Origin of the sequence: Arthrobacter sp. 131MFCol6.1, from assembly GCF_000374925.1 — a bacterium.
Classification (GTDB): domain Bacteria; phylum Actinomycetota; class Actinomycetes; order Actinomycetales; family Micrococcaceae; genus Arthrobacter.
On record NZ_KB895541.1, the window covers coordinates 498122 to 724507 of the forward strand.

The 226386-nt window shown below is 67.4% G+C and carries 210 protein-coding genes, 1 tRNA gene and 1 pseudogene (1 of these 212 running past the window's edge); 103 read left to right on the forward strand and 109 right to left on the reverse strand.

Going from position 1 to position 226386, the window contains the following annotated elements; genetic code table 11:
- Both C566_RS20585 and C566_RS20590 read right to left on the reverse strand, forming a co-directional pair.
- The coding region (locus C566_RS20585) for an FAD-dependent oxidoreductase (RefSeq protein WP_043465674.1) at positions 1–188 on the reverse strand (188 nt) is incomplete at its 3' end.
- A 131-nt stretch (positions 189–319) separates the two neighbouring features.
- On the reverse strand, positions 320–961 hold the full coding sequence (locus C566_RS20590; protein ID WP_018772730.1) for a LysE family translocator: 642 nt from the start codon (positions 959–961) through the stop codon (positions 320–322).
- 343 nt (positions 962–1304) lie between these two features.
- Here C566_RS20590 and C566_RS0102400 point away from each other — a divergent pair, with 343 nt between their 5' ends.
- The gene (locus tag C566_RS0102400; RefSeq protein WP_018772731.1) at positions 1305–2900 is read left to right on the forward strand and encodes an MFS transporter; all 1596 of its coding nucleotides are present in this window, start codon (positions 1305–1307) and stop codon (positions 2898–2900) included.
- Between the two features lie 39 nt (positions 2901–2939).
- Here the strand turns inward: C566_RS0102400 and C566_RS0102405 are convergent, their stop codons facing one another.
- The 4 genes from C566_RS0102405 to C566_RS0102420 all read right to left on the reverse strand — a co-directional run bounded on the left by C566_RS0102405 (position 2940) and on the right by C566_RS0102420 (position 5822).
- Entirely contained in the window at positions 2940–3635 is a 696-nt protein-coding gene (locus C566_RS0102405) for a GAP family protein (protein ID WP_018772732.1), read from the reverse strand.
- A 12-nt stretch (positions 3636–3647) separates the two neighbouring features.
- Positions 3648–4802 (reverse strand): AI-2E family transporter, encoded by a 1155-nt coding sequence (locus C566_RS0102410; RefSeq protein WP_018772733.1) that lies wholly within the window; start codon positions 4800–4802, stop codon positions 3648–3650.
- A 96-nt stretch (positions 4803–4898) separates the two neighbouring features.
- Positions 4899–5285, reverse strand: coding sequence for an SHOCT domain-containing protein (locus C566_RS0102415; RefSeq protein ID WP_018772734.1), 387 nt, complete (start codon positions 5283–5285; stop codon positions 4899–4901).
- Positions 5286–5378: 93 nt separating this feature from the next.
- On the reverse strand, positions 5379–5822 hold the full coding sequence (locus C566_RS0102420) for a hypothetical protein (RefSeq protein WP_155846715.1): 444 nt from the start codon (positions 5820–5822) through the stop codon (positions 5379–5381).
- Between the two features lie 281 nt (positions 5823–6103).
- Here C566_RS0102420 and C566_RS0102425 point away from each other — a divergent pair, with 281 nt between their 5' ends.
- Entirely contained in the window at positions 6104–6934 is an 831-nt protein-coding gene (locus C566_RS0102425) for a class II glutamine amidotransferase (RefSeq protein ID WP_018772736.1), read from the forward strand.
- An 80-nt stretch (positions 6935–7014) separates the two neighbouring features.
- Here the strand turns inward: C566_RS0102425 and C566_RS20595 are convergent, their stop codons facing one another.
- Complete coding sequence (locus tag C566_RS20595) at positions 7015–8532, reverse strand: hypothetical protein (protein ID WP_018772737.1); 1518 nt, start codon at positions 8530–8532, stop codon at positions 7015–7017.
- Positions 8533–8817: 285 nt separating this feature from the next.
- Positions 8818–9384 carry a potassium channel family protein gene (locus tag C566_RS0102435; protein ID WP_155846716.1) on the reverse strand — a complete coding sequence of 189 codons (567 nt, stop codon included), beginning with the start codon at positions 9382–9384 and terminating at the stop codon, positions 8818–8820.
- 153 nt (positions 9385–9537) lie between these two features.
- Between C566_RS0102435 and C566_RS0102440 the strand changes: the two genes are divergently transcribed.
- The 3 genes from C566_RS0102440 to C566_RS0102450 all read left to right on the forward strand — a co-directional run bounded on the left by C566_RS0102440 (position 9538) and on the right by C566_RS0102450 (position 13898).
- Positions 9538–12180 (forward strand): helix-turn-helix transcriptional regulator, encoded by a 2643-nt coding sequence (locus C566_RS0102440; protein ID WP_196802320.1) that lies wholly within the window; start codon positions 9538–9540, stop codon positions 12178–12180.
- Positions 12181–12301: 121 nt separating this feature from the next.
- On the forward strand, positions 12302–12754 hold the full coding sequence (locus C566_RS0102445) for a universal stress protein (RefSeq protein WP_018772740.1): 453 nt from the start codon (positions 12302–12304) through the stop codon (positions 12752–12754).
- Positions 12755–12854: 100 nt separating this feature from the next.
- Positions 12855–13898: a hypothetical protein gene (locus C566_RS0102450; protein WP_018772741.1), complete on the forward strand. Its 1044-nt coding sequence runs from the start codon at positions 12855–12857 to the stop codon at positions 13896–13898.
- Positions 13899–13922: 24 nt separating this feature from the next.
- Here C566_RS0102450 and C566_RS0102455 read toward each other — a convergent pair whose 3' ends face one another.
- Complete coding sequence (locus C566_RS0102455) at positions 13923–14219, reverse strand: hypothetical protein (RefSeq protein WP_018772742.1); 297 nt, start codon at positions 14217–14219, stop codon at positions 13923–13925.
- A gap of 190 nt (positions 14220–14409) precedes the next feature.
- Positions 14410–15255, reverse strand: a complete 846-nt coding sequence (locus C566_RS0102460) for an IclR family transcriptional regulator (RefSeq protein WP_018772743.1) — start codon at positions 15253–15255, stop codon at positions 14410–14412.
- 250 nt (positions 15256–15505) lie between these two features.
- Between C566_RS0102460 and C566_RS0102465 the strand changes: the two genes are divergently transcribed.
- The 14 genes from C566_RS0102465 to C566_RS0102530 all read left to right on the forward strand — a co-directional run bounded on the left by C566_RS0102465 (position 15506) and on the right by C566_RS0102530 (position 37773).
- A complete protein-coding gene (locus C566_RS0102465) occupies positions 15506–17062 on the forward strand; it encodes an ABC transporter substrate-binding protein (RefSeq protein WP_018772744.1) in 1557 nt (518 codons plus the stop codon).
- Between the two features lie 60 nt (positions 17063–17122).
- A complete protein-coding gene (locus C566_RS0102470) occupies positions 17123–18076 on the forward strand; it encodes an ABC transporter permease (protein ID WP_018772745.1) in 954 nt (317 codons plus the stop codon).
- Positions 18073–20187: a dipeptide/oligopeptide/nickel ABC transporter permease/ATP-binding protein gene (locus C566_RS0102475; RefSeq protein WP_018772746.1), complete on the forward strand. Its 2115-nt coding sequence runs from the start codon at positions 18073–18075 to the stop codon at positions 20185–20187. The genes C566_RS0102470 and C566_RS0102475 overlap by 4 nt, the downstream gene beginning before the upstream one ends.
- Positions 20184–21191 carry an oligopeptide/dipeptide ABC transporter ATP-binding protein gene (locus C566_RS0102480; RefSeq protein WP_018772747.1) on the forward strand — a complete coding sequence of 336 codons (1008 nt, stop codon included), beginning with the start codon at positions 20184–20186 and terminating at the stop codon, positions 21189–21191. The genes C566_RS0102475 and C566_RS0102480 overlap by 4 nt, the downstream gene beginning before the upstream one ends.
- A 123-nt stretch (positions 21192–21314) precedes the next feature.
- Positions 21315–23621: an alpha-L-rhamnosidase gene (locus C566_RS0102485; protein WP_018772748.1), complete on the forward strand. Its 2307-nt coding sequence runs from the start codon at positions 21315–21317 to the stop codon at positions 23619–23621.
- A gap of 105 nt (positions 23622–23726) precedes the next feature.
- The gene (locus C566_RS20600) at positions 23727–26279 is read left to right on the forward strand and encodes a beta-glucosidase family protein (protein ID WP_018772749.1); all 2553 of its coding nucleotides are present in this window, start codon (positions 23727–23729) and stop codon (positions 26277–26279) included.
- A 6-nt stretch (positions 26280–26285) separates the two neighbouring features.
- Positions 26286–28991, forward strand: a complete 2706-nt coding sequence (locus tag C566_RS0102495) for an alpha-L-rhamnosidase (protein ID WP_018772750.1) — start codon at positions 26286–26288, stop codon at positions 28989–28991.
- Positions 28988–29992: an alpha/beta hydrolase gene (locus tag C566_RS0102500; RefSeq protein WP_018772751.1), complete on the forward strand. Its 1005-nt coding sequence runs from the start codon at positions 28988–28990 to the stop codon at positions 29990–29992. Before C566_RS0102495 ends, C566_RS0102500 begins: the two co-directional genes overlap by 4 nt.
- Positions 29989–31857, forward strand: coding sequence for a glycoside hydrolase family 3 protein (locus C566_RS0102505; RefSeq protein WP_018772752.1), 1869 nt, complete (start codon positions 29989–29991; stop codon positions 31855–31857). The genes C566_RS0102500 and C566_RS0102505 overlap by 4 nt, the downstream gene beginning before the upstream one ends.
- Complete coding sequence (locus C566_RS0102510; protein WP_018772753.1) at positions 31854–32849, forward strand: alpha/beta hydrolase fold domain-containing protein; 996 nt, start codon at positions 31854–31856, stop codon at positions 32847–32849. Before C566_RS0102505 ends, C566_RS0102510 begins: the two co-directional genes overlap by 4 nt.
- A gap of 94 nt (positions 32850–32943) precedes the next feature.
- Positions 32944–33831 (forward strand): alpha/beta hydrolase, encoded by an 888-nt coding sequence (locus C566_RS0102515; RefSeq protein ID WP_018772754.1) that lies wholly within the window; start codon positions 32944–32946, stop codon positions 33829–33831.
- A 123-nt stretch (positions 33832–33954) separates the two neighbouring features.
- On the forward strand, positions 33955–34800 hold the full coding sequence (locus C566_RS0102520; RefSeq protein ID WP_018772755.1) for a fumarylacetoacetate hydrolase family protein: 846 nt from the start codon (positions 33955–33957) through the stop codon (positions 34798–34800).
- A complete protein-coding gene (locus C566_RS0102525) occupies positions 34800–36548 on the forward strand; it encodes an FAD-dependent monooxygenase (protein ID WP_018772756.1) in 1749 nt (582 codons plus the stop codon). The genes C566_RS0102520 and C566_RS0102525 overlap by 1 nt, the downstream gene beginning before the upstream one ends.
- The gene (locus C566_RS0102530) at positions 36526–37773 is read left to right on the forward strand and encodes a DUF3500 domain-containing protein (RefSeq protein WP_018772757.1); all 1248 of its coding nucleotides are present in this window, start codon (positions 36526–36528) and stop codon (positions 37771–37773) included. The genes C566_RS0102525 and C566_RS0102530 overlap by 23 nt, the downstream gene beginning before the upstream one ends.
- Before the next feature lie 104 nt (positions 37774–37877).
- Here C566_RS0102530 and C566_RS0102535 read toward each other — a convergent pair whose 3' ends face one another.
- Positions 37878–38945, reverse strand: a complete 1068-nt coding sequence (locus C566_RS0102535) for a quercetin 2,3-dioxygenase (RefSeq protein WP_018772758.1) — start codon at positions 38943–38945, stop codon at positions 37878–37880.
- Positions 38946–39262: 317 nt separating this feature from the next.
- Here C566_RS0102535 and C566_RS22595 point away from each other — a divergent pair, with 317 nt between their 5' ends.
- A complete protein-coding gene (locus tag C566_RS22595; protein ID WP_155846718.1) occupies positions 39263–39418 on the forward strand; it encodes a hypothetical protein in 156 nt (51 codons plus the stop codon).
- A gap of 257 nt (positions 39419–39675) precedes the next feature.
- Complete coding sequence (locus C566_RS0102540) at positions 39676–40008, forward strand: YegP family protein (protein ID WP_018772759.1); 333 nt, start codon at positions 39676–39678, stop codon at positions 40006–40008.
- A gap of 17 nt (positions 40009–40025) precedes the next feature.
- Here C566_RS0102540 and C566_RS0102545 read toward each other — a convergent pair whose 3' ends face one another.
- Both C566_RS0102545 and C566_RS0102550 read right to left on the reverse strand, forming a co-directional pair.
- Positions 40026–40292: a hypothetical protein gene (locus C566_RS0102545; RefSeq protein WP_018772760.1), complete on the reverse strand. Its 267-nt coding sequence runs from the start codon at positions 40290–40292 to the stop codon at positions 40026–40028.
- A 143-nt stretch (positions 40293–40435) separates the two neighbouring features.
- Positions 40436–41107, reverse strand: a complete 672-nt coding sequence (locus C566_RS0102550) for a hypothetical protein (protein ID WP_155846719.1) — start codon at positions 41105–41107, stop codon at positions 40436–40438.
- 498 nt (positions 41108–41605) lie between these two features.
- Between C566_RS0102550 and C566_RS0102555 the strand changes: the two genes are divergently transcribed.
- The 4 genes from C566_RS0102555 to C566_RS20610 all read left to right on the forward strand — a co-directional run bounded on the left by C566_RS0102555 (position 41606) and on the right by C566_RS20610 (position 47068).
- Positions 41606–42112 carry a sigma-70 family RNA polymerase sigma factor gene (locus tag C566_RS0102555; RefSeq protein WP_018772762.1) on the forward strand — a complete coding sequence of 169 codons (507 nt, stop codon included), beginning with the start codon at positions 41606–41608 and terminating at the stop codon, positions 42110–42112.
- Entirely contained in the window at positions 42109–42822 is a 714-nt protein-coding gene (locus tag C566_RS0102560; RefSeq protein WP_018772763.1) for an anti-sigma factor family protein, read from the forward strand. The genes C566_RS0102555 and C566_RS0102560 overlap by 4 nt, the downstream gene beginning before the upstream one ends.
- Positions 42823–42947: 125 nt before the next feature.
- Positions 42948–45626: an ATP-dependent helicase HrpB gene (gene hrpB, locus C566_RS0102565; RefSeq protein WP_018772764.1), complete on the forward strand. Its 2679-nt coding sequence runs from the start codon at positions 42948–42950 to the stop codon at positions 45624–45626.
- Between the two features lie 218 nt (positions 45627–45844).
- Positions 45845–47068, forward strand: coding sequence for a macrolide family glycosyltransferase (locus C566_RS20610; RefSeq protein ID WP_196802321.1), 1224 nt, complete (start codon positions 45845–45847; stop codon positions 47066–47068).
- 24 nt (positions 47069–47092) lie between these two features.
- Here the strand turns inward: C566_RS20610 and C566_RS0102575 are convergent, their stop codons facing one another.
- Positions 47093–47782 carry an alpha/beta hydrolase family protein gene (locus tag C566_RS0102575; protein WP_018772766.1) on the reverse strand — a complete coding sequence of 230 codons (690 nt, stop codon included), beginning with the start codon at positions 47780–47782 and terminating at the stop codon, positions 47093–47095.
- A 70-nt stretch (positions 47783–47852) separates the two neighbouring features.
- Here C566_RS0102575 and ligD point away from each other — a divergent pair, with 70 nt between their 5' ends.
- Positions 47853–48878: a non-homologous end-joining DNA ligase gene (gene ligD, locus C566_RS0102580; protein WP_018772767.1), complete on the forward strand. Its 1026-nt coding sequence runs from the start codon at positions 47853–47855 to the stop codon at positions 48876–48878.
- 32 nt (positions 48879–48910) lie between these two features.
- Here ligD and C566_RS0102585 read toward each other — a convergent pair whose 3' ends face one another.
- The 4 genes from C566_RS0102585 to C566_RS0102600 all read right to left on the reverse strand — a co-directional run bounded on the left by C566_RS0102585 (position 48911) and on the right by C566_RS0102600 (position 54377).
- A complete protein-coding gene (locus tag C566_RS0102585; RefSeq protein WP_018772768.1) occupies positions 48911–49879 on the reverse strand; it encodes an alpha/beta hydrolase in 969 nt (322 codons plus the stop codon).
- Positions 49876–51363, reverse strand: a complete 1488-nt coding sequence (locus C566_RS0102590) for a flavin-containing monooxygenase (protein ID WP_018772769.1) — start codon at positions 51361–51363, stop codon at positions 49876–49878. The genes C566_RS0102585 and C566_RS0102590 overlap by 4 nt, the downstream gene beginning before the upstream one ends.
- A 34-nt stretch (positions 51364–51397) precedes the next feature.
- Complete coding sequence (locus C566_RS0102595; RefSeq protein WP_018772770.1) at positions 51398–52564, reverse strand: alcohol dehydrogenase catalytic domain-containing protein; 1167 nt, start codon at positions 52562–52564, stop codon at positions 51398–51400.
- A gap of 328 nt (positions 52565–52892) precedes the next feature.
- Complete coding sequence (locus tag C566_RS0102600) at positions 52893–54377, reverse strand: PucR family transcriptional regulator (RefSeq protein WP_018772771.1); 1485 nt, start codon at positions 54375–54377, stop codon at positions 52893–52895.
- Positions 54378–54501: 124 nt separating this feature from the next.
- On the opposite strand from C566_RS0102600, the gene C566_RS0102605 reads away from it, so the two are divergent.
- The 5 genes from C566_RS0102605 to C566_RS0102625 all read left to right on the forward strand — a co-directional run bounded on the left by C566_RS0102605 (position 54502) and on the right by C566_RS0102625 (position 59183).
- Complete coding sequence (locus tag C566_RS0102605; protein ID WP_018772772.1) at positions 54502–55860, forward strand: aminotransferase class III-fold pyridoxal phosphate-dependent enzyme; 1359 nt, start codon at positions 54502–54504, stop codon at positions 55858–55860.
- A 34-nt stretch (positions 55861–55894) separates the two neighbouring features.
- Positions 55895–57139: a CaiB/BaiF CoA transferase family protein gene (locus C566_RS20615; protein WP_018772773.1), complete on the forward strand. Its 1245-nt coding sequence runs from the start codon at positions 55895–55897 to the stop codon at positions 57137–57139.
- On the forward strand, positions 57136–58338 hold the full coding sequence (locus C566_RS0102615) for an acyl-CoA dehydrogenase family protein (RefSeq protein WP_018772774.1): 1203 nt from the start codon (positions 57136–57138) through the stop codon (positions 58336–58338). The genes C566_RS20615 and C566_RS0102615 overlap by 4 nt, the downstream gene beginning before the upstream one ends.
- Before the next feature lie 64 nt (positions 58339–58402).
- Complete coding sequence (locus C566_RS0102620) at positions 58403–58687, forward strand: hypothetical protein (RefSeq protein ID WP_196802322.1); 285 nt, start codon at positions 58403–58405, stop codon at positions 58685–58687.
- Between the two features lie 37 nt (positions 58688–58724).
- Entirely contained in the window at positions 58725–59183 is a 459-nt protein-coding gene (locus tag C566_RS0102625; protein WP_026266304.1) for a hypothetical protein, read from the forward strand.
- A 492-nt stretch (positions 59184–59675) separates the two neighbouring features.
- Here C566_RS0102625 and C566_RS0102635 read toward each other — a convergent pair whose 3' ends face one another.
- From C566_RS0102635 to C566_RS0102645, 3 genes are all read right to left on the reverse strand, one after another.
- The gene (locus C566_RS0102635; protein WP_231386231.1) at positions 59676–60965 is read right to left on the reverse strand and encodes a purine-cytosine permease family protein; all 1290 of its coding nucleotides are present in this window, start codon (positions 60963–60965) and stop codon (positions 59676–59678) included.
- 268 nt (positions 60966–61233) lie between these two features.
- Complete coding sequence (locus C566_RS0102640) at positions 61234–63240, reverse strand: hydantoinase B/oxoprolinase family protein (protein WP_018772779.1); 2007 nt, start codon at positions 63238–63240, stop codon at positions 61234–61236.
- Positions 63241–63242: 2 nt separating this feature from the next.
- A complete protein-coding gene (locus tag C566_RS0102645; protein ID WP_026266305.1) occupies positions 63243–65297 on the reverse strand; it encodes a hydantoinase/oxoprolinase family protein in 2055 nt (684 codons plus the stop codon).
- Between the two features lie 156 nt (positions 65298–65453).
- On the opposite strand from C566_RS0102645, the gene C566_RS0102650 reads away from it, so the two are divergent.
- The 3 genes from C566_RS0102650 to C566_RS22880 all read left to right on the forward strand — a co-directional run bounded on the left by C566_RS0102650 (position 65454) and on the right by C566_RS22880 (position 67969).
- On the forward strand, positions 65454–67052 hold the full coding sequence (locus tag C566_RS0102650) for a helix-turn-helix domain-containing protein (RefSeq protein ID WP_018772781.1): 1599 nt from the start codon (positions 65454–65456) through the stop codon (positions 67050–67052).
- A gap of 144 nt (positions 67053–67196) precedes the next feature.
- Positions 67197–67778, forward strand: coding sequence for a dTMP kinase (locus C566_RS0102655; RefSeq protein WP_018772782.1), 582 nt, complete (start codon positions 67197–67199; stop codon positions 67776–67778).
- Between the two features lie 53 nt (positions 67779–67831).
- Positions 67832–67969 (forward strand): hypothetical protein, encoded by a 138-nt coding sequence (locus C566_RS22880; protein ID WP_018772783.1) that lies wholly within the window; start codon positions 67832–67834, stop codon positions 67967–67969.
- On the opposite strand, the gene C566_RS0102665 is transcribed toward C566_RS22880, so the two are convergent.
- Complete coding sequence (locus tag C566_RS0102665; protein ID WP_155846720.1) at positions 67959–68225, reverse strand: hypothetical protein; 267 nt, start codon at positions 68223–68225, stop codon at positions 67959–67961. The genes C566_RS22880 and C566_RS0102665 overlap by 11 nt on opposite strands.
- 209 nt (positions 68226–68434) lie before the next feature.
- Positions 68435–68782 (reverse strand): hypothetical protein, encoded by a 348-nt coding sequence (locus C566_RS0102670; protein ID WP_018772785.1) that lies wholly within the window; start codon positions 68780–68782, stop codon positions 68435–68437.
- A 211-nt stretch (positions 68783–68993) separates the two neighbouring features.
- Between C566_RS0102670 and C566_RS0102675 the strand changes: the two genes are divergently transcribed.
- From C566_RS0102675 to C566_RS0102685, 3 genes are all read left to right on the forward strand, one after another.
- On the forward strand, positions 68994–70277 hold the full coding sequence (locus C566_RS0102675) for an SAM-dependent methyltransferase (RefSeq protein ID WP_018772786.1): 1284 nt from the start codon (positions 68994–68996) through the stop codon (positions 70275–70277).
- Positions 70278–70349: 72 nt separating this feature from the next.
- Complete coding sequence (locus C566_RS0102680) at positions 70350–71348, forward strand: pirin family protein (RefSeq protein WP_018772787.1); 999 nt, start codon at positions 70350–70352, stop codon at positions 71346–71348.
- Positions 71349–71436: 88 nt separating this feature from the next.
- Entirely contained in the window at positions 71437–71784 is a 348-nt protein-coding gene (locus C566_RS0102685) for a GNAT family N-acetyltransferase (protein WP_018772788.1), read from the forward strand.
- 28 nt (positions 71785–71812) lie between these two features.
- Here C566_RS0102685 and C566_RS0102690 read toward each other — a convergent pair whose 3' ends face one another.
- Both C566_RS0102690 and C566_RS0102695 read right to left on the reverse strand, forming a co-directional pair.
- Complete coding sequence (locus C566_RS0102690) at positions 71813–72391, reverse strand: TMEM175 family protein (protein ID WP_018772789.1); 579 nt, start codon at positions 72389–72391, stop codon at positions 71813–71815.
- A 112-nt stretch (positions 72392–72503) separates the two neighbouring features.
- Positions 72504–72833, reverse strand: a complete 330-nt coding sequence (locus C566_RS0102695; RefSeq protein WP_018772790.1) for a carboxymuconolactone decarboxylase family protein — start codon at positions 72831–72833, stop codon at positions 72504–72506.
- A 329-nt stretch (positions 72834–73162) separates the two neighbouring features.
- Between C566_RS0102695 and C566_RS0102700 the strand changes: the two genes are divergently transcribed.
- Positions 73163–74599, forward strand: a complete 1437-nt coding sequence (locus tag C566_RS0102700; RefSeq protein WP_026266307.1) for a DUF2252 domain-containing protein — start codon at positions 73163–73165, stop codon at positions 74597–74599.
- Between the two features lie 6 nt (positions 74600–74605).
- Positions 74606–76099: an FAD-dependent oxidoreductase gene (locus C566_RS0102705; protein ID WP_018772792.1), complete on the forward strand. Its 1494-nt coding sequence runs from the start codon at positions 74606–74608 to the stop codon at positions 76097–76099.
- On the opposite strand, the gene C566_RS20620 is transcribed toward C566_RS0102705, so the two are convergent.
- The 3 genes from C566_RS20620 to C566_RS22600 form a co-directional block, all read right to left on the reverse strand.
- The gene (locus tag C566_RS20620; RefSeq protein ID WP_018772793.1) at positions 76096–76839 is read right to left on the reverse strand and encodes a CDP-alcohol phosphatidyltransferase family protein; all 744 of its coding nucleotides are present in this window, start codon (positions 76837–76839) and stop codon (positions 76096–76098) included. The two genes, C566_RS0102705 and C566_RS20620, sit on opposite strands and share 4 nt — an antisense overlap.
- A gap of 237 nt (positions 76840–77076) precedes the next feature.
- The gene (locus C566_RS0102715) at positions 77077–77487 is read right to left on the reverse strand and encodes a hypothetical protein (protein WP_155846721.1); all 411 of its coding nucleotides are present in this window, start codon (positions 77485–77487) and stop codon (positions 77077–77079) included.
- Positions 77488–77531: 44 nt separating this feature from the next.
- Positions 77532–77741, reverse strand: a complete 210-nt coding sequence (locus C566_RS22600) for a cupredoxin domain-containing protein (protein ID WP_155846722.1) — start codon at positions 77739–77741, stop codon at positions 77532–77534.
- A 169-nt stretch (positions 77742–77910) separates the two neighbouring features.
- Between C566_RS22600 and C566_RS0102725 the strand changes: the two genes are divergently transcribed.
- Positions 77911–78858, forward strand: a complete 948-nt coding sequence (locus C566_RS0102725; protein WP_018772796.1) for a cation diffusion facilitator family transporter — start codon at positions 77911–77913, stop codon at positions 78856–78858.
- A 34-nt stretch (positions 78859–78892) separates the two neighbouring features.
- Here the strand turns inward: C566_RS0102725 and C566_RS0102730 are convergent, their stop codons facing one another.
- Positions 78893–80992 carry a putative bifunctional diguanylate cyclase/phosphodiesterase gene (locus C566_RS0102730; RefSeq protein WP_018772797.1) on the reverse strand — a complete coding sequence of 700 codons (2100 nt, stop codon included), beginning with the start codon at positions 80990–80992 and terminating at the stop codon, positions 78893–78895.
- Positions 80993–81350: 358 nt separating this feature from the next.
- Positions 81351–81653, reverse strand: a complete 303-nt coding sequence (locus C566_RS0102735; RefSeq protein WP_018772798.1) for a DUF4193 domain-containing protein — start codon at positions 81651–81653, stop codon at positions 81351–81353.
- Between the two features lie 300 nt (positions 81654–81953).
- On the opposite strand from C566_RS0102735, the gene C566_RS0102740 reads away from it, so the two are divergent.
- Both C566_RS0102740 and C566_RS0102745 read left to right on the forward strand, forming a co-directional pair.
- Positions 81954–82199, forward strand: a complete 246-nt coding sequence (locus tag C566_RS0102740) for a hypothetical protein (RefSeq protein ID WP_018772799.1) — start codon at positions 81954–81956, stop codon at positions 82197–82199.
- Between the two features lie 97 nt (positions 82200–82296).
- A complete protein-coding gene (locus C566_RS0102745; protein ID WP_026266308.1) occupies positions 82297–83007 on the forward strand; it encodes a response regulator transcription factor in 711 nt (236 codons plus the stop codon).
- On the opposite strand, the gene C566_RS0102750 is transcribed toward C566_RS0102745, so the two are convergent.
- From C566_RS0102750 to C566_RS21960, 3 genes are all read right to left on the reverse strand, one after another.
- Positions 82955–84370 carry a sensor histidine kinase gene (locus C566_RS0102750; RefSeq protein WP_018772801.1) on the reverse strand — a complete coding sequence of 472 codons (1416 nt, stop codon included), beginning with the start codon at positions 84368–84370 and terminating at the stop codon, positions 82955–82957. The genes C566_RS0102745 and C566_RS0102750 overlap by 53 nt on opposite strands.
- A 367-nt stretch (positions 84371–84737) precedes the next feature.
- Positions 84738–86663, reverse strand: a complete 1926-nt coding sequence (locus C566_RS0102755) for an alpha-amylase family protein (protein WP_018772802.1) — start codon at positions 86661–86663, stop codon at positions 84738–84740.
- A gap of 140 nt (positions 86664–86803) precedes the next feature.
- Complete coding sequence (locus tag C566_RS21960; RefSeq protein WP_018772803.1) at positions 86804–87307, reverse strand: HtaA domain-containing protein; 504 nt, start codon at positions 87305–87307, stop codon at positions 86804–86806.
- Positions 87308–87490: 183 nt separating this feature from the next.
- Between C566_RS21960 and C566_RS0102765 the strand changes: the two genes are divergently transcribed.
- The 3 genes from C566_RS0102765 (at position 87491) to C566_RS0102775 (ending at position 90212) form a co-directional block, all read left to right on the forward strand.
- Positions 87491–88474, forward strand: coding sequence for a S1C family serine protease (locus tag C566_RS0102765; protein WP_018772804.1), 984 nt, complete (start codon positions 87491–87493; stop codon positions 88472–88474).
- Between the two features lie 354 nt (positions 88475–88828).
- Positions 88829–89767 carry an AfsR/SARP family transcriptional regulator gene (locus C566_RS0102770; protein WP_231386232.1) on the forward strand — a complete coding sequence of 313 codons (939 nt, stop codon included), beginning with the start codon at positions 88829–88831 and terminating at the stop codon, positions 89765–89767.
- Between the two features lie 181 nt (positions 89768–89948).
- On the forward strand, positions 89949–90212 hold the full coding sequence (locus tag C566_RS0102775; RefSeq protein WP_018772806.1) for a hypothetical protein: 264 nt from the start codon (positions 89949–89951) through the stop codon (positions 90210–90212).
- Positions 90213–90311: 99 nt separating this feature from the next.
- Here C566_RS0102775 and C566_RS0102780 read toward each other — a convergent pair whose 3' ends face one another.
- Positions 90312–90932 carry an L-threonylcarbamoyladenylate synthase gene (locus tag C566_RS0102780; protein ID WP_026266311.1) on the reverse strand — a complete coding sequence of 207 codons (621 nt, stop codon included), beginning with the start codon at positions 90930–90932 and terminating at the stop codon, positions 90312–90314.
- A 209-nt stretch (positions 90933–91141) separates the two neighbouring features.
- Between C566_RS0102780 and C566_RS0102785 the strand changes: the two genes are divergently transcribed.
- Positions 91142–92011: an SDR family NAD(P)-dependent oxidoreductase gene (locus C566_RS0102785; protein ID WP_155846723.1), complete on the forward strand. Its 870-nt coding sequence runs from the start codon at positions 91142–91144 to the stop codon at positions 92009–92011.
- Positions 92008–92553 (forward strand): NAD(P)H-dependent oxidoreductase, encoded by a 546-nt coding sequence (locus C566_RS0102790; RefSeq protein ID WP_018772809.1) that lies wholly within the window; start codon positions 92008–92010, stop codon positions 92551–92553. Before C566_RS0102785 ends, C566_RS0102790 begins: the two co-directional genes overlap by 4 nt.
- A gap of 160 nt (positions 92554–92713) precedes the next feature.
- Here the strand turns inward: C566_RS0102790 and C566_RS0102800 are convergent, their stop codons facing one another.
- The 9 genes from C566_RS0102800 to C566_RS0102840 are packed head-to-tail and all read right to left on the reverse strand — an operon-like array spanning position 92714 to position 102198.
- Positions 92714–93841: an XdhC family protein gene (locus C566_RS0102800; protein WP_026266313.1), complete on the reverse strand. Its 1128-nt coding sequence runs from the start codon at positions 93839–93841 to the stop codon at positions 92714–92716.
- 9 nt (positions 93842–93850) lie between these two features.
- Complete coding sequence (locus C566_RS0102805; RefSeq protein ID WP_018772812.1) at positions 93851–94588, reverse strand: SRPBCC family protein; 738 nt, start codon at positions 94586–94588, stop codon at positions 93851–93853.
- Positions 94578–95861, reverse strand: a complete 1284-nt coding sequence (locus C566_RS0102810) for a vWA domain-containing protein (RefSeq protein ID WP_018772813.1) — start codon at positions 95859–95861, stop codon at positions 94578–94580. Before C566_RS0102810 ends, C566_RS0102805 begins: the two co-directional genes overlap by 11 nt.
- Entirely contained in the window at positions 95854–96777 is a 924-nt protein-coding gene (locus C566_RS0102815; protein ID WP_018772814.1) for an AAA family ATPase, read from the reverse strand. The genes C566_RS0102810 and C566_RS0102815 overlap by 8 nt, the downstream gene beginning before the upstream one ends.
- Complete coding sequence (locus C566_RS0102820; protein ID WP_051082212.1) at positions 96774–97421, reverse strand: nucleotidyltransferase family protein; 648 nt, start codon at positions 97419–97421, stop codon at positions 96774–96776. The genes C566_RS0102815 and C566_RS0102820 overlap by 4 nt, the downstream gene beginning before the upstream one ends.
- Positions 97405–98346, reverse strand: a complete 942-nt coding sequence (locus C566_RS0102825; RefSeq protein WP_018772816.1) for an XdhC family protein — start codon at positions 98344–98346, stop codon at positions 97405–97407. The genes C566_RS0102820 and C566_RS0102825 overlap by 17 nt, the downstream gene beginning before the upstream one ends.
- Positions 98346–100739, reverse strand: a complete 2394-nt coding sequence (locus tag C566_RS0102830) for an aerobic carbon-monoxide dehydrogenase large subunit (RefSeq protein WP_018772817.1) — start codon at positions 100737–100739, stop codon at positions 98346–98348. Before C566_RS0102830 ends, C566_RS0102825 begins: the two co-directional genes overlap by 1 nt.
- Positions 100736–101314, reverse strand: coding sequence for a (2Fe-2S)-binding protein (locus tag C566_RS0102835; RefSeq protein WP_018772818.1), 579 nt, complete (start codon positions 101312–101314; stop codon positions 100736–100738). Before C566_RS0102835 ends, C566_RS0102830 begins: the two co-directional genes overlap by 4 nt.
- A gap of 5 nt (positions 101315–101319) precedes the next feature.
- Positions 101320–102198 carry an FAD binding domain-containing protein gene (locus tag C566_RS0102840; protein WP_018772819.1) on the reverse strand — a complete coding sequence of 293 codons (879 nt, stop codon included), beginning with the start codon at positions 102196–102198 and terminating at the stop codon, positions 101320–101322.
- 131 nt (positions 102199–102329) lie between these two features.
- Between C566_RS0102840 and C566_RS20630 the strand changes: the two genes are divergently transcribed.
- Together C566_RS20630 and C566_RS0102850 are read left to right on the forward strand one after the other, a co-directional pair.
- Positions 102330–103319 carry a LysR family transcriptional regulator gene (locus C566_RS20630; protein WP_018772820.1) on the forward strand — a complete coding sequence of 330 codons (990 nt, stop codon included), beginning with the start codon at positions 102330–102332 and terminating at the stop codon, positions 103317–103319.
- A gap of 124 nt (positions 103320–103443) precedes the next feature.
- Entirely contained in the window at positions 103444–103761 is a 318-nt protein-coding gene (locus C566_RS0102850; protein ID WP_018772821.1) for a DUF6457 domain-containing protein, read from the forward strand.
- Between the two features lie 363 nt (positions 103762–104124).
- Here the strand turns inward: C566_RS0102850 and C566_RS0102855 are convergent, their stop codons facing one another.
- Together C566_RS0102855 and C566_RS0102860 are read right to left on the reverse strand one after the other, a co-directional pair.
- Positions 104125–104760, reverse strand: coding sequence for a LysE family translocator (locus C566_RS0102855; protein WP_018772822.1), 636 nt, complete (start codon positions 104758–104760; stop codon positions 104125–104127).
- Between the two features lie 163 nt (positions 104761–104923).
- Positions 104924–105742, reverse strand: coding sequence for an alpha/beta fold hydrolase (locus tag C566_RS0102860; RefSeq protein ID WP_043465679.1), 819 nt, complete (start codon positions 105740–105742; stop codon positions 104924–104926).
- 562 nt (positions 105743–106304) lie between these two features.
- Between C566_RS0102860 and C566_RS21965 the strand changes: the two genes are divergently transcribed.
- Entirely contained in the window at positions 106305–106520 is a 216-nt protein-coding gene (locus C566_RS21965; RefSeq protein WP_018772824.1) for a hypothetical protein, read from the forward strand.
- Between the two features lie 344 nt (positions 106521–106864).
- On the opposite strand, the pseudogene C566_RS23390 reads toward C566_RS21965, so the two are convergent.
- The 6 genes and pseudogenes from C566_RS23390 to C566_RS0102895 form a co-directional block, all read right to left on the reverse strand.
- Positions 106865–107389: pseudogene (locus C566_RS23390) on the reverse strand (patatin-like phospholipase family protein); the annotation flags it as partial.
- Positions 107313–107840, reverse strand: coding sequence for a DUF427 domain-containing protein (locus C566_RS0102870; RefSeq protein ID WP_026266315.1), 528 nt, complete (start codon positions 107838–107840; stop codon positions 107313–107315). The pseudogene C566_RS23390 and the gene C566_RS0102870, both read right to left, overlap by 77 nt.
- Before the next feature lie 173 nt (positions 107841–108013).
- Positions 108014–108949 carry a polyphosphate kinase 2 gene (gene ppk2, locus C566_RS0102880; RefSeq protein WP_018772827.1) on the reverse strand — a complete coding sequence of 312 codons (936 nt, stop codon included), beginning with the start codon at positions 108947–108949 and terminating at the stop codon, positions 108014–108016.
- 211 nt (positions 108950–109160) lie between these two features.
- Positions 109161–109928, reverse strand: a complete 768-nt coding sequence (locus C566_RS0102885) for an SDR family NAD(P)-dependent oxidoreductase (protein WP_018772828.1) — start codon at positions 109926–109928, stop codon at positions 109161–109163.
- A 150-nt stretch (positions 109929–110078) separates the two neighbouring features.
- Positions 110079–110513: an SRPBCC family protein gene (locus C566_RS0102890; protein WP_018772829.1), complete on the reverse strand. Its 435-nt coding sequence runs from the start codon at positions 110511–110513 to the stop codon at positions 110079–110081.
- Positions 110514–110594: 81 nt separating this feature from the next.
- Positions 110595–110957 (reverse strand): ArsR/SmtB family transcription factor, encoded by a 363-nt coding sequence (locus C566_RS0102895; RefSeq protein ID WP_018772830.1) that lies wholly within the window; start codon positions 110955–110957, stop codon positions 110595–110597.
- Positions 110958–111309: 352 nt separating this feature from the next.
- Between C566_RS0102895 and C566_RS23055 the strand changes: the two genes are divergently transcribed.
- The 13 genes from C566_RS23055 (at position 111310) to C566_RS0102960 (ending at position 120889) form a co-directional block, all read left to right on the forward strand.
- The gene (locus C566_RS23055; RefSeq protein WP_269210534.1) at positions 111310–111765 is read left to right on the forward strand and encodes a YegP family protein; all 456 of its coding nucleotides are present in this window, start codon (positions 111310–111312) and stop codon (positions 111763–111765) included.
- A gap of 52 nt (positions 111766–111817) precedes the next feature.
- Positions 111818–112495, forward strand: a complete 678-nt coding sequence (locus C566_RS0102905) for a PAS and ANTAR domain-containing protein (protein WP_018772832.1) — start codon at positions 111818–111820, stop codon at positions 112493–112495.
- 157 nt (positions 112496–112652) lie between these two features.
- Positions 112653–113270 carry a TetR/AcrR family transcriptional regulator gene (locus C566_RS0102910; protein WP_018772833.1) on the forward strand — a complete coding sequence of 206 codons (618 nt, stop codon included), beginning with the start codon at positions 112653–112655 and terminating at the stop codon, positions 113268–113270.
- A 196-nt stretch (positions 113271–113466) separates the two neighbouring features.
- A complete protein-coding gene (locus C566_RS20645; RefSeq protein WP_051082213.1) occupies positions 113467–113838 on the forward strand; it encodes an ArsR/SmtB family transcription factor in 372 nt (123 codons plus the stop codon).
- The gene (locus C566_RS0102920) at positions 113835–114815 is read left to right on the forward strand and encodes a TIGR03086 family metal-binding protein (protein ID WP_018772835.1); all 981 of its coding nucleotides are present in this window, start codon (positions 113835–113837) and stop codon (positions 114813–114815) included. The genes C566_RS20645 and C566_RS0102920 overlap by 4 nt, the downstream gene beginning before the upstream one ends.
- A 122-nt stretch (positions 114816–114937) precedes the next feature.
- Positions 114938–115240, forward strand: a complete 303-nt coding sequence (locus tag C566_RS0102925; protein WP_018772836.1) for a DUF4193 domain-containing protein — start codon at positions 114938–114940, stop codon at positions 115238–115240.
- 95 nt (positions 115241–115335) lie between these two features.
- Positions 115336–116088, forward strand: coding sequence for a lytic transglycosylase domain-containing protein (locus C566_RS0102930; RefSeq protein WP_026266316.1), 753 nt, complete (start codon positions 115336–115338; stop codon positions 116086–116088).
- 111 nt (positions 116089–116199) lie between these two features.
- On the forward strand, positions 116200–116778 hold the full coding sequence (locus C566_RS0102935; RefSeq protein ID WP_018772838.1) for a histidine phosphatase family protein: 579 nt from the start codon (positions 116200–116202) through the stop codon (positions 116776–116778).
- A 137-nt stretch (positions 116779–116915) separates the two neighbouring features.
- Positions 116916–117572, forward strand: a complete 657-nt coding sequence (locus C566_RS0102940; protein WP_231386268.1) for a DNA alkylation repair protein — start codon at positions 116916–116918, stop codon at positions 117570–117572.
- Positions 117573–117669: 97 nt separating this feature from the next.
- Positions 117670–118158 carry a hypothetical protein gene (locus C566_RS0102945; RefSeq protein ID WP_018772840.1) on the forward strand — a complete coding sequence of 163 codons (489 nt, stop codon included), beginning with the start codon at positions 117670–117672 and terminating at the stop codon, positions 118156–118158.
- 75 nt (positions 118159–118233) lie between these two features.
- Positions 118234–119079 (forward strand): DUF4097 family beta strand repeat-containing protein, encoded by an 846-nt coding sequence (locus C566_RS0102950; protein WP_018772841.1) that lies wholly within the window; start codon positions 118234–118236, stop codon positions 119077–119079.
- Positions 119080–119111: 32 nt separating this feature from the next.
- Positions 119112–120056, forward strand: coding sequence for a daunorubicin resistance protein DrrA family ABC transporter ATP-binding protein (locus tag C566_RS0102955; RefSeq protein ID WP_020608499.1), 945 nt, complete (start codon positions 119112–119114; stop codon positions 120054–120056).
- Positions 120053–120889 carry an ABC transporter permease gene (locus C566_RS0102960; RefSeq protein WP_018772844.1) on the forward strand — a complete coding sequence of 279 codons (837 nt, stop codon included), beginning with the start codon at positions 120053–120055 and terminating at the stop codon, positions 120887–120889. Before C566_RS0102955 ends, C566_RS0102960 begins: the two co-directional genes overlap by 4 nt.
- Before the next feature lie 370 nt (positions 120890–121259).
- On the opposite strand, the gene C566_RS0102965 is transcribed toward C566_RS0102960, so the two are convergent.
- From C566_RS0102965 to C566_RS0103000, 7 genes are all read right to left on the reverse strand, one after another.
- Complete coding sequence (locus C566_RS0102965) at positions 121260–121739, reverse strand: hypothetical protein (RefSeq protein WP_155846725.1); 480 nt, start codon at positions 121737–121739, stop codon at positions 121260–121262.
- Between the two features lie 107 nt (positions 121740–121846).
- Positions 121847–122149, reverse strand: a complete 303-nt coding sequence (locus tag C566_RS0102975; RefSeq protein WP_155846726.1) for a hypothetical protein — start codon at positions 122147–122149, stop codon at positions 121847–121849.
- Between the two features lie 414 nt (positions 122150–122563).
- Entirely contained in the window at positions 122564–123502 is a 939-nt protein-coding gene (locus tag C566_RS0102980) for an NmrA family NAD(P)-binding protein (RefSeq protein ID WP_043465681.1), read from the reverse strand.
- Positions 123503–123648: 146 nt separating this feature from the next.
- Positions 123649–124029 (reverse strand): hypothetical protein, encoded by a 381-nt coding sequence (locus tag C566_RS0102985; RefSeq protein ID WP_018772849.1) that lies wholly within the window; start codon positions 124027–124029, stop codon positions 123649–123651.
- Positions 124030–124035: 6 nt separating this feature from the next.
- Positions 124036–124356 (reverse strand): hypothetical protein, encoded by a 321-nt coding sequence (locus tag C566_RS0102990; protein ID WP_018772850.1) that lies wholly within the window; start codon positions 124354–124356, stop codon positions 124036–124038.
- Positions 124357–124398: 42 nt separating this feature from the next.
- Positions 124399–125697, reverse strand: coding sequence for a Y-family DNA polymerase (locus tag C566_RS0102995; RefSeq protein ID WP_196802324.1), 1299 nt, complete (start codon positions 125695–125697; stop codon positions 124399–124401).
- Positions 125698–125705: 8 nt separating this feature from the next.
- Positions 125706–126137 carry a LexA family protein gene (locus C566_RS0103000; protein ID WP_026266320.1) on the reverse strand — a complete coding sequence of 144 codons (432 nt, stop codon included), beginning with the start codon at positions 126135–126137 and terminating at the stop codon, positions 125706–125708.
- Between the two features lie 445 nt (positions 126138–126582).
- Here C566_RS0103000 and C566_RS0103005 point away from each other — a divergent pair, with 445 nt between their 5' ends.
- Entirely contained in the window at positions 126583–127026 is a 444-nt protein-coding gene (locus C566_RS0103005) for a hypothetical protein (RefSeq protein ID WP_018772853.1), read from the forward strand.
- Between the two features lie 238 nt (positions 127027–127264).
- On the opposite strand, the gene C566_RS0103010 is transcribed toward C566_RS0103005, so the two are convergent.
- Entirely contained in the window at positions 127265–127855 is a 591-nt protein-coding gene (locus C566_RS0103010) for a dihydrofolate reductase family protein (protein WP_018772854.1), read from the reverse strand.
- 99 nt (positions 127856–127954) lie between these two features.
- On the reverse strand, positions 127955–128398 hold the full coding sequence (locus C566_RS0103015; RefSeq protein WP_018772855.1) for a VOC family protein: 444 nt from the start codon (positions 128396–128398) through the stop codon (positions 127955–127957).
- 210 nt (positions 128399–128608) lie between these two features.
- Here C566_RS0103015 and C566_RS0103020 point away from each other — a divergent pair, with 210 nt between their 5' ends.
- Positions 128609–129067 (forward strand): T6SS immunity protein Tdi1 domain-containing protein, encoded by a 459-nt coding sequence (locus C566_RS0103020; RefSeq protein ID WP_018772856.1) that lies wholly within the window; start codon positions 128609–128611, stop codon positions 129065–129067.
- A gap of 2195 nt (positions 129068–131262) precedes the next feature.
- Here the strand turns inward: C566_RS0103020 and C566_RS21975 are convergent.
- Entirely contained in the window at positions 131263–131526 is a 264-nt protein-coding gene (locus tag C566_RS21975) for a hypothetical protein (protein ID WP_026266322.1), read from the reverse strand.
- 79 nt (positions 131527–131605) lie between these two features.
- Here C566_RS21975 and C566_RS0103040 point away from each other — a divergent pair, with 79 nt between their 5' ends.
- Positions 131606–131938, forward strand: coding sequence for a hypothetical protein (locus tag C566_RS0103040; RefSeq protein ID WP_018772858.1), 333 nt, complete (start codon positions 131606–131608; stop codon positions 131936–131938).
- A gap of 697 nt (positions 131939–132635) precedes the next feature.
- The gene (locus tag C566_RS0103045; RefSeq protein WP_018772859.1) at positions 132636–132857 is read left to right on the forward strand and encodes a hypothetical protein; all 222 of its coding nucleotides are present in this window, start codon (positions 132636–132638) and stop codon (positions 132855–132857) included.
- Between the two features lie 399 nt (positions 132858–133256).
- Here C566_RS0103045 and C566_RS0103050 read toward each other — a convergent pair whose 3' ends face one another.
- The gene (locus C566_RS0103050) at positions 133257–133694 is read right to left on the reverse strand and encodes a VOC family protein (RefSeq protein ID WP_026266323.1); all 438 of its coding nucleotides are present in this window, start codon (positions 133692–133694) and stop codon (positions 133257–133259) included.
- Between the two features lie 108 nt (positions 133695–133802).
- Here C566_RS0103050 and C566_RS0103055 point away from each other — a divergent pair, with 108 nt between their 5' ends.
- Entirely contained in the window at positions 133803–134369 is a 567-nt protein-coding gene (locus tag C566_RS0103055; protein ID WP_018772861.1) for a dihydrofolate reductase family protein, read from the forward strand.
- An 86-nt stretch (positions 134370–134455) separates the two neighbouring features.
- Positions 134456–135118: a hypothetical protein gene (locus C566_RS0103060; RefSeq protein ID WP_026266324.1), complete on the forward strand. Its 663-nt coding sequence runs from the start codon at positions 134456–134458 to the stop codon at positions 135116–135118.
- 8 nt (positions 135119–135126) lie between these two features.
- Here the strand turns inward: C566_RS0103060 and C566_RS0103065 are convergent, their stop codons facing one another.
- Together C566_RS0103065 and C566_RS0103070 are read right to left on the reverse strand one after the other, a co-directional pair.
- Positions 135127–136413, reverse strand: coding sequence for an FAD-dependent oxidoreductase (locus tag C566_RS0103065; RefSeq protein ID WP_018772862.1), 1287 nt, complete (start codon positions 136411–136413; stop codon positions 135127–135129).
- Positions 136406–137626 carry an MFS transporter gene (locus tag C566_RS0103070; protein WP_018772863.1) on the reverse strand — a complete coding sequence of 407 codons (1221 nt, stop codon included), beginning with the start codon at positions 137624–137626 and terminating at the stop codon, positions 136406–136408. The genes C566_RS0103065 and C566_RS0103070 overlap by 8 nt, the downstream gene beginning before the upstream one ends.
- A gap of 153 nt (positions 137627–137779) precedes the next feature.
- Between C566_RS0103070 and C566_RS0103075 the strand changes: the two genes are divergently transcribed.
- The 4 genes from C566_RS0103075 (at position 137780) to C566_RS0103090 (ending at position 141442) form a co-directional block, all read left to right on the forward strand.
- Entirely contained in the window at positions 137780–138601 is an 822-nt protein-coding gene (locus tag C566_RS0103075) for an IclR family transcriptional regulator (protein WP_018772864.1), read from the forward strand.
- Between the two features lie 116 nt (positions 138602–138717).
- Positions 138718–139848, forward strand: a complete 1131-nt coding sequence (locus tag C566_RS0103080) for a cupin domain-containing protein (RefSeq protein ID WP_018772865.1) — start codon at positions 138718–138720, stop codon at positions 139846–139848.
- Positions 139848–140684, forward strand: coding sequence for a fumarylacetoacetate hydrolase family protein (locus C566_RS0103085; RefSeq protein ID WP_018772866.1), 837 nt, complete (start codon positions 139848–139850; stop codon positions 140682–140684). Before C566_RS0103080 ends, C566_RS0103085 begins: the two co-directional genes overlap by 1 nt.
- Complete coding sequence (locus C566_RS0103090) at positions 140684–141442, forward strand: maleylpyruvate isomerase family mycothiol-dependent enzyme (protein ID WP_018772867.1); 759 nt, start codon at positions 140684–140686, stop codon at positions 141440–141442. Before C566_RS0103085 ends, C566_RS0103090 begins: the two co-directional genes overlap by 1 nt.
- A gap of 240 nt (positions 141443–141682) precedes the next feature.
- Here the strand turns inward: C566_RS0103090 and C566_RS0103095 are convergent, their stop codons facing one another.
- The 7 genes from C566_RS0103095 to C566_RS0103125 form a co-directional block, all read right to left on the reverse strand.
- A complete protein-coding gene (locus C566_RS0103095; RefSeq protein ID WP_026266326.1) occupies positions 141683–143140 on the reverse strand; it encodes an MFS transporter in 1458 nt (485 codons plus the stop codon).
- 90 nt (positions 143141–143230) lie between these two features.
- Complete coding sequence (locus C566_RS0103100; protein ID WP_018772869.1) at positions 143231–143704, reverse strand: MarR family winged helix-turn-helix transcriptional regulator; 474 nt, start codon at positions 143702–143704, stop codon at positions 143231–143233.
- A 36-nt stretch (positions 143705–143740) separates the two neighbouring features.
- The gene (locus C566_RS0103105) at positions 143741–144355 is read right to left on the reverse strand and encodes a TetR/AcrR family transcriptional regulator (RefSeq protein ID WP_018772870.1); all 615 of its coding nucleotides are present in this window, start codon (positions 144353–144355) and stop codon (positions 143741–143743) included.
- A gap of 28 nt (positions 144356–144383) precedes the next feature.
- Positions 144384–145628, reverse strand: coding sequence for an NAD(P)/FAD-dependent oxidoreductase (locus C566_RS0103110; RefSeq protein ID WP_018772871.1), 1245 nt, complete (start codon positions 145626–145628; stop codon positions 144384–144386).
- On the reverse strand, positions 145625–145819 hold the full coding sequence (locus C566_RS0103115; protein ID WP_018772872.1) for a ferredoxin: 195 nt from the start codon (positions 145817–145819) through the stop codon (positions 145625–145627). Before C566_RS0103115 ends, C566_RS0103110 begins: the two co-directional genes overlap by 4 nt.
- Positions 145816–146988, reverse strand: coding sequence for a cytochrome P450 (locus tag C566_RS0103120; protein ID WP_018772873.1), 1173 nt, complete (start codon positions 146986–146988; stop codon positions 145816–145818). Before C566_RS0103120 ends, C566_RS0103115 begins: the two co-directional genes overlap by 4 nt.
- Positions 146989–147042: 54 nt before the next feature.
- Positions 147043–148773: an MFS transporter gene (locus C566_RS0103125; RefSeq protein ID WP_018772874.1), complete on the reverse strand. Its 1731-nt coding sequence runs from the start codon at positions 148771–148773 to the stop codon at positions 147043–147045.
- Positions 148774–149087: 314 nt separating this feature from the next.
- On the opposite strand from C566_RS0103125, the gene C566_RS0103130 reads away from it, so the two are divergent.
- Genes C566_RS0103130 through C566_RS0103155 form a run of 6 tightly spaced genes read left to right on the forward strand, consistent with a single transcriptional unit; the run spans position 149088 to position 155955 of the window.
- On the forward strand, positions 149088–150098 hold the full coding sequence (locus tag C566_RS0103130; RefSeq protein ID WP_018772875.1) for a phosphotriesterase: 1011 nt from the start codon (positions 149088–149090) through the stop codon (positions 150096–150098).
- 53 nt (positions 150099–150151) lie between these two features.
- Positions 150152–151105 (forward strand): aryldialkylphosphatase, encoded by a 954-nt coding sequence (locus tag C566_RS0103135; RefSeq protein WP_018772876.1) that lies wholly within the window; start codon positions 150152–150154, stop codon positions 151103–151105.
- Between the two features lie 59 nt (positions 151106–151164).
- The gene (locus C566_RS0103140; protein ID WP_018772877.1) at positions 151165–152307 is read left to right on the forward strand and encodes an FAD-dependent monooxygenase; all 1143 of its coding nucleotides are present in this window, start codon (positions 151165–151167) and stop codon (positions 152305–152307) included.
- Positions 152308–152311: 4 nt separating this feature from the next.
- Positions 152312–153244 carry an alpha/beta hydrolase gene (locus C566_RS0103145; RefSeq protein ID WP_018772878.1) on the forward strand — a complete coding sequence of 311 codons (933 nt, stop codon included), beginning with the start codon at positions 152312–152314 and terminating at the stop codon, positions 153242–153244.
- Positions 153241–154182: an MBL fold metallo-hydrolase gene (locus tag C566_RS0103150; protein WP_018772879.1), complete on the forward strand. Its 942-nt coding sequence runs from the start codon at positions 153241–153243 to the stop codon at positions 154180–154182. Before C566_RS0103145 ends, C566_RS0103150 begins: the two co-directional genes overlap by 4 nt.
- 18 nt (positions 154183–154200) lie before the next feature.
- Positions 154201–155955 (forward strand): CocE/NonD family hydrolase, encoded by a 1755-nt coding sequence (locus tag C566_RS0103155; RefSeq protein WP_018772880.1) that lies wholly within the window; start codon positions 154201–154203, stop codon positions 155953–155955.
- Between the two features lie 58 nt (positions 155956–156013).
- Here the strand turns inward: C566_RS0103155 and C566_RS0103160 are convergent, their stop codons facing one another.
- The 4 genes from C566_RS0103160 to C566_RS0103175 all read right to left on the reverse strand — a co-directional run bounded on the left by C566_RS0103160 (position 156014) and on the right by C566_RS0103175 (position 160025).
- Positions 156014–156601: a TetR/AcrR family transcriptional regulator gene (locus C566_RS0103160; protein ID WP_026266327.1), complete on the reverse strand. Its 588-nt coding sequence runs from the start codon at positions 156599–156601 to the stop codon at positions 156014–156016.
- A 35-nt stretch (positions 156602–156636) separates the two neighbouring features.
- A complete protein-coding gene (locus tag C566_RS0103165; protein WP_018772882.1) occupies positions 156637–159051 on the reverse strand; it encodes an ATP-binding cassette domain-containing protein in 2415 nt (804 codons plus the stop codon).
- 108 nt (positions 159052–159159) lie between these two features.
- On the reverse strand, positions 159160–159579 hold the full coding sequence (locus C566_RS0103170) for a VOC family protein (protein ID WP_018772883.1): 420 nt from the start codon (positions 159577–159579) through the stop codon (positions 159160–159162).
- Positions 159576–160025, reverse strand: coding sequence for a helix-turn-helix transcriptional regulator (locus C566_RS0103175; RefSeq protein WP_018772884.1), 450 nt, complete (start codon positions 160023–160025; stop codon positions 159576–159578). Before C566_RS0103175 ends, C566_RS0103170 begins: the two co-directional genes overlap by 4 nt.
- Positions 160026–160129: 104 nt before the next feature.
- On the opposite strand from C566_RS0103175, the gene C566_RS0103180 reads away from it, so the two are divergent.
- From C566_RS0103180 to C566_RS0103200, 5 genes are all read left to right on the forward strand, one after another.
- Complete coding sequence (locus tag C566_RS0103180; protein ID WP_018772885.1) at positions 160130–161371, forward strand: type III polyketide synthase; 1242 nt, start codon at positions 160130–160132, stop codon at positions 161369–161371.
- Between the two features lie 62 nt (positions 161372–161433).
- A complete protein-coding gene (locus C566_RS20655) occupies positions 161434–162144 on the forward strand; it encodes a class I SAM-dependent methyltransferase (RefSeq protein WP_081627238.1) in 711 nt (236 codons plus the stop codon).
- Positions 162137–163315, forward strand: coding sequence for an FAD-dependent oxidoreductase (locus tag C566_RS0103190; protein ID WP_018772887.1), 1179 nt, complete (start codon positions 162137–162139; stop codon positions 163313–163315). The genes C566_RS20655 and C566_RS0103190 overlap by 8 nt, the downstream gene beginning before the upstream one ends.
- Positions 163316–163406: 91 nt before the next feature.
- Positions 163407–164414 carry a hypothetical protein gene (locus C566_RS0103195; RefSeq protein ID WP_018772888.1) on the forward strand — a complete coding sequence of 336 codons (1008 nt, stop codon included), beginning with the start codon at positions 163407–163409 and terminating at the stop codon, positions 164412–164414.
- A 9-nt stretch (positions 164415–164423) separates the two neighbouring features.
- Positions 164424–165134, forward strand: a complete 711-nt coding sequence (locus C566_RS0103200; RefSeq protein WP_018772889.1) for a peptide deformylase — start codon at positions 164424–164426, stop codon at positions 165132–165134.
- Here C566_RS0103200 and C566_RS0103205 read toward each other — a convergent pair.
- Complete coding sequence (locus tag C566_RS0103205; RefSeq protein ID WP_018772890.1) at positions 165131–167209, reverse strand: S9 family peptidase; 2079 nt, start codon at positions 167207–167209, stop codon at positions 165131–165133. The genes C566_RS0103200 and C566_RS0103205 overlap by 4 nt on opposite strands.
- 139 nt (positions 167210–167348) lie before the next feature.
- Here C566_RS0103205 and C566_RS0103210 point away from each other — a divergent pair, with 139 nt between their 5' ends.
- The 4 genes from C566_RS0103210 (at position 167349) to C566_RS0103225 (ending at position 170727) form a co-directional block, all read left to right on the forward strand.
- A complete protein-coding gene (locus C566_RS0103210) occupies positions 167349–168215 on the forward strand; it encodes a methyltransferase domain-containing protein (protein WP_018772891.1) in 867 nt (288 codons plus the stop codon).
- 235 nt (positions 168216–168450) lie between these two features.
- On the forward strand, positions 168451–168912 hold the full coding sequence (locus C566_RS0103215) for an NfeD family protein (protein WP_026266328.1): 462 nt from the start codon (positions 168451–168453) through the stop codon (positions 168910–168912).
- Positions 168913–169001: 89 nt separating this feature from the next.
- Positions 169002–169958, forward strand: coding sequence for an SPFH domain-containing protein (locus C566_RS0103220; protein WP_018772893.1), 957 nt, complete (start codon positions 169002–169004; stop codon positions 169956–169958).
- Positions 169959–170379: 421 nt separating this feature from the next.
- Positions 170380–170727: an RNA polymerase-binding protein RbpA gene (locus C566_RS0103225; RefSeq protein ID WP_026266329.1), complete on the forward strand. Its 348-nt coding sequence runs from the start codon at positions 170380–170382 to the stop codon at positions 170725–170727.
- A gap of 135 nt (positions 170728–170862) precedes the next feature.
- Here C566_RS0103225 and C566_RS0103230 read toward each other — a convergent pair whose 3' ends face one another.
- The 19 genes from C566_RS0103230 to C566_RS20660 all read right to left on the reverse strand — a co-directional run bounded on the left by C566_RS0103230 (position 170863) and on the right by C566_RS20660 (position 192937).
- Complete coding sequence (locus C566_RS0103230) at positions 170863–171600, reverse strand: VOC family protein (protein WP_018772895.1); 738 nt, start codon at positions 171598–171600, stop codon at positions 170863–170865.
- A gap of 47 nt (positions 171601–171647) precedes the next feature.
- On the reverse strand, positions 171648–172382 hold the full coding sequence (locus tag C566_RS0103235; RefSeq protein ID WP_018772896.1) for a polyprenol monophosphomannose synthase: 735 nt from the start codon (positions 172380–172382) through the stop codon (positions 171648–171650).
- A 470-nt stretch (positions 172383–172852) separates the two neighbouring features.
- Positions 172853–174553: an amidohydrolase gene (locus C566_RS0103240; protein ID WP_018772897.1), complete on the reverse strand. Its 1701-nt coding sequence runs from the start codon at positions 174551–174553 to the stop codon at positions 172853–172855.
- 104 nt (positions 174554–174657) lie between these two features.
- Entirely contained in the window at positions 174658–177594 is a 2937-nt protein-coding gene (locus tag C566_RS0103245; RefSeq protein WP_018772898.1) for a DEAD/DEAH box helicase, read from the reverse strand.
- Positions 177595–177618: 24 nt separating this feature from the next.
- Positions 177619–178413, reverse strand: coding sequence for a twin-arginine translocase subunit TatC (gene tatC / locus C566_RS0103250; protein ID WP_018772899.1), 795 nt, complete (start codon positions 178411–178413; stop codon positions 177619–177621).
- A gap of 48 nt (positions 178414–178461) precedes the next feature.
- The gene (gene tatA, locus C566_RS0103255; protein WP_018772900.1) at positions 178462–178731 is read right to left on the reverse strand and encodes a Sec-independent protein translocase subunit TatA; all 270 of its coding nucleotides are present in this window, start codon (positions 178729–178731) and stop codon (positions 178462–178464) included.
- Between the two features lie 35 nt (positions 178732–178766).
- Positions 178767–179159, reverse strand: a complete 393-nt coding sequence (locus C566_RS0103260; protein ID WP_026266330.1) for a hypothetical protein — start codon at positions 179157–179159, stop codon at positions 178767–178769.
- A 5-nt stretch (positions 179160–179164) separates the two neighbouring features.
- Complete coding sequence (locus C566_RS0103265; RefSeq protein ID WP_018772902.1) at positions 179165–181228, reverse strand: helix-turn-helix transcriptional regulator; 2064 nt, start codon at positions 181226–181228, stop codon at positions 179165–179167.
- 165 nt (positions 181229–181393) lie between these two features.
- A complete protein-coding gene (locus C566_RS0103270; protein ID WP_018772903.1) occupies positions 181394–181789 on the reverse strand; it encodes an FKBP-type peptidyl-prolyl cis-trans isomerase in 396 nt (131 codons plus the stop codon).
- A 57-nt stretch (positions 181790–181846) separates the two neighbouring features.
- Positions 181847–182782, reverse strand: a complete 936-nt coding sequence (locus tag C566_RS0103275) for an FKBP-type peptidyl-prolyl cis-trans isomerase (RefSeq protein WP_018772904.1) — start codon at positions 182780–182782, stop codon at positions 181847–181849.
- 111 nt (positions 182783–182893) lie between these two features.
- The gene (gene pafA, locus C566_RS0103280; protein WP_018772905.1) at positions 182894–184258 is read right to left on the reverse strand and encodes a Pup--protein ligase; all 1365 of its coding nucleotides are present in this window, start codon (positions 184256–184258) and stop codon (positions 182894–182896) included.
- Between the two features lies 1 nt (position 184259).
- Positions 184260–184967, reverse strand: coding sequence for a proteasome subunit alpha (gene prcA, locus C566_RS0103285; RefSeq protein WP_018772906.1), 708 nt, complete (start codon positions 184965–184967; stop codon positions 184260–184262).
- A gap of 1 nt (position 184968) precedes the next feature.
- Positions 184969–185811 carry a proteasome subunit beta gene (gene prcB, locus C566_RS0103290; RefSeq protein WP_018772907.1) on the reverse strand — a complete coding sequence of 281 codons (843 nt, stop codon included), beginning with the start codon at positions 185809–185811 and terminating at the stop codon, positions 184969–184971.
- Positions 185812–185897: 86 nt separating this feature from the next.
- Entirely contained in the window at positions 185898–186101 is a 204-nt protein-coding gene (locus C566_RS0103295) for a ubiquitin-like protein Pup (RefSeq protein ID WP_026266331.1), read from the reverse strand.
- A gap of 90 nt (positions 186102–186191) precedes the next feature.
- Positions 186192–187865 carry a depupylase/deamidase Dop gene (dop, locus tag C566_RS0103300; protein ID WP_018772909.1) on the reverse strand — a complete coding sequence of 558 codons (1674 nt, stop codon included), beginning with the start codon at positions 187863–187865 and terminating at the stop codon, positions 186192–186194.
- Positions 187862–189673 carry a proteasome ATPase gene (arc, locus tag C566_RS0103305; RefSeq protein WP_018772910.1) on the reverse strand — a complete coding sequence of 604 codons (1812 nt, stop codon included), beginning with the start codon at positions 189671–189673 and terminating at the stop codon, positions 187862–187864. The genes dop and arc overlap by 4 nt, the downstream gene beginning before the upstream one ends.
- A gap of 84 nt (positions 189674–189757) precedes the next feature.
- Complete coding sequence (locus C566_RS0103310) at positions 189758–190858, reverse strand: tRNA (adenine-N1)-methyltransferase (RefSeq protein ID WP_018772911.1); 1101 nt, start codon at positions 190856–190858, stop codon at positions 189758–189760.
- Between the two features lie 101 nt (positions 190859–190959).
- The gene (locus C566_RS0103315) at positions 190960–192147 is read right to left on the reverse strand and encodes a site-2 protease family protein (RefSeq protein ID WP_018772912.1); all 1188 of its coding nucleotides are present in this window, start codon (positions 192145–192147) and stop codon (positions 190960–190962) included.
- Positions 192140–192937, reverse strand: coding sequence for an HAD family hydrolase (locus C566_RS20660; protein WP_081627239.1), 798 nt, complete (start codon positions 192935–192937; stop codon positions 192140–192142). The genes C566_RS0103315 and C566_RS20660 overlap by 8 nt, the downstream gene beginning before the upstream one ends.
- Before the next feature lie 153 nt (positions 192938–193090).
- On the opposite strand from C566_RS20660, the gene C566_RS0103325 reads away from it, so the two are divergent.
- Both C566_RS0103325 and C566_RS0103330 read left to right on the forward strand, forming a co-directional pair.
- Complete coding sequence (locus C566_RS0103325; protein WP_018772914.1) at positions 193091–193996, forward strand: PAC2 family protein; 906 nt, start codon at positions 193091–193093, stop codon at positions 193994–193996.
- A gap of 149 nt (positions 193997–194145) precedes the next feature.
- Positions 194146–194664, forward strand: a complete 519-nt coding sequence (locus tag C566_RS0103330; protein ID WP_018772915.1) for a DUF1269 domain-containing protein — start codon at positions 194146–194148, stop codon at positions 194662–194664.
- A 9-nt stretch (positions 194665–194673) separates the two neighbouring features.
- Here C566_RS0103330 and mshC read toward each other — a convergent pair whose 3' ends face one another.
- Positions 194674–195954, reverse strand: coding sequence for a cysteine--1-D-myo-inosityl 2-amino-2-deoxy-alpha-D-glucopyranoside ligase (mshC, locus tag C566_RS0103335; RefSeq protein ID WP_018772916.1), 1281 nt, complete (start codon positions 195952–195954; stop codon positions 194674–194676).
- 15 nt (positions 195955–195969) lie between these two features.
- On the reverse strand, positions 195970–196803 hold the full coding sequence (locus C566_RS0103340) for an undecaprenyl-diphosphate phosphatase (RefSeq protein WP_026266332.1): 834 nt from the start codon (positions 196801–196803) through the stop codon (positions 195970–195972).
- Positions 196804–196853: 50 nt separating this feature from the next.
- Between C566_RS0103340 and C566_RS0103345 the strand changes: the two genes are divergently transcribed.
- Positions 196854–197789 carry an aldo/keto reductase gene (locus C566_RS0103345; protein WP_026266333.1) on the forward strand — a complete coding sequence of 312 codons (936 nt, stop codon included), beginning with the start codon at positions 196854–196856 and terminating at the stop codon, positions 197787–197789.
- Between the two features lie 29 nt (positions 197790–197818).
- Here C566_RS0103345 and C566_RS0103350 read toward each other — a convergent pair whose 3' ends face one another.
- Complete coding sequence (locus C566_RS0103350) at positions 197819–198091, reverse strand: hypothetical protein (protein ID WP_018772919.1); 273 nt, start codon at positions 198089–198091, stop codon at positions 197819–197821.
- A gap of 39 nt (positions 198092–198130) precedes the next feature.
- Between C566_RS0103350 and C566_RS0103355 the strand changes: the two genes are divergently transcribed.
- Complete coding sequence (locus C566_RS0103355; RefSeq protein ID WP_018772920.1) at positions 198131–198364, forward strand: DUF5703 family protein; 234 nt, start codon at positions 198131–198133, stop codon at positions 198362–198364.
- 72 nt (positions 198365–198436) lie between these two features.
- On the opposite strand, the gene C566_RS0103360 is transcribed toward C566_RS0103355, so the two are convergent.
- Together C566_RS0103360 and C566_RS0103365 are read right to left on the reverse strand one after the other, a co-directional pair.
- Complete coding sequence (locus C566_RS0103360; protein WP_018772921.1) at positions 198437–199600, reverse strand: acyl-CoA dehydrogenase family protein; 1164 nt, start codon at positions 199598–199600, stop codon at positions 198437–198439.
- Positions 199601–199616: 16 nt separating this feature from the next.
- Positions 199617–200933, reverse strand: a complete 1317-nt coding sequence (locus C566_RS0103365) for a M20/M25/M40 family metallo-hydrolase (protein ID WP_018772922.1) — start codon at positions 200931–200933, stop codon at positions 199617–199619.
- 164 nt (positions 200934–201097) lie between these two features.
- On the opposite strand from C566_RS0103365, the gene C566_RS0103370 reads away from it, so the two are divergent.
- Positions 201098–201180 (forward strand) — tRNA-Leu (locus tag C566_RS0103370).
- Positions 201181–201659: 479 nt separating this feature from the next.
- Here the strand turns inward: C566_RS0103370 and C566_RS0103375 are convergent.
- The 3 genes from C566_RS0103375 to C566_RS0103385 all read right to left on the reverse strand — a co-directional run bounded on the left by C566_RS0103375 (position 201660) and on the right by C566_RS0103385 (position 206432).
- Entirely contained in the window at positions 201660–203639 is a 1980-nt protein-coding gene (locus C566_RS0103375; RefSeq protein WP_018772923.1) for an APC family permease, read from the reverse strand.
- Between the two features lie 121 nt (positions 203640–203760).
- Positions 203761–204885 carry an AI-2E family transporter gene (locus C566_RS0103380; protein WP_231386235.1) on the reverse strand — a complete coding sequence of 375 codons (1125 nt, stop codon included), beginning with the start codon at positions 204883–204885 and terminating at the stop codon, positions 203761–203763.
- Between the two features lie 29 nt (positions 204886–204914).
- Positions 204915–206432, reverse strand: coding sequence for a CYTH and CHAD domain-containing protein (locus tag C566_RS0103385; protein WP_018772925.1), 1518 nt, complete (start codon positions 206430–206432; stop codon positions 204915–204917).
- A gap of 243 nt (positions 206433–206675) precedes the next feature.
- Between C566_RS0103385 and C566_RS0103390 the strand changes: the two genes are divergently transcribed.
- Positions 206676–206945, forward strand: a complete 270-nt coding sequence (locus C566_RS0103390) for a hypothetical protein (protein ID WP_018772926.1) — start codon at positions 206676–206678, stop codon at positions 206943–206945.
- Between the two features lie 130 nt (positions 206946–207075).
- Here the strand turns inward: C566_RS0103390 and C566_RS20665 are convergent, their stop codons facing one another.
- Positions 207076–208107 carry an alkaline phosphatase family protein gene (locus tag C566_RS20665; protein ID WP_018772927.1) on the reverse strand — a complete coding sequence of 344 codons (1032 nt, stop codon included), beginning with the start codon at positions 208105–208107 and terminating at the stop codon, positions 207076–207078.
- A gap of 127 nt (positions 208108–208234) precedes the next feature.
- Positions 208235–210493 carry a 4-alpha-glucanotransferase gene (gene malQ, locus C566_RS0103400; RefSeq protein ID WP_018772928.1) on the reverse strand — a complete coding sequence of 753 codons (2259 nt, stop codon included), beginning with the start codon at positions 210491–210493 and terminating at the stop codon, positions 208235–208237.
- 155 nt (positions 210494–210648) lie between these two features.
- Here malQ and C566_RS0103405 point away from each other — a divergent pair, with 155 nt between their 5' ends.
- The 5 genes from C566_RS0103405 to C566_RS20670 all read left to right on the forward strand — a co-directional run bounded on the left by C566_RS0103405 (position 210649) and on the right by C566_RS20670 (position 215231).
- Complete coding sequence (locus tag C566_RS0103405; protein WP_018772929.1) at positions 210649–211002, forward strand: TraR/DksA family transcriptional regulator; 354 nt, start codon at positions 210649–210651, stop codon at positions 211000–211002.
- Entirely contained in the window at positions 210999–211763 is a 765-nt protein-coding gene (locus C566_RS0103410) for a M50 family metallopeptidase (protein ID WP_018772930.1), read from the forward strand. Before C566_RS0103405 ends, C566_RS0103410 begins: the two co-directional genes overlap by 4 nt.
- A gap of 48 nt (positions 211764–211811) precedes the next feature.
- Positions 211812–212879, forward strand: coding sequence for a glutathione S-transferase family protein (locus C566_RS0103415; protein ID WP_018772931.1), 1068 nt, complete (start codon positions 211812–211814; stop codon positions 212877–212879).
- Positions 212879–213997, forward strand: a complete 1119-nt coding sequence (locus C566_RS0103420) for a serine hydrolase domain-containing protein (protein WP_018772932.1) — start codon at positions 212879–212881, stop codon at positions 213995–213997. The genes C566_RS0103415 and C566_RS0103420 overlap by 1 nt, the downstream gene beginning before the upstream one ends.
- Before the next feature lie 82 nt (positions 213998–214079).
- Positions 214080–215231 carry an FUSC family protein gene (locus C566_RS20670; RefSeq protein WP_081627240.1) on the forward strand — a complete coding sequence of 384 codons (1152 nt, stop codon included), beginning with the start codon at positions 214080–214082 and terminating at the stop codon, positions 215229–215231.
- 92 nt (positions 215232–215323) lie between these two features.
- On the opposite strand, the gene C566_RS0103430 is transcribed toward C566_RS20670, so the two are convergent.
- From C566_RS0103430 to C566_RS0103440, 3 genes are read right to left on the reverse strand one after another with little or no spacing between them, the layout of a single operon-like run.
- Entirely contained in the window at positions 215324–216238 is a 915-nt protein-coding gene (locus C566_RS0103430) for a MaoC family dehydratase (protein ID WP_018772934.1), read from the reverse strand.
- Positions 216235–217575: a 3-oxoacyl-ACP reductase gene (locus C566_RS0103435; protein WP_018772935.1), complete on the reverse strand. Its 1341-nt coding sequence runs from the start codon at positions 217573–217575 to the stop codon at positions 216235–216237. Before C566_RS0103435 ends, C566_RS0103430 begins: the two co-directional genes overlap by 4 nt.
- A gap of 10 nt (positions 217576–217585) precedes the next feature.
- Positions 217586–218986 (reverse strand): acetyl-CoA C-acetyltransferase, encoded by a 1401-nt coding sequence (locus C566_RS0103440; RefSeq protein WP_018772936.1) that lies wholly within the window; start codon positions 218984–218986, stop codon positions 217586–217588.
- 61 nt (positions 218987–219047) lie between these two features.
- Here C566_RS0103440 and C566_RS20675 point away from each other — a divergent pair, with 61 nt between their 5' ends.
- Complete coding sequence (locus C566_RS20675; RefSeq protein ID WP_018772937.1) at positions 219048–219788, forward strand: TetR family transcriptional regulator; 741 nt, start codon at positions 219048–219050, stop codon at positions 219786–219788.
- Positions 219789–219860: 72 nt separating this feature from the next.
- Entirely contained in the window at positions 219861–222032 is a 2172-nt protein-coding gene (locus C566_RS0103450; protein WP_018772938.1) for an acyl-CoA dehydrogenase family protein, read from the forward strand.
- Between the two features lie 93 nt (positions 222033–222125).
- On the opposite strand, the gene glgA is transcribed toward C566_RS0103450, so the two are convergent.
- A complete protein-coding gene (gene glgA, locus C566_RS0103455) occupies positions 222126–223331 on the reverse strand; it encodes a glycogen synthase (RefSeq protein WP_043466014.1) in 1206 nt (401 codons plus the stop codon).
- A 102-nt stretch (positions 223332–223433) separates the two neighbouring features.
- On the opposite strand from glgA, the gene glgC reads away from it, so the two are divergent.
- Complete coding sequence (glgC, locus tag C566_RS20680; RefSeq protein ID WP_043465688.1) at positions 223434–224849, forward strand: glucose-1-phosphate adenylyltransferase; 1416 nt, start codon at positions 223434–223436, stop codon at positions 224847–224849.
- 61 nt (positions 224850–224910) lie between these two features.
- Positions 224911–226386: the 5' portion of an SDR family NAD(P)-dependent oxidoreductase gene (locus C566_RS0103465; RefSeq protein WP_018772941.1), read on the forward strand. 33 nt of this gene lie beyond the right edge of the window; 1476 of the gene's 1509 nt are visible here — the first part of the coding sequence; the start codon lies at positions 224911–224913; its stop codon lies beyond the right edge, outside the window.

Below are 226386 nucleotides of genomic sequence, written 5' to 3' on the forward strand. Positions count from 1 at the left end.
ATCCCGCCCGGGAAACCGGGGAAGTTCTCCACCTCGGTGGTGTTCATGAGGGCGCCGCCGGCCGTGACCGACCCGGCCAGGACCAGGGGCTTCAGCCCGGCCCGGGCGGCGTAGATCGCCGCGGTGTAGCCCGCGGGGCCGGACCCGATGATGATCAGCTTCTCGGTTGTCGTGGTTGCGGCGCTCACGGTCGGGCTCCTTCGGTGGCGGTTACCGGGCATGTGCTGATCATCCCGCCCCGTGGGGTGCTTATCAACGCCCCCGGGGTCGATCCCGAGTCCAGGCACCCGAAAAGGCTGCGAGGGGCTCCCTCGGGCAGCTAGACGGACGCCAGTGTCTGCGTCAGGATGGTGCCGCCAACCCCGACCAGGACCGCGCCTGAACTCCCGACGACGATCCGGCTGGTCCGGGGCCGGGCCAGAACTCCGGTCACCTTCTTGAGCGCGCTGAGCACCAGCACGTACCAGGCCGCCGCGATCAGCAGGAAGATGCCGGCCATCAGGGCGTGCTGGGCGAGGGGCGGCAACGGGGCGACATTGAATTGCGGGAACAGCGACAAGTAGAAGACGGCCACTTTCGGGTTGAGCAAGTTGCTCACCATCCCCTGCACGAAGGGCGAGGCCCCGCCGGGTTGGCGTCCTGCTGCCAGTGCCGGGGGTTGGCTGGGCTTGGCCTTCCTGGCGAACGCCTCGGCGAAGGCGCGCAGGCCTAGGTAGAGCAGGTACGCGGCCCCGGCAATTCTGATCCCGGTCCCAACTACTTCCGAGGCGCCCAGCAGCGCCGTGACACCGAGCACCGCCAGCGCGGCAAGGATCGTGTTGCCAACCATGATGCCGGCGGCGGCTGTGGTTGCCGCCCGGGGGCCGCGGGGCGCATTCCTGAGGACAAGCGCAAAGTCAGGTCCGGGCACCACCACCACGACCAGGCAGGTCAGCACAAAGGCCACCAGTTGTTCCAGCATCTGGGATTTCCTCCGGGCGTCAGGCTATGGCGGTGGGCGGTGAAATTCTGTCCGGCAACGAAACCCGGGCAGCCTTCTACGTTAGGCCATCCCGGGCAGGACCGGAGCGCAGCCCCGCCTCGTCCCCGGCGGAAGGGGTACAGCAACCTCACCCGCTGGGCATGATTCGGTCGCGAGTCCGGACAGCTAGCTTTGCATCAGCATCGCTTTGCGGTGGGCGCTGGTGGGATGTGCCTGCAGGATCACGCTCATGCATGAACTGCCCGTTCTGCTCCAGAGGAGGCGACATGTCCGGTTGCGCGGTGGACCCGAGCAAGCCAACAAGTGCGGGAGGTGGCCCGCGATGAGCTCTCCGAACGACGCCGGGACCCAGCCGGTGCAGTTTAACCAAAGGCTGGCGCTGCTGCTGGCGATGGCGATGTTCGTGCTGGTTGTCGACACGTCGATCATGAACGTCTCGATCTCCGCGGTGGTCAACGACATCGGCAGCACCGTGAGCGACCTCCAAGCGACCATCGCGCTCGAAGCGCTCGTGTCCGCCGCATTCATCCTGATCGGCGGCAAAGTGGGCGACCTGATCGGGCGCAAGCGCGCCTACATCCTGGGCCTTTGCGCGTACGCCGTTGGCGCCATCGCGATGACGCTGGCCCAGAGCATTGTGCCGATCCTCATTTTCTGGGCACTGATCGGCGGCCTGGGCGCATCGCTCCTCCTGCCGGCCATGCAGTCCCTGATCCATGGCAACTTCGACGGAGCCGACCGGAAGCGGGTCTATGCCTTCGTCGGGGCATCTGCGGCGATCGCCGCCGCCGTCGGACCCCTGCTTGGCGGGTTCATCACCACTTTTCTCTCCTGGCGTGTCGCCTTCCTGCTCGAAGCCGTCATCATCGCGATCGTGTTGTCCGGAATCAAACTCGTCCACGACGTGCCGTACACGGGACCCCGGGAGTTCGACGTCGTTGGATCGGTTCTGTCCGTCGTGGGCATGGGCGGCGTCGTCCTCGGCATCCTGGTCTGGCAGGAGGGCGGCGAGTCCGTGGCCGCCCTCATCATCATCGGCGTGGCCGGACTGTGCGGCCTGTTCTTTTGGCTCGTACGGCGCGAGCGCCTCAAGAAGGCGACCCTCCTGGACCCGGGGCTGTTCCGTTTGAATGCCTTCCGCCTTGGCGCCACGGAGCAAATGATGCAGCAGGTGGCCTTGGGCGGCACCATGATCGTGCTGCCCATCTACCTCCAGATGGTCCTGGAATACAACGCCATGCAGGCGGGATTGTCCATATCACCCCTGTCGCTCAGCATGTTCGCTGTCGCCGTGCTCGCCGGCAAGAAAGCAGGGTCACGCCGCCCGGCGAACATCATCAGGTGGGGCTTCATCCTCCTGATGGTTGGGCTGGTCGCGATCCTTCCGGTGGTGCCCCGCGCGGACTCCGGCTGGTGGCTCCTGATCCCGCTGGTCATCGCGGGTTGCGGTCTGGGGCTGCTGGTATCGCAGCTGAACAACTACACGTTGTCCCCGATCTCGGACGAACGCGTCAGCGAGGCCGCCGGCGTGAACTCGGCAGCGGGCTCGTTCGGCTTGTCGTTCGGACTCGCCTTCGCCGGGGCCATCATGCTCGCGTCCCTCTCGATCATCTTCACTTCCATGGCGGAGTCCAGCACCGTGCTGCCGCCCGCCGAGCAGCAGCAGGTCGCACAGGTACTTGAAGAAGACGCGCAGGTCCTCAGCAACACCGCGCTTGCCGAACTCCTCGCCGGCCAGCCTCCGGCGATCCAGGACGAGATCATCCGGATCAACACGGAGGCCCGGCCCATCTCCCTCCAGATTGGTCTGCTCATTCCGATTCTCGCCAGTCTCGCTGGCCTCATCATCTCTTTCCGGATGGTGCGGATTCCCGATCCCAAGCCCGCCGGCGCCGGTGACGGCGCGTTCCTGGATTGAGGGGTTCACCGCTGCGAATGTGGTTTCGAGGCAGCCCGATCAGAGCTGGAGAAGGCTGTAGCCGACAAGGAAAATCCCAATCGCCAGCGTTGCGATCGCCGCAATCCTGCGGCCATGGCGCTGCAGCCAGTTGAAAAGGGCGGTCAAAGGCACTTGGGCCCGTTCGGGGGAGCGCAGCCACACAGCGACCGGAATGATGACTGCTGACTGGACGACGGCGGCGTAGGCGAGGACAAGCAGGCTACCTGGCAGCGGCGGCAGTTCCTGGACACTGATCACTGCACCGGCGGTGACGGCCAGCAGGATTGCCTTCGGACGAAGGTTCAAGCCCAGTCCCAGGACGAGGAATTCCCAGGGCCGGGCGGCGCGGAACCGCGACTTCATCTTGCCAAGCATGGCATTGTCCCGGCCGCCCTTGCTCACGAAGAGGTACACGGCGTACGCAATCAGAAGCGCACCGGTCACAATGGCAATCTGGGCCACCCATTCATCCTTATGCAGGCGCGGCGGCCTGACGGGCAAGAATTGCAGCCCGACCGCCGACAGCCCCACGACCACTATCGAACCCGCAAGGCTGCCGATCAGGAAGGGAAGGGCGCCGCGGCGTGGATCTGGCGAGAGCAGAATCAAGATTGTCACGCTGACAGGCACGGTACTGATCGCCCCGGCCAGGGCGAAGAGGGCCAGGCTGCTGAACGTGCTCAGCATGCGGCCCTCACCGGCCCCCGGCAGCACCCCGATGGCATGTCATGCCTTCGGTCCGCTTCCGGTGTCCGGGCGGCCCGTTTTCAGTCGTCCGCGGCGGGCGCGGATCGCCTTGTCTTCTTCCTTGATGAGCACCTCGAGGTCCTTCTTGTCGCCCGTCAACGGCCGCCACCATGACAGCGAGGGGTCGGAATCGAGCAGGATGGTCCGGAACAACAGCGTCAGGGGGACGGCGAGGACGGCGCCGACAGGGCCCAGGACCACCGCCCAGAAGAGGACGGAGAAGAAGGTCAACGTCTCACTCAGCGACACGGCGTTGCCCACGTATTTCGGCTGGATGATCGACTGGATGATGCTGTTGATCCCGCCATAGATGATGATGACGGCCACGACGGTCGGCCAGCCCCCGGTGAGGTAGCCGAAGAACAAGGGCGGGATGATGGCGATGAAATACCCGATGTTGGGAATGAAGCTGCAGATAAAAGACAGCAGCCCCCAAAGCAGGGCGCCGGGGATCTGCAAGATGACCAGAACCAGCCAGTTGAACAAGCCCTGCGCTATTCCGAGGACCGTGGTGGCGACCATGTAGCGGCGTACGCTGGTGCCGAAGCCGTTGAGTGCTGAAACCAGTGCCGGCCGGTGGTAGTTCAGATGGATCAACAGTGCCGGCACGCGGGAGCCGTCCACCGCCATGAGAATGAGCATCGTCAGGATGATCACGAGGCTGGTCACCAGGCTCGCGACGTTTCCCAGGAGGCCGCCCAGGAACCCGATGATGCGGCCCGGCGTAAACCCGTTCAGGACTTCCTGGGCTTGCTCCGAGCCAAATCCAACAGATTCCAGCAGCGCGGAGATCCTGGCGCCGATCTCGGCCATTTGGGGGGCGTACTGCGGCAGCAGCGCGGAGAACTGGGCGAGCGAGGCAATCAGGACTGCGGCGAAGGCGGTCAATAATCCGAAGACAGCCGCGATTGAGGTCCCGGTGGCGATGCCCCGGGAAATTCCCCGTGCCTGCATCCAGCGGCGCAGCGGATGGACACAAAGCGTCAGCACGAAGGCAAAAAAGACGGGGGTGACTATTCCCTGGATCGCGCCGAGGCCGAACGCTGCAATCGTCGCGCTGGCCAGGGCGAGCAGGATGATTAAGGTGCGGGGGAGGGCCGAACGTGGATTGGATTCCGATGGTTCCGGCTCCATGAGCCCTCCTTGGTTCAGCCTAGCCATATCTTAGAAGCCTCATGGCCCCATGAATAGCGAGTTGGCCAGGCCTGCTCCTCGCGTGTCAGCCCGGAGTCAGACGACGATCTTGCTCTTGATCTGGGCAAACTCCTCCGCGCTGATGGTTCCCGCGTCCATGAGCGCCTTGGCCTTGGCGATCTCCTCGGTGGGGCTCGCGGTGGCGACACTGCGGATATAGGCATCGGTTTCCTGCTGGGACTTGCGGGCCCGCGCCATGGACCGCTCCGCCATGCCCTTGCCGCGGGCAATCATGTATGCCAGCACAGTCAGGAATGGAATGAAGACCAGGAGGACGATCCAGACGGCCTTCCACCAGCCGCTGAGCTCGTTGTCGCGGAATAGGTCTCCGATCACCATGAACACTGCATACAGGAAGGCGAAGATCGCATAGAAGATGAACAACCACCAGAAAATGTCCCAAAAGTTCTCGAAGAAATTCATTTGGCTTCCCTACTTTCACGTGGTGCGGCGCTGCCTATGAACGCAGCCTTGGATGGGAATGGGATTCACCGCGGATATCCCGGAAGACCCGGACTAGCACTTGGCGTCATTCGAGAGATCACTGATGGCGGCCTGCACGTTCGCGGCTTCGTCCTTGAGCGAGTTGGCCGCCTGCGTCAAGGTGGCGTCGTCGGGAACGGAATTCACAGCGGAGGTGAACTTCTGTTGGGCAGCTTTGACGGCATCCACCCGATCCTTGGCCGCGTCACTGGCCGCGTTGACCAGATCGTCGTAGCTCTTTCGAACTTGATCCCGGGCCGCCTGGATCTGGCCGATCGTGGCGCCTGGCTTGATGGTGTCCTTGAAATTCGTCAGGGCTGCTGAAAGGTCAGTGGCGGCAGCGCAAACCGGTGAAACGCTCGCCGTTGGGCTCGCGCTGGGGCTGCTGCTGGGTCCCGAGGTGGCGCAGCCGGCGAGCAGCGCGACCGCCGCCCCGAGCGCGGACATTCGCGCGAGGACTGGTTGTGGTTTCGACATTGGACTCACCTCTCCATGGGCTTTCGCCTGGCAGCCCAATCACTGGCAGGTACCACCAGTGTTGGGTGAGGGGCCCTCATGCGCGTCACCCGCCGCGGGTGATCCTTTCGCGCTGCTGTCCAGGCCGGGCGCGCCGCTGACCAGCGGGGACGCGAGGTCGGAACTATCGGACACGGGTGGGACCCAGGACCTCCCACCCCGCGGCCCGAATCACCCCGGGGTGATGATGTGCCCGCTCCGTCGCCGTGATGGACTGCTGTCCACAACAGAGGGAGGAAGCCATGTGCCGTTGGCTAGCGTATTCGGGTTCGCCGGTACAACTGGAGGAGCTGCTGTACAAACCCACCAACTCGCTCGTGATGCAGAGCAAGCACGCTCGAATGGGCGTTGAAACCACCAACGGGGACGGCTTCGGCGTGGGCTGGTACGGATCCGCGCCGTATCCCGGCTTGTTCCACAGCACGGAGCCGGCCTGGAATGACCGCAACCTCCGCGAGCTGTCCGCCCAGGCGTCGGCCGGCCGGGTTTTCGCGCACATTCGAGCCTCGACCGGCTCGGCAGTCCAACAGACGAACTGCCATCCATTCCGCCACGGCAGCTGGCTATGGATGCACAACGGACTCATCAGGGATTTCCCGACCGTGAAGCGCGACTTGGCCATGGCCGTTGAGCCATCGCTCTTTCCGCTGATCGAGGGAGCCACGGACTCAGAGCTCTTCTTTTTCCTCGCCCTGACCTTCGGGCTGGAGCAGGACCCGAGGGCGGCCGTGGCTGCCGCGGTTGGACTGATTGAAGACGTCGGCCGGCGCCACGGGATCGAGCAGCCGCTCCAGATGACAGTGGCCACTACCGACGGCGACACCACCTGGGCGTTCCGCTACTCGAGTGAACGGCAGTCCCGGTCGCTGTTCCACAGCACCGACGTCGCGACCCTTCGCGTCCAGTACCCGGAGAACCCGTTGCTTCATGACCTGGCGGACAACGCGCGCCTGGTTGTCTCCGAACCGCTGGGGGACCTCCGCGGGGCCTGGCGGGAAGTACCCGAGGCTACCTGCGTGGTGGTGCACGGTGCCGGGGAGGACCTCTTCCCATTCGCGCCGACCGCCCCCTAGTTTCGCTCAGTCTCGGCGGCGGCTGCCCAGTTAGCGCCGGCTGGCCCGGCGCTAACTGGCTGTCCGGTCCCAACAATCCGTCACGCGCCGGTCCCTCCGGCGTCGGTCGCCCGGGGGATGGGAGTCGTGGGATACGTGTCATCGGGAGGGCCGCCGGCAGTGACGGGCTCACCGTCGGGCTTGCCGCCGGACTCGACACTGGACTCACCGCCGGGCTCACCGCCGGGCTCACCGCCGGGCTCGGCGCCCGGCTCGGGCGCTGGCACGCCGGCTACGGCCGGCCGGCACAGCAGTTCGACCACGAGAATGACCAGCACGGCCAGTACGGCCGTCCAGATGGCGACGGCCGCCGTCGGGTCCTGCCAAAAGATCAGCACCAGCACAGCGATGCCGACGACGGTGGCTTCGATAATCCGACGGTAGCGGGCCAACCAGAGCTGCCATGGCTTCGCCTGGCCACCGCCGATCTTGCCGGTGATGTAGTCGCCCGCAGTCGCCAGGCCGTGCCGGACATACTCCGCGGGACGCGAGTGGCCGCCCAGAAAAGCTGCCAGGGCAATCAGCAGCCCGACGACGAAGACAAGGCGCAGGCTGGTGCGCAGCGGGACCAGGAGTGCCTCGACCAGGCTCTCGGCCGCCGCGGGGGAGACGGCACTGGACGGAATCGAGTCCAGGACGTAGTTCCGCCCGATCACGAGGGCCAGCGCCAGCACCGCCATTGACACCGCCACCGCCAACCCCACGCCGCTCGTCGTGCTCCGTCTCCGGCCCCGGGGGGCAACGGCAATGGCACCCACGGCGCTGAGCACCGTCAGCCACGCCAAGATTGGGCCGAGCCGGTCCAGGGTCCGGATGGTTTCCGTGGCACGGACCAGTTCAGGAGACTGGAACAGGGCGATCTGCGCGTCCACTTCCGGGATCCTCGAGGCGATGTCCACCCCCTGCTGGACCAGGAGAGTCTTGACCCGGGCGATGATCTCTTTCGTGGAAATCGACACCGTGCCGTTCTCGTCAATACTGACGGTGCCTCCCGTGCTTCCCGTGGCAAGGTTGACCAGCCCCTGGTGCGCGACCCGGTTCACCTGGATCCAAAGATCCTGGAACTGCGGTGTCGCCACGAATCTGGCCACGGCGGTATGGATGAGCGATTTGGTCTGCTCCGCAAGCATCGGGGCCAGCCCGGTGAGCACGGCCGCCACGCGGGGCGCCGTCTTTGCGAGCTCGCTCAGGGCATCCCGCGTGATGGTCTGGAAATCCACGGCGTCGGTGATCTGTTGGGTGACCTTGTCGGCGATTTCGGCCTGGATCGCAGGGTCCGAGGCCAGCGGTGCGACAGTGGCCACGTAGCGGTCGGTGTCGATGACTTCGCTGCGCAGGTAAAGGGCCGGAACTGTCGCGAAGGCCAACAGGCCAGTAAGAACCACCAGCACGATTGCCACAATGCGTCGGGCCAGCCCCGGATGCCGCACGGACGGCCTCGGGGGGGCCTTGCGGGCAGCGTCCCGTTCCTGCTGGAGACGGGCAACTTCGGCCCGTAACCTCAGGATCTCTTCCTGATCCGGGCTAGCGGGGCCAGCGGGCTGATCGTTCAGCGACATGAGGGGATCCGCCTTAGCTTGTGTTCCGCGGCTGGGCATTCACGGCTATTTTCATTGTTCACTCGGCGCACCGGTCCAGCCCCACCCACACAGGGTGATCTGTCACGCCGGGGAAACGCCCGCCACAGCCGCCCCTACGGGGTGGACGCCGCACGTCGGACGTGCAGATTGGCGGACCGGACCCGGCACTGCCAAAGGTGTCCGGGGTGCCCGCTCTTTCATATCCCGCGAAATTTCAGCCGGCCGGCGTGCTGTCATCCGTTTTGGGTGATGACGGCGGCCGGTTCAGGATTCGCTGCCCAGACGCCGCCCGGCCGCGAAGAAGGCCACTTTTGCGATCAATAGGAGTGCCCCCAAATCGGCAATCATTTGGACGGACACGACTCCCCTCGCCAGCTGGCTTACCGGCGTAATGTCCCCGAACCCGACGGTGGCAAACGTGGAAGTGGTGAAGTAAAGGGCATCGGTTCGGCTCAGGGGCTCGCTAAACGCCGCCGCAGATGTGATCGACATTGATGTGTAAAGCAGTGCGAAGAGGCACAGAAACATCAACAGGGTTTCGGCGACAGCCGCGGCCGCCCGGACCCTCGGGATATGCGCCACGAGTATCAGCCGCAATTGAATTGCCAAGACTGCGAAAAAGACCAGCACGACAGCCGCCAGGCGGATCCACGCGGCCGCGGGATCGGCGTCATTGAATCCCCCGACGGGAATAAGGAAATACAGGGCGAGGACCACAACCGAAAATGCGATGAGACGTGCAATCGCGAAAATAATGACCCGCCTGCGGTCGGCCTTGTCGAGGTCATGAAGGAAAATCGGGTCTGTCGGGCTGCCGTGCTTCATAGGCATGACTGATGATACCGCCGGGCATGCAATTCGTGCCGTGCCGCAATCGGGCAGCCTTAATTGCCGTATTTTCGCGCATTGTCGCGCTATGGAGCGGCGCACAAGGGGTCTTTGCGCCCTGTTGGTGCCCTTTTGCGCCCACCTAGCATGTGGAATGTGAGAGATAGGCTAGACGCCGAATGGGTATCGGGTCCACAGTTCAAGATCCGTCCGCCTGTGCGCGGCCTCGGAGCGTTGGAGCGTCCACGTCTGGAAAGCGCCCTGTCCGCGGCCGCAGATTCGCACCGCCTGACCCTCGTCGCGGCCCCGGCCGGCTACGGCAAGTCCACGTTCCTGGGTGATTGGGTCCGCAAGTGCGATCTGCCGTGCGCTTGGCTGTCGCTGGACCGGTTCGACACGCAGCCCGCGCGGCTGTTTCACGGTGTCGTTGGGGCGATCCAGTCCGCGGCGAGCAAACTGCCGCTGCCCGGAACCGACGCCCTCCTGGCTCTTGACCCGGGCCTTGCCCACGACCGGGCGGCCTCCTACGACCTTCTCCTCGGGGCGCTCGAGCACCTCACCGAACCGATCGTCCTGGTGATCGATGACGTCCATTTGGCCGGACCGGGGCTGGCGAACGGAATCGTCGGGGTGCTCGCCGCATCGGCACCCCCCTCACTGCGGCTGGTCCTCTCGGGACGCGGCCATACGTCCATCCAGCTCGAAAGATTCCGGTACGGGGAGGGACTGGGTGAACTTCGCGCCGCCGAACTCGCCTTCACGCGGGAGGAAGTTGCCCAGTTCGCCTGTGCGCTGGGACAAGATCAAACGTTCGATGCCGGGTCGCTCTGGAAGATGACTGCCGGCTGGCCTGTGGCCGTCCACGCCAGCCTCGTCTCGTTGGCGCAGGCGCGCAACGTGCCGCTTGCAACGCCAGGCTCCGCGCCTACGCACGTCCCGCTCGCCGACTATGTCGCAGAAGAGATCCTCGACCAGATCGAACCGTCGCTGGCCGAATTCATTCTCAGGGCCACTACCAGCGACTGGCTCGGCCGCCAGCTCGCCGTCGAACTCGAAGGCCGTCCCCACGGCGGCGTGCTGCTTGAGGAATGCCTCCGCAACGGGCTCTTCATCGAGGAGCACGAATACCGTGAGGGTGAATCGATGTTCCGGTGGCATTCGCTCTTCGCGGCGCAGTGCCGGCGCATCCTGCAGCGGCGCGACCCTTTGCTCGCCGAGCGTCTTCACCGCGTGGCGGCACGGTACTACCAGGACGTCGACGTCGTCGAGTGCGTCGCCCAGGCGCTGCAAGGACGCGCACCCCGGCAGGCCGTGATTTCCCTCGGCGCCCATTGGCTCGAATTCCTGCTCGGCAACGACGTGCAGACCCTCGAACGGCTGTGCCTGGACCTGCCCGCACCGTGGGGCGAGGATCCAGAGATCCTGATGATCCGGTCGGTCTGCCGTGCCCTTTCCGGCGACGGCACCGCCGCGGCCGAGCTCACCGACCGGGCGCTGTCGCGGACCTTCGCGCTGGACGCAATTCGACGCCGGAGGCTTGACAGTTACAGGGCGCTCTACGAGCCGCTGCCTGCCGACGGCCGCCTGGACCTGCCCACCGAGACGGACGACGGCCGGTCGACGACGGACATTTCAGGGGATGGCCGCGCCAGCTCCTTCTCGACAGGACTCTTCCTGCTGGCCCAGGCAGAGTTCCGGCTGCACCGCACCGGCGAACTCGCGACGGCGCTGCTCCAGGCAACAGGGGCCACAGGCAACCCGGAACAGCTGGAGGCAGTGGAAACCTGCGCCCAGGCCGAACTCGCGTTGGCTCACTCCATCGCCGGTGACCTCGTGAGCGCCGACGAACTTGCCACGGCGGCGTTGGAACGGGGAGAGTCGCTGGGCTGGAATTCGCGGCAACGGATGGCTCCCGCCTGGCTGGCCCGTGGCATTGCGTGCTACTGGAATGACGATCTGCAGGCTGCGCGGACCTGTCTTACCAAAGCGCAGCGATTGGGCAGCGAGCTGTTCCCGACGGGCCCGCTCAGTGCCATCTATCGGGTCCTGGTTGATTGCGGCGATGGCGACCTGGCCCGCCTGGCCGACTCCAGCGCGGCACTGGAGTCCTTCCACGGGCGGGGACGGTACGCCGTGTCGTGGAATGCCATGGACACTATCGCGGTGGCGAAAATTGCCGAAGCCAGGGGCGACCGGGACGGAGCTTTGCGGACCGTCCAACCACTCGGTGCCGGGGGGCACGGCGCATTGGCGGATACGCTGCTGGCGGAGTTGCTGCGCCGCGAAGGTGACACCGCCGCTTCGCAACGCTGTGCCGAGTCACTGGCCGATCGCCGCGGCAGCTCCTATATCGACACCTGCCTGAGCCTGACCGAGGCGATCATGGCCCATGCAACCGGAGATGCTGCGGCGGCACACGAGCGGATTGAACATGCAGTCCTCCGTGCCGAGCCTGAAACCGTCCTGCGTCCTTTCGCCGAACGGAGAGAGGAATTGGCGGATCTGCTCGTGGAGCATGCTGTGTGGGGCACCGCGCACGAGTCGTTCATCGCAGCGCTGATGGCACGCGAGGCGCAGGGGGAGACCCGCCTTCGTGCGCAGTCCTACTGGAACCTGACCGAGCGCGAACGCGAAGTCCTTTCCTACATGCGCTCCATCATGACCGCGGCTGAAATTGCCGAGGCGTTGTATATTTCCGTGAACACGGTCAAGACCCACGAACGGTCCATTTACCGCAAGCTCGGGGCGGTAAGCCGGCGCGACGCGCTCAAGACGGCCACCAAGCGCGGCATCGTCTGACCACCGCGGCACCCTTGGTGCCCTGCGCGGCGGTGCGCCGGTCAATTCACTCTCGTGGTTTCATCCCGGATGGGGTCAGAGGCCCCTAGGCGCCGCAAACCGGCGGTGAAAGTCTGGAACCATGAAAAATGTTGATCCCTTTGTGATCGTGATCGGATTTGACGGCTCGAAGCAATCACACGAGGCCCTGGCGTGGGGTGTTGAGGAGGCCCGGTACCGCAGTGCGGAGCTCCGGGTCCTGACTGTCTGGAACAAGGCGCCGATGGCGTGGTACCCGGCGATGCTGGAAACGGCGGCAGGGGAAATCGTGGCAGAGGACTCCCCGGAGCAGCAGGCTGAAGCTCTAAGCGCCGAGGCAGCGAAATCCGCAGTCGGTGTCAATGTCGTGACGCGGACTATCAAGAATGACTCGGCGGCATCGGCAATTCTTGAAGCCGCAAAGGAAGCCGACCTGGTGATCGTCGGCTCCCGCGGCCACGGCGGTTTCGCCGGGCTGCACATCGGATCGGTCTCCGCCCAGGTGGCCAGCCACTCTCCGTGCCCCGTCCTGGTGATCCGGCCGAAGACCTCCTGAACGTCCGGCCCGCTGGCCACGGACGTCCGGTGGCAATGCCGTGTGCCTGCTCGGCTGTGACCACCTGATGCCATCGAGCCGGGAGCGCTACCATCGGCGTATGACCGTCCTGGACTGGCTGATGGATTCGGATCCTTCCCTTCGATGGCAGGTGTTGCAGGATCTCGGCGGCGCCGCGCCCGAGGTCGTTGCCGCAGAGCGCGCACGGGTAGCGACCGAAGGCTGGGGTGCCCGCTTACTGGCATTGCGGGACGAGGACGGCCAATGGGCGCATGGCGCATATTTCCCCGCCAGAAGCGACTGCCCCGACGGTGACCGCCCCGACGGTGACCGTCCCGAGGGCGACAGCCCCGACGGCGACGGACTCGACGGCGACGGCGCGGATGAAGCCGGCGGCGACCCAGGTTGGGACCGCATCCCCCAGCCGTGGACCGCCACAACGTACAGCTTGCTCCTGCTGCGTGACTTCGGGATCGACCCGCGAAGTGAGCAGATGCGCCAGACCATCGCCCTGGTCAGGGACAACTGCCGCTGGGAGGAGGGCGGCCAGCCGTATTTCCAGGGCGAGGTGGAGCCGTGCATCAACGGTATGACGGTGGCGCTGGGCGCCTACTTTGATCAGGACGTCGACGGCGTCGTCTCCCGGCTTGTCAGCGAGCAACTGGACGACGGCGGGTGGAACTGTTGGGCGGAATCCGGCGCCGTGGTGTCCTCGGCCGCCACGACGATCAACGTCCTCGAGGGCCTTCTGGCTCACGAACGGGTCACGGGCGGGTCGGCGCAGTCCGTGGACGCGCGGCGCCGGGGCGAGGAGTATCTGCTGGAGCGGGGCCTGTTCCGACGCAAGAGCACCGGCGGGGTCATAGACCCGGCTTGGCTGACGTTCTCATTTCCGACCCGCTGGCACTATGACGTGCTCCGTGCCTTGGAGTACTTCCGTTCGGCGGGAGAGCCGCCGGACCCGCGCCTGGCCGAAGCCGTGGAGTTGCTCCGGTCAAAGAAGCAGCCCGACGGGACCTGGTTGCTCGAAAACACGCATCCCGGGATCGTCCATTTCCCGGTTGATGACGGTGACGGACGGTCCAGCCGGTGGAACACCCTCCGCGCGTCACGTGTACTCGACTGGTACGGGCGCGCTGTTTGAACTGGCTGTGTGAGTGGCGAGCCGCTAGGGCAAGACCTTGTAGAGGTCGATCACCGTCTCTTCTGGTGGAGCGGCGAAGCCGCCCTCAATACCGGCCTGCATCCGGGGCATGAGGATCGTGTCCCGGAATTTTTCCCAGCTCTCTTTCGATTCGTGGACTGCCATGATCGTCCAGCCACCAGCGGACGCCCCGGCGGCGTGGAAGGTCTGTCCCTCGGGCAGGAGCCCCGCGCCTGGATGGACGGCTGCAAGTGACGCTTCGTACTGTTCCTTGGTGCCTCCCGGGAAAAAGTGCACGATTCCGTAGGGCGTGGTGGCCATAGCAACTCCTAGGCTGGTGGATGGGACTGGACAAGGCCAGTCCTAGACTCCGCCGCCGGGCATGTCAAGTGGTCGCGGAAGCAGGCCGGGGACCCGAGTGCACCGCCGGTTCAACTTTACGATTCGTGATCCCAACGCCGCGCCGGGCCTTTCCAATGGTTGGAAGGGCCGGTGGTTGGCAGGGCCGCGGTCAGCCGTCCGACAGGGTCCGGACGTCCTCGGCCAGGGCGGCCCGGTAGCCAAGGTTTCGGGAGACCGCCCTCGCGGTGGCCATCACCGCCGGAGCCAGGACGTTGGGCGGGGTGGTCCCGTCCGGAACCACGATCGACAGCGCGGCCACCACCGTGCCCTGGGCATCAAAGACGGGCGCCGCCACGGAAACAGTCAGCGACGGCGCGGACCGGCGGATCATGGCAATCCCCGTCCGGTGGACGTCGGAGAGGGTGCGCCGCAGTTGGCCTTCCGGCATGGCAGCCACGCCCGGTTCAGTCTCTGCTGGTTCTTTCAGGATCTTTTCCTGGAATGCCGCATCCGCTCCGGCCATCAGGACCAGGCCGACGGCCGTGGAGCGCAGGGGGAGCCGGCCGCCCACCCGGTAGGCGACTTCCGTGGCCTGCTTGGAGGAGAGCCGTTCGATCAGGACGGCCTGGTCCTTGTCCCGTACGGCCAGCAACACGTGATGGCGCGTCACCTCGAAAAGGTCCTCAAGGTAGGGCAACGCGATTTCCCGGATGCCATGGCCCCTCGGGGAGAGGGACGCTATTTCCCACAGCCGGACGCCCACAACGTAGCGGCCGTCGTCGAGCCGTTCCAAAGCGCCCCAGGCGACCAGCCGGGCAATGAGGCGTAGCGCCGTCGGGGCGGGCATCTGCGCATAACGGGCCATCTCTGACAGGGTCAGCGCCCGACGTCGGTCCGTGAAGACAGCGAGCAGGCTGAGGGCCCGGTCGATTACCGGTTCGCCCTGTTTGGGCCGCTTGCCGCGCGCGGCGGCCGGTGTTTCAGCGGGGGAATGGGTATCCGCGGGTGCCGTCATTCGTCTTCGTTCCTTCTTCGTCGCCAGTGACGCTCACCACAATAGTGTTCCAACCAATGAAAATCTCATGTGACGGCATGGCGTCCGCCTACGACTCTTGATGAAGCCGGTCCACCCGACCGCATCTGGGGAAAGGGCCAGGAACGCACCGGTGCCGGACTGCCAACGTCCGGCCGGTCCGCTTCAGCCCCGGCCCCCACCAGATGCCGAAAATCCCCGTTGTTTTGGAAAGAATGCGAAGGCGCACTACATGAAACTTCTGAACCCCACCGCCCGACGGAGCGCGGCCGTTCTGGCCGGTGTCCTGATGCTCAGCTCCGTGACCGCCTGCGGCGGCTCCGGCCAGGCGGCCTCCACCGTGGACAAGACCACCCTGACAATCGGCGTCGAGAGTGACAGCGCGTCCTTCGGATTCGACCCGCTGCGGGTCTCCGACGCACAGCGTCAGTTCTTCGAAGGCCTCTACGAGAACCTCATGACCCTGAAGGCGGACGGCTCCGTGGGCCCGGGCCTGGCCACCGGATTCAGCTACAACGCCGACAACACCGTGCTGACCCTCACGCTCAAGCAGGGCGTGACGTTCACGGACGGGTCCACGCTGGACGCGGCACTGGTGAAGGCCAACTTCGACCGCCGCACGGATCCCGCCCTCTCGGCGTACTCCGCCATCGCCAAGGGCGGCGCCCAGGAACTGACGTCCGTGGACGTCCTGAGCCCCACCCAGGTGTCCCTGACCTTCGCCAAGGCGCAGCCGGGCTTCGAGAAGAACCTGACCTCCACCCTCGGCATGATCGTTGGCAAGGCAGGGGCCGCGGACACCGCAAGCCTGGCCGCCAAGCCGGACGGCTCCGGCCCGTACACGCTGGACTCCGGAACCACGGTCAAGGGCAACAAGTACGTCCTGCAGAAGAACGACAAGAACACCGACGCCGCGAAATACCCCTACAACAAGATCGTCTTCAGCGTCATCCAGGATCCGCAGGCCCGCGCCAACGCCCTCGTTTCCGGGCAGGTGGACGTCGCCCAGCTGACCTCACCGACCGTTGACTTCGTCAAGGCCAAGGGGGTGGGCGTCTCCCAGATCGGCGGCACGGTCCAGACCATGGTCGCCTTCGACAAAACCGGCAAGACATCGCCGGCCTTCGCCAGCGAAAAGGTCCGCCAGGCGTTCCAGTACGCCATCAACCGGCAGGCCCTGGTCGATGCCCTGCACAAGGGTGACATCGCGGCGTGGAACGCCCTGCCCAAGGATTCAGCCGGTTTCACGGAGGCACTGAATTCACAGTTCGCCTACGACCCCGCCAAGGCCAAGAGCCTGCTGGCGGAGGCCGGCTACGCCAACGGCTTTGAATTCACCATCGTCGCGAGCGCCACCACGCAGACCGATCTCCAGGCGGTCCAGAAGGACCTGGCCGCCGTCGGCATCACCATGCAGGTCAAGATGGCGACGTCGACCGACGAGGCGTTCGCCGCCGTCGCCACCACCCCGCTGGGCTACGCACCGCTGGGCTGGGACAACCCGGTGGGCCTGATGTACGGCGCGATCCTCAACGGCTTCACCAATGTCCAGAAGGCCACGGACGATCAGCTCAGCGCCGCCACCGGCGAGGTCGCCGCCGCCAAGGACGATGCCGCCCGGAAGGCGGCGCTGACCAAGCTCAACACCCGGCTGGTCGAATCCGGCTGGATGATCCCGCTCTTCGAATCCCTCACCAACCAGGGCTACAACACCAAGAAGGTCAAGCCGGTGGAGTTCGCCGGCAGCAACGTCTACCCGCTCCTCTCGTCCTACGCTCCGGCCAACTGACCACCCACCCTGCCGGACGGCCTTCACCCCAGGCGAAGGCCGTCCGGCAGGACCTGACCAATGGAGGTCATCATGGCGATTTACGTCGCAAAGCGCCTGCTCATGGCGCTGGCCACCGTGCTGGTGGTCGCGGTGCTGGCATTCCTCTTGGTGCACGCCATGCCGGGCAGCCCCGGAGCCGTGTCCCTCGGCGCCGGCGCCACCCAGCAAGCCATTGACGAGGTCAACGTCCGGCTCGGCTGGTCCGATCCGCTGCCCGTCCAGTTCTTCCGCTGGCTCGGCAGCGCCGCGCAGGGAGACTTCGGGGTGTCCCTGATCGACGGCCGCTCCGTGAGCGCCGACCTGGCCAGCAGGCTGCCGGTGACGGCGGCCCTCGCGGCCGGAGCCACGCTCCTGAGCGCGGTGCTCGGAATCGGTCTTGGCGTCACCGCAGCCGTGCGCGGCGGCCTGGTCGACCGGATCGTCGGCGCCGTCTGCGGCCTCGCCGTGGCGCTGCCGGCCTTCTGGATCGGCATCATCTTTGTGTACCTCTTCGCCGTCCAGTCCTCGGTCTTTCCGGCCACCGGCTACGTCCCCTTTGAGGTCTCACCCCAGGATTGGGCCCTGTCCCTGGCCCTGCCGGTGATCACCCTCGCCGTGGGCGGTGCGGCGTTCATCGCCCGCCAGACCCGGGCCTCCATGCTGGAGGCGCTGCAGCAGGAACACATCCGGACCCTGCGGGCAACGGCCACCCCAACCTGGAAGATCCTGTACATCCACGCCCTGCGCTATGCCAGCCTGCCGATCGTGGCCGGCATCGCCCTGCAGTTCATCGGACTGTTCGGCGGTTCCGTGATCGCGGAGCAGCTCTTCGCCATGCCGGGCCTCGGCCAGGCAGTCCAGACCTCCGTCAGCACCCACGACGCCCCGTCCGTGCAGGGCGTGGTGGTGGTCGCCACCGTCGTGGTGGTGGCCGTGAACCTCGTGCTGGAACTCGCCACCAAGTTTCTCGACCCGAAGTTGCGTGCCTCATGATCCCTTCCATTGCCCCCGCGCCCGTCCCCGCCACCGCGAATGCGGAAGATACAGGCACAGGCGAAGCCACACCCGCCAGCACCGCCACGGGAAGGCCCGGGCCCGGCCCCAAGGCCGCGGTCGGCCGGATTCAGGCCCACCGCCTTTTCGCGGCACCCGGTGCCGTGGCAGGCGTGCTCTGGCTGGCGGCCCTGGTGCTTGCCTCCCTCACGGCGCCGTGGTGGCTGCCGTACAAGACCGAGGACCAGGACTTCGCCGCCATCCTGTCCGGCCCCACCGCCGCCCACTGGCTCGGCACCGACGAACTGGGCCGGGACCTGCTCAGCCGCATCTTCGCCGCAGCCGCCGGCACCTTGGGGACATCGCTCATCACGGTGATCGTCGGCGTCGGACTCGGCACCGTCCTGGCGATGGTCGCCGCCGCGGGAAAACGGACCGAAGGGCCGATCAGCCGCGTCACCGAAGTCATGATGTCCTTGCCCGGCACCGTGATCATCCTGGCGGTCATCGGTGCCGTGGGAACGAACATTCCCGTCGTCATGGCGATCCTGGGCGTCCTCATCTCGGCCGGCATCTACCGCGTGATGCTGGGCCAGGCCACCGCGCTGCAGTCACAGCTCTACGTCGACGCCGCCAAGGTGGACGGCGTGAGCACGCTCGGCATCAGCCTGCGGCACGTGCTGCCCGGGTTGAACAACACGATCGTGGTGCAGTCCGCCCTCATCTTCGCGGTGGGCATGCTGATCCAGGCCGGCCTGGCCTTCATCGGATTCGGGCCGCCCATCCCGCAGCCCAGCTGGGGCGGCATGATCCAGGGCGCATCCCAGCACGTCTACGACGCCCCCTGGCTGATGGTCCCCACCGGTGTGGTCCTGGCGCTGACGGTCCTCGCGGCCAACGCCATCGGCAACGCACTGGGGAAGGCCCCGAATGCGGCCGCCTCCCATCTGCCCTCCGCCGCGGACCGCCGACGCCGGGCGGCTGCGTCCGCTGCTGCGCCGTCCACCGCTGCCGCTGCGCCGTCCGCGGCGCCGGACGAACCCGCCACGGCCGGCCGCCTGAGCGTCCGCGGGCTCTCGGTCGGCGTCGACGGCGGCACGCCGCTGGTCACGGAGGTCTCCTTCGACGTCGAACAGGGGACCGTGCTCGGGCTCGTGGGCGAATCCGGATGCGGCAAGACCATGACGGCATTGTCCCTGCTGGGCCTGTTGCCCTCCGGCGTATCCGCCAGCGGAGGCCAGATCCTGTGGAACGGCCGGAACCTTGCGGCCGCCGCGGAAAATGAGCTGGCCGGCGTCAGGGGCCGGGAGATCGCGCTGATCTCCCAGGAACCCATGCGGGCCCTCGATCCCATGTTCACGGTCGGCTACCAGCTGGTCTCCGCCATCCGGCGCCTGCGGAGCATGGGCAAAGCCGAAGCGCGCACTGAAGCCCTGGGCCTGCTCGAAAAGGTGGGCATCGTGGACGCCGCCCGCATCCTCACCACCTACCCGCACCAGATCTCCGGCGGCATGGCCCAGCGCGTGGCCATCGCCCTGGCCCTGGCCGGCCGTCCCCGGCTGCTGGTCGCCGACGAACCCACCACGGCGCTGGACGTGACGGTGCAGGCCGAGATCCTCTCGCTGCTGCGGGCGCTGGTCAAGGACACCGGCATGTCCGTGGTGATGGTGACACACGACCTCGGCGTGGTGGCCGACATCTGCGACACCGTGGCCGTGATGTATGCCGGCCAGGTGGTGGAAAGCGGCCGGACGGCCAACATCCTGGACAACCCCCGTCACCCGTACACCCTGGCGCTGCTGGCCGCCGACCCGCACGCCAACACCGCCGAGGACATGCCCGAGCGGTTGGCAACCATCAACGGCCAGGTGCCGCAGCCCAAGGACTGGCCGGGCGGGTGCCGGTTCGTGGCGCGTTGCCAGTTCGCCGGCTCGGCCTGCGCGGCGCCGGTCCCGCTGGTGCCCTCCGGCTCCGACGACGGCCTGGTGCGCTGTGTCAAGGCCGACGAACTGGCCGTGGAGGGCCTGGCCTGGGTGGCCACCGAAGTACCCGCCCACCGTGTCCCCGACATTCTTGAGATGGACAGCACAGTTGAGAAGGACAGGCCATGAGCATCGAAACAGCGGTACGCCAGGACGGAACAGCGCAGGCTCCCGAGCAGCCGCTCCTGGACGTGGTGGACCTTGTGGTCCGTTACGGCCGGGGCCGGAAGGCCGCCGCGATGCCGGCCGCGGTGGACGGCGTGAGCTTCAGCATCCGGCCCGGGGAGACCGTGGGCCTGGTGGGGGAGTCCGGCTCCGGAAAGTCCACGATCGGCAAAGCCATCCTGGGCCTGGAAAAGTGCAGCGGGGGTTCGGTCAGCTACAACGGCACGGACATCACCCATGCCAGCCCTGCGCGGCGGCGTGAACTGGGCGGCGAACTCCGGGCCGTGTTCCAGGACCCGAACTCCTCGCTCAACCCCCGGCAGAGCATCGGCGCGTCACTGGCCGAACCGCTGCGGATCCGCGGCGTGGCCGCCCGGGAAGCCCGGCAGCGCGCCGAGGACATGCTGGCCAGGGTGGGGCTTCCGGGCGAGGCCGTGGACCGCTTTCCCGGCCAGTTTTCCGGCGGCCAGCGGCAGCGGATCGCCGTCGCCCGGGCCCTGATCTGCGAGCCGAAACTCGTGGTGTGCGACGAAGCGGTCAGCGCGCTGGACCTCTCAACGCAGGCCCAGGTCCTGAACCTCCTGGCCGACCTCCGGGACGAGCGGGGGCTGAGCTACCTGTTCATCGCCCACGATATCTCCGTGGTCCAGTTCCTCGCCCAGCGCGTCGTGGTGCTCTACCGCGGCCAGGTCATGGAAAGCGGTCCCGCGGCACATGTCACCGAGTCGCCCCAACACCCCTTCACCCAGGCGCTCGTGGCGGCCTCGCCCGTGCCCCGCCCGGCGGAACAGGCCGAACGGCGGCAAAAACGCGAAGCGCTGGGCGTGCGGACCGCGGCGGCCGCCGCTGCCGCTCCCGGCGGCTGCCCCTTCAGCCAGCGCTGCCCGCTGGCCACGGACTTGTGCCGGACCGAACGACCGGCCCTGCGGAGCGTGGGCGCGTCCGACGTCGCCTGCCACTACGCCTGAACCGAACCCGTGCCGGTTCTGATCCCGTGACGCCAGCGGCACCGCGCACCCCCCCCACAGAATGGCAACTCCCACAGCATGCCAACTCCCATGCCAACGCCCGACAAGAATGGACGACACCACATGACCCCGGCACCCTGGTCCGCCACGATGATCGCGCCCGATCAAGACTTCGACGGCGCCCCGCTTCTGCGCAAGGAATTCCGGCTCGACGCAGGCCACGGACCCGTGAAGCGCGCGCTCCTGCGGGCAACGGCGTTCGGCATCTACGAGGCGCAGATCAACGGCGTCCCGGTTGGGGAGGACGTGCTGAGTCCGGGCTGGAGCTCGTACGAATGGCGCCTGCGCTACCGCAGTTACGACGTGACCGCGCTCGTGGGGCCGGCTACGGTGATCGGCATTGCTCTCGGCAACGGCTGGTACCGCGGACGCCTGGCCTGGCACGGCAAGTCGGGCCTGTACGGCGATGAACTCGGGTTCTACGGACAGCTGGACATCGAATTCGCCGACGGTCACGTCCAGTCGGTCGCCTCGGACACGTCCTGGCAGTCCGGTCCCTCGGGCACCACGGCCAACGATCTTTACGACGGACAGCGCATCGACGCGCGGCGGGAACCGGCAGGCTGGGCCCGGCCGGGCTTTAACGCCGACGCAACCGCCGTGGGGGCGGGCGCCTGGGCAGGGGTCCATGCGCTGGAGTTCGACGCCGGCCGGCTGGCGGATCCCGTCGGGCCGCCGGTGGTGCGCAACGAGGTCATCAAACCGGTGGAGGTCTTCACCTCACCGGCCGGCAAGACGCTGGTGGATTTTGGCCAGAACCTGGTCGGCTGGCTGCGCTTCACCGTCCAGGGCGACGCCGGCACCACGATCACCGTGCGCCACGCCGAAGTCCTCGAGGACGGTGAGCTGGGAACCCGGCCGCTGCGCTCGGCCGCCGCCACCGACACCTTCATCCTCTCCGGCGCCAAGGACTTCTTCGAACCCAGCAAAACTTTCCACGGGTTCCGCTATGCGGAAGTATCCGGCTGGCCCGGCGAGCTGACGGCGGAATCCCTCGAAGCCGTGGCTGTGCACTCCGAGCTCGAACGCACCGGAACCTTCGAGTGCTCCAACCCGCTGGTGAACCGGCTGCACCGCAACATCGTCTGGGGCCTCAAGGGCAATTTCCTGGACCTGCCCACCGACTGCCCGCAGCGCGATGAGCGGCTCGGCTGGACCGGGGACATCGCCGCGTTCGCCCCTACGGCCACCTTCCTCTACGACGTCAAGGGCTTCCTGCAGGACTGGCTCCTGGACCTTGCCGCGGAACAAAAGGCTGCCGGCGGACTCGTTCCCATCACCGTGCCGGACGCACTGAAGTACTGCCCCCAGCCGCCGGAATTCCCGGCACCGGAATCCTCGGCCATCTGGAGCGAGGCGTCCGTGTGGGTTCCGTGGGCACTGTGGGAGGCCTACGGCGACAGCACCGTGCTGAAGGACCAGTACGATTCGATGGCCTCCCACACACGCCGGGTGGAGGGACTACTCTCGCCCGCCGGGCTCTGGGATAAAGGCTTCCAGTTCGGCGACTGGCTGGACCCGGACGCCGCGCCGGACCAGCCGTGGGCGGCCAAGGCGGACACCGGCGTCGTCGCCACAGCGTGCCTGTACCGCACGGCGTCCATCACCGCCCGGACGGCTGCGCTCCTGGGACACGCCGCCGACGCCGCCGCGTTCGGCCGCCTCGCTGAACGGGTCAAAGCGGCCTTCAACACCCACTACGTGGCCGCCGACGGAACCGTGCACAGCGACTGCACCACGGTCTACGCCCTGGCCATCGCCTTCGACATCCTGCAGACCGGCCGGCAGCGCGAGTTTGCCGGCAACCGCCTCGCCCAACTGGTGCGGAACAACAACTACCGCGTCTCCACCGGGTTCGCCGGGACCCCTTTCATCACCGGCGCCCTGGCCGATACCGGACACGCTGACGAGGCGTACAGGCTCCTGCTCGAACAGGAATGCCCCTCGTGGCTGTACCCGGTGACCATGGGGGCCACCACCGTCTGGGAACGGTGGGACTCCATGCTCCCGGACGGCACCATCAACCCCGGCGAAATGACCAGTTTCAACCACTACGCGCTCGGCGCCATTGCTGATTGGCTGCACAAGTACGTCGGGGGAATCCGGCCCCTCGCCCCGGGCTACTCCAAGGTGCTGATCGCGCCCCTGCCCGGCGAGGGCATCGACTGGGCCAACACCAGCCTGCGCAGCCCCCACGGCACCATCGCCGTCGAGTGGCGGACCACCGGCGACGGGGTGCTTGAGGTCGAAGCAAGCATCCCCGACGGCGTGGAGGCGGAGATCAGGCTGCCGGGGCAGGACGGCCAAACCGTCGGGGCGGGCACGCACCGCCTGACCGCCGCCGCCATTTCAGCAGCGGTCGCGTCCTGAGTTCCCCGCAGCGCCGTGTCAACCAATGAAACTGCGCTGTCCGGGCGCGCCGCCGCAAACCCATGCTGGTAGCTGACCAAAACCCACGATCAGGAGCACCAAGGAATGACTTTCACGAGCTTTGACGCCGACGTCGAAGAAGCGATCCGCACCCTGCCGGTGGCCGACAAGGTCCGGCTCCTGAGCGGCTCCGGCCTGTGGTTTACCCAGGCCGAGCCGCGCCTGGGACTGCCGAAGATCACGGTTTCCGACGGGCCCGTCGGCGTCCGCGGCCACCGCGACACCGAGGCGGCCGGCTCGGTGAACCTGCCGTCCGCCACGTGCCTGGCCTCTTCCTGGGACCGGCGGCTGATGGCGCGGGTGGGGAGGCTGCTGGCGGCCGAGGCGCGCCGCCAGGAGGTGGACGTGGTGCTCGGACCCACCATGAACCTGCACCGTTCACCGCTGGCCGGCCGGAACTTCGAATGCCTGTCCGAGGACCCGCTCCTGACCGGTGAACTGGCGGCCGCATACGTGGACGGCATCCAAGGCCAGGGAATCGGCGCCTGCCCCAAGCACTTCGTCGCCAACGAGGCCGAGACCGAGCGGACCACCGTCAACAACGTGCTCGACGAACGGACTTTGCACGAGGTGTACCTTGCACCGTTTGAACGAGTCGTCAGGCAGGCCCGCCCCTGGATGATCATGGCGGCCTACAACGGCGTGAACGGCAAGGCCATGACCGAGAATCCCCTGACGGAGAACCCGCTCAAAACCGAGTGGGGATTCGAAGGCGCCGTCGTCTCGGACTGGCACGCGGTGTACTCCACCGTGGACTCCGCCCTTTCGGCCACGGACCTGGCCATGCCGGGACCGGAGAAACTGTGGGGCGACGGGCTGGTGGACGCCATCTCCTCCGGCCTGGTCCCCGAGGCCGTCATTGACGAGAAGGTGCGCCGGCTCGTCACCCTGGGCCGCCGGGTGGAGGAGGGCCGCCGGAACGGGACCGCGGCACCCGAAGCCGGCGCCTCCGTTGCCCGGGAGGCCGCCGCGGCAGGATTCGTGCTGCTGGAAAATCCGGGCGGCGTCCTTCCCCTCTCACCCGGGGACCTCACCTCCATCGCAGTGGTGGGACCGGCGGCGCTGGATCCCCGGACCCAGGGCGGCGGCAGCGCCTCGGTGTTCCCGGCCTACACGGTGGCGCCCGCCGAGGGCCTGCGCGCACGGGCCGGCGACGGCGTCCGGCTCACCACCGTCCAGGGTGCCTGGCTCTCCGAGGGCCTTCGCGAACCCCGGGGCGCGGAATGCCACGCCCCGGGCCAGGGGGAGGGCAGCGTCCGGCTGACCTGGCGGGGACCGGCCGGCACAGTCGCGGAGGAATATGGTCCCCGCACCACGCTCACCCGGGGTACCGGCGCCATCCCCGCCGGCGCCACCGCCGTCGACGTCGAAACAATCTTCACGCCGGACGTCTCCGGGACCTGGAAGCTGGGATTCAAGGGCATCGGCCACGCCAGCCTGGAGGTCAACGGCGACGCCGTGGCGGGCGCGGACTCGCGGGACCGCTACGCCGACATTGAAGCCGTGCTGATCGGCGCGCCGGACGAATCAGCCGGCGTCGGCCTGACCGCCGGAACCCCGGTGCGTCTGACCTTGCGCTACACCTGGCATCCGCAGGCCACCTTGTTCCGCGTGGGGCTGGCCATCGACGAACCCCGGGAGTCGGCGGACCGCGAGATCGCCAAGGCCGCTGCCGCGGCCGGCGCCGCCGACGTCGCCGTCGTCATGGTCGGGACCTCCGGTGCCGTCGAAAGCGAAGGCTTTGACCGGACCTCCCTGGCGCTGCCGGGCCGGCAGGACGACGTCGTCCGCGCCGTCATCGAAGCGAACCCACGCACGGTGGTGGTGGTCAACGCCGGCGCCGCGGTGGAGATGCCCTGGCGGAACGACGCCGCCGCGGTGCTCCTGGTCTGGTTCCCGGGCATGGAATTCGGGAACGCCCTGGCCGATGTGCTGTTCGGCGACGCCGAACCCGGCGGGCACCTGCCGACCACCTGGCCGGCCGCCCTCGCTGATGCCCCCGTCCGTGACACGCGCCCCCGGCACGGCCGGCTCGAGTACACGGAACGGCTGGATGTCGGCTACCGCGGCTGGGCAAAGCAAGCCAGGCAAACCCCTCAGGCTGCCGCTCCGGCGTACTGGCTGGGCCACGGCCTGGGCTACACCACCTTCGCGGTGGAGGGGTTCACGCTGCTGGGGGCACCGGCACCCGGGGACGACGTGCACACCGTCCTGACGGTCCGCAACACCGGGTCCCGGGCCGGAAAATACCTGGCCCAGATCTACGCCGACGCCCCGGAAACGGACGTGGACCGGCCCGATTTCTGGCTGGCGGGGTTCGCGACCGAACTCATCCCGGCCGGGGAACACCGGGACATCCGGGTGACACTGCCCGGGCGGTCCTTCCAGCACTGGGACGCCGGGCGCGGCTGGTGCGGGGAGGAGACAACCTTCAGGGTCGCGCCCGCCGGGCACGCCGGCAACGCACGCGACGCGCTCGCCGGACCCCTCGCGGCCTCCATTCGGCCAATGGCCTCCATTCGGCCTGCGGCGACCGTCCGGCCGACGGCGTCTTCGCGGCCGGCGGCGTCCGTCCCCGCCCTCGACGGACTGAGGTAGGCAGCCATGAACCACCCCACACGCCTGCGCGCCGAGCACCTGAGCGAGGCCTTCGGCATCACCATCACCCGTCCCCGGCTCAGCTGGACCCCGCCGGAGGGGACGGTGCGGCAAAGCGCCTACCAGATCACCGCCAGCAACGGCTGGGACAGCGGCCGGGTGGAATCGGGAACCCACCGCCTGGTGCCCTACGGCGGCCCGGCGCTGGGCTCCCGGGACCGCTTTGAATGGACGGTGCGGACCTGGGACCTTGCCGCGGACGGCAGCGAGTCAGCCTCCGGTTGGGCGGAACCGATGCCGGTCGAACTGGGCCTGCTGCACCCCGCCGACTGGACCGCGCAGTGGATCGGCCCCGGCGAGCCCGCCATCCCCGCGCCCGGCGAGCGCCCGGGCTACGCGCTGTCCACCACGTTCGAGCTGGACGCGGTCCCGAACTCAGCCCGGGCGTACGCCACCGCCCACGGGATCTACGAGCTCTTCATCAACGGCCACCGGGTAGGGGACCAGGAGCTCACCCCGGGCGCCACGAGCTACCACAGCACCCTGCAAGTCCAGACGTTCGACGTCGGAACGTTGCTGCACGCCGGAAGCAACACCGTCACGGGCATCCTCACCGACGGCTGGTACCGCGGCACGTTCGGGTACACGCGCGACGCCGACATGTACGGGACCACGACGGCGCTGCTGGTGCAGATCGAGGTGGAGTCGACGGCGGGTCGGACGGTGGCCGGGACCGATGACACCTGGCTGGTGACGCCGACCGAAATTGTCAGCGCGGACCTCATGGCCGGGCAGCACGTCGACTTCCGTGCCGCAGGCGTTCGCCCCGGTAACCGTCGCGTACACGCTGTGCTCCGTGACGGCAGCTTTGAAACCCTGACGGGGCCGGTCGCACCGCCTACCCGCGCCGTGGAGGACATCGCCCCGGCCTCCATCACCCGACTTACCAGCGGCCACCAGGTGGTGGACCTGGGCCAGAACATCAACGGCTGGGTGCGCCTGGCCCGGCTCGGCGCCCCGGGCCACGCCGTGACGCTGGTGTACGGCGAAGCCCTGGACGACACGGGCGAGGTCACGCAGGAGCACCTGCGGCCGCACGATTTCCGCAACCCGGGCCAGTTCCTGTCCGCCGGGCAGATCGACTCCGTGGTGTCCTCCGGCGCGCCGGGCGAAATTTTCGAGCCGCGCCACACGACGCACGGCTTCCGGTACGTTTCGGTCCGGGGACTGGCGGAACCGCTGGAACCGGGGGACCTCGTGGGCCGGATGGTCCAGACCGACCTCGAACCCGTGGGCACGTTCAGCTGCAGCGATGACCGGCTCAACAAGCTGCACGAGATCGTCGAGTGGAGCTTCCGCGGCAACGCTTGCGAGGTCCCGACGGACTGCCCGCAGCGGGAGAAGGCCGGCTGGACCGGCGACTGGCAAGTGTTCGTGCCCACCGCCGCTTACCTCTTCGACGTTGCCGGCTTCTCCCGGAAGTGGCTCAATGATGTCCGGGCGGATCAGTGGGACAACGGCGTGGTCGTCAACATTTCGCCGTCGCCTGGCCCGGATGCCACCGCGGCCGATCACATGGCCTTTGTCAACGGCTCAGCCGGCTGGGGGGACGCGATCGTCCTGGTGCCATGGGAGATCTACCGGGCCACGGGGGACACCGACGTCCTGGAACAGAACTGGGAGGCCATGAACCGCTGGCTCGGGTTCATCCGCAGCACAGCCGCTGGCGGCCGGCACCCAGCCAGGTCCGCCTCCCGCCCCGCACCGGAGCCGCACGAACAGTATCTGTGGGACACCGGCTTCCACTGGGGTGAATGGCTCGAACCCGACGGGCCGGAACCGGACCTGTTCGCGGCCAGGTCCGCCGACCACGGCATCGTGGCCACCGCCTATTACAGGCACTCCGCCGCCATCATGGCCGGGATCGCCACCGTCCTGGGCAAAGATACGGAGGCCGCCGCCCTGGGAGGGCTGTCCGCCAACGTCCGCGACGCCTGGGCCCGCGAATACGTCAATGACACCGGGCAACTGCTCGACCCCAGCCAGGCGAACTGCGTGCGGGCACTCGCCTTCGGCCTTGTCGCCGAGGAGCACCGGGCAGCGGTCGCGGCGCAGCTGGCCGGCCTCATCCGGGACGCCGGCACCCACCTGGGCACCGGATTCCTCGCCACCGCGGACCTGCTGCCCGTCCTTGCCGACAACGGCCACCTTGACCTGGCCTATGAGCTGCTCATGCAGGACACCGAACCGTCCTGGCTGGTCATGGTGGACCGCGGAGCGACCACCATGTGGGAAGCCTGGAACGGCATCGGCCCGGACGGCACGGCGCAGCAGTCCCTGAACCACTACAGCAAGGGCGCCGTGGTGTCCTTCCTGCACCGCTACGCCGCCGGACTCCGGCAGGCACCGGGGAGCGCGGCCTATGAACAACTCATCATCGAACCACGCCCCGGCGCAGGCCTCTCATCCGCCAGCACGTCCCACCGCGGCCCCCAGGGCCTGATTGCGGCCAACTGGCGGATCGACGACGGCGAGCTGACCCTGAACGCCGTCGTGCCGGCCGGCACCAGCGCCGAAGTCCGCCTGCCCGGCCGGGCGGGCGCCGTCGTCGGGCCCGGAACGCACACCTTCTCCGTCCCGTTTGGACCGGCCGGCCCGGCCGTTTCGGCGGGATCTGAATCCCTGCCCCACCTCATCAGGAGAGCACCATGACCCTTATCGAACCCGCAGTCACTGACACTGCGGCAGACCTCAACGCCGCCGTGCAGGACGTGCCCGCTGGTCCCGCGTTCCCTGCCTTCGATGGCCCGGGCGTGGCCATGCAGGTGTCCGAGGTCTCCGCGGTCCACCGCGAAGTCAACTATGCCCGGACCGTCGGGTTCCGGCCGCTGACCATGGACATCTGGCTCCCGCGGACCGGACGGGGTCCGGTGCCCGGGCCGGTTCCGCTGGTGCTGTGGGTCCACGGCGGCGCCTTCCAGCTGGGGGACCGCCGTGAGCTGCCGCCCACTTTCCCCGCGGACTCCGTCTTTTCCCGGCTCAACGCGGCGGGGATCGCCTGCGCCACCGTCGACTACCGGCTGGCCCTCGAAGCCCCTTTCCCGGCCCAGCTTCATGACCTGAAAGCGGCGGTCCGCTACCTCCGCGCGCACGCACAGGAGCTCGGGATCGACCCGGAACGCTTTGGCGCCTGGGGCGAATCGGCCGGCGGCCACCTCGCCGCGCTGCTGGGCCTGACCGGCGACCGGGATGACCTCGAGGGTGGGCTCGGGGCGCAGGGTCACTCAAGTGCCATCAGCGCCGTCGTGGACTTCTACGGCGTTTCCTCGCTGCCCCTCATGCCCCCGATGCAGCTCCCGGCCGGCCTCCTCACCGGCCCCATGGTTGCCGGCGTTCCGGCAGGCATGAGCATGGAACCCGGGCCCATGCTCATTGGCGGTTCCAGCGACCCGGACCTGCTGGCCGCCGCGAGTCCGCTCGGCCACGTCAGCGCCGGCGCGCCGCCGTTCCTGCTGATCCACGGCGACAGCGACGCCCTCGTGCCCCTGTCCCAGAGCGAACTCCTCGCGCAAGCCCTCAGCGCCGCCGGCGTCCGCAACGACGTCGTCGTCATCGAAGGCGCCGACCACTGCTTCTTCGGCGCAGAAGACCGGATAGACAGCATCCTGGACACCGCCATCACCTTCCTTTCCAACGAATTGAGCCAGCCATGACCCCCGCCACCGCCCGCTACCCCTACCAGGACGCCACCCTGCCGGTCGGGCAACGCGTCCAGGACCTGCTCTCCCGGCTCTCGCTCGAGGACAAGGCGGGCCTGATGTTTCACGGCGCGCTGCCGTTCGCGCTCGGCACTGGCCCGGCTGTGGAGCTGATCGGCGGGCGCCGGATGAACCACTTCAACATCATTGGCGCAGCGACCCAGGCCAGGGAACTCGCCGAATGGCACAACAGCATCCAACGTCTCGCCCTGGACACCGGCTGGGGCATCCCGGTCACGCTCTCCACCGACCCGCGCCACGCCTACACCGACAACCCGGGCACCGGAGCCCTGGCCGGCCCGTTCTCCCAGTGGCCCGAGGCGCTCGGTTTCGCCGCCGTCGGAGACCCCAACGCGGTGGAGGAGTTCGCCGACATCGCCCGGCAGGAGTACCTCGCCGTCGGCATCCGGGCCGCGCTGCACCCGCAGGTGGACGTCTTCACCGAACCGCGCTGGTCCCGCGGCGCGGCCACGTTTGGCGAAAGCGCCGAGCTCGCCGCGGAGCTGGTGGGCGCCTATGTCCGGGGCTTCCAGGGCGAAGCGTTTGGCCCGGCGTCCGTGTCCACCATGACCAAGCATTTCCCTGGCGGCGGCCCCCAGATGGACGGGGAGGACCCGCACTTCAGCTACGGCCGCGAACAGGTCTATCCCGGCGGTAACTTCGACTACCACCTGCTGCCCTTCCGTTCCGCCGTCGCCGCCGGCACACGGCAGATCATGCCGTACTACGGCATGCCCGTCGGCACGGAATATGAGGAAGTGGGCTTCGCCTTCAACAAGCGCGTCCTCACCGAACTCCTGCGCGAAGAGCTCGGCTTCGGCGGGATCGTCTGCTCAGACTGGGGCATCCTCACCGACGGCGACATCTTCGGCAGGGTGTTCCCGGCCAGGGCGTGGGGCGTGGAACACCTGACCCCGCAGGAACGGCTGCTCAAGGCACTGGACGCCGGCGTGGACCAGATCGGCGGCGAAAGCTGCGTCGACCTCCTGACCGGCGCCGTCCGGGCGGGCAAGCTCAGCGAAGACCGGCTCGACGTCTCCGTCCGCAAGCTGCTGGAGGAGAAGTTCCGCCTGGGGCTCTTCGAGAACCCCCTGGTGGACGCGGCCGCCGCCGACGCCGCGGTGGGGACCCCGCAGTTCCGCGCGGCGGGCCGGGCCATGCAGCGCCGCTCCTACACGCTCCTGGCGAACAAGAACGTCGACGGCGGCCCCCTCCTGCCGCTCGCCGCCGGCGCCAGGGTCTACCTCGAAGGCATCACGGCCGCGGACCTGGGGCCGGGCTTCATCCCGGTTCCGACGCCGGAGGCCGCGGACCTCGCCATCCTCCGGCTGCGGACCCCGTTCGAAGTGCGCGGCGAGGGCTTCGAATCCTTCTTCCACTGCGGCAACCTGGCCTTCGCTCCTGAGGAGATCGAACGCGTCACCGCCATCTGCCGGGCCGTCCCCACGGTGATCGACATCAACCTGGAGCGGCCTGCCGTCCTGCCCGAACTCGCCGACCACGCCGCGGCCCTGCTGGCCAACTACGGATCCGACGCCGATGCGCTGGCGGACATCCTCACCGGCCGTGCCGTACCGGAGGGCCGGCTGCCGTTCGACCTCCCGCGTTCCATGGCCGCCGTCGAAGCCTCCCGGGAAGACATGCCGTTCGACACCGAGGACCCCGTCTTCCGCTTTGGCCACGGACTGTCCCTGCCGCAGGCCGGACGCGCCGGCACGGCCGGGGCCGCGGACGCTGCCGGCAATGCCGACACTTCCGACACGGCTGACTTGGGGGATCCGCTGCCCTGGGCCCGGTCCGTGACCGGGTCCCGGCCATGAGCCTGGATCCGGACCTGGCCGGGGCCCTGCACCACCTTGCCGGAGCGGGCTCGTTTACCGAGCTCCTGGGCCAGCCCGGCGGCCTGGACCGGCTCGAGGCGTTCAGCGGCGGCGCCGTGCCCTACCAGGCTCCGGAGGTTTGTTTCCGGGAAGCCGGGGCCTACGGCCCGAACGGGACCGTCCCGGTCAGGGTCTACGGCGGCCGCCCGGGCCGCGATGCTCCCGCGCTCGTGTGGATCCACGGCGGGGGCTTTGCCGGCGGCGGTCCGGACATGCGCGAGGCGGACCAACTGGCCCGGGAAATCGCAGCCCGCAGCGGCGGCGTGGTGGTGTCTGTGGACTACCGGCTGGCCCGCGACGGCGTGCACTTCCCGGTCCCGCACGAGGACGTCCTGGCCGCCTGGCTCTGGACCGTGGAGCACGCCGCGGAGCTGGGGGCGGACCCCGCCCGGGTGTGCCTGGGCGGCGCCAGCGCGGGCGGCAATCTCGCCGTCGGGGCCGCGCTCTTCCTCAAGGACGCCGGTCTGCCGCTGCCGGCCAAGCTGCTGCTCGCGTACCCGTTCCTGCACGCCGAGCTGCCAGAGCCCCGCGCCGGATCCGGCACCGGGCCAGGCGCCGCCGAGGCGCTGGACGTCGCCGGAGTGCTCGAGGGGCTACCGCGGCTGCTGCGCTTCACTTCCGATGACTGCCGCGCCCTCGTGGAGAACTACATCGGCGGTCCCGTCGCCATGGCGTCCTCGTACGCCATGCCCGGCAACGCCGACCCCGCCGGGCTGCCGCCCGCGGCGATCATCGCGTGCGAATATGACGACCTGCGGCACTCGGCCGAGGCGTTCGCGGCAGGACTCCGGCGTGCCGGAACCGACGTCGACTTCCGCCTCGAAGCCGGTGCTGTCCACGGCTACCTCAACCATTCCGCGGGGCTTAGGATCGTGCAGAAGGGCCTCGCCTTCCTGGCCCGGGCCCTGGTGGACGCAAAGCCGTTCCAATGATTGAAATGCCCGGTGCCGGCACTGCCCGGTATCCGACACCCTTGATTCAGACGCCGGAATACCTCGAGCCGGCCAGCAGCAGATGGAGCCGACGATGACAGCAGAACAGATCCTGGAAGGGATCGAGTTCGCCTGCCCCGGGGGCGCGGAACCCTTGCTGCTGGACCTCTACCTGCCCGCCGCAGAAGTACACCCCGCCGAAGGGCGGGCTCCGAAGCTGTTCCCCGCGATCGTGCACTTCCACGGCGGCGGCTGGCGGACGGGGGAGCGATCGTCCCTCGGCCCGGTGCTGGACGGTTTCGGGTTCAGCCCGTTCCGGCGGCTCACGGACGCGGGATTCGTGGTGGTCTCCGCGGACTACCGGCTCAGCACGGCCGCCCACTTCCCGGCGCAGCTGGAGGACGCGAAGGCCGCCGTGCGCTGGCTCCGGAACCACGCCCAGGAGTACGGCGTGGATCCTGACCGGATCTACGCGTGGGGCGACTCCGCGGGCGGACATCTCGCCAGCCTCGTGGGGCTGACCCCCGGCAAGGCAGCCGCCACAACCGCTGCCGCCACGGCCACCGGCACGGTCGCTGCCGTGGCCGCCTGGTACGCGCCCGCGGACTTGGCCCGGATGGCCGAACAAAGCCTGCCCAACGCCGTCGCCCGTGCCGATGACCCCGGGTCCCGCGAAGAACTGCTCATCGGAGCGGTGCTGGCCGAGGCCCCCGGCAAGGCCGCTGCCGCCAGCCCCGTGGGCTATGTGACGCCGGCGGCGCCGCCGTTCCTCCTGGTCCACGGGACCGCCGACCGCTTCGTCCCGCCGGCCCAGTCGACGTCCCTGGCGGCGGCGCTGCAAGCCGCCGGAACCGACGTCGAACTGCTCCTGATCGAGGACGCGGACCACATGTGGGTGCTGCCCGATCACAGCCAGGCGGCCGCGGAGAAGGCCATGGACGCCACCGTCGACTTCTTCCTCCGCCAGGCCCACGTCCCCTGAGGGAACTGTCCCCGCCGCCACGATGTGCAGGCTCCGGCCTGACCCGGGCAGCTTTGCTGTGCCAATTTCTCACGATCACCATTACCCCGCGCCCGTCCGGGCGGAACCTGAAAGGCCCTCCACATGCAGTACATCGGCATCACCCACGACGGCGCGGCCTGGGTTGCGGCCCTGGCCGACACCCGGGTCCACCCGCTGGCTCCGGTCCAGGATTTCTGGGCGGATGCCGCCGGCTGGCAGGTAAAGTCCCTGGCCCTGACGGCCGGCGGCGCGTCGCTGAACCGGGCGGACGTCATAGAAGTGCCGCTGGTCCCGCCCACTGCCCGCGTGATCTGCGTGGGCTTGAACTACCGGGCCCACGCGGCCGAGGGTTCCTTCTCCGTGCCCGAGTACCCCACGCTGTTCGGCCGGTGGACCGCCTCTCTGTCAGTCGGCAACGTCCCCGCGCCGGTGCCCGCCGGCGAGGCCGGGCTGGACTGGGAAGGCGAAGTCGCCGCTTACGTGGGCCAGCGGGTTGAATCCGCTGACGAAGCCACCGCCGCGGAAGCCGTCTTCGGCTACTCCACGTTCAACGACCTCACCGCGCGGCGGGCCCAAAAGCTCACCGCGCAGTGGACCCTGGGCAAGAACGGCGACTTCAGCGGCCCGCTCGGCCCGCTGGTCAGCCGCGACGAGGCCGGGGACCTTCGCGAGGGATTGCACGTCCGGACGAGGGTCAACGGGACCGAGGTCCAGAACGGCAACACCCGGGACATGATCTTCTCCGTCCCGGCCATCATCGCCCTGATCAGCCAGACGATGACCCTGCATCCCGGTGACGTCATCGCCACGGGAACCCCGGAGGGGGTCGGCTACGTACGGACCCCGCCGTGGCTCCTGCAACCCGGCGACACGGTCGAAGTGGAGATCGACACCCTGGGAACGCTCACCACGCCCGTGGGCGGGCCGTCGCTGCGGGCCCGGGCCTGATGACGGCCGTCAACAACGCGGCCCTCGGCGACCTGCCGGAGCGGGTGCCGGTACTGATCGCCGGCGGAGGGCCCAGCGGGCTGTTCCTGGCCCTGGACCTGGCACACCGCGGCATCCGCAGCCTCGTCATCGAGCCGAGGACCACCATCGACCCGGACCGGCCGCGCGCGAAGACCACGAACGCCCGGACCATGACGCACCTGCGCCGCCTCGGGCTGGCCGGGAAACTCCGCGAGGCTGCCCCGCTGCCGGTCGCCTACGCCCAGGACGTCATCTTCTGCTCCGCCCTCACCGGCCACGAAGTCACCCGGTTCCACCAGGCCTTCCAGCTCGTCCCGGGCCGGTATGGCCCCCAGCCGGAATGCGGGCAGCAGGTCCCGCAGCCCGTCATGGAGGCCGTGCTCCGGGAGGCCGCCGCCGAGTCCCCGCTCATTACGCTGCTGACCGGCCTGAGCGTGGAAGACCTGGACATCAACCAGGGCGGCGGCACGCCGGGTCTCGGCCGGCCGCGGTTTGGCTCGCGCGTGGCGGTGTCCGACGCAACCGGGCGGCGCAAGGCCGTGGACTGCAGCTTCGTCGCCGCGGCCGACGGCGGTTCCTCCACCGTGCGCCGCCGGCTGAACATCCGACTCGCCGGCGGCTCCGCCGAGCTCTCCAACATCAGTGTCCTGTTCCGTTCCGACACCCTCGCCGCCGCGATCACCCTGGACCCGGCCGTCCAGTACTGGGTCCTGGGACCCGAGGTGTCGGGCATGGTGGGGCGGCTGGATCTCGGCAGCACCTGGTGGGCCATCATCCAGGGCGTGGACGGCAGCGGAACACCCGACGCCGGACACCTGGTCCGCTCGCTCGTCGGGGCCGACGTCGACGTCGAGGTCATCGCCACCGACCCCTGGACGGCCCGCATGCTGCTCGCCCCGGGATACGGGCACGACGGCGTGTTCCTGGTCGGGGACGCCGCGCACCTGAATCCGCCCTGGGGCGGACACGGCTTCAACACGTGCATCGGCGACGCCGCCAACCTGGCCTGGAAGATCGCGGCCGCCCTGGAGGGCTGGGCAGGCCCGGCCCTGCCCGCCAGCTACGAGCTGGAGCGCCGGCCCGTCGCGGCCCGGACCATCCGCGACGCGGCCGCCAACGGGAAGTCGCTGGCCTACCACTTCGCTGACCCGGCCCTGGACCGGGCGGATGCGGACGGCGAGGCAGCCCGGCAGGCCGCCAGGGGGGCGCTGGCCGTCAAACAAAGCGAGTTCGACTCGCTGGGGCTGGTGCTGGGCTACGCGTACGGCTCCTCGCCGCTGGTGGTCCCGGACGGCCTGCCCGTCCCCACCGAGGACCCCGTCAGCTACGTCCCCTCCGCCAGTCCGGGATCACTGCTGCCACACGCCTGGCTTGACGCGACGACGTCGCTGTATGACCTGCTGGGCACCGGCTTCACCCTCCTGGTGGACCGCGACAGCCTGGGCGGCGCCGCCGCCGGGCAGGCGTACGCGGCGGCCCAGGCCGCCGCCGCGGTACACGGGATCCCGCTGGCCGTCGTCGACGTCGGACCCGACCAGCACAAAACGCCGATGACCACGCACTGGCAGGCCACCGCGGTGCTGGTCCGCCCGGACCAGCACGTCGCGTGGCGGGGGACCGACCCGGCGGCGGCCGCCGCGGCCATTGGCGTCGCCGCCGGCTGGCCGCTGGCAACCCCATCCGAAGACCCCGACAGGAGATCACGTGTCCGTGCCGTCCTTCCGTGACTATCTCTACCCGCCCGACCACCCTCGGGTGGCGCTGATCCGTGGCCTGGATGCCCGGGGCTACGCCGAGGCGGCGAAGACCGACCCCTTCGCGGGTCCGATGATTCAGGGCTGGGCCGCCCAGTACCCCGAGCCTTTCACCGGGGTGACCAGCGACGGGGTCCGTCGGACCGGGCTGTACCCCCTCGAGCCGGCACCGGCAGGGGAGGAGGCGCCCGCGGCCGCGATGACAGCCGCCGCCTGGGACCTGCTGGCAGGACTCACGCCGGCGCAGGCCGGACAGCTCCGCTACGGGGTGGACGCCCACGAATGGCAGAGCTGGGCCAACCCGGAATTCCTGCAGCATGACACGGGCCTGCGCCTGGACGAACTGGACCCGGACGTGCGCGAACGGGTCCTGGCCGTCCTGGCGGCGAGCCTGAGCCAGGCCGGCTACGTGCTGGTCCGGAACCTGATGCGGATCAATGGATTCCTGGGCGACCTGGTGGAACTGCCGCAACTGATGAACGAGTTCAGCTACAACTTCGCCCTCTACGGTGAGCCCTCGGAGACTGCCCCGTGGGGCTGGCAGCTCTTCGGCCACCACGTGGCGCTCAACGTCCTGGTGGCCGGGACCCAGCTGGTGGTCTCCCCGGTGTTCCTTGGCGCCGAACCGGACGTCATCGACGCCGGTCCGCACCGGGGCGTGGCCGTTTTCAAGGAGCGGATCGCCCTGGCGCGGCGTCTCATGCAGTCCCTGCCCGGGCCGCTGCGGGACGAGGCCACGCCTTTCGCGGACATGCAGGATCCCGCCATGCCCGAGGGCCGGCTGCACCCCGGGGACGAACGGCACCTGGCCGGCTGCTTCCAGGACAACCGCGTGATTCCCTACGAGGGCATCCCGGTCAGCGCGATGCCCGCCGCGGCACGCGCGCTCCTCGACGAGCTCGTGGCAGACTTCATCGCGTACCTCCCCGACGGGCCGCGGACCGCGCGCCGGCGGGAGATCGCGGCCCACTGGGACGAAACCTGGTTCTGCTGGATCGGCGGATGGGAGGCGCAGGACGCCTTCTACTTCCGCCTGCAAAGCCCCGTGCTGGTCATGGAACTGGACCACCACACCGGCGTCTTCCTCAGCAATGACACCCCGGCCCCGTTCCACATGCACACGGTGCTGCGCACCCCGAACGGCAACGACTACGGGCGCGAGCTGGTCCGCCAGGCTGTGCACCGACACGCACCATGAACCGCCAATAAACCGTGCACCGACGCTAATGGCCCGGAACCCCGCAGGGGTTCCGGGCCATTCCGTTGTGACTTGCAACCGGACCAGCGAGCCGCCCAGGCCGCCTAGATGTCCAGCGCGGCCCTGCGCTGCGGCGGGGGACCCACCACGGTCAGGTCCATCTCGGCCTGGGCCCGGCCGAAGCCCTCCATGTCCATGTAGGGCTCGCCGCCCTCGGTGTACATGTAGTCCTCAGTGGGCTTGTTGAAGTACTCGAAGAAGCCGTTGAACACCGACGGCGTCAGGAACCCAACCATCTGGGTGTTGTGGGAATCGAAGGCGAAGGAGTGGATGGTCCCGGCCGGGGCGTGGAGGAAGTCGCCCTTGGTGAGCAGCACTTCGCGACCGTTGGCGTAGATCCACATCCTGCCTTCGGTGCAGAGGAAGTTTTCCGTGTGCTGTTCGTGGAAATGCAGCGGAATGTAGGGGGATTTGGCGCCCTTGGTGTGGACGGCGAAGTAGTTCGATCCCGTATTCGCCGGCCGGGACAAGTAGGTGAACATGGTCTGGTAGCTGACCATCCGTTCGCCCTCGCCGGCACTGAGGAAGTACGGGCTCTGGATGGCAGGCAGCCCGGCGTCCTGCCGGAGAGACGGTGCCACCCGTTCGACGTCGGGAAACGTCATGCCGAATTCGGCGCCCACCGCCGCGCACTCCTGCCGGCCGAGCTTTCGGCCCGGGGTGACAGGCGGGATGTGTGAATCGATGGGAGTGCCGACGCGTGCGTAGTAGGCCTCGGCGCCGCCGGGGGTCATCCAGTTCAGGAACCGGGTGTAGTGGCTTGCCATCCGGTACGCGTGCGGGGTTCCCGGCGGGATCACCACGGAATCCCCGGGAGTCAGGATGCGGCTCTCGCCCGGCAGCCAGACGTGCAGGATGCCGTCGAAGACGTACAGGGTTTTGTGTTCCACCGCGTGGCTCACGAACGGCGATTCGGCGCCCATGCCGCCGGAGATGTAGGCGGCGCTGAAAATCCCGCCGGTGTCCGCCGCCCGGGCGATCACCGTGACCAGCTGGCCGTTGATCTCATAGCGGGCGCCTTCGCCCGACGCCATGTAGTACGGGACGGCGTCGCCCGGCAGCACATTCGCCACCGGGAGCTGTTTGTTCATTTCCTCAACGCTGAGGGACATCGCATCCTTCTTTCCTGTCTATGGAGCGCGGGCTGTCCTCAAGACTGCCCCTGATTCTCCGCCGCGGCGACTTCCAATTCCATTGGATGAAACACTTCTGCCCTTCGCTCCGGGCTGTCGGGCGCCAAAAGCCGTTGACGGCGGCCTGCGGGCGCTGACGGCTAGGCGCCTGCGGCTTTCGCCGATACGGTCCAAAGTCCCTGTTTTGGCGTCAGTCCTCCCGGCTAGTCTTGCGTGAGGCGCATGGCGGTCCGTAATGCGAGCCGGTGCGCCTCCAGCCAACAACAATGGGGGGTACGTTGTCCAACGATTCAGTCATGACCTGGCTGCCCGGCGATGCAAGCCGCGCAGCGGCGGCCGAGCCTTCCGAGCGGAGCGACGCCGTCGCCCCCGCCTGGGACCGGGCCAACCCGCCGGGGTCCCCGGGCGCCAGCCGCGGTGACTACTGCCGCGACCATTGGCCGCCCCTGTAGGGCACCCCGGAGCCGGCAATGTTCCTGCCCGTGGCGGACCCGACGGCGGCTGCGCACGGCTGTTGGCTTCTATTTACCTAGGATTTACGTGACCTGCCTTGTGGGCGTTTCACGGCCGCAGCGAAACTGATAACACGGGCTGACATCATCTGTTCAGCCGCGAGGACAAACCAAACCAGCGGGCAGCAGCGACGCTTTCCCCTTCACCCTGTGGCAATGATGCGCGGAAGGGGAGCCCGCGAACCGGGAGGATCGTCATGGCCGGCACATTTGAACTCTTCGTAGATGCCGATGCCTGCTTCAGGTTTCGGCTCAGGTCACCGGATGGGGCCGTACTGGCCGTCTCAAAGGGCTTCGCGGACAAGCCTGCAGCGGTTGCAGGCATCACCGCGGTGCGCGAGTACGCCGGCATGGGGCTGATCAGTGATCTGTGCCCGGAGCCGCCGGCAACTCCGGCGGCACCGCGGCCGCGGACCACGCCGGCTGCCGTGCCTGGCGTCGACCGGCGGGTGCACGACAACGACCTCCGGATCCGCGCCCGGGCCCTCCGTCGCCCGGCGCACGGGCCGGGCGCCGTCGGCGTCGGCTGATCCGGCAGGGGCTGCCGTTACGGGTCCATTCCGGCGTGCACCGGAACGAACTCGATCTTGTTCGCGGGCTGGACCGTCTTCTTGGGGGCGCGCGAGAACCCCTTGGCGTCCAGGTGGTTCTGGGCCCGGTACTCTGCCAGGGCCTCGTCATAGATGCCATTGAGCCGGTGCCCGGAATAGACGTGTTCTGAGCCGTCCGTGAACGTGATGCTGATGAGCGACTTTTCCGGGAAATGCCGGTTCATGCGGATGAAACCCTCGGCGTCTTGCTTGAGATTGATCATGTGGTTCCCACTTTCGTGATCGAGTTGATCCAGTCTCCCGCCTTCGCCGTGCCTAAACCAACCGGTCAAGACCAGCCGGCCCCATCCAACGGGTCCGGGCCACTGTGTTCGATGGGGATGGGGATGGGGATGGGGGCTTGCCGCTATTCAGAGGCGTACGCGTCCACCGCTTGCTGCAGCACGGTGCTGTAGCGGTCCCAGGAATCGGCCGGCGCGGCTGCAACCAGGACACTGCCTCCTCGGGTACCTGCAACGAGGCAGGCTATTTCACGGTATTTGTGGGCACCGATGCGTGTCACATACGTGTCTTCCAGGCAGGAACCGGTGCCTCCCCGGAACTCCATGCCGGTGCGGTACTGCAGCCGGCTCGCGGATGCGGCGTTCTCGCCTGTGAGATGGGCCAGCCGGAAATCGGACCAATTGGCCAGCGACTCCTCGCCCTGTTGCGGCGTGGCATTGAGATAGATTCGCAGATCCCCGTCCGGGGCGGTGACCGTTGCGGATACGCTGCCGGGGTCGCCCGGGACGGGAGCGGCATCAGGGGGGATGGCCAGCACTGCTGTTGCGTCCGGAAGTTCCAGGGGCTGCCATCCTGCGGGGGCCGGGCCGGCACGGAACCAGGCGAACGCGGTAGGTCCGGCCGCAGGAACTGCCGTCTGGTTCCCTGCCGGACCGCCGCAGGCGCAGAGGACCATTGCCGCTATCGCCGCCGGCACGCCGAACAGCAGCCCCCTGCCGGGGCCCGGTCCAAGCGCCCCGCGGCAGCTACTTGTTGCCGTCACCGTCGTCCGGTCCTCCGTTGTTGTCGGCATCATGATCGTTTCCGGCAGGAACCCGGGCGGGCGGCGCAACCATGGGCCGCGGCGCCGGTGGAACGACGCGCCGCGGGGCAGGCGCCGGCGGCCGCATCACGGGCGCCGGAGCGCGCGGCGCAACGGTCGGCGGCGGAGCCGGCACAGCGCGCGGCGCAACGGTCGGCGGCGGAGCCGGGTTGCTTGCGGGGTCCTTGGGCGATGGCGAGGGGCTCCCCGTCGCAGGAACGGATGGGACTGTGTAGGGTGCCGGTGCCGGCAGTGCTGGGTGCCCGGCGGAGCAGGCCCCCAGCAGCAGGATGGTGCCTAACGCCGCGGCGGCAGTCGCCGGGCGAAGAATCTTCATTGTGCTCTCCTCAGGGATAGCCGGCCAGTGCAGCCGGGCTGTCCCTACAACGGTTCCGGCTGCCTGCAGGTTCAACGCGGCCCGGCAATTGCCGGCAGCCGGGCGCAAGTGAACTGTTCGCCGGCCGGCGTCGTCCTACCTCCAAGGAGGCTGAAATGTCCGATCAGGAGGCCGAGTTGCTGCGATCGCTGCAGGAGGCTTACGGCCCGGCGCTATGGCGGTTCGTCATGAAAATGACCCGCGACAGCACCCTGGCGGATGACGTCGTACAGGAGACGCTGATCCGCGCATGGAAACACCCGGCGATTCTGCAGCGCCCGGAGACGGCGGTGCGGGCGTGGCTTTACACAGTTGCCCGCAACCTCGTCATCGATGACCGTCGCAGCGCCCGCCGCCGGCACGAAACGGCGACCGACCAGTTGCCTGAGATTCCGGAGGCGGACCGGGTCGACAGGATCCTGGACGGGTGGCTTGTCTCGGATGCGCTCGCCGGGCTGTCCGCCGAGCACCGCGCCGTCGTCGTTCATTCGTACTATCTCCGAGAGACAACGGCCGAGATCGCGCAAAACCTTCAACTGGCCGAGGGCACGGTGAAGTCGCGCCTGCACTACGCGCTGAGGGCGATGCGACTGGCCCTGCAGGAGGGAGGCGTGACGCCATGAACCAGAACGGAATCGATGATTACCGCCGCTGGGATGCCGCGTACGTGCTCGGATCCCTCGTCTCCTCCGAGCGGCACGAGTTCGAGGAGCACCTGTCCGGCTGCGCGGGCTGCAGGGCCGCCGTCGCCGAACTTGCCGGACTGCCGTCACTGCTGGCCGCACTCTCACCCGAGGAAGCCCAGTCCCTCGGGCGGACTGACGGCGAACGGCCGACGCCGAAGTTGCAGCCCGGGCTGGCGAACAAGGTCCAGCGCGGGCGCCGGCGCACCCGCCTGGCTGCCGCCGGGATCATGCTGGGCGCCGCTGCCGCCGCTGGCGCGGTATACGTTCAGGTCGCGGGCTCGCCGCCACCGGCCGCCCAGATCCAGGCCGCATCCGCGACGGTTCTGAACTTCACCCCGGTAGCCGGCGGCGCCCTGGCGGCCACCGGAACCCTGACTACACAGCCGTGGGGAACGCAGATCGACTGGAAGTGCACCTACACGCCGTCCCCGGCCGACTACGCTTCACCCGGTCCCGGCACGCCGGAGGAGTACCGTTTGGTGGTTGTCGACTCCCGCGGTGCCACGACCCAGGTGGCCACCTGGACGGCAACGCCGGGGACAGTGGCGACGCCGACGGCCACCACGGTTGTCCCGACGGCCGATATCCGCAGCGTTGAAATCCGTGCCGTCGCGAGCGGCAAGACGCTGCTGGCTGCGCACCCGTAGCGCCGGCACACATGCGGGCGAACGCCGGCCGGACCCGTGCGCGCGCAGGCAAGGGCGCCGGCGGGCGGATCAGCGGCGCCGCCCCGAATGGATGGCCAGGACGCTATTGCAGGGACAATGGAGGCGTGACTTCCGCGACCGTACCCCTGGACCCAGCCTGTTCCAAGGGCCTCTTCGACCTCGGCGTCATCGGGGCGGGCCTGACTTTTGCGGAATCGCTGGGGGCCCTCGCGGCGGCATTGCGGGCCGGGGGTGCCGGGGCGTCCGCGGTGGTGCAGGCGCCTCCGGGCACGGGCAAGACGACGCTGGTGCCGCCGCTGCTGGCCAACCTTGCTGCGGGCGTGCGGGGCGGCCGTCCGCGGATCGTGGTCACCCAGCCGCGCCGCGTCGCTGCCCGTGCGGCCGCCCGCCGCCTGGCCGCCCTGGACGGCACCCGGCTCGGCGACCGTGTGGGCTACACCGTCCGCGGGGAACGCCAGACGGGCCCGGGAACCGTGATCGAGTTCGTCACTCCCGGCATTCTGCTGCGCCGCCTCCTCGCGGACCCGGGGCTCGAGGGCACGGACGCCGTGATCCTCGACGAGGTCCACGAACGCGGGCTGGAGACCGACCTCCTTGTTGGCATGCTCGCAGAAGTCCGCCAGTTGCGCGGCGACCTCGCCCTCGTCGCCATGTCGGCCACGCTCGACGCGCCCCGTTTCGCCGCCCTGATCGGTGAGTCGGCGGCCGGAAACGACGACGGCGGCGGCCCGGCACCGGTCATCGACTGTCCTTCCGCGTTGTTCCCGCTGGACGTGGAATGGGTCCCCGCGTCGGTGCCTCGCCTGGACGAAAAGGGCGTGGCCCGAGCCTTCCTGGACCATGTGGCCGACACGGCAGCGGCCGGGCACGCCGCCGCGCTGGCCGGCGGGCGGGACCTGGACGCCCTGGTGTTCGTTCCCGGAGCGTGGGAGGTCTCCTACATTGCCGCGCGGCTCCGCAGCCGGAGCAGCGCCGAGGTTCTGGAACTCCACGGCCAGGCCGGGCCCGCGGAGCAGGACCGCGCCGTCTCCGGGCGTGAGCCCGGCGGGGCTGCCCGGATCATCGTTTCCACCTCACTCGCCGAATCCTCCCTCACCGTCCCGGGCGTCCGGCTGGTCATCGACTCCGGGCTGTCCCGCGAGCCGCGGCGCGACGCCGGCCGCGGAATGTCCGGCCTCGTGACGGTGTCCTGCTCCCGGGCGTCCGCGGACCAGCGCGCCGGCCGTGCCGCACGCCAGGGCCCGGGCACAGTGATCCGCTGCTACGACCAGAGGGCCTTTGGCGCCGCCCCAGCACACCCGACGCCGGAGATCGCGGCGGCTGACCTCACCGGCGCCGCCCTGATCCTCGCGTGCTGGGGATCCCCCGGCGGCAGGGGACTGGCACTGCCCGACGCGCCGCCCCGGGCCGCGATGGACGAGGCCGTCGAAGTGCTGCGGGAACTCGGCGCCGTCGCCCCGGACGGCCACGCAACCGAAGTGGGCAAGGTCCTGGCCCGGGTCCCGACGGACCCCCGGCTGGCCCGGGCACTGCTGGACGGCGCCGCGACAGTGGGCCACCGCACGGCGGCCGAGGCCGTCGCCCTGGTCTCAGGGGACCAGCGCGCCCCGGGCGCAGACCTCACCCGCTTGGTTGCCGCGCTGCGGACCGGCCGGGATCCCGGATCCCGGCGCTGGGCGGAGGACGTCCGGCGGATGGAGTCGATCGCCCGGCAGGAATCCACCGGCGTCGGGCCCGGGGAATCATCCCGCGCCGCGCCGGCTGCGCCCGCCGGGACCGTTGGTGCCGCGGAGGCGATCGGCTTCGTCGTCGCCCTGGCTTTCCCGGACCGGGTGGCGCGCCGCGTTCCGGGCGAGGGGCCGGCACAATACCTGCTCACGTCCGGAACGCGGGCGGGGTTGCCGGCCGGCAGCCCCCTGTCCGGGCACGAATGGCTGGGCGTGGCCGAAGTGTCCCGCGCGCAAGGGCGCGACGCCGCGGGGACCGGCGCCGTCATCCGCTCTGCGGCGCCCCTGACCGCGGACACCGCAGAGGCCGCCGCCGGCAATCTCCTGAGCGACACGCTGCAGGCTCGGTTTAGCCAGGGCCGCGTCTCGGCCCGGCGGGAGCGCCGCTTGGGCGCGATCGTGCTCTCGTCCACCCCGGTACGGCCTCCTGCGGAAGAGGGCCGCGCAGCTGTGGCCCGCGCCCTGGCCAGTGAGGGGCTGGCGACCATCGGATGGTCGAGCGCGGCGGACGGCCTGCGCCGCCGTCTTGCCCTGCTGCACCGGGAGTTGGGCGGAGCATGGCCTGACGTTTCCGAACCGGCGCTGCTGGCCCGGCTGGAGGACTGGCTGGCCCCGGAACTCGCGGCGCTGGCCGGCGGGGCATCCACGGGCGGGATCGACCTCGCCGGCCCGCTGAGCCGGCTGCTGCCGTGGCCCGAGGCGGCCCGGCTGGGCGAACTGGCACCCGAGTCGCTGGCGGTCCCCAGCGGATCCCGGATCCGGATCGACTACCCGGACGCGGCCGACGCCACCGGCCGGCCGGTCGTGGCCGTCAAGCTGCAGGAGTGCTTTGGCTGGGCCGAGACGCCGCGGCTGGCAGATGGGCGCGTGCCGGTGCTGTTCCACCTGCTCTCGCCGGCCCGCCGGCCCCTGGCCGTGACAGACGATCTCGCGTCGTTCTGGTCCGGCCCCTACGCGCAGGTCCGGGCCGAAATGCGCGGACGCTATCCCCGGCATCCGTGGCCTGAAGACCCGTGGACCGCGCCCGCGACAGCCCGGACCAAGCCGCGGAACTGACCCCGGGACCCGCGGCCGGCTGACCACTCGCGCCGCCCGGGCAACAGGGGCATGATGAAGGAGCACGACGCCGGCGGGCCTCCTGGCCCGCGGGACGCCGGGCAAACAGGCCGGGCAAACAGGCCGGGCAAACAGGCCGGGCAAACAGGCCGGTCAAACAGGCCGGTCAAACAGGCCGGTCAAACAGGAACTCAGCCACGCGATGAAGAGTGATGGCCATGCACCTTGCGTTCGTCTCCATTCCCGCCTACGGACACGTGAACCCGACCCTGCCGCTGGTGGCGGAGCTCGTGGGCCGGGGGCACAGGGTCACATACTTCACGTCCGCCGACTTCGGACCGATGATCCGCAACGCCGGCGCGGACTTTCACGCTTCCGGCGGGAACTGGATGGCGTCGATGCCCGCCCTCGGACCCGGGCAGGGGGCACAGGCGCACCTGATGTTGCCGATCATGAACCGCGTGTTCGAGGACCTCAGAGCCAGCTTTCCGGCGCTGGTCGATCAACTCCGCCGCGACCCGCCGGACGCCGTCTGCTTTGACGCGATGACGCTCAGCGGCAGCATGGCCGCGGAAAAGATCGGCGCCCCGGCCATTGCCCTGATGCCCACCTATGCCACCAACGAGCACTTCTCGCTGAGATCGCTGATGCCTGCCCCACCACCGGACGGCGCCGATGAGATGGCCAAGGTTGCGCTGGCCATGGGCCGATTGCTGGCGGAGTTCGCGGCCGGTCAGGGCGTGCGGACACCGCGGATGTTCGACGGTCCGCCTGCGCCGTTCAATATCGTGTTCCTTCCCCGGGAATTCCAGCCCATGGGGGCGACCTTCGATGACCGGTTCCGGTTTGTGGGTCCCAGCGTCGGCGGCCGGGACCGCGACGGCGAATGGGAACGTGAGGGGACGGGACCGTTGCTCTTCATTTCGCTGGGAACCACACCGCTGAACCGCCGGCCGGACTTCTTCAGGATGTGTCTTGACGCCTTCGGCGGAAGCGAGTGGGACGTCGCGATGGCCGTCGGGGACCAGACCAGCCCGGCCGATCTTGGCACGATTGCGCCGAACGTCCGGGTCCGGCCGTTCTTCCCGCAGTTGCAGGTATTGCGCCAGACCGACGTCTTCATCACCCATGCGGGCATGAATTCGACCATGGAAGCGCTGTATTTCGCCGTCCCGCTGGTGGCCGTGCCGCAGCAGCCGGAGCAGGCGGCCACCGCCCGCCGGCTGGAAGAACTGGGTCTTGGCCGGTACCTTGCGGCAGAGGATGTCGGGCCCGACGCGCTCCGGGCCGCGGTCGCCGCCGTCCACACCGACCCGCAGGTCCGGCGGAACCTGGCCGCGATGAGCGAGGTTGTCCGCAACGCGGGAGGTGCCGTGGCTGCCGCCGACGCCATCGAGGCGCGTGTGCACCACGGGGCGGGCCGGTTCGGCGACGTCGGTTAGGCCAGCTCGTTTAGGGGAGCTCGTTTAGGGGAGTGCGGCCGCGGGATTTTCGCCGTGTGCCTTCAGGAAGTCGGCGACCGTCGCCGCGAGCGATGCCCCCGCCTCGTCGGCACTGCGCTTCGCGCCGGCAACGGCAAAGGAGTGGTCGCCGCCCTCGCGCCACTCCACGGTCGCGGACGGCCCGATTTTGGCCGCCACCGCCTCCAGCAGTTCCGGGGTGGCGAACGTGTCGCGCGTGCCCTGCAGGAAGAGCATCGGCAGAGTCAGCCCGTAGAGGTGCTCGTCGCGGAGCTTTTCCGGTTTTCCGGGCGGGTGCAGCGGGTAGCCCAGATAGACCAACCCCGCGGCTGGCATGCCTTCCGCGACGGCCATAGAGGCCATGCGTCCGCCGAACGACTTCCCGGCGGCCCACAACGGACGGCCGGCGGAACGGGATGCGGCGGCGTCCATGGCCGCCCGCCAGGTGGCGATGGCAGCCGGCGGCCGGTCCGGGAATTTTCGTCCTGCCTCGCGGTAGGGGAAGTTGAAACGCAGCGTGGCGACGCCGAGGTCGTTCAGGGCGCGGGTGAAGCCCACAAGGAACGGATGGTCCATCCCCGCCCCGGCGCCGTGGGCAACAACCAGGGTTGCGAAGGAGTCCTCGGGGCCGGCAAAGACGGCCGACACTCTGGCGTCGCCGACCTCAAGGGTGATGGGGAACTCGGGCGTTGTCATGCGTCCATCATGCCGGGTGGACGGCCGTTCCGCTCTTCAACTGTCTACGCCGCCGGGGTAGGTTGTCCCCATGGCCAAGGAAGAAGTCCACCTCACTGTCAGCGGTCCGCACGGCGACCGGGAGTTGCGGGTGTCGAGCCCGGCGAGGGTCGTCTGGCCCGGCCCGGGGCTGACCAAGCTGGACCTGGCCCGGTACATGGTGGACGTCGGGGACGCCTTCCTGGCCGCGAACGGGGACCGGCCGGTGACGCTCCAGCGGTTCAAGGACACGGTGGACGGCGAGCAGTTCTTCTCCAAGAACCCGCCCAAGGGTGCCCCGGATTTCGTCCGCGCGGTCGACGTCGTCTATCCCAGCGGACGCACGCATCCCCAGCTGGTCATTGACGAGATCGCCGCCGCGGTGTGGGCGGTGCAGATGAATACGGTGGTCTTCCACCCCTGGGCCTCCCGGGCCGGCAAGCCGGATTATCCGGACGAGTTGCGGATCGACCTCGATCCGCAGCCCGGTACCGGGTTCACCGAGGCCGTTCCGGTCGCATTGGAGCTGCGGCGCGTCCTCGCGGAGGCCGGGTTGGAGGCCTTCATCAAGACCTCGGGGAACCGCGGGCTCCACGTCTTTGCCCCGATCGAGCCGACCCGGGAGTTCCTGGACGTGCGGCACGCCGTCATCGCGGCGGCCCGCGAACTCGAACGTCGCATGCCCGAGCAGGTCACCACGGCATGGTGGAAAGAGGAACGCGGCGCCCGCATCTTCGTCGACTTCAACCAGGCGAACCGCGACCGCACGATCGCGGGGGCCTACAGCCCGCGGGCACTCGCCAACGCGACGGTGTCATGCCCGATCCGTTGGGAAGAGCTCGGGTCCGTCGACCCGGCTGCCTTCACGATCGCAACCGTGCCGGAGCGGCTCAAAGCCTCCGGCGATCCGTGGGAGGACATGCACGCGGGCGGCGCGGGCTCCGTCGATCTCCTGCTGGAATGGTGGAACAGGGACCTCGAGGCCGGGCTGGGGGAGCTGCCGTTCCCGCCGGACTTTCCGAAGATGCCCGGGGAACCGCCGCGGGTGCAGCCCAGCCGGGCGCGCAACAGCGGCTAAGGCTGCCGGCCCGGCCTGGGCCGGGGTGGTCCCTACGCCTGAGCCGACTCCAGTCTGTTGTTGCGGATGAAGGCCGCGATTTCCTCGACCATTTGTGCTCCGCGGCCAATGCGGCCGGCTGAGGTAAGAAGGCCGTGCGCGTACCCCGGGAGGTGCTGGTACCGCACCTCTGCTCCGGCCCGCGCCAGGGCGGCGGCGTAGCCGGCACCCTCATCAACCAGCGGATCGTTGTCCACTGTGATGACGAAGGCCGGCGGAAGCCGTGCAGGCAAGCTGGCCAAGGCCGGGCTGATGTCGGGCGCCGCACGGTCCACGGCCTCCGGAAGGTACAGGTCCGCGAACCATGCGATCGTCTCCGCTACCAGGGCGAACCCCTCAGTGACGCGGGCATATGAGGGCGAGGACATGGTCAGATCCACCATCGGATAGATGAGGACCTGCGCCGCTACCGGCAGCGGATCAGCCATCCCGGCGTTCTCTATTGCCAGCACCGCCGCCAGCTGACCTCCTGCACTATCGCCGACGAGAACAGCCTCGGTTACGTCCAGTCCGTGGACCCCACCCGCCGTGAACAGCCAGTCCAACGCGGCCCGGCTATCCTCGATTGCGGCCGGATACGGGTGCTCCGGGGCAAGCCGGTAGTCCACCGCCACGACCGGCAGGCCGGTCAGGGCAGCCAGCCGCCGGCAGAGCCCGTCATGCGTGGACAGACTCCCCATGACCCAGCCCCCGCCGTGGAAAAACAGCACCACGGGGGTGGGGCCGGAGGAGACCCGCGGGTCATAAACCCGCGCCTGGAAGTCGTCCACAGTGAAGTCGGAGACGGAAGGAAGAGCATCTCCGCTCAGCCCGTTCGACGCGCACCCCCGCTCATAGAGTTCACGAACCTCATGGACCGGGTAGGTGTGAAACGGACGGCCGCCGGAGGCCCGGAACTTCTCCAGAACCTCCGCGGCGTCCGCGGCGACCGGCCTTCCGCTGAACAGGTCTGGCTGGGTCATTTCACGGGCCCGGCGTCTGCCAGCTGGAGGTAGTCGTCAAGTTCGAACTCGCGGGTGATTGCCCGGTATTCCTCGACAGTTCCGGACCAATTGTTGATAACGCGGCCCTCCTGATTCTTGTACCAGGAGGAGCAGTCGGAGGAGAAGGCCGACTGTCCAAGCTCGTCCTGTACGCGCTTGTTGAACATATCCAGCACACCGCGGTCCACCTCGAGAATCCGCGACTCGTCGGCAGCGATGTACTCGACGGCCTGTGAGATGTAGCGGTGCTGCGCTTCCAGCATGGACACCACGGAGTTGTGGTTCAGGTTGGTGTTCGGTCCGTAGACCAGGAACAGGTTGGGGAAGTTGTCGACCGTGATGCCGAGGTACGCCTCGGGGGCGTTGCCCCACCGCTCGTCCAGGCGGAGTCCGCCGCGTCCCGCCACGCGCATCGATCCCTGGAACGCATGGCTTTTGAACCCGGTGGCGTAGATGATCACATCGAACTCGTGCTCGACGCCGTCGGCCGTTCGGATGCCAGCGCGGGTGAACTCCGTGAGGGACTCGGTCACCAGTTCCACGTTGTCGCGGGTGAGGGCAGGGTAGAAGTCGTCGCTCCGCAGAATGCGCTTGCAGCCGAAGTCGTAGTCGGGAGTGAGCTTGTCCCGCAGTGCGGGATCGGAGACCTGGGTTTCGAGATGCCGGCGGGCGAGCTGGACACCTTCCTCTGAAGCTGCCGTGTGGCGGCGCGTCCGCTCGAATCCGGCTTCGCGGAACTCATGGATTTCCTGGCGTTGCTGGCGGTAGGTGTCCGGGTTCGCCACGAAGTTCGCACTCTCCTCCTCCGTGAAGACGTACTGGTCCCGGGGGAGGACGTAATTGGCTGAACGCTGGAACACCGTCAGGTTCGCGGCGATTTGCGCGACCTCGGGCACGTATTGGACCGCGGTTGCGGCCGAACCGATGGAAGCGACCCGTTTGCCGGTGAGATCAAGGTCGTGCCGCCACGTGGAGGAGTGGAATGCCGCGCCCTCGAATTTGTCGGAGCCGGGGAAGGCGGGGATGTTCGGGTCGTTCAGCTGTCCCCATGCGGCGACCAGGGAACGAGTCAGGAACTGGGAGCCGTCGTCGGTCCGGACAGTCCAGAGGCGGCGGTCCTGGTCCCATTCAGAAGCCAGGATGTTCTGGCCGAAGCGGATGTGTTTGCCGAGTCCGAATTCCTCGACCAGGGAACGCAGGTAGCCCTGGAGTTCCTCCTGGCCGGCAAACATCCGGGAAACCTTCAGGTTCAGGAAATAGCTGTAGCAGTATACGAGTGCCTGGGTGTCACATGCGGCGCCGGGGTAGGTGTTCTCCCGCCACACACCTCCGACGTCGTTGCCGCGCTCAAGGATCAGGAAGTCGTCGATGCCGTCCTGGACGAACTGGGCGCCCTGGCCCAGGCCGCCGAAGCCGGCGCCGATGACGATGGCACTGTAAATGTGGTCGTTGGTGGATGACATGTAGGTCTCTCCTCAGTGGTGGAATGTCGGTAGGTCAGGAAAACGTGATGATCTGGCGGAGGGCGTGGCCGCCGTCGAGGGTGTCCATGGCGCGGTTGATCTCTTCGAGTGCGATGGTGTCCGAGACAAGTCCCTCAACGGCGAGTTGCCCGGAGCGCCAGAGCTCTGCGTAGATCGGAATGTCGTGTTCCGGGACGGCCGAGCCGAGGTAGCTGCCGACGATCGACCTCCCCTCGGCCGTCAGGGCGAGCGGGTCGATCGAGGCAGGCTGGCCCGGGGCCGGCAGACCCACGGTTACGGTGATGCCCCCGGGCATTGTGAGGGCGATGGCAGCTTCCAGGGCGCGGGGGTGTCCTGCCGCTTCAATAACAGCGTCGAACTTCTCGCCTCGTCCCAGCGCAGTCGCAGAGGTCATGGCGTCAGCGGCGCCGAGTCTTTTGGCGGCGTCCAGCTTGGCCGGCAGCGTGTCGATGCCAACCACGTATTCGACGCCGGTGGCGACGGCGGTGATGAGCGCGGCCATGCCTACGCCACCGAGCCCCACGACGGCCACCTTGGCGGAGGGGCCGGGCTTGGCGACGTTGAGGATCGCTCCGCCGCCGGTGAGCAGGGCACAGCCTAGCAGCGCTGCGATATGCGCCGGCACGTCCGGGCCGACGGGCACAACGGAGCGGCGGGAGACCACGGCGTGCGTGGCGAATGCGGAGACTCCGAGGTGGTGGTGCACAGGTTCTCCGGTCCTGGAAAGCCTCCGGGTGCCACCGAGCAGCGTGCCTTCAGTGTTGGACGCACTGCCTTGCCCGCAGGGCGTCTTGCCGTTGGACTGACATCCGGCGCATTCGCCGCACCGGGGGAGGAAGGTCATGACGACACGTTGGCCGAGTGGAATGTCGTCGACCCCTGCGCCCAACTCCTCCACGATGCCGGCGGCTTCGTGACCGAGCAGCATTGGAACCGGCCGCGGCCGGTTTCCGTTGACTACGGACAGGTCGGAATGACAGACCCCGGCGGCCTCTATGCGGACCAGGATTTCACCGTGTCCCGGTCCGTCCAGCTCAAGGTCCTGCACCTGGATGGGCCGCGAGTCCGCATAGGGCCGGTCCGCCCCGATGGCTTCCAGCACCGCTCCACGGATGGTCCTGGTGCGGCTGGTTGTCTGCGCGGTTCGGCTTGTGTCTTCGATCGTCACGGTTGCCCCCACTCCATCAGGCATTGAAGCTGTGAAGGGGGCCGGTTCCTGGAGAGCGAATGGCGCGCACCGGGGAGTTCGGGTGGCGGATTGGGCTGTTCTCATCGTTTCTCCTCAAAGGGTGCTTTCGTCCCGGTGGGAGATCGTTCCCCCGACTACGGACTGTCCATTGAGAGTAGGCAGCCGGACAACGCCAGTCACGGGGCAGAACGTCAGAAGCTAGCCTCTTCTTTGTACGATTCGCCAAAGCGGCGCTCGCCGCAAGCGGGCACAGGAGTATCGCTGTTCGTGTGGGATATCGGCCGAAAGGTCCAACGATTGGCCCGGGGCGCCGAGGCTGCTATTCCTTGCGCGGTGCCTCGTTGCGCGGTGCCTCGTTGCGCGCTGCCTCGTTGCGCGGTGCCTGGGTCCGGCCCCTGAGGGCCAACCAGAGCTGGGCTGCGACGTCGGGATCATCGAGGTCTACCCCGAGGAGTTCCCTGGCCTGGGCAATCCTGTAGCGCACCGAGTTCCGGTGCACCCCGAGTTCGCGCCCGGCGGCCTCCCATTGCCCGCGGTGGGCCAAGTACGCGCGCACGGTCTCGAGGAGGTGGCCCGGGTGCGCGACCAGCTCGTCCACCCATTTGTCAGCCGGAAGATCGAGTCCGTGGCCGACGCGTATGAGCTGTCCGGGAGGGGCCGACTTGGCAACCTCGGCGGCTTGGGCCGCGATTTCGTGCAGGCGCCGAAGCGGCATCGGGCCGCCCCACGCTCCGCGGGCACCCTTTGGCAGCTGCGGGTAGGGGCTCGATGCTGCCTGGAGCACGAACAGAACACCGGACCGTTCCAGCACGAGTCCGGTCGGAAGCGGCTGCGCCGCCATCTGCTCAGCGTCCGGGAGCACTGCGACAAACGCCGTCTCGGGCAGTGGTTCGGAGCCCATCTGCGTCGCAAGGAGGCGCGCGGCGTCATCATGGCCCTCCAGGACGAGCGCCGCCAGCATCCCTTCGGCGCGGCGCCGTTCAGCCGCCGCGCGGCGCTGTCCTGCCGCCCGCGCCGCAAGGAGCGTCGACGCGGTCAGGAACAGGTGCCGTTCTGCAGCAGCAAGTTGCCCGCTTCGGCCCAGCGCAAGGTAGCCGGACATCGCCGGGCCGTCCGAGACCGGATAGAGGGAAGCCGTGCCGGATGCCAGTTGGATATTGCCGGTCGCGCCGCGGCGCGCGGTCCGCAGCCGGGCAGCCTCGCGGGCCAGTTCCGCCAGCAGTCCGGCCGGCAGTTCTCCGCCGCTGGCAGCAGACGACGGCGGTCCCTCCCCTTCGGGAAGGTAGGCAACCCAGGTGCCGAGGGCGCGGGAGAGTTCACGCACGATCTCGGGCTCGGCGTCCTCGTCGGCGGCGGCACGGGTGAGCGCCACCTGAAGTCCCAGCAGGGCGGTGAGTTCGGCCTCGCCGCCTTGCCTGACCAGCTCCCAGTAGGCACGCGACACGGCCAGGAAGGGGGATTCCCGGGGAACTGTCAGAAGGGGAAGGCCCGATTCCACGCACGCCGCCCGCAGCTCGTCGGGCACCATGGCGTGGCCCGAACCCAGGCCCAGTCCCAGGGCAGCAACGCCGCCGTCGACGAGCCGCCGTACGTAATTTCGGGCCGCGTCCGCCCGAGCGTCACCGTTGAGGCCGCCGAGCTGCAGCCCCACGGTCAGGAGCAGTTCGCCGCCGTAGAGGAACACCGTCGGATCCTCCAGCTCGGACACGTGTACGCCCGTGAGTTCAACGCGGGGGAGCGGGATGGGCCAGAAGGGCACCAGGTCAGGCTTGGCAGCCTCGACGAGCCGCGCGAGGGTGATCATGGATAGATCATAGGGCACACGCGTTTGTGCAATCCGGCTTCTGGTCTCATCAATTGGGATGGATCATCCAAAGACAATGGGCTGCGCACTCCCTATCGTGGATTCAAACACACGAGGAGGACCCATGACCGCCACCCGAGAAGTCGCCCCCGCCCGGGCCGATGATCCGGCCAGCGTCGCAGCCACGGCCCGGCGTCTGCTCACCGAGCTCCCCGGCCCGCGTTCCCGGGACCTGGAAGCGGAACGCCGCCGGCAGGTCACGGACGCGTTCGGCATTACCATGCCCGTGTTCATCGACCACGCGCTGAATGCGCTTCTCGTGGACGTTGACGGCAATCACCTGATCGACTTCGCCTCCGGCATCGCCGTGACTAGCGTCGGCGCGGCCAACCCGCGGGTGGCCAGGCGCGCCGCCGCCCAGCTCGAGCGTTTCACCCACACCTGCTTCATGGTCACCGAATATGCGTCCTTCGTGGACGTTTGCCGGTGGCTCAACGAGCACACGCCCGGCGACTTCGAGAAGCGGACCGCCCTGTTCACTACCGGCGCGGAGGCGGTCGAAAACGCGGTCAAGATCGCCCGCGCCGCAACCCGGCGCCCGAACATCCTCGTCTTCGATGACGCCTATCACGGCCGCACCCAGCTCACGATGGCCATGACGGCTAAGGAAAACCCGTACAGGCTCAACTTCGGTCCGCTCCCGGGTTCCGTCTTCCGGGGCCCGACGGCGCCCGCGCACGCCACCCCTGATGGACCCGGCGAAGCCCTCACGCAGGTCGAGGCGCTTCTTGCCGAGCACGGTCAGGAAACTTTCGCAGCGATGGTCATCGAACCGATCCAGGGCGAGGGCGGCTTCATCGTCCACGCCCCAGGCTTCCTCACCGGGCTCCGGGAGATCGCGACGCGCCACGGAATCGTCCTGGTCATCGACGAGATCCAGACCGGCATGGGCCGCACCGGGAAGCTGTTCGCTTCCGAGCACGAGGGCATCGCCGGGGACATCACCCTGACCGCGAAGGCCCTCGGCGCAGGCCTGCCGCTTTCGGCCGCTACCGGGCGCGCCGAGCTCATGAACGCCGTTCACACCGGCGGTCTCGGCGGCACCTACGCCGGCAATCCGGTGGCCTGCGAGGCCGCCCTGGCGGTATTTGAAATCCTCGGCGAGGGCACCCTGCTGGAGAATGCTGGTCGCATCGAGGCCGCAGTTCGTCGGCGCTTGGAGCCCCTGGTGGCACTGGAGGGCGTCGCCGACGTGCGCGGTCGCGGCGCCATGATGGCAATCGAGTTCCGCGACGGCTCAGGACCCCGCGGGGACCTCGCCGCCGCCGCCGCCAAGGCAGCCAACGCCCACGGCGTCATCACCCTCACCTGCGGGACAAACGGAAATGTGATCCGCCTGCTTCCGCCGCTTGGGATCGAGGCCGACGTCCTCGATGAGGGCCTGGCCGTGCTGGAGGCTTCCATTCGCTCGGTGCTGTCATGAGTGTTCCTGCAATGTGGCCCGATCGAGGCCGGCCATGAGGTCCGAGGCCCCGCCCAGCGCGCCCCTCGAGGGAATCCTCGTCGCGGACTTTTCCCGCGTGCTCGCCGGGCCGCTGGCGACCATGACCCTGGCCGATCTCGGGGCCCGTGTCATCAAAGTCGAACGCCCGGGAACCGGGGATGACACCCGCCAGTGGGCTCCGCCGTCCTCGCCAACGGGGGCAACCTACTTCGAGGGCGTCAACCGGAACAAGGAATCGATCACCCTGGACCTGACCGACCCCGATGACCTCGAGCTGGCCCGGGAACTCGCGCGCCGTGCAGACGTTCTTGTCGAGAACTTCAAGCCCGGCGGGCTCGACAAACTCGGGCTCGGCTATGAGTCACTCACGGACAAGAACCCGGGACTCGTGTACGCGTCGATCTCGGGCTTCGGCTCCACTGGCGGCCGGGATCTTCCCGGGTACGACTTCATCGTCCAGGCGCTCGGCGGGCTCATGAGCATTACCGGCGACCCGGAGGGCGACCCCTACAAAGTGGGGGTCGCGCTGGTCGATGTCCTGACGGCGAAGGACGCGACCATCGGCATCCTCGCAGCCCTTTCCGAGCGTGCTTACTCAGGACGGGGCCGCAGGATCGAGGTCAACCTGCTCTCCAGCCTCCAGGGCGCCCTGGCCAATCAGGGACAAGCGTATTTGGGGGCCGGCGTCGTGCCTCAACGAATGGGCAACGATCATCCCTCCATCGTCCCCTACCAGCTCCTGGCCACGGCCGACACCCCCCTGGCCGTAGCTGTGGGCAACGACGGGCAATTCGCGCGGCTCTGCAAAGCCATCGGCGTGCCGGAGCTTGCAGCGGACCCGCGTTTCGTGACCAACTCGCTCCGCGTCCGGCACCGCCGCGAGCTCATTCCGCTGCTGGAGTCCGGGCTCGCCGGTGCAGGGGCGGAAGCATGGCAGGACACCCTGGTCGCGGCGGGCGTGCCAGCCGGGCGCGTAGCCAGCATCGGGGAAGGAATTGCCTTCGCGGAGTCATTGGGTCTCGCGCCGACCATCGAAGTGCACGACGGCGGCGGTTCAGTCATCGGACGCCAGATCCGCCACCCCATCACCTGGACGCCGGCGCTGCCGCCGCGGACCCAGGCGCCGCCCGCGCTCGGGGAGCACACCGAAGACGTAGTGGACTGGCTGCGGCACCCGCAAAGCACGACCACCCTCTGCACGCCGCAACGCCCCGCCCATTCCCCTTGTCATTCAGGCCCAGGAAGGACCACCCCATGACTCTTGCCCCCAGTTCCGCCGATCTCGAGGCAGCCGCTGCCGTGGACCCCTCGGACCTCATCTCCTTCGACTCCCTCCTCAGCGCCGATGAGCTGGCCCTCCGTGACCGGGTCCGGACGTATGTCCGGCAAGAAATCAAACCGAACATCGGCAAGTGGTACGACGAGGCCCGGTTCCCGCTCGAAATCGTGCCCGACCTCGCCGAACTGGGACTGCTCGGCATGCATCTGAAGGGGTACGGCTGCGCCGGCGGCACGGCCGTCGACTACGGGATCGTCGCCGCCGAACTCGAGGCCGGCGACTCCGGCATCCGCACCTTCGTCTCCGTCCAGGGTTCCCTCGCGATGTCCGCCATCGCCAAGCACGGCTCCGAGGAGCAAAAGCTGGAATGGCTCCCTCAAATGGCCGCCGGCAGGGCGATCGGATGTTTCGGCCTCACTGAGCCAACCGCCGGCTCGGACCCATCATCCATGACCACGTTCGCCCGCCGCGACGGCGGAGACTGGGTCCTGAACGGCACCAAGCGCTGGATCGGGCTGGCGAACGTGGCGCAGGTCGCCGTGATTTGGGCCCAGACCGACGACGGCGTGCGTGGCTTCGTCGTCCCGACGGATACCCCCGGTTTCACGGCTACGCCGATCCAGCAGAAACTCTCGATGCGCGCCTCGATCCAGTGCGAGATCACGCTGAACGACGTGCGCCTCCCCGCCGAGGCAGTCCTACCCAACGTCACCGGACTCCGGGGCCCCTTCGCGTGCCTCAACGAGGCGCGCTACGGCATTGCCTGGGGCACGATGGGCGCGGCACGCGACGCCTTCGAGGCCGCCCTGACGTACTCCATGGGTCGCCTTCAGTTCGGCCGCCCGCTCGCGGGGTACCAGCTCACCCAACAGAAGCTCGTGAACATGGCTTTGGAGATCAACAAGGGATTTCTCCTGGCCCTGCACCTGGGCCGCCTCAAGGACGCGGGCAAACTGCAGCCCCACCAGATCAGCGTGGGCAAGCTCAACAACTGCCGCGAGGCGATCGAGATCTGCCGCGAAGCCCGAACGATCCTGGGCGGCAACGGGATCACTCTCGAACACTCGCCCCTGCGCCACGCCAACAACCTCGAATCGGTGCGCACCTACGAAGGCACCGACGAAGTCCATACCCTCATTCTCGGCCAGAAGCTCACAGGCACAGGGGCTTTCCGGTAAACGCAGCGGCCGTCCGGCCCCGCCGTGATGCGCACCGCCGGTTCCCCTCGATGAAAAAGGCGAGGTGCAGCCTGCGGCAGGCATGCTTCCATCGGAGCGGCAAGGAATCGACCAGGACCGCGTCCGCCGGCGCATCCGCGACGCTCTGGCCGAGGAAGCCCATCTGATCCTCAACGAGGGCGCCGTGGCGACGTCCCAGGACATCGACCGCTGCATGACCCTCGGTGCGAACTTCCCCCAGGCGGTCTGTCGCGCCTTGCATGAGTTGACGCTACCTGCCCGGTTCCGGAAGACCATGGCGGAATGGAATGCCCTTGCCGGGGGCGTCTGCCTCGCACAGCATCTTTGAATCTTCGTTGGCATCATTCCTGTCGTAGTCTGTGGCCATGACGTCCGGCAGCGGTGAAGACGGCAAGAAGTACGCGTGGCAATCGTGGCCGTCGGACTCACTGGAGGGGATGCCCCCCAAGCGGCGGCGACTGGTTGTCTGGGGCCTGCTGTGGCTCATGTTTTTGAACTTCGTCTTGCGGAGCGCCCTGGACGCAGCGGGAATACCTGAGCCGTGGTTGTCCGTGGCGTTTGCTGCTGTCGTGGCGGCGGTCTTCGTTCCCCTGATCCGGGGAGTAGTCTCTGAAACCCGCGCCCTGCGCGCCGAGGGCGTGCATGTGCCCACTGACATAATCACCCGAAAATCACTGATCGTTGCCTCGGTCATGAACGGTGCGCTCTGGATCGTTTTTGCCATCTTTGCTTTCCTCGGGGAATTTGTTTTCCCGCTGGTACCGATTGCCTGCACTGTATGGCTGGCCTTCCATGTCCGGCATTGGAGATCCGTGCCGCGCTGACTGCTGCGGGCAATCAGGGCTGTTGTGTCACGGAGCCGCCGAAACTGCAGGTCGTTGGCCTGACCGCGTCTGGATCTTAGAATTCGGGCAACCGATCAGTTGTGAACCAGGAGGATGAGCATGTCGGCGATCGTGTTCGGTTTAGTCGTCCTGCTCGGGGGCCTATTATGCTTGGCCATCTCTAACCCGCTGGCCAAACTGGCGACCAACTGGAATCTCTTCATCCATCAGGACTCAGAAGTTCTGGAGGCCTATAGAAGTAAAAAGCGTCGCAAGATACGACGGGTTGCGAAAGTCTTCTTTGTTGTGGGAGGCGGCTGCATTATCGGGGGCCTTATTGGGTGGAGTCTGGGAGCCCCATAGACAACCGGCGGCCCCCAGTATGGAGACATGTCCGGAAAATAGTTCAGGACTCACAAAGCCGAGCTCCACCGGACGACGTTGTCCGGTGGAGTTCGGCTGCATGAGCTAGCGATATTCCCTGCGGTTGGCCTAATGCGTGATCGCAGGATCCAACTCTTCCTCGGTTGGCTCAATTGTCCCTGCGGCGCTGATCAGACGCGGCGGCGAGATCTTATAGGCGGCGTAGTAGACGCCCGCGGCCAACGCCATGGTGATCAGGGGCGTCAGCTGTGACACGACCGGCCACATTGTTTGTTCCGTGAGGGCAATTCCGACCGCTGAAGCGAAAACCCAGGCGACTGCTCCGGGGCTGACCGCCTTGAGACTGGCTGGCCGGATATCCGGAACACGGTCCTGCTTATTCCAATTCATGCCAATAAAGACCAGGGCGACGGCAACCCAGGCGGTGACAAATACGCCTTGCCAGGCCAGGGCCTTGAGAAGGTAACTCAGAACATCCGTGAGCATGAGCAAGAAGGCCAGTGCCCCGCAGACGATCACCCAGACAAAGCGGGGCAGTTCGAGCCTAAATACCCGGCTGGCAAATGCCGAAAGGTTTTCTGATGCGAGGAAGTAGTTTGCCGTGTTTATGCGGGTCTGGGAAATGAGGATGACGAGCAGGCCGACAAGCCCAAGGGAAGAGATGAACGCCTGGACGACCCCGGTTTCCGAGGCTTCAATTCGCCATGCGCTCATGATGTAGATGCCAACAAGCCCGTTCAGCCCGAACGTGAATGCGTAGAAGACCCAGCCGAATGTCACTCTTCCCAGGAATTTTTCATCCCGTTGGCGTCCCAGCCTGGCGTAGTCAAAGGTGTACATCATCATGATGTAGACGCCCATGTAGATCAGGTACGACGTCAGCCAGCCCGGGAGCGCCGACGAGGCGGCGGCCTGGCCAATCCAGTCCGTCGGTACGCCCCGGATGAGGGTGGCGGCGATGACCACGGCAACCAGTCCAGCAACATAGAGCGGGAGCAGGACACCGTTGAGTTTGTCCAGCCAGTTCTGCACGCCCCCCAGGGCCAGGGGAATGGCGTACAGCACCACGATGCCGTACCAAACCACCATGCTTCCACCGAAATACTCGTGGAACGCCACGGCAATGATGGATCCTTCGAACACCGCGTAGTAAATGGCAGTGGCTGCGAAGATCAGCGATGCCAGGGCGGAACCGACCAGTCCGAACAGTGTCCGGGAGAAGAGGCTGACGGTGAGCCCTGTCCGCGCCGCATAGCGCGAGAGCACCGTGTTGATTGCACCGTACGTGACAACGGTGAGAGCCATGCCAATCAGGGTGTTGGTCACGCCGACGGCGCCGGCTGAAGCCACAGCTATGTAGATCCAGAACATCGCAGAGAAGACCGCCCACCAAGCCATGGTGAGGGACCATCTTCCGGCACGCATGCTGGCCGGCAGGACATAGTTCGAGTACGACAATTTCGCACCTTTCACATCATTTGAAGAAGCTAGGGAGGGGACGCTTTGCCTTCGGTCGTTCGAGAGGAGCGGAACCCGGCACTACCGTGGGGTTCGATCCGGGTTTCCTTCGCCGTGGTCACGGATCAGTCGCGATTTCAGGGCAATGAGAGGCCAGGGCCCGCCGCCGCGATCAGCGCCGGCGGGCCCGGTGTTCGTCAGAATGCGTTCAGTGCCAGTGGGACGAGGAACGCTTCGTCATGCTCTTGCGGAACTCCGCGGTGGTCGCCGGGAACAGCTCCCCGGTGCCCCAGTCCAGGATGACGCCGTGGCGGCGGATCACGTCGAGCATGTCCACCTCTCCGGCGCGGTACTTCTCCGCCACTGCGACCGGATCGGCGGTCAGCCACGCGGGGCGGTCGGCGCGGATCTGTTGGCGCAGCAAGGCGCTGGCCGCTTCATCGATCTCGAACTGGTCGAGTTCGCGGTCGATTTCGCGGATGATGACGCCGTAGTCCTTCGCAGCCCGTTCGATCGACACGTAGTCGTCGATGACGTCTTCGAGGACTTCGTCGAAGGGCCGGTCCAAGGGATCGCCGTAGCCGCCCCCACCCGCGGACGGGCGGGTGAACGAGTCCCCGGATTGCAGCGGAACGGCTGAGAAGTTGGACCCGAGGAACTTTTCCTGATCGGTGCCCTTGTTCATCCAGACCCCGTGCGGGATGGAGGGCAGGCCGCCTTCGATGCCCCAGGTAATGGATCGGGCACGGTCGCAGCAGTAGCTCATCACGGTCTTCGTCGCGTCGACCAAGGTGCCGCCCTTTTCGATGCCGAGGCCGCCGCGGAACCTGCCCGGGCCGCCGGAGTCGGTGCCAATCTGGTGCACGGTGGTCAGGACCGGCGACAGCCGTTCCTGGCCTTCGATGGGCTGGACCGCCAGGCCGGGGCCGAAGACCGGGGCGGTGGCGCTGGCCCCGTCCTTGAAGGCTCGGCCACCCCAGCCGCCGGCCATCCAGTCGTACCACATGAAGTAGGGGTTATCGTCGGTGCGGCCGTCGCGGCCACCCACCAGGAGGTACTCGAGGTTGAACGCACAGGCCATGGCGCGCTCAGGCATGATCTGCGACCACAGCTCGAAGATCCCGTTCATCAGCTTTTCGTACGGACCGGAGCAGAAGCCGGTGACCGCAAAGGGCCAGCCGGCATTGACCACGGTGCCCTCCGGCCCGATTTCCGCATCGACGGCGGCATAGAAGCCGGAGTTCAACGGAACGTCGGGGAAGAACGTCTTGGTGCCGGCGTAGATGGCCGAGTAGGTGGTGCCGTAACCGGAGTTAAGGAAGGTTTCGACGGCGGGCGCGGAACCGGTCAGGTCATAGTGGATGCCCTTGCCGTCCAGCGTCAGCTTGATCTTGATGGGCACCAGGCCCTCGCCCTTGCCGGGATCGAAGTCGATGTAGTCGGTGGTCTCCCACACTCCCTCCGGCAGTGATTCCAGGCGGCGCAGGACGATCCGTTCCACATAGTCCTGGGTTTCCTGCATCGCCGCGACAACCGTCGATTTGGAGTACTTTTCAACCAGCCGAAGGACTTCACGCTCGCACACCGCGGTAGCCTCCGACTGGGCCTGGAGGTCACCCATCGCCTGGCGCGGTGCCCGGGTGTTGGAGACCAGGAGTTGGGCGACGTCGTGAAGGAAGACACCCTTGCTCCAGATCCGCACGGGAGTGATCCGCAGGCCCTCCCCGAAGTGCTCCTTGGCGTTGACATCGAATGAACCCGGAACGTTCCCGCCGATGTCAGCCCAGTGGCCCTTGTTCTGGGCGAAGGCGATCACCTCACCGTCGGAGAAGATCGGCCGGATGAAGCTGACGTCGTTGAAGTGCGTGCCGCCCCGGTAGGGGTCGTTGATGGCGAACACGTCGCCGTCGTGGATGTCGTCCTTGAATTCGTCAATGACAGCCTTGCACTGGAAGTGCAGGGTACCGACGTGGACGGCAATATCACCGCTGCCCTGCATGACTGTGTTTCCGTTGGCATCACACAGGGCGGAAGAGAAGTCACGTGAGTAGATGACGAAGGAGTAGCAAGTCCGGAGAATCTGCTCGCTCATCAGGTCGACGCTGGTGACGAAGGCGTTTTTCAGCACCTCGAACGTCACGGGGTCTAGGCCTGATGCCAGCCGGGCATCGGAGTGCGCGACATGGAGATCTGGCATGGTGATCACGTCGGTCATGGTTAGGCTTCCTGCTCGTCTTTGAACTCGGTGAGGTGGATCCGGATGTTGAGCCACTCGTCGATCTCGGCGGTAGTGCGCGGGGGCACGACGGTCGTGGAGTCAAGCTGGTCGATGATGGCGGGGCCCTCGAAGGTCGCGCCGGCGCCGAGCTTGGTGCGGTCGTAGACGGGCGTATCAACCCAGCCGTCGTTGCCGAAGTACACCGGCCGGACCGAATCGGGCTCGCCTGGCCCGGAGACCCATTCCGTCGCCGGGGCGAAGGAGGGCTTGGGTGTCTTGCCGATGGCGGACAGCTGCAGCTGGTAGATCTCCACGGGCTGGTCGTCCTGGCGGAAAGCAAACTCGCGTTCGTGCTGCTGGTGGAAGCTCTGGATGGCGTCTTCCAGAGCGCCGGCACCGGTTCCCATATTCACGGCCAGCGAACGCCATTGTCCCTGGTAGCGCATGGAGATGATCCGCTGCAGGATCGAATTCTCCTCGGACACGCCTTCGTGGCGCAGCCGGGCCGTGGCTTCCGTTTCGAGGGACCTGTACTTGCTCTCCAGGTCTTCCGGATCGGCGTCGGCGGCAACAGCCGTATACATCGCGGACAGGTCGTGCCTGATGTCCACCAGGAGGCAGCCCAGCGCGGACGTGACGCCGGGGCTGGGCGGTACGACGACGGTGGGAATGTTCAGTTCCCTGGCCACCTCTGCGCCGTGCAGGGCGCCGGCGCCGCCGAAGGCGATCAGCGCGAAGTCACGGGGATCGTAGCCGCGGCGGATAGAGATCAGGCGGACGGCGTCGGCCATGTTGGCGTTCGCGACCTGGAGGATGGCGTGGGCCGCCTCCGCTTCGTTCATGTCCAGCGGTTCAGCGATGACACGCTTGATTGCGGTCTGGGAGAGTCCGCGGTCCAGCGTCTTCGCGCCGCCGGCCAGGGTGGATCCGAGCCTGTTCAGGACCACGTTGGCGTCGCAGTTGGTGGGCTCTTCACCGCCCATGTCGTAGCAGGCGGGTCCCGGATCGGCACCCGCGGACTGCGGGCCGTTGCGAAGCGAACCGGCAATGTCAATGTGCGCAATCGAGCCGCCGCCGGCGCCGATGGTAAGGACCTCGATACTGGGGAAGACGATGGGGTGGCCGTATTCCACCTGCCATTCCTTGGTGATGCGGAGCTCACCGTCGGAGACCAGGGCAATGTCCGTAGACGTGCCGCCCATGTCCAGGCTGACGGCGTTCTCGAAGCCACACTGCTGGGCGATGTGCTTCGCAGCGATGGCTCCGGCCGCGATGCCGGATGCCGCGAGGCGCACCGGGTACCGCTTGACCATGCGGGGGGTCATGGAGCCGCCGCCGGAGTGCAGGAGCAGCAGGTCGCCGTCGTAGCCGCCGCTTTTGAGCTCATCGGCGAGGCGGCTGACGTAGCCGGACACCAGGGGGCCCAGCACGGCGTTGGAGACGGCGGTGTTGAAGCGGTCGTGCTCGAAGATTTCGGGCAGGATCTCGGACGAGGTGGAAACTGTTGCCTCAGGAAGCTCTTCTTCCAGGATTTTGCGCATCTGGATTTCGTGCTCGGCGTTGGCGTAGGAGTTGATGAAGCAGACGGCGATGGTGGTGACGCCGCGCTTGCGGAGCACCGCGGCCAGGCGGCGGGCTTCCCCTTCGTCCAGGGGAGTGACGATGCTGCCGGCGTAGTCAGTACGCTCGGTCACCTCGAACCTGTCCCGTCGGCGGATGTAGGGGCCGCTTACGTCGTTGTAGGCGTCCCAAAGGTCATCCTTCGTACCGTCCCGGATCTCGATGACGTCCCTGAACCCCTTGGTCGTGACCATGGCTGCGGGGGGAAAGTTGCGGGTGATGAGGGCGTTCGTTGCCACCGTGGTGCCGTGGGAGAAGAGCGACACGTCCTCGAGGTTGATCTCGGCGCGCTGCACGCCGCTCAATATCGCCAACATGGGGTCAGCAGGTGTCGACGGGACCTTCGTGACACGCATGCGATGGGTTTCTTCGTCGAAAATACAAACGTCAGTAAACGTACCCCCGACGTCGACGGCGACTCTAAGGTTGGACATCTAAGTTCCTCCAGGATGCTGATTGGGTACCAACAACTTTCCCTGTGACGTGGGTCTCTGTCACTGGAGGAACTAAAATTATGGAGCAGGGACCTTTGTCAGATTTACAATCGGTCGTCCGCCAAGGCCTCCCTTCCCCTGCAGCCAGGAGGAACAATGCCCGACCGGACCCCGGTCACTCTTCACGACGTCGTATCCGAAGCGCCGTTGGGCCTGACCCCTCTCGTTCCGGGCAACCCGGCTGCCATCGTATTGGGAGCCCACACAAGTGACATCCACAATCCGGCTGCGTGGCTCGAGCCGAACACCGTCCTGCTGACCACGGGGCTGAGGTTTGTCAATGCCGAACGGGATGAACTGCTGCCCGTGAAACTCGTCGAAGATCTGCGGAAAGCGCGCGTTGCGGCCCTCTTCTTCGGCGTTGGAGTCTACTTTGACCAAGTGCCCGCCAAGCTGGTCGCGGCCTGCAAACAAGCCGGATTCCCGCTGTATACCGTGGCGCACGATGTTCCCTTCCACCGCATAGAGAACTTCATCAACCAGTCACAGGCATCTCCTGATGCGTACGTGCAGAAGCGGGCACTCTGGATAAGCAACGACCTGCTGCAGAGCATTTCCGCTGAGAACCCCGTCCACGCGCTCATCGTCAGACTCGCCATGGCATGCCGGGGCACAGCCGTGCTTTACGAAAATTCCGGACGAATCGTCGAATCCTCCGGGGGAGGCCCGACCCACCTGATCTGGAAAGAGTTGCGTGATGGCAATAACGCGTCCGGGACCATCGTGATAGGGCAGTGGGGGGTCATGGCGCGGCCACTGGTGCTTCGCGGCGAGGGCTTCACCCTGGCCGTGGCCAGCAGGAACCACCGCGTGCTGAAGGATCTCGGAGACGTCCTGCTCGAAACGGCGCAGCGGCTCCTGGCCGCAGTTAATGGGATCGCCCGGTTTTCGGATTCAAGAGAGCGGCACGAAAACACGCTGTTGCTGACTATGCTGCAAGACGGTGTGCCCTTGGCCCGCGAGTTCAGGCACTGGGAGCGGATGCGCGCCTTCCGGTTCACACCGTACGAGCCCCTGCGTGCCGTCGTCGCGGCAAGTCCGGCCGAGGAGCCGGTGGACCCGTCCTTTTCCGAACTCCTTTTGCGAGGGGCCGAAGCCAGTGGTCTGGGGCTCTTGCTGGCAGAGAACGGGCGAACGCCCGAAAACCCGCCGGGCTTCCATGCGGTGGTTTCGAACTCGTCGGCTCTGGATGCCTGGCTGGAGCTGACGGCCGGGTCTGTTTTCGTCGGCCTGTCTGAACCCTATTCCGATCTTGCAAGGACGCCCGAGGCTTTCCGGGAAGCAGAGGCAGCAGCCGGAATTGCCCGCCGGCAAATCCAGGCCGCAGCGGCCACCGCCTCCGGAACGTATCGGGGCATTGTCCGGCTGGATGAGGTGGACCCCGCCACGTGGCTCCTGGCACGTCGGCAGTCTGCGCCGGACAAGGACAAGCTCAACAGGTTTGTTGAGGCCCTCAACGTCGACAGCGACCTGAAGGAGACGGTCATCTGCTACCTGGTGAACGACCTGGATGTCGCGAAGGTTGCCAGTGTGTTGTTCGTGCACCCGAACACTGTCCGCTACCGCTTGAAGAAGGTTGAAACCTTGGTAGGCGGGTCACTGTCGAGCGCACGCATAATTGCCAACCTCTACCTGGCTTTTCACGACGACATAGATGCCTTGAGCCAGGCCAGGGACGAATCGCCAGAATCCTAGAACGAGGCCGCCGGTTCCTCCCATAGCGGCGGGGATCACCTGTTTGACGGGGACGATTCAGCCGTCCCTGCCGTTGGTAGCAGTAGGGGAAGCCGCCGGATTGCGTCGCGGGCCCGAACACCGCCACTACCAGGAGGAGCCGGATTGCTGATTGTCTTGACGGGAATTGACGGGTCGGGAAAAACAACCGCCGCGCAGGCAACGGTTGCAGCCGCGCACCGGGCAGGAAAGAAGGCGCTCCTGCTCCGGAACTACGCCGGCCGGCGCCGGATGTCGCTGCTGGGCGCACAGTTCGGCATACAGCTTCATCCGCGGCTGGCGGATGCCGTAGAGACAGCCATCCGCACCGCGAACGTGGTGGTTTCCCACGCCAGGGCGCACAGGCATCCGGGCCTGGTCATCATGGACCGCCACCTGCACTGCCAGTTGGCGCTGCGCCAGGCGCGGGGCCTTCCCCGGGGCCGGCTTCTGCCCTTCCTCCTGACGAAGTTTCCCCAACCTGATGTAGTGCTCCACCTCGTGATCGACCCGGAACAGGCGCATCGAAGAGTCTTGGCACGCGGCACGGACACGGAAACGCTCGAAGAGCTCACCTCGTTGCGGGCCGCCTACCGATCGCTGCCCGAATACGCGCACTTCACCGAGCTGGCTGCGTCGGGGACCCCGGAGGAAGTGTTCTCCGAACTGGCGCTCGCCATCGCCGATGCCGGCAGGCGGCAACGCTAGGGTGCTGACCGCCGCCGGCCCATCCGCGGCCGGGCCCGCCTCGAATTACCGGCATGAGCAAGTCGGAGAAGAAGAACCTGCGGTATTGCGACTACTACTGCTTCATGTCGCTGAAGGACTTCGCAGCCTGGGTCGACGCCGACGACGACCGGGAACCCGCCATGTCCTACGCCGCGCCCACTACCAAGTAAGTTCCTGGGCCTTTATTTCGTAGTGGCCGTCACGCTGGGTGAACGTGGCCCGGTATCCGCGTTTGACCCCGTTAACCACCATCTGGCAATCCGTATGCGTGTTGACCTTGATATCCGGGAAGTTCTTGCACTCCACTTCGGAAATCGTGACGCCGGGGTCCGTGGGTTTGGCGCGTGCCTTGATCCGCTCGGCCAGAATCTTGCCGCTGGTCTGCGGATCGAAGACCACCACCGACGGCGGGGCTGTCGCCGTCACGGTGGTTGTGGGGCCCGGTATGGCCTGGGGAGCAGCGCATCCTGTCATCAGGAGCGCCGCGCCCAGGCTTGGTGCGCATGCAGTTCTGAATAAGTTCATCGCCGATCAAGTCCATCCGACGCCCGCCACAGGACTGCCCGAGACCCAGGCCGCCAGACCCCACGATGCCCTGACGGGCTTGGGGAATCCTTGGCCCCGCAGCCGCGGTGCTAGCGGTGGGAACGGACGGTGCGAAGTATGCCGCGGATCGAAATGCCGACGGCGCACACCAGAGGGGCCAGCGCCACAAGAACCACCACGGTGTTGGGCCGGAACGTCATGCCGCCCGAAGGGCCCTTGGCGTAGACGCCCAGGGGCAAGACGAGGCCGCCGCCCCCGCCTCCACTTCCGCCGCCGCCGGGCTGGCCGTCTTCCGGGCTGCTGCCCCCGCCGAAGCCGAAGGACACCACCGCTACCGGGACGACCTCTTCTCCTGCGATGTTCACGGCGGGCCCGTAGGCCCGTGACACACCGACATTCTTGAACGTGTCCACGAGGGATGAGAAAGACTCAGACATAGGACACACCATAGGCAACAGCACCCCCAAGCGCCAGAGCCAGCCGCCGCCGCTGCTCTGGGAAGGGGCGGGGTGCAGGGAAGGGGAAGGGGCGGGCAAAGGAATCCGAACCAAGGCTCTGGTTGCCGGGCGTGTTATGCCCTTAGATTTGGAACTGGCGGGGCTCAGCCCGCAGCACCGGAGACGAGGCACTGGAAATGGGGCACTGGACATGACGGCATCGACGAATGCGGCTTCACGGCTGGCCGACGCACTGGCGATCATCCTTGGCACCGACGGGATCCCCCTGCGGCTGAAGGCCTGGGACGGCTCGGAAGCGGGCCCGAAAGACGCCCCCGTCGTCGTTTTCCGGTCCCGGCGGGCGCTTCGACGGATGCTGTGGTCCCCAGGGCAGCTTGGACTGAGCCGGGCCTATGTGGCCGGCGATATCGAGGCACCCGGCGACATCTTCGCCGCCTTCGCGGCCCTCAGCGCGGCGGGAAAGTTCGCCGAGCCCGGCCCGTTCCGGCCGCCGACACCCGGCGAAGTGTTCGCGCTGGTCAAAGCAGCCGTCCGGCTCGGCGCGCTGGGAACGAACCCGGCTCCGCCGCCGGAGGAAGCGCGCGTGAGCCGCCACGGCCGGCGGCATTCCAAGGGGCGCGACGCCGCGGCCATCTCGCACCATTACGACGTCGGGAACGACTTTTACGCCCTCGTCCTGGGCCCATCCATGGTCTACTCGTGCGCGGTCTGGGAGTCGGACGAGACCGGGCTTGACGCCGCCCAGACAGCCAAGCTCGATCTGGTCTGCCGCAAGTTGGGGCTCCAGCCGGGCATGCGCATGCTGGACGTGGGATGCGGCTGGGGCAGCCTCGCACTGCATGCCGCGCAACACTACGGGGCCGACGTCGTCGGGGTGACGCTCTCGGTCGAACAGGCGGCCCTGGCCCGCAAGCGGGCGGCGGACGCCGGACTCACGGACCGGGTGGACATCCGGGTGCAGGACTACCGCGACGTGGACGACGGGCCGTTCGACGCGATCAGCTCCATCGGCATGTCAGAGCATGTCGGACGCGAGCAGATCCAGCACTATTCCTCCCACCTGCAGGGCCTGCTCCGCCCGGGAGGACGGCTGCTCAACCACGCGATCTCCTGGAATGCCGGCGCGACCCCGCCGGACCCGGACTCTTTCATTCCCCGCTATGTCTTCCCGGACGGCGAGATGCTCAGCCTTTCGGAGATGGTCGCGGCACTCGAAGCGGCGGGCCTGGAGGTCCTGGACGTTGAGGCGTTGCGGCGCCACTACGCCCTGACGCTCCGGGCCTGGGTGCGGAACCTGGAGGAGCACTGGGACGAGGCCGTGCGCTTCGCCGGGCTCGGAAGGGCCCGGGTGTGGCGGCTCTACATGGCCGCGAGCGCACTCGGCTTCGAGGCCGGCATCACGGGCGTGAACCAGGTCCTGGTCCAGCGCCCGGGCGGCGCGGAACCCCCCTTGCGCCGTTCGGCCTGGAATTGAGGCCCGCTCCTTGCGGGTTGAGGCCGTCTGCCGAAGGCTGACCCGCGGCCCGCGCGAAGCTAGGCTGTCATCATGAGCAATACCGAAGTCGCGCCCCAGGAAATCCTCTGCGAAACGGACGGGCCCTGCGCCGGCGTCGAACTCCTGGTTCCGCGGCAGGTCCCGCTGGGCGGCCCGCGCGCGATGGATGTGCGGCGCACCCTTCCGCAGCGCCAGCGCAGCCTCATTGGGGCGTGGTGCTTCCTGGACCATTATGGCCCGGACCAGGTCGGCGATTCCGGCGGCATGAAAGTCCCGCGCCACCCGCACACCGGGCTTCAAACCGTCAGCTGGCTGTTCACAGGCGAGATCGAACACCAGGACTCGGCCGGCTTTCACGCAGCGGTACGGCCCGGCGAGGTGAACCTGATGACCGCCGGCCGCGGCATCAGCCACTCGGAATTTTCCACACCGGACACAACCGTCCTGCACGGCGCGCAGCTGTGGGTGGCGCTGCCGGACACGGCACGCCACATGGCGCCCACCTTTGAGCACTACCGTCCCGAGCCGGTCAGCGGAAGCGGCTGGACCATGCGCGTCTTCCTCGGCGCGCTCTCCGGGTCCGTCTCGCCCGTCACAACCCACACACCCCTGCTGGGTGCCGAAATCCTGCTCGACGCGGGGACGGAACTGACGCTCGAAACAGATGCGTCCTTCGAACACGGCCTGCTGGTGGACTCGGGCACCCTGGCCGTGGACGGGCAGCCGGTCGCGAAGGACAACCTCGCGTACCTGCCCGTCGGCCACGGGTCCCTGACCCTGTTCGCGGGCAGCGACGGAGCCCGCGTTCTCCTGATCGGCGGAGAGCCGCTGGGCGAAAAAATTGTGATGTGGTGGAACTTCGTCGGCCGCAGCCATGAGGAGATCGTCGCGTACAGGGCCCAGTGGCAGTCCGAGATCGGCGCGGACGCCGGCACTGGGGACGCCGCCGGTGGAGCACCTGACCTGCGGTTCGGCCCGTTTCCGCCCGGCGGGCCCGCCGCTCTCCCGGCCCCTGCCCTGCCGAATGCCCGTATTCGGCCACGCGGCTGACCTGTCCAATCCGGCAAGCCCTTACCGGCAAGCCCTGCTGCCATAAGCCCGATCGCCGGGCCAATCCGGCCCGCTCAAGGAGACCATAGTGACCACGATTACCATCAGTGACAACCCGCAGCGCAGCCGTTTCGAAGTGCTCGACGCCGGCACCGTGATCGGCCAGGCCGCTTATGTGGACGACGTTGGGGCGGGCCAGCGGATTTTCTACCACACGGAGATCAACGAGGAATATGGCGGCCGTGGGCTGGCCGGGGTGCTGGCTGCACAGGCACTCGATGAGACTATCGCCGCGGGCCTGACGATCGTTCCGGTGTGTCCCTACATCAAGAAGTACCTCGGCAACCACCCCGGCTACGCGGCTCATGTGGTAACGCCAACCCCGGCGCATCTGCGGTTCCTGAGCGACTCGCTGGCTCAACGCGTCCGGCAGTAGCCGCCCCGAGACTTACATGCGCCTCTACTCACGTGTGCGCGATGAACCGCTCCACCCGCCGGTCCGGGATGAGCCAGATCGCGGCGACCACCGTATAGGCAGCGATCCCCAGGAGCGGGTTCACCAGGCTGAGCCCCATCCCGGCGATGTAGAGCGCGGGCGATCCCTTGCCCTTCCAGTCCTGCCCCATGGCCTGGTCCAGCGCGCCGCCGCGTCCCTGCTGGCGGATCAGGGTTGTTTTCAGGATGTAGTAGGCGATGGCGGCGAGCAGCAGGTTCAGCCCGTAGACGAGGACGGGGACCTCCGCCAGACCCGTGTCATTCATCCACCGGGTGGTGAAGGGGATGAGGGAGAGCCAGAACAGCAAATGCAGGTTTGCCCAGAGCACCCCGCCGTTGATCCGTCCGGCCAGATGCAGCATGTGGTGGTGGTTGTTCCAGTAGATCCCGACGTAGATGAAGCTCAGCAGGTAGCTGAGCAGCGTTGGAAGTTCGTGGAGCAGCGCCGGCCAGGTCGGTTCGGCGGGGACGTGAAGCTCCAGCACCATGATGGTGATCACGATCGCCAGTACGCCGTCGCTGAAGGCTTCCAGCCGGTTCTTGTTCATGGGCCGCCTTTAGTCAGGGCATCGTGGCAGATGCAGCGAGGAACTGCCGACGCCGTGACGGGCGGTTCGTAGGAAACGGTACCGTCAAGTGTGCCTTTCGGCGAGGACGGGCTCAGCCTTCGGCCTCTGCTTCGAGTTCTGCCTCGGCCATTTCGAGGGCAAAGCCCAGCGCGCTGGCGAGGTTGCCGGCTGCCGCCACGATCCGGGGAGTCCCGACGATTGGAGCAACTGCGATGAGGATGCCTTGGACGTCCTCCAAGGTGATGCCGACGTCCATTGCGGTACCGGCGTTGAGCAGGTAGGAGCCAGCCGGGGCATCCACTGCAGCGAGGGCCGCGATCCGGGCCAGCATCAATTCGCGAGGTTCGAGCGTGGAGCGTTCGAGCGACACGGCGGTGATGTCGGCAAGGGCAGCGAGGACGGGAGCTTCTTCTTCGGCCATGGTTATGTCTCCATCTGGTTTGCGGTGATGATTGCCGAGTTGGCGAAGAGCGAGGATTACCCCACTCGTCTTGCAACCTAACCCGGCACGGTGAGGGCAGGCATCACCCGAACGGGATGAACCGGTGGCCAGCCATCAGGCTGCGCCACGAACCGGCATCAGTGTGCGGCGGCGGGGTCCGGCTAGACTTCACCAACGCGTTGACGATTGTCCGCGCCGGGGCCAGAATCGCATTAGTTCGACCCAAGGCGCGTCCGCGCGCTCAGCAGGACTGACCCAGGCAACGAGTGCCGATGGCGGTTCCTGACATCAAAGGGAGGTCGCCGATCATGGCTGAGACCAAAGTCAAGCATCCGAGCGTCGAGGAACGTAAATCGAAGGGCAAGAAATACCGGGATAAGGCGCCGGTCTCCGGCCACACAGGGTGGAAAACCGCGTCCGACCGTCCCGATCCGGTGGCACTGCTCGAGGAACAGAACCGCACCCGGGAACAGGACCTCGTGCCGGTGCGGCACGGACGGATGCTGGTCTCACCGTTTACGTTCTACCGCGGGGCCGCCAAGATCATGGCTGCCGACCTGAAGGACACGCCGCGGGCCGGCCTGCGCGTCCAGCTATGCGGAGACGCCCACCTGTCCAACTTCGGAGTGTTCGCCTCGCCAGAGCGGACCTTGCTGTTCGACCTGAATGACTTCGACGAGACCCTTCCGGGGCCGTTCGAATATGACGTCAAGCGGATGGCCGCGAGCTTCACGATCGCGGCCCGCAACAACGGGTACACCAAAGAAGATACCCGCGACGTGACACTCGGGGCGGTTCGGTCCTACCGGGAGGCGATGGCCGAGTTCGCGCAGATGCGCACCTTGGACATCTGGTACGCCCGACTGTCGGAGGAGCAGCTGATGGAAACCTTGAACCTGGCCGTGGCAACCCAGAAGGGCAAGGCCCTCAAGAAGGCGGTCGAGGGCATTGAAAAGACGGCAAAGGCCAACGTCGCCAAGGCCCACACCCGGGACAGCCTGCAGGCGCTCTCCAAGCTCGGCGAGCTCGTGGACGGGAAGTACCGGATCGTCAGTCAGCCGCCGATCGTTATCCCGGCCCGGGAGTTGGGAGAATCGTTCGGCATGTCCGCCGCCGAGGTGGAGGAAGCGGTCCGTGACCAGCTCCGGTCCTACCGGGCCACACTGCCAGATGACCGGCGACGCCTGCTGGAGCGATTCGAAGTCATCGACGTCGCCCGCAAGGTTGTAGGCGTGGGCAGCGTCGGCACCCGGGCGTTCATCGCCTTGCTCCAGGGGCGCGATCAGCAGGACCCGTTGTTTCTGCAGGTCAAGGAGGCCACGAGGTCCGTGCTCGAGGACCACCTGCCGAAGAGCAAATTCAAGCAGCCGGGCGAACGCGTCGTGCAGGGGCAGCGGATGATGCAGGCCGCGAGCGACATCTTCCTGGGGTGGACTAAAGGCGTGCAGGACAACCGGTACCTCTATTGGCGCCAACTGCGTGACATGAAGGGCTCAGCGGTTGTGGAAGGGATGAAGCCGCTCGGCATGAACTTCTATGCCGATGCCTGCGGCTGGACGCTGGCGCGGGCACACGCCAGGTCCGGCGACCCGATCGCGATCGCGTCCTACCTCGGCAAGAGCGACAAGTTCGACCGCTCCATCACCGATTTTTCCGAGCGATACGCCGACCAGAACGAAAAGGACTACCAGGCCTTCGCCGATGCGGTTCGCTCGGGACGGCTGGAAGCCGTTGAAGGCCTCTGATCGCGGATGCCCGAAGGACGGCAGGTTTCGCTCTGGATCGCCACAACCGGTACCACCCGCTATCCGTCCCTGGACGCGGATCTTGAGGTCGACGTCGCCGTCGTCGGGGGAGGGATTGCCGGCCTGACGGCGGCGCTGGCCCTCAAACGTGCCGGCAACACCGTCGCGGTCCTGGAAGCAGCGCGCATCGGCACCGGCGTCACCGGGCACACCACCGGCAAGGTCACCTCCCTGCACCGGCTGGCCTACACCGAACTCGCGGACCGGCACGGACCGGACGTCGCCGGCACGTACGGGCAGGCCAACCAGGCCGCCATCGAGCACATTGCGCGTGTCGTGGCGGAGGAGGACATCGACTGCGACTTCCGCAGGGTGTCCAATTACACCTACGCAGAATCCGCTGACGCCCTCGCCCGGGTCCGCGACGAGGCGGCCCTGGCCGAACGGCTCGGCCTGCCAGCCGTCTTCACTTCTGACGTGCCGCTGCCGTTCGGTGCCCGGGGCGCGGTCCGGTTCGACGACCAGGCGCAGCTTCACGCGGTGAAGTACCTCCAAGGCCTCGCCCGCGCAGTGGACGGGAGTGGAAGCCACGTACTGGAGGACTCGCGCGTCACCTCGGTCCGCGACGGGGTTCCCGCCGTCGTCGGGACCGGCAGTGGCACCGTCCGGGCGCGCGAGGTGATCGTTGCCACCAACGTCCCCGTTGGCGACGCCGGCCTGTTTGCCGAACGCTGCTACCTGCACCGCTCCTACCTCGTTGCCAGCCTGGCACCTGACGTGCCCCTGGACGGGACCTTCATCAGCGTCGACGAGCCGATGCGCTCCATCCTGGCGATCGACATTGAGGGTTCCCGTTTCGTTCTCACCGGCGGCGAGGGGCACCGGGCCGCCGAAATCAGCGATGCCGCCGCCCGGTACAGCCGCCTAGCGGCTTTCTCCCGGGAACGCCTCGGCGCCGGGGAGACCAGCTTCAGATGGTCCACGCAGGACACCATGCCCGTCGACGGGTTGCCGTACGCCGGGACTTTGACTCCGACGGCGGCGCACCTTCATGTGATCACGGGCCTGCGCAAATGGGGCCTGACCAACGGCACCGCCGCCGCCCTGATCCTGGCCGACACCCTGTCGGGCCGTCACAACCCCTGGGCGGCGGTATTCGACACCAACCGCTCTTCCGCCGGCCAGCCCGGCGGGGCGCGGCAGCAACCGGACCAAGCGCCGCAACCCCAGCTGCCGGACAAACCGACCGTCGCCGGGCTCCGACCCGGCGAAGGCACCGTCGCGGAGATCGACGGCGAAATGACCGCCGTCTACGCTAACGCTGACGGGGACCTGCTCGCAGTCTCGGCCATCTGCACCCATCTGGGCTGCACGGTCGCGTTCAACGCGGACGATGCGACGTGGGACTGCCCCTGCCACGGCTCGCGGTTTGCCGCCGACGGCGCCGTCATCCAGGGCCCGGCGACGATGAACCTGGCGCCGAGACCCGCGCCGCGTTAGGTCCCCGCCGGCGTACCGGCGCGCGGGGTGGGGGAGCCGGTGGCCGAAGCGCGGCTTGCCCGGAGCCGTTCCAGCCCGACCACGTCCCGCCCGAATGAAAACGCCAGCAGCCCCAGCGCCGGGCCGAGCACCATGGCACCGAGCGGCGGAGGCACGCCCGGCAACAGGACGAACAGCAGGGCCGCGGGCTGGGTGGCTCCGATGACCCTGCGGACAGTGCTGGACGGTAGCGGGTTCTTCAGGGACGGCCGGAACCAGGCTGCTGCCAGGAACGCGTAGTACATCAGGCCGATTCCCAGGGGCCACAGGCCGAATATTCCGGCCGCCGCGCAGGACAGCACCAGAACCAGGGCGGCATCCGTATCCGTATCCAGACGTGAACCCTCGGCCGTGGCAGAACCCGTGAACCGGGCCACCCGGCCATCCACGGCATCGAGCAGGAACGCGGCTGTGCCGAGGACCACCACCAGAGGGCTTGGTCCGGCTTCGGCGCCGACGGTCAAGCCGACCACCGTTTCGGCGGCACAGCAGGCCACGATGCCTGCCCGGCCGAGGGTAACGCGGTCCGCGGGGGTGGAAAACCGGGGTTTCCGTCGCAGGACGGAGCCGGCGGCCCGGGTGATCACCGCGACCCCCGCCAGCAGGGCCAGGAGCCAGGGACCTGGATCCGTGAGGAGCGCCGCGCCGAGCCAGGCCCAGGCGACAAGATAGGCGCCGACGGCGGCGCCGGCATCCGCCACGGCACGCCGGGCCGCTGCCGATCCCGGCCCGGGCTGCCCTGCCGCAGGGGGCGCGGAGCCTGCCGGCGGGTCTGCAGGCCGGCTTCTGGGCCGGTTTGCCGCTCCCGCGCCTGTAGACACCGTGTCCTTTGGTTTCGTGCCCTCTTGTTTCGTGCCCTCTTGTTTCGTGCCCTGTACAAACGACTTCAGCCTGAACCACCCCGCCCACATGCCAGCAAGTCCGCGGCCCGGGTCTGGTCAGTGCTTGGACCGGGTGCCCTGCCGGTCCGTCCGCGATCCGGCCCGGACGAAACCGATGGCCGCCAGGACAGCGCCGGCGCCTTCGGCCACGGCGCTGACGGACTTCTCGAAGAACCAGATGGGCTCGTACATGGCCGGGAAAGGCCCGAACGCGGGAATATTCACATAACGGTACGCCACCACGGCCACGAAGGCGCTCATGGCGACGACGAACGCGACGGCGAAGGCCGCCCGGCTGCCGCGCAGCAGCACGTACAACCCGGCCAGCACGGCGGCAGCCGATTCCAGCAGGAACAGGTTGCCCTGGCCGATCCCCGCGGAGTTCCCCGCCTGGTAGCCCGGGGCCAGATGGATGTGGACGGCGGCGTCAATGAACAGGGCAACGGCCGTGAGGATTCGCAGTGTCATGCCGCCGGTATGGACCCGCGCGGACCGTCCGGGGCTCTGGGCGCTCATTTGACCACCAGCGTCCCGAGCATGCCCGGATGAAAGGTGCAGTGATAGGCGTAGGATCCGGGCGTCCTCGGCGCGGTGAAGGTCTCAGTGCCGCCGCCCTTGACCTCGGCATCGAACGCTGAGCTTTCGTCAGCCGCGAAGCACCTGCCGGTCCCCAACCAGACCGGGAGCACCCCCAGCGACGGCAGCTTCGAACGAGCATTCATTGCGCACCACCCCGAGCGGCTAGTGGAAACGAGCGGATGAACGTACTAGCTATATTGTGCGCCCGACCGGCACAAATGGAACCAGCCGGCGTCGAACACCGGGCGGCGAGAGGCCGGGGAGATAGCGTAGTCACTGGCCTGCATTCCGCAGCCGAGGGAGGGAAATTGCGTGAAGCGTGAGAAGTCCTGGTCCGCATCGCTCACAGTGCTCATTGCCTTTGCAGCGAACGTCCTCGTCGCGGCAGCCAAAACAGTGGCCGCGCTCATCTCTGGCTCGGCGTCCATGACTGCCGAGGCGGCCCACTCCTGGGCGGACACCGGCAACCAGGTCTTCCTGCTCATCGCCGAACGGAAAGCCGCGCGGAAACGGGACAAAGCCCACCCCATGGGCTACGGGCGCGAGGCCTACGTGTGGTCGATGATCGCCGCCTTTGGCCTGTTTACGGCCGGGGCGGTGGTGTCGGTGATGCACGGCATCCAGCAGCTGATCACTCCGGAACCGCCAGGTGACTATGCGATCGCCTACGTGGTGCTGACGGTCGCGTTCGTCCTTGAAGGCGTGTCCTTCATCCAGGCGTTCCGGCAAAACCGGAAAGCGGCGCGCGAGCTGGACCGGAACACCCTCGAACAGGTCCTCAAGGGCTCCGACCCCACCCTGCGGGCCGTCTTTGCCGAGGACGGGGCCGCGCTGATCGGCCTGCTCATCGCCTTCGCCGGGATATTCCTGCACCAGCTCACAGGATCCTCAGTGCCGGACGCCGTGGGGTCGATTCTGGTGGGCATCCTGCTGGCCGCGGTTGCTGTCGTGCTGATCGAACGGAACCGGCGCTTCCTGGTGGGGCAAGCCGTGACCGGCGATATCGAGGCCACCATGGCCCGCCGGCTCCTCGAACACCGTGAGATCGAGCGCATCACTTACCTGCATCTCGAATACGTGGGCCCGCGCAAGCTTTACGTCGTGGCGGCGGTGGACATCCAGGGGGACCTGCGGGAACACGACGTCGCCGTGGCCTTGCGCCGGGTTGAACGCGAACTTGAGGACCACGAAACCGTGGAGGAGGCCGTCCTGACACTCGCCACCGCGGACGAGCCCTCGTTGGATTTCCCCGCCGTTTGAGCAGGACGCCTCTTGGTCCGGTCCTTCGGCTGGCTCAGGCGCCCGTCGCCGCCGCGTCCATGCCGGCCGGTGGCTGCAGGCGCGCCCCGGAGGCCAGCAGCGCCACGAGAACCGGGGACGGGCTGGGACTGGCCAGCAGGAAGCCCTGCCCCATGTCACAGCCGAGCGAGCGCAGGAGATCCAACTGCCCGGTGTGCTCGATGCCCTCGGCGATGACGGCCAGGTCCAGTTTCCTGGCCACTTCCAGGATGCCCTCGAGCATCGCCGCGGCCGGGGCGTCCCCGGGCAGCCCGGACAGGAAGGCGCGGTCGACCTTGAGAATGTCCGCGGGCAGCGCCGCGAGCGTGCTGAGCGAGGAGAAGCCGGTCCCGAAGTCGTCGATTGCGATGCGGACGCCGAAGCTCTTCAGCCGGTTTAGCGCAGCCACCCCGCCGTCGGCGCTTGTGGCCAGGGCCGATTCGGTGACCTCGAGGATGACCTTGTCAGCCTGCGAAGCGGGGTGGGCCAGGATGCGCTCCAGGGCAGCCAGGTTCCGGTCGCTGGATAGCTGGAGGGTGGAAAGATTGACCGAGACCCAGAAGTCTTCGGCAGTTCCGGGGGACCGGCGCCAGCCGGCGACGTGACGGCTTGCGGTGTCCAGTACCCAGCAGCCGATGGAGCCAATCTCGCCGGTTTCCTCGGCCAAGGGGATGAAGTCGGCCGGTCCCAGCCGGCCCAGGGTCGGGTGCTCCCAGCGGACCAGCGCCTCCACACCGGCGATTTCGCCGGTGCCAAGATTCACCACGGGCTGGTAGTCAAGGCGCAACTGCCCGGCCTGCACAGCCGTGGCGAGGTCCGCCCGGAGAGCAGCGCGGTACGTCATTTCGTCATAGCCCCGGGCATCGAAAAGCTGGTAGCGGCCTTTGCCGCCGTGCTTGGCCATATACATGGCGAAGTCTGCCTGCCGCATCAACTCGGCCGGATCTGCAGTGCCGGCGCTGCGCTGGGCGGCGCCCATGCTGACGGTTACCTTCAGCCGGACGTCATCGATGCAGAACGGGTCCCGCAGCGCGGCCTGGATGCGCCGTGCGACGTCGTCCGTCGCCGTGCCGCCGTCATCCATGACGACGATCGCGAATTCGTCGCCGCCCAGCCTGGCGACGAGGTCATGTCCGCGCACGCAGCCCCGCAGGCGTTGGGCCAGCTGAATGAGCAACGCGTCGCCGCCCTCATGGCCCAGCGAGTCGTTGACATCCTTGAAGTCGTCGACGTCGATGATCAACAGGCCTTCACGCCCGTCCCAGCGCCCGGTGCCGGAAGCGTCCGGGTCCTTCGCTTGGGGGTCGAACATGGCGGCGAGGCGTTCGGTGAGGACCGCCCGGTTGGCCAGTCCCGTGAGCGGGTCATGCGAGGCGCGGAAGGTCAGTTCCAGATGGTTGTCATGCACGGTGGCGGCCATGGAATTGAAGGCCTCGGCCAGCTGGCCCAGTTCGTCATTGCGGACAACGCTGATCCGGTGGCTGTAGTCACCGGACTGCAGCTTCACGACCCCGCGGTGCAGCTCCGCCACGGGGCGAATCAGGTACTTGCTCATCCGCCGGCGGAAGAAGAACACGCCGCAAGCGGCCAGCGCAAAGAGGGCCGTGCGGACGGTCGATACCATCTGCTGGAGCTCGGTTCCATGGGCGACGCCGTCCTCCAGCGCGTCGAGCGAAGCGCGCCGGACGTCGGCGAGCAGTGCGCGGGCCTTCGCGCTGGATGCGGCGAACGCCGGTGCCTCCGCCACTCGGTTGCCGTGGACACTGGCCACCTGGCTTCCCCAGAGACTGTGCGCGGACAGTCCCTCCTGCCATGCGGCCCGGGCCTCGCGGATTGTGGCCCGCATGCCGTACGCCTCCGGCAAGATCCCGGCCGCGGCATCGAACTGGGCGGAGACGTCCTCTTGTTGCCGCAAAAAGGCGGTCTGATCTACGGGTCCTGCGGACAACAGTTGAAGTCCGGCTTGTTCGTGGGTCTCAAGGCCGGACCGAAGCTCGGCGACGGCTTCCGACTCGACGCGGTGCTGTGCCGCGGCGTGCTGCATCTGGTCCGTGACAAAACGTACGCCGACCAGGGTCACCGCGGCCCCGGCCAGCAGGGCTAGGAGCACTAGCATGAATGCCCTGGACCATTCCCGCTGCAGGCTCCCTGCGCGGGCGGGTTTGCCGGTGCGAGCACGTGGGCCTGGCGGCCCTTCAGCCGGCCTGGCCGCCCCGCCTTCGGATCGTTGTTCCGGCCCGTTGGCCGTGTTGGCAGCGGTCGACGGGGACGCAGCAGCAGGGTCCGCCAACCTGCTGTTGGATTTACGCATGATCAGCCTCCGGCCGTGTGCCGGCAATCGCCGCATCGTCAATCAGGAGCGTAGCCGAACCTGCCCCGGCCGGTCACGTCCGGCGGCTTCCCGACACTATTGTGAAGCATGTGACAGAAGTGTATTCGACGGATGGCCCGGCGGGGAGCGCCTGCCGGGGGCTCTAGCTGAGGCAGTCTGCGCAGTACGCGTGGCCGGCCTTCTCCTTGGCCAGCTGGGACCGGTGCCGCACCAGGAAACAAGAAAAGCAGGTGAACTCGTCCTCCTTTTGCGGGATGACCGTGACGGTCAGTTCCTCGCCGGACAGGTCTGCTCCCGGCAGTTCCACGCCTTCGGAGGTATCGGCCTCGTCGAGTTCGCGGACAACGCTTCGGGCGTCAGGCGCATTCGCCGAACGGAGCGCCTCCAGGGAAGCGTTGCGGGATTCCGCGACGTCGGAGCGTACTTCGTCATAATCGGTTGCCACCTGGTGGTACTCATTTCAGTTGCTGGGCGTGTGTTCAGTGTCTGTCTGGATCCCACGGATCTCCGGATCTCCGGGATTGAACCGTACAGCATGACGCCGTGTAAATGCTGGGGACCGGGGGAGTCGCAGCAGTGACGCTCGTGACACCCGGAGGCGGCCGCCCGCGGCGCCCGCCTTCACGCCTTGTTCGCCACTGGTCACCGGGGCGTCATGTGCCGTTAATTTGCGTGCCCTAGCCTGATTCTTTAGGCACCATCCCACCTTGGGTACCATCCGCACCATCCGTCGGGAGGATTCACCATGGCCGATATTGCTGCAGTGCTGGGACGGCTCACGCAGGATGAACTCAATGAACTGCGCTCCTTGGGCCCCAGCGGTCACCTGACCCGGCGCCTGACCGACGCCATCGACCGCGCGGCCGGCGGCCCCGGAGCCGGGCGCGGCTACTACGTCGCCAACGGGAGCGTCAGCTCCACCGGAGGCCCGCACGTGGTCCTGCGCAGCGACGTTTCGGGCTGGCTGTTCGGCCCTCCCCAGCAGGCCTGACCGAACAGCGACGGGCACCACCCTGCCACCGGAATCGCCAGGTTCCTTCCAGCCCGGCCCCGGAAGGGCCATACTGGCCCAAAGGGAGGGGGCCGGATTGCGGATTCTGATGGTGGAGGATGAGCACGCCCTGGCCGAGACAGTCCGCCGCGGACTGAAGAACGAGGGGTTCGTCGTCGACGTGGCCCACGACGGCGTGCGGGGACTCTCCGCGGCGCTGGAGAACGCGTACGATGCCATCCTTTTGGACCTCATGCTGCCGCGGATGAACGGTTACGACGTTTTGAAGGAACTGCGGCAACGCAAAGTGTGGACTCCGGTGCTGATGCTCACGGCCAAGGACGGCGAATACGACCAGACCGATGCCTTCGACCTGGGCGCTGACGACTACCTCACCAAGCCGTTCAGCTTCCTGGTGCTCGTGGCCCGGATCAGGGCGCTGATCCGGCGCGGAGCGCCCGCCAGGCCTGTCATCATGACGCTTGGCACACTGTCCCTGGACCCGGTCAGCCACAGTGTGCGCCGCGGCGATACCCTCATCAGCCTCACGGCCAGGGAGTACGGGCTCCTGCATTATCTGATGCGCCGGCATGACCAGATCGTCTCAAAGGCGGAAATCCTGCAAAACGTCTGGGACCCGGCTTTCGAGGGCGCGAACAATGTGGTGGAGGTGTACATCGGCTACCTTCGGCGCAAGATCGATGTCCCGTTCGGGATCCACAGCCTGACCACCGTGCGCGGCATGGGCTACCTGCTCAGCGCCGACCCGATCCCTGAACCCCGTGCCGCCGAGATTCGCGAGGAGTGACCTCCGCCGGCTCCACGGGTTCCGGAAGGGGTAATACGATCTCAAACCGGCAGTGACCCGCTGGTCCGTCCGTCGGGCGGATGCTCCCATGATGGGCGGCCACAATTCCCGCCGCGATGGCCAGGCCCAGCCCGCTGCCGCCGCCTTCCCGCGAACGGCTGCCATCGAGCCGGACAAATCGTTCGAAAATCCGTTCCCGGTCCGCCTCCGGAATGGGGTCGCCGTCGTTGTCGACCGTGATGATGACCCGGTCCCCGGCGGTGTGCAGGTTCACGGCGATCCGGGACAGGGCGTGGCGGTCGGCGTTGTCCAGGACGTTGCGCAGGACCTGCGCCAGGCGGCGGGCGTCGCCGCGGATCCGGGCCGGAACGAGCTCCGCCGAGATCTGGTTCCGGCTGGTGGAGCGCAGCCGGCGGATCTCCTGGTCCAGCACGTCGTCAAGATCGACGTCCTTCTGCTCCACGCGCAGGCCGCCGTCGTTGGCTTTGGCCAGCGTCAGCAGGTCCTCCACGAGGAAGCTCATGCGGGCCGTCTCCTCAGAGAGGACATCCTTCATCTGCAGCCACATCGCCCCGGTCGGGTCGGCCGCTGCTATCTCGATTCCGGCCCTCAGCGTGGCCAGCGGGCTGCGGAGCTCGTGGCTGGCGTCCGAGACGAATCTGCGCTGTTCTGTGTCCGAGGCCTGCAGCCGGTCCAGCATGGTGTTCATGGTCAGCGCCAGGGCGTGGATTTCATCGTTGGTGGGCGGGACGTCGACGCGTCCATCCAGCCGCTCGGCGTTGATCCGGGCCACCTGGCCACGGATCCGCTCAACCTGCCGGAGGGATCGCCCCACCAGGAGCCACACGGACGCTGCCACGGTGCCCAGCAGCAGCGGCGTGGCTCCCAGCATGAACCACGCGACCGTGGAAATGGTGTCCGCCTGTATCTGTGCGGCCTGGGCCACCACCACCGTATAGCTGAGCGTGCCGGTCCGCGCTCCCACGGTGACGATGTGGTAATCGTCGGTGTCCCCGATGCTTGGAAGGCTCGAGACGTCCTGGGTCATCGTCTGGCCCGGGCTGGGCCGCTGGGCTGACAATGGGGAGTTGGCGACCTCGGGGTCCGAGCTGGCCAGGACGTACCCTTCGGTATCCAGCACCTGAACGAACTGGCCCGCATGCGAGGTGTCCAAGATGTAGGCGCGGGCATCCTCAATGTCCATGTCCTCCATCTCGGCGATCACGTCCAGGGCCTTCTGCTGGGCTGCGGCGTCGCTCGACCTCGCCAGCGACGCCTGCAGCAGGACGAGAAGGACGATGCCGCCGAGCAGCAGCGCGACGGCTACGACGCCGACGGCGACCGCCGTCGAGCGCTTCCGCACGCCCCAACGAATCTCGTCCCTGCCGGGGCCGGATGGGGCTCGTTTGCCCAGTGCCATGCTCCAAGAATGCGTCAATGCGTGGTCCGGGACAACCACCGCGGCCGCATTGCCGTCACCGCGCGCCCGGCCCCACCGGGAGAGGCTGCTCTCAGTCTCTTCTCAGCGGGATGCGGGACAGTGGAAATAGGCCGCAGAAGACCGGCCGCCGGCCGCCACGGGGCCGTTCGTCCACAGATTCCGGCCGCACGCTCTCCTCAACCAGTGTGCGGCCGGACACGACACCCGGGCGAAGCGGCGCGGCGGCGGAACGGGCGCCCACAACAAGCTACTTCCAGTAATCCACGCCGATGAGCCGCGGGCCAGCCCCTCAAGACCGGGGCGTCACCCGGAGCCAGACGAACTGCTGGGCGTCCAGGACCAGTCCCGCGTCGAGGCGCAGGTGGGCGCCGGTCAGGATGTTGACGGCGCCGGCTGCGAAGCCGGAGAGCGTCACCGCCGCTACTTCCTGAGGACCGTCGCTGAAGTTGGCCAGGGCGAGGATCAGCGTTCCATTTCCCGGACGCTGGTACCCCAGGACGCCCTGGTTGTTCGTGTCGAACCCGACCAGCCGGGTCCCGGCCAGCTCCGGCGTCGCTGACCGTACAGACACCATCCGGCGCAGTCCGGCAAAGACGGCCCCGGCGGGGGTTTCCGGCTCCGCACGCCGTGCGTAGTCTGCAGCCGGGTAGTGTGGCCGGTGCACCCAGCGGCTGTCCGTTCCGTGGCCATCCTCGGCGGCGTACGCGTAGTCGTTGAACTGGCCCACCTCGTCACCGAGGTACAGCAGCGGGATGCCCCCAGTGCTGAAGGTCACCGAGTGGGCCAGCAGGATCCGGTTCACCGCCGCAGCTGTTCCGCCCTCCAGCCCGCAGAGCGACGCCGTTGTGCCGGAAATCCGGCAGTCGCCGGTGCGCGGGTTGTCCTGAAAAGGCACGCCGCGGGCGAAGCTGCCGGGGAAACGGTTGACGTAGAAGGAATTGAGGAACAGTCGGTGCTCGAAGGCATTGATGCCAAGCTCGGCGGCGTCCTCATCCGCAAACGTCCAGCCGATGTCGTCGTGGCTGCGGACATAGTTCACCCAGGCCGTGCCGTCCGGGATATTGTGGCGCCGCTCCAGGGCCTGGGAGAGCAGCGAAACGTCACGGGTGGCCAACGCCTCCCAGATCAGCGCCATCTGCAGTGGGTTGTAGGAGAGCTGGCACTCGGCGGGGTCGATGTAGCGGGCCACCTCATCGGGGTGGACGATCGCCTCGGACTTGAACAGCAGTGACGGCGCCGCCAGCCGGCACACGGCATTGAAGGCCTGCAGCAGGGTGTGGGCCTCGGGCAGGTTCTCACAGGGCGTGCCGAGCTGCTTCCAAATGAAGGCGACGGCGTCCATCCGGAGAATGTCCACGCCCTGGTTGGCCAGGTACAGCATCTCGCCGGCCATGGCCCGGAAGACGTCCGGGTTGGCGTAGTTCAGGTCCCACTGGAAGGTGTGGAACGTGGTCCAGACCCACCGTCCGTCCGGCAAATCGACAAACGAGCCGGGGTGGTCGTCGGGGAAGATTTCGCGCACGGTTTCCTCGAACGCGTCCGGCATGGACCGGTCCGGGAAGATCCAGTAGTAGTCGCTGTAGGCCGGCTCGCCCGCGGCCGCCTTCCGTGCCCATTCGTGTTCGTCGGAGGTGTGGTTGAAGATGAAATCGACTACGAGGCTGATGCCGTTCGCCCGCAGCTCGGCGGCGAGCTCACGCAGCTGCTGCATGGTGCCCAGCTTGGGGTTAACGTCGCGGTAGCTGGAGACGGCGTAGCCGCCGTCGGAGTGCGGTTCGGGGGCCAGGAACAGCGGCATCAGGTGCAGGTACGTCAGGCCGAGTTCCTTGAAATAAGGGATCCGGGCGCGGACACCTTCGAGGTCCTCGGCGTATCTGTCGACATAGCAAACGCCGCCGAGCATGGTGTTGGACTGGAACCAGCCGCTGTTGTGTTCCCGTTCGGCGTCGAGGCCCTTGAGCGCGGCAGGCCTCTCGGCCCACGAGCGGGCAGACTCCATCACAAGGTCCGTCAGCTGATCCAGCCAATCGTGCCGTGCGCCGTAGAGATCGTGGAACAACCGGAACAGGACCGGGAAATGGCGGTCGAAGCGCTCTTCGAAGACGGCCCGGTCCGGGCCGTCCCACCCGATTTCCGTGCCCGACGCCAGGGCCCGGAGCACATGCCGGCGGGCCCCGCTGTCTGCGCCGTCAGCCACAAGGGCGGGTTCAACCATGGAGCGTCTCCTTTGACCAGTTGCAGTCCTCGACGGCGCGAGGACAGTTCACATCCTTGCAGAAGGGCGGACAGGTGCCCAGCACGGCAGCCGTGTCCGGCGAGGGAAGGCAGCCGACAGCCGGCGCCGCCCTACCCTGGCTACGCCGGCACCCGGATGACGAGGGGGTCCATCGCCTGGCCGTCGGCGTACTGGCCGTCGAACAGCTCCGAACCGGCCTGCGATATCGCCACCTCGACCCGCTCCCAGACGAGGAACCCTTCCATGTTGCGGGGCGCGGCAGTACGCAGTGTGCCGACATCCGAGCGGTCCATCCCGCCGCCGTCGCCCGTGCTGATGGACAGGACCCCGTGCCCGGCCGCGAACTCGACCCATGGATCCAGCAGCCGGACGAACATCATTCCGTGGTGTCCGGCGACCCGGACGTCACCGCGGAACCGCAGCAGGCCGGTGCCGCTGGCAGGATCGTACTCGGAGCCGGCGGGGGCGAAACAGAACTCTCCGGACGCGGTGACCGTGGCGCCGTCGGCCGCGGAAACGGCACCGTCCGGGAGTCCGGAAATGTAGTCCAAAAAGCTGCGTTTGATGCCCCAGGTCAGACCCGGCAGGGGCAGCGGGGCGGGGGAAGCGGACGCTGGTGTCACGTAGGTTCTCCTGGCTGTCGGGCGGATCTATGTCCGAGCCTAGCCGCGGATCCGCGCCGGGCTGAACTGTTGCATCCGCACCGCTTCATCCGGCGTATTTCTCTGACGGCGTAGGCCCGCCAGGACTACTCCCGGGGCGGCGGTGGTTGACTTGGATGAGTACCGGTTAGCAGGAGGTGCACCGTGGCCGCGTCCATCAGCAGGGTATCCGGATCCGATGTGTCCGAAGACCCGCTGGATTCCTATTCCGCAACGGTCATCCGCGTGGCCGAGGCTGTCACCCAGCACGTCGCAGCTCTCGAAATGACCGGCAACGGGCGCAACGGCAGGCTGAGGGTCGGTGCGGGTTCGGCCGTGCTGTTCACCACGGACGGTTATCTGCTGACGAACGCCCACGTGGTGGGCGGCGCCCAGTCGGGCCATGCAGTCTTCGCCGACGGCACCAGCACGGCTGTGGACGTGGTGGGCGCCGACCCGCTCTCCGATCTTGCCGTGGTCCACGGCCGGGCACCGACTGCGGCGCCGGCCGAACTGGGCGACGCCGAGTCCCTCCGGGTCGGCCAGTTGGTCATCGCCGTGGGCAATCCGCTTGGGCTCGCCGGCTCCGTCACCGCCGGGGTGGTCAGCGGGCTGGGCCGTTCGATCCCCGTCTGGTCCGGACGGAGCCGGCGCGTGATCGAGGACGTGATCCAGACCGACGCGGCCCTCAATCCCGGCAGTTCCGGCGGGGCGCTGGCAGACGCCCGCGGGCGGATCGTCGGCATCAATACGGCCGTGGCAGGCGTTGGACTCGGCCTGGCCGTTCCCATCAACGCCACGTCCCGGCGGATCATCGCTTCGCTGCTCAAGGACGGCCGCGTCCGCCGGGCATACCTGGGTCTGGTCAACACACCGATCCAGTTGCAGCCGAGCGCCGTCGTCCGGACGGGCCGCAGGGAGGGCCTGCTCGTGGTCGAGGTCCTCCCTGGTTCGCCAGCCGAGCGGGCCGGGCTCCGGGCGGGCGACATCCTCCTGAAGGTCGGGCAGATGTATGTGTCGAACGCCGAGAGCCTGCAGAAGCTGCTGTTCGCAGAGGCCATCGGGGAGCCGCTGGACCTTGCCGTGCTCCGGGACGGCGCGGACCTGCGTCTGGTCGCGGTGCCCGCCGAGATGACCGACAACCAGTAGGAAACCCGGCTAGGACCGGCGGTTCCACGGGCTGGAATTTGCCGGCCGGGGGCCCAAATCTTGACGCGCTGAACTACTTGGGTCCGTATGGGGGCCGCCCGCGGAATTACTTGGTTGGCGCCGCAATCACCTGCCCTTCGCGCCGCGCGCTTACTCGACGGTACTGACGCCTGTACGCGTCTTTCTTTGGGCGAAAGATCGGGTAGCGGCATGCCTTGTTGCGCCCTGTCTGGCGTGTCACGGTGTCATTGGAAAGCCGGAGGGAACAGCGTCTCAGTACGGCCTGGTTTCAATGTTGATCCGGCTCTCCACAGACGATTCAGTTCGTTTTACCTGGGGAAATCGGAGAACATCGTGGATAGCCCAAAGGAAACTACACCCTCCATTTCGGTCCGCCTCTTCGGATCATTCGAGGTGCGCCGGGACGGCGTGGCGCTCACCGCTGCCGACATGGGCGGCTGCAAACCGCGGCACATACTGGAAATTCTTCTCCTGAACCTTGGCACGCCCGTGTCCAAGACCCGCCTGATCGATCTTCTCTGGGGCGCCGGAGCCAGTGACGGCTCAGTCGCGACCCTCGAGAGCTATATCAGCGGTATCCGCCGCGCCATCCAGCCGGGGCAGACCAAGACCGGTCCGCTCCGCACAGCCAACAGTGGCTACGTCCTGGACCCGAAGCTCGTGGATCTCGATTTGTTCCGGTTCCGTGACCTGGTCCGCGATGCCGGTGAGCTGCCTCCGGATGAGGCGTACCCCCTGATGCTCGAGGCCCTGGAGATTTCCGCCGAGCCGCTGCTCGGGTTCGAACTTGCCTCCGACTGGGCCGAAGAGGCGCGCGCACGCCATGCAGCCGAGAAGGTGGCGCTGCAGATCCTCGCGGCAGAAACGGCGGCCTTGCTGGGCAAACCTGACGACGCCGTCAACCTGGTCCAGGCTGCCATTCGGGCGGAGCCCCTGAATGAGCGGGCCTGGACGGTACTGGTGACAGCGTATGAACAGGCGGGCCTGCCGGCGGAGGGCCTCGCGGCGTATGACCGCTGCCGGCGGCTCTTCGACCGCGACCTTGGCTGCACCCCCGGTCCGGCCCTGCAGGAGGCTCATCTGCGGCTCCTGCGGCAGCGCGCGGAGAGCAACTCCGAACTCTCCGAGGTGCTGGCGGCGCTGCTCTATCTGGGGGAGCGGTTGAACGGGCCCAAGAGCCGGCAGCTGCCGGCGGCGGAGTCCCGGCGCATGCATGAGAACGCCGGGCGGGTGCTTGATTCCTTCCTCCAGCGCGTCCGGGCCGCCGTCTGAGCCCCGCAGGGCCGTCACCGACGGGCCGGCCACCCCAGATTGACGACAGGGATGGCTGCCGGCGGGCCCCGGGCGTTAGCTTCGTCACGTGCCCGGGATTCTCGAGGAATTCCGCCGTGCCGGGCCCCATACTTGGAATGTCCCTGGCGGGCTGTCCCACCGCCGGGTGTGAGGAGGGCCCATGGAAACCTTGAAGAAAGTCGTCAAGAACGAGTACTTCCCAGCAGCCGCTGTGCTGTCCGGAGTCATCCTGTTCTGGGTCCTGGGCCTATTCGGCGGACTGTCCCTCCTGAGCACCCGCCAGAGCCCGGTGACCACCCTGACGTGGATGATGTTCGTCTACGCTGCAGCGGTGCTCTCGCCCCTGGCCGGGCTCGTCGCCGCCATCGACCTCGTGCGTCGGTGGCTGCGGAACCGGCAGGCGAGCGCGGCGGAATCCGCCTAGCCTGCCCCGCTGAGCCGGCGCTGCGTCGCCGTCGCTGGACCCGGCCCGCAGCGTGCGCCCTGCCGTTGCCGGCGTCCTCCCTTACTCGAACTGCGACTGTTACTCGAAGCGGGAAGGATCGCCCATGCCGCGCCGGACGATCTCCGCGACGCCGCTGGAGTAGTCGATCACCGTGGTTGGTTCGGCACCGCAGTCGCCGGAATCGATCACGGCGTCCACCACGTGGTCCAGGCGTTCCTTGATCTCCCACCCTTGCGTGAGCGGCTCTTCCTCATCCGGAAGCAGCAGCGTACTCGATAGCAGCGGTTCGCCAAGCTCAGCGAGCAGCGCCTGGACCACGTGGTTGTCCGGGATGCGCACGCCGACAGTCTTCTTCTTCGGGTGCAGCAGCCGTTTGGGGACCTCCCTGGTCGCCGGCAGGATGAAGGTATAGCTGCCGGGCGTGACGGCCTTGATGCTGCGGAACACGTCGTTGTCGATCTGGACGAACTGGCCCAACTGGGCGAAGTCCTTGCAGACAAGAGTGAAGTGATGCTTGCCGTCCAATTGCCGGATGGTCCGGATCCGGTCCAGGGCCTCCCGGTTACCCAGCTGTGCGCCCAGGGCGTAGCAGGAATCCGTGGGGTAAGCGATCAGGCCGCCTGAGCGCACGATGTCCACGGCCTGGACGATCGAACGGTGCTGGGGGTTCTCGGGGTGCACATCGAAGTATCTCGCCATCCCAAGAGCATACGCCCGGCTGCCGCCCGGACGGCCAATGCGGAGCCCGCCAGCCGACCCCAATGTCCCGCGGTGGCCCAGGGCCGGTCGCTGCTTGTGCACAGACAGTTCTGTCTGATAGCTTCGTTCCCGGTGTAGACGAACCTGTCTACGCCAACCCAAGATCTGTCCGGCGAACCAACACCGAGAGCGAGAACCGAATGCTGTCAATGGCAGGAAAGACAGTTCTGATCACCGGAGGCACCGGCGGGATCGGCAAGGCCACGGCTCTTGGCCTGGCCGCCCTGGGTGCGCGGGTTGCCATCACCGGACGTAATGCTGACAGGGCATCCCGGGCAGCTGAGGAGATCCGCGCTGTGGCCTCGGCCCCGGTCGAGGTGTTCATCGCCGATCTTTCCTCCCAGCAGGAAGTCCGCAGACTGGCCGACGAGGTATTGAATACCCTGGACCGCCTTGATGTGCTGGTCAACAACGTAGGCGGCTTCTGGAACACCCGCCGCGTCACCGCCGACGGACTGGAATACACCTTCGCCCTTAACCACCTCGCCCCTTTCCTGCTCACCAACCTGCTCCTTGAACGGTTGAAGGAAAGCGGACCGGCACGGGTCGTAACTGTCTCGTCCGGCGCCCAGGCCATGGGACGCATGGACTTCCCGGACCTGCTGGCCGAACGGGCCTACTCGGGGCAGCGGGCGTACAACCAGTCGAAACTGGCCAACGTCCTGTTTACGTACGGACTCGCCGCACGTCTCGCCGGCACCGGGGTCACCGCGAATGTGCTCCACCCCGGAGTGGTGGCGACGGCGTTCGGGGCCGAAGATCCGGGCCGGATGCAAGAGTTCCTGACCCCGCTGGTGCAACGGTGGATGAAAACCCCGGAGCAGGGCGCCCGGACCTCGATCTACCTTGCCTCGGCGCCGGAACTCGACAACGTCACTGGCCGGTACTTTGCCAACAGCACTCCCAAAAAATCATCAAAACGCAGCTACAGCCAGTCCGATATTGACCGCCTCTGGCAGGTCAGCTCGGCTCTGGTCGGCCTCGAATCCGATTCTGAAAGAAGCACGAACCTTCCATGACCCCACAGCGCACGCTCGTCCTTGTTGCCCACCCCGACCTGGAAAGCTCGCGGATCACCGCACACCTCACCTCGGCCATCAAGGACTTGGAGCACGTGACGGTGCATGACCTCTCCGCCGCCCACCCCGACCGGCAGTTCGATACCGCCCGGGAACAGGAGTTGCTGCGCGGGCACGACACCATCGTCTGGCAGTTCCCGTGGCACTGGTACTCCGTCCCGGGGGTCCTGAAGGAGTGGATGGACCAGGTGCTGACGTACGGCTTCGCGTACGGCGCAGGAGGGGACGCCCTCCACGGAAAGCGGCTCCAGCTGGTGCTGTCGACCGGAGGGCCCGAATCGTCCTACGCGCCGGCAGGACACAACCGCTTCACGATGGAGGAGCTCCTGCGTCCCCTCGACGCCACCGCGCACCTGTGCGGGCTGGAGATGGCGCAGCCGCTCATCCTGCATTCGGCACCCCGGGTGGACGCCGATGAACTCGACCGGCACGCCGCCCGCTACCGCGAACTGCTGGCGCCGGCGTCGGTCGCCGCGCGCTAGGCAGAATCCGGCGCGTCGGCTCCGGCGCGCCCAGGGGCGCGGGTGTCAGGCGGGCCGGGCAGCGAACATGAAGGCAGGCGCGGCAGGCCCGGGCGTTGCCGCCAGCAGCAGCACCGCCAGCGCCCGGCGCAGGGCCTCGTTCGCCATCACGGCCACACAGTCACAACTGCTCGTCGTGGTGGATCCGTTCGCCGAGCAGGCGCAACGGCTCGCCGCTGCCGCTCCACTGCTGGGCGATGAACTCTGCCGCGATGGACACGGCCGTTTCCTCCGGGGTGCGGGCGCCCAGGTCCAGGCCGACAGGACTGTGGAGCCTGGAGAGTTCGTCCTCAGTAAGTCCCGTCTGCCGCAGCCGCGCCATCCGGTCCTCGTGCGTGCGCCGGGATCCCATGGCGCCGATAAAGGCCACGGGGCTGCCGCGCAAAGCGACCTCCAGGACGGGGATGTCGAACTTCGGGTCGTGGGTCAGGACGCAGAGCACGGCCCGGGAATCCAGCAGCCCTTGGGCGAACTGCTCGCTCAGGTACCGGTGGGGCCACGCGTTGACCACCTCGGCGGCGTCGGGGAACCGCGCCGGCGTCGCGAATACGGACCGCGCATCACAGACGGTGACCCGGTAGCCCAGGAACGCGCCCAGCCGCGCCAGCGCCGCGGCGAAGTCAATGGCGCCGAAGATGATCATCCGGGGCGGCGGCGCATAGCTGGCAAAGAAGACGCGCATGCCGGTGTCGAGCCGCTCGCCGTCCACGCCGTAGTTCAGGATGCCCGTCCGGCCGGCGGCGAGAAGACCCTGGGTGTCGTCGCCAACGGCGCGGTTGGTCCGGTCCGAGCCCAGGTCACCGTCCCAACCGTCCGGCCTGACAACCAGGTGCCGCCCCACACGGCCGGCATCCGGGTGTTCGATTATCGTCGCGACGCCCACGCGGCGCCCGGCGGCGATGTCCTGCGCGACGGCGTCGAGTTCGGCAAAGCGGCGCCGGGACACAGGTTCGACGAAGATGTCGATGATGCCACCGCAGGTCAGGCCCACGGCGAAGGCATCGTCGTCGCTGATCCCGTAGCGCACCAGGGCCGCCTCGCCGTCGTCCTTGACCTGGGTGGCGAGCTCGTACACAGCCCCCTCGACGCAGCCGCCGGAGACGGAGCCCACGGCCTCGCCGTCGGCCGTCACCAGCATCGCCGCCCCCGGGAGACGTGGCGCTGATTTGAAAGTGCTCACGACGGTGGCCAGGCCCGCCGTCGCACCCCTTCGCCAGTCAGGCAACATGGCCGCAAGGACATCACGCATCGGCGCCCCTCAGAGCCTGCCGCACAGCCGGAGCAGCCGGAACGCCGAACGCCGGCCGGCCCAGTAGGCGATGCACGCCACGACGGCGACGACGCCGAGGACTTTCGCCGGGCTGGACAGCTGCTCCGCCGCGATTCCCTTGGCGAGGCTCAGCGCATCCAGGCTGCCGGCCGGCGCAGCCGACGCGGGGACCGGAGCCGGCGCAGCCGACGCGGGGACCGGAGCCGGGGTGGGCTGCAGGGTGGGTTCCGGGACAGCCGAAGGGGACGGTCCCGCGGGGGTTTCCGGCGCGGGAGGTGCTGCCTCGGTGAGCATGGCCTGCAGATTTTTCGCGAACAGGGACATCATCTGCTCCGTGACGCTGCCGATCACCCCCTTGCCCATGGCCGCGGCCTTGCCGGACAGTGCGAGATCCGCGCTGACGGAACCCCCTGTGGCCGCGCCGTCTTCGGCCAGCACCAGGGTGACGGTGGCCTCGGCGGTGCCTTGTCCGCGGGTCTCCTGGGCCTTCCCGCCAAGGACCGCGCGGTGTTCCGGGGCATTTCGTTCAATGACGTTCAGCAGGCCCTTGTATTGCATCGTGACCGGGCCGAGCTTTACCGTCATGCCCACTTGGTAGGCGTCATCGGAGAGCTTGTTCAGGATCCTGGCCCCCGGAAGGCAGCCGGCCACCCTTTCAAAGTCCATCAGCGTGTCCCACACCTGGTTTATTGGTGCGACCACCGAGAACGTGCTGTCAATGTGCATGGGCTGGTTCCTTGCCTCTCGCTCGTTCGTGCGTGTCCTGTGGTGGCGGGCCGCCACCGCGAATGGCGGCCGCCATCTGCGCCAAGGCCCGGTAGCTGTGGCCGCTGACAAAGGCGTCGCAGTAGGGCAGGGCCGCTGCCATGCCGCCCACGAGGGGCTGGTACTGCGGGGCTGCCTTGCGCGGATTTACCCAGATGATCCGGTAGGCGAGCCGGCGCAGGCGGGCCATCTGCGCCGCGACCTGTTCCGGATCCTCGTAGGCCCAGCCGTCGGAAAACACCACCACGACGGCGCCGCGCGCCAGTCCGCGGCGGCCGTGCTCGTCGACGAAGCGCCGGAGGCAGTCGGCGAGCCTGGTTCCGCCGGCCCAGTCCGGCGCGGAGACGGCGGCGCGGGCCAGGGCCCGGTCCGGATCGCGCAGGGCCAGTTGCCGAGTGAGCCTGGTCAGCCTGGTGGAGAAGACGAAGGCTTCGGCCCCGGCCCCGGTCACGGCGCCCTGCAGGAGGGATACGAAGACTCGGGAGTAGGGCTCCATCGATCCCGAGACATCGCAGAGCAGCACCAGTTTGCGGCGCTGTCCGCGCCGGCGGGCATACAGCAGCAGTGGGGCGTCGGTCCCGGACCGCCGGGCTGCGCGCACTGTCGCCCGGACGTCCAGGCTCGCCGTGCTGTGGGCCGACGTGCGCGTGCGGCGGCTCAGGCGCAGCGGCGTCGCGAGCTGCAGCGCCGCTGCCAGCCGCCGTACCTCCGCTACTTCATCGGCGGAAAGCTCGGCGAACGATGTCTCCTGCAGGTGTTCGTCCGCGGAAACCATGGCAAGGACGGCCTCCCGGTCAGTGCGGCCGTCCTCCGCGGAGCCGTCCCGGCCCGGGGAGGCCACGCGCGGCCGCTGCTGCGTGCCGGGGGCCGTGCCGGGCGTCCGGCTGTCTGGCGCTGCGGGCCTGGTCCGCGGGGCCGGTGCGGGCGGCGCCGTTGCCGGGCCGGGCACACTGCCCGGGTGGGCGGGGGCGGCGTTCCCGCCGAACACGGCTGCAAAAACGGCATCAAACACCGGCACCTGTTCGCGCGCGGACACGAGCACCACGCGGCAGGTCCAGTAGAGCTGCTCAAGCCGGGCCGGGGGGATCAAGTGGAGCGCCTCGGCCAGCCGCGCCGCCCGATCCGGCGAGGTTGCCAGGCCGGCCCGCCGGATTGCCGTGACGAACGCGGCGGACAAGGCGGCCGCCTCGACCCGTGGCGGCCCTGCGGGCGCCGCGTTGGTGTTTTCAGCCATCGGTGCCGTCCACGAGCCAGGCCGCGCCGCGGGAGCCGACGAGTTCGAGGTCATCGCGGTTCTTGACGATGGAGCCCCACGTCTGTTCGGTGGTGCCGGCGTCGATCCGTTCCACCCCCAGCACGGCCAGGGCCGAGACCCAGTCGATTGCCTCGGAGATCCCGGGCGGCTTGGCGAGGTCCAGGGTGCGCAGCCGGGTTATCACGGCCGCGGCCTGGAGGGCCAGCGGGCCGCTGCTGGCAGGAACCCGGCGGCGCACGATCTCGGCGATCCGGGCGGGTCCCGGGTAGTCGATCCAGTGGTACAGGCAGCGGCGGGTCAAGGCGTCGTGAAGGTCCCGGGTCCGGTTGGAGGTCAGAATCACGATGGGCGGATGGGTGGCCCGGATTGTGCCCAGTTCCGGGATGGTGACGGCGGATTCGGCCAGCAGTTCAAAGGTGAAGGCCTCGAATTCGGCGTCGGCGCGGTCGATCTCGTCCAGGAGCAGCACGGCGGGCCGCGGGCCAGGATGTTCCAGCGCCTGCAGGAGCGGGCGCCGCAGCAGGTACTGGGAGGCAAACAGGTCAGTCTCCGTGACCTCGGTGTCGCGGACTTCGGCCAGCCGGATGCCGAGCAGCTGGCGCTGGTGGTTCCATTCGTAGAGGGCCTCACCGGCGTCGATTCCCTCGTAGCACTGCAGCCGGTACAGCGGGGTGTCGAGGAGCTCGGCCAGCGCCTTCGCGGCCTCCGTTTTCCCGACCCCCGCCTCGCCCTCGAGCAGGATGGGCTGCGGCAGGCGGACGGCCAGGAACAGGGCCGTTGCCAGGCCGACGTCGGCCAGGTAGTTGGTCCGGTCCAGCGCGGCCATCAGCGATCCGACATCCGGGACCCGGCGCCGCACGTCCTCTTCCGCGCCGGCCCGCGCCGCCGTCGTCATACGGCCCCCTGCAGCCCGGCGAGGAGGCGCCGGTAGTCTTCCTCGGTGTCCACGTCCTGGGGTACGGGGCCGGGCGTACGGACCTCGACGACGTCGTCCGCCCGCTGTTCCAGGAGCTTCCAGACGGCCTTGTCCCCGTGCAGGGCGGCCAGCTCCGGCAGCAGGCGCCGGGAAAACGCCAGGGGGTGGCCCACGCCGTCGTCGTAGCGGCACACCGCGATGCCGGCAGCGCCTGCGGGAGTGTGCAGGGCGCCAAGCACTGCCCGGACGCTCGCGGCCCGGACACCGGGCTGGTCCCCGAGCAACAGGACGACCGCGTCGGTCTCCGGATGGAGGGCAGCGAGCGCCGTGGCGATCGAGGCCGCGCACCCTTCGCCGAAGTCCGGGTTGAGCACTACATCGCAGCCGCTGGTGTCGACGGTGCGCTCCACCTCGGCCGCAGCGCCGCCCAGGGCAAGCACCGTCTGGCCGAAGGCGCAGTCCCGGGCAGCCGCCAGGACGGCATCGAGCAGCACTCCCGCGCCGTAGGGCAGCAGCTGTTTGGGCCGGCCCAGGCGCCGGGAACCGCCCGCGGCCAGGATGATGCCGGCGGTCCGGGGCCCGGGGCTTCCTGCCGCCCGCAACGGGTCAGATCCTAACGGCATAGCGTTCCGGATCTTTGCGGAAGGCGGCCCGGCAGCCGGGCGAGCAGAAGTAGACGGTGACCCCTTCGTGAACCAGATGCAGGGACGATTCGAGGGCCGGGACGGACATGCCGCACACCGGGTCGACCGCGCTCGCCGGCCCTGGCTCAGGTGGCCCCGGCTCGGCCGGCGCTGACGCCGCAAGGGGCGGGGCGGCGCGGCGCGCCCTGGACCGTTCCCCGACCAGCTGGGCCAGGATGGACAGCGCGATCTCCCCGGGCGTCCGGGCACCGAGCTGCAGCCCGGCCGGTGTGAACACCCGCCGCCGCAGGGCATCGTCGACGTCGAGGGATTCCAGGACGGCGGCGCCGCGGGTTGCGCTGGCCACGAGGGCAACGTAGGGGACACCCGCCCGCAGGGCCGCCTCCAGCGCACCCTCTTCCGCTTTTCCGTGCGAGGCGACAATCAGGGCCGCGTCATCGCCGCGGGGATCGGCGGATTCGCCGTCCGTGAGTTCGACTTCGAGGCCGACACCGGAGCCGAGCGTTTCCAGGGCCTGTGCCACCGGCGTCGTGCCCACCACCACGACCCGCGGCGCCGGAATCCGCGGCTGGAGGAAGATCTCGATCGCCCCGCCGCTCAGGCACGGGTTGGTGACCTCGACGGCGCCTTCCTCCGCGGTGCGGGACGGTTCTCCGGGCAGCACCCGCAACAGGAGCGGTTCCTGGGTGGCCAGAACCTGCCGGCTGTACTCGCGCACCGACTCCTCCACGCAGTTTCCACCCACAAAGCCGTGGATCTCTCCGCTGGGCAGCACCAGGGCGGTGTCCCCGGCGTGGGCGCTCGTCGGATGCTGGGCGCGGACTACCGTGGCATGGACGAACGGCTCGCGGCGGCTGGCGAGTTCATCGGCCCTGGCGGCCAGGGATCCTGCGGTGGCGCCCATCAGATCGGTGGCCTGGCCCGGCCCTGCATGGCAGCCCAGACACGGGCCGGGGTGCAGGGCATGTCCATATGTGTGACGCCGAACGGCGCCAAGGCATCGACAACGGCGTTGACGATCGCCGGCGGTGAGCCGACGGTGGCGGACTCGCCGATGCCCTTCGCGCCGATGGGGTGGTGCGGGGACGGGGTGACAGTGAAGCCGGTCTCCCAGTCGGGCACTTCCATTGCGGTGGGGATCAGGTAGTCCATGAAGGAACCGCCCAGGCAGTTGCCGTCGGCGTCGAACTCGATGATCTCCATCAGGGCCATCCCGACGCCGTCGGTCAGCCCGCCGTGCACTTGGCCCTCGATGATCATCGGGTTGATCCGGGTGCCGCAGTCATCCACCGCGATGAAGCGCCGCACCTTGACCTGCCCGGTGCCGGGATCGATGTCGACGACGCAGATGTAGGCGCCGAACGGGAAGGTCAGGTTCGGCGGGTCGTAGGTGACCTCGGCGTCGAGGTTGCCGTCTACGCCTTCTGGCAGCGTCATTGTGCCGTGGGCAGCCATGGCGATCTCGGCGATGGTCTTACCGGCGCTGGGGTCGCCCTTGACGAACCAGCGGCCCTTTTCCCATTCGAGGTCCTCGGGGCGGGTCTCCAGCATCGCCCCGGCGATCAGTTTCGCCTTCTCGCGCACCTTCCGTGCAACAAGGGCGACGGCGCCGCCGCTGACTGGCGTCGAACGGCTGCCGTACGTGCCCAAGCCGAACGGCGTCTGGTCGGTGTCGCCGTGCACCACATCGATGTCCTCCGGCGGGATGCCGAGTTCCTCCGCCACAATCTGGGCGAAGGTGGTCTCGTGGCCCTGACCCTGGCTCTGCACCGAGATGCGCACCACGGCCTTGCCCGTGGGGTGCACGCGCAGTTCGGCGCCGTCGGCCATGCCGAGGCCCACGATGTCGAAGTGCTTCCTGGGCCCGGCCCCGACGACTTCCGTGAAGAAGGAGACCCCGATGCCCATGAGTTCCCCGCGTTCGCGTTTTTCGGCCTGCTCGCGGCGGAGGTCCTCGTAGCCGGCGAGCTGCATCGAGAGGCGCATGGCGGCCTCGTAGTTGCCCGAGTCGTAGACCCAGCCGGTCTTGTTGGCATAGGGGAACTGCTCCGGCTTGATGAAGTTCTTGAGCCGCAGCTCCGCGGGGTCCATGTCCAGCTTGCGGGCCAGGATGTCGACCATCCGCTCCACGAGGTAGACGGCCTCGGTGACGCGGAAGGAGCAGGCGTACGCGACCCCGCCGGGCGCCTTGTTGGTATACACGCCGGTGACGGAGCAGTGGGCGGCCAACAGGTCATAGCTGCCGGTGAAGATGGAGAAGAATCCGGCCGGGTTCTTGGTGGGCTGGGCGGTGGCGTTGAACGCGCCGTGGTCGGCCAGCACATGGGTGCGCAGGGCGAGGATCTTGCCGTCCCTGGTCGCCGCGATTTCGCCCTGCATGATGTAATCCCGGGCGAACGAGGTCGACATCAGGTTCTCGGAGCGGTCCTCCACCCATTTGACCGGCCTGCCGGAGACGATCGAACCGACGACGGCGAGGATGTAGCCGGGATAGATCCCGACCTTGTTGCCGAAACCGCCGCCGATATCGGGGGAGACGATCCGGATCTTGTGCTCGGGGATGCCGGCGACGATCGCGAACAGGGTCCTGTGCGCGTGCGGGGCCTGGGTGGTCTCGTAGAGCGTCAGCTTGCCGTTGACGGCGTCGAAATCGGCGACGGCACCGCACGTCTCCATCGGTGCGGGATGGACCCGCGGGTATACGACCTCTTGGCTGACCACAACATCCGCGGAGGCGAACACCGCATCGGTTTCCGCCTTGTCGCCCATCTCCCAGTCGAAGATCCGGTTGTCCGTCCGGCCCTCGATCTCATCACGGATCACCGGGGCGTCCGCATCGAGCGCCTTGCGGGCGTCAACCAGCGGGGGAAGCACATCGTATTCGACGTCGATCAGCTCCAGGGCGTCCCGTGCGGCATAACGGTCCTCGGCCACGACAAACGCGACCTCCTGCCCCTGGAACCGGACTTTGTCGGTCACCAGCACGGCCTGGACATCTGCCGACAGCGTCGGCGCCCACGCGAGCTTCAGGCCCAGCAGGTCCTTGCCGGTGATGACTGCGACCACCTTCGGATGCGCGAGGGCGTTAGTGGTATCGATGGACACCAGCTTGGCGTGCGCCACCGGAGCCCGCAGGATGGCGCCGTGCAGCATCCCCGGCAGCACGATGTCATCCAGGTAGTGGCCTTTGCCGCGCACGAAGCGCGGGTCTTCCTTCCGCTGGATACGGCCGTAGCCGATCGGGCGGTCCTCGTCGCCGGCGGCCGGGTTGGACTGCCGGTCATGGATGAGGGTCATGCCTTCACCTCCGTGTCTTCTATCTCCGCCGCGACATCCGGGACGGCCGTGTCCGTGCCGTCCAGGCCGGTGCCGGCAGAATGGCCGGTAGCGGGTGCGTCGTCCAGGCCGGGACCGGCAGGATGGGCGGCGGCCCACTGCACCGAACGGACAATCGTGGCGTAGCCGGTGCATCGGCAGATCTGCCCGGAAATGGCCTGCCGGATCTCGGCGTCGTCCGGGTGCGGATTTTTATCAAGGAGCGCGCGTGCCGTGAGCATCATCCCCGGGGTGCAGAAGCCGCACTGCAGCCCGTGCTCTTCCATGAAGCCCTGCTGGACGGGGTCGAGCGTGCCGCCGGTGGCCAGCCCCTCAACCGTGCGGATGTCGTGGCCCGCGGCCATGGCGGCCAGGACGGTGCAGGACTTCACGGGCTGTCCGTCCATCAGGACCACGCACGTCCCGCAGTTGCTTGTGTCGCATCCCCAGTGCGTACCGGTGAGGCCCAGGACCTCGCGGATGTAGTGGACCAGGAGCACCCGGGGCTCAATCTCGCTCGTGACGTCGCTGCCGTTCACGGTCATGCTGATCTGCATCGGCTTCAGCCTTCCTGCGTCTGGGCGGCGCGGGCACAGGCCCGCCGCAGCACCCGTTGGGTGAGCTCATCGGCGAGATGCCGCTTGTAATCGACGGGGCCGCGCTGGTCAGCCACCGGATTGCAGGCCTCCGCTGCCAGCCTGCCCGCCTCCGCGAACAGCTCCTCGTCCGGATGCCTGCCGCGGAGCACCGCGGCAGCCCCGGCCAGGGGGTGGTCAAGGCCCAGGGCGGTGAGCCCGACGGCGGCGTCGTCGACAGTCCCGTCCGCGGTCAGGGTAACGGCGGCGCCGGCGGCACCGACTGCCCAGTCTCCGACCCGGCGTTCGACCTTTTCATAGGCGCTGCCGGAGCGGGGGCGGATGCCGAACCTGACTTCGCAGAGCAGTTCATCCTGCCCGACCGCGGTTTCATAGGGTCCGCGGTGGAACTCGGACATGGACAGGATGCGCTCGCCGCCTGGTCCGCGGATCACCGCCTCGGCGCCCAGGACATCACACACCGTGGAGAGGTCCTCGGCCGGGTCGGCCTGGCAGAGCGAGCCGCCAATGGTGCCTCGGTTGCGGACCACGGGGTCGGCGATCACCCGCTCGGCGTCCCGCACGATGGGGAACAGCCCGGCGACCTCGTCCGACTCGAGCAGGGTGGTGTGGCGCGTCAGGGCGCCGACCCTGAGCTTGTTGCCGTCACGGAGGATGAAATCGAGCTCGTAGAGGTCATTGATGTCGATCAGCCATTCGGGCCGGGAGAGGCGGAGCTTCATCATCGGCAGGAGGCTATGGCCGCCGGCCACCACCCGCGATTCGGGTCCGTACCGGGCAAGGAGTTCCAGGGCGTTCTCCACCGTAGTGGCGCGCACGTAGTCAAATGGAGCCGGAATCTGCATAGTCCCTACCTCACTCCGAAAGGCCGGCGGCGTGGAGTAGCGGCTGCCTAGCGCCGGATTGAGGTCAGTCTTGCCCCGGCCTGACTGGGCTGTCAATATCGTCATAAGCGAAAGGTTATGAAGCCGTGGCGATGACATTGGGACAGTTGCGGACGTTCGCCCTGGTGGCCAAGCTGGGTTCCCTCCACGCGGCCGCCGTCCAGCTCGGAGTCAGCGAACCGGCAGTATCGACGGCGCTCGCCGCACTCAGGCAGGATCTGGGCGACCCGCTCTTCGTGCGAGCTCACGGCGGGATTGCGCTGACTCCCGGTGGCCGGGCCCTCGCCGAACATGCCCAGGACATCGTGGGACTGGCGGACCGGGCGCGGTGGGAGGTGGCACATGCCCAGACCGAGACCGGGCGGCTTAAAATCGTGGCGACGGCGCCGTTTGCCGAGCACGCGGCCGGACGCCTGCTGGACCTTTTCACCCGCCGGGTTCCCGGGGCCTCCGTCGATGTGGTGGTGGAGGCGGCCGAGGACATTCCCTCGCTGATGCGGGAACGCGTCTATGACATCGCTTTGGGGGCCAGGCCCGCCGTTCGCAACGGCTCCCTTCCCAGCGGGACTGGGGACGTCGGCATCGACTCCGTCCCGTTCCTGCGGTACCAGCGGATCGTCGTGGCGGCCGCCGGACATCCGATCGCCGCCCTCCACGGGCCGGTAGCGCTGGCCGAACTGGTGCGCAGACCCTGGTTTGCCGGGCCCGCCGGCATCCAGGCGGCCAGCGAGGAGGGCCGCTGGCTGGCTGCCCAGTCGGTGGCGCCGGAGATTGTCCGGTTGAGCAGCGAAACGGAGGCCCTGGCCGCCGTCAGGGCCGGGGAGGGAACCATGCTGGCGCTGGGGCATATTGTCCGGGCCGAGATCCGCAGCGGCTCCCTGGTCCGTGTGCCGGTAGCCGGAACGCCGATCTCCGGACTCTGGTGGGCCAGTACCTTGGACCGCGGCCGGGCCACCACCATGGCGCGGACCCTCCAACGGTTTGCCGGCACCGCCGACGCCACCGCGGCCATGGTGGCTCCCGGCGGTTCACGCGGGCTGGAGCGGCGGGGATCCAAGTTCCATGTGGCGCTCTGGAGCTGAGGCACCTGCCGCTGTGCCGGCTGCTGCTGGGCTGCCTGCCGCTGTGTCGCGTTGCGCAACGCCGGGGGCGGGTGCTACCCCTTGAGGGTTAGACGATCCATTCACCCTGCGAGAAGGAGTAGCAATGACGTTGTCCCGAGACGAAGACAGCTCGCTGCGGCATTGGAGCAGCCGGCTGATCCAGGCGCTGCAGATCCTCGACCTGGAAGTCGACCACGAAAAGATCGTCCAGGTGGCAGACGAATCGGTCAAAGCCGTCGGGCCGCATGCGGACGCCATCAGTGCGTTCATCGTGGGCTACGCTGCGGGTACGGCGTCCACCAAGGGCCGCAAGGGCACGCAGGAGGCCGTGCACGCCGCGTCCAACAAAGTCATCGAGCTCTGCGAACATGGCGAGTCGGGCGGTCCTGACGAGAAAGGCTGGGCCAAGAGGGCCCAGTAGCGCCGCGCCCACCCTGGAAGCACGCCGGACCTGATGCACGGGATTCACGCCATGCACGCGGTCCGCAGCCACTGGACATGCTCCGCGGTGGGGCGCGGGGATGGGCATGTTGGTCTTATGTCCACTCGCCGGGGCCGGGGCGGGGCATGTCCCCGTGCGGGGCGGTTTGGTGCCAGGTGGGTGCCCGGGGAATTCCTCGGCAATCTTCCCCAGGCGTTCAGCCACGTGGGCGTGTTGGCCAGCGGACTGCGGCTGCTGAAGGCGCAGCGGAGGGAGACAGATGGCGAGCGCCGCTCTTGAGTGGGTCGGCCTTTCTGCAGGCTAAGGAACTTCACCTGTCCTTCGAGGATCGATGAAACGCCGTTACGCGCTGGTGCTGGATGCCAGCACGCCCAGGCCGAGCGCGGCGATGATGCCGCTGCTGCCGCGTTCGAGCCAACTGCTCACCCGGGGGCGCTGCAGCCAGGCCATTGCCTTCGCCGCCGCGACCGCCACGGCCGCCAGGTAAAGGAAACCAATAGCGCTTTCGATGGCACCAAGCACCATGGCCGTGTCCAGCGTGTTGCCGCCGTGCGGAATGAACTGCGGCACGACGGCGAGGTAGAACAGACCGACCTTGGGGTTGAGCAGTGTGGAGAAGGCGCCGGCTCCGAATCCGGTCCGTCGGCTGTAGCTCCGGCGGGGAGCGTACCCGGCCGCCGGGGAGGCTGCTGTGCGGCGGGCCCGGATCAGGGACGAGATTCCCAGATACAGCAGGTACAACCCGCCTGCGATCTTTAGCCAGCGGAACACTTCCGCAGAGTCCTCCAGCACAGCGGCGAGCCCCACTCCCACCAGCGCAGCCCAGATCAGGGATGCCAGTGCCGAGCCCAGCGCCGCCGCCAGGCCGGCCCCGGCACTCTGCAGCGAGATCCGCAGCACCAAGAACGTATCCGGGCCGGGGGTGACGGAAAGCAGAAGGCACAGCCCGGCAAAGGCCAGGAGGGTTACGGCGGTCATGCGCACCATTCTCCGGTCGCTGGCCGCCCGACTGCAATCGGTGGCGATGGTCCGCTGCTGACCGTGCCGTCAGTTGGACCCGGGGGCGCGGGCAGAGCACCTTGCCCTTGTTCGGCGGAGCCGACGAATAGGGATTCGCCCGGCATGCGAGCGCCACGGCCCGCTAGGTTTTGTCGTCCAGCACCTCACGCACGCGGGTGAGCCATTCCGCGACGAGGGCTTGCACGAGCTGGGGTTGCTCATGGATCAGCGCGTGGCCGGCGCGGTCGAGGACGGCCAACGTGGCGCGAGGGTAGTGCCCGATCAACTCGGAGGGGCCGGTGTGCCCGGCGGTGGCATCCTGTCGCCCGGCAAGGACCAATACCGGATGAGGATAGGCCTTCGCGGCTTCCGGCCGATCCCGCAACTCCCACTGCGAAAAGATCCGCATCAGGCTCGACTCGTCAACGAGTGATGTTGCGGGAGCCACACACTCCTGGAACCGGCGCAGCGTTTCAGGCGTCTGCACCACGAAGTAGCTGCGATATGCGGCCTCGAGATCCGAGTCGAGTTCGCCGGTCAGATCTGCCGCCGAAACAAGGACCTCGTGCTGAGGCACGTCGCGCGTCTGCGCGCCAACCGGGCAGATCAGCGCCAGCCCGACGGCCTGATCAGGTCGCAGAGTGGCAATCGCACGGGCCAAGTAGCCACCGTAGGACTGACCGATGACAAGAAACGGTTCATCACCAATGGTGCTGGCGATAAGGCCGAGCAGAAGGTCCACGACGTCGTCATTGCTCGCGATCGCCTCGGGCGCCGGGGTCCGGCCCATCCCGGGCAGGTCCGGATACAGGCGCCGATAGCCAGGCATGTTGGCGAATATCGGTTCAAGGGCACCGGCGATCTCGCGATGATCCACACCGGCCCCGTGGAGAGCGAGAACCGGCGTGCCGCTGCCGTACTCGACGTAATGCACCGGCACTCCGCTAACGCTTGACTCCATGTCGCTATGGTAAACGCGTCGCGACAAACCCCACCGTCATCGACGGCACCCCCAACCGCTCCAGATAAGGTGCGCTCTGGTGGGAGGATGATCCGATGACGCCAAGTGTGGACGTATTTCTGCGCGGACCCCGAGGTCGCCGTCTGTGTCTCGAGCTGGCGATGCAGCTGGATCCGGAGGTCAAAACTGCGGCCTTCTGGCTGGGTTGCGAACTTGATAGTGGGCCCGAGACGAACGTGCCGGGGAACTGCGGGCCGTGCGCGAACGCCCGGGTGACCCTCGCGCCAATTGGTCAGGAAATTGGTGCTCGGTCCCGCAGGGCCTGCTCCGCACCGTTGGGCAGGTCCCGGCCTCACTGAGCCTCGTGGAAGATTCCCTGGGGTGGGAGCGGGCGACCACGATTCCGGTTCGGGGAGCGGGCCGGACTCTTGAGATCGGCACAGCAGATGACTGGATATCGCTGTGCCGCGGGTTCCCATTGGAGGTCACTGCATCCCGGCGACACGACTGGTTCCGTGTGACCGGACGCCATGGCCGATGGGTCATCCCGGATTGGGAGCAAGTGGCAGGCGAGTGGGACGCCGTGCACCTCTCCATCTTGGGTTACCTCAACGGCGCGACGCGCCCACTGAGGGTCGACGCCGAAACGGCGACGGTCATCGCCGGCTGGGCCCCGGACAGCACGATCTGGCTCACAGATGTCGCGCACGAATCGGATGGCCCGCGGCAGGCATGGCACCGCACCACGCACGGCGACCCCTGGACTCTCGCGCCGTAACAGTCCAATATCGACAGGGTTCGGGCGTCACCGCCAGATGGCGGAGAGTAGGTCCGCGACGGCTCTGCCTTGGCTGTAACCAGCTCGCGCCGCGGGGGGACGCAGCGACAGATCCATCGCGTTGGCGCCGAACATGTGCTCGGAGGCGCTATCCGGGAAGATCGTTTCGAACCTGCTGCCCCCGCGCGGTCGACAGCCGTGATCAGCACGGGCTGTTGCGGCCAGTGCTGGCTGGGAAGCCGGGCCGCGACGATGTTGCGCCAGCGCCTCTGGCTAGAGCCGTCCGAAGCACCCATTTCGAGGGCCGCGGCGCCCATCCTGCGACGCATGTCGGACGCATCCTCAGCAGAACCGATAATCCCGTTCGACCACTCCATGTAGGTCTGCCCCGAGAAATCTGGAGCGCGTCCCCTGTCCGGTCCGGAGTGGCCGGCTTGTGGTTGAGGTACCTCGGCGAGGATGGCGGCATACAGTTCGGCTGGCCGTGTCCCGCTGGTGATCTGGGCAGCCACTGTCGATCCTGCCGACGTTCCGATGATGAGATCGGCCTCGGTTACATCCACCCCGGCATCGGACAGGCCGGCGATGAGACCGAGCTCCCATGCATTGCCTGCCGCTCCGCCGCCAGCGAGAACCAAGGCTCGCTTGTTTGAGATGCCTGTCGATTGTGCGGCGTCGGCCTGTTGGCCGGGAGTGGGCCAATTTCCAAGCTGTGGTGCCCGCGTCACTGCGATGGCATGGGAAATTGTCGTCGAGCCGATGCGCAAGTCTTCCGGGGCATAGGCGCTGCGCTCACCACCCGGCCGTGCCCGGGCCGCCCTTGAAAGGACCAACGATCTGCGTGGTGATCCAACCACCGTAGAAGTCACCTTCCTGGAAGGTCACCTGCTCGCCGTTGACTTGGCAGGAGTCCATGCGACCCGGGTAGAGCGCTACTCGGGTATTGAGCGCCTCGAACCCCCGGGTGGGTTCGGGGTAGGTCCACCCGGCACGGGGCACGACGACGCCGCCGGCAACGACGTCGAAGTAGTGCGCTTCTCCCTTGAACTCGCAGAAGGTGGTGCCCTCGACCGGGACGAGTGCGCCGGCAGGGAATGAGTCCAAAGGCAAGTAGTAGACAGGCGGATGACTCGTCTCCAGGACGCGCACCGCATCGGTGGTGTCGGCAATCACCTGCCCGCCCAGCCGCACGATTACCCGTTCGGATCGTGGCTCGACCCTTGGCGGTCGCGGATAGTCCCACACCGATTCCTGGCCAGCCTTGGGTTTGATGGGCTGGGGACGCCGGAAGAAGTCAGAGAAACCGTGAGCAGGAGTCATATCCCCATGTTGTCATCTTCTGCTGGGATGCCACCGTGAACGCGACGCATCCGAGCGATCGCCAACTCAGGGACGACCATGGCGGCACTGGGAAACGAGATCCGATACGTGGTCATTCGCGTCGACTCCTTCTTCGCCGCATGGGGGACCGCATTCATCCGCTTGGCGTGGCGCTAGTCGCCGGCGGCTTCTCGGCCGCGGCGCACGATCAGCCGGTCGGGGCTGTGGACCACTGACGTGTCCTTGTCCTCGTAGTCGAACTGGTTGAGGAAGTAGCGCATGGCGTTGATCCGTCCCCGCTTCTTGTCGTTGAACTTAATGGTGATCCACGGCGCATGGTCCGTGTCGGTCCGGAGGAACGTTTCCTCCTTGGCGGCCGTGTACTCCTCCCACCGGTCCAGGGAAGCCAGATCGATAGGTGAGAGCTTCCAGCGCCGCACCGGGTCTATCTGTCGGATCGCAAAGCGGGTGCGCTGCTCGTGGCGTGTCACCGAGAACCAGAACTTGGTCAGGTGGATCCCGGAGTCCACCAGCATTCTCTCGAAGAGCGGGGCCTGAACCATGAAGGTGTCGAACTCCTGCTCCGTGCAGAAGCCCATGACCCGCTCCACATTTGCCCGGTTGTACCAGGAGCGGTCGAACATCACGATCTCCCCGGCCGTGGGCAGGTGCTGGATGTAGCGCTGGAAATACCACTGGCCCAGTTCACGGTCAGAGGGTTTACTCAAGGCCACTGCCCGGGCCGAGCGGGGATTCAGGTGCTCGGTGAAGCGCTTGATTGTTCCGCCCTTGCCGGCCGCATCCCGGCCCTCGAAGACGATCACGTGCCTGAGCTCCTGGTCCTGGCCCCAGTACTGGAACTTCAGCAGTTCAACCTGCAGCCGGTATTTCTCCAGCTCGTACTCCTCGCGGGACATCCGTTCCTCGTAGGGGTAGTCTTCCCGCCACGTCTGCACGGCCGAACCGCCGGGGTGGATGAGTTCCGGATCCTCGCCTTGCCCCCCGCGCACCGTATACCCCATCTCCACTAGATGGTCGATGGCCTCACGCAGGTTTTCCCGGAGCCAGCCCTGATCCTCGGGTGTCCATGTCCTGTCCGCCGGCGTCATCCCCGGCCTCCTTCCGGCCCCCTCGAACCAACTGCCGGCCTTCCAGCTGGCGGCAACGTTCGATGCTCAACTGCGTACATAGAATGCGACCAGCCTAAGCCGACAGGTGGAGCTCACGATAGGGACGGGCTGGGGGACACTTCGCGCCACCAGTCCGGCCGGCAGGGACTACCTGTCCAGGCATGCCAGTGGTTCGGGTCGATGCTTCGCTTCAGAAGAGCGTGATGCCGGTGAGTTCGGCGAGTTTGTTGGTGAGCTTGTCCTGGAAATCGGCGTCGTTGACCTCCGGGGCCGGCTTCCGTGGCCGGCGGTGGTGCCAGTACATTCCAGAGACCTGCGCGGCGGGGTCACCGCTGACGGCGAGCCAGCCCTGGGTGTCCTGGCCCATGGCGAGGTCGTCGGGGGCGCCGGCGCCTCCCATCTTGGTGGGCACCCAACCGGGGTCAACGGAGTTGCTGAGCACGTTGGTCCAGTGCCGGGCGACGGAAGCGGAGAGCGCGGATACGTAGAGCTTGCTCTCAGAGTAGGCCGCGCTGGCGTTCCAGCTCCGTCGGGTCCAATCGATGTCCTGGAGGTTTCCGCTGGCCGCGAGGTGCATCCCGCTGCTGAGGTAGATCAGGCGGTGGGGCCGCTCGATCAGGGCGGTCAAAATGTAAGGGGCTAGAACGTTGACGGCCAGGGTGCGGGAGTGTCCCTCCGGGGTCGCGACGCGCCCCGGCGAGAGGTAGACGCCGGCGTTGTGGATGACCGCGTCCATCCGCCCGTGAGCGTTCACCTGAGCGGCCAGCTCCCGGGTTTCGGAAGCCCTGCTGAGGTCACCGATCACGATGCCGATGCCTTGCCGTGCGAGTTCGTCGACGGCGGCGGCGCGTTCCCTGGAGCGGGCGTGCAGCAGGACCTCGTCGCCGCCGTTCAGGAGCGTCCGGGCGGTGGCGAGGCCGAGTCCGTCGGTCGAGCCGGTGATGAAAATGCGCGACATGGGATGGCCCTTTAGGTGGTTCGGGAAGCCGACAGGCTGGCGGGGATACGAACGACGGCGCCGCTCACCTCGCGAGGTGACGGGCGCCGTCGTCGTCAGATCCCGACGTCGAACCGGCCGGTCGACGGATCGGCACCCGGTCGCCTGCGTCTAGGCGGATTCGAGAACGTTCTTGAGATTGGTCAACTGCGCGACTTCGGCATTCATGGTGCGGACAATCACCGGGCCCACTAGTTTCATGAGTCCCTTGGGCTCCAGGTCCAGGGTGAAGCGAACCATCGTTCCGCCCGGCGCTTCACTGAGCCGGTACGCACCGGCCGGCCGGGCGGGGCCGGCCACGACCTGGAAGCCCAGACGCTTTCCGGGGTCCGCCGCGGTGATTTCGTAGTCCCCGACGATCGGCCGGCCGCCGGGACCCGAGAGGGTCTGGCTGTACACGGCCCCGAGGTCCCCGGGTGTTCCACTCTTCAGTGCTATGTCCTGAACCCCCGAGCGCCATGCGCGGTTGTTCAGCCCATCCGCGAGGAACGCATAGACGTCCTCGGGTGAACGGTTGATGGTCGTCTCGTTCTCGGCGTGAGCCATTCATACCCCTACTGGTATTCGTCCGGATGCTTCCAGACCGGTCGATCGATGTTGTCCATACAGTACGGCGCGCGCCGGCATCTAGCGGACTGCCTCTTCCGGCTCGTCAGCCATGGGGCTCAGGTTCAAACGGGTGGTGACGAGGAGGGAGCCGAGCAGGGATCGGGCGGCCGCGAGCAGGGCATTAACCTCCGGGCTGGCCAGTTCATAGAACAACCTGCCCTCGCGGCGTGAGGGCACAATCAGGCGCTGGCGGCGGAGCAGGCTCAAATGCTGGGAGAGGTTCGATGGCTCAAGGCCCGTGTTGTCGCGCAGTCTGCTTACGGCAACTGGTCCGTCGGCGAGCATTTCCAGCAACTGGATCCGGGCAGGGTGACCCATGGCCTTGAACAGTTCTGCCTTCACATCAGTCAGGACCGGACTTGCGGGAAGATCATCCGGCATCGGGACTTCCCTCCTTCACTTTCAAATATTCTGAACCGCGCGTCTGTGCGGACTCCGTCGACAGGAAAACTAGCACGTGCAAGACAGAAAAGTCTGTCTCGCACACCCCTGATTTCGTAAGTCCGCTTACATATCGTAGCGCCGGACCAATGCCGTGTCTTCGCCGCCGCCAGACAGGGTGGTACCTCTTGCGCAGGTGACATGCATAGTTCAGACTTTCATGAATTCATCAATTCGATCCGGCCGGTACGTGTAACTGGCATCGTTCGGGTGGATTCAGGCTGTTCCCGGTGACAACGGCGTCGCCGGGAGCAATCGGGTCCCGGCTGCCCAGGAGGGTTCTATGACAGGCATGTTCGAACTGTTCACCGATTCCGACACTTCCTACCGCTTTCGACTTACTGCCCCGGACGGGACCGTCATGGCCCTCTCCAAGCCCTTTCCTGACCTGCCATCGGCGGTGGCCGGGATCGCGGCAGTTCGGGAGTATGCCGGCATGGGGCTGGTCGCGGAAATTCCCGCACCGCGAGATGACGCGCAGCTCCAGTCCGCGGCCTCAGGCATTCCCATGCAGCCCGGCGCGCAGAGGCGCGGAGTCCACGAGGCCCACGTAAAGAGCCCGCGCGCCCGGGCGAGGCTAGCCCGGGACGGGGCGCCGAGATCCCTTGAAGGGCCGCCGCGCCTCCGCATCCCGTCCGCAGCGCGCTTCTTGGGCAGTCGTGCTGTGACCCGGAACCAGCAGATGATCGTGCGGTGGCGGCAGGCACTGGAGACGCGGACCGCACAGGTTGGGCTCGGCTCGTGCTGACCGTAACCCCGGGCCGGGCGCCCGCCGACGGACCGGGCAGGCGGGCCTGGCCATGACGGAGTTGAAAGCATTGCAGGCTTACTCCAGCGCGCTGGTTGCCGAGGACTGCCTCGCCGGGACCTTTCGCTACGACGTGGTCGCGGGGGAGCTGCAGTGGTCCGAGCAGATTTACCAGATCCACGGCTACCGCCGGGGCGAGGTGGTGCCCACGGTGGGTGTCCTGATGCAGCACGTGCATCCTGAAGACCGGAAGCAGTGCAGGGAAATTTTTGAGGATGTGTGCCGTGGCGGAGGGTTTTTTGCCACCTACCATCGTCTCTTCGACGCACGCCGGCGCGAACGCCGCGTCCTGACGGCGGGGGAGGGGGTGCCGGACAGTGACGGGAAGGTCTTGTTCGTTGACGGGTTCATCCTCGACCTCACCAGGACAGTTCAACTTGAAACAGACCGGTCCGCCCGCGAGGCTGTCGCCGGAGCCATCGGCACCCGAGGCCTTATCGAACAGGCCAAGGGCATCCTGATGGGAATACTCCATATCGGTTCCGACGACGCCTTCGAACGGCTTTCCGCCTACAGCCAGCACCACAACATCAAGTTGGCCCACACGGCGTCGGCGATGGTCCGGCTGGCTAACAGCACGCACGAAGCCGCGACCCTCCGCAGCTTCGTCCAGGCATTGGACAGTCGTTTCTCGCAACGCCGCGAAAGCGACCGGGTTCTCCATCCTTAGGGGGAATTGGGGCGCCGGCGGGTCCATGCGCCGGTCCGCCGGCGTCGTACCGGCGTCGTACGGGCCGGAAACGCCGGGGGGAGTCCGGCGGAGACTGATAGCACACTCCGAGGCAGACCGGTCTGTACGCCTCGGTCCGGTGTAAAATTTTTTTATCATGACTGTCAACGACGCCGAGGGTCCTACGCTGCTGCCTGCCACAGCCATGGCCGGACGCGACGAGCCGGTGGACCGTATTCTCGCCACCGCCTACGAGTTGTTCTCCCGCCGCGGTATCCGCGATGTAGGGGTCAATGAGCTGATCAGCAGTTCAGGGGTCTCGAAGGCAACCTTCTACCGGCACTTTCCGTCCAAGGACGCCCTGGTGCTGGCCTTCCTGGAACTCCGCGACCAGGTGTGGACCGTTGACCTGATCGTGGCCGAGGCCAGCCGGCGGGGCAACACCCCCGAGGAGAGGCTGCTCGCCGTCTTTGACGTGTTCGGGGACTGGTTCCAGCGCGAGGATTTCGAGGCGTGCTCGTTTATCAACGTGCTGCTGGAGATGGGCGCCGGGCATCCGCTGGGCAAGGCGAGCATCGATTACCTCAGCCGTATCCGCGGGCATATCCAGGCCCTGGCCGAGGAGGCCGGGCTGGACCGCCCGGAGGAATTTGCCCGGTCCTGGCACATCCTGATGAAGGGCTCCATCATTTCCGCCACCGAGGGGGACGCGCTGGCCTCTAAGCGCGCCCAGCAGATGGCGCGATGGCTCATTGAGCACCACCGGGGCCTCTAGCCGCTGCGCCCGGGGATTCCCCCACCTTCGTTGCCGGCGCCTGACCCGGCTCGCGCCCTAGCGTCCTGAGAAGCCGTTCCGAAAACCGCTGCGCCATGCCCAGGCCGCGGCCCCCAGGAGCGGCGATTTCCGATCACTGACCCCTTCGTCCGCTGAGTACTTGCAGAATGCGTTAGTCGCCACTAACGTATTATCTGTGTTGGATGCCTTGGAGATTGCTGCGGAGCCGAACCGTCGACGCCTGCTGCATCTTCTCGCCAGCCGCGAACAGGCGGTCGGGGAGCTGGCCGCCCATTTCACGGTCAGCCGCTCCGCGGTGTCCCAGCACCTGCTGTTGCTGGAACAGGCCGGCCTGGTATCAGCCCGCAAAGAGGGCCGGAACAGGTACTACCGACTCGACCCAGCGGGCATGGGCCGGCTGCGTGAACTTGTCGAACAGTTCTGGACCGACGAACTGGATCTGCTGGCATCGGATGCGGCCGCACTTGCCGCCCAGCGTCACGGGCCTCCGCAACATCACACGACCAATTCAGATACTTCGCCTCAAAACAAAGGACCATTCTCATGACGTTCGAGAAAACCATTCACCTGCCCGTCGGCGCCGACGAGGCCTTTGCGCTCATCACTGAGCCGGAACGTCTGCGACGCTGGCAAACGGTGGCGGCCCGCGTCGACCTTCGCATTGGCGGCGAATACCGATGGACCGTCACTCCCGGCCACCACGCCGCCGGCACGTTCCAAGAGATCGAGCCCGGCAAGCGCATCGTTTTCACCTGGGGCTGGGAGTCCGGAATGGACCTGGCGCCGGGCGCGTCCACGGTGACGATCACGCTGGAGCCCGACGCCGAGGGCACCACACTCCGTCTGGTCCATGCCGGCCTCAACGCCGAACAGGCCGCGGCACATGCCGAAGGCTGGAACCACTATCTGGACCGCTTGATCGCCGAGACCTCCTCCCCGGCAGGCGCCGGTCCGGACGAATGGTCGGCGGCCCCGGACTCGATCGATCACATCAGCTCGGCTGAGGCATCGCTCGCCGTGCTCCTGGGCGTGCTGCGCAAGCTCACCCCGGAGGACCGTGAGAAGGCCACGCCGTGCGAAAATTTCACCGCCCACGAATTGCTGGAGCACCTGGCCGGTTCGCTGAAGCATGTCGGCGGCGCGCTGGGCGCGGATGTGAGCGACGACGCCGGGGCGGGCCCAGAAGTTCGCATCGCCAAACTCGCGCAGGCCACCCTGGAGGCGTTCGGCCGCCGCGGCGTCGAAGGCACCATCGACATGGGCTTCGCCGAGCTGCCCGCGACCGTCGTCGCCGGGATCATCAACCTCGAGCTGCTCGTCCACGCGTGGGACTTCGCGAAGGCCACCGGCCAGGAACTCGTCGTCTCCGACGTCGTCACGGATCACGTTGAGGCCCTGGCCCTGGTGACCATCTCGGATCAGGTCCGCGCGAGCGGCAGCTTCGCCGCCGCCCAGCCGGTCGCGGAATCCGCGAGCAGCCTGGAACGCCTGATCGCGTTCACCGGCCGGACCGTCACCGTCTGACGTCTAAGCGGTCCTGCGTCTCCGCTTAGCCTGAAGGACTTGGTTCACATGAGGCACTGACGCGCGCAATGGTGTACGTTGGCTTCCCGTCAGAACTAAACACAGGAATGAGAGTCACCCCCGTGGCAACCGATTACGACGAAGTCCGATCCGACGTCAAGGAGTCGCAGGATAATTCGCTGCAGGCGCTGCAGTCTGCCAACGCCCCGGATGCCCGCAGCGTTGTCCGTGAGCTGGATGAAGCTGACGCTTTTGACGATGCGATCAGCCCCGGCGGAGAAATTGTCGCCGAGGAACTCGTCGTGCAGGTCATCCCGCAGGCGCAGGACGAATTCACCTGCTATTCCTGTTTCCTGGTCCGGCACCGGTCCCAGGTTGCACGCGAAAAGAACGGCCACGCTTACTGCGTCGAATGTGAAGGCTAGGGCCGTGGCCTCCCGCGTGACCGGCGCCGGCGCGGTTTCCCGCGCCGGCGCCGCATAGGCGGGCCAGCATGGTCCACGGCCGGCCCGCTTAGTCTATGCTCCGTCTGAAACGCCTTGCCGTGCTCGGCCTGTTCATATTTTGCGTCATCACCGGGTTCTTGTTCTGGGCCTTCCGATTCTCCGGCGCGGAGACCCGCGTCGCCCTGCCCGCGCCGCCGCGGGCGGAGGCGAAACTCGAATCTCTCTCCGCCGGCATCACATCCGCCGTCAACATCACCCGGAGCACGGACGCCGACTGGCTCACCCATGCCGCCGCGCAGACCGGCATCCCTGCCCGGGCCCTCCAGGCCTACGTGGCTGCGGCCGGTGCGGCCAACGAAGCCGCTCCTGCGTGCGGAATCGGTTGGAATACCGTGGCAGCGGTGGGCTTCGTCGAATCCGGCCACGGAACGTACGGCGGCGGCAGCCTGACCGCCACAGGCCAGGTGAGCGGGCCAATTGTCGGCCCGAGCCTCAACGGCGACGGCTTCGCCGCGATCCCTGATACGGACGCCGGCGCCCTGGACGGCGACGACCGCTGGGACCACGCCGTCGGACCCATGCAGTTCATTCCCTCTACCTGGCAACTCGCAGGGCGGGACGGGAACGGCGACGGGACAGCCGACCCGTTCAACATCGACGACGCCGCGCTAAGCGCCGCCTCGTACCTTTGCGCCCACGGCGGTGACCTCACCACCGCCGCGGGCTGGGCCGACGCCATCTACTCCTACAACCAGTCTGATCCGTACGTAGATCATGTCCGCGACCGGGCCACTGCCTACGCCGCGCAGTCGGGCACCGCAGGGTAACCCCCCTCGGCTTCCGCCGTCGGCTGCGGGGGAACTCCGGACGGTCCGCCGTCGTGCTCGATCACGACGCCGAATCTCGGGAATGACAGCGGTCAGGGCAGAATGGAGGGCATGACCTCTACGACGTTTGCCCTCGTCCGCCATGGCCAGACGGACTGGAATGCGCAGCGCCGGCTGCAGGGAGCCACCGATATTCCACTGAACGACGTCGGCCGCGGCCAGGCGCGCGACGCCGTCGCCGTGCTGTCGGGCTTCGAATGGGACGCGATCGTGTCCTCACCGCTGAGCCGTGCCGCGGAAACCGCCGACCTCATCGCCGCAGGGCTTGGGCTCAGTGTGGCCCGACGCGTGCCGGAACTCGCCGAGCGCAACTTCGGACCCGCGGAGGGGCTCCAGGCCGGTCCTGAACTGGAAGCACTGCGCATCCCCAATGGGTTCCGCGGAGCAGAAAGCGAGGACGAGGCCGCCGGCCGCGGGCTGGCCGCGCTGGAGGCGCTGGCCGAGGAGTTCCGTGGCCGCCGCGTCCTGGCGGTCGCCCACGGCACGCTCCTGCGCGTGAGTCTCAGCCGCGCCGTCGGCCGCACCCTGGAAAGCATCGACAACGCCGTGCTCAACCTGGCCCACCACCATGCCGTCGACGGCTGGCAGCTCGAATACTTCAACGGCGAGCGGGTCATGGCTGCCGTTTAGGGCTGCGGCTTTGTGCTGCCGCGTGTGGTCAGTGCCGCGCGCGGTCTGACCGCCGTCGTATGCTGAATCGCACAAGCAACGGACAGGAGGCTGAGGTGGCCCAGACGACGGAAACCGGGACGACGGTGGCCGAGGTGATGGCCGGCCTGGCCGACCTCGAGGACCCGAGGATCCGCGAGGTGAACGCCAAGCATGGCGACGACCACGGGGTGAACCTTGGCAAGCTGCGGGCGTTCGCTAAGCGGCTGAAGACCCAGCAGGAGCTGGCATGTGAGCTGTGGGGGACCGGTGATACCGCGGCGCGGCTCCTGGCGCTCCTGATCTGCCGTCCGAAGGCGTTTGATCGTGATGAGTTGGACGTCATGTTGCGCCAGGCGGACACTCCCAAGGTGCAGGACTGGCTGGTCAACTATGTGGTGAAGAAGAACCCGCATGCCGAGGAACTGCGCGTGGCCTGGTTCGACGATCCGGACCCGGTGGTCGCAAGTGCCGGGTGGGCGCTGACCACGGACCGCGTGGCGAAGAATCCGGAGGGCCTCGACCTTGCAGGACTGCTCGACACCATCGAGGCGCAGATGAAGGACGCCCCGGACCGCTTGCAGTGGGCGATGAACCACTGCCTGGCCCAGATCGGGATTGAGCATCCCGCACACCGCGCCCGGGCCATCGGCATCGGCGAGCGCCTGGAGGTGCTCAAGGATTACCCGACGCCCCCGAACTGCACCTCGCCGTTCGCGCCGATCTGGATCACCGAGATGGTGAAGCGACAGGACGCCACAGCGGCGGCAGAGTAAGGGCTGTTGACCTAAATCAGCCGCCGCACAAACCTGCGCGTCATCGGTGACACCACAAACGCTTGACGTGACACCACGGTGGTGTCACTATGGTGGCATGGAACTCGGACAATACGTCAACGACCTACAGCGGCAGTTAGTGGATGCCGCGGAGAACGGCACGGAGGACACCCGCGCCGTCGCCGAGCGGCTCGCCGCCGGACTGGACGCCGCGACCCGGCTTGTGCTCCTCGATGTTCTGTCGGCCGCAGTCGGCGAGATCACCCGCGACCTCGCACCCGGATCGGTTGACATGCGGCTGCGCGGACGCGACGTCGAGTTCGTGGTGACCCAGCCGAACACGGAATCTGACAGTGACGAGCGGCCCGCCGCGCCGCTCGACCTCGACGACGCGAGCACCTCCCGCACGACGCTCCGCCTGCCGGATGCCCTCAAGACGCGGGTGGACGAGGCCGCAGCCGCTGACGGCCTGTCCGTCAACACCTGGCTGGTCCGTGCAGTTGCAGCAGCCCTGCAACCCAAGCAACGACGATCCGCCCAGCGCACGCTGCGCACCGGCGACAACTTCGCCGGCTGGGCCCGCTAGCCCGCTCACCCCACCACCCACCAACCACGCGGACCCGCGTGGTCGATCAAACACACCCAAAAGGAAGGCGCCAGCATGCCCACCTACGACACCCCCACCCCCATCGACCTCGCCATCAAACTGCAGGTCGGCGCAATCGAAATCATCGCCTCTGACCGCGACGACACGGTTGTGACCGTCTCGCCGACTAACCCCGCGAAGGCGGTCGACCGGCGGGGCGCGGAGGAGACCAGGGTCGACGTCGACGGCCAACGGCTCATCATCACCGGCCCCCGGCCCCGCATCAGCTGGATCGGACCAACCGAGTCGGTCGATGTGAAGGTCGAGCTGCCAGCCGGGTCGCGGCTCACCGCCGAAATCGGGGTCGGCGGCGTGCGCACCGTCGGACGCCTCGGCGCAACCCGGATCAAGAGTTCGATGGGCCGCGTGGATCTCGACTCCACCGGCGACCTGTGGCTGCGCGCCTCGCACGGCAACGCCACCCTGGGCACCGCCGAGGGCGGGATCGAGATCACGGCCGACCACGGTCAGATCCGGATCGGCAAGGTCACCGGCGACGCGCTCCTCAAGGCCTCGCACGGCACCATCCTGATCGGGGAGTCCGGCGGCGACCTTGAAGCGAAGCTCTCCTACGGCGACCTCGAGATCACGAAGGCACTCGGCTCCGTCGCGGCGAAGACCGCCTACGGCAGCATCCAGCTCGCAGAGGTCTCGAGTGGTTCCATCCAGGTCGAGAGCGGCTTCGGCCAGGTCACCATCGGCGTGCGGCCCGGCGTTCCCGCCTGGCTCGACCTGTCCTCGAAAGAGGGGCACGTCCGCAACCAGCTCGACAGCGACCGCGCTCCCGGCGCGTCCGAACAGACCGTCGCAGTTCGTGCCCGCACACAGCACGGCGACATCAGCATCCAGCGCGCCCACTGACTCCGGGCCACCAACAGAAGGGAACGAAGCACATGAACACGCCAGCAATCGAAGTCCGCGGGCTGCGGAAGTCCTACGGCACAAAGGCCGTGCTCGACGACGTCGACCTCACCGTGGGCGCGGGCACCGTAACCGCACTGCTCGGCCCGAACGGCGCCGGCAAAACGACGACCGTGCACATCCTGTCCACCCTGGTGCGGCCCGACGGCGGCACGGCACTCGTGAACGGGCGCGACGTCGTGCGCGACCCCGACGGCGTCCGCGCCGCGATCGGCCTGACCGGCCAGTTCTCCGCCGTCGATAAGCTGCTCACCGGCGAGGAGAACCTCATGTTGATGGCCCGGCTGCGCCATCTCGGGGCGAAGCGCTCCAAGAACCGGGCGGCCGAGCTACTGGAGCAATTCGACCTCGTCGAGGCCGCCCGCAAGCCGCTCGCCACCTACTCGGGCGGGATGCAGCGCCGGCTCGACCTCGCGATGACGCTCGTCTCGGCGCCCAGCGTCATCTTCTTGGACGAGCCCACCACGGGCCTGGACCCGCGCAGCCGCCACACCATGTGGGACATCGTCCGCAGCCTGGTGGCGGACGGCACCACCGTGCTGCTCACCACCCAATACCTGGACGAGGCGGACGAGCTCGCGGACCGCATCGCGGTGCTCGACGGCGGCCGCCTCGTCGCCGAGGGGACGCCGGACGAGCTCAAGCGTCTGGTGCCCGGCGGACACATCCGGCTCCGGTTCGCCGACGCCGCGCGGCTCGACGCCGCGTCCCGACTGCTCGGCGAGTCAGCCCGCGATGACGCCGGGCTCTCGCTCACCGTGCCGAGCGACGGCGGTGTCGGCGCGCTGCGCACCGTGCTGGACCGCCTCGACACGGCCAACCTGGAGGTCGACGACCTCAGCATCCACACCCCGGACCTCGATGACGTGTTCTTCGCGCTCACCGGCCGGGTCGAGACGAAGGGAACCGAATCATGACCACGATCACCGCCAAGCGCCAGACGGCGCCGGGCACACGCCAGCAATCACACGTCCTTGCCGACTCGGTGACGATGCTGCGCCGCAACCTGCTGCACATGCTGCGCTACCCGGGCCTGTCGGTGTTCACCATTGTGGGGCCAGTAGTCCTGCTGCTGTTTTTCGTGTTCGTGTTCGGCGGCACGCTCGGGGCGGGCCTGCCAGGCGCGGACCCGGCTGGCGGGCGGGAGGCGTATGTCGCGTACGTCATGCCGGGCATCCTGCTGTTGACCATTGCAGGCAGCGCCGGCGGCATCGCGACGACCGTGTCGATGGACATGACCGAGGGCATCACCGCGCGGTTCCGGACGATGGCGATCTCGCGGGCCGCGGTGCTCGCCGGGCACGTGCTTGGCAATACCATCCAGGCGATCATCGCCGTCGTGCTTGTGCTCGGCGTCGGCCTCCTGATTGGCTTCCGCCCGACCGCCGGGTTTATCGAATGGATCTCAGCCGCCGGTCTGATCGTGCTCATTGCATACGCGATCAGCTGGCTCGGGGTGGCCATGGGCATGCAGGCGAAGTCTGCCGAGACCGCCAGCAATCTGCCCCTCGTGCTGACGTTCCTGCCCTTCCTCAGCAGCGGCTTTGTGCCGACCGAGTCGATGCCGGAGTGGCTGCAGTGGTTCGCGCAGTACCAGCCGTTCACGCCGTTCATCGAGGCCATCCGCGGACTGCTGCTCGGCACCCCGCTCGGGTGGAGCCCGGTGCTGGCAATCGGGTGGTGTGTGGTGATCGTGGTCGCCGGGTACGCCTGGTCGATGGCGATCTACGAGCGCAAGTCGGTGCGCTGAGCCCAGGCTGCACCCGGTCCGTGCGGGCGGTCGCGAGTTCATCGCGGCCGCCCATCCTGTGGCGGTAGGCTGAGGCGTGGAATTACGCCGTCAGGCCGCTCGAGGACGCTGACCTCAGGGAACGGTTCGGCGAAGAATTCCAGCAATACCGCGACACGGTGCGCTGCTGGATCCCGCAAGTGTCGACGGCGCAGCGCTCTTCGGGATGATGTGGAATCAGCCCATCAGCCCCGCTCCCTTAGAACTGGTACAGCGCTTCGGGTCGCTGGACTGTGACAGCGTCATCGGCGCCCTCCATCCAGAGCAAATCGCAGCATTTCCTGCGGTCAAATATGCGCTTGACCTGGTGGGCGTGAACTGGTGTGTGGGGTCACTGACGGTTCTTCACGTCGCTCAGCAAGAATTGGATGATCCGATCCGGGCTCTGCTCGTCAAGCTTCAGGACACGGACTTCCACGTCATAGCCGTCAACGACAGCTGTGGCAGAACATGCCACGTACGTTCCCGTGGAATTGGACGCCAGCGGAGAAGTCTCGCAGTCGCCCTTCACCCTTGCGCCATTCATGGCTTCGTCACTGATGCGCTGCACGTCTGCGGGAGCTACTTTCTGCTCCGTCCGGTAGCTGCGCCACATACTGTTGCAGTCCACGTCATAGCTGATGCAGAAAAGCCCTCCCGTGATGTTCTCTCCGTCCTCGTTCCATCCCGGATCGGGGAGCAGCCGGTCCGAGATCGCAACCATCGGCGCTGTGCCAATAAGATGTGACACCTGAAGCAGCGCTGGCGGCGCAAAGATGACCACCAATAAGATGCAGACGACCTTCAGCCACTTCGGAAGCCTTCGCTTCATGGGCTGCTCCGAACTGCCGGAACTTGTTTCCATCCTCTATTGACGCCCCGCTTCCTACCCCCTTTTGGGGTACTACAACCGTCTGACGAGTAGCCATCTCATAGGGATCAGCCGGCCTCGTAAGGGGTGCGGAAAAGAGTGATTCCCCATTCCGGGTTGTGCAGCACGATTCCGTTCTCCCGCTGTGCGAACTGAAGCGGAGCCTGAAGGTACCGTTTCATCCGGGCCTGTTCCTGGTCCCACGGGAAGCTGCATGTGCCCAGAAAACTTTCCAGTGTCCCGGGATCCGGCGTGATCGTTTCGCCGGCAATGCTGACCCTGACCGCATACGAAGCACAGGGGACGCGCACGGTCATCAACGTGCGGCCGCCAACGCTGCCGAACCGTATCGCGTAATCGCCAGAGCTCAAGCCCGGACCACTGGGCACAGAAGCGGGCACCATGGAACCCGATGTGAAGTACTGGCACTCCAGCGCTCCGTTGGCCAGGGCGTTCCCTGCACGCTGTGGCAGACAGTCATCTACCCCCTGCCCGGGGGCTGGCGGAATCGGCGGAACCGGGGCGAGGGTCATGCCGGGCGACAGTCCGGCGCCCGTCGACGGTGCGGCCGTGGCGGCGGGCGGCTTGGTGACCGCTTGTTCTCCGGCCGATGTGCTAAGTGGGGGAGTAGACGCGCAGGCCGCGGTTAGCGCGACGACGGCGAGGCACGTTAGGGACAGCAGTGTCGGCGTCGTGCGTATTCCATTACGGGCGGGTCCCCCGGGCGCGGCCATGATCCGAACACTAGGGGTTTGGGGCATGTCCGTGCAACAAGCTCCCGCCGGCTAGGCGACCGGGGCCGATGAGCTCTGCTGCTGGTGATGGTCCAGGACGTCCCGGGCGGTGGTCCACGTCCGGCTGCCGTACCGGTCGTTGCTGATGTAATTCAGGGTCGCGTCGCCGCTGAACATGCTGGCGAAGTACTGCATGCCCTGCCACGGCGGGAAGGGCTTGTCGGAGGCCGGCATGAGGGCTTTGACTGCCCGGCTCATTGCAGTCAAGGAACCGACGCTGCCCGCGTAGAGGAGCCGGAATTGCGTTCCGGTCAGCTCGGACATGGTGGCTGCCAGGGTCCTTGCCGTGACCTGGTCTCCGGCGATCTGGAGAACGCGGGGCGCCCGCCCGTCGAGGGCAGCGGCGGCGGTGTAGGCGGCCGTGTCGTCCTTCGTGGTGAAGTCGAGCACCTGATCGGGGTCGGACCAGAAGAGCACCCGGCGCCGGGAGAACAGGATCATGGGTGCCTGCCCGGAGAGCATGTCGGTGAAGGCGCCGTTGAGGATGGACGTGGCCCGGATTTCGGTGGCGTCCAGGCGCTGTGCGAAGTCTCGGCGGAACTGCAAGTTCCGGTTGCTTCGGGGGCGGATTCCACGGTAGTCGATGGAGAAATCGGAAGGGATGAAGCGCGGTACGCCCACCGCGGCCGCCGCCTCCAGCAAGCGCGATTGGGCGTCGAAAATTGCGCTGTCCAGGCCGTTGATCGCGGAGACTACGCAGCCAACATCCGCGCAGGCCTTTCGGAGACCCGCCGGATCGTCGTAGCCCGCCTGGATCACTTCGACGCCCTGGGCGCGGAGCTGCGCAATCCGCTCCGTACTGGTCCCTGGCCGTGTGAGGACCCGAACGGTGGCCCCCAGGGCGACCAAATTCCGAAGAATACGCCCGCCGAGATCGCCGGTGGCGCCGGCAAGAAGGACGGTGCCCGGACTGGGAGTCGTCGGAATCATGTTGGCACCTCTAGTGACGTCGGGCGGAACGGGATAGTGGGCTAAAGACTACCAACGGCAGGGCAGCTGCGATTCCCGGGTGCGACTCAAACCATCCCCAAGCCGGAATGATCAGCGGATCCGTTGCACGTCAGTTGCGGGGCGCCCTAACTCCAGCGGTGGGATTCCAGCGCGCGAAGCAGGGGAGCGGGGTCACTTTTCAGGTGGTCGACGGGGCGGGACCCGCCGAGTTCCCGCGAGGGGGTGACCATCCAGGCCGTGAAGTAGTTGTGCGGAACCTTCAGTTCTAGCGCGCGCTGAAAAAGGTCGACGACGGTTGGGTGGAGGTGGCCGCCGGCGATGAATTGGAATCCCGGGCAGAACGTGCCGTCGTCAATGAAGACGCGGACGAGCTGCTGCATTACCGGCTCGGGGTCGTCCATCAGTTCGGTGAGGCGGCGGCGGACCTGTTCCAAGGCGGGCAGCGTGAATTCTGCCCTGATCCCTGCCCAAGTCTGGTCGTTGATCGGCTGACGGTTCAGTGCCACCGTTGCCTAGCCGCCGTCGCTGATGTCGTCCAGGAGCCACTGGACGGAGCGCGGATTCCGGCGCAGCGTGAAGGTGCGCAGCGACGAATTCGACCCCAGCCGGGCCGAGACGCGCCAGTATTCGCTACTGGCCAGGTTGGCGCCGCCAGCAGCGGCCAAGGGTCGGGTGGCTTGCCGGCTGTCGCCGCCGATCCAGTGCCGGGACTCGGTGGCGGGATCGACAATCCAGATCCGTCCGTCGTGCCGGATGGCGAGAGGCTTGCCAGCCGGGTCGAGCCGGACCTGAAGGTCAAGGGTTCGTGCGGGGATTTCGGTGCTGAGGGTCATGGGGTGGTCTTTCGTGGTGCGGTGCTGCGGGGTGTGTTGGTCTTAGGCGGCTTTGACGAGGGGGAGTTCGTCCCAGTGGGTGGTGTAGCGGGGGGAGAGCATGTCCCGTTTCATGGTCCAGTCCGGCCCGCCCCGTATGCCGGCGTGGCCGAGGCCGATGGAGCCGCGCCCGTACCGGCGGGTCACGTCTTCCAGGAGGGTTCCGATGCGGCGTTCCTCGTGCGGGTTTTCGAACAGGGCCAGCGGTGCCTGGTTGCCGGTGGGCCGCAGGTCGGTGACCATGATGCCGGCCCGGGCGTACTTGATGCCTTCCTGGATGTGGGGGAGGAGTGCGTGGGCGGCCCGGGTGAGCAGGACGGGATCGGCGGTGGGCATCGGCAGCGGCACGCACACCGAAGGGTAGGAAGTGTCGTTCGGGTTGAAGTGCGAGGTGCCGGCGAAGGCGGTGAGGACCTTGGCCTGGAGGCCGTGTTTGGCCAGCCGTGCCGAGGCCTGCTGGCCGTAGACGCTCATGACCTGCCGCATGCCGGCGGCGGTGGTGATGGGGGTGGCGAAGGAGCGCGAGAAGATGAGCTGGTCCCGGCCGATCCGTTCTTCCTCCATCGGGATGCACGGCGTGCCCTGCAGTTCCAGGACGGTGCGCATCATGACCACGGAGAAGCGGTCCCGGATCATCACCGGGTCGGCCCGGGACAGGTCAAGGATGGAATGGAGCCCTAGGGCATTGAGGCGTTTGGTCAGCCGCGTCGCGACGCCCCAGATTTCGATTACGGACAGCCGGCCCATGAGCGCTTCCCGGGCGGCGGCGGGCACGGAGTCCCAGTGGCAGACCCCGTCGAAGGCGGGGTTGTGCTTGGCCCATTTGTTGGCCAGTTTCGCCAGGGTCTTGGTCCCGGCGATCCCGACGCAGACCGGAACCCCGACGTTGCGCCGCACGGCTGCCTTCATGGTCCGGCCCAGGGCCAGCAGGTCCGTCGGGGTGCCTTTGACGCCGAGGAAGGCCTCGTCGATGCTGTAGACCTCCAGCCAGGCGCTGTAGCGGCCGAGCAGTTCCATCACCCGGGCGCTGATGTCCCCATAGAGCTCGTAGTTGCTGGACAGCGCAACGAGTCCCCATTCCCGGGCCCGCGGGGCGAGTTTGAACCACGGCTCACCCAGGGCGATGCCGAGGGCCTTGGCTTCCAGGGACCGGGTGACGGCGCAGCCGTCGTTGTTGGACAGGACGACGACGGGCCGGCCTTCGAGGGACGGGTCGAATGCTCGCTCGGCCGAGGCGTAGAAGCAGTTCACGTCCACGTGCGCGATCTGCGGCATCCTCCGCATCGGGGCGGGCTTAGACATGGTCTGCCTCAAACATGGTGCAGGCAGCGGGTCGCGACGCCCCAGATGACAAGATCCGACAAGGATGGCACCCGGATGTCCGGGTACGCCGGATTCTCCGCCTGCAGCACGACGCCGGCGGCCGTGATCCGGAGCCGCTTGATGGTCAATTCCCCGTCCAGGACGGCGATGACTACGGACCCGTCCTTGGGCTCCAGGGCCCTGTTCACGATCAGTTCATCGCCGTCGCTGATGCCGGCGCGTTCCATCGAGTCTCCGGAGACCCGCACGACGTAGGTGCTGGTGATGTCCTTGATCAGGTGCTCGTTCAGGTCGATCCGCCCATCAAAGTAGTCCTGCGCCGGCGAGGGGTACCCGGCCGCGACGGGGACCGGCGAGATCAGCACCGACAACAACGACATGCCCGCATCTATCACGCGGGGACCGACAACAACGCCCACAACACACCCTTATTCGAATATATGTTCGATACGTTCAGTGTAGCCGGATTGGCCGACAAAAGATGGACTCTGCCCCATTGCAGACACTCAGTGGCTCTTTGCGGGCCCCCTGACATCCAACCGGCGCCCGGGCACTCTCTCGAAGCGACGCGGCGTTTGGCATCAGCCTCAGGCAGGGCGGACTCGGCCCTGGGGCTCGCCCGCAAGTGGCATGCCATCGTCGAAGGAAGCAGCGGAACCTGAGTGAGGTCAGAGTTGTTCTTATGACCACAAAGGCGCACGGAATTGTTCAGCCCCAGAAGGGTGAGTTGCGGGGGACAAAGAATGGACAAGAATTGCCGATTAGAGTGCTGGCAGAAAGACCATCTACCTGCGGTGATACGCGTGGCTCCGGTTCTGGCCGGGTTCAAATAGCTGGCAATTCGCTAGCTGGGGGGAGATTCACATGTTTGTAGTCGAAGCGACTAAGGACGGCCGCGATCACCGTGTCATCGACAGGGACGCCAACGTCTACCTAAAGTGGCTAGTCGCTGGTGGGCCATACTTCACCGAAGTTTTCAGTCTGGTGCACGCCGGGGGAAGCATCCCCTTCACCACGGCTCGTGAGGAGGGCATTGACGCCGAGTCCGCGCTGCCCTACTTCGTTTATAGATTCCTAACGTTTGGCAGCGCGCCGAAGGCACACAGAAATACGAAACATTTGGTTAACCGCACCTTCGATGATGAAGTCGAAAAGCGGTGCTGGAAGGAAGTCGCCACAGAAGCACTTCTGGTTTTTGGGTGGGCCTACAACGGGCTGAAAGCGCCACATCCGAGCTACACGCGCGTTGATCTAGACGGGAAAATTTACACCCTCAAAGACTTCGGCTACGCTCTCAACTCCAAATAGGGCCATCGCCGGAGGGACCCTCCCGCAGGCAGGCTGGAATACGACGGTGATTTCCGACGTCGTGCCTGAACAAATCGCGGAACTGAAGACGCAGCCCGAGGGCGACATCCCGGATATCCGGATGAACCTCAGGCTCAAGGGGACGCGGTCGTTCGGCAACGGCGTCGTTCTGCTCCACTACCCGTGCGACGGCGCCGCCGCGTCCGCCGGGGACGTCCGAGGGCTCAGGGTCAGCTTGTCAGCGGATTACGCGATAGCGCACGTGGGTGACGAGGCTGGAACCGCTCACGGCCGTCGGCTCAAGCTTGAGGTCCGTCACGCCGTCCAGCAGCCGTTCGCCCGCACCCAGGACTATGGGCGCAATGTGGAGCCGCAGCTCGTCGATCAGCCCCGCCGAAAGGAATTGTCGGGCGGTCTGCGCTCCGCCGGCTATGGCCACGTCCTTGCTGCCAGCGGCCTTCCGCGCCTGGGCAAGCGCCGATTCGATCCCATCGGCCACGAAGTTGAACGTGGTGCCGCCCTCCATCTCCAGGGGCTCGCGGGGGTGATGGGTAAGAACGAACACAGGTGCGTGATAGGGCGGTTCCTCTCCCCACCATCCCCGCCATTGCTCATCCCATGCCCCGGGACCGGCGTACATGTTCCGGCCCATGATGTAGGCGCCGGCCGCGAGGATGCCTTCGAGCTCGGCTGCGTTGGACTCGGCTTCCTCGAACATCCACCTGTGCAGGAGCTCTCCGCCCTCACCCAGGGGTTCCGCCATGCTTTGGTTCGGACCGGCGAGGAATCCGTCGAGGGAGATGGTCAGATCGCACGTGACTCGGCTCATGCGCCCATCATGTCACCACTCGGAGGGGCACCGACAAGACCTATCTGGCAGGCATACCAGCCGGTTTGGAAGACTCCGGTTTGCGCGGGTGAGGGCAGGTCAGCCGATCCGCTCGGCCAGCGACACGATGATCCCCTCCGGACCGCGCACATAGGCCATGCGCCAGATGTGCTCGTACTGGCCGATGTCGCCGACCAGCCCGTAGCCGTCCGCGGCCAGCCGGTCGACGACCGCTTGGAGGTCGTCGACCTCGAAGGCCACGTTGCGCAGCCCCAGCTCATTGGCCATCGCCGCGGGCGATCCAGGCCGGTGGTCGGGCCGGACAAAGCTCGAAAGCTCCAGCCGGGTACCTCCGTCGGGCGCCCGCAGCATGACGATCTCGGTACGGGAGCCGGGGATGCCGATGACCGTGTCGAGGAACTCGCCCTCGACGAACATCGGCGTGCCCTCGACCTCGAGTCCCAGCCCGACGAAGAACGCCGTCACCTCTTTGAGATCGGCAACGGTGATGCCAACATGATCGAAACGCCGTAAATGTGACATGAGGTCCAACCTCCGTTGTTCGTCTTGTCGATCCATCCGAATGACGGAGCCGACAGGGATTCTCAACACACTCTTGGGCGCAATCCATCAGCGCCATGATTGAACAATCCCAAGGATTGGCAGAGCGGGTCAACGTTGTTCGGGGGCCTTCGACGACAACGTCCGGGAATGTCGCACGTGGGAAGCGAGTGTCTCCGCTAATGTCACGTTATGCAACCTCTTCGTCGATTCCCGCCGGCTCTCTATGCCGATGCTCTCGAGTCCTGGACGTTCATCGATCTTGCCGACAAGCGTCCCCTTTTCACGTCGCCGTTCGGTGACGTGTTCTTTCAAACGGAGAGCGGATTCTGGTTCCTCGACGTCATTGCCGGCGACCTTACTCGTTTGTGGTCGAGCGAGGGTGACCTGAGCGCGGAACTGAACTCGCGCGAGGGGCAAGACGACTACCTCATGATCGGTTTGGCCCACCAGGCAGAGAACGCGGGCCTCCAACCGGGCGCGGCCGAGATCTACGGTTTTCGCATACCACCAGTTCTCGGAGGTCCGACCGAACTTAGCAACGTCGAGTTAGGCGATTTCGTCGTGACCCTGAACATTGCTGGCCAGATTCACAATCAGGTCCGAACTCTTCCGCCCGGAACACCGATCGGCGGAATTTCCCTGGCCTAAAGGTGGAGTACGTAGGCACATTGGCTGCGTGGCCTGAATAGTCGGGGGAGAGGGGAGCGTGATGCATCAGATTCCACAGTTTGAAGCTCATGGAGATTTATGGCGCACACACGGTGCGTCGCGTGCTGATCAGACTCGAGCTATTGACTGTGCAGCACAACGATAGGTGACGGACCTCTTCCGTGACGCGTCGTGAGGGGGAGGGCCTGAACGGTCGATCTTGCGTCAGATGCAATAAGCCTAGATCTACTGGGAACCCTGCGTATGGAGTTGGTGCGTATTCGCCTCGGAACAGGCGCTCAATTTTGGGCGTCGTTGCGATTCATTAACGTCCGGCCGCGCCTTGCTCGAGGGCTCGAAGAGCTCCAGGAAGTGCGTAGACACTGTTGACGAAACCTAGCTGTATGTCGAGATCGGGCCGAACCGTCCCTTGCCCAAGGCCCCAGACTTTGGTCCCCCTCCGTCGTATCCAGTCGGTCGTCCGGTTGACCCAGCGCTCATAATCCGTCGATATTGCTGCCATTGCGTCGGCCTGCGATCCGAGCTGGCTGACGCCTATGACGTCGGTTCCGATTTCGGCGGGGACCCAGAGAAGCACCGGGGAAGCATTCGAGTCCACCAAAGCTTCGTCCAGGGCAGGCCGCAACCGGTCCCAATTGAGCCTATTGAAGACGCCAGCTTTCGTAGGCTGATCCATCGCGCGGTCACCCGGGTGGGTCGGCAGTGGTGGGCCGAGGACCCGGTTGGCTAACATCACTTGCGGGACGGCGAGGGCCTCCTCACGGCTGAGGGCATCCAGGGGACTTCGAACAACTGGCCACGGATGCAATGTGACCGTGTGCGGTTCTCCCAAGTAGTCCAGCAGCGTCGCCTGGTCCTCCAGGGTCGCGAAGTAGAAAGCGGCAGTTACCATGCTTGGTAGTCTCGCACGACGTCGCTTTATAGTGCCCTGTCCAGGTGCGCTCACTGGATCAATGCGTCCACGCCTATCCAGACACCTGAACCGGGGAGTGCGTATCACCGGGTCTCAATCTGCAGAGTCTCTACTGGCAACCGCGCACATTCAATTCTGGACTAATCAGGGCAGTTACACTGGACGGCGCCTTAGCCGTATTGTCGATAAATCGTCCACACGTAGCATCCGGCGAGCAGATAGCCTGTCGTCCACGCCACCGAAAATGGCCACATGGATGCCCGCTGTTGCTCGGATAGGGGCTTGGCCCTTGTGCCTCTTGCTGGACTCAGATCATTGACGGGGTATGGCACCTTCAGCGAAAAGAGCGGCAGCGACAGTATGAGAACCCCTGCGGAGGCGTATGCAAGGGCCGGGACTCCGTAAAAGCCCGTCATCGGTGGCAGTAGTAGCGATATCAGCGTCATTATTGAAATCGCCATCGGGTGGTAACAGTGCATATTCGTTTGCGAATTAACCTGTGCCCGGCCACGGAGTCCGCTTCGGCGCTCTAAGGGCAGGGCGATAGTGCAGCCCGATTCTGTCGAGTGGGTTAGCAGTGAGCCAATGTGCCGCCGCGGTCAGCGGCCTGACACTAGACCAACGACGGCACAGACGACGCCGAGCGCGATCCACGATCCCGCCATGAGCCGCACTATTCGGACGTTGCGCCGTTTGAATGCCGGCCTGTCTAGACTTGGCTGCAACCACTCCGCCCGGATTCTCGCTGCGCGATCAGTGAGGGCCCGTGAAATGGCGAAGACAAAAATGCCAGCTCCCATCACCACCAGACCGAATAAGGTTCCGGGCGCCATGTGTACTCCCTAACCCTTTCTGATGAGCGTACCGTCAGCGTGCAGCATATCGAGACCGCGGATCCGCTGCTGCAGTGGCGCGCTTTGTGTGACTTGGTAGCTGTAGCCGAGCATTTCGGCTACGAGCGGGGGACTTCGGTAGCGAGCGCGCGGAGGGATGCGTTCCGTGCCAAGGAGGTTGATGCTCAGTTCCCTGAAGCGCTCAATAAGTGTGTATTGGGGTGGATGTGCCGGCCGGGCCGGTAACCAGGGAACAGCCACTCGCTGCCGGAACTGCTCCCTGTTCGCATGTTTCGGTCGCGAAGCCAGATGTTCTACGAGCAACGACGCCAACGGCTCCGGGATGGGCGAGGGGTCGCCTTCGCCGAGGGACAGGCGGAGACCGTTGGGCGCGATGATCACATCAGTACTTTTCTTCGCGGCGATGTTCACGACTGGTTGGGCGTAGAGCAGCAGGAGCGTGGCGGCCACCGGTAGGGCAGGGTGTCGACGTCGTCGGTGAGGCAGGCCTTGAGCATGGCGAGCCGCTGTTCCTGACTCAGCAACGGCATGGTTTTGGCTTGGCGGTGGCCGATGGTGATGTTGGTGCAGGTCCGGTTCTTGACCGCCCAGATGAAGAAGGTCCGAATGGCGTGCCTGGTGGTCGGGTCAACGGCCAGCCGGATGTTAGCGGCGAGACATGGGAATCCCATGCGGGCGCTGTTTCATGCCTTCCCCTGCCTAGAAGCGGCAGGTACGCTCGCGGTGAGAAACACTGGGGGAAAATTCCGCATGGACGTTGAGGGAACAGGCAAGGGTAGGTCCAGCAAGGCGACGTGGCAGTCCGTCTACTCCATGCTCGGGCCCTTGAAAATCGCCAATCTCACGATGCTGGTAGCCATTATCTTGGCCGTCGTGTTCCAACCCAAAGCTAATGATCCGAGCACCTATTGGGCAGCAACTATGGTGGCCTTCGTTATGCTCGTGGCCGGCTTTTTCCTGGTTCGGGGAGGGCTCCGGTTGAAGCGCGTCCGGTCATCGGCCGCGGAGAACCGGCGGCGTATCGCGGCGGCTCTTCCCCTGGACCCAGAAGACCCCGAAGACCAAATAGGCAGGGGCAGATAAGCCGCCCCCAGGGGAGACTCAGATTCGTCGAACTCTGCTCCCGGTTCCCGCGATCGATTGCCTTACGTCCCGCGGCCAGGACCCGTTCAACTTCGAGGTCGGCCAGATAGACGAAGCCTTGCAGCTCTGCTCGGGTGAAGGGCCGTTTGACGGGTGCCTGCTCATTGTTCTGGGCGTGCCGGGCCCGGTTGAATTCGGTGATGATCTGGGCGGGGGAGCGGCCGAACCCCTGAAGGCAGACCCGGTCCCATTCATTGTCCGGACCGGTCAGGAAGTCGCAGAACACCTTCAGATGGGTCTGGTACCGCGCGGATGGCGGCGAACGCCAGATTCAGGATCGAGCGCTCGTGGGCGAAGAACTCGTCGGCATCGCCGACGCTCAAGTCCCACGGAAAATGCCCGGTGTGGTCCACGAACCGGCGGACCAGGCTTTCACGTCCCCGGATCGTACCAGCCGTTTACAAGCCCGGCCTGATTCCCGACGAACCGCAGAACAGGATCAGATCCCTGTCACGGCGCGGACTTCGTCGTCCAGGCAGTCGAGGCCGGGGAGTGCGTATCACCGGGTCCTAATCTGCAGATTCTGCGCTGAATCACTTCTACTTGACATAATGTTGATTATCGGCGCTTGAATAGTCAGAGGTGGAGTGGCTGCCGAACTCCCGTATGAGATGAGTTTTTGTGGCATTGACGTCCGGTGGACATCGACGAAATTCCTGCCGGATTGCGGGCCGGTGAAAAGCAGATCAGCATCACGACGCGGCGTTCCTCCAGCAATGCCGAGGCGATGCTGTCCCGGGCTGTCGCATCCTGGGTATCGCTGAGTCAGTTTTCTGAATGTGCGTTCAGGGACATTCCGAGCTGGATCAGCTTCGAGTGGAAAACTCCCGAGCGCCCGGCCGGCAAAATGCTTTGTTGAGACGTCGCGCTTTCACTGAGGCAGAGATGCAGCGGCTTTCGACCATATCGACTATCTCATCGACGGCGAGTACGCTGCCGGCGGCAAGCTCCCGCTGCGGCTGTTCCGCGACTTGGCGGCATTCACTGGTTTAGGACCCGGACGGCGGTCCGTTCTGACCATCCCCGACTGCCCCGGTGTCTCCCCCGGACGACACAATCACCAACAGTTACCCAGCGCAACGTCTTGGCAGCGTCTTCAACACGGGGGCTGCACGGCTCGGAACCGAGCACGAGACCACCTAACTCGCGCTCGTAGCCATTACCGCGGAGGCGCTCGGCTACTCCCCCATCACCATTAAGTGCCATGCGACGGATTCAGGGGGCCTGCACGTCGGGACACCGATGCCCTGAATGACGTTCAGCGGAGCTCCTCGACCAGCCCGATGATGATCCCGGCCGGGCCGCGGACATAGCAATACCGGTAGATGTCCCCGTACTGCGCCACCTCCCCCACGAGTTCGGCGCCGTGGGCGCGCAGGCGCTCGAAGACGTCGTCGACGGCGTCGACAGCGAACGTGAGGCGAGGGATGCCCGGTGTGTTGATCGGCGCCCTCGGCGCCGGACTGGTGGCCACCGGCGTGTGGAACGTCGACAGCTCGACCCGGCCATGGCCGTCCGGTGTCCGCACGACGGCGAGGTCCGCTCGGACGCCGTCAAGGCCGACGAGCTGGTCCACCCATTCACCCTCGACCGCTGCCTCGCCCTCCAGTTCCAGTCCCAGTTCGACGAAGAACGCGATAGCGGCCGCGAGATCCTCGACCACAACTCCGACGTGATCCATCCTGTAAATCGTCATGCCCCAGAGCTTAGGTGACCGAGGCTTGTCGCCGTCGGCCCGCACCGAGCCGCCCACCGCCTAAAAAATGGGGCGCGTGGACCGCCACGGCGGGCTACAGTTGGCGCCATGCGAAAGCTCATAGTCCAGCAGTGGGTTACCGTCGACAACATCGCCGCAGAGGAGGATGGCGGGCTCAGCTTTGTGTCCGGTGAGCCTTTTTCCGAGACCACCGACCCGGCGTTCAAGGCGAGCGTGATGGCGTTCATCGACTCGGTCGACACGATGATTCTGGGCGCGAATACCTACGCCCAGTCCAAGGATTACTGGCCGTACGCCGACGAACAGGGCGAATTTGGTGAGAAGCTGAACAACCTCACCAAGTTCGTCGCCTCATCGAAGCTGAATGACGCCCCCTGGGGCGATTTTCCCGCCGCGACCGTGACGCGTGACCCGGCCGCCACCATCCGGGAGCTCAAGGCGCAAGACGGCAAGGACCTCTGGCTGTGGGGAAGCATGAAACTCATGCACTTCCTGCTGGATGCCGGTGTTGTCGACGAAGTCCAAATGCGGGTCTGCCCGGTGTCACGCGGCAAGGGAACGCGCATTTTCGAGGATCGGCAGGACCTGGCGCTGGTCGAGGCCACGCCGTTCGAAAACGGCGTGGTCCTCCTGCGCTACGAGATCAAGAAATAGGCGGAAAGGCCGCCCTGGACGACGCCGTTTGTCGCCGGGAGGCGCGCCTCCCCGCCCCGGCCTGACTGCCTACGCATGATAGGGGTATGACCGAAAAATCCCTGCGCGTCCTCTACTCGATCGGCCTGGGCATCATCATCGTGCTCTTCGTTGGCCTCGGCATCGCCACCTTCTATCCAGCCCCTGAACTGTCGTCGCTGGTGGGTCTCGACGCCGCGGCCAGGCAGGCAGCCATCGACGCCCATCAGTCGGCGGTGCACGACTACAACCGCAACGTCACCATTGCGGCGCTCGTCTCCGCTCTTGTGATCCTGGGGGCCAGCATCTGGACTGAATCGAGGAAGCCACTGTTCGCCGGAGGGTTCCTGATCGGCGGCCTGCTGACGCTCATCTACGGCCTCATGCGGGGCCTGACCTCCGGGGTGACCGCAGTCGCGTTCTTCTCCGTCGCCGTCGGCCTCTTCGTGGTGGTCTATCTCGGGCATCAGCGGTTCTTCTCCGCCCGGGCCGTCGAGGCCCGGGCAAAGTCACGGGCGGAGGCCGCCTACGCCAGGACACCCATGCAGCCGCAATACGCCCCGGTACAGCAGCCCCCGTGGCCGGCTCCGTCCCCCTACGCCCAGGGACAGCCCTACCCGCCCCAGCAGGGGCAGTATCCCCCGCAGAGTCAGTACCCGCCCCAAGCGCCGACGGTACAGCAGCCGTACCCGCCGTACCCGCCGGCGCCGGGAGAGCCCGGACAGCACTAGCGCCCGGATCAGGCGGAAATCTTGTCCGCCACGCCGGAGCGGGCCGCGCGGGCCGCCGGCACGCCGTCGCCGTCCTGGCCGTACAGCCAGTCGTTGTACCGGAAGTCGTTGTCCATCCGGCTCTTGAAGAGCAGGTTGCGCAGCGTCCGGGCCAGCCCGGAGACGTGCCAGGATTCGCCCCAGACGCGGGCGGTGCGCTGGACCTTGGCGGTGCGGCCGGCACGGAGGTTGTTGAACTCCTTAATCGCGCCGTCCCAGGCGTCGGGGTTGACGCCGTCCGTGGTGAACACGGTGCCATTGCTGACGTCCTGCAGCACGGCTGCGTCCTCGAGCGCCTGGCAGGCGCCCTGGGCCAGGTACTGCAGCATCGGGTGCGCGGCGTCGCCCATCAGCACCATCCGGCCAGCCACCCAGTTTTCGATCGGATCGCGGTCGTACATGGGCCAGCGCATGCTGGTGCCCAGGTTTTTCAACGCAGCCTGGACGGCGGGGACGCAATCCTTGTACGCGGCCTCAAGCTCGTCCACTCCGCCGTATTGCTCCTCGCCACGTTCGAAGGATGCGGACTTGAAAACGGCTACGGTGTTCAGCAGCTCGCCCTTGCGCAGCGGGTACTGCACAAGGTGGCAGTCCGGTCCGAGGTAGACAATGACGTCCTCGAGGTCTGCCTTGGGTGTGTGTTCGGTGATCGGCACGGTGCCGCGGTAGGCGACGTAGGCCGAGGGAACCGGCTCGTCGCCGGCCACGAGCGGACGCAGGGTGGACTTGAGCCCGTCGGCGCCGATCACGACGTCGGCCTCGTAGTCCACGCCGGCGGCGGTGTGGGCCACTCCCCTGCCGTTCACGGTCTCCACGCTCTCGACCATGACGTCGTTGACGAGTTTCACGCCCGCCGCTTCACAGCCTTCGAGCAGGACCCGGTGCAGGTCGCTGCGGTGGATCACCACGTAGGGCGCACCGTAGCGTTCCTCGAATTCCCCGCCGAGGCTCTGGCGAGTGAGCTCCTCGCCGGTGACGGCGTCGCGGAACACCAGGTGCTTGGGCTGGACGCCAATCTCCAGGGCCTTCTCCAGCAGGCCCCAGCGCTTCAGGACCCGGGAGGCGTTGGGGGCCATTTGCAGCCCCGCGCCGACCTCGCCGAATTCGGGGGCCCGTTCCACGAGGGTGACGTTGGCGCCGTTTTCCCGCAGCGCGAGGGCTCCGGCCAGTCCGGCCATTCCCCCTCCGATGACGAGGACATCGGTGGACGAGCCGTCGGTGGACAGGGAACTGGTGGACGGGGCGTGCTCAGACATTGCTTGCTCCTGTAAGTGAGTGAGGGGTTGAGATTTTGGACTTGAGTTTGAGGCCGACGGCGGCCAGCAGGACCGCCGCGATGGCGGCTGCACCGGCGAAGGCGAGGAAATTGGAATTGACACCCAGCCCGGCGGCCAGCAGGAGGCCGCCCACCTGCGGGGCGGCCACGGCGCCGATGCGGCCCGTCCCCAGCGCCCAGCCCAGCGCGGTGCCGCGCAGGTGGCCGGGATAGTGGCTCGCGACCGCGGCGATGATGAGGCACTGCGTGCCGTGGGTGCCGACGCCGGCGAGGACCAGCATGAGATAGACGACGGTGACCGGCGGTCCCGTAACCAGCACCACGAGCGCGCCGGCGGCGACGGCGGCCGCGGCGATCGCCGTCGGAATCGGACCGAAGCGGGTCCCGGCCCAGGCCGTGATGACCGAGCCGGCCACCGCGCCCAGGTTCAGGGCCAGGGCGAAGGTCAGGGCGGACCCGAGGTTGTAGCCGGCCAGCTGCATGAGGTTGGGCAGCCAGGTTCCCAGCCCGTACCAGGCAAACAGGGTGGCGATCGTCGCCAGGGCGAACAGCACGCTGACGCCCAGGTACGGGGCGCGGAGCAGGGATTTGAAACCGGACGGCTCCTTGAGCGCATGGTCCTTGCCGGCTGTGGCGCTGACCCGTGTCAGGGTTTCCGGGAGATATTTGAGTCCGAGTGGCACCACGATCAGCAGTGCGAGCACGGCCACGAGGAACATGGATTGCCAGCCGAAGGCGGGAATCAGCTGGATGCCGACGAGGGCCGCGATCGATCCGCCGATCGGGACGCCGGACATCATCAGGGTGGCGACAGTGGACCGCCACTTGGCCGTGACAAGTTCGGCCACGAGCGCATTGGCCGAGGGCACCAGGCCGCCGAGCCCGATGCCGGCGAGGAGCCGCAGAACACCGAAGACGGGGGCGCTGGGGGCGAACGCGCACAGGATCGTGAAGATCGAAAAGACGATGGCACACCCCAGGATGGTGCGACGGCGGCCCCAGGAGTCAGCCATCCGACCGGCGAAGATCGCCCCGATCATCATGCCGACGAAGGCCATTGAGCCGATCGTTCCGGCGGTGGCCTTGTTCAGGCCCCAGCCGGTCTCAGAGATCAGGGACGACTGGACCGTGCCGTAGACGATCAGGTCGTAACCATCGAAGACCACCAGGAGCCAGCAGACGAGGACGGCCATTGCCGAGCCTTTGGAGAACCGTGATGCAGGCCCATCAGCGGTGGTCGAGCCGTCAAGACTCGGGGTTGGCCGCTCCGGCGCTGCAGCGGAAGGTGTGTGATTCATGCCACCACTGTCCTAGCCGCCGCAGGTGAACCACAATACAATTCTGATGTGCAGAACAACCCGTCAGCAAAGTCCGCCCGCAAGCCCGTTCAGAAGCGGCCGACCTATTCCATCGAGGCGGTGGACAACGCGTTGCAGCTTCTCCAGCTCCTCCGCGACGGCGGCGCGCTGCGGCTCAAGGACGCCGCCGTCGAGCTGGGCGTGGCCCCCTCCACCGCCCACCGCCTGTTGGCGATGCTGGTCTACCGGGGCTTCGCCGTCCAGGACGAAACCCGCCGCTACGTCCCCGGCCCGGCCATGGGCGTTGGGCCCGCCGGGCTGAGCTGGACCCGCATGCTCCGCACCCTCGCGCAGCCGCACATGGAGCTGCTCTCGGCGCAGCTCAACGAGACGGTCAACCTTATGGTGCGGGTGGGCACGAAAGTGCGCTTCCTGGCCACTGTGGAAGGGAACAACGTGTTGCGTGTTGGTGACCGGCAGGGAACGGTGATGCCTGCCAATAAGACGTCCGGCGGCAAGGCCATGCTTGCCGAACTGGAACCGCACATGATCGAGCAGTTGTTCCGCAGCCACAACGCTGAAATCGGCGGCGACACCATCCCGGACCAGGAATTTCCGGCATTTCTGCGCGAGCTGGAATCAATCCGCAGCAACGGGTTCGCAGCCAACTTCGAAGGCACCGAGGAGGGCGTGAGTGCCCTCGGGATGGCCCTGCACAACCGGCATGGGCACGTCGTCGGCGCGATCACCGTCGCCACTCCCGCGACCCGCTTCCGCCGGGTGTTCGACGCCGGACTCGTCCCCGCCCTGCGGGAAACCTGTCGGCAGTTGGAGATCGACATCGCCGCAAACCCGGCCGAGCCGGACTGAGTGCACCTGCGCACTGCGCGAGGAATTCTGTTGAGCAGAATATGCTCGGGGTCACACGCCGGCATCCGTAGAGTCGAACTACGCCAATAGAGTTCTGACCTACCGAGGAGGCCCACGTGTCCATCAGCGCCGAGAACACGACTCATGAATCAGTGGCCGCGGGGCACACTGTCCCGGAGCCCACGCCTGAAGAGGCTGCCCAGCTCAAGGAGCTGTACCAGGATTTTGACCGGGAGAACCTGATCCCGCTGTGGACCGAGATCGCGGACCTGATGCCGATGGTCCCGACCCCGAAGGCGGTGCCGCACGTGTGGCGGTGGAGTGATCTGTATCCGCTGGCGGCACGTGCCGGGGATCTGGTCCCGGTGGGCCGGGGCGGGGAACGCCGGGCCATTGCGCTGGCCAACCCGGGCCTGGCCGGAACCCCGTATGCGACCCCCACGCTGTGGGCGGCCATCCAGTACCTTGGTGCCCGGGAGACCGCTCCGGAGCACCGGCACTCGCAGAACGCCTTCCGGTTCGTCGTCGAGGGCGAAGGGGTCTGGACGGTGGTGAACGGGGACCCGGTACGGATGTCCCGCGGCGATTTCCTGCTGACGCCGGGCTGGAACTTCCACGGCCACCACAACGACACCGATCAGCCGATGGCCTGGATCGACGGCCTGGACATCCCGTTCGTGCACTACGCCGACGCCGGGTTCTTCGAGTTCGGCACCGAACGCGTGACCGATGAGGCCACCCCGGACATCTCCCGCTCCGAACGGCTCTGGGCGCACCCGGGCCTGCGGCCGCTCTCGGGCCTGGATGACACCACGAGCTCCCCGATCGCGGCCTACCGGTGGGAATACACCGACCGGGCACTGGCCGAGCAGCTGCTGCTCGAGGATGAGGGCCACCCGGCCACAGTTTCCCAGGGCCACGCCGCGGTCCGGTACACCAACCCCACCACCGGCGGGGACGTGATGCCGACCATCCGGGCCGAATTCCACCGCCTCCGCGCCGGCGCCGCCACGCAAAGCCTCCGTGAGGTCGGTTCCAGCGTCTGGCAGGTCTTCGAAGGCTCCGGCTCCGTGGTCCTGAACGGCGAAACCAGGACCCTGGCCAAGGGCGACCTCTTCGTGGTCCCGTCCTGGCAGGAATGGTCGCTGCAGGCCGGCACGCAGTTTGATCTGTTCCGTTTCAGTGACGCCCCCATTTTCGAACGGCTGAACTTCAACCGCACCTACATCGAAGGACGCACCAAGTAATGAAACTCCTCACCCTCCGCACTAAAAACGGCACTGCTACCGAGACCGTGGCTGTGCGCCAGGACGGCGGCACCCTGACCGAGATCGACGGCTTCGCCGACGTCGGAGAACTCCTCCGTTCAGAAGGCTGGGAGGCGACCGCGAAGAACGCGGCCGGCGCGACCCACCCGGCCGACGGCGCGGACCTCGCCCCGGTGGTCCCCTCCCCCGGCAAGATCATCTGCGTGGGCCACAACTACCGCAACCACATCAAGGAAATGGGCCGGGAAGTCCCCGAGTTCCCCACCCTGTTCGCTAAGTACCAGGAATCCCTGATCGGCCCCAACGATGACCTGGCCCTGCCGCAGGAATCCGACGCCGTCGACTGGGAAGCCGAACTCGCCGTCGTCATCGGCAAAAAGGGCCGCCGGATCCCCGAGGCCGACGCCGCGGACCACATCGCCGGCTATGCCGTGCTGAACGATGTGTCCATGCGCGACTACCAGTTCCGCACCATCCAGTGGCTGCAGGGCAAGACCTGGGAAAAGTCCACCCCGTTCGGGCCGGCCCTGGTCACCAAGGACGAATTTACCGCCGGGCCGCTGATGACCTCGTCGGTGGACGGCGAGATCCAGCAGAGCACCCCGACCGGCGATCTCGTCTTCACCCCCGAGTTCCTGGTCTCCTACATTTCCACCATCATCACGCTGAACCCGGGCGATGTGATCGCGACCGGCACCCCCGGCGGGGTGGGCCACGCCCAGGACCCGAAGCGCTACCTGCAGGAAGGCCAGCTCCTGGTCACCACCATCGAGGGACTGGGCCAGCTGAAGAACCGCGTCATCAAGGAAGCCTGATGGTTGCCCGCGAGGACCAGACCACGGACCCGGAGCTGCTCGCGGCGCTGCTCCAGGCCCGGCGCGGCACCGCGTTCTTCGCCCGCAAGCTCAACGAGCTCAGTGACGCGGAGCTCGACGGCGACTCGCTGCTGCCGGGCTGGACCCGCCGCCACATCACCGCGCACATCGGCTACAACGCCCGGGCCATCGCGCGCCTGGCCGAGTGGGCGGCCACCGGGGTCGAAACCCCGATGTATGCCTCCACCGCGGTCCGGGACCACGAGATCGACTTCGGCGCCACGCTGAGCCCGATCGCGCTGCGGCACCTGTTCGACCACTCCGCCGTGCACCTGAACGTCGAATGGCGCGACCTCCCGTCGGACGCCTGGCACCACACGGTCCGCACAATCCAGGGCCGCGAAGTGCCCGCCACCGAAACCGTCTGGATGCGCAGCCGCGAAGTCTGGATGCACGCCGTCGACCTCGCCAACGGCGCCAGCTTCGCCGACATCCCAGCACCCGTGCTGGAGCGGCTGCTGACGGACATCACCGGCGCCTGGAAAACCCGCGGCACCGACAAGGACCTCATCGTCAAGGTCACGGACCGCGGCCTGACGTTCGGGGACACGGCCTCGGCGACCCCTACGGTGGTCTCCGGACCGCTCGCCGCCGTCGTCGAATGGGCCGCCGGCCGCGGCACCAGCGGCGTCACCGCCACCGGGCCCGGCACTGCAGACCTGGACGGCAAGGTCCCAGCCGCCCCGAAGTGGATCTGAGCACTGGCTAAACGGTCGCAAAAGCGGAAGGCCCCCTCGGTGAGGGGGCCTTCCGCTTTCGTGCCTGGTTGCCGGCGCCCGGGGGGCCCTTTGCGGGCAATGTTTGACGCCGGAGCCCTGGTTGACGGCGTGTCCGCGCCAAAGTGCCCCCGGACCGCGGCCGGACCCGGGACCGCGGTCCGGCCCAGGGGCTGCGGTCCGGCCCAGGGGCTGCGGCCAGGCCCGAGGCCAAAGGCAGCCTCAGCCCAGGTGGACGACTGGCGTGTCGCCGTCGGTGCCGGTGAACTTCCTGCGGTCGATGGTGATGAGCAGCAGGGCAATCGGGGTGATCAGGATCGCGACGCCTGCGGCCCAGAGGAACACCATGGCATAGCCTGCAGAGAGGGCCGCCAGCGTCACGCCGCCGGCCGAGGCTGCTGCGGCGATGCTGCTGAACAGGGCGATGCCTAGCGAGCCGCCGATTTGCTGCGAGGCGTTGACCAACGCGCTGGCCACGCCGGAGTCATCCTTGTCCACGCCGAACAGGGCGAGGTTCTGCATGGGCACGAACACCATGCCCAGCCCGATGCCGAGGAGGAGCAGCGCCGGCAGCATGTTGACGAAGTAGCTGCCCTCGGCACTGACCTGGGTGAGCCACAGCATCGCAGCCGCCATGAAGACCGGCCCCACGGCCGTCGGGATCTTGGCCCCCAGTTTCGGCAGGTTCTTCGCGACAAGCGCTGCCGTGATGATCACCGCGACCGTCATCGGCAGCGAAGCCAGCCCCGCGAGGAACGGAGCGAAGCCCAGCACGATCTGGATGTAGAAGTTGATAAACAGGATGCCGCCAATGAGGACAGCGCCGGAAAGGAACGACGCCAGGAAGGCGGCCGCGCGGTTTCGTTCGGTGGCCACGCGCAGCGGCAGGAGCGGATGCCTGACTTTGGTCTCGACCAGGACGAAGAGTGCCATGAGAACTACGCCGGCGGCAATGAAGCCCCAGGCTTCGGGGGCATCCCAGCCATGCTCCGCGTTGGTGAAGCCGTAGACAAGGGATCCCAGGCCGAGGGCTGCCAGAATGACCCCGGGCCAGTCGTACTTGGTGGACCCCTGGGCCTTGCTTTCACTGACCAGTGACCACACACCGAAGAGGGCGATGGCGGCGATCGGCACATTCACGAAGAAGCACCAGCGCCAGCTCACGTGTTCGGTCAGGAACCCGCCCAGCAGGACACCGGCGGCGGCACCGACGCCGGTGATGGAGCCGAAGATCGCGAACGCCGTGCCGCGGTCTTTTCCTCCCGGAAAGGCGACGGTCAGGAGCGCCAAGGCAGCAGGGGCCAGCAGGGCAGCGAACACGCCCTGCAGCGTGCGGGCGCCGATCAGTTCCCAGGGCTGCTGCGCGATGCCGCCGATCAAGGACGCAACGGCGAAGCCGACGGCGGCCACGATGAACGTGCGCTTGCGGCCCCAGAAGTCTGCAATGCGGCCACCGAGCAGCAGGAAAGCACCGAAGGACAGCGCGTAGGCGGTCACCACCCAGGATCGCGTCGAGTCGCTGATGCCCATCTCGAGCTGGAGACGCGGCAGTGCCAGGTTGACGATCGTGCCGTCCAGTACCACCATGAACTGCGCGAGGGCAAGGAACACCAGCGCCCACCAGCGGTTCCTTGGCCTGCTCCCCCGCCTGACGACTGACTCTTCCAACTGTGTTGCCATACCCATGTCCCATCCTCCAAAGTAGTAATACTTATAAAAGTATAACTATCGAGGATAGAAGGCCTGGACCGTTGCGAGGGGTGATGTGCGCTACTCGGGTTCGGAGAGTAGCGAGGCGAGGCGCTGCAGGGCGGGCAGGCTCGCGGCAATTTGCTCGCGCTCTTCAGGCAGCAGCCGGTAACTGGCCGATTCCAGCGCCTCCGCCCACGCGCCCTCGAGGAGCGCCTTGATCCGCTGGGATTCCGCCGTGGGGTGGAGGGCGACGTAGCGCTTGTCCGCGGCGTCGCGGATCCTGGTGACCAGCCCCGCCGCGACCAGCTCACGCAGCTGGACGCTGACGTTGCTGAACTGCCGGCCCAGACGGGAGGCGACTTCCGCGACGGTGATGCCGGGGTGGCCTTCGATGACCCGGAGGATTTCCAGCACGCCGTTGGACAGCGGCCGGACGCCCGTGTCATTGTGCGATTTCCGCCGGACGTCGGAGGAAATGTCGATCACCGCGACGGCCAGGGCCCGGTGGTCGACGGCTTTCGCCAGCCCTTCGCATGCGCCAATACTTTCCATTCCATAAGCATAGGCGTCCACTCTGCGACGGCGGGCTTAGCCTTCGTCGCAGAGCAGGTGGTACCAGTTGTCGGCGAGCACCTCGAGGGCGTGTTCGCGGTTTGGTTCAAACTTCCGTCGTGTCCAGAGCGTGGCCACGTAGTCGAGCGAGGTGAAGGCAAGGGTGCCGCGAATGTGGTGCGTCTCCTCGGAGAAGCGCCCTGCCAGCTCCATTCCGCGCACGAGGTCGGAGATGACCTCCTCATGCCATCCTTCGACTAAGGCGCGCACCTCGCGATCGACGGCGGCGGCCTCCTCGAGCACGTCGAGGTACGGGCGGAAAACCGGCCAGAGCGCCGCCCGCGACTCCAGCCAGGCCAGGATGCCCGGCAGCTCGCCTGCGCGGACGACGTCGACGAGGTCTGCCGCCGTCGATCCCCGGTCGGGGCCGTCCGCGCGGTCCAGCACGGCATTGACGCGCGCCATGAAGTCCCGCATCAGGTCGCTGCGCGTGGGGTAGTAGGCGTAAAAAGTCACCCGGGTGGTGCCGGCCGCAGCGGCGATCTCATCGATCGTCGTAGCGGCGTAGCCTTTCTCGGTGAAGAGTTCCAGCGCCCGTTCGACGATCACGTCGCGGGTCAGCTGCTTCTGGGCTTCTCGCAACGACGACATGGATCAATCCTAACGGTGTTGCGCGGCGTCAGGCGCGAGCGGGCGCCGCACGCAGCGCGGCCGGACCGGCGTCGGCCAACCGGCGCAGCTTGGGGACTGGGATCCGGTAGTTGATCGCAGCGGCGGTGCCGGAACCGTCCGCGTTGTCCCAGCGAAGCAGCATCGAGTCCGCACCCCCGCCGGACTCGCAGTAGTCGGGAGCCCCGAGGGCCGGCGCGAAGCCCACCGACTTGAGCGAGAGGCCGAATGCCTCGGTCCAGAAGTACGGCTGGAAATTGAACTCGGGCGCCGCGTCACCCCTGAGCAGACCGACGCCGGCGATCTTGGCCTGGTCGATGGCGCTGGTCCACAGGGGCACCCGTTCCACCCCGCGGCGGGTCGGGAAGGACGCCACGTCGCCGGCGGCGACGATGTCCGGCCGGAGCCTGCCGCGCGAATCGACGCGCAGCTGTCCGTCGACGAGGAGGTTCGAGCCAGCGAGCCAGCCGGTGTTCGGCTCATCGCCGATGGCGGTGACCACGAGATCAGCCTCCAGCTCGGTGCCGTTGGCCAGAACCACCTTTACCCCGGCACCGTGATCGACAAGCCGGGCCTTCCCGCCGCCAACCACCCGCAGTCCGCGCCGGATGGCGGCGGAGGTGAAGATGTCCGCCAGATGGTCGCCGAGCTGACGCGCCAGGGGCTTGACGTCGGCGACGAGGCTGACCTCGCAGCCCACGTGCACGCAACCGGACGCGACCTCCATGCCCAGTGCTCCGCCGCCGATCACGATAACCGAGGGGCGCGATGCGACGCGTTCCTTAAGAAGGATCGCATCTTCGATGGTGCGCAGAGTGAGTTCCCGGAGGTGGCCGTCCTGTTGCGGTGGCGCTGCTCCCTTCTTTTGCGTATTTCGCGCAGCCGCATCGAGTCGCTTTGCCCGGGAACCGGAAGCGATGACGAGGCCGTCATACGCCAGCTCCCCTCCCCCGTCCAGGCGCACAATCCGGGCCTCGACGTCCAGGCCCGTGGCGCTGACCCCGAGCAGCTCCGTTGCTTCGTGGGTCGGCTCGGGGAGCACATGCGCTTGGAGTCCACCGTCACCGTTCCCGTCGGCACTGTTCTCCTCGACAGCGTGCAGCAGCGCCTTGGAGAGGGCCGGCCGGCTGTAGGGCTGGTGGCGCTCCGCGCCCACAACAGTGAGCTCACCGTCGAAGCCGGCCGAGCGCAGCGAGTCGCAGGCCGTGAGTCCGGCGATGCCGTTGCCGACCACCACGATTTTTCGCATCGTCATGCCGCGGCCAATCGCAGTGCGGCAACCGGGCAGACCCTTACCGCCGCCTTCGCGGCGTCCAGGTCAGCCCCTTCCACGTCCGGGACGTCGAGTACCAGCTCGCCGTCGTCGTCGAGGTGCATCAGCCGGGGCGCGGCTTCTTCGCAGAGGCCGTGTCCCTCGCAGCGCGGCCGGTCGAGGTGGATCCTCATGCTGCCACCACCTTGGCGACCTGGAGCGATTCGAGGCTTCGCGTGATGTTGCTCGGCTCCCGGACCTCGTCGGAGATCGTCAGCGTTTTCACCCTGCGGGCAAGCGCCTCAATGATCGCATGCGCTTCCAGTTTCGCCAGGCCCTGGCCGGCGCAGCCGTGCGGTCCGTAGCCGAACGACAGGTGGTCCACGGGGTTCCGCATCACGTCGAAGGTGTCGGGATCCTCGTAGTGCCGCGGGTCGCGGTTGCCGGCGCCAAAGAGGATGCCCACCTGGGCACCTGCGGGAATCGTGACGCCTTCGATCTCCACGTCGCGCATGGCCTTGCGGCCCCAGATGTGGACCGGGGCCCAGTAGCGCAGCACTTCGGCGAACGCTGCGGGGACCAGTTCCGGGTTCCTCCGGACCAGTTCGAACTGCTCCGGGTGGCGACCGAACAGCGCAATGATGTTCCCGATTGACGCGATTGTCGTATCAACGCCGGCTCCCAGGTATTGGTGGATGATGTGCCCCGCAGAGCCTTGGGGAATGTCGCCGCGTGTCTCGGCATCGAAAATACCTCGGCCGATTGAGCCGGGTGTGAGGTCTTCTGCGGTGACCGACGAGCACCAGCCGTAGAGCTCGCCGGCGATCGGGAAGCTCTCCTGGGTGCGCTGGTTCAGCGGGCCGATGACCTGCATAGCGGCCTGGCCCCAGCGCAGCATGTTGTCCTTGACGTGCCCGCTGAAGCCAATGAGGTCGGCAACGATTTCGATCGGGAAGGCCCGAGCCAGGGAATCGATGGCCTCGAAGCTGCCGCTGGCGGCGAGCTCGGCGACGAGCTTGTCCGCCTTTTCGTCGATGACGACTTTCAGGCCGCGGAGCGCCCGGGGGGTGAGGTTCTGTGACAGCGTGGCGCGGAGCTGCGTGTGAATGGGCGGGTCGGAGGCGAGGGAGGTGCCCTGCAGGGCCTCGTTCACCATGGGGTTGAAGCCGATGCTGGTGGACGAGAAGGTCTCCGGATCACCGAGTGCGTCGCGGATGACGTCGTAGCGTGTCAGGACGTACATGTCGTTCTTGGGGAGGTGGACCACTGCGGCCTGCTCGCGGAGCGCGGCGTAGGTGGGGTAAGGGTCGACCAGGACGTCGTCGTCCCAGATGTCGATGCCGGATTCGGTGGGTGCAGTCATGGTGTTCTCCTTATGGATGGTAGGTGGTCGGCCCGGGGCCGGAGGCCGTCTGGCTTAGACGATCGCTTCGGCATTGGCTTCGGTGGTTTTCGAGGTCTCCGCGATGGCATCCGGCGTAGGTGCCGAGGAACGTGCGGAGATGAAGAGGGTGAGAATAGCGGAGAGGGCCGCCGAGATGCCCGCGGCCAGGTACACGGTCTGGAAGCCCTGGCCAAGGGACGTCCCGGCCACGCCCTGGATCTGCTGCTGCGCGGAGCCGAGGGCCTTGACCATGCCGTCGACGGCCTGGGCCGGTGCGCCGCTGGCCGTTGCCTGGCCGGAGAACTGCGCGATGACGCCATCCCAGCCTGAGAGGTAGCCCAATGGCGGCACGTTCGAGAGTCCGGCGACGGCGTCGGCCGGCAGCCCTAACCCGCCGAGGATCCCGGCGAGGGGTGCCGCGAAGACGGTGGCGCCGATTCCGAAGGCGATGGCTGAGCCGATGACGGGGCCCAGGGCGAACCCGAGGTCGCGCAGGAGGTTGGTCGTGGCAGAGGCCATGCCGATGTGCTGCGGCTGCACGGTGTTGATGGCCACGGCAGTGATGGAGCCGACCGTGAGCGCGAACCCGATGCCCAAAAGCAGGAGCGGCGGAATGAAGGCCGTCCAGGGAGTTCCGCCGAAGGCTTCCGGCGTGCCCAGGGAGAACGTCGAGAGCCAGTAGGCGGAGACGGCCATGAATGCGAAGCCCGCGGTGAGCACCCAGCGCGGGGCCACGTGGTGGATGAGCCAGCCCACCACCGGGATGAAGGCGAAGGCCGGGCCCTGGATGAAGACGAACAGCACGCCGACCTTCCAGGCTTCGGCGAGGGCAAGTCCGCCGACGGCGACGCTGGTGCTGTAGCAGACCGCGAGGAAAGCGAACATGCCGGTGACGGCAACAACACCCGTGATTGAGTAGGCGCTGTTCTTGAACAGCGACAGGTGAATGAGTGGCTGCCGGGTGCGTGTTTCGATGATGACGAAGGCGACCAGGAGGATGCCGCCCGCGATGTAGCTTGCGATCACCTCGGTGCTGCCGAATCCGGCGTCGACTGCCTGCACGGTGGCGAAGAGGACAGCGATCAGGCCAAGCGCGAGCGTGATCTGGCCGGGGATGTCCAACTTGCGTCCGTCGGCTGCTGCGGAGTCCTGCGCCCGGACAGCGACGATGAGGACAGCGACGGCGATCGCGGCGGCAATGTAATAGGCAACGCGCCACCCACTGAAGGCGTTGGGCGCGCCCGCCGCGGGACCCGCCACGGTGAAGGCTTGTGCCGTCAGGCCTGCCAGCATTGGTGAGATCACTGCACCAAGGGACAGAAACCCCGCCCAGGTGGCGATAACCTTCGCCCGGGCGCGATGGTCCGGGGTGATGGCCGCGATCATGGACAGCGAAATGGGGAAGAGTATGCCCGCCCCGATGCCGCCCACCGCCTGCGCCGCGATCATCATCTCGGTGGTTGACGCCAGCGCAGCCAGCACGGAGCCGACGACGCTGACCACAGCGCCCGCGTAGAGCAGCTTCTTGCGTCCGAACAGGTCGCCCAGGAGCCCCCAGCTGAGCTCAAACACCACGATGCCCATCATGAACATGCCTGCGATCCAGGTCAGGCCTGCGCCCGAGGTGTGGAATTCCACGGCAAAGGTGCCGTTGAGGGCGCCCGGCAGTGCATTGGTGATTTGGGCCAGCGTGACGGCGCTGTAAGCGGCTATGAAGGTGGCTCGAACCGAGCTGCGGCTCGGCGCCGAAATTGTCTGACTCATCGATGAAACTCCTTTGTTTCCGGTCGATTCTCCGGTGAAGCGCCAGGGCTAGTGCCCTACCGGAGCAGGAGCCGGCAGGCGGAGGTGGGTGTGGCGCTCCCCACAGTTTGGTGTCAAGGTTTACAGAATGTCAAGAACATTTACTGAACGTCGGCTTCATGAGCGCTCCGATTCTTGCCGCGCTTACGCTTTGAACGTTTTCTTGACACGCTGTAAAGAAAGATGTGATGCTGGCTACACCGCAACGGGGCTACGGCACGGTCAGACACCGCGGCGCCCTACATTCAGCACCCGATCTTCAAGGGAGAAGCCAAGTGAGTCACACCAAACCCGTCGTTAGCGGTGGCGCGTTCCACGCCTCCGCCGGGCAAACCGTCAATACGGTATTGGGTCCCGTCCCCGCCTCGGAACTGGGCGTTGTCGCGCTCCACGAGGCCTTGCTGTCGGTGGTCCCGGGCGCCCAGTACGCACCGGACATCTCCATGGACCGGGCGGAGATCTTCGAGGCCCTGGCGGCCAAGCTCAAGGACTTCCGCGCGCACGGCGGCCAGACGATCGTCGACAGCACCGGCATGTTCCACGGCCGCGACCTCAAGCTCTACGAGGCGTTGTCCCGCTCCACCGGCGTCCACATCGTCGCCTCCACGGGCCTGGGCCCGGAGGAAGAACTCGGCGGATACTTCCTGACGCCGCAGACCAACCCGCCCACCCCGTGGCCGGCCGAAAAGTTCGGCGATCTCTTCGGCAAGGAGGTTACTGAGGGGATGGTGGTTCCCCGGGTCGAGCGCCGCGCCGCCGCCGGGATCGTCGCAACCGTTGCCGACCGCGCCGGCATGACCCCGACCGAGGAAAGCCTGTTCCGCGGCTCCGCCCGCGCCGCCAGGAACACCGGCGTCCCGGTCTCCATCCGCTTCGGCGCCGATGCCCTGCACGATCTGGACATCGTCCTGGACGAGCAGATCGGAGCCGACCGGGTGATCGTCGGCGATCTGGACCGCAAGGACTCCGCCGGCTCCGCCATTGCGGTGGCCGGCCGGGGAGCCTTCGTCGGCATCGACCACGTGGGCCTGAACGACCACCCGGACTACCTCACCGACCACGATCGCGCCGAACTGGTGCTCGGGCTCGTCAAGGCCGGCCATGCCAACAGGATCATCCTGTCGGGCAACTCGATCGGCGTTGCCAAGGGCCTGCCGGAGTACAACCTGCCCTACAGCCACGTCCTGACGACGTTCGTGCCGTTCCTCAAGGCCCGCGGCCTGAGCGAAGAAGACGCCCAGCGCATCCTCGTGGACAACCCGCGCAACCTGCTGACCGTGCGCTAGGCACGCGTCGGCCCCCACACACATCAAGCTTTTCGAACCCCTGAGGTGAACGAATGACCAAGGTCAACACCGTGCTGGGAACCATCCCGGCCGAAGAACTGGAAATCGTGGCGGTCCACGAACATATCGGCTACGGCATGCCCGGGTCTGAACTGGACACCAAGTGGTGGAAGTCGCCGGAGCAGGCTTACGAGGAAACCGTGCCAAAGCTGCGGAAGTTCCGCGAATACGGCGGCGGAACCTTCGTGGACGCCACGGGCATCTGCAACGGCCGCGACGTCGACTACTACAAGTCCCTGTCCCAGAAGACGGGCGTGCACATCGTTGCCTGCACCGGCTTCGTCGGCGGCGACACCGCCCTGCCGCACTTCTCCCGCGCCACCGTGGACTACCTCACGAAGGTGTTCATCCACGAGATCACCGTCGGCATCGGCAACACAGGCGCCAAGGCCGGCGTCATCAAGGTCGGCGTGAGCCGCGGCGGACGCATGACGGACCTGGACAAGCGCATTTACCGGGCCGCGGCCCGCGCCGCCGTCGTCACCGGAGCACCCATCCTGACCCACCTGGCCATCGACCCCGAACCGGCGGTGACCATCTTCAACGAAGAGGGCCTCGGGCTGGACCGCGTGCTCTTCGGCCACGCCGACGACGGCCTAAACGCTCCGATCACCCCGCACGATTGGATCTACGAGCAGGGCGGCCGCATCGGCTTCGACACCTTCGGCTACGACCTCGAGCTGCCGGATCCGCCGTTTTGGGGCCGCAAACGCGCCGAACGCATGCAGCACTTCGTCAACCTGGTGAACAAGGGCTATGCGGACAGGCTCCTCGTCTCGGCCGACGCGAACTGCAGCCCGCTGGGCTGGCCGGGCGTGAAGGGCCACACCATCAACTACATCTTCGAGGACATGATCCCCGACATGCGCGCGGCCGGCATCGACGACGCCACCCTCAAACTCCTGCTCGAGGACAACCCGGCCGACTTCCTGTCGCTTCACGCCTGATCCCGGACAGGCCACCACAACCTGCCCGGGCCCAGAAAGAGTCAAGAAAGAGATGAACCATGAAGGCTGAAGACATCAAGAACCTCAACATCGCCATCGTCGGCGCGGGGTACGGCGGCGCAGCGGCGGCCAAGGCCCTGAGCCTGCTCGGTGCCGACGTCACCGTGTACGAACAGGCATCCCAGATGAGGGAGGTCGGCGCCGGCATCGGGCTGCGCCCCGCCACCATGCACCGGTTCCGCCAGTGGGGCATCTTCGACACGATCGCGAAAGTCAGCTCGCCGAGCGACTACTTCGAAATTCTCACCGCCACGGGTGACCCGATCATGAAGGACACCTGGCCGGAGTTCGGCGAGCAGACCCAGACCCACCTGATCCACCGCGGCGACTTCATCGAGGCCCTCCTGAGCGTGCTGCCGGAGGGCATGGTGCACCTTGGCCACAAGCTGGAGACCATCGAGGACAAGGGCGGCCGCTCCGTCCTGACCTTCACCAACGGCAAGACGGTCGAGGCCGACCTGGTGGTGGGCGCCGACGGCATCAAGTCCGTGGTGCGCGAGCAGCTCTTCAGCAACAAGGGCCCGGTGTTTTCCGGCGAACACGCCTACCGCGCTGTGATCTCCGCCGACGACGCCCACGGCATGGTGGTGGACGACAACCTGCGGATGTACATGGGCCGGGGCACGAAGGTCTACCTGTTGCCGCTGCGCCACCGCAACCAGATGTCCTTCGACATCACCGCACTGTGCCCGGACAGCACTTGGGCCCCCACAATCACGAAGGACGACCTCGTGGCGACGGTGGAGGGCTTCGACGAGCGGATCGTCAACATCGCCCGCGGCCTCGACATGGACACCGTGAACATCCGCGCCGTCTACGACATCGACCCGGTTGACACCTGGCACACGGGCTCCGTCGTGCTCATGGGCGATGCGGCCCACTCGATGCTGCACCACCAGGGCCAGGGCGCCAACTCGGCCATCGAGGATGCCGGCGCGCTCGCCGATGCCCTGGCGGAGGCCGGCTCGGTCAAGGAGGCGCTGGCCCTGTTCCAGGCAACCCGCAAGCCGGTAACGGACGAGCTGCAGCGCATCTCGCGTCAGGGGTGGACCGAGGACGAGGTCAATGATGTCTTCCCGGGACAAAAGCCCACGTCCCAGGAGCCCGCCACCGTCAACGCACCAGCACAGTCGAAAGCCTGATCCCATGACCATCCATCCCGAAATTGCCAAGATCCTCAGCACCCTGCCGGCGCCCGACGGTTCACCGCTGAACCCCGAGGCCATGCGCGCCGGCGAGGCCGCGCAGGTTTCCCCACTGGAGGAGCGCCTGGCGCTGTACTCTGTCGAGGACGCCACTGCGGTGACGCCGTCGGGCGAGGTGCCCGTACGGATCTATACGCCGGCCGAGGCTGACGCGTATGGGCTTCTGGTGTACCTCCACGGCGGGGCGTTCTTCCTGGGCAATCTGGACACCCACGACCATGTCGCGCGGGCCCTGGCCAAGGAGACCGGCCACAAGGTCATCTCGGTGGGCTACCGCCTGGCGCCCGAGGCTGCTTTCCCTGCCGGCCTCGACGACTGCTACGGGGTGGTCCGTTGGGCCGCCGAGCAGGGTACGCGCCTGGGCTGGGACGGGAAGAACCTCGCCATCGCCGGCGACAGTTCGGGCGGCAACTTCGCGGCCGCCGTCGCCGCGAAAGCCCACGACGACGGGTTTGACCGGATCACGCACCAGGTCCTCTTCTACCCGTCCCTGGACCTGGACTTCGACGTCGACCGTTACCCCTCACTGCGGGAGAACGCCGAAGGATACGGCCTGGAGACGGCTGGCCTCAAACCGTTCAACTCCTTCTACCTTGAGAACGGTGCGGACCCGGCGGACCCACTCGTCTCGCCCATCAAGCGCGATGACCTCGCCGGCCTGCCCGCGGCCCTCATCATCACCGCCGAGTACGATCCCCTGCGCGATGAGGGCGAACGCTACGGCCAGCGACTGGCGGAGGCCGGCGTCGCCGCTTCGGTCAGCCGCTACGCGGGGGCCAACCACGGCTTTGTCCAGCATTTCTCCTGGATCCCGGAGTTCTACCGGGCCTTCGAGGAGACAGGCGATTTCCTGAACGCGAGGGCCGGGCAATGACGGAACCAGTCGCTGTCCATCCCCTGGTCTCGCCGTGGGGCCGGTTCGGACTCTACAGCTTCTTCATCGACGCTCCCGAGCCCGCCATCGTCGACACTGGGATCGCGTCTTCGCCCGCCGAAGGGATGGTGCCGGCATTGGAGGCGATCGGCCGCCGGATCGAGGACGTCCGCTGGATCCTGCTGACCCACGGCCACATCGATCATCTGGGCGGTGCGCGCGCCCTGTGGGAGCTCACCGGACGGCGCGCGAGGGTCGTGATCCACGAGGCCGACGCACCTCTGCTGCGCTCCCGGCGCGCGCACGTTGACCAGTACGTGGACGTGCGCCAGCAGTACATCGACAATCCGGATGCCGTTGAGGAGCAGACACAAGCAGCCAACTGTGTCATCTCCGGCGAAATGGAGCCGACCATGCTGGTTCGGGGCGGCGAGACCCTCGCCCTGGGCGGGGACGTCACCGTCTCGGTCCACCACATCCCCGGCCACACGGCAGGGTCCGTCGCGTACGTCATCGACGGCCAGCAGTCGGTCTTCGTCGGCGACGCCGTGCAGATCCACGGGGCGGCCAACGGCTTCCCCGGCTACGAGGATCCGGCCGCGTACCGCTCGAGCCTCCGGTACCTGCGCGACGAGGTCCGGCCGCAGCACCTGTACCTAGGACACCCGTACCGGAACGCGGACGGCGTGCCGTTCGGCGTTGAACTGGACCGTGAGGCGGCCCGGAATGCCCTGCAGGGCAGCCTGGACCTCGAGGCCAGGATCGACGACGCCGTCCGCCGGTACTTTCACGCGGGGCTGCGGGAGTCCGATTCGGTGTACTCCCCCTTCGCGCCGGTGGCCGAAGAGCTCGGCTACACGGGGGATCCCACACTGGAGCCGTCCCCGTTCTTCACCACGATGCACGGCCATCTCACGCAGTTCAACCAGACGTCTTAACTGAGGAGTCTCGCAATCATGAATGAGTATCAGACAATCGACGCCGGTGGGCAGAAGATCGCCGTCCGCAAGGACCTCCGGGTCCCCATGCGGGACGGCGTCGAGCTCGCCGCGGACGCCTACCAGGGCGTTGATGACAGGCCGCGTCCGGCGCTGGTGGCGCTGAGCCCCTACGGCAAGGAACTGCAGGCACTGGCGCTCACCACTCCGCCGCAGCGGCGCCCCAGCCCCATGTGGGACGGCTGCATCGAGGCCGGCGACATTGCCCGCATCGTCAAAGAGGACTACGTCCACGTCATCGGCGACCTCCGCGGCTCCGGCCACTCCGGCGGCGAGCACATCGGCAACTACAACGCCGGCGGTGTCTCGCTGGGCCAGGATGCCTACGACTTCATCGAGTGGGTGGCCGAGCAGCCCTGGTGCGACGGCAATGTCGGCATGGTCGGGATCTCCTATTTCGGCTCCATGCAGGTGCTGGCGGCGGCCGAGCGGCCGCCCCACCTGAAGGCGATCTTCGTCAGCGGCGGCCACTACGACTTCTACGAGACCACCTACCACGGCGGCATCATGTGGTTCATGCCGCGGGCCGCCCGCGAGGGCCGCGGCGGTGACTCCGGCTGGGCATTCACCGACGGCGTCAAGTCCCGCATGATCGAGAAGTACTCCCCCGGGGAGCTGAAGCAGCTTGTCGCCCAGCGCCTTGCGGATCCCGACGTCGCCGCGTGGCCGAACCTGGTCCACGTCCTCAACTATCCGAAGAACCACGAGGCCTGGTTCGACATCGTGATGAACGAGCTCGACGGGGACTGGTACGAGGAGCGCAACCCCATCACGCTGGCCCCGAACATCGACATCCCGGTGTGGCTGCAGCTGGACCAGGGCCGCGGCTGGACCCTGGACGGCACCATCGAGCTGTTCAACGAGCTGAAGGGCCCGAAGAAGCTGGACATCGGCCCCTACCCGCCGATGCAGTCGCGCCCCTTCATCGAGGAGCACGACAAGATGTTCCGGTGGTACGACTACTGGATCAAGGGCATCGACAACGGCGTCATGGACGAGCCGGCCGTGAGTGTCTTCGTGGAGGGCTCCCGCGAGGTGGTGACCGCGGAGGCGTGGCCGCCGAAGGACATCGAATACACGTCCCTGTATCTGCGCCCGCGCCACAAGCTGTCGACCGAGCCAGAGCTGATGGGGGCCGAGTACGCCGCCCCGGACGGGTTCTACCAGGCTCCGCTGACGGTGACGGACAAGGTGGAGATCCTGAGCTGGTCCACGGAGCCGTTCGAGGAGGACACGGAGCTGATCGGCACCGGTGCCGCACACATCTTCGCGGAGATCGACCAGCCGGACACCAACTTCATCCTGCGCCTGTGGGACTACGCCCCCAACGGCAAGCGCCAGCTGATCACCAGCGGCTACCTCAAGGCCTCACACCGCGAGCTCGACGAGCGGACCACCGAGGGCAACCCGTACCACCCGCACACCCGGACCGTTCCGGTGGAACCGGGAACGATCGAGGAGTACGTGCTGCGCCTCTACCCGTTCGCGAACACGTTCAGGCCAGGTCACAAGCTGACCGTGGAGCTGTCGAACGGCGAGCCGCTCGCCGACGAGCACAATTCGCTGCTGCCGCCGGATGCCTTCCACCTGCCGGTGGGCCGGCCCGTCACCCACAAGATCTACCGCGACGCCGCCCACCACTCCAGGCTGGTCCTGCCGTTCACCTCCCGCCAGCCGGCGGAGGGCCAGCCGGCCGAAGACCAAGCGCACTGATGCCGTGGCACCTGTACGCCAGGGCGCAGCCAACAGACTGCGCCCTGGCGTTGCCGGCTCACTCAGCCAGCAGGAAGCACCAGTTCTCGACCATCAGATCCAGTGAAGTGTCGCGGTCCACGGTCCAACCGAGCCGCATCCAGCGCCGCGAAAAGAACTCCAGCTCACCGAAGGCCAGCGCGCACCGGACGCGGCGGCTGGGCGGGTCAAAACGCCCGGCGCCGTCGAGGCCCGCCTGCATGTCATCGATCGCCGTATCGAACCACTGATCCAAGGCCGCCTGGATATCCGGTTCGCTGGCCGCGGCCTGGTGCGCCGCCACCACATACGGGCGGATGTCGGCCCACTGGTCAAATTTCCGGGCCAGCCAGACCCTGATCAGCTCGCGGTCCCCGGACTCCACCACCGATCGCAGCGGCGGAACATCGGCCTCGGTCTGCATCTCGTTGGACCGCTCGACGAGCGAACGCATGAGCTGGGCTTTGGACGGAAAATGCGCATAGAAGGTTGCCCTGGTGGTGCCCACGGCAGCGGAAATGTCATCCACTGTGGTGGCGGCGAACCCCTTCTCCTCGAAAAGCTGCAGCCCTTTGTCGAGAAAAAGCCGGCGGGTCATCTGCCTTTGAGCGTCTCGAATGCTTGCCACGTCCCCAGATTAGTCCCCTGCCTCACCACACTCGTTCACTTGATGCTGTGTTCAGGCACTGAACCGACGTAGGCTGCCAGATGCTCGCCGGTGAGGGTGGAGCGGGCGGCGACGAGGCTGCCGGGCGTACCCTCGAAGACGATCCGGCCGCCGTCGTGCCCTGCGCCGGGACCGAGGTCGATGATCCAGTCGGCGTGCGCCATGACCGCCTGGTGGTGCTCGATGACGATGACCGATTTGCCGGAGTCCACAAGGCGGTCGAGGAGGCCCAGCAGGTTCTGGACGTCGGCGAGGTGCAGGCCGGTGGTGGGCTCGTCGAGGACGTAGACATCGCCCTTCTCCGCCATTTGGGTGGCGAGCTTGACGCGCTGCCGCTCGCCACCGGACAGCGTGGTGAGCGGCTGGCCGAGGGTGAGGTAGCCGAGCCCCACGTCGACGAGCCGGTCGAGGATTTTGTGCGCCGCCGGTGTCTTCGCCTCGCCTGCACCGAAGAAATCCTCGGCCTCGGTCATCGACATTGCCAGCACTTCGGCGATGTTGCGCCCGCCCAGCCTGTATTCCAGGACTGACGCCTGGAACCTCCTGCCCTCGCAGTCCTCGCAGGTGGACTCGACGGTGGCCATAACGCCGAGTTCGGTGAAGATGACGCCCGCGCCGTTGCAGGTCGGGCAGGCACCTTCTGAGTTGGAGCTGAACAGCGCCGGCTTGACGCCGTTGGCCTTGGCGAACGCCCTGCGGATCGGTTCGAGAAGGCCCGTGTAGGTCGCAGGGTTGCTGCGCCGGGATCCCTTGATGGCTCCCTGGTCGATCACCACCACTCCGTCGCGGCCGGCCACCGAGCCCTGGATCAGCGAGCTCTTGCCCGAACCCGCGACCCCCGTGACCACGCACAGCACGCCGAGCGGAACGTCGACGTCGACGTCCTTGAGGTTGTGCGTCGACGCACCCCGCACCTCCATCGCGCCTGAGGGCTTTCGCACCGATTCCTTGACCTTGGCCCGGTCATCGAGGTGGCGGCCGGTGATGGTGTCACTGGTCCGCAGGCCCTCCACGGTTCCCTCGAAGCACACGTTGCCGCCCTCGGTGCCCGCGCCGGGGCCAAGGTCAATGACGTGGTCGGCGATGGCGATGGTCTCCGGCTTGTGCTCGACGACGAGCACGGTGTTGCCCTTGTCCCGCAGCTGTAGCAACAGTTGGTTCATCCGCTCGATGTCATGCGGGTGCAGGCCGATCGTCGGCTCATCAAAGACGTAGGTGATGTCTGTGAGGGACGAGCCCAGGTGCCGGATCATCTTGGTGCGCTGCGCCTCTCCGCCGGACAGGGTGCCCGCCGGGCGGGCCAGCGAGAGGTAACCCAGCCCGATTTCGGCGAACGAGTCGAGCAGATGCTGCAGGCCTTTCAGCAGGGGTGCGACCGAAGGCTCGTCGAGCTCGCGGATCCATGCGGCGAGGTCGCTGATCTGCATCTCGCACAGGTCGGCGATGTTCTTGCCGTGGATCTTCGCGGACCTGGCCTCCGGGCTCAGCCGGGTGCCGTCGCACTCGGGGCAGGTCTGGAACGTGATGGCGCGCTCCACGAAGGCCCGGATATGCGGCTGCATGGCGTCGACGTCCTTGGACAGCATCGACTTCTGGATCTTCGGGATCACGCCCTCGTAGGTCAGATTGATGCCCTCGACCTTGATCTTGGTGGGCTCCTTGTAGAGGAGGTCGTGCATTTCCTTCTTGGTGAACTTCGCGATCGGCTTGTCCATGTCGAAGCCGGCGCCGCTGAAGATCCGGCCGTACCAGCCGTCCATGCTGTAGCCGGGAATCGTCAGCGCACCCTCACTGAGGGACTTGCTGTCGTCGTACAACGCTGTGAGGTCGAAGTCGGACACCGAGCCCATGCCCTCGCAGCGCGCACACATGCCGCCCAGATAGACCACATCGCGCACCACGCTTCGCTCGACCCGGCCGCCGGCTTTCTCGGTACTCATCACCCCGCTCGCCTTGCGCGTCGGGACGTTGAAGGAGAAGGCGGTCGGTGGCCCGATGCGCGGCACGCCCAGGCGGCTGAAGAGGATCCGGAGCATGGCGTTCGCGTCGGTGGCGGTACCGACCGTGGACCTGGGGTTGGCGCCCATCCGTTCCTGGTCAACGATGATCGCCGTGGTCAGCCCCTCGAGGTGGTCCACCTCGGGCCGCGCCAGGTTGGGCATGAAGCCCTGCACAAACGCGCTGTAGGTCTCGTTGATCATCCGCTGCGACTCAGCCGCGATGGTGGCGAACACCAGCGAACTCTTGCCGGAGCCGGACACGCCGGTGAACACCGTCAAGCGGCGCTTCGGGATCTCGACGCTGATGTCCTTGAGGTTGTTCTCTCGTGCCCCCTGCACGCGGATCAGATCGTGGCTGTCCGCTTCATGCAGCGCAGGCGACTGTGCGTCCGTGCTCGTGGCAATGCTCATCGTGTCTCCATCTGTAAGGCGGGGCAGCCCCAAACGGTCCCCGTCGTCGTCGACTGGCTCTATCTAACCAGCTGGCAGCTGGTACGGCGGTCCCGGCCGGCGGACAGCTCAGAGCGGCTGCTGGATGCGGATCAGGTTCCCCGCCGGATCGCGGAAGGCACAGTCGCGCACCCCGTAAGCCTGCTCTGTCGGTTCCTGGACCACCTCGGCGCCGTTGGCCTGCAGCCGCTCGAAGGTGGCATCGACGTCTTTGGTGGCCAGGAGAATGCGCGCATAGGTGCCCTTGGCCATCATTTCGTCGATGGTGCGGCGCTCTTCTTCCGTGACGCCGGGATCGGCGGCCGGCGGCTCCAGGACGATTGATGTGCCCGGCTGGCCGGTCGGGCCGACCGTGATCCAACGCATCCCGCCGTAGCCGACGTCGTTGCGGACCTCGAAGCCGAGGGTGTCCCGATAGAAGGCCAAGGCGGCGTCGGGATCGTTGTGTGGGAGGAAACTCGCGTGAATGTTGATGTCCATGAAAATCATGCTAGTTGCGGTTCGGTGGCCGGCACTTCTCGATTCCTGACCGGTCTGGTGACCTGTTTCGCGACACAGGAGGGCATCCCTGCGGTTGCACGGGCTGCCTCGCGCCGGTAGACGCTGGGCGGCACGCCAACCAGTTCGGTGAAACGGGTGCTGAAGGTGCCCAGCGACGAGCAACCGACCGTGAAGCAGACCTCGGTGACGCTCAGGTCGCCGCGTCGCAGCAGGGCCATCGCGCGTTCGATGCGCCGCGTCATGAGATAGCTGTATGGCGACTCGCCGTACGCCAGCCGGAACTCGCGGCTGAGGTGCCCGGCGGACATGTGGGCGCCGCGGGCGAGGGCCTCGACATCCAGCGGCTGTGCGTACTCCCGGTCCATTCGGTCACGGACGCGGCGCAACCGCGCGAGGTCGCGCAAGTGCTGCGCCCGGTCCGGTTTGCTGGTCACATGTGCGATCGTGCTACGTCTGGCCGAGGTTGTCCAGCCCGGAGGTGTCCCCGAATCTCCGGCCATTCCATTGTCTTTGGCGGCGGGCTCACTGAGAATGAACCATGACGGTCTACCTGAGGTCACTGGAAACTGCAGTTCCGCCAACCATCCTGGTCCAGCCCGAGGCCAGGGCCGTGTTCGCCGCCCAGCCGGGCCTCACCCGGCTCGGATCCCGGCTGGTCAACACGTGCTTTGACTCCGCAGCCATCGACACCCGGCACACGGCGGTGGAGGAACTCACGGCGGACAGCCAGGCGGAAAACCCCCAGTTCTTCGACCCCGCCACCGGCTTGGTGCTCAGCCCCAGCACCAAAATCCGCAACGGCATTTTCGCCACGGAAGCGACCAAGCTCTTCATTGAGGCCGCCCAAAAAGCCCTGGAGGCCTGTCCGGGTGTCGATGCGCCGGACATCACCCACCTGATCACGGTCTCCTGCACCGGATTCTTCAATCCCGGCCCGGACTACAAGATTGTCCGTGCCCTCGGCCTCAACCCGGCCGTCCAGCGGTACCACCTCGGCTTCATGGGCTGCTATGCAGCCTTCCCGGCGCTGCGGGCCGCGAAGTCCTTCTGCGAGGCGGATCCGGATGCGACGGTGCTGGTGGTCTGCGCCGAACTCTGCTCCCTTCACGTCCGGACCTCCAATGATCCGGACACCATCATGGGATCGGCCTTGTTCGCCGACGGCGCCGCGGCGGCCATCATCACCGCGCGGGACATCCCGGGCGAACCTGCCCTGCTGCGGCTGGACCACTTCGAAACCGTCCTGACGCCCGTCGGGGAGGACTCGATGGCCTGGAACATCGGCGACGAGGGCTTCGAGATGGTGCTGGGCAACTATGTCCCGCACATCATCGATGACCACATCATCGGCGCGCTCGAACCGCTCCTGTCCCGCGACAGCTCGCTGCAGGGGCTCACCTACCGGGAGATCCAGCACTGGGGCATCCACCCGGGCGGCCGGAGCATTCTGGACAAGGTCCAGTCCAGGCTGGAGCTCAGCGACGAGCAGCTGGTCCCGGCCCGCGAAACCCTCCGGAACTTCGGCAACATGAGCAGCGCCACCGTCCTGTTCGTCCTCAAGCACATCCTCGAGCTGCCGGCAGCGGACGACGCCGCAGACGACGCCGGCCCCGGCGCGGAACGGATCTGCTCCATGGCCTTCGGCCCGGGCCTGACGGTTGAGACGGCGCTCTTTACCCGGCTGGCTGCCCCGCGGCCCGGCGCGGTTCCGCGGCAGGAGCCAGCGGCGCAATCAGCGGAACCGGCGGAATCAGCGCCGTCAGTAGCGGTGCGGGTCTGAAAGCGGCCACGCTGAAACCGTTCAGCGCGAAGCAGGGCCCGGAACACCTTCGGGCCGCCCTCCTGCGGGACCGCGCGTCAGACGCCGTCGAGGAAATGGACTTGCCGGGCTGCGACCCCGGCCGCCTGGAGCGCACGTATGCCCAGTTTGCGCTCGTCAACCGTGCCGTCGCCGGCTGGCGCGGCATCTATCGGTCCCGGATCCGGCCCCGGCTGTCTACTGCCTCCGCCACGTCCCTGCTGGATATCGGGTGCGGCGGGGGCGACGTTGCCGTGCTGCTGGCCCGCTGGGCGGCCCGGGACGGACTGCGTCTGGAGGTCACCGCCATTGACCCGGATCCGCGGGCGATCCTGTTCGCCCGCGCCCGCCACGCGACGGCGGACGTGACGTTCCGCCAGGCGGCCAGCGCGGAGCTGCTCGAAGAGGGCACCCGGTACGACCTCGTGGTGTCCAACCATGTCCTGCACCACCTTGACGGGCTGCAAGCGTTCTTGGCCGAGTCGGCCCAGTTGTCCCGTGGCACCGTGGTCCACAACGACATTCGCCGCAGCCCCGCCGCCTACGCGCTGTTCTTCGCCGGCTCCTGGGTGCTCACCGGCTCCTACATCCGCCGGGACGGGCTGACCTCGATCCGGCGAAGCTACACCGCCGCGGAGCTGGCCGCCGCCGCTCCCCCGGGCTGGACGGCTGCCCGCCACGCCCCCTTCCGCAACCTGCTGCTGCACGGCACTCCCGACGGCGGCCACCCGGACAGGTCCGCTGCCAGTGGCTGACGTGCTGATCATCGGTGCCGGCCCGGTGGGACTGTTCATGGCCGCGCTGCTGCTGCAGGACGGCGTGGAGGCGCAGGTCCTGGAACAGCGGAGCGCACCGGAACCGCAGTCGCGTGCCATCGGCATCCATCCGCCGGCGCTGGCCGCGCTCGCAGGAGCCGGCGTTGCCGGGGACCTGATTGCCGAGGGGGTCCAGATCCGCCGCGGCATGGCCCTGGCCGGCGGAAAGTGCCTCGCCCGGATGTCCTTTGCCGGCGTCTCGGACCGCTTTCCCTTCGTCCTGTCCCTGCCCCAGGCCCGGACTGAGGCGCACCTGGAACGGCGGGTCAACGAGCTCGGCGACGGCGCCCTGCACCGCGGCGTCCGCCTCACCCGGCTCTCCGACGACGGAGGCCGGGTCAGCGTGGAAGCCGACTCCGGAAGTGGCACCTTGCGCTATTCGGCGCCGCTGGTCATCGCCGCCGACGGCGTGCGCTCCACCGTGCGGGCCTTGCAGGGCATCGACCTGCGCGTGAAAGAGTACCCGGACAGCTACCTCATGGGTGACTTTGCGGACGGGACCGGGTTCGGTCCTGACGCCGCACTTTTCCTCTCCGGCGCCGGCATCGTGGAGTCGTTCCCCTTGCCTGGCCGGCTCCGCCGCTGGGTGGTCCGGCTGGGCGCCGGCGACGCCACGGCCGGCGGACCTGCAACCGGCGGACCATCAGCCGGCCATCCCAGCGCGGACGCGCGGTGGCTCATGCGCTGCGTGCGCGAGCGGACGGGGCTCGACATCGACGCCGGGACCAACAGCATGCTCAGCCGCTTCGGCGTCCGCACGCGCCTGGCCCGCCGGATGGTGGCCGGACGGGTAGTGATGATCGGGGACGCGGCCCACGAGGTAAGCCCCATCGGCGGGCAGGGCATGAACCTGGGCTGGCTGGATGCGGCCGCGCTGGCACCGATCGTGTCGGCGGCCGTGCGCGGCCAGGAGGTAGGAGGCGCCCTGAAGACCTTTGAACGTACCCGGTTGAGGGCGGCTGCCAGGGCGGCACGCCAGGCCGAAATCAACATGGCCCTGGGCCGGCCCCTCACGGACCGTCTCTTGGCGCTGCGGAACCGTGGCATCGCAGGCGTGGCCGCGGTTCCTGCGGTGAATTCCCTGATCGCCCGCCGTTTCACGATGCAGTAGGCAGCGCCGGCGCCTGCGATCCAAAGCCCCTCCTGCCGCGGCCAGTGTGACGCCACCGTGTGACGGGTTTGCCTCGGAATAGACTGTGCGCATGGACGGACTTCCCGTGACGCGCGGACTTCCCGTGACGCGCGGCGCCGCATCCTGTTGGGGGTTGCGGGTAGCGGCTGCCACGGTGCTGCTGGGCACGGCGGCGTCATGCAGCGCCGGTACGGTCGGCGGCACCGCGTCCCCGGCAACCGCGACGGCGTCGGCGACCTCGATCTCCACAGGCCCTGTGACCGCGGAAATCAGCCAGTTCCGTGACAACTACAGCAAGCAGATCATCGAAATCCAGCTCACGAACACCACCGGCCACGCCCTGACGGTCCTCGGCGCGGAACTGACCAGCCCTCTCTTCGCCGCCCCAATCACCTGGCCCGCCCGAACCGGCGGGATCGAGCTTCCGCCCGGACAGCCCAAGAGCCTGCCGGCACCGCTGCCCGCCCCGAATTGCGGGAGCCCGGCGGCGCCTGAAACGGGGCCTGGAGCCGGGCCCGAAGCCGCGGCAGGAGCCACCTCCGGGGCTGCGGGAGACGCCCGTGTATCCCTGCGGCTGGCCACACCGGAAGGAGCCGTGCCGGTCCCGGCCATGGCCCCGGCGGCAGACCGTTTCGGCGTCCTGGCACGGAACAATTCGGAGCTGTGCCTGGCCCGGGAAGCGTCGGCCGTCGCCACGATCGCGCTGGCCCAGGACCTTGAGGTCGCCGCGGACGGCCGGACCGCCGTCGTGCGTCTGCTGCTGCAACCGCGCGCCGCCGGAGGCGCCGGTGAACTGGTGATTGACCGGATCGAGGAAACCACCCTGCTGGCGGAGGCCGGACAAGCCCCGTGGCCCCGGTCGGTGACGGTCCGCGCCGGCGGGGCCCCGGCCGAAGTACGCCTCGGCATCAGGCCCTCCCGCTGCGATCCCCATGCAGTGGCCGAAGACAAGGTGGGCACGCTCCTGCCGCTGCAGGTCAGGGTTGCGGGCCGCGAGGGAATTTTGAAGATCGACGCCGGCAACCAGCTTCGCGGCCGCATTTACGACTTTGTTACAAAGGCGTGCGGGCGCCAGTAGTCTGGGGGCATGCCCTTTGACGCCAGGCCCACCGACTTCAGCGCCGCCCGGATAAGCGAGACTGTCCAGGAGATCCTGAGCGCCGGCATCCTTCCGCCGATTATCCAGGCCGGACATCCGGTGCTCCGGCACGTAGCGGCGCCGTACGATGGCCAGTTGACTGACGCCGAACTCGGTCACCTCATCGACCTCATGCGCAGCGTGATGCACAAGGCCCCGGGTGTGGGCCTGGCGGCCCCGCAGCTGGGGATTCCGCTGCAGCTCGCCGTCCTGGAGGACCAGTTCGACGTCGATCCCGACGTCGCTGCCGTCCGCGGGCGGGAGCCGCTGCCGTTCTTTGCCATGCTGAACCCGAGCTATCGTCCCTTGGGCGCGAAGTCCGCGGCGTTCTACGAAGGCTGCCTCTCCATCGGAGGCCTGCAGGCGGCCGTGGTGCGGCCGGAATCAGTCCAGCTCGACTTCACCGCGCCGGACGGCACGAAACTCCAAGAGACTTTCTCCGGCTGGCAAGCCCGGATTGTCCAGCATGAAACCGACCACCTGCACGGGATCCTCTTCCTTGACCGGGCCGAGCTGCGCTCCATCAGCAACAATGCCGAGTACTCCGCCCGCTGGGCCCAACCGGACATCAGCCTCGCCCGGCAGGAACTCGGGTTCCTGCCGGACCCGGCCGAGGTCGAGGGCTGCAGACTGGGGCTGCAGACTAGGGCTGCAGACTAGGGCTGCGGTGCCGGATTCGTTGCGGACGGCAGGTAGCGGGCCCACCACTTCAGAATTTCATCGAACCGCTGCTTCCGGTGGTGCGGCGTGCCGGATCGGGACAGCTCATGGTTCTCGCCCGGGAAGACCAGGAATCCGGTCTCGACACCCTGCTGCTTCAGGGCGGTGAAGTACCGCTGCCCCTGTTCCACGGGACACCTGAGGTCCTCCTCGCTGTGAATCACCAGCGACGGCGTCCGGACGTGCTCCACGCGCGCCATGGGACTCTGGGCCGCCATTTGCTCCGCCGACGGGCCGGTGTATTCGCCGCCGAAGAACCAGCCGATGTCGGAAGAACCCGTGAAGCTCACGGGGTCCAGGAAACCACGCTCGACTATGGCCGCACGGAAACGGTGGTCGTGGCTGATGGTCCATGCCGTCAGATAGCCACCGTAGGATCCGCCCATGATGCCCACATTGGCGGCGTCCAGATCCTCGAACTTCTCCACTGCCCCGTCAAGGAACGCGAGGACGTCCTGCATGTCCACCGTTCCCATTCGTTCCTTGATGGACCGGCCGTGTTCCTGGCCGTAGCCGGCCGAACCCCGCGGATTGCACATGAGCACGGCGTAACCGGCCCCCGCATAAACCTGCGCTTCGTCGAACAACGCCCCGCTGAACTGGGCAAAAGGGCCGCCGTGGATGTTCAGCAACACCGGGTGCGGGCCCGGGCCCGCCGGCTTCACGAGCCAGCCATGGACCGGATACCCGTCGGCCGAGGGCAAGGTCAGTTCCTGCGGCTCACTGATCCCCGCCACGCTCCGCAGCTGGGCGGAGAAGTCCGTCAGGCGGCGCACCTGCGCGCCCTCGAGCACGGCCAGATCACCGGCCGTGGTCGAATCGCTGAAACTCGCCACGAGCCGCCCGCCGCCTTCCGCGGCGCCGGTCACCACCCGGTTGCCTTCCAGGAGGACGGTGTGGCCGCCCGTCGCGAGGAACTCGTGCAGCTCCACGGTTCCCCGCGCATTGTTCAGCACCAGGGCCCCCGCACCGCCGCGCAGCTCGATCCAGCTGCCGCCGGACAGGTCCAGCGTCTCGGCATCGCTGAGCGCCGTGGCTTCTCCCCCGGCGGCAGGCATCGCGTAGAGGGCGGTGTTCCTGGCCACGAAGTCCCGGCCGGATGCGCCGAGCTCCTGGGCGAGGAAGAACAGCCACTGCCCATCCGCGGATTGGCGCACGGCGCCGATGCTCTGCCGTCCGGTATTGGCCGGCAGCACGGCCTGAGGCTGCCCCCCGGCGGCGGGAATCGCGTAGATTCCGCTGACAAGGTCCGTGTCCCGCCCGTCGTGCAGGGCCGCGGTGAAGTAGATGGTGCCGCCGTCGGCGCTGAAGCTGGCCCCGTTGTGGTCCGCTGCAGCGGTGGTGAGTTGTTTGGCGGCCGGCAGCAGCCCGGCTGCATTCTCCGCGGGCTCGGCCGCGCTGCCGAGGGCCTTCAGGGCGCGTCCGGCCGGGGCCACCTTCGGCTCGGCGCCAAGCTGCGGCACTTCGAGGATGAACAGCTGCAACGGCTTGTCGGCGGTGTAGCCAAGACCGTTCATCCGGTACTGGAAATCCGTGATCAGCCGGGCGTCCTCGCTGCCCGCACCCACGCCGTCGACGCTGCCGTACCGGCCCTCATCGGGCGTCCTGGCGCTGAAGACAATGCTCGTGGAATCAGGCGACCACGTGAAGGAGCTGACCCCCAGCGGGGCCGCCGTCAACAGCTGGGGTTCGCCGCCGGCGGCTTCCACCACGAACAGCTGCGGCTTTCCGCCGGCTGCTGCACGCAGGAACCCAAGGGCCCGGCCGTCAGGTGAAAAGTCCGGTGCCGTGTCGCGGAAGCCGCGGGTCAGCCGGCGCGGCTTCTGGTCCGGGCTGTTGAAGTCCGGGTTGTTGAAGTCCGGGCCATCCGGACCCAGGGGCACGGTCCACAGCTGGCCCACGTAGGCATCGGCATCGAAGTCCGGGCGGATCACGGAAACCACCGCGCGGGAACCGTCGGGGTGCACGGCCGGGGCGGACACGGAATTGAGCAGCGGAAGATGTTCAGATTTCACGAGTGCGAGCCTAGCCCGTGGCGCGGCCGCTGTGAAACACCTCACGTTGCGCCGGTGCGGCGCGGCATGCCGCGGGGTGCCCTGTCCGCCGCGCCCGCGCCGCGCGGCGGGCCCCGGATCGGCGCATAGGATGAAAGCTATGCCTGCCGCCGCCGATCTTCCCCTCTTGTGCCCGGTGTGCCGCAATGGCCTCCGGTTCACCGGCGGCGCCCGCACTCTTGTGTGCGGCGCCGGCCACAGCTTTGACGCGGCCAGGCAGGGCTACTTCAACTTCCTGGTCGGCAAGGGGACTGTTTTTGAAGCCGACAGCGCAGATATGGTGGCGGCCCGCTTCGATTTCCTCTCTGCAGGGCACTACCAGCCGCTGGCCGATGCCGTTGCCGGGCTCGCCACACCGGCGCTCCGGGAAACCCCCGCCGGCCGGCCCCTCGTGCTCGACGCCGGAACAGGTACTGGCCACTACCTCAGGGCCGTGCTGGACCGGGCCGCTGGCAGCGTTCCGGCCGCGGCAATCGGCCTGGACATTTCCAAGTTCGCGCTGCGCCGTGCAGCCAGGCTGAACCCCGAGGCTTTGAACGTGGTCGGGGATGTCTGGCAGCCGTTGCCGGTGGCGGAGAACGCCGTCGACGTCGTCACTGTGGTCTTTGCGCCGCGCAACCCGCCTGAGTTCGCCCGGGTGCTCCGCCCCGGCGGCCGCCTGGTCGTGGTCACGCCGCGGCCCGGCCACCTGGCGGAGGTTGCCGGCCCGGCCGGGATGCTGGGGATCGAGCCGGCCAAAGACGAGCGGCTCGCCGCGTCGCTGGGCCAGCACTTCACGCCCGTCGAGGCAACTGATCTGGACCTGGTTTTGGACCTCGGTCCGCGCGACGTCGCCAACCTGGCCTACATGGGACCGGCCGGCCACCACCTGGACCGTGCCGCACTCGCTGCCCTCGAGGCCGCGCTTCCGGAGCAGACCGCTGTCACGGCCCGCTTCCGGATCAGTGTTTTTCAACCCATCCGCTGACCAGTCCGCCGCGGCACGGCATCGCCGGGGTGCCATCCGGGACGCCCTGAAACTACCCCCCGGGAAGGGGACCGGCACGGAAGACCAGGGCGGGGAATCGACCCGCGAAATAACGACTTGGCCACTTTGATCATCAATTCCCGCCCGCCGGTCCCAGCTATTGCCCTTCCGCTTAGGATGGAATCACAGTACTGGGGAACTGTGCCTGCAGTTCCCGGGACTCAAGGGGGAATTGATGTCTGAATGGTTGATCGAGAATTGGTGGGCGTTGTGGCTCACGCTCTTTCTCCTGTTTGCCGTGGTCGAGATGATCACACTCGACCTGTTCTTCATCATGCTCGGCGGCGGCGCCCTCGCCGGGCTGGTGGCGGACTTTGCCGGTGCCGATCCGTGGCTGCAGATTATCGCCTTCTGCGTGGTGTCCCTGCTCATGATCGGCTTCGTCCGGCCGGTGGCCCTCAAGCATCTCCACCATGGCCCGGCGGATCGGCGCACCAACATCGAACGCCTGATCGGCGAATCCGCCGTCGTCATGGAGGCTGTGAGCGAAAACGGCGGGCTCGTCAAGATTGGCGGGGATGTCTGGAGTGCACGGTCCGAATCGGGAGTGCTGGCGCCCGGACAACAGGCTGTGGTCAGCGCCATCGAAGGGGCCACCGCGATCGTGGCCCCGCAACCGGAATCCGCCATCCAATAAGGGACACCGCAAGGCGGGAACTGCCGTCCCGCCGGCGTCGGAACTGCCGGTGCGAGACTAAAACAAAACAACTGGGGAATAGGTGATGTATGGATATCGCAGTCGCAATTGTGCTGCTGGTACTAATTGTGTTCGTCATTATTGTGCTGGTCCGGTCGGTCCGGATCATTCCACAGGCCCGGGCCGGCGTCGTTGAACGGCTGGGCAAATACCAACGCACCCTGAATCCCGGACTTACCCTGCTGATCCCGTTTGTGGACCGCTTGCTGCCGTTGCTCGACCTGCGAGAGCAGGTGGTGTCCTTCCCGCCGCAGCCCGTCATCACCGAGGACAACCTGGTGGTCTCGATCGACACCGTCGTCTATTTCCAGGTCACGGACGCCCGGGCCGCCACCTACGAGATCGCCAACTATATCCAGGCCGTGGAACAGCTGACCACCACCACCCTGCGCAACGTGGTTGGCGGCCTCAACCTGGAGGAAGCGCTGACCTCGCGCGACCAGATCAACGGCCAGCTCCGCGGCGTCCTGGACGAAGCGACCGGACGCTGGGGCATCCGGGTCTCCCGGGTGGAGCTCAAGGCGATCGATCCGCCCCACTCCATCCAGGACTCGATGGAAAAGCAGATGCGGGCCGAACGTGACCGCCGCGCCGCCATCCTGACGGCCGAGGGCACCAAGCAGTCCGCAATCCTCACCGCCGAAGGCCAGCGCCAGTCCTCCATCCTGAAAGCCGAGGGCGACGCGAAGGCGGCGATCCTGCGGGCCGACGGCGAGGCGCAGGCCATCCAGAAGGTCTTCGACGCGATCCACAAGGGCAACCCGGACCAGAAACTGCTGGCCTACCAGTACCTCCAGACCCTCCCGAAGATTGCCGAGGGGTCCTCGAACAAGCTGTGGATCATTCCCAGTGAGGTTGGCGAGGCGCTCAAAGGGATCGGCAGCGTACTGGGTGCAGGGGCGGTGCAGGAGCAGACGGCCTCGACGCCGGACGTTGCTCCGTACTCACCGCCCGCGGCAGCCGACGGCCAGGGGAACCGGCCCTGAGCCTGCTCCCGCGCTGGATCTTCCGGATCCAGCCGGCGTGACCGTGCGGACCGGGTAGGTCCGTCCTGGCCCCCCGCAGCCCGGCCGTTTCGGCCCGGCTGCGGGGGCCTGCCAGTTTAAGTCCGGGCCAGTCGGGTACAGGTTACGCAGTCCGCGCCGCGGGGCTACTCGCTTTACCTCGCATGCACCACTCCCGTATACTTGAATATTTGTCCGGTCAGTTCAGCCGTCCGGAACAAAAACGCTCCGCACAGCGTTGATTCCAATGACGTTCCAAACAGTTTTGTGCACTGGTGACTGTCATCTGGCCGGGCCACACCGGGCCAGGTACGGTACAACGCGGTGCAACCAGAAGTCCGGCGCCTGACGGTCCCCGGACACCGCAGGGCTAGACCCTGCGAACCGAATAGAGGGAGAAAAGATGAGCGATCGCAGCCTGCGGGGTATGCGCCTTGGCGCACAGAGCATGGAGACCGAATCCGGCGTCGAACCGGCTCCGCGCCAGCGGGTTGAATACCGTTGCGAGGACGGCGAACAGGTGTTCGTGACGTTCTCCTCGGAAGCCGAAATCCCCCCGGTATGGGTTTCGAAGACGGGCAAGGAGGCGTTGCTGGTGGACGGCGAACGCCCCGTCAACAGCAACGAGAAGGCAGTGCGCACGCACTGGGACATGCTGCTGGAGCGCCGCTCGCTTCCCGAACTTGAGCAGATCCTCGAAGATCGCCTCACGATCCTGCGCGAACGCCGCGGCGAACGCCGCTCGGCCTAGCCCCCGGCGCACCGGCTACGGCAAGGGCCGGGCCCGCATCATTTCGATGCGGGCCCGGCCCTTGTTCTGTTCCGGCGCCTGCGTCCTCTGGAGCTGCACTCCCCTGGACGCGCACCGAGGAGCCGGGAGTCGGCGTCAGCCCGGGGTGAGGACGCAGAACGCGTTGCCCTCCGCGTCGGCGAGGCAGACCCAGGGCACATCGCCCTGGCCGACGTCGGCGTCGGTGGCGCCCAGAGCCCGCAGCCGGGCCACCTCCGCCTCTTGATCATCACCCGGGTACGGCCTCAGGTCGAGATGGACACGGCCCCACACGGTCTTCCCGCCGGGCGTGCGGAGGAACTCCAGATACGGCCCGACACCCTTGGCCGAACGGAGCCTCGCATGATCGCCGGTGACCTCGTGCAGGGTCCAGTCCATCGCATCACCCCAGAAACGGGCCATGGCCCGCGGGTCTGCGCAGCTGACCACCACCGCGGCGATCGGCCCGGTGTCCTGGTAGATCGGGCGGGGCTCCAGCACACGGAACAGGTTGCCCTCCGGGTCGGCCAGAAGCGTCCACGGCACAGCACCCTGGCCCGCGTCCGCGGGCGTCGCGCCGAGTTCCAACAGGTGCGCGACCAGCTGAGCCTGATGGGCCTCAGAGGTGGTGGCGAGATCGAGGCGCGCGCGGTATCTCACCGTCTCGGGGTCCGGGACGGTGACAACATCGATGCAGACGGCGGCGGGGTCCGGCCAGACGAATCCCAGGGGTTCAACATTGGTCACACCGGGCCCCTCGCTGGAAACACCCCAGCCGAGTGCCTCGGCCCAAAACCGGCCGAGTGCTGAGTCATCCCGGGCCTTGAAATTCACCTGAACAAGTCGCAGCGCCATACCGCCCGACCCTATACCCAGGAAATGCCCGATCCGGGAGACACGCCTTAGGCCTCCTGCTTGCCCCGAAGCTTGTTCCAGCGCGCCGTGAGTCCCCACTTGGTGACGTTGATCATGGCTTCGACGACGATGTTGCCGCTCATCTTCGAAGCGCCGAGCTCGCGCTCGACGAAGGTGATGGGCCGTTCCACGATGGTCAGGCCGAGCTTGGCCACGCGCCAGGCCAGATCCACCTGGAAGCCATAGCCAACGGAGTCCACCGCATCCAGGTTCAGCTTCTCCAGCGTGGTCCGCCGGAAGGCGCGGAAGCCGCCGGTGACGTCCTTGATCTTTACTCCGAGCATGATCCGCGCGTAGGTGCTGCCGACGCGGCTGATGGCCTGGCGGTAGAGCGGCCAGTTGACCACGCGGCCGCCGGGCACCCAGCGGGAGCCCATGGCAAGGTCCGCGCCCTGCTCCACGGCCTCGATCAGCTGGGGCAGCTGCTCGGGCTGGTGCGAGCCGTCGGCGTCCATCTCCACGAGGATGTCGTAGCCGGCCTCCAGGCCCCACTTGAAGCCCGCAATGTACGCCGCTCCCAGACCGGCCTTTCCGGCGCGGTGCAGGACGTGGACCTGGCCGTCTTCGGCGGCCATGCGGTCCGCCAGCTGACCCGTGCCGTCAGGGCTGTTGTCGTCGACAACCAGCACGTCGGAGGCGGGCACGGCTGTGCGCAGGCGTCCGAGGGTCTTGGGCAACGATTCCAGCTCGTTATAGGTCGGGATGATGGTGAGGACACGCACAGCGAGGCCTTTCCTTGAAGGGAGCGGTCGGTGCGCCGAAAGTCAATCGTTCTTCAGGCGCAACTCCCCATTATAGGGAGTTGCGAGCCCGCCAGGCGGCCGTGTGACCACCCGGGCAGGTCCACCCGCTTCGGGCCAGTTACGGCAGGCTGCGAATTGCGGCGCCGGAACCGTTTTCTGCTGCGAAGTGGACCCGCCCCTCGGGTTCCCGTGGTCATGACCAAGTGAAGCTCCCGCGCGTGCGGCAACCTGGGATGGACCGGGGACTGCCGGAGTCTGCGCTGTACGCAACCCTCCGTTGCCCCTCAATGCTACGGGGGCGGCCACATCTGTCAACCGAGCCGTGACCTGCCGTTTTGTCTGTCGGTGCAGTTCAGGGCGAGGTCGCGGGCGGCAATGTTTCCGCTCCGCCGGCTGGATGACGGGCCGGTTGAGGCCCTGCGCGGCCGGCCGGATGAGGCGCCGTGTGTTCAGGCGCCGAGGGCGCCGCTGGCATAGAGTTCCCGGCCGTCCCGTACCGTCAGGAGGCAGGCCGGATCGCTGCCGGTGTCCAGCGCCGGCAAGAGCGGGGTGCGGGCGCGCGGGTCGGTGCTCCAAGACTGCACGCGCCCGTCGGCCACCTGGACCATGAGCTCCTCGACCTCCCAGACCGCAAAGCTGGCCGGAGCCCCCGGCACCAGTTGCCCGGCCATGGGGTTGGGGTAGCGGGCTGCCCGCCAGCCGGCCCGCGTGTGGCCAAGGAACGCGGCGCGGGCGGAGATCTGTTCGGCGGGATTGGTGTGCTGCAGGCACGCGCGCACACTGGACCACGGCCGCACCGGCGTCACCGGGCTGTCGCTGCCGAAGCAGATCGGCACACCGGCCGCGTAGAGGCTGCCAAAGGCATTCATTCCGAGCCGGCGGGAGCCGAGGCGCTGCTGGTAGAGGCGGTCCCCGCCACCCCAGAGGGCGTCGAAGACCGGCTGCGCGCTGACGCTGACCGAATAGCGGGCCAGCCGGCTGATCGCGGCGGCATCCGCGAGCTCGACGTGCTCGAACCGGTGCCCCGCGGCGCGGACGCGCTGCTCCCCCACCTCAGCCGCGGCGAGGTCGAGGGCGTCGAGGGCCGCGTCCAGGCCAGCGTCGCCAATCACGTGGAAACCCGCCTGGATCCCCAGGAGGGAGCACGCGGCGAGGTGGGCGGCGGCCTCGGCCACGGACAGGTACAGGTTGCCGCGCTCTCCGGGCGCGTCGGTGTAGTCCTCCCGCATGAAGGCGGTCCGTGAGCCGATCGAGCCGTCGATGTTGAGGTCGCCGGCCAGGCCCAGCACGGGCAGGCCCAATCCGTCCAGGATGGTCTGGGCATGTTCGGCGGACGCGGCGAGCTCGCCCCAATACGGCAGGATCTCCGGCACTGCCACGCCGTTCGCCCCGTTCTTGCCACCGCCGGAGTTGCTGTTCCAGGCCGCCGCGAGCCGCAGGTCCTCGATGCTTCCGATATGCGGCGCGGCCATCTCGGCGACGGCCACGTAGCCGTTGGCCGCGGCCTCGGCGAGGGCACGCTGCTGGTAGGCGCGCAGCGCGTCGGCCGGCAGCCGGCGGGCCGCCAGGCGGGCGGCGGTGTGGGCCGCCCGTTTGACCTGGCTGCCGGCGCCGCCGTCGAGCCCGTCCAGTCCGGCCGACGCGGCCAGGGAGTTCGATACCAGGGCCGAGTGGACATCCACGCGAGAGAGATAGACCTGGCGGCCGCCGGCCGCGCGTTCGATTTCGTCCCGGGAGGGCAGAGTGGGATCGGCCCAGGTGGTCTCATCCCAGCCGTGGCCCAGGACGGTACCGTCCGCGCCGGAAGCGGAAGCGGAAGCGGAAGCGGAAACGCCGAAGCCGGCAACGGCCTCGAGCAGTTCAGCGGCGGAACGCACCCCGGCCAGCTGCAGGCCCTCAAGGGCTATTCCGGTTTCCGTCAGGTGGACGTGGGAGTCGACGAAGCCGGGGGCCAGGAGGGCGCCCTGCAGATCGACCACCTTCATAGAGGCGTCCGCGATGGACGTGGCAGCCTGTTCGGAACCGACCCAGGCGACCGTGTCGCCGTCGACCAGCATCGCAGTCGCAAAGGGATCAGCCGCCGTGTAGACGGAGCCGTTGCGGTACAGCGTGACATTGCGGGGGGCGGGGGCGGCCGGCGAATCGGTCATGGGGCGGGAACTCCTTGTTACTGGTGGCCGGCCCAGCGCCGGCGGTTCGAAAGTCTGGGAAGACTCGTTAGTGGTCCAGGGAGCGGGCCGGTCCGGCCCGCTCCCTACGCCACGGAGGAATAGGCGACGACGCCGCGTTTGACGAGTTTGATGGCGTCCGCGCACAGCCGCGCAATCCGGGGGTCGAGGTTCGGGATGTCGGCGAGCTGGTCCAGGAGGTCGATCACCTGTTTGACCCAGCGGACAAAGTCGCCCGCGGCCAGGTCGGTGCCGCTCAGCACGTCCTGGAGGTGCCGGCCCTTGGCCCACTTGAAGATCGGCCAGACGAGGCCGAGCTCAGGCTCGCCGGTGAGGGGCAGCTTGTTGGCTTCCTCGATATCTTCCAGGGCGGACCATTCGCGGACCACGGTGTCTACCGCGGATTCCAGGGACACGCTCGGCATCTTGGGCCGCAGCCCGCGGTCCTCACGCTTGGCCTGGTAGACGAGCACACTGGCAAGGGCGGCGATCTCGGCGGCGTCGAGGTCGTCGAAGGCCCCCATCCGCAGGGACTGCGAAATCAGCAGGTCCTTTTCGCCGTAGATCCGCCGCAGGCGTTGCCCGTCGGGGCTGATGGACAGTACGCCGGCGTCCGAGGTTTCCAGGTAGCCGTAGCCCGTCAGGACGCCGCAAACACGGTCGAACGTCTTGGCGATGGTGTTGGTCCGGCCCTGGATCTGGCGGATGAGCCCGTCCGTTTCCTGGCGGAGTTTCCACCAGCGTTCGGACCACCGGGCATGGTCCTCGCGTTCGCTGCAGCCGTGGCACGGATGGGCGCGGAGCTCCCGGCGCAGCTCGGCGATCCGCTTCTCCTGGTTGGGTGCCGCGGAGGCCCGGCCGAAGTCGTCGTCGCGCCGCGGCGGAGCCGGCGGCCGGTGCTCGCGGATGGCGTTGCGCACCGAGGACGCCAAGTCGCGGCGGGACTTGGGAACCTTGGCGTTGAAGGACTTGGGAATCCTGATCCGGGTGATCGGCAACAACGGCCCTTCGACGTCGTGCAGGCCGATCCGCCGGAGCTGGTTGTCCAGCGTCATGACGGCGGGGCGGGGCTCGCGCGATTCGTGGTCGGAGCTGAGCACCACCGCCAGTCCCGGCGACTTGCCGGCGGGAACATCCACCACGTCACCCGGGAGCAGCCTGCTCAGGGAGTCCTCGGTCAGGGACTTCCTGGCCCGGGACGTGCTCCGGGAGGCCATGGTCTCGGCATCGCCCAGGGCCCGCCGCAACTTCGCGTATTCGGTGAAGTCGCCCAGGTGGCAGGTCATGGCCTTGCTGAACCCGGCAATGGATTCTTCCCGGCTCCTGACCTGCCGGGCCAGGCCCACCACGGAGCGGTCCGCCTGGAACTGGGCAAAGGACGATTCGAGGATCTCCCGGGCACGCGCCCGGCCGAACTGCGCCAAAAGATTGATCGACATGTTGTACGTGGGCCGGAAGCTGGAGTTCAGCGGGTAGGTCCGCCGTGAGGCCAGGCCGGCGACAGCGGCCGGATCCGTGCCGGGCTGCCACAGCACGACGGCGTGGCCCTCCACGTCGATGCCGCGGCGGCCGGCCCGGCCCGTCAGCTGGGTGTACTCCCCCGCAGTGATATTGACATGGGCTTCGCCGTTGAACTTGTCCAGCTTTTCCAGCACGACGCAGCGGGCCGGCATGTTGACGCCCAGGGCCAGTGTTTCGGTGGCGAAGACGGCCTTGACCAGCCCGTCGACGAACAGCTTCTCCACAACCTCCTTGAAGGTCGGCAGCATACCGGCGTGGTGCGCGGCGAGCCCGCGCAGCAGGCCGTCCCGCCAGCTCCAGAAGCCGAGCACATCGAGGTCGTCCGAGGGGATGTCCTGGGCGGCCTCGTCGACGCGCTGGGCGATGATCTGTTGTTCCCGCTCGGTGGTCAGCCACAGTCCGGCCGCGACGCACTGGGCCACGGCCGCATCGCAGCCGGCCCGCGAGAAGATGAACGTGATGGCCGGCAGGAGGTCCTGCCGGTCCAGGCTGGCGATGACCTGCGGCCGGCTGGCCTTCCGCACCGGGCTGCGCTGGGCGCCTTGCGGTTCGTCCCGCTGGCTGCGTTGCTGCCGGCGCTGGTTGCGTCCGCCGTGGCCGAAGCGGCCACGGAAATTCATCTGGCTCTCGGCCCGGGCCATGGACAGCAGTTCAGGGTTGACCTCGAAGCCGGCCCGCCCGGGCACTTCTGCCGTGACGGCAGCCGAGGAGCCGCTGCCGACGGCGGGAGCGCCGGCTACGGCACCGCCGGCTACGGCCTCGGCGGCTGCCTCACCAGGCAGCGCGATCTCGTCAAAGCTGGTGTCACCGGCAAACAGGTCCACGATCTTCCGGCCCACCATGACGTGCTGCCACAGCGGCACCGGGCGGTGCTCGGAGACGATCACGTCGGTCTGCCCGCGAACGGTGTCGAGCCACGCACCGAACTCCTCGGCGTTGGAGACCGTGGCACTCAGGGAGGCCACCTGGACCTCGCTGGGCAGATGGATGATGACTTCCTCCCACACCGCGCCGCGGAAGCGGTCGGCGAGGTAGTGGACCTCGTCCATGACCACGAAGCCGAGATCGTCCAGGGTGTCCGAATCGGCGTAGAGCATGTTGCGGAGCACTTCGGTGGTCATGACCACCACCGGGGCGTCGCCGTTGATGCTGGTATCACCGGTGAGCAGGCCCACCTGGGCGGCGCCGTACTTGGCGGCCAGCTCGGAGTATTTCTGGTTGCTCAGGGCCTTGATGGGGGTGGTGTAGAACGCCTTGAGCCCGCGCTGGAGGGCCAGATAGATGGCGAACTCCCCCACGATCGTCTTCCCGGCGCCCGTGGGGGCGGCCACCAGCACGCCCCGGCCGGCCTGCAGGGACAGGCAAGCCTCGCGCTGGAAGTCATCGAGTTCAAATTCGAGCGAGCGGATGAACCCGCCCAGGTAGGTCTTGGCTTCAGCAGCCCGCTCGACGCTGGCGCGGTAACGTTCGGACGGTGATTCCGGCCCGGGGTGTGACGACATGCTTCCAGCCTAGTGCGCGAAAGGCTAGAGATTCTCCAGCTCGGAGCTGGGGGTGGCCTGGTCGGCGGTGGCTTCGGTCTCCGCGTCGCGCTTGACGGCGCGCCGCTCGCGCCGTCGGTCGTTGAGCAGGCACAGCCCGATCGCGGCGAAGAACAGCGCCAGCATGGGCCCGGCCAGGTAGAACATGCTCATGGCGTCGGCGCCGGGAGCGGCCATCGCGGCGAACAGGCAGACCAGGAAAACCGTGATCCGCCAGCTCTTGACGAGCTGCTGGCCCTTGATGAGGCCGGCCAGGTTCAGCCCGAACAGGACCACCGGGAGGAGGAAGGCGATGCCGAAGGCGAGCAGCAGCCGCAGCACGAAGGACAGGTACACCTGGGCGCTGATGAAGTTGGAGCCGCCCGACGGCGTGAAGTCGGTCAGGACGCGCACCGCGTTGGGCAGCACGAGCCAGGCCAGCAGGACGCCGCCGACGAAGAGCGGCACGGCCGCCGCCACGAAGGACAGGGCCAGGCGGCGTTCCTTCTTGTGCAGCCCGGGCACAATGAAGGCCCAGAGCTGGTAAAGCCAGACGGGGCTGGCGATGATCAGGCCCAGGAACACCGAGACCTGGATCATGAGGTCGAACGAACTCGCGACGCCGTCAAAATTCAGGGTGGCCTGGCGGCCTTCGTGTTCGTTCAGGTCGCGGATCGGCTTGATCAGCGCCGCCAGCATTGGCTGGTAGACAAGGAAACCCACTACCGTCCCAAGGACGACGGCGATTGCCGCCTTGAAGAGCCGGTTGCGCAGCTCTTTGAGGTGGTCGAGGAGCGCCATCCTCCCCTCGGGGTTCGATCGACGGCTCATGGTTACTGCCATGCGGTCTTAGGCGCGGGTCGACGGCGGAACGTCGGTTCCATCGCCCGTGCGGCTTTCCGGTGCGCCGGCCTGCGGGTGGTTGATAACCCGTCCTTCAACCGGCTCGGAGCCATCCTTGGCATCGGTGGTGCCGTCCTTCTTCATTTCCCGGACTTCCGACTTGAAAATGCGCATCGACTGGCCCAGACTGCGGGCCATGCCCGGCAGCTTCGGCGCAGCGAAGAGCACCAGTGCCAGAACGATGATGATGATGAGATGCCAGCCTTCAAGCCTCATGTGGAGAGGTCCTTTCGTTTGAATACATCCTATGTCTAACGCGTTTCGATGTCGCGCAGCGCCTGGGGTTGACCGCGGTCCTTCTTGCGTTGGATGCGGCGCAGCCGGCGCGCGTTTTGCCGGGCGAGCTTGGATGCGTGGTAATCATGTCGCATCCGCGCGGGCGAGGCAAAAATGGCCTCGCCGGGCACCGGCCGTAGCGGTTCGTCCGCGCCGGCCGGGTCACTGGCGCCGGCCGCTGAACCAGTTCCTGCTATTCCGGCCGGGCCTGCTGGGGCGGGCAGGGTGGAAAAGCGGTCAGCGGCTTCACCCAATTCCGAGAGCGTCGTCGTGGCTTGGCGGAACAGCCGCAAGCCGAGCACGCCGAAGAACAACAGCGACAACGCGACCAGCGCTATCCAAATAACGATCCAGGACCACCAAGGCATGCAGATCAGTCTATCGGGCGATCCGACGAGGCTTCGTATTGCGTCAGGGCCGCGGCGAGCCACTCCCGCGACGCGGCCGCGAGGGCCTCCGGCTGCAGGATCCTCACCATCCCGCCGTGCTGGGCCACGAACATCGGCAGCCAGTCCGTGCTGCCGAACCGGATTTCGGCGAGCATCCCGCCGCCGGGCAGGGCCGCGGTCCGCTCGGCGTAATAGTCGTCAGCGAGGCCGGTGCCGCGGGGCGCGAGTTCCACCACGACTACCGTGTCGTCGTCGTTCGGGGTGAACAGTTTCACGGGAAAGCTGCCCGTGGGCTTCGCCGCCGCGGCCGCCGGCCGGCCGTTGGGCTCAAGGGCTTCGATCCTGTCCAGCCGGAAGTTGCGGAGGCCCTGGGCGGAGTGGCAGTACGCCTCGAGGTACCACGTGTTGTCCAGCGAATAGAGCCGCAAGGGGTCCACGTCGCGTTCGGACACGGCGTCGCGCTGCGGCGAGAAGTACCTCAGGTGCAGCTGCGCACCGGATTCGAGGGCCGCGCGGGCGGTATCGAGGGTGGCGGAGTCGCCGGGGGCGACCTCGGGGCCGGAGAGCGCCGCCGCTTTGACGCCCTCCTCCCCCGCCGCTGCCATGAGTTTGAGCGTCACCGATTCCAGTGCGCCGCCTTCGGCGAGCTCGGGCAGGCTGTTGAGGGTCTCCAGGCCGGTCAGGAGCGCGCAGGCCTCGTCCACGGTGAACCGTACGGGGCGGGTCATGTCCAGGGCTTGGGTGATGAAGACGTGGTCATCGTCCCACTGGATGTCCAGCAGATCGTCGGGGTAGCCTTCCGGCAGGCCCGAGCAGATCAGGATCCGAAGGTCGTCCTCGAGCGCCTTGCGGGTGATGCCAAACCTGGCGGCGACCTCGCTGATGTGGAGTCCCTGGTTGTGGACCAGGAAGGGCACGAGTTGCAGCATCCGCTTGAGCTGGTCCTCCGACGTGCGTTTGCGGGCGCGGCCGGCGCGGGCCGCCTCCGGGAAAGCCACGTCCGGCAGGGGCCCGTCGGCGAATTCCGCGGCAGCCGTGAGGCGGCGGCGGACGGCGCCGGCGAGTTCGGGAGGTGAAATCACGGTGACGCGGGGACCGTAGGAGGCCAGCTCCTCGCCCAGGGTCTCGGCGTCGCGGAAGGGCACCGCGAGGCGGTCCGTCCCGGTCGCAGGCCCTTGTGTTCCCTGTTCCGGAGCCTCCGGTTCCGGAACCCCGGCCCCCGGCGCTGCGGCTGCCGACGTTGGGGCTGGAAGCGCTAGGGCACGTTTGCGGAGGCCCAGGAGCCGCCCGTGCTCGACGTCGACCACGGCATGCTGTACCGGCAGTTCCGCCAGGCCGGCCAGCTCGGCGCGGACGTTGAACCCGGCGGGCGGCGTGAAGCTCTCCTTCTCCAGGACGGTCACTGCTGACGTCAGGCGGGACAGGCGGAAGAACCGTTTGTCCCCCCGGCCCCGGTCGTGGCCGACGAGGTACCACTGGCCGAAGCGGCTGCCCAGGCCCCAGGGCTCCACCAGCCGTTCCTGCTCCTGGCCCGTGCTGCCGGCGAGGTAGCTGAACCGGACCGGATGCTGGGCGTGTATCGCGGCAACCAGGTCCTCGAAGGCCTGGCCGGCGGGGCGGATGCGCGGCTGGACGCCGGTGGGGAGTTCGGCGTCGACGAGGCCGCCGGCAGCCTGCAGCTTCCGGACCGCGTCCACGGCGGCGGAGCCGAGGGCGGCGTGCTCCCAGAGCTGGGCCGCGAGGATGAGGACTGTGCACTCTTCGGGCGTGAGGCTGACGTCGGGCAGCCGGTTCGATTCCTTGCCGATCCGGTAGCGGGTGGTTGCCGGGTCGTCGGAACCCCAGCCCGTGTCCATCACGGCCTCGACGTCGAAGCCAAACTGGCGCAGCTCGCCCTTGTCGCGTTCGAACATGCGGCCGAAGGCGACGTCACTGCTCGTAGTGTCGTGGTAGACCTTATCGCGCAGTTCGCTGCGGCGCAGGCCGTACTTGGTGTTGAGCAGGGCGATGAGCAGGTTCAGGAGGCGTTCTGTACGTGAGGCGGACACCTCGCAAGGGTACTAAAGCCGGTCGCGGAAAATGACGAAAGCGCGGCAACAGCCGGAAGAACTTTTCCGATTGTTACCGCGCTTCTACCCCTCCGGGGCTGATTCAGCCGGCGGAATCAGCCGGCTGGTTCAGCCACCGTGCGGGTCGCGTCTGTGTGGCGTCCGTTAGCGGACGGCGACGAGGTCCACGACGAAGATCAGGGCCTCGTTGGGGCCGATCGCCCCGCCGGCGCCACGGGAGCCGTAGGCAAGCTCGGAGGGGATCTCGAGGCGGCGGCGGCCGCCGACCTTCATGCCCAGCAGGCCCTGGTCCCAGCCCTGGATGACCTGGCCGACGCCGACCCGGAAGTCCAGCGGCGCGCCGCGGCCCCAGGATGCGTCGAATTCTTCACCGGTGGACCAGGCGACGCCCACGTAGTGGGTGGAAACGGTGTCGCCGGGCTTCGCCTCGGCGCCGTCCCCTTCGATCAGGTCCGTGATGACCAGTTCGGTGGGGACGTCTCCTTCGGGGAAGTCAATTTCCGGCTTCTCGCGGTCGAGGTTGCGCTGTCCAAATGACATGGTTACTCCTTTGAGGTGACGTGTAGTGACTGCAGTTGTTGCGGTTGTTGCGGTGGATTACTTGACGCCGAGGATATCGACGACGAAGACGAGGTCGCCCTTCGCGTCGCCCTGGCCCTGGTCTCCGTAGGCCAGGTCCTTCGGGACGACCAGAAGGACGCGGGAGCCGACCGTCTTGCCGGCCAGGCCCTGGGTCCAGCCCTTGATGACGCCGGTCAGCGGGAACGTGGCCTTCTTGCCACTCTCGAAGCTGGAGTCGAAGACCTTGCCGGTGGCGAGTGCGACGCCGACGTAGTTCACGGTGATGGTGTCGGTCTCCTTGAGGGCCTGGCCCTTGCCGGTGATGAGGTCCTGGGAGACCAGCGCGGTCGGGGCCTTGACACCGGTGACGGAGATCTCCGGGACGCCCTTGTCGTTTTCCTTGACGGTGGGCAGTCCGGCCGGCGGGGTGATGGCGTCGCCCTCAGGCTTGTCCAGGACCGGCGGGGCGTCCTTGGCGGCGAGCACCTTGACGATCAGCAGCTGGGTCGGCTTGGCCGCGGTCCCCTCGGCTGCGGCCTGGCCGGGAACGGCCAGGGCGAGGTGCGAGCCGATCTTGGCGCCCACGAACGCGTTGTAGATGACAGGGCTGCTGCCCTTGAGCTCGTCGTTCAGCTCCAGCGGCTCGGGATCGTTCGGGAACGTGTCTTCGAGGGTGGAGCCGTCCGTGCCATTGAAGGCCACGATCGAAATGTCGGCGATCTGGTTGGCCTTGACCCGCTCGCCACCGCCCTCGGTGACCACCTTGACTGTGGGTTCCTTGACGTCGAGCGGCTTGGTGAAGTCGACGCCGGGGGCCTTCTTGTCACCGTTCTCGGTCAATTTGACCGAGTCCAGCTTGGCGGTCTCACCCGCGGACTGGCTGGTGGGTTCCGGAGCCGGAGGCGCTTCGCTGCCGCCGCAGGCGGTCAGCAGCAGCAGTCCGGGAAGAAGAATTGCTAGTAGTCGGCGCAATTGGAAACTTTCGTCGAGGCAGGGTGGACTCAGTGCCGTTCGGTTTCCCGTGGCAAAGAAAGCGGCGGCCGCAAGGCGGCCCTACCCCAGAATAACGTGCAAAGCTGGGTATCAGCCCATCGAGTCCAGCAGCGCATCCACCCGGTCGTCCACGCTCCGGAAGGGATCCTTGCACAGAATGGTCTGGTGGGCGCGGTCGTTCAGCTTCAGATGAACCCAGTCCACGGTGTAGTCGCGGCCAAGCTCCTGGGCGCGCCGGACGAAGTCGCCGCGGAGTTTGGCGCGCGTGGTCTGCGGGGGTGCATCCACCGCGTCCTTGACCGCGGTGTCGTCCACCACCCGGCGCACGGCGCCGCGGGCCTGGAGCAGGTAGAAGAGGCCGCGGCCACGGGAAATGTCGTGGTAGGTCAGGTCCAGCTGCGCGATCCTGGGAGCGTCAAGGCCCAGCCCGTGCCGTTCCCGGTAGTTGTCCATGAGCTTCTTCTTGATGGCCCAGTCCACTTCGGTATCGATCGTGCTCGTGTCGCCGCTTTCGATGGCGTCAAGTGTGCGCTCCCAGAGGTCCAGGATCAGCGGCACGTGGGGGTTGTGCGCGCCGTGTTCGGCCACGAACGCGGTCACCTTGCCCAGGTACTCGCGCTGGATTTCCAGGGCCGTGAGCTGCCGGCCGTTGGCGAGCCGGACCAGTGCCCGGCCGCTGACGTCGTGGGAGATTTCCCGGATGCTGCGGATCGGGTTCTCCATCCGCATGTCGCGCATGATCACCCCGGCCTCGATCATCCGCAGGATCAGATCCACCGTGCCGATCTTGAGCAGCGCCGTCGTTTCGGACATGTTGGAGTCGCCCACGATCACGTGCAGGCGCCGGTAAAATTCGGCGTCCGCGTGCGGCTCGTCCCGGGTGTTGATGATGGGCCTGGAGCGGGTGGTGGCGGAGGAGACGCCTTCCCAGATGTGGTCGGCCCGCTGGGAGAACGCGAAGGTCGCCCCGTGCGGGGTTTTGAGGATCTTGCCGGCCCCGGCGATCAGCTGGCGGGTCACGAGGAAGGGGATGAGGATCTCCGCGAGCCGGGAAAATTCCCCGCGCCGCGGGATGAGGTAGTTTTCGTGGCTGCCGTAGGAGTTCCCGGCCGAGTCCGTGTTGTTCTTGAACAGGTAGACGGTGCCGTTGAAGCCCTCCGCCGCGAGCCGTTCCTGGGCTTCGTCCACGAGGTCGCACAGGATCAGTTCCCCGGCGCGGTCATGGGCGATCAGCTGGGCGAGGTCGTCGCACTCGGCGGTGGCGTATTCCGGGTGGGACCCGACGTCCAGGTAAAGGCGCGAGCCGTTGGTCAGGAAGACGTTGGAGGACCGTCCCCAGCTGACCACCTTGCGGAAGAGGTAGCGGGCCACTTCCTCCGGTGCCAGGGGCCGGGACTCCGGGCTTGAATAGGAAATTCCGAATTCGGTTTCGATGCCGAATATGCGCTTGTCCATCTCACTTCTCCTCAGCCAGCAATGCCACGATGTCCGGGTCCTCGAGCCGGCGGAAGGCCCGGCGGGTGCCGCGGCCGCTTTCCGATCCCCGGTCCAGTACCGCAACTTCCAGTGCGGATACCGGCAGGGTGGTGGTTTCCTTGTCCGCCACGAGCCCGGCGAGGGCCAGCCGGATGGCGCCCGCGAAGTCGAGTTCGCCCTGCCAGCCCGCCGCGACAGCCTCGGAGACCTTGTCCGCCTGGCCGCCCATCACGATAAAGCCGTGCTCGTCGGCGATGGACCCGTCAAAGGTCAACCGGTACAGATGGTCCGCCTCCTGGGACTGACCGACTTCGGCCACGGCCAGTTCCACCTCGAAGGGTTTCTGTTCGGCTGTAAACACCGCGCCGAGGCTCTGTGCGTACACGCTGGCGAGCCCGCGGGCAGTGACGTCCTCGCGGTCGTAGGAATATCCGCGGACATCGGCGTACCGCACCCCGGCTTGCCGCAGGCTCTCAAACTCGTTGTACTTACCGACGGCGGCGAACGCGATTTTGTCGTAGATCTCGCCGATCTTGTGCAGCGACGGGGACGCGTTCTCTGCCACGAGGGCAATCCCGTCCCGGCAACTGATGACCACCACCGAGCGTCCGCGGGCGATGCCCTTCCGTGCGAAATCCGCACGGTCCTTCATCAGCTGTTCGGGGGATACATAGAACTGCTGGGTCATCTCAAGCCTCCCGCTGGGCGACGGCGCGGGATTCGATGACGCGGCCGGCCACGGCGGCAAGATCGCGGTCCGGGACGCGGAAGGCGCCTGTTCGGTTCACGATGTACACCACCGGCCACAGCTGCCGGACCGGGTCCGGGCCGCCCGTGGCCGAGTCGTCGTCGGCGGCGTCGTACAGGGCCTCGACGGCGACCGCCACGGCGTCCTGCTCCGAGAGGCCGGGACGCCACAGTTTCTTCAGCGCGCCGCGGGCGAACATCGAGCCGGATCCCACCGCGTGGTGCTCCTGTTCCTCGTAGCGTCCGCCCGTGACGTCGTAGGAGAAGAGCCGGCCGAAGCCGGCGGGCCGGTCGAATCCCGCGAACAGGGGGACGACGGCGAGGCCCTGCATGGCCATGGGCAGGTTGCCGCGCACCATGGCGCCGAGCCGGTTCGCCTTGCCGTCCAGGCTCAGGAGCGTGCCTTCGATCTTCTCGTAGTGTTCGAGTTCAACTTGGAACAGCCGGGTGATGTCGAGCGCGATTCCGGCGGTCCCGGCGATGCCCAGCACTGAATATTGGTCGGCGGGAAAGACCTTCTCGATGTGCCGGCTCGCGATCACGTTGCCCATGGTGGCGCGGCGGTCCCCGGCCATCAGCACTCCCCCGGCATAGGTCATCGCCACGATCGTGGTCCCGTGCGGGACCTGCAGCGGTGCTCCCGGCTGCCCGGTGTGCCCGGCGGCGGCCAACTGGTTGAACGGCACTTGGCCGAAGGGCATCAGATCGGGCCGTTCGCGCTGCAGATGCTCGGTGAATGAGGACGTCGCGTTGGCTGCTACTCGGTTGGCTGTTGTTTCCTGCACTAACGCTCTCCCTCAACGTGGTGGATCAACGACTCTTCCGGCCCTTAGCCCCTCCCGCCGCCCTCATCCGGCGGCCGGCGGCGCTCCTACTGGCCGCCCTTTTGGACGAATGCGCGCACAAACTCCTCGGCATTGGACTCCAGCACGCCGTCGATCTCATCGAGGAGATCGTCGACGCCCTGGGTGGCTGCCGACGCCTGGGCGTCCGCCGGGGCCGGCGGCGCGGCGGGGACGTCCTCGTCAACCTCGGTGTCCCGCGACTGCGGCTGCTGCTGCTCCTGGCCTGCCATTGTCTTCTCCTTCATGTCCGTCCCTTTTCTCGTAAGGGACATCCTGTAGCAATAGTGCCACGCCCGGGGCGCCCGCGGGGGGCTTTGTTTTCAGGAACCGGGGCTGAGTCCGAGCAGTTCGGCCAGGAAGGTCCCGGCCTCCCGGTGCCGGGCAAACAGGCCGCCGGTGAGGGCTTCGGTTCCGCGCAGCGGCTCGCGGGTGGGGACCCGCTGGAGCCTGCCGCGGCCGGGTACATCGAAGATCACCGAGTCCCAGCTGGCCCCCGCGAGGTCCGCTCCGAACCTGCTGACGCAGCGCCCGCGGAAGTACGCCCGCGTGTCCGACGGCGGTTCCGTCACCGCACGCGCAATCGCGGCGTCGTCGACGATTCGGTGCATCCGGTCACGGGCCAGCAGCCGGTAGTAGAGCCCCTTTTCGGGGCGGATGTCGGCCCACTGCAGGTCCACGAGGCCCAGCCGCGCGTTGTCCCAGCCCAGGCCGTCACGCTGGCGGTAACCCTCCAGCAGGGACAGTTTGGCGAGCCACTCGACCGAGGACGCGGCCGCCGCCCGGTCACCGCCGAGCTCGCTCAGCGTGGCGGACCACCGCTCCAGGACCTCGTGGGTGTGGCCGTCGCCGTCCACGGCGTCCGCGACGCCGGTGTCCTGCGCGTGCTTGGAGGCGGCCTCGAAATAGATCCACTGGAGATCCAGGGCGCTGATCCGCCGCCCGTCGCCCAGGCGCAGCAGCCCGGTGAGTGCGGTGTCGTGACTGACGGCCTGCAGCGCGGCGACGGGCTCGTGGACTTCAATCCGCGGCGCCAGCCCGGCCTCGATCAGGCTCAGGACCATCGCGGTGGTGCCGAACTTGAGGAAGTTGGACGCCTGGCTGAGGTTGGCGTCGCCGATGATGACGTGCAGCCTGCGGTATTTGTCCGCGGTGGCGTGGGGTTCGTCCCGGGTGTTGATGATGGGGCGCCGGATGGTGGTTTCCAGGCCCACTTCGGTTTCGAAGAAGTCAGCGCGCTGGCTGATCTGGTAGCCGGCCCGGGCGCTGTCCTGCCCCAGGCCCACCCGCCCGGCACCGCAGATGATCTGCCGGGTGATGAAGAACGGCGTGAGGCCGCGCACGATCTCGCCGAACGGCACCGAGCGGGGCATCAGGTAATTCTCATGTGAGCCGTAGGAGACCGACTTGTTGTCCGTGTTGTTCTTGTACAGGTTGATCGGCGGCAGTTCGGGATCGGCGGCGAGGCGCCGGACCGCGGCCAGGGCCACGAGGTCGCCGGCAGCGTCCCATGTGACGGCGGCGCGGGGGTTGGTCACCTCGGGGCTGGAATACTCCGGATGGGCGTGGTCCACGTACAACCGTGCGCCATTTCCCAGCACCATGTTCATCAGCAGCGTGCCGGACTCGTCCTGGCCGTCGGCCTCGAGTTCCTGCCGGCCGTAGGCGAGGGCGATCGCTTCGGCGTCGAGGACGGGCGGCTGGTCGGTGAGTTGTTCCGGGTCCGCGCTGGCGCGTTCCAGGGTCCAGCCGCGGGCGTCGTGCAGCGGTTCCTCGTCCGTGTAGTCCCACCGGGTCTCGGCGCCGCCGGCGGCCCGCTGCCGGGTGACCTGGGCGTACGCCTGAATGACCCGGGCCGACATCATCGTGGCGTTGGCTCCCGGGGCCGAGGGCGCGTGGATGCCGTATTCGGTCTCCGAGCCCATCACCCGCATCGCCCCGCCGACCGGCAGCCCGCCCGCGGTGTCGGCGGGCTTGCCGGGGACAACAGCCGTCACAGGTACTGGCCTGTGCTGGGCATGGTCTCGATGGACTTCCCGGGCTCCTGGCCGGCCTTGCCCTGGACGATGGTGCGGATGTATGTGATGCGCTCGCCCTTCTTGCCGGAGATGCGTGCCCAGTCGTCCGGGTTGGTGGTGTTGGGCATGTCCTCGTGTTCACGGAACTCGTCCACGACTGCCCGGAGCAGGTGGTCGATCCGCAGGCCCTTCTGGCCGATGGTCAACAGGTCCTTGATGGCGTACTTTTTGGCCCGGTCCACGACGTTCTGCACCACGGCGCCGGAGTTAAAGTCCTTGAAGTAGAGCATTTCGGTGTCGCCGTTGGCGTACGTGACCTCGAGGTATTCGTTGGACTTCTCGGTGGAGTACATCGCCTCGACGGTGCGCTGGACCATGGCGTCCACGGTCGCCTGCACGTCGCCGTTGTGTTCGGCGAGGTCGGTCTCGTGGAAGGGCAGGTCCGTGGTGATGTATTTGTTGAAGATGTCCGCCGCGGCCTCGGCATCTGGTCGCTGGATCTTCACCTTGACGTCCAGGCGGCCCGGGCGCAGGATCGCCGGATCGATCATGTCTTCCCGGTTGGAGGCGCCGATCACGATCACGTTGTCCAGCCGTTCGACGCCGTCGATCTCGCTGAGGAGCTGCGGGACGATGGTGGTTTCGACGTCGGAGGAAATGCCGGTGCCGCGGGTACGGAACAGGGAGTCCATTTCGTCGAAGAACACCACCACCGGGCTGCCCTCGGACGCCTTTTCCCGGGCGCGCGCGAAGATCAGGCGGATGTGGCGTTCGGTCTCGCCGACGTACTTGTCGAGCAGCTCGGGTCCCTTGATGTTCAGGAAGTAGCTCTTCATGTCCGTCTTGCCGGCGCGCTCGGCGGCCCGGGCGGCCAGCGAGTTGGCCACGGCCTTGGCGATCAGGGTCTTGCCGCAGCCGGGCGGGCCGTACAGCAGGATGCCCTTGGGCGCCTTCAGCCCGTGCTCCCGGTACAGGTCCGGGTGCAGGAACGGCAGTTCGACGGCGTCGCGGATCTGTTCGATCTGCGGGCCCAGTCCCCCGATGTCCTGGTACGTGATGTCCGGGACTTCCTCGAGCACAAGGTTCTCCACCTCGGAGCGGGGGATCTTTTCCAGCGCGTACCCGGTGCGGGAATCGATGGACAGCGCGTCCCCGACCCGGAGCCGCTGGGCGAGCAGGGCGCCGGAGAGCCGGATGACCCGCTCCTCATCGGCGCGGCCCACCACCAGGGCACGGTCGGGCCCCAGCAGTTCCTTGAGCGTGACGAGGTCCCCGGCCCGCTCGTAGCCGAGCCCGGCGACCACCATCAGGGCCTCGTTGAGCAGGACCTCCTGCCCGACGGCGAGCTGGCTGATGTTGACCAGCGGGCTGATCCCGACCCGCATCTTGCGGCCGGCGTTGAAGATATCCACGGATTCTTCCGTGGCCGCCTGGCCGCTGTTCCCGGCCGTCGGCTGCCGTTTCGGGTTGAGCTGGAGGATGGTGCCGAAGCTGTACGGCGGTTGTCCCTCCTGGTCGAGGGCGTTCTTCAGCCGCAGGATCTCGGCCTTGGCCGTTTCCAGCATGCTGACCAGTTTGGAGTTGTTCTGCGTCGCGGCGGCAAGCTGGCGGTCAATGTGGCGGAGCTTGTCCCGGAGGATGTTGACCTGCCGCTCGGCGACGGACAGTTCATTGGCGGCATAGCGGTCGCCGTCGCCGGCCGCGGCGCGGGCCGCGTCCGTGCGGGCGGCAGCATCCGCTGCGTCCTCGGCCGGTGTGCGGCCCGGGTCAGTATTCGGAGTCTCCATCGTGCATCAGCCCCTTCCTGCTCTTCTGTTAAGACCATAGCCCTAAGAAGGCGGGTGCCGCTGGAGACATCCGAAATATGCTGCCTAGTTCGTTATCTCCGGGGTGTCGACGACGTTTGTTCCGGCGATTGCGTCGCGGGCGGCGCGGCGCAGCTTTTTGTCCGAGACCGCCCGCTCGCCCACAGCGCCCGGGGTCCAGGCATTGACGTCTTCTTCGTTAAAATCGGTCTTGGAGGGGCGGCGCTTTACCGAGATGCCCGTGACGCCGTCGGCGAGCCGGCGGGTTACCAGCAGGAAGCCCGTGTGGGCAACCATGCGGTGGTCCGGGCGGACGGCCAGGCCTTCGAGATGCCAGCCGCGGACCATGGATTCCCACGCGTCGGGTTCGGTGAATCGTCCGTCCGCGCGGATGGCTTCGGCTGTCCGCGAAAGCTGCGTCACAGTCGCGACATAATTGATCCACACGCCGCCGGGGGCCAGGACGGTGGCGACGGCGTCGAGGCATTCCCACGGCGCGAGCATGTCCAGGACCACACGGTCCACGGAGCCGGGTTCCTCGGTGCGCACCACTTGCTCCTGGAAGTCGCCAAGGGAGATCTTCCAGGCCGGGTGCGGGCCGCCGAAGATGGTCTCGACGTTGCCGCGGGCGATGTCCGCGAACTCCTGGCGGCGTTCGAAGGAATGCAGGTATCCGTTGTCCCCCACCGCGCGCAGCAGGGAGATAGACAGGGCGCCCGAGCCGACGCCGGCTTCGACGACGCGCGCGCCGGGGAAGATGTCCGCCATGGTCACGATCTGGCCGGCGTCCTTGGGGTAGACCACGGCCGCGCCGCGCGGCATTGAGAGCACGAAGTCCGAAAGCAGCGGGCGCAGGGTCTGGTACTGCTGCCCGACGTTGTTGACCACCACGGAGCCGTCAGGCTTGCCGATGATCTCGTCATGGTTCAGGAAGCCCCGGTGGGTGTGGAAGGCCCCGCCGACTTCGAGGGTGATCGTGTTCATGCGGCCGCGCTCGTCCGTGAGCTGGACGCGTTCGCCTTCGCGGAACGGTCCGCGGCGGCGCGCCGCGCCGGTGGCACCATTCGCGCCGGCGGCGGTGGTGCCGGTGTCAGTGCCTGCGGCGGTGTCAGTGCCTGCGGCGGCGGTGGTGGCGGTGTTAGTGCCTGCGGCGGTGTCGCTGCTCATGAAGATGTTCCTCGCTCCTGTAAAGCTGTGTGGCCGCGGACATGCCGGCGGGCACCGGTCCTTGCGCGTGGGGGCCGGAAATTCACGACCGCCCAGTAACTCTACCGGTTCTGGCCTTGGTTCTGGCGTTCGTTCCGGTACTTGCCCGTTATGGCCCGGACGACGGCGGACTGGCGCAGCAGCCCGGTGACGGCGCCCTCGCGGTTCACCACTGCGTACTCCTGGCCCTCGAGTTGGGCAAGGTACTGGACCAGCTCCTGGCCCTTGGACCATTCGGGGACATAGGCGCCCGCGCCAAGGGGGTAGGAGACCGCGGTCAGGGCGGTTGCTGCGGCCAGGCCAGCAGGCACGGTGGCCGCGGCGCCGGCGTCGACGATGGCCACGGGACGGCCGTCCCGGTCGCACAGCACCACGGCGGGCGTTCCTGCCGGCGCCCGGTCCAGGAAGTCCGCGACTGTGGCGGTTTCCGGGAGGCCGAGGGCGGGTTCGGCGAGGGCCGCGGCGTCGACGAGGTGCAGGCGGCCCCGCAGGCGGGCCTGCTGGATCGACGCCGACGCCCCCATCCACAGGAAGCTGCCCACCAGGGCTGTGATGAGGGTGAAGGAAATGTCCGGCCGTGCGCCGCTGACCAGGGGCAGGACAATAAACCACAGGGCCAGGGCGATCACGATGATCCGGCCCGCCCAGCCCGCGGCAATCGTCCCCTTTTCCTGGCTGCCGGTGGCTTTCCACACGGCGGATTCGACCAGCCGGCCCCCGTCCAGCGGAAGGCCGGGAAGGACGTTGAAGATGCCGATCAGCAGGTTGGCCCAGACGAAGATGTTGGCCAGGATATCGGCCACGCCGTTCAGGTCCCCGTAGGCGAGCGGGAGCCAGCCTGCGCCGGCCAGGACGAAGTTCGCGGCCGGGCCGGCCATTGCCACCAGGACGGAGCGGCCAGGCGTGGCCGTGAAGCTCTGGAACTGGGTGTGGCCGCCCCAGAGGTTGAGGACAATTTTCTCCGTGGGCCAGTTGAACAGCTTCGCGGTCAGTGCGTGCGCGAGTTCGTGGGCCAGCACGGAGATCAGGAGCAGCAGCGCGTAGGCGAAGGCGACGAAGAAGGCGGTGACGCCGAGGCGCGGGTTGTTGCTCTGCAGGACCGGACCGTAGGCGATCACCGTAAAGGCCGCGATGATGAACCAGGAATACGCCAGAAACACCGGAATGCCGGCAATGCGGCCGAGCGGGATCCCCTCCCGGCGGGTGGCCGGAGTCTTGCCGGGCTGTCCCTGGCTGCCGGGGTCAGCCACGGACGTGACCCGCGGTCGAGAGTGCGGTCGAGAGTGCGGTCGGGTCCGCCGCTAAGTGGCCGGTGGCATCCGCTGCGGAACCGAACGTGGCGTCCGGGAATTCGTGCCGCAGGGCAACGAGTTCTTCCAGGTCCGCGACTGTCCGGCCCTCCAGAGTGTCCCAGGTGGCGCGGCGGGGATCGTGCGGGAGAGGCAGGATGTGCGGGATGGCGATCGTGACGACGCCCGAGGCCACGGCGGCGGCGACACCCGGCACGGAATCTTCCAGGGCCACACAGTGGTGCAGGCCGAGTTCGGGATCCTGCTGCTGCAGGAGCTCAACGGCCGTGAGGTAAGCCTCCGGGTGCGGCTTGCCCTGGGTGACAGTGTCCCCCGTGACGAGGAACTCGAAGTAGGGCTCGGGCAGGCTCGCAACGATCTCCCGGGCCAGCGGGGCCTCGGACATGGTGACCAGGGCGCAGCGGACGCCGGCGTTGTACAGTTCTTCGAGCAGTTCCCGGGCCCCGGGCCGCCAGGGAATTGAGGTCCGGACCTGGCTGATCACGTGGCCGGTGAGGGTGTCGATGATCTCCCGCCGTCCCAGCGCCACGCCGGCTTCCTGCAGGATCCCTGCGGAAAACATCAGGGACTGTCCCACGAGCTGCATGGCCTGTGCGTGCGACCACTGTCCGCCGTGGGCTTCGACGAGTGCGTGTTCGGCTGCGATCCAGTAGGGCTCAGTGTCGACAATGGTGCCATCCATGTCCCAGAGCGCTGCTTTAAGGAGGGGCCGGGAAGCTGAGGATCGCATGCCTTCCAGTCTACGGGGAAGCCCGCGGCCGGGCGCCCGCGCTACGCCTACGGCGAATTCCGTCCGCCCGGGCGCGGGATTCCGGGCGGAATTTGCGGTTCGTTGGCGCGCGATTGCCTGCGCACGGCGGGTTCTTGGACGTAGGGTGATGGCATGAACAGCTTCGAGGCAGACCCCACCGAACCAGGCGCCGTCTCCGAGCCGGAGCGGCTGCTGCAGCCTGTGCCCGAGGGCCGGCGCATCACCGTCATGCTCGCGGCCTTCGAAGGCTGGAACGACGCCGGGGAGGCCGCCAGCGATGCCCTGCGCTACCTGAACAAGCTCTGGGGCGGCAAGAAGGTCGGGGCGATCGACGCCGACGAGTACTACGACTTCCAGTTCACCCGGCCCACGATCCGCCGGACGGCGGCCGGTGAGCGGAAGATCAAGTGGCCTTCGACGCGGATCTTCAAGGCCAGCGTCCCGGACTCGAATGTGGACGTCATCTTCGTCCAGGGCACTGAGCCGTCCTACAAGTGGCGTGCCTACACGGCGGAGCTGCTGGTTCATGCCGAGGCCCTGCATGTCGACTACGTCATCCTGGTCGGTGCGCTGCTGGCTGACGTGCCGCACAGCCGGCCCATTCCGGTCAGCACGTCCACGGACGACGCCGCCCTGCGTGAGCGGATGGACCTGGAGGCCTCGCAGTACGAGGGCCCGGTGGGGATTGTGGGCGTGCTCGGCGAGGTGGCACTGCTGGCCGGGCTCCCGACCGTGTCGCTCTGGGCGGCCGTGCCGCACTATGTGGCCCAGGCCCCGTCGCCCAAGGCGCAGCTGGCCCTGCTGCACCGGGTCGAAGAGCTGCTCCAGGTTCCGCTGGACACCACGGAACTGGTCGAGGAGGCCGACGCGTGGGAGCGCGGCGTGGACGAGCTCGCGACAGAGGACCCGGAAATTGCCGCGTATGTGCGCCAGCTGGAGGAGGCCAAGGACACTGCCGACCTGCCGGAGGCCAGCGGTGAATCGATCGCCCGCGAATTTGAGCGGTACCTCAAGCGCCGGGGCAAGGACAAGCCCTAGCCCGCGTCTGCCTCATGGCGGCAGACGCGACGGCCGCCTACGAGGGTTCTCCCCGGACCAGAGTCTTATGACCCTGCCGGCCCGCGCCTGTCGCGGCAAGAGTTGGACCTGGCCGCAGCGCCGGCCAAGAACTCAGTGGAGGGCACACCATGACAGATCACAACTACATCTTGTTCGTGTCGTCGTACGCCGACGAGGGCTCGGCGGCAGAGGATTTCAAGGCGATCAAGGGCATGGAGGACGCGGCCGTGGCGGCTGCGGTCGTCCTGTCGCGCGACTCCTCGGGCAAGACCGAGGTCAAGGAGCACGGCGGCGGACTGGTCGCCGGCGGCACCACGGCCGGCGCAGTCGGCGGGCTGGTGGTCGGACTGTTCGCTCCGCCACTGTTGCTGTCCGGCGTGATCGGTGCCGGAATCGGCGCAGGCGTGGGTGCCATCAGGAAGCGCCACGAGGAGAAGTCCATCGGCGTCAACGCGGAGGAGTTTCTGCCGCCGGGTTCCTCGGCGATCGTTGCCATCGTCGACGACCTCTACCTCGACCGCGTCGACAAGGCGATCAGCAAGGCCACCAAGAAGGTCAGCAAGGCCATCGAAAGTGGCGACTACGACGCCGTCGTCAAGGCCGTGAACGAGGGCGACGAGAAGATCATCGAAGCCGCTTCGTCCTGACCGTTTGCCTTAGAGTTCGACGCCGAGCAGGGCGTTGACGGCGTCGCTCACCAGCGCGGCGTCCGTGGCTGAGGCCTCCCCCGGGGCGGCCAGGGCGGACTTGGCCCAGGCATCGACGGCAGCGAGTGCGCCCGGTGCGTTCAGGTCGTTGGCGAGTTCGGTCCGCAGCTGGCCGATCAGGGCCGCGGCGGAGCCTTCCGGGGCCACGGCGAGGGCCTCGCGCCAGGTGCGGAGCCGGTCTTTGGCCTCCGCGAACCCGGCGTCGGTCCAGGACCAGTCCGCGCGGTAGTGGTGGGCCAGGATCGCCAGGCGGATCGCGGCAGGCTCTTCCCCGTCAGCGCGGAGCCTGGAAACCAGGACAAGGTTGCCCTTGGACTTGCTCATCTTCTCCCCGTCGAGGCCCACCATGCCGGCGTGCGCGAAGTGGCGGGCCAGCGGCACGCCGGCCAGTGAGTACGCGTGCCCGGCACCCATTTCGTGGTGCGGGAAAATAAGGTCCGAGCCGCCGCCCTGGACGGTGAACGGCTTGGGCAGGTACTCCTGGGCGATCACGGTGCATTCGACATGCCAGCCGGGCCGGCCCTCCCCCAGCTCGCCGCCGGGCCAGCTGGGCTCGCCCTCGCGGGCAACCCGCCAGAGCAGCGGATCCAGCGCCTGGCGCTTCCCGGCCCGACCAGGGTCGCCGCCGCGTTCGGCGAAGAGTTCCAGCATTTCGGCGTCGGACAGACCGGAAATGGATCCCAGGGTCCAGGCGTCGACGTCGTCCGTCGAGTGCTTCCCGGCGGCTTCGACGTCGTAGTAGACGTCGCCGTCGGGCTCGCCGCCGGTGCCGGGGACGCGGTACGCGAGTCCGTTGCGCAGGAGCCGCTCGATGGCGGGAACAATCAGGGGAACGGCCTCGACGGCACCGATGTAGTGGTCCGGGGCGAGGACGTTCAGGGCCTCCATGTCGGTCTGGAAGAGCTCGATTTGGCTCGCCGCGAGATCGCGCCAGTCGACGCCGGTGGCCGTGGCGCGCTCCAGGAGGGGGTCGTCGACGTCGGTGACGTTCTGGACGTAGGCGACCTGCTGCCCGCCGTCCCGCCACGCGCGGTTGAGGAGGTCGAAGGCGACATAGCTGGCCGCGTGGCCCATGTGCGTGGCGTCATAGGGGGTGATGCCACAGACATACATGGACTGCTCGCCCGTGGCCTCCAGGGTGACGATTCCGCCCTTGGCGGTGTCGAAGAGGCGCAGGGCGGGCATGCTGCCGGGGAGCTGGGCAACAGGGCGGGAGATCCAGGATTTCACAGCCCAAGCCTAGTGCTAGGCGCTGATGACATTGAAACCGAGCAGCAGGAACAGGGACATTCCCAGGATGATCCGGTACCAGACGAAGAGCCGGTAGCCGCGGGTGGAGACGTATTTCAGGAACCAGCCGATGATGACGTAGCCCACAATGAAGGCGATCACGGTGGCCAGGGCCGTTTCCGGGAGACCGTACGGGCCGGTGATGCCTTCCTTGGAGACCACCTTGTACAGCTGGTACAGGCCGCTGCCGAACACGGCGGGGATGGCCAGCAGGAACGAGTAGCGGGCCGCCGCCTCACGGGTGTAACCCATCAGGAGCCCGGCGCTGATCGTGCCGCCGGAGCGGGACACGCCGGGGAACAGGGCCAGGGCCTGCGCGAGACCGTAGTAGAGGCCGTGTTTGTAGGTCAGCTGCGTCAGTTCGCGGTCCTGCCGGCCGATGGTGTCGGCCACCGCGAGGACCATGCCGAAGACAATCAGCATGGTCGCGACGCCCCACAGGCTGCGCAGTACCGATTCAATCTGGTCCTGGAACAGCAGGCCCAGGACGATGATCGGGATGCTGCCGAGGATCACAAGCCAGCCCATGCGCGCATCCGGGTCCTGCCGGGACACTTTGCCGGTCAGCGAACCGGTCCAGGCCCGGATGATCCGCAGGATGTCGCGCCAGAAATAGACGATCACCGCCGTCTCGGTGCCCAGCTGCGTGATGGCCGTGAAGGCGGCGCCGGGATCGGACGCTTCCGGGAGGAACGCGCCGACAATCCGCAGATGGGCGCTCGAGGAAATCGGGAGGAACTCGGTCAGCCCCTGTACCAGGCCCAACAGAGCCGCTTGTATCCAGTTCACGTTTATAGACCCTACGTTACGAAGCTGCCCGACCCCGTAAGCTAGCTGACATGCAGCAGCGTTATGTCGGCAACAGTGGGTTGCGCGTGTCCGCCCTATCCCTTGGCACCATGTCCTGGGCCAGGGAAACCGAGGAACAGGATGCCGCCGCCCTGGTGCGGTCCTTCGTAGATGCAGGCGGAACCCTGATCGATACGGCGGCATCCTACGCCGACGGGCAGGCCGAGGCGATGCTCGGCGGAATACTGGGCGACGTCGTGGCGCGCTCCGAAGTGGTGATCTCCACAAAGGCCGGACTGACGACGGCGGACGGGCGCCGCAGCGTCGACACCTCCCGCAACGGCATGCTCTCCGGGCTGGACGCGAGCCTTGCCCGGCTGGGAACCGATTACGTGGATCTCTGGTTCGCGCACGCCTGGGATTCGAATGTTCCGCTGGAGGAAACCCTGTCCGCGCTGGACCACGCAGTGCGGTCGGGCCGGGCGCGTTACGCCGGCGTCTCCAATTTCAACGGCTGGCAGACCGCAAAGGCCGCCGCGATCGCCGGCTTCCCCCTCGTGGCCAACCAGTCCGAGTACTCGCTCCTGCAGCGCAACGCGGAGATTGAGCTGATTCCGGCCATCGAGGACGCGGGGCTGGGCCTGATGGCCTGGGCTCCGATCGGACGCGGCGTCCTGAGCGGCAAATACCGCGGCCATATCCCGGCTGATTCCCGCGCCGCGAACCAGCGGCTGGCGACGTACGTGGAGCCCTATCTCGAGGGACCGGCGTCAAGCGTGGTGGAGGCCGTCGCCATGGCGGCGAAGGGGCTCGGCCGGACCGCCCTGGATGTGTCGCTGAGCTGGCTCCTGTCCCAGCAAGGCGTCGCAACCGCCGTCGTCGGCCCCCGGACACCGGTTCAGCTCAAGGAAATCCTGGATTCGGCGCTCGCGCCGCTGCCGCCGGAGATCGCGCAGGCGCTCGAAGACGTATCCGACCCCGGCTGAGGGCGGTCCCCGGAGATCCGCAGGTCCCCCTAGTTCTCCGAATTCTGCAGGATCTCGAGGTCCTCTTCGTCGTCGACATCGTCTTCGTCGTCGTCTTCGTCGCCGTCGATCACTTCGAGCGGCGTCACTTCCCCATACGCCTCATACAGCGCATCGTCGTAGACTTCAAAGGCATCGGCAACGGCGAAGAACGCCGCCTCGACCGCGGGATCCCCGTCACTTCTGCGGGCGGAGGCCGCCGCCAGGTGTTCTTCCAGTGCAGAGGTCAGGGACTGAAGCGCGACACGCGGATCGATGCTCATGACTTCACGTTAGTCGGAAAAAGACGAAAATGGAGAGCAATGAAAGAACATTTTCTGAGCAGCTCGGTCCGGCGGGAACGGGACTATGTGAAGCAGTACGAGTACCTCGTGCTGACGGTCGGTCCTGAGGATTCGCTCCCCGAGGCCCGCCGCCGGCTCGTGGAGCATTCCGAGTACGGCAAATGGGAACTGGAACGCAGCCGCCTCTACGTGGGCGGCGGGCGGCGTTTCTGGCTGCGCCGGAAAGTCATCCAGGTCCAGCGCACCGTCTAGGCCGCCGCGGACCCCGGCCGCGCATTGGCCGGGATCGGCAGCCGCGAACGCCGCAGGGAGTCCGGGGCGGCCCTAGGGTGTCTCCAGCGGGCCCAGCCAGGCGTTCGCCACGGTATTGTGCGCCGACTCGTCATCTGAGGGATGGAACATGCCTGCGAGCACGTCCCGGTACAGCCGCTCCAGCTCGGAGCCGCGGAAGTAGCTGGAGCCGCCGGACACCCGGATAGCGAGGTCCACCACGGTCCGCGCCGTTTCCGTGGCCCGGACCTTGAGCCCCACGAGCCGGGGGAACCATTGGCTGCCGTGGTCCGCGAGGCCGTCGACGTCGGCCGCCACCCGGGACAGCTGCGGGTAGAGCGCATCCATGGCCATCGCCGCCTCTGCTACCTTCCATCGGATGTCCGGGTCCTGGGCGTAGCTGCGGCCGCCGTTCTTGAACGATGTCCGGCGCTGCACCGCTTCCACCCCGAGCGTGAGGGCCCGTTCGCCGATTCCCGTGTACACCGCGGCGAGGAGCGTCTCGAAGCAGGCGAAGATCGCGAAGATCAGGGGGTCGGCGTTCGGGCCCACCGGCAGTTTCCGGAAGATCCGTTCCGCGGGCACTACGGCGCCGTCCAGAACGGTCGTGTTGGACTGGCTGGCCCGCATACCGAGCGTGTCCCAGTCGGGCAGGATCTCGTAACCGGGGGTTTCCCGGGTGATGAACCCGTGGACCAGTTCCCCGGCGCCGTCCGCGGCGTTGGCGTCCTTCCCGAAGATCCCCAGCCGGGTCCACGCCGGCGACAGGCTGGTGAAGATCTTGCGGCCGGTGAAGCTGTAGCCGCCACCGGGCAGCGGGACGGCCTCCGTGCGGGAATCGAACAGCACGGAGTCGTTGCCGGCCTCCGAATTGCCGAACGCGAAGACCTCACCCTGTGCCGCTTCCTTGAGGATGAAATCCAGGGAGGAGTCACCGCGGGCGGCAAGGACCTGGGCGACGCCGGTCCACACCAGGTGCATGTTGACGGCCAGCGCCGTCGCCGGCGCCGCGGTCGCCAGCCTGCGTTGCAGCTGCGCCGCTTCCGCCAGCCCGAGTCCGAGTCCGCCGTCGACCGCGGGGACGAAGATTTTCAGGTAGCCGGCCGCCGTGAGGTCCGCGAGGTCCTCGTGGAAGAAGGCGTTGTCGCGGTCGTAGCCGGCGGCGCGGCCGCGGATCCGTTCCAGCAGCGGCGCGCTGAGGATGTCCTCGGGCGTCATGGCAGGCGGGGTCCGCTCAGTAATTGGTGAGCAGGGTGTCCAGCACCCGCGCACCGAATTTCAGGGAGTCCGCGGGGACCCGTTCGTCGACGCCGTGGAACATCCCGGTGAAGTCGAGCTCGTCCGGAAGCATCAACGGGGCAAAGCCGTAGCCGGTGATGCCGAGCCGGCTCAGGGACTTGTTGTCCGTGCCGCCGGAGAGCGTGTATGGCAGGACCTTGGCGCCCGGATCCTCGGAGTGCAGGGCGTCGATCATCGAATCGACGAGGTTGCCGGCGAACGGCACCTCCAGCGAGACGTCGTTGTGCACGTAGCTGATGTCCACGCCGGTGCCGGCGAGTTCGCGCACGATCTCCAGCACCTGCTGTTCCTGCCCGGGCAGGGTCCGGCAGTCGATGAGGGCCTCGGCCGATTCCGGAATGACGTTGTGCTTGTAGCCGCCTTTGAGGAGGGTGGGGTTGGTGGTGTTCTGCAGTGTGGCGCCGACAAAGCGGGCCACCGTGCCGAGTTCCTTGAGGATCTTGTCCGGATCATCGGGATCGAATTCGACCCCGGTGAGTTCGGTGACGCCGTCGAGGAACTGCCGGGTGGTCGGCGTGAGCTCGATCGGCCAGTTGTAGGCACCAATCCGGGAAACCGCGCCGGCAAGCCTGGTCACGGCGTTGTCGGTGTTGATCTGGGAGCCGTGGCCTGCGCGGCCGTGGGCCACAAGGCGGAGCCAGGAGAGGCCCTTTTCGGCCGTCTGGAGCAGATAGGTGCGCTGGCCGCCGATGGTGGCGGAGAATCCGCCGACTTCGGAGATCGCCTCAGTGGCGCCTTCAAAGAGTTCGGGCCGTTTTTCGACGGCGTAGCGGGCGCCGTAGGTGCCGCCGGCTTCCTCGTCGGCGAAGAACGCGAAGATGAGGTCGCGCTTGGGCTTGCGTCCCGTGCGGGCGAAGTTGCGCAGCACGGACAGGATCATGGCGTCCATGTCCTTCATGTCCACGGCGCCGCGTCCCCAGATCAGGCCGTCCTTCAATTCGGCTCCGAAGGGGTCAACCGACCACTGTTCGCGCAGGGCCGGGACGACGTCCAGGTGGCCGTGGACCACCAGGGCGCTGGCGGAGGGGTCCTCCCCCGCCAACCGGGTGACCACGCTGGCGCGGCCGGGGGCCGCTTCGAAGATTTCGGCGTCCAGCCCGACTTCGGCCATAAGCCCGGCGGTGTATTCGGCGGCCGCGCGTTCACCGGGGCCGGAGCCGTCGCCGTAGTTGGACGTGTCGATCCGGATCAGCTCCTGGCAGATCCTGACGACCTCGTCCTCAGGCCTGGTTTCGGTCCGGTTGTCAGTCATAGCGGCTCCTCGTGGCGGGTGGCTCAATTGCTTGCTTCAGCCTACCCACACCACCCCCGCGGACCCCGATTATTTGTTTCCGGAAAAGTCGTGCTAGAGTCTTTCTCGCTGCTTCCGAGAAAAGCAAAACGCTGAAAGGCGAAACGAACTCGGAATTACCACCTGCGCGGGTGGCGGAATGGCAGACGCGCTAGCTTGAGGTGCTAGTCCTCGAAAGGGGGTGGGGGTTCAAGTCCCCCTCCGCGCACAAGGGAAAACCCCTAGAATCCACGGATTCTAGGGGTTTTTTTCTGCTCCCACCCACGTGGACTCCAGCTCCGCGCGGTTTGGGCAGCTCGACGGGCCCGACGGTGGAACTCCCAGGACTAACGACACGCTGAGCAGCTGTGCGCTTGCCGGTTCAAGGGTCTTGAGCCATCGCGGCTACGACCCGCAGACCGACGGGCCGCATCATCTCCCTGGACGGCCGCCGTTGACAGGAACACTGGGGCCTCACGCCGCGGCCGGGCCAACCAAAAGACCGCATCCCTGCCGGCCCCCCCAAAAGCTCCTGCAGGAATGCGGCCGTCGTGGCGTCAGCCGGAGCGCGACTCCCCTGACGGGCAGCCCTGCAGCCGTGACGGGCCTGCGTGCTGACCGAAGACGACGACGCGGACAACGACAACGTGCGAACAGCCCCGCCGGAATCCCGGCGGGGCTGTTCGTGGTGGTTATCGTGCGTTGTGCCTAGCCCACGTGGATGGATGGCCGGAGTGCCTGGTTGGGCTCGGTCTCGCGGAGGATCTCGCGCACCAAAGGCGCGGTGTCGCCCTCGCCCAGGAACAGGTACCGCATGAGGTGGCCTACGGGGTTGCCTTCGGACCATTCGAAATAGCACTGGGGCTTCGTGCCGGTCGAGTCGCGCATGGCCAGCAGGACCGCTGCGATCGCGTTCGGCACGGCCGGGGACTTCACCCGCAGCACCCGGTAGCCGTCCACTTCGACGCCTTCGACCCGGAGCGTGTGGCTGAACGCCGAAGGATCGGAGATTTCCACCTCCAGGAAGATGACATCCGCCGGGCCCGGGACCGGGTTCAGCCCGCGCTGTTCGTACTCCTTGTCCGCGTACTCAGCCTTGTCTCCGGCCTGGCGTTTGTTGGCGATGACGTTCAATTGACCGTCGAAGGCAATCGAATCGGTGATGAACTGCCGGGCTGCCTCGTCGAACTCGATGGTTTCCAGCCGCAGTTCGGTGGTGCGCTGCACCCGGGAGATGAGCGAGACGACGATGATGCCGGCGATGAAGAACGCCGAGATCGCAATGCCGTCGGGCTTTTCGATGACGTTGGCGCCCAGTGCGTACAGCAGGACTAGGGTCAGTACACCGAAACCGATGGTGCCGGCCCGGCTGTGCCGGCGGATTGCGGAGACCGTCACGGCGACGGCTCCGGAGACCATCATGGCCAGGATGCCGGTGGCGTAGGCCCCTGCCTGCGCGTTGACGTCGGCGTTGAAGGCGATGGTGATGCCGACGCTCAGCACGGTGTAGACGATCACGACCGGGCGGACCGCCCGGCCCCATTCAGGTGCCATGCCGTAGGCCGGCAGGTACCGGGGCACGATGTTGATGAGCCCGGCCATGGCGGAGGCCCCGGCGAACCAGAGGATCAGGGCGCTGGAAATGTCGTAAACGGTGCCGAACCCGGCGCCGAACAGGTCGTGGGCGAGGAACGCCAGGGCGCGGCCGTTGGCCTGTCCGCCCTCCTCGAACTCCTTGGCCGGGATCATGACCGTGGTGAGGAAGCTGGTGGACATCAGATAGACGCTCATGATGGCCGCCGCCGTGGTGAGCAGCTTGCGGGTGTTCCTGACCCGGGACGCCATGACCTGCTCCGGGCTGTCGCCGGTGGCCTTGATCAGCGGCATCATGGAAACGCCGGTCTCGAACCCGGACAGGCCCAGGACCAGCAGCGGGAAAGCGATGACGGCAGGGCCGATCAGGTCCATGGGGCCGCCGCCGGCGCTCGCGAGCAGCCGATCGGTCCAGCCGGCGATCAGGGACGGTTCGGAGAGGACATGTGCGAAACCTGCAGCGACGACGGCGGCGTTCAGGAGCAGGTAGATGGCCACGAGCGGAATGGCGACGCCGACGGCCTCGTTGAAGCCGAGCAGGAACACCCCGCCCAGAATCAGCAGCAGGATCACCGTGATGATCACGGCACTGCCTTTCAAGGCCTCCGGGACGATCGGATTCTCCAGCAGGTGCACCGTCGCGTCGGCCCCCGAGAGCGTGATGGTGATGATCCACGAGGTCGCAACGAACCCGAGCAGCAGCAGCACGAAGAACTTGCCGCGCCAGAACGGGAGCAGCTTCTCCAGCATGGCAACCGAGCCCTGCCCGTGCGGGCTCTCCTGCGCGACCCGGCGGTACATGGGCAGCATGCCCAGCAGCGTCAGGGCCACAATGAGCAGGGTGGCCAGCGGCGACAGGGCACCGGCGGCCAGGGCCGCGATGCCCGGAAGGTAGGACAAGGTCGAAAAATAGTCGACGCCGGTCAGGCACATGACCTTCCACCAGGCGTTGGGCTTGTGATCTTCCTCGGCTTCGGGGCCGGCGGGTGCGACCTGGTTGGCCAGTAGCCAGCGGACCAGGGGCTTGCGGTCCGGGCGGTCGGCCTGCTTCAGGTCGACTTGGGCCGGGACGGCGTGGTCAGAAGTGGTCTGCATCGGATCTTTCTGTCGGTGGCCGGGCGTCTGCCGGGCAGGGGCAAGTCGTAGGAACCGGTCAATTGTAGTGCCGGCTCCCAGTGCCAGCCGTCAGCTGCAGGCGGTGTCCGGAACGGCGAGCCTACCGCGGCTCAGGTTCGGGCAGGTCAGTTCCGGGCAGCTCAGGTCCGGGCCGCTCTGGCCCGGGCAGCGGGTCCTTGCCGGACCACGTCTTGACGACGGTCCAGGTGACGGCAGTGACCGGCACGGCCAGCAGCGCGCCGACAATGCCGGCGAGTATGGTGCCGGCCGCCAGGACGAGCAGGATCGCCAGGCCGTGGATGCTGAGGACTTTGCCCATCAGGACCGGCTGCAGGAAGTGGTGTTCGAGCTGGTTCACCCCGATGACCACGGCCACAACGATGAGCGCCTGGGCCAGCCCATTGGAGACCAGCGTGACGGCAATGGCAAGGGTGCCTGCGACGGTGGCGCCGACGATCGGGATGAATCCGCCAATGAAGATGAACACTCCCAGCGGCAGGGCCAGCGGCACTCCCATGATGGCGAGGGTGACTCCGACGACGAGACCGTCAACCGCGGCCACCATGGCGGTGCCGCGGACATACCCGCCCAGGACGACGGTACTGCGGTCCGCCGCCAGGTGTGCCCTGGCGCGGTGGTCAGCGGGCAGCATGCCAATGAGGAAGGCCCGGATCTCGGGCCCGTCCTTGAGGAAAAAGAACAGGGTGACCGCCATCAGCACCCCACCGGTGAAGATCTCCACCACGGTGCGGGCACCGGTGAGGGCTTCTGCACCGAACGTGCTCGAGGTGAAGAACTCCCGCACCGAGTCCGTGAGGGCGGTGATCTGTTGGTCGCTGACAGGGACAGGTCCGTGGTTCAGGAATGAGTGCAGTTGTTCGACCCCGGCAGTGGCGCGAGCCGTAAGCTCGCGCCACTGGTTGGAGACCAGAATGACGATGCCGGCGATGACGCTGCCGAAAACGGCGAGAATGGCCACGAACGAGGCAACCACCGCGAGGGCGCGAGGCCAGGCGTGCCCCGTGAGCCAGCGGACCAGCGGGGAGATCGCCGCGGCAAGGATAACGGCGATCAGGACCGGGATGATGACGAGCGGGATGCGGCTGGCGGCCCAGATGATCGCCCACGCGAGGGCGGACACGGCGAGGACCTGGACTGAGCGGATGCTCGCGCGGCCCAGTCCGTCCGACCAGATGGCCGGCATTCCGCTGCGGGGTTCGATCATGGGCTTCTCCCGGCGTTCGGACGCGGTGACTAGGTCCAGTGCAGGGGTTTCGGCCCGGACTGTTGCCACGCATCATAGAACCGCAAGCGGGCCTCGTTGCCGCGCTGCTGTTCCAGGGCATGCAGGCGCCCGTAGGTAAATCCGCTGCCGGAGCCGTCCGCGGCCTGCCGCGCCAGCACCAGCAGGGTTGCCCGGGTGACGACGCTGTCCTGGAAGTCTCCGAGTATCTCCTGGATGCCCTCCGCGGCCCGGGCAAGGTTTGTTGCCTGAGTGCCGAAAACGGGGGTAGCCGCCTCTGCGGCATAGCGCAGCCGCTTGGCGCTCTTTCGAACTTCATGCAATGCGGCATCCTGCGGGGTCCCGCCTGCGCCGCCATCCAGGGACCGGACCGCCGCCTTGAGGCGTTTTCGTTCCGCGGAGACGAGCCGGCCAACCGTCCCCAGCGCATCATTGCCCGCACAGGCGCTAAGCGGAGGCACCGCAAGGAAGGCATCGAGGGCATCGAGGAGGCGGAAGTAGCGGGTGCTGTCCAGCGCCGCCAGGCCGGCGGCACGGCCCTGTTGCTGGACGGTGCCGAGGTGCTCCTGGATCTGCTGCGCAACGGGTCCGATCAACAGCTCCGGAGGTTCGGCACCGATCATGTCCTTCAGCCGGGCACGGATGACCTCGGCGTCCCGGGCCTGGCCCACAGTGCCGGCGAGCCACTGGAGCTCGCCCCGAAGGAACCTGGCCGACGTCGTATCTGTGAGCTTTCGGAAGGTGGCCAGTGCAGACCGTAACCGGCGCGCGGCCACCCGGAATTGATGCACGGCATCGGGCGCATCGACCCGGACGCGAGGATCATGCAGCTTCACGGCGCGTACCTGTTGGGATAGATAGGAGAGCATGACGTCCGAAGCCGGCCCGCTCCGGCTGGGCTTTGGCGCCGTGCCGGGATTCTCCGGGTAGTCCGGTCCGAGCGCCCGGGCCAGCTTGGACGGGAGGGCGGCGACGGTGACTCCCTCTGCGGCGAACAGAGCGTCAGCGTCCTGGAGCAGCTGTCGGGGGCCGTCGGCGAGTTCCAGCTCCCATTCCCGCCACCGCGACGGTTCCGCGGGGGTTAGCAGGGATTGCGCCTCGACACGGTCGTCACTGAAGTGGGCAAGGACGGCGCCGTCGGCGGCGGACAACGGCGTCAACCTGCGGCTGGTCCTGATGCGTGCAACCGGCACCAGCGCGTGGCTGCGGGTGTGGACGAGCACCAGCTGCCGCAGATTTTCCGGCACGGTATCCTGATCGCCGCCAAGCGGCTCCCGTATCTCCCGGCGCTCCCCCGCGGCGGCCGGGAGTTTGAGGTGCCATCCGTCATCCGGACCGCCGGACCGGCGGCGCAGGGTGATCCGCTGCGCTGCCAATGCCAGAGCTTTGGTATCAAAATAGACGGCGTCCAGCATTTCGTTTGCGGATTGCCCGGCGCGATCCACCCCCGGGATTGATGCCAGTGGCGGAAGGGCGTCGGATTCCGAAGGGCTGTACTTGTGTTCGACCTCGATCGCGTCGGCGGCCATGCTTCATTCTAGGAACTCCCACACGCGCCCGGCGTGTGCCCAAAGGCCCCTATCGCAGGAGATTGTCACGCGAACGGGGCGCTGGGGGCGGGCGGCCGTCCTGGACCGGGACACGGCCCTCCAGAAGACACACACAGACGCGGCGGGGTGCGGCCGGAAAATAGACTTGCCCGGGCATGCAGCGGCGAGTAACTTTCGGAGCAGTGGGCCGGCGGACCGCTGGCCCCCTGCGAGAGGACCGCCATGCCAACCATAATCGGCCACCACGATGTCAAGGACAAGGATCATTGGCTTGCCTCACCGAAGCGCGAAGAGGTGTTCGGCCCACTGGGGATCACCAACATTCGTACGTTCGTCAACCCCGAGAACCCGACGCAAGTCGCAGTGATGATGGATGTTCCTGATGTGGATGCCCTCATGGCCGCGATGCAAAATGACGTCATGGGCGAGGCGATGGCCTACGACGGCGTACTGCCCGAGACCCTGGTCATCCTCGTCGAGGCCCAGCCCTAGCTGTACCCGGGCGGAGACCGCCGGCGGTGCAAGCGGATGTGGCGAAGCTCCGGTCAAATAGCGGTTGACCGGAGCTTCGGGTCCATTATGGGCAGTGGTTCCTGTGTATTGGCCGGGAAAAGGCTGACCGCTAGTGGTTGAGTAATTCGCCCATGAGGGGCGCCTTCCGGACATCGTCGGTCAGGGGGCTCAGCCCCCACACGTCCTCGATGGTGTGCAGCAAGGAGTAGTGCGAGTAGGCGGCATTGGATGTGAAGCCCTTCCGCGCCGCCGGGCCGGCGAATACCGTAGCCACCCGGTTGTCCTCTTTGCTGCCCTCATCCCATGTGAGCACGAGGAGTGAGTTCTGCGTCGTGAAGGCCGGGGACCCCAGGATTTTGGGCACTTCGCGGGAGAGCCAGTCGTCTCCGGTGCCAATGGGGCAGTCGTGGGTGTCGTTGCACATGTCCGGGCTGATGAAAGAGTAGTCCGGCAGGGTGGACGGGGACTGCAGGTCCTGCCCCAGCCGGCTGTACGGCACAACATGGTCCGAGCAGGAGGCCTTGTTGCCCGTCACGGCAGGGTAGTACATGAACGGATTGTGTTTCACCGCATACCGGCGGGAGTCATGCGCGGTGCAGGGCGCGGGCATGCCCTCGGCGTACATTTTCCAGGTCCGTCCGGATTGGGTGATCTCATCGGCGATGGAGCGCACATCTGCGGTGCAGGAGTTCGGTTTGCAGTCGCTGGTGATCCCCGCGCTGGTTCCGCTCGTGAGGGCCAGGTAGTTGGGCAGGCTCGGGTGGGTGATGGCCCGGTAGTTGGCGGCCACTGAAAATTCCGCCGCAAGCTTGTTGAAGTAGCCCGCTTCGCTGGCACCCATGATCTGTGAGGCCGCCTTGTTCTCCTGGACGATGACCACAATGTGCGCGATCCCGCCGCTGGCCGGCCCGCCCGGCGCGGGGTGCGGGGCCGGCTGCGCGAAATACGGGGACGGCGGCGGGGTCACGGAGGGCGGCGATTCGGTCGGCGATTCGGCAGGCAGGGTCTCGGCCGGTGGGGACCCGGCGGTTGGGGACTGCGAGGGCGGGCCTGCCTGGAAGGGCTGCGCCGGCGTGCATCCCGCCAGCAGCATCGCCAGCGCCCATCCACCAGCCAGGGCGAGTCGGCCGATCCGCGTCATCGGTCCATGCTAGCGGCCGGTATTGGTGCGGCCAATGTTGTCGGCATTCCCGGTCTCAGGCCAGGCTCAGGTCAAGAAACTGCCCGCGCCCGGTTCAGTGTTCAGGTCTCGACTCCCCCGTGTCGGGTCAGGCTCCGGGATGCAGCGCACCGCGGACGGCGCCCAGCAGGGACAGGAACCGCTCGTTGTCCGGCAGGTCATCGATCAGCACCACCCCCTCGGGAGCGGCCAGCGGAATGCGCCAGTTCGGGTATTCGGTGCTGGTGCCCGGCTGGTTCTGGGTCCGGGTCTCCCCCACGGCGTCAACCAGCGCCACTCCCAGCAGTGCTGACGGGGCCAGCGCCGTGTAGGCGTACAGCGCCTGCACCGTGGTCCGCACGTCCGTGCCGGTCTCCGCCAGCAGGCCGCGTGCCCGGACCCGGGCCAGCACCGCCTCCTGCTCGGCCGCGGCCTCGGCGCGTTCTTCCGCCACGGGCCGGCGCAACAGCCCGAGCGATTCGCGCAAAGTGACGTGTTCACCGGCGAGGTAGCCCGCCGTCGGGGGCAGATCGTGGGTGTTGACGCTGGTCAGGCACTGCTCGCGGTAATCCTCCGGCGGAATCGGGCCGTCGGCGTCGTGTTCGAACCAGAGGATCGACGTGCCGAAGATCCCCCGCTCGGCCAGGTAGCCGCGGACCCATGGCTCGAACACGCCCAGGTCCTCGCCGATCACGATCGCACCGGCCCGTTGCGCCTCCAGGGCAAGGATGCCGATGAGCGCCTCGTGGTCGTAGTGCACATACGTGCCGCTCTCCGGTCCTGCGCCCTCGGGGATCCACCACAACCGGAACAGGCCGAGGATATGGTCCACCCGGATGCCGCCGGCGTGCCGCAGGACGGTACGGAGCATGTCCCGGTAGGCGGCATAGCCGGATTCGGCGAGCCGGCCCGGATGCCACGGCGGCTGTGACCAGTTCTGGCCCAACTGGTTGAACATGTCTGGAGGTGCACCAACGCTCACGCCCCGGGCAAGAACGCCGGAGAGGGTCCAGGCGTCGGCACCGCCGGGTTTTACGCCGACGGCGAGGTCATGGACGACGCCGATCCCCATCCCCGCCTGGCGTGCCGAACGCTGGGCCGCCTCGAGCTGCTGGTCGCAGAGCCACTGCAGCCAGCTGTGGAATTCGATTCGGGCTGCCAGCCTCGGCCGCTGTTCAACACAGTAGGGCGACGCCGGGGATGCCGCCGCACCGCTCCATTCCGGCGCCGACGGCGGCAGCTCTTCGGCGAGCGCCGACCACAGCGCAAAGTCTTTGAGTCCTTGCCCCTGCTCGGCGCAGAAGTCGGCGAACTGCCGGGTGCGGGCCGGGCCGCGGCGGACCGCAAACACGAGTTCCAGGGCCGAGAGCTTCGCCGCGTAGCTGGCGTTGCGGTCCAGGAGGTCCCGGGAACGGTTGGCCGCCTGCAGGCCCTCGGCCAGGCGGGCCACTTCGGCCCGGCCGGCAGCGTCCAGGTAGCCGTATTCCGGGATTTCCTCCACCCGCAGGTAGAGCGGGTTGAAAAAGCGCCGCGTGGTGGGCAGGTACGGGGAATCCTCGACCGGCGGCACTGGTTCGGCGGCATGCAGCGGATTGACCAGCACAAACCCCGCCCCCTGCTCACCGGCAACCTCGGCGAGGTCGCTGAGATCGGCGAAGTCGCCAATCCCCCAGGACCGGGAGGACCGCACGGAGTACAACTGGGCCGTCAGTCCCCAGATGCGGCGTTCCTTGAGCAGGGCCGAGGCCCGGAGCCGGCCGGGCGTAACAACCAGCGGACACTGCGCCGCGGTGCCTTCGGCGTCGGCTTTCAGGGTGTGCCAGCCGAGGCCGAGGCTGCCGGGAATGGCGAACGTGGCACGTCCGGTGAGGACGCCGTCGACGTCGACCGGCTGGTCCCAGTTCTCCCGCTGGGTCACCTCGTGGCTGCTGCCGTCCTCGGCGTCGATCCAGACGCGGACGTCGCTTCCGTGCGGGACGTGGACCTCGACGTGGGACTCCTGCCCCTCCCTCACTACCAGGACCGGGGGCAGGATGCGCCGCCAGGGTGCCAGCCGGGACTCGGCCAGCGAGCGTTGCTGCTCCTGGGGCCCGTTGGCGGGGACCCCGAGGGCCGCCAGCACGTCCCGCAGGGTCCCGGCGGCCACGGAACGCTGCACTCCGTCCCAGCCCCAGTAGCTGGTGTCGACGCCGTAGGCTGCGGCGAGTTCGCGCAGGAGTGCGTCGGTCGTATCAGTGTCGGCCCGCACGGGACTTCCCAGTGCCGCGGTGTTGCCGGTGTCTGCAGGATTATCGGGGTTTGGACGGTTCTCGGGATTTGGACGGTTCTCGGGATTTGCGGGGGTCTCGGGGTGCGTCTGGTCCGCCATGCGCCCACTCTAGACGCTGCCCCCACCGCCCGCGTCCTTTCCGTGGATGTGGGAATTATCTACCAGTTCTTTGGGTCCCTCGGCGGCTCCCGGTGCGGACGGGTCCTTCGGCCCGTTTAGGCACCGCCACAGCGACCGCGCTAGCCTTGAACCCTATGGTTGACGTCGAACGGTTCCGGATCCTCCTGCGCGAGGAACGTGACCGGAAGCTTGCCCTCCTGCCCGCTCTCCGCCGGGACATCACCTCGGTCAACGCGGCCCGCCTCGACTCCAACGTCGACGATGAACACGACCCCGAGGGCACAACGATCGCCTTCGAACTGTCCCAGGCATCCGCGCTCCTGGAACAGAGCAGGGCTTCCCTGCTGCAGATCGATGCCGCCCTTGCCCGCCTGGACGAGGGCACCTACGGAATCTGCGCTGTATGCGGTACCCCGATCCCCGGGGACCGGCTGGAAGCCAGGCCGTGGACCGCGTATTGCATCGCGCATGCCTCGGGTAGGGCATGATCCGGCCCGGCCTGCTGGGGGAACCGAACCTCGCCCTGACATGGTGGGAGCGGATCGTTGCCGGATTCACCCACGCGTCCAGCCCGCACGTGAGCAGCACTGAGCTCGTGGCGGTAATCCTGCTGGCAGTGGCCGTCTCCCTGCCCCGCCTGTCCTGGCGCTACTTTGGCCTGCTCGCCACCGTGACCCACGAACTCGGCCACGCGTTTGCCGCCCTCACCACCGGCCAGCGGCTCGGCGGCATCCGGCTGGGCCTGGACCACTCCGGTACCACCACGACGTACAGCAGGAGCCGCCTGTCCGCCGCCTGGTCGACGTTCTGGGGTTACCCCGTGCCCGCCGTCGTCGGGGCAGCGATGGTCTGGTGCGGTTTCAACGGCTGGGGACCGGCCGCGATGTCGGTGGGCACGCTCATCCTTCTGGCGTCCTTCCTGTTCCTCCGCAACGGCGTCGGCCTCCTCATCACCGCCGCCGCCGTGCTGGCCTCGGCGCTCCTGGTGCTCTTTGTGCCGCCGGTATTCAACGGCCACGTGATGATTGTGCTCGGCCTGGCGCTGCTGGTCGCTGCCGTCAGGGACCTCGGCAAACTGGCCAACGTCCATCTGCGGCACCGTGACAGGCTCCAGACGTCGGACGCCTACCTGCTGGCCCGCGCCACCTCCGTCCCCGCCGCGGTGTGGATTGCCCTCTTCGCCGCCGTTGTGGCCGGCGCCTGGTGGTTTGCCTGGCAGCCGATGGCGCCCGTGTTCACGGCACTGTAGCTCACAACAGCGTTCGGGCCGTTCTCTTCCCGGCCTTAGGCTGGGACCATGAGCCAGATTACCCACACCGACGATCCGGGATTCAGCACCAAGGGCGCGTACGTGACCGGCGGCGAGGAATTCACCCGGGATACCAACTACATTGAGGACCGGATCACCCGGGACGGCGCCGCGGGCCCCCACGGCGAGCCCGGCTGGCCCGTGGAACCTGGCCGCTACCGCCTCATCGCCGCGCGTGCCTGCCCGTGGGCCAACCGCACGGTGATCGTGCGCCGGCTCCTCGGCCTGGAAGAGGTCATCTCGCTCGGCCAGCCCGGCCCCACCCACGACGCCCGGTCCTGGACGTTCGATCTCGACCCGGACGGCAGGGATCCCGTCCTCGGGATCGAGCGCATCCAGGACGCCTACTTCCGCCGCTTCCCCGGCTACCCCCGCGGGATTACCGTCCCGGCGATCGTGGACGTACCCAGCGGGCAGGTAGTCACCAACAACTTCCCCCAGATCACGCTCGACTTTTCCACGGAGTGGGCGCAGTACCACCGGGCCGGCGCGCCGGAGCTGTACCCGGAACACCTGAGGGAAGAAATCGACGCCGTCAACAAGCGTGTCTTTACCGAGGTGAACAACGGCGTCTACCGCTGCGGCTTCGCCGGTTCCCAGGAGGCCTACGACGCCGCCTACGATCGGCTCTGGACGGCCCTGGACTGGCTCGAGGAACGCTTGGCGGGCCAAAGGTACCTGGTGGGTGACACGATCACGGAGGCCGACGTCCGGCTGTTCACCACACTGGCCCGCTTCGATGCCGTGTACCACGGCCACTTCAAGTGCAACCGGCAAAAGCTCAGCGAGATGCCGGTCCTGTGGGCCTACGCGCGCGACTTGTTCCAGACGCCAGGGTTTGGTGACACCACCGACTTTGTGCAAATCAAGCAGCACTACTACATCGTGCATGAGGACATCAATCCCACCGGAGTGGTCCCCCGCGGACCGGAACTGGGCAACTGGCTCTCGGAGCACGGCCGCGAAGCCCTCGGCGGCCGGCCGTTCGGCGACGGCACGCCTCCCGGACCGGTCCGGGCCGGCGAAGAGGTCACCCCGGGACACGGCGCAGCCTGATGTCGGCGGCGGCCGTCTCGGCTGGGTTTGCCGCCCCCGGTTTCACGGGTGTGCGTGAGCTCTTCGACGCCTTCCTTTCCGAGGATCCGGGCTACAGCGCGCAGCTGGCGGTCTACCACCACGGCACCCGGGTGCTGGACCTCTGCGGCGGACCGGCATTGGCCCCTGGCGAGATCACGGGCACCTACTCCTGTTCCAAGGGAGTCGCCGCCTTCGTCATCGCCCTCCTCGTCCAGGACGGCCGGCTCGACCTCGACCGCGCCGTCGCGTCCTACTGGCCCGAGTTCGGCGTCCACGGCAAGGACCGGCTCACCGTGCGTCAGGCCCTATCCCACCAGGCGGGGCTGCCCGGCGTCGTCGGCGGTATTCCCCTGGCGGAATTCACGACGCCGGCCGCCGCACGGCGTCTCGCGGCCGCGGCGCCGCAATGGCGCCCGGGCACAGCCTTCGGCTACCACGCCCTGACCATGGGGATCCTGATGGAGGAGCTCTGCCGCCGTGCCTCGGGGATGACGCTGCAGGGGCTCTATGACGGACGCCTCCGCCGCCCGTGGGGCATCGACTTCTTCCTGGGCCTGCCCGAGGACCAGGAACCGCGGTACCGTGAGGTGCTTTACGGCCCTGACCCGGCCCAGCCGTGGCTGGACCCGCTCAGCCTCGACGGGCTGAACAGCAACGCGCCGGTCAGCACCATCATGGAACTGCCCAACCATCGCGTGGTGCGCGCCTCGGGCATGAGCGGCGCCGGAGGCGTGGGGTCAGCCGAAGGGCTGGCCAGGCTCTACGCCGCCGCCACCACCGGGGTTGACGGCAGCCCCGCGTTCCTGGGTCCGGCCACCATCGAGCTCATGGCCGCGGAGCAGGTATGGGGACTTGACCGGTGCTCCGGGCAGGACAACGCTTTTGCCGTCGTGTTCATGAAACCCCAGCCGGGGCGGAACTTCGGCAGCCATCTGGCCTTCGGGCACGAGGGCGCCAGCGCGGCCCTCGGCTTCGCGGATCCCGGCTACGGCCTCGGGTTCGGGTATGTGCCCCGCCGCAGCGAGGAGGGCCGGACCGCCGGACGGGCCCAGCGGCTGTCCGCGGCGGTGCGGCGGGCCGCCCACGCCGCGTCCTGACCGTGTAGCTGCAGGCTCCTGCGGCGCGGCAACAGGTTCGTCCATTTGTAGCAGCAACCACACGGCCCTAGGGTGAGCCGGGATGGCCAATCCAGAAAAGACAACAGAAAAGCCCCCCTCCGCGCTGCGCATTCGGGCCCATAGCGTGGCAAGCGGCGTCGCGGCAGCGCTAGTGTGGCCGCGGATCCAGCTGGCGCTTAAGGCTGCGCTTGCCGCGGGCATTGCTTTCGCGATCGCTCCCTTCATGCCGGGCTCCGCCGCCGATTACCCCTACTACGCCCCGCTCGGCGCCCTTGTGGCCATGTACGAGAACGTCGCCGGTTCCATGCGCCAGGGGGTGCAGGCGCTGGTGGGTCTGGCGATCGGGGTGGGACTGGCGTTCATGCTGTTCAGCCTCGGTCATCCGACTCCGCTGACGGTCGCGGTGGTCATGGGCCTGGGCGTGGTCCTGGCCGGGTTGCCGAAGATCGGCTCGGGCCGGGACTGGATCCCGACGGCGGCCCTCCTGGTCCTGCTCGTCGGCGGCCACAACCCGGACTCATTCTCGTTCGGGTACCTTTTCCAGATGGCGGTCGGCGTCACTGTGGGCATCGTCGTGAATCTGCTGGTCTTCCCGCCTCTGCACTTCCGGGCCGCGGCGCTGAGCATCGTGGAACTGCGCCAGGCGCTCGCCCAGCAACTCTGGGACATGGGCAAGGCACTCAAGGAAAGCTGGCCGCCGGAGCACGTTGACTGGTCCCGGCGCTCGGAATCGCTCGCGGCGCACGCCCGCTCAGTGCGGCTCGCCGTCGAGAAGGCGGACGCCAGCCGCCGGGCCAATCCCCGCCGCCGGCTGCATCCGCGCGACATGAACCTCGACTACCGCAACCTGCGCGACCTCGAGCGGCTCACGTTCCACGTACAGGACGTTACCCAGGTGCTCTCGGACGTCATCTGGGCCGAGGACACCCCGTTCGTGATCCCGGACGAATACGCGGCACCCCTCGGTGACGCCATGTCCGCCGTCGGCGACGTGCTGCGAGCCACGGAGGAGGACAACCCGGATCGCCAGACCGAGCTGGCCCGCACCGCCGACGCGGCGATCAACGAGCTCACCGCCAGGCTTGCCACCGAACAGCACAGCAAGGACGCCCCGAGCGCGGTCGAATCCATCCTCTTGAGCCTGCACCGCATGCTGCGGGTGGCCACGCCCGGGCGGCCGGAGGCCAAACCGGCCACGGCGCCGGCAGACTAGGAAGAACGCGCTGTCCGCCGGCGGGGCCGGCCCGGGCGGCCTGTCCGAGCCCGGCCGGCCTGTCCGGGCCCGGGCGGCACCGCGCCCGCCGGCTAGTCCAGCGCCGCCACAGAGCCGCTGAAGTGCCGGCGCCCGGACAGCGGGTTCCACGCCACGTAGTCCGAGCGCTGCCACGCACCGCCGTAGGCCTGCACGGTGCTGATGTCGAGTGCCACGCGGGCCGGCAGGAACACGGGCGCTTCGAAGGCCACCTCCCAGCTGAACGAATCCCCCCGGACGGCACCGACGTCGGCCAGCGCACGGGAGGCCAGGTACATGCCGTGGGCAAGGGACCGCCGCTGTCCGAGGGCCTTGGCAGTCAGGACGCTCAGGTGGATGGGGTTGAAGTCTCCGGAGACAGCCGCGTAGGCACGCCCGGTATCGACGCCCAGCTGCCACATTGCCGTGGGATCCGGCACGGAAAACGGCGGCGGCGGCACGGCCACCGAGGCTTTGTCGATCCCCGGTAGGAACACCCCCTTGGCCAGGTACGTTGAGACCCCGCGCCAGCGGACGTCTTCCTGCCCGGCGGCACGGACCTCCGCGACGACGTCCAACTGCGTACCGGCCCGGTGCCCGCGCAGGTTCTCCACCCGGGCCCGGATGTCCAGGGCCTGGGTGAACAGGACCGGCGCGGACTGCACCACGTTGTTCGTCAGGTGGATCATGCCCAGCAGGGGCAGCGGAAAATCGTCCCGGTTCATCACGCTCATGGCTAGCGGAAACGCCAGGGCATGGATGAAGCCGGCCGGGAGGACATCGCTCGCGCTCTCGCCGATCAGGTGCTGGTAGGCCGTCAGGTTGGCGACGTCGGCCTTCACGCCACGGACCTCGTGGGTGTAGGCCGGCAGTTCGGTGCCGCCGTGGGTGCCCAGGACCCGGCGCCGCGCCGCGGCGGCCGCCGCGTTGACGTAGAGCTTGGATAGTGCGGGCATCTCGCCCAGGATGACGGTCTGGGATCCGCTCATGCGCCGACCAGGTTCTGCCCGCAGACGCGCAGCACCTCCCCGGAAATCCCACCCGCGGCGTCGCTGGCCAGGAACGCGATGGCCTCGGCGACGTCGCGCGGCTGGCCGCCCTGCTGTAGGGAGTTGAGCCGGCGCGCCACTTCGCGGGTGGCGAATGGGATCCTGGCGGTCATCTCCGTTTCAATGAAGCCCGGCGCGACGGCGTTGATCGACCCGCCGCGCTCGCCGATCAGCGCCGCCGTGGCGCGGACCATGCCGATCACGCCGGCCTTGGACGCGGCATAGTTGGTCTGGCCGCGGTTTCCGGCGATCCCGCTGGTAGAGGCCACGGACACGATCCGGGGCGAGTCGCGGAAGTGCTCCGACGCGAGGAGGGCCTCATTGATCCGCAGCTGCGCGGCGATATTGACGGCGATCACGGCGTTCCAGCGGCCGGCGTCCATGTTGGCCAGGAGCTTGTCCCGGGTGATCCCGGCGTTGTGGATCATGATGTCCAGCCGGCCGTGCCGTGCCGCGGCGTGGTCGATGATCCGTTGGCCGGCGTCGTCGCGGCTGATGTCCAGCTGCAGGGCCGTCCCGTGGACCTCGTTGGCCACTGCCGCCAGATGGTCCCCCGCCGCTGGAATGTCGACGAGAATGAGCGTGGCGCCGTCGCGGTGCAGGGTGCGGGCAATCGCTGCCCCGATTCCGCGCGCGGCGCCGGTCACGACGGCCACCTTGCCGGCCAGCGGCTTCTCGACGTCGTCGGGCAGCTGACCGGCGCCGGAGCTGACGGTCAGGAACTGCCCGTCCACGAACGCCGAACGGCCCGAGAGGAAGAACCTCAACGCCCCCAGTGCTGCCGGGCTCGTGGCCCGGGTGCCGTCGGCGAGCAGGATGCCGTTGCCGGTGGCTCCGGCGCGGAGTTCCTTCGCCAAAGACCGCAGGAGACCGTCCACGCCCTGCCTGGTAGCCGCCGTTGCCGGTTCCGTCGCCGAGCCTGCCGTGCGGGAGACGGTGATGACGCGGGCGTTCGGGGCGAGGTCACGCAGCGATGCGGCCGCGGTGAGGACCGGTTTCTCAAGGTCGCCGGGGTGGGCCAGCTCGTCCAGCACCAGGATGATGGCGCCGAGCTTCTCCTTGGGGATCGCGTGGCGGCGGACGTCGAGATTCCAGTCCAGCAGGGTGGCGGCGAGCTCGTCGGCGCCGCCGGTTGATCCCTGGACCAGGACCGGTCCGTCGATGAGGGGACGGCCGGGCTCGTGCCGGCGGAGGACCACCGGCTGCGGGAGGCCGAGCCGCTTGGCGAGGTCCTTGCCGAGTCCGCCGCTGACCAGCCGGGTGTACTTGTCGCTCATCCGATTCTCCCTAGAGTGCTTCGAGGATTGCGACGACGCCCTGGCCGCCGGCGGCGCAAATGGACACAAGGCCGCGGGCCGGGCGCCCGTTGACCTGGCCCTTGTCGTGCAGCATTTTTGCCAGTGAGGCCACGATCCGGCCGCCTGTGGCCGCAAACGGGTGTCCGGCGGCCAGCGAGGAGCCGTTAACGTTCAGCTTGGCCCGGTCGATGCTGCCGAAGGCGCCGTCCAGGCCCAGGCGGGTGCGGCCGAATTCCTCGTCCTCCCACGCGGCGAGTGTGCTCAGCACCGTGCCGGCAAAGGCCTCGTGGATCTCGAAGAAGTCGAAGTCCGCGAGGGTGAGATTGTGGCGCGCGAGCAGCCGGGGCACGGCGAAGGCCGGCGCCATGAGCAGTCCGTCTTTGCCGTGGACAAAGTCGACGGCCGCAGCCTCGCCGTCGATGACCGCGGCGAGCTTGGGGAGGTCATGGGCGTCGGCCCATTCCTCGGACGAGAGCAGCACGGTGGACGCGCCATCGGTCAGCGGGGTGGAATTGCCGGCCGTCATGGTCGCCTCGGCGCCCAGGTTCTTGCCGAAAACGGGCTTGAGGGTGGCGAGCTTCTCCGGGCTCGTGTCGGCGCGCAGGTTGGAGTCGCGGCTCAGTCCCCGGTACGGGGTCAGGAGATCATCGAAGAAGCCGGCGTCATAGGCCGCGGCAAGGTTCCGGTGGCTGTTGAAGGCAAGCTCGTCCTGGGCCTCGCGGGTGATCTTCCACTGCGCCGTGGTCAGCGCCTGGTGCTCGCCCATCGACAGGCCGGTACGCGGCTCCCCCGTGTTAGGGGCATCGGGGGCCAGATCCTTGGGACGGAGCCGGCTGAGGACCTGCAGCTTCCGGGACACCGTCTTGGCGCGGTTGAGGTCAAGGAGCACCTCGCGGAGTCCCTCACTGACGGCGATGGGAGCGTCAGAAGCGGAGTCGACGCCGCCGGCGATCGCGGAGTCGATCTGGCCCAGCTTGATCTTGTTCGCCAGTCCGAGCACCGTCTCCAGGCCGGTGGCGCAGGCCTGCTGGAGGTCATACGCCGGGGTCTCGGCAGAGAGAGCCGAGCCGAGCACGGCTTCCCGGGTGAGGTTGAAGTCCCGGGAGTGCTTGAGGACCGCCCCCGCGGCCACTTCTCCGATGCGCTCGTCCTGAAGGCCGAAGCGGGCGATCAGGCCATCCAGGGCGGCCGTGAGCATGTCCTGGTTGGAGGACTTGGTGTACGCACCTCCGGTCCGGGCAAACGGGATCCGGTTGCCGCCCACCACCACGGCCTTGCGGAGTTGCGCCGGGACCGCGTCGACATGCTGTGTCGTCTCGGCGGCGGGTGCGGCGGCGGCTGATGCGGTGGCTGGTTGGGGGCGGGGCACTGACTGTCCGTTGACGGACATGGGCTGTCTCCTTCGATCAAAGCGATTACCGATACCCAGCGTACCTGATACGCTGGGTATCGTGAACAGCCCCAAAGCCACCCCGCCCGCCGGGCAGGCCACCGTCGACGGCCGCGCTTCCCGCTGGCAGTCCCACCGCGAGGAACGGCGGCGGGAACTGATCAAGTCGGCCCGGAAGGCGGTGCATGCCCTCGGCAGTGACGCGTCCATGGAGGACATCGCCGCAGCCGCTGGAACGTCAAAGTCCGTGTTCTACCGCTATTTCGGCGACAAGGCCGGACTCCAGCAGGCCGTGGGCGAGGTGGTCCTCAGCCAGATGCAGCGGCGCATCCAGGAGGCGGCCCAGAGCGCCCAGACGCCCCGCGAAGGCCTGTTCGCCATGGTGTCCGCATACCTGCAAATGGCTGAGACCAGCCCGAACGTCTACACCTTCGTCACGCGCCATGCGTCCGGCGAGGCCGAGACGGCCGGGCCGACCATGTCCACAGCCGGAGCGTTGAGCCACTTCTTCGCCGCCATCAGCGACATGATTGCCCGGCCCATGCGCAGCCATCTGGGCGGCGGCCAGGACAAGGAAGCCGTGATCGGCTACTGGCCCAATGCCGCGATCGGCCTGGTCCGCAATGCCGGCGAACAGTGGCTCGCCAGCCCGCCCGGACCGGCCAAGCCCGGCCAGGAGGCCATGGCGCGGCAGATCACGGACTGGCTGTGCTTCGGCATCGCCCCCGAGCTGCAGGCGGCTCCTCCGGAGGAACCAGCACATACGGAACGAACGGGCCCGGCGGGCCAGGGCGCACCGTAGCAGCGGCCCGGCCCACACCCGCGAACTGAACTGTCAGCACTAGAGATTGTCAGAACCACAGAAGGAAACGACATGACTGAACTAGCCGACCGCACCACCGGCAACGCCCCCCGCCGCACCACGACTCCAGCGGCAACCACAGCAGCCGGCCGTTCCGGCCAACCCGGCTCCCCCGAGGCGCCCGCCGTCGACGTCGCGGCCCTTGGCGAACAGCTGCTCGGCAAGTGGGCCGACATCCGGCTGCAGTCCAGGGGCCTCGCCGGCCGCCCGGAACTGCACAAGATCGAGGGCCAGACCCACACCGAACATCGCCAACGCGTGTTCGGCCAGCTCAGGATCCTGGTGGACAATGGCGCCGTCCACCGCGCATTCCCCGAGTCCGTGGGCGGCTCGGACGATCACGGCGGGAACGTGGCCGGTTTCCAGGAGCTGGTCATCGCCGACCCGTCGCTGCAGATCAAGGCCGGCGTCCAGTGGGGACTGTTCGGCTCCGCAGTGAACCACCTCGGCACCGCGGAACACCACGAGAAGTGGCTGCCCGGCATCATGAGCCTGGACATCCCGGGCTGCTTCGCCATGACCGAAACCGGGCACGGCTCGGACGTGGCCAGCATTGCCACCACCGCCACCTACGACCCCGCCGCCGGGGAGTTCGTGGTCCACACGCCGTTCCGGGCCGCGTGGAAGGACTACATCGGCAACGCCGCCAACGATGGTCTGGCCGCGGTCGTTTTCGCCCAGCTGGTGACGAAGGGCGTCAACCACGGCGTGCACGCGTTCTACATGGACCTCCGGGACGCCGGGACCGGGGACTTCCTGCCGGGCATCGGGGGCGAGGACGACGGCGTCAAAGGCGGCCTGAACGGCATCGACAACGGCCGGCTGCACTTCACGAACGTCCGGATCCCCCGCACCAACCTCCTGAACCGCTACGGCGACGTCGACCCCGAGGGCAACTACACGTCCCCCATCGCCAGCCCGGGCCGCCGCTTCTTCACCATGCTCGGCACGCTGGTCCAGGGCCGGGTCTCCCTCGACGGCGCCGCAGTGACGGCGTCGAAACTGGCCCTGAAAACCGCCATCCAGTACGCCACCGAACGCCGGCAGTTCAATGCCTCCTCCCAGACCGACGAGGAAGTCCTGCTGGACTACCAGCGGCACCAGCGCCGGCTCTTCACCCGGCTGGCCACCACGTACGCCGCCAGCTTCGCCAGCGAGCAGCTGCTGCAGAAATTCGACGACGTCTTCTCCGGCCGTCACGACACCGACCAGGACCGCCAGGACCTTGAAACCCTGGCCGCGGCCCTGAAGCCGCTGAGCACCTGGCATGCCCTGGACACCCTGCAGGAGTGCCGCGAGGCCTGCGGCGGCGCCGGGTTCCTGATCGAGAACCGGTTCGCCTCGCTCCGTGCCGACCTCGACGTGTACGCCACGTTCGAGGGCGACAACACGGTCCTGCTGCAGCTCGTCGCCAAGCGCCTGCTGGCGGACTACGCCAAGGAATTCCGCACCGTCAACGTCGGCGTGCTGACCCGCTACGTCGTGGGCCAGGCCACCGGTGCCGCGATCCACCGCACCGGACTGCGCGGCGTCGCCCAGTTCGTGGCGGACTCCGGATCAGTGCAGAAAGCAGCGCTGGCGATCAAGGACGAAGCAAGCCAGCGGACCCTGCTCACGGACCGCGTCCAGACCATGGTCGCTGAGGTGGCCACGGCCCTCAAGGGCGCGAACAAGCTCCCGCAGCAGCAGGGCGCCGCCTTGTTCAACGCCCACCAGCACGAACTCATCGAAGCCGCCCAGGCCCATGCGGAGCTGCTGCAGTGGGAGGCCTTTACCGAGGCCCTCGGCACAGTGACTGACCCGGGCACGCGCAAGGTCCTGACGTGGCTGCGCGATCTGTTCGGCCTGTCCCTGATCGAGAAGAACCTGTCCTGGTACCTCATGAACGGCAGGCTGTCGATGCAGCGCGGACGCACTGTGGGCGAATACATCAACCGCCTGCTCGTGAAGATCCGCCCGCATGCCCTGGACCTGGTGGACGCGTTCGGTTACGGGCCGGAGCACCTCCGCGCCGAGATCTCCACTGGCGCGGAGAAGGTCCGCCAGGACGAGGCCCGGGACTACTTCCGCAAGCAGCGCGCCAGCGGCCAGGCGCCCCTGGACGAAAAGATTATGCTGGCCCGCGCCGTTCACGGCACAAAGGCCCACGGCACAAAGGCCCACGGCACCAAAGCCCGCGGCTGACCCAGCCGAAATGCGACGACGGCGCCGCCCCCTCAGCCGGGGCGGCGCCGTCGTCGTTCTGCCCTGTCGACATACTGCTGTTCCGTCGCGGGGTCAGGACCCCTGCTGGAGCGCCGAGCGGTAGACCTCGAGCGTGGTCTCCGTGATGGATTCCCAGGAGAAGTGTTCCTCGGCCCTGCGGCGGCCCGCTTCACCCATGGCGCGGGCCCGGGCGGGATCGGACACCACTTCGATGAGGGCCTCGGCAAAGTCGGTGACGAACTTCTCCGGGTCCAGCGGGATGCCGGTGCCGTCGGTGACCTGCTCGATCGGAACAAGCAGCCCGGTCTTGCCATGCTCGACGACCTCCGGAATGCCGCCCGTGGCGCTGGCCACCACGGCGGCGCCGCAGGCCATGGCCTCGAGGTTGACGATGCCCAGGGGTTCGTAGATGGACGGGCACGCGAACGCCGTCGCGTGGCTGAGCACCTGGATGACCTCGTTGCGGGGCAGCATCCGTTCGATCAGGATCACGCCGCTGCGCTGGCTCTGGAGTTCCTCGATCAGGCGTGCCGTCTCGGCGGCCAGTTCCGGCGTGTCCGCGGCACCGAGGCACAGCACCAGCTGGACGTCGGCCGGGAGCTTGGCGGCGGCCCGCAGCAGGTACGGTACGCCCTTCTGCCGGGTGTTCCGGCCCACAAAAACAACGCTGGGGCGCTCCGGATCGATCCCGAGCGGCCGGATGATGTCATCAGCCTCGTCCCGGTTCCACTGGCTGACATCAATGCCGTTGTGGACCACCTTGACCTTGGCCGGGTCGACGTCCGGATAGCTGCGGAGGATGTCCTGGCGCATCCCTTCCGAGACGGCGATGATGGCGGCAGCGGCCTCGTAGGCGGTCTTTTCCACCCATGAGGACACCGCGTAGCCGCCACCGAGCTGCTCGGCCTTCCACGGGCGCAGCGGCTCCAGGCTGTGGGCGCTGAGGACATGCGGGATGCCGTGGAGCAGCGACGCGATGTGTCCGGCCATGTTGGCGTACCAGGTGTGGGAGTGGACCAGGTCCGCGCCGGCGATATCCGGAACGATCCTCAGGTCCACCCCGAGGGTCTGGATAGCGGCGTTTGCTGAGCCCAGGTCTTCGGGCACGGAATACGACGTGACGGTCGCTCCGTGATACCCGGGCTCGCGGGGCGCGCCGAAGGCACGCACCTGAAGGTCCACGCGTTGGGCCAGCACCCTGCTGAGCTCGGCCACGTGGACCCCGGCGCCGCCGTAGATTTCCGGCGGGAATTCTTTGGTCACAATATCTATTCGCACATGCACCAAGGTAGTCGTTACGGTGGAACTGATCTAGTGTGAAGACGTTCGGGCATGCCGGACTGTATTGGGGAGTAACGAAGGCGTTCAGGAGCTATCACCATGCCGCATCAAAAGAGAGTTTTGGCAATTGTCCTCGCAGGTGGCGAGGGAAACCGGCTCATGCCGTTGACGGCGGACCGGGCCAAGCCTGGTGTCCCGTTTGCCGGAAGCTACCGGCTTATTGACTTTGCCCTTTCAAATCTTGTGAATTCCCGCTATCTGCAAATTGTGGTGTTGACGCAATACAAGTCCCACAGCCTTGACCGGCACATTTCCGAAACGTGGCGCATGTCCACCCAGCTGGGGAACTATGTGGCCTCGGTCCCGGCCCAGCAGCGCGTCGGCAAGAGCTGGTTCCTGGGCAGCGCCAACGCCATCTATCAGTCCCTGAACCTCATTCATGACGCCAATCCCGACATCGTCGTCGTGGTCGGCGCAGACCACGTCTACCGGATGGACTTCTCCCAGATGGTGGCCCAGCACGTCGCCAGCGGGGCGAAAGCCACAGTCGCCGCCGTCCGCCAGCCGCTGCACATGGCGGACCAGTTCGGTGTGATCGAAACCGATGCGGACAACCCGGAGAAGATTGCCGCGTTCGTCGAGAAGCCGTCGTCGACACCCGGCCTCGCGGCGGACCCCAGCCAGTTCCTGGCCTCGATGGGCAACTACGTGTTCAACGCCGACGCCCTGATTGAAGCCCTCCACGTTGACGCCGAGCGCCTCGACACCAAGCACGACATGGGCGGGGACATCATTCCCTACTTTGTGAACCAGGGCGAGGCCGGCGTTTACGACTTCACCCTCAACGACATCCCCGGATCCACCGAACGGGACCGCACCTACTGGCGCGACGTCGGCACCATCGATTCGTTCTACGACGCCCACATGGACCTGATCTCCCCCGTCCCGGTCTTCAACCTCTACAACTCCGAGTGGCCGATTTACACCCGCCAGACCATCTCCCCGCCGGCCAAGTTTGTCCGCGGCAAGTCCAACACGGTGGGCACGGCACTGGATTCGATCGTGGCCAGCGGCGTCGTCGTCTCCGGCGGCATCGTGGAAGGGTCCGTGCTCTCCAACGACGTCTACGTCGGCACCTCGAGCCGGGTCCTGGACTCGGTCCTGATGGACAAGGTCAACGTCGGTGAAGGCGCCGTGATCAAGCGCGCCATCATCGACAAGAACGTCAAGGTGCCGGCCGGGGCCACGATCGGGCTCGATCCCGACCTGGACCGCGCCCGCGGCTTCAAGGTCACCGACTCCGGAATCACGGTCCTGTCCAAGGGCCAGCACGTCCCGGACCCCAGCGATGCGGAACGGGCGCTCTCCGCGGCCAACCTGCGCCTGGTGCCCGACGCCGTCCGCACCGCAACCGAGAACTGGCCCGAACTGCGGGAGTCCGTGGACAAGGTGGCCGACGTCCAGGCCGCCGCTGTCGGCACGGACGGACCGGTCAAGCAATCACCCACGGCATAGGCAGGCGGGGGCCCGGCACGCTCGTCCGGCCGGGCTCCCCGCACCCTGTAAAATTAGGGCAATGAGCTCCCCCGATCTGTCCTCCGACGTTTCCGCCGCCGAGTCTGGTCTTGCCGGGTCTGGTCTTGCCGGGCTGACCCCGGAGGAAATCCAGGCCTGCCTGAAAGTCCTGAACACGATCCACGCCTATGACGAGGAGCACCCGGACTACGTCTCAGTGCGCCGCGCCACCGGGAAGATGTTCAAGGCCGTCAAGCGCCACCGGCGGGTCAGCAAGCGCGATGAGATCGCCGAGGCGGACCGCGCCGTGATCGCCCAGACGGCGACGGCGGCCCCCGACAGGATCGACGACGAAACGCGCGGCAACAAGCTCGCCACGTCCGCGACCGGGGAAATCGCCGGCCACCTGATCAGGTCCCGGCCGTGCTACATCTGCAAGCAGCACTACACCCAGGTGGATGCCTTCTACCACCAGCTGTGCCCCGAGTGCGCCCTGTTCAGCCACAGCAAGCGCGACGCCCGCACCGATCTGACCGGCCGCAGGGCCTTGCTCACCGGCGGGCGGGCAAAGATCGGCATGTACATCGCGCTCCGACTCCTGCGGGACGGCGCACACACCACCATCACCACCCGGTTCCCGAAGGACGCCGCCCGCCGCTTCGCGGCGATGGAGGACAGCGCCGACTGGCTGCACCGGCTCCGGATCGTGGGCATCGACCTCCGCGACCCGTCCCAGGTAATGGCCCTGACGGATTCGCTGGATGCCGCAGGACCGCTGGACATCATCATTAACAACGCGGCCCAGACGGTGCGGCGCTCCGGCAATGCCTACAAGCCGCTCGTCGACGCCGAAGACGAGCCGCTGCCCGCCGCCCTCCAGGCTGCCAACGGTGGCCCGGAGCTCGTCACGTTCGGCCACGCCCACGACAAGCACCCGCTTGCCCTGGCCAGCAGCGTGCTCGACCATCCGGTACTGGCCGGGGACGCGATCACGTCCCTGGCCCTGTCCACCGGTTCGGCGTCGCTGGAGCGGATTGCCTCCGGCACGGCAATCGACGCGGGCGGGCTGGTCCCGGACCTCGCCACCATCAACAGCTGGACCCAGGTGCTGGACGAAGTGGACCCGCTGGAGATGCTCGAAGTGCAGCTGTGCAATGTGACGGCTCCATTCCTGCTGGTCAGCCGGCTGCGGGGTGCCATGAAGCGATCCACCGCGCGGCGGAAGTACATCGTCAATGTCAGCGCCATGGAGGGCCAGTTCTCCCGCGCCTACAAGGGCCCCGGGCACCCGCACACGAACATGGCCAAGGCTGCGCTGAACATGATGACGCGAACCAGCGCCCAGGAAATGCTCGACGCCGACGGCATCCTCATGACGGCCGTGGACACCGGCTGGATCACGGACGAGCGGCCGCACTACACCAAAGTCCGCCTCATGGAAGAGGGCTTCCACGCGCCCCTGGACCTCGTTGACGGCGCCGCCCGCGTTTACGACCCCATCGTGATGGGCGAATCCGGTGAGGACCAGTACGGCGTC

What these genes read in the sequence shown, in the direction of transcription:
- C566_RS20590 (WP_018772730.1), bottom strand. Translation starts at nt 961, where the DNA reads ATGCTGGAACAACTGGTGGCCTTTGTGCTGACCTGCCTGGTCGTGGTG.
- C566_RS0102400 (WP_018772731.1), top strand. Translation starts at nt 1,305, where the DNA reads ATGAGCTCTCCGAACGACGCCGGGACCCAGCCGGTGCAGTTTAACCAA.
- C566_RS0102410 (WP_018772733.1), bottom strand. Translation starts at nt 4,802, where the DNA reads ATGGAGCCGGAACCATCGGAATCCAATCCACGTTCGGCCCTCCCCCGC.
- C566_RS0102415 (WP_018772734.1), bottom strand. Translation starts at nt 5,285, where the DNA reads ATGAATTTCTTCGAGAACTTTTGGGACATTTTCTGGTGGTTGTTCATC.
- C566_RS0102420 (WP_155846715.1), bottom strand. Translation starts at nt 5,822, where the DNA reads ATGTCGAAACCACAACCAGTCCTCGCGCGAATGTCCGCGCTCGGGGCG.
- C566_RS0102425 (WP_018772736.1), top strand. Translation starts at nt 6,104, where the DNA reads ATGTGCCGTTGGCTAGCGTATTCGGGTTCGCCGGTACAACTGGAGGAG.
- C566_RS20595 (WP_018772737.1), bottom strand. Translation starts at nt 8,532, where the DNA reads ATGTCGCTGAACGATCAGCCCGCTGGCCCCGCTAGCCCGGATCAGGAA.
- C566_RS0102435 (WP_155846716.1), bottom strand. Translation starts at nt 9,384, where the DNA reads ATGCCTATGAAGCACGGCAGCCCGACAGACCCGATTTTCCTTCATGAC.
- C566_RS0102445 (WP_018772740.1), top strand. Translation starts at nt 12,302, where the DNA reads ATGAAAAATGTTGATCCCTTTGTGATCGTGATCGGATTTGACGGCTCG.
- C566_RS0102450 (WP_018772741.1), top strand. Translation starts at nt 12,855, where the DNA reads ATGACCGTCCTGGACTGGCTGATGGATTCGGATCCTTCCCTTCGATGG.
- C566_RS0102455 (WP_018772742.1), bottom strand. Translation starts at nt 14,219, where the DNA reads ATGGCCACCACGCCCTACGGAATCGTGCACTTTTTCCCGGGAGGCACC.
- C566_RS0102460 (WP_018772743.1), bottom strand. Translation starts at nt 15,255, where the DNA reads ATGACGGCACCCGCGGATACCCATTCCCCCGCTGAAACACCGGCCGCC.
- C566_RS0102465 (WP_018772744.1), top strand. Translation starts at nt 15,506, where the DNA reads ATGAAACTTCTGAACCCCACCGCCCGACGGAGCGCGGCCGTTCTGGCC.
- C566_RS0102470 (WP_018772745.1), top strand. Translation starts at nt 17,123, where the DNA reads ATGGAGGTCATCATGGCGATTTACGTCGCAAAGCGCCTGCTCATGGCG.
- C566_RS0102475 (WP_018772746.1), top strand. Translation starts at nt 18,073, where the DNA reads ATGATCCCTTCCATTGCCCCCGCGCCCGTCCCCGCCACCGCGAATGCG.
- C566_RS0102480 (WP_018772747.1), top strand. Translation starts at nt 20,184, where the DNA reads ATGAGCATCGAAACAGCGGTACGCCAGGACGGAACAGCGCAGGCTCCC.
- C566_RS0102485 (WP_018772748.1), top strand. Translation starts at nt 21,315, where the DNA reads ATGACCCCGGCACCCTGGTCCGCCACGATGATCGCGCCCGATCAAGAC.
- C566_RS20600 (WP_018772749.1), top strand. Translation starts at nt 23,727, where the DNA reads ATGACTTTCACGAGCTTTGACGCCGACGTCGAAGAAGCGATCCGCACC.
- C566_RS0102495 (WP_018772750.1), top strand. Translation starts at nt 26,286, where the DNA reads ATGAACCACCCCACACGCCTGCGCGCCGAGCACCTGAGCGAGGCCTTC.
- C566_RS0102500 (WP_018772751.1), top strand. Translation starts at nt 28,988, where the DNA reads ATGACCCTTATCGAACCCGCAGTCACTGACACTGCGGCAGACCTCAAC.
- C566_RS0102505 (WP_018772752.1), top strand. Translation starts at nt 29,989, where the DNA reads ATGACCCCCGCCACCGCCCGCTACCCCTACCAGGACGCCACCCTGCCG.
- C566_RS0102510 (WP_018772753.1), top strand. Translation starts at nt 31,854, where the DNA reads ATGAGCCTGGATCCGGACCTGGCCGGGGCCCTGCACCACCTTGCCGGA.
- C566_RS0102515 (WP_018772754.1), top strand. Translation starts at nt 32,944, where the DNA reads ATGACAGCAGAACAGATCCTGGAAGGGATCGAGTTCGCCTGCCCCGGG.
- C566_RS0102520 (WP_018772755.1), top strand. Translation starts at nt 33,955, where the DNA reads ATGCAGTACATCGGCATCACCCACGACGGCGCGGCCTGGGTTGCGGCC.
- C566_RS0102525 (WP_018772756.1), top strand. Translation starts at nt 34,800, where the DNA reads ATGACGGCCGTCAACAACGCGGCCCTCGGCGACCTGCCGGAGCGGGTG.
- C566_RS0102535 (WP_018772758.1), bottom strand. Translation starts at nt 38,945, where the DNA reads ATGTCCCTCAGCGTTGAGGAAATGAACAAACAGCTCCCGGTGGCGAAT.
- C566_RS22595 (WP_155846718.1), top strand. Translation starts at nt 39,263, where the DNA reads ATGACCTGGCTGCCCGGCGATGCAAGCCGCGCAGCGGCGGCCGAGCCT.
- C566_RS0102540 (WP_018772759.1), top strand. Translation starts at nt 39,676, where the DNA reads ATGGCCGGCACATTTGAACTCTTCGTAGATGCCGATGCCTGCTTCAGG.
- C566_RS0102545 (WP_018772760.1), bottom strand. Translation starts at nt 40,292, where the DNA reads ATGATCAATCTCAAGCAAGACGCCGAGGGTTTCATCCGCATGAACCGG.
- C566_RS0102550 (WP_155846719.1), bottom strand. Translation starts at nt 41,107, where the DNA reads ATGATGCCGACAACAACGGAGGACCGGACGACGGTGACGGCAACAAGT.
- C566_RS0102555 (WP_018772762.1), top strand. Translation starts at nt 41,606, where the DNA reads ATGTCCGATCAGGAGGCCGAGTTGCTGCGATCGCTGCAGGAGGCTTAC.
- C566_RS0102560 (WP_018772763.1), top strand. Translation starts at nt 42,109, where the DNA reads ATGAACCAGAACGGAATCGATGATTACCGCCGCTGGGATGCCGCGTAC.
- C566_RS20610 (WP_196802321.1), top strand. Translation starts at nt 45,845, where the DNA reads ATGCACCTTGCGTTCGTCTCCATTCCCGCCTACGGACACGTGAACCCG.
- C566_RS0102575 (WP_018772766.1), bottom strand. Translation starts at nt 47,782, where the DNA reads ATGACAACGCCCGAGTTCCCCATCACCCTTGAGGTCGGCGACGCCAGA.
- ligD (WP_018772767.1), top strand. Translation starts at nt 47,853, where the DNA reads ATGGCCAAGGAAGAAGTCCACCTCACTGTCAGCGGTCCGCACGGCGAC.
- C566_RS0102585 (WP_018772768.1), bottom strand. Translation starts at nt 49,879, where the DNA reads ATGACCCAGCCAGACCTGTTCAGCGGAAGGCCGGTCGCCGCGGACGCC.
- C566_RS0102590 (WP_018772769.1), bottom strand. Translation starts at nt 51,363, where the DNA reads ATGTCATCCACCAACGACCACATTTACAGTGCCATCGTCATCGGCGCC.
- C566_RS0102600 (WP_018772771.1), bottom strand. Translation starts at nt 54,377, where the DNA reads ATGATCACCCTCGCGCGGCTCGTCGAGGCTGCCAAGCCTGACCTGGTG.
- C566_RS0102605 (WP_018772772.1), top strand. Translation starts at nt 54,502, where the DNA reads ATGACCGCCACCCGAGAAGTCGCCCCCGCCCGGGCCGATGATCCGGCC.
- C566_RS20615 (WP_018772773.1), top strand. Translation starts at nt 55,895, where the DNA reads ATGAGGTCCGAGGCCCCGCCCAGCGCGCCCCTCGAGGGAATCCTCGTC.
- C566_RS0102615 (WP_018772774.1), top strand. Translation starts at nt 57,136, where the DNA reads ATGACTCTTGCCCCCAGTTCCGCCGATCTCGAGGCAGCCGCTGCCGTG.
- C566_RS0102625 (WP_026266304.1), top strand. Translation starts at nt 58,725, where the DNA reads ATGACGTCCGGCAGCGGTGAAGACGGCAAGAAGTACGCGTGGCAATCG.
- C566_RS0102635 (WP_231386231.1), bottom strand. Translation starts at nt 60,965, where the DNA reads ATGGCTTGGTGGGCGGTCTTCTCTGCGATGTTCTGGATCTACATAGCT.
- C566_RS0102640 (WP_018772779.1), bottom strand. Translation starts at nt 63,240, where the DNA reads ATGACCGACGTGATCACCATGCCAGATCTCCATGTCGCGCACTCCGAT.
- C566_RS0102645 (WP_026266305.1), bottom strand. Translation starts at nt 65,297, where the DNA reads ATGTCCAACCTTAGAGTCGCCGTCGACGTCGGGGGTACGTTTACTGAC.
- C566_RS0102650 (WP_018772781.1), top strand. Translation starts at nt 65,454, where the DNA reads ATGCCCGACCGGACCCCGGTCACTCTTCACGACGTCGTATCCGAAGCG.
- C566_RS22880 (WP_018772783.1), top strand. Translation starts at nt 67,832, where the DNA reads ATGAGCAAGTCGGAGAAGAAGAACCTGCGGTATTGCGACTACTACTGC.
- C566_RS0102670 (WP_018772785.1), bottom strand. Translation starts at nt 68,782, where the DNA reads ATGTCTGAGTCTTTCTCATCCCTCGTGGACACGTTCAAGAATGTCGGT.
- C566_RS0102675 (WP_018772786.1), top strand. Translation starts at nt 68,994, where the DNA reads ATGACGGCATCGACGAATGCGGCTTCACGGCTGGCCGACGCACTGGCG.
- C566_RS0102680 (WP_018772787.1), top strand. Translation starts at nt 70,350, where the DNA reads ATGAGCAATACCGAAGTCGCGCCCCAGGAAATCCTCTGCGAAACGGAC.
- C566_RS0102690 (WP_018772789.1), bottom strand. Translation starts at nt 72,391, where the DNA reads ATGAACAAGAACCGGCTGGAAGCCTTCAGCGACGGCGTACTGGCGATC.
- C566_RS0102695 (WP_018772790.1), bottom strand. Translation starts at nt 72,833, where the DNA reads ATGGCCGAAGAAGAAGCTCCCGTCCTCGCTGCCCTTGCCGACATCACC.
- C566_RS0102700 (WP_026266307.1), top strand. Translation starts at nt 73,163, where the DNA reads ATGGCTGAGACCAAAGTCAAGCATCCGAGCGTCGAGGAACGTAAATCG.
- C566_RS0102705 (WP_018772792.1), top strand. Translation starts at nt 74,606, where the DNA reads ATGCCCGAAGGACGGCAGGTTTCGCTCTGGATCGCCACAACCGGTACC.
- C566_RS0102715 (WP_155846721.1), bottom strand. Translation starts at nt 77,487, where the DNA reads ATGACACTGCGAATCCTCACGGCCGTTGCCCTGTTCATTGACGCCGCC.
- C566_RS22600 (WP_155846722.1), bottom strand. Translation starts at nt 77,741, where the DNA reads ATGAATGCTCGTTCGAAGCTGCCGTCGCTGGGGGTGCTCCCGGTCTGG.
- C566_RS0102730 (WP_018772797.1), bottom strand. Translation starts at nt 80,992, where the DNA reads ATGCTAGTGCTCCTAGCCCTGCTGGCCGGGGCCGCGGTGACCCTGGTC.
- C566_RS0102740 (WP_018772799.1), top strand. Translation starts at nt 81,954, where the DNA reads ATGGCCGATATTGCTGCAGTGCTGGGACGGCTCACGCAGGATGAACTC.
- C566_RS0102755 (WP_018772802.1), bottom strand. Translation starts at nt 86,663, where the DNA reads ATGGTTGAACCCGCCCTTGTGGCTGACGGCGCAGACAGCGGGGCCCGC.
- C566_RS0102775 (WP_018772806.1), top strand. Translation starts at nt 89,949, where the DNA reads ATGGAAACCTTGAAGAAAGTCGTCAAGAACGAGTACTTCCCAGCAGCC.
- C566_RS0102780 (WP_026266311.1), bottom strand. Translation starts at nt 90,932, where the DNA reads ATGGCGAGATACTTCGATGTGCACCCCGAGAACCCCCAGCACCGTTCG.
- C566_RS0102785 (WP_155846723.1), top strand. Translation starts at nt 91,142, where the DNA reads ATGGCAGGAAAGACAGTTCTGATCACCGGAGGCACCGGCGGGATCGGC.
- C566_RS0102790 (WP_018772809.1), top strand. Translation starts at nt 92,008, where the DNA reads ATGACCCCACAGCGCACGCTCGTCCTTGTTGCCCACCCCGACCTGGAA.
- C566_RS0102800 (WP_026266313.1), bottom strand. Translation starts at nt 93,841, where the DNA reads ATGCGTGATGTCCTTGCGGCCATGTTGCCTGACTGGCGAAGGGGTGCG.
- C566_RS0102805 (WP_018772812.1), bottom strand. Translation starts at nt 94,588, where the DNA reads ATGCACATTGACAGCACGTTCTCGGTGGTCGCACCAATAAACCAGGTG.
- C566_RS0102810 (WP_018772813.1), bottom strand. Translation starts at nt 95,861, where the DNA reads ATGGCTGAAAACACCAACGCGGCGCCCGCAGGGCCGCCACGGGTCGAG.
- C566_RS0102815 (WP_018772814.1), bottom strand. Translation starts at nt 96,777, where the DNA reads ATGACGACGGCGGCGCGGGCCGGCGCGGAAGAGGACGTGCGGCGCCGG.
- C566_RS0102820 (WP_051082212.1), bottom strand. Translation starts at nt 97,421, where the DNA reads ATGCCGTTAGGATCTGACCCGTTGCGGGCGGCAGGAAGCCCCGGGCCC.
- C566_RS0102825 (WP_018772816.1), bottom strand. Translation starts at nt 98,346, where the DNA reads ATGGGCGCCACCGCAGGATCCCTGGCCGCCAGGGCCGATGAACTCGCC.
- C566_RS0102830 (WP_018772817.1), bottom strand. Translation starts at nt 100,739, where the DNA reads ATGACCCTCATCCATGACCGGCAGTCCAACCCGGCCGCCGGCGACGAG.
- C566_RS0102835 (WP_018772818.1), bottom strand. Translation starts at nt 101,314, where the DNA reads ATGCAGATCAGCATGACCGTGAACGGCAGCGACGTCACGAGCGAGATT.
- C566_RS0102840 (WP_018772819.1), bottom strand. Translation starts at nt 102,198, where the DNA reads ATGCAGATTCCGGCTCCATTTGACTACGTGCGCGCCACTACGGTGGAG.
- C566_RS20630 (WP_018772820.1), top strand. Translation starts at nt 102,330, where the DNA reads ATGACATTGGGACAGTTGCGGACGTTCGCCCTGGTGGCCAAGCTGGGT.
- C566_RS0102850 (WP_018772821.1), top strand. Translation starts at nt 103,444, where the DNA reads ATGACGTTGTCCCGAGACGAAGACAGCTCGCTGCGGCATTGGAGCAGC.
- C566_RS0102855 (WP_018772822.1), bottom strand. Translation starts at nt 104,760, where the DNA reads ATGACCGCCGTAACCCTCCTGGCCTTTGCCGGGCTGTGCCTTCTGCTT.
- C566_RS0102860 (WP_043465679.1), bottom strand. Translation starts at nt 105,742, where the DNA reads ATGGAGTCAAGCGTTAGCGGAGTGCCGGTGCATTACGTCGAGTACGGC.
- C566_RS0102870 (WP_026266315.1), bottom strand. Translation starts at nt 107,840, where the DNA reads ATGACTCCTGCTCACGGTTTCTCTGACTTCTTCCGGCGTCCCCAGCCC.
- ppk2 (WP_018772827.1), bottom strand. Translation starts at nt 108,949, where the DNA reads ATGACGCCGGCGGACAGGACATGGACACCCGAGGATCAGGGCTGGCTC.
- C566_RS0102885 (WP_018772828.1), bottom strand. Translation starts at nt 109,928, where the DNA reads ATGTCGCGCATTTTCATCACCGGCTCGACCGACGGACTCGGCCTCGCC.
- C566_RS0102890 (WP_018772829.1), bottom strand. Translation starts at nt 110,513, where the DNA reads ATGGCTCACGCCGAGAACGAGACGACCATCAACCGTTCACCCGAGGAC.
- C566_RS0102895 (WP_018772830.1), bottom strand. Translation starts at nt 110,957, where the DNA reads ATGCCGGATGATCTTCCCGCAAGTCCGGTCCTGACTGATGTGAAGGCA.
- C566_RS23055 (WP_269210534.1), top strand. Translation starts at nt 111,310, where the DNA reads ATGTTCGAACTGTTCACCGATTCCGACACTTCCTACCGCTTTCGACTT.
- C566_RS0102905 (WP_018772832.1), top strand. Translation starts at nt 111,818, where the DNA reads ATGACGGAGTTGAAAGCATTGCAGGCTTACTCCAGCGCGCTGGTTGCC.
- C566_RS0102910 (WP_018772833.1), top strand. Translation starts at nt 112,653, where the DNA reads ATGACTGTCAACGACGCCGAGGGTCCTACGCTGCTGCCTGCCACAGCC.
- C566_RS0102920 (WP_018772835.1), top strand. Translation starts at nt 113,835, where the DNA reads ATGACGTTCGAGAAAACCATTCACCTGCCCGTCGGCGCCGACGAGGCC.
- C566_RS0102930 (WP_026266316.1), top strand. Translation starts at nt 115,336, where the DNA reads ATGCTCCGTCTGAAACGCCTTGCCGTGCTCGGCCTGTTCATATTTTGC.
- C566_RS0102935 (WP_018772838.1), top strand. Translation starts at nt 116,200, where the DNA reads ATGACCTCTACGACGTTTGCCCTCGTCCGCCATGGCCAGACGGACTGG.
- C566_RS0102940 (WP_231386268.1), top strand. Translation starts at nt 116,916, where the DNA reads ATGGCCGGCCTGGCCGACCTCGAGGACCCGAGGATCCGCGAGGTGAAC.
- C566_RS0102945 (WP_018772840.1), top strand. Translation starts at nt 117,670, where the DNA reads ATGGAACTCGGACAATACGTCAACGACCTACAGCGGCAGTTAGTGGAT.
- C566_RS0102950 (WP_018772841.1), top strand. Translation starts at nt 118,234, where the DNA reads ATGCCCACCTACGACACCCCCACCCCCATCGACCTCGCCATCAAACTG.
- C566_RS0102955 (WP_020608499.1), top strand. Translation starts at nt 119,112, where the DNA reads ATGAACACGCCAGCAATCGAAGTCCGCGGGCTGCGGAAGTCCTACGGC.
- C566_RS0102960 (WP_018772844.1), top strand. Translation starts at nt 120,053, where the DNA reads ATGACCACGATCACCGCCAAGCGCCAGACGGCGCCGGGCACACGCCAG.
- C566_RS0102965 (WP_155846725.1), bottom strand. Translation starts at nt 121,739, where the DNA reads ATGAAGCGAAGGCTTCCGAAGTGGCTGAAGGTCGTCTGCATCTTATTG.
- C566_RS0102980 (WP_043465681.1), bottom strand. Translation starts at nt 123,502, where the DNA reads ATGATTCCGACGACTCCCAGTCCGGGCACCGTCCTTCTTGCCGGCGCC.
- C566_RS0102990 (WP_018772850.1), bottom strand. Translation starts at nt 124,356, where the DNA reads ATGACCCTCAGCACCGAAATCCCCGCACGAACCCTTGACCTTCAGGTC.
- C566_RS0102995 (WP_196802324.1), bottom strand. Translation starts at nt 125,697, where the DNA reads ATGTCTAAGCCCGCCCCGATGCGGAGGATGCCGCAGATCGCGCACGTG.
- C566_RS0103005 (WP_018772853.1), top strand. Translation starts at nt 126,583, where the DNA reads ATGTTTGTAGTCGAAGCGACTAAGGACGGCCGCGATCACCGTGTCATC.
- C566_RS0103010 (WP_018772854.1), bottom strand. Translation starts at nt 127,855, where the DNA reads ATGAGCCGAGTCACGTGCGATCTGACCATCTCCCTCGACGGATTCCTC.
- C566_RS0103015 (WP_018772855.1), bottom strand. Translation starts at nt 128,398, where the DNA reads ATGTCACATTTACGGCGTTTCGATCATGTTGGCATCACCGTTGCCGAT.
- C566_RS0103020 (WP_018772856.1), top strand. Translation starts at nt 128,609, where the DNA reads ATGCAACCTCTTCGTCGATTCCCGCCGGCTCTCTATGCCGATGCTCTC.
- C566_RS21975 (WP_026266322.1), bottom strand. Translation starts at nt 131,526, where the DNA reads ATGGGATTCCCATGTCTCGCCGCTAACATCCGGCTGGCCGTTGACCCG.
- C566_RS0103040 (WP_018772858.1), top strand. Translation starts at nt 131,606, where the DNA reads ATGGACGTTGAGGGAACAGGCAAGGGTAGGTCCAGCAAGGCGACGTGG.
- C566_RS0103050 (WP_026266323.1), bottom strand. Translation starts at nt 133,694, where the DNA reads ATGACGATTTACAGGATGGATCACGTCGGAGTTGTGGTCGAGGATCTC.
- C566_RS0103055 (WP_018772861.1), top strand. Translation starts at nt 133,803, where the DNA reads ATGCGAAAGCTCATAGTCCAGCAGTGGGTTACCGTCGACAACATCGCC.
- C566_RS0103060 (WP_026266324.1), top strand. Translation starts at nt 134,456, where the DNA reads ATGACCGAAAAATCCCTGCGCGTCCTCTACTCGATCGGCCTGGGCATC.
- C566_RS0103065 (WP_018772862.1), bottom strand. Translation starts at nt 136,413, where the DNA reads ATGTCTGAGCACGCCCCGTCCACCAGTTCCCTGTCCACCGACGGCTCG.
- C566_RS0103070 (WP_018772863.1), bottom strand. Translation starts at nt 137,626, where the DNA reads ATGGCCGTCCTCGTCTGCTGGCTCCTGGTGGTCTTCGATGGTTACGAC.
- C566_RS0103085 (WP_018772866.1), top strand. Translation starts at nt 139,848, where the DNA reads ATGAAACTCCTCACCCTCCGCACTAAAAACGGCACTGCTACCGAGACC.
- C566_RS0103090 (WP_018772867.1), top strand. Translation starts at nt 140,684, where the DNA reads ATGGTTGCCCGCGAGGACCAGACCACGGACCCGGAGCTGCTCGCGGCG.
- C566_RS0103095 (WP_026266326.1), bottom strand. Translation starts at nt 143,140, where the DNA reads ATGGCAACACAGTTGGAAGAGTCAGTCGTCAGGCGGGGGAGCAGGCCA.
- C566_RS0103100 (WP_018772869.1), bottom strand. Translation starts at nt 143,704, where the DNA reads ATGGAAAGTATTGGCGCATGCGAAGGGCTGGCGAAAGCCGTCGACCAC.
- C566_RS0103105 (WP_018772870.1), bottom strand. Translation starts at nt 144,355, where the DNA reads ATGTCGTCGTTGCGAGAAGCCCAGAAGCAGCTGACCCGCGACGTGATC.
- C566_RS0103110 (WP_018772871.1), bottom strand. Translation starts at nt 145,628, where the DNA reads ATGACGATGCGAAAAATCGTGGTGGTCGGCAACGGCATCGCCGGACTC.
- C566_RS0103115 (WP_018772872.1), bottom strand. Translation starts at nt 145,819, where the DNA reads ATGAGGATCCACCTCGACCGGCCGCGCTGCGAGGGACACGGCCTCTGC.
- C566_RS0103120 (WP_018772873.1), bottom strand. Translation starts at nt 146,988, where the DNA reads ATGACTGCACCCACCGAATCCGGCATCGACATCTGGGACGACGACGTC.
- C566_RS0103125 (WP_018772874.1), bottom strand. Translation starts at nt 148,773, where the DNA reads ATGAGTCAGACAATTTCGGCGCCGAGCCGCAGCTCGGTTCGAGCCACC.
- C566_RS0103135 (WP_018772876.1), top strand. Translation starts at nt 150,152, where the DNA reads ATGACCAAGGTCAACACCGTGCTGGGAACCATCCCGGCCGAAGAACTG.
- C566_RS0103140 (WP_018772877.1), top strand. Translation starts at nt 151,165, where the DNA reads ATGAAGGCTGAAGACATCAAGAACCTCAACATCGCCATCGTCGGCGCG.
- C566_RS0103145 (WP_018772878.1), top strand. Translation starts at nt 152,312, where the DNA reads ATGACCATCCATCCCGAAATTGCCAAGATCCTCAGCACCCTGCCGGCG.
- C566_RS0103150 (WP_018772879.1), top strand. Translation starts at nt 153,241, where the DNA reads ATGACGGAACCAGTCGCTGTCCATCCCCTGGTCTCGCCGTGGGGCCGG.
- C566_RS0103155 (WP_018772880.1), top strand. Translation starts at nt 154,201, where the DNA reads ATGAATGAGTATCAGACAATCGACGCCGGTGGGCAGAAGATCGCCGTC.
- C566_RS0103165 (WP_018772882.1), bottom strand. Translation starts at nt 159,051, where the DNA reads ATGAGCATTGCCACGAGCACGGACGCACAGTCGCCTGCGCTGCATGAA.
- C566_RS0103170 (WP_018772883.1), bottom strand. Translation starts at nt 159,579, where the DNA reads ATGATTTTCATGGACATCAACATTCACGCGAGTTTCCTCCCACACAAC.
- C566_RS0103180 (WP_018772885.1), top strand. Translation starts at nt 160,130, where the DNA reads ATGACGGTCTACCTGAGGTCACTGGAAACTGCAGTTCCGCCAACCATC.
- C566_RS0103195 (WP_018772888.1), top strand. Translation starts at nt 163,407, where the DNA reads ATGGACGGACTTCCCGTGACGCGCGGACTTCCCGTGACGCGCGGCGCC.
- C566_RS0103200 (WP_018772889.1), top strand. Translation starts at nt 164,424, where the DNA reads ATGCCCTTTGACGCCAGGCCCACCGACTTCAGCGCCGCCCGGATAAGC.
- C566_RS0103210 (WP_018772891.1), top strand. Translation starts at nt 167,349, where the DNA reads ATGCCTGCCGCCGCCGATCTTCCCCTCTTGTGCCCGGTGTGCCGCAAT.
- C566_RS0103215 (WP_026266328.1), top strand. Translation starts at nt 168,451, where the DNA reads ATGTCTGAATGGTTGATCGAGAATTGGTGGGCGTTGTGGCTCACGCTC.
- C566_RS0103220 (WP_018772893.1), top strand. Translation starts at nt 169,002, where the DNA reads ATGGATATCGCAGTCGCAATTGTGCTGCTGGTACTAATTGTGTTCGTC.
- C566_RS0103225 (WP_026266329.1), top strand. Translation starts at nt 170,380, where the DNA reads ATGAGCGATCGCAGCCTGCGGGGTATGCGCCTTGGCGCACAGAGCATG.
- C566_RS0103230 (WP_018772895.1), bottom strand. Translation starts at nt 171,600, where the DNA reads ATGGCGCTGCGACTTGTTCAGGTGAATTTCAAGGCCCGGGATGACTCA.
- C566_RS0103240 (WP_018772897.1), bottom strand. Translation starts at nt 174,553, where the DNA reads ATGACCGATTCGCCGGCCGCCCCCGCCCCCCGCAATGTCACGCTGTAC.
- C566_RS0103245 (WP_018772898.1), bottom strand. Translation starts at nt 177,594, where the DNA reads ATGTCGTCACACCCCGGGCCGGAATCACCGTCCGAACGTTACCGCGCC.
- tatC (WP_018772899.1), bottom strand. Translation starts at nt 178,413, where the DNA reads ATGGCGCTCCTCGACCACCTCAAAGAGCTGCGCAACCGGCTCTTCAAG.
- tatA (WP_018772900.1), bottom strand. Translation starts at nt 178,731, where the DNA reads ATGAGGCTTGAAGGCTGGCATCTCATCATCATCATCGTTCTGGCACTG.
- C566_RS0103260 (WP_026266330.1), bottom strand. Translation starts at nt 179,159, where the DNA reads ATGCCTTGGTGGTCCTGGATCGTTATTTGGATAGCGCTGGTCGCGTTG.
- C566_RS0103270 (WP_018772903.1), bottom strand. Translation starts at nt 181,789, where the DNA reads ATGTCATTTGGACAGCGCAACCTCGACCGCGAGAAGCCGGAAATTGAC.
- pafA (WP_018772905.1), bottom strand. Translation starts at nt 184,258, where the DNA reads ATGGACAAGCGCATATTCGGCATCGAAACCGAATTCGGAATTTCCTAT.
- prcA (WP_018772906.1), bottom strand. Translation starts at nt 184,967, where the DNA reads ATGACCCAGCAGTTCTATGTATCCCCCGAACAGCTGATGAAGGACCGT.
- C566_RS0103295 (WP_026266331.1), bottom strand. Translation starts at nt 186,101, where the DNA reads ATGGCAGGCCAGGAGCAGCAGCAGCCGCAGTCGCGGGACACCGAGGTT.
- arc (WP_018772910.1), bottom strand. Translation starts at nt 189,673, where the DNA reads ATGGAGACTCCGAATACTGACCCGGGCCGCACACCGGCCGAGGACGCA.
- C566_RS0103310 (WP_018772911.1), bottom strand. Translation starts at nt 190,858, where the DNA reads ATGAGCAGCGACACCGCCGCAGGCACTAACACCGCCACCACCGCCGCC.
- C566_RS20660 (WP_081627239.1), bottom strand. Translation starts at nt 192,937, where the DNA reads ATGCGATCCTCAGCTTCCCGGCCCCTCCTTAAAGCAGCGCTCTGGGAC.
- C566_RS0103325 (WP_018772914.1), top strand. Translation starts at nt 193,091, where the DNA reads ATGAACAGCTTCGAGGCAGACCCCACCGAACCAGGCGCCGTCTCCGAG.
- C566_RS0103330 (WP_018772915.1), top strand. Translation starts at nt 194,146, where the DNA reads ATGACAGATCACAACTACATCTTGTTCGTGTCGTCGTACGCCGACGAG.
- C566_RS0103345 (WP_026266333.1), top strand. Translation starts at nt 196,854, where the DNA reads ATGCAGCAGCGTTATGTCGGCAACAGTGGGTTGCGCGTGTCCGCCCTA.
- C566_RS0103350 (WP_018772919.1), bottom strand. Translation starts at nt 198,091, where the DNA reads ATGAGCATCGATCCGCGTGTCGCGCTTCAGTCCCTGACCTCTGCACTG.
- C566_RS0103355 (WP_018772920.1), top strand. Translation starts at nt 198,131, where the DNA reads ATGAAAGAACATTTTCTGAGCAGCTCGGTCCGGCGGGAACGGGACTAT.
- C566_RS0103360 (WP_018772921.1), bottom strand. Translation starts at nt 199,600, where the DNA reads ATGACGCCCGAGGACATCCTCAGCGCGCCGCTGCTGGAACGGATCCGC.
- C566_RS0103365 (WP_018772922.1), bottom strand. Translation starts at nt 200,933, where the DNA reads ATGACTGACAACCGGACCGAAACCAGGCCTGAGGACGAGGTCGTCAGG.
- C566_RS0103375 (WP_018772923.1), bottom strand. Translation starts at nt 203,639, where the DNA reads ATGCAGACCACTTCTGACCACGCCGTCCCGGCCCAAGTCGACCTGAAG.
- C566_RS0103380 (WP_231386235.1), bottom strand. Translation starts at nt 204,885, where the DNA reads ATGATCGAACCCCGCAGCGGAATGCCGGCCATCTGGTCGGACGGACTG.
- C566_RS0103385 (WP_018772925.1), bottom strand. Translation starts at nt 206,432, where the DNA reads ATGGCCGCCGACGCGATCGAGGTCGAACACAAGTACAGCCCTTCGGAA.
- C566_RS0103390 (WP_018772926.1), top strand. Translation starts at nt 206,676, where the DNA reads ATGCCAACCATAATCGGCCACCACGATGTCAAGGACAAGGATCATTGG.
- C566_RS20665 (WP_018772927.1), bottom strand. Translation starts at nt 208,107, where the DNA reads ATGACGCGGATCGGCCGACTCGCCCTGGCTGGTGGATGGGCGCTGGCG.
- malQ (WP_018772928.1), bottom strand. Translation starts at nt 210,493, where the DNA reads ATGGCGGACCAGACGCACCCCGAGACCCCCGCAAATCCCGAGAACCGT.
- C566_RS0103405 (WP_018772929.1), top strand. Translation starts at nt 210,649, where the DNA reads ATGGTTGACGTCGAACGGTTCCGGATCCTCCTGCGCGAGGAACGTGAC.
- C566_RS0103410 (WP_018772930.1), top strand. Translation starts at nt 210,999, where the DNA reads ATGATCCGGCCCGGCCTGCTGGGGGAACCGAACCTCGCCCTGACATGG.
- C566_RS0103415 (WP_018772931.1), top strand. Translation starts at nt 211,812, where the DNA reads ATGAGCCAGATTACCCACACCGACGATCCGGGATTCAGCACCAAGGGC.
- C566_RS0103420 (WP_018772932.1), top strand. Translation starts at nt 212,879, where the DNA reads ATGTCGGCGGCGGCCGTCTCGGCTGGGTTTGCCGCCCCCGGTTTCACG.
- C566_RS20670 (WP_081627240.1), top strand. Translation starts at nt 214,080, where the DNA reads ATGGCCAATCCAGAAAAGACAACAGAAAAGCCCCCCTCCGCGCTGCGC.
- C566_RS0103430 (WP_018772934.1), bottom strand. Translation starts at nt 216,238, where the DNA reads ATGAGCGGATCCCAGACCGTCATCCTGGGCGAGATGCCCGCACTATCC.
- C566_RS0103435 (WP_018772935.1), bottom strand. Translation starts at nt 217,575, where the DNA reads ATGAGCGACAAGTACACCCGGCTGGTCAGCGGCGGACTCGGCAAGGAC.
- C566_RS0103440 (WP_018772936.1), bottom strand. Translation starts at nt 218,986, where the DNA reads ATGTCCGTCAACGGACAGTCAGTGCCCCGCCCCCAACCAGCCACCGCA.
- C566_RS0103450 (WP_018772938.1), top strand. Translation starts at nt 219,861, where the DNA reads ATGACTGAACTAGCCGACCGCACCACCGGCAACGCCCCCCGCCGCACC.
- glgC (WP_043465688.1), top strand. Translation starts at nt 223,434, where the DNA reads ATGCCGCATCAAAAGAGAGTTTTGGCAATTGTCCTCGCAGGTGGCGAG.